Annotated in this window: 216 protein-coding genes, 3 tRNA genes, 2 other RNA genes and 1 pseudogene (2 of these 222 cut by a window edge); 136 read left to right on the plus strand and 86 right to left on the minus strand. The window is 65.9% G+C overall.

What is annotated here, in order from left to right; all coding sequences use genetic code 11:
* From lon to U1739_RS00325, 5 genes are all read left to right on the plus strand, one after another.
* Positions 1 to 763, plus strand: partial view of an endopeptidase La gene (gene lon, locus U1739_RS00305; protein ID WP_332702852.1) — the 3' end only. The gene continues 1,634 nt to the left of window position 1, outside the view; only the last 763 of its 2,397 coding nucleotides appear in the window; its start codon lies off the left edge, out of view; its stop codon occupies positions 761 to 763.
* Between the two features lie 170 nt (positions 764 to 933).
* A complete protein-coding gene (locus U1739_RS00310; RefSeq protein ID WP_332702854.1) occupies positions 934 to 1,206 on the plus strand; it encodes an HU family DNA-binding protein in 273 nt (90 codons plus the stop codon).
* A 123-nt stretch (positions 1,207 to 1,329) separates the two neighbouring features.
* Positions 1,330 to 1,404, plus strand: a tRNA-Val gene (locus tag U1739_RS00315).
* Positions 1,405 to 1,672: 268 nt separating this feature from the next.
* A complete protein-coding gene (locus U1739_RS00320; RefSeq protein ID WP_332702856.1) occupies positions 1,673 to 3,295 on the plus strand; it encodes a beta-helix domain-containing protein in 1,623 nt (540 codons plus the stop codon).
* An 85-nt stretch (positions 3,296 to 3,380) separates the two neighbouring features.
* Positions 3,381 to 6,116 carry a TonB-dependent receptor domain-containing protein gene (locus tag U1739_RS00325; RefSeq protein WP_332702858.1) on the plus strand — a complete coding sequence of 912 codons (2,736 nt, stop codon included), beginning with the start codon at positions 3,381 to 3,383 and terminating at the stop codon, positions 6,114 to 6,116.
* A gap of 115 nt (positions 6,117 to 6,231) precedes the next feature.
* Here the strand turns inward: U1739_RS00325 and U1739_RS00330 are convergent, their stop codons facing one another.
* Complete coding sequence (locus tag U1739_RS00330; RefSeq protein ID WP_332702860.1) at positions 6,232 to 6,888, minus strand: prolyl hydroxylase family protein; 657 nt, start codon at positions 6,886 to 6,888, stop codon at positions 6,232 to 6,234.
* Positions 6,889 to 7,026: 138 nt separating this feature from the next.
* Here U1739_RS00330 and U1739_RS00335 point away from each other — a divergent pair, with 138 nt between their 5' ends.
* From U1739_RS00335 to U1739_RS00405, 15 genes are all read left to right on the plus strand, one after another.
* Complete coding sequence (locus U1739_RS00335) at positions 7,027 to 7,860, plus strand: type II secretion system protein N (protein ID WP_332702862.1); 834 nt, start codon at positions 7,027 to 7,029, stop codon at positions 7,858 to 7,860.
* The gene (gene gspD / locus U1739_RS00340) at positions 7,857 to 10,049 is read left to right on the plus strand and encodes a type II secretion system secretin GspD (RefSeq protein ID WP_332702864.1); all 2,193 of its coding nucleotides are present in this window, start codon (positions 7,857 to 7,859) and stop codon (positions 10,047 to 10,049) included. Before U1739_RS00335 ends, gspD begins: the two co-directional genes overlap by 4 nt.
* A 285-nt stretch (positions 10,050 to 10,334) precedes the next feature.
* Positions 10,335 to 11,840 carry a GspE/PulE family protein gene (locus U1739_RS00345; RefSeq protein ID WP_443025493.1) on the plus strand — a complete coding sequence of 502 codons (1,506 nt, stop codon included), beginning with the start codon at positions 10,335 to 10,337 and terminating at the stop codon, positions 11,838 to 11,840.
* 128 nt (positions 11,841 to 11,968) lie between these two features.
* Positions 11,969 to 13,195, plus strand: coding sequence for a type II secretion system inner membrane protein GspF (gspF, locus tag U1739_RS00350; RefSeq protein WP_332702866.1), 1,227 nt, complete (start codon positions 11,969 to 11,971; stop codon positions 13,193 to 13,195).
* Between the two features lie 8 nt (positions 13,196 to 13,203).
* Positions 13,204 to 13,752, plus strand: coding sequence for a type II secretion system major pseudopilin GspG (gspG, locus tag U1739_RS00355; protein ID WP_332702868.1), 549 nt, complete (start codon positions 13,204 to 13,206; stop codon positions 13,750 to 13,752).
* Positions 13,753 to 13,777: 25 nt separating this feature from the next.
* Positions 13,778 to 14,221: a GspH/FimT family pseudopilin gene (locus U1739_RS00360; RefSeq protein ID WP_332702870.1), complete on the plus strand. Its 444-nt coding sequence runs from the start codon at positions 13,778 to 13,780 to the stop codon at positions 14,219 to 14,221.
* A gap of 58 nt (positions 14,222 to 14,279) precedes the next feature.
* Positions 14,280 to 14,699: a type II secretion system minor pseudopilin GspI gene (gene gspI, locus U1739_RS00365; RefSeq protein ID WP_332702872.1), complete on the plus strand. Its 420-nt coding sequence runs from the start codon at positions 14,280 to 14,282 to the stop codon at positions 14,697 to 14,699.
* A complete protein-coding gene (gene gspJ, locus U1739_RS00370) occupies positions 14,696 to 15,316 on the plus strand; it encodes a type II secretion system minor pseudopilin GspJ (RefSeq protein WP_332702873.1) in 621 nt (206 codons plus the stop codon). Before gspI ends, gspJ begins: the two co-directional genes overlap by 4 nt.
* The gene (gspK, locus tag U1739_RS00375; protein ID WP_332702874.1) at positions 15,306 to 16,295 is read left to right on the plus strand and encodes a type II secretion system minor pseudopilin GspK; all 990 of its coding nucleotides are present in this window, start codon (positions 15,306 to 15,308) and stop codon (positions 16,293 to 16,295) included. The genes gspJ and gspK overlap by 11 nt, the downstream gene beginning before the upstream one ends.
* Positions 16,292 to 17,386: a type II secretion system protein GspL gene (gene gspL / locus U1739_RS00380; RefSeq protein ID WP_332702875.1), complete on the plus strand. Its 1,095-nt coding sequence runs from the start codon at positions 16,292 to 16,294 to the stop codon at positions 17,384 to 17,386. The genes gspK and gspL overlap by 4 nt, the downstream gene beginning before the upstream one ends.
* On the plus strand, positions 17,383 to 17,862 hold the full coding sequence (gspM, locus tag U1739_RS00385) for a type II secretion system protein GspM (protein ID WP_332702877.1): 480 nt from the start codon (positions 17,383 to 17,385) through the stop codon (positions 17,860 to 17,862). The genes gspL and gspM overlap by 4 nt, the downstream gene beginning before the upstream one ends.
* A gap of 11 nt (positions 17,863 to 17,873) precedes the next feature.
* Positions 17,874 to 18,578 (plus strand): type II secretion system protein N, encoded by a 705-nt coding sequence (gene gspN / locus U1739_RS00390; RefSeq protein WP_332702879.1) that lies wholly within the window; start codon positions 17,874 to 17,876, stop codon positions 18,576 to 18,578.
* A 139-nt stretch (positions 18,579 to 18,717) separates the two neighbouring features.
* Positions 18,718 to 19,257: a phosphatase PAP2 family protein gene (locus tag U1739_RS00395; RefSeq protein ID WP_332702881.1), complete on the plus strand. Its 540-nt coding sequence runs from the start codon at positions 18,718 to 18,720 to the stop codon at positions 19,255 to 19,257.
* 61 nt (positions 19,258 to 19,318) lie between these two features.
* Positions 19,319 to 19,395, plus strand: a tRNA-His gene (locus tag U1739_RS00400).
* A gap of 22 nt (positions 19,396 to 19,417) precedes the next feature.
* Positions 19,418 to 20,470: a Leu/Phe/Val dehydrogenase gene (locus U1739_RS00405; protein ID WP_332702883.1), complete on the plus strand. Its 1,053-nt coding sequence runs from the start codon at positions 19,418 to 19,420 to the stop codon at positions 20,468 to 20,470.
* A gap of 283 nt (positions 20,471 to 20,753) precedes the next feature.
* Here U1739_RS00405 and U1739_RS00410 read toward each other — a convergent pair whose 3' ends face one another.
* The gene (locus U1739_RS00410) at positions 20,754 to 21,500 is read right to left on the minus strand and encodes an HAD-IIB family hydrolase (protein WP_332702885.1); all 747 of its coding nucleotides are present in this window, start codon (positions 21,498 to 21,500) and stop codon (positions 20,754 to 20,756) included.
* 86 nt (positions 21,501 to 21,586) lie between these two features.
* Here U1739_RS00410 and ccmC point away from each other — a divergent pair, with 86 nt between their 5' ends.
* From ccmC to U1739_RS00440, 6 genes are all read left to right on the plus strand, one after another.
* On the plus strand, positions 21,587 to 22,309 hold the full coding sequence (ccmC, locus tag U1739_RS00415) for a heme ABC transporter permease CcmC (RefSeq protein ID WP_332702886.1): 723 nt from the start codon (positions 21,587 to 21,589) through the stop codon (positions 22,307 to 22,309).
* A 100-nt stretch (positions 22,310 to 22,409) separates the two neighbouring features.
* Complete coding sequence (gene ccmE, locus U1739_RS00420; RefSeq protein WP_332702887.1) at positions 22,410 to 22,856, plus strand: cytochrome c maturation protein CcmE; 447 nt, start codon at positions 22,410 to 22,412, stop codon at positions 22,854 to 22,856.
* A complete protein-coding gene (locus U1739_RS00425; protein WP_332702889.1) occupies positions 22,853 to 24,799 on the plus strand; it encodes a heme lyase CcmF/NrfE family subunit in 1,947 nt (648 codons plus the stop codon). Before ccmE ends, U1739_RS00425 begins: the two co-directional genes overlap by 4 nt.
* Entirely contained in the window at positions 24,796 to 25,323 is a 528-nt protein-coding gene (locus U1739_RS00430; protein ID WP_332702892.1) for a DsbE family thiol:disulfide interchange protein, read from the plus strand. The genes U1739_RS00425 and U1739_RS00430 overlap by 4 nt, the downstream gene beginning before the upstream one ends.
* 104 nt (positions 25,324 to 25,427) lie before the next feature.
* The gene (locus tag U1739_RS00435) at positions 25,428 to 25,835 is read left to right on the plus strand and encodes a cytochrome c-type biogenesis protein (RefSeq protein ID WP_332702894.1); all 408 of its coding nucleotides are present in this window, start codon (positions 25,428 to 25,430) and stop codon (positions 25,833 to 25,835) included.
* Positions 25,835 to 26,476 (plus strand): tetratricopeptide repeat protein, encoded by a 642-nt coding sequence (locus U1739_RS00440; RefSeq protein WP_332702896.1) that lies wholly within the window; start codon positions 25,835 to 25,837, stop codon positions 26,474 to 26,476. The genes U1739_RS00435 and U1739_RS00440 overlap by 1 nt, the downstream gene beginning before the upstream one ends.
* Before the next feature lie 97 nt (positions 26,477 to 26,573).
* Here U1739_RS00440 and U1739_RS00445 read toward each other — a convergent pair whose 3' ends face one another.
* Positions 26,574 to 26,792, minus strand: a complete 219-nt coding sequence (locus U1739_RS00445; RefSeq protein ID WP_332702897.1) for a DUF3072 domain-containing protein — start codon at positions 26,790 to 26,792, stop codon at positions 26,574 to 26,576.
* Positions 26,793 to 26,961: 169 nt separating this feature from the next.
* A complete protein-coding gene (gene ald, locus U1739_RS00450) occupies positions 26,962 to 28,071 on the minus strand; it encodes an alanine dehydrogenase (protein WP_332702898.1) in 1,110 nt (369 codons plus the stop codon).
* A gap of 187 nt (positions 28,072 to 28,258) precedes the next feature.
* On the opposite strand from ald, the gene U1739_RS00455 reads away from it, so the two are divergent.
* From U1739_RS00455 to U1739_RS00465, 3 genes are all read left to right on the plus strand, one after another.
* On the plus strand, positions 28,259 to 30,160 hold the full coding sequence (locus U1739_RS00455) for a potassium transporter Kup (protein WP_332702899.1): 1,902 nt from the start codon (positions 28,259 to 28,261) through the stop codon (positions 30,158 to 30,160).
* Positions 30,157 to 30,678: a 2'-5' RNA ligase family protein gene (locus U1739_RS00460; RefSeq protein WP_332702900.1), complete on the plus strand. Its 522-nt coding sequence runs from the start codon at positions 30,157 to 30,159 to the stop codon at positions 30,676 to 30,678. Before U1739_RS00455 ends, U1739_RS00460 begins: the two co-directional genes overlap by 4 nt.
* 56 nt (positions 30,679 to 30,734) lie before the next feature.
* Positions 30,735 to 30,811: transfer RNA gene (locus U1739_RS00465), tRNA-Met, on the plus strand.
* A gap of 11 nt (positions 30,812 to 30,822) precedes the next feature.
* Here U1739_RS00465 and U1739_RS00470 read toward each other — a convergent pair.
* Entirely contained in the window at positions 30,823 to 31,428 is a 606-nt protein-coding gene (locus tag U1739_RS00470) for a peptidylprolyl isomerase (RefSeq protein WP_332702902.1), read from the minus strand.
* Between the two features lie 582 nt (positions 31,429 to 32,010).
* Here U1739_RS00470 and trxB point away from each other — a divergent pair.
* Positions 32,011 to 32,979: a thioredoxin-disulfide reductase gene (gene trxB / locus U1739_RS00475; RefSeq protein WP_332702904.1), complete on the plus strand. Its 969-nt coding sequence runs from the start codon at positions 32,011 to 32,013 to the stop codon at positions 32,977 to 32,979.
* Here trxB and U1739_RS00480 read toward each other — a convergent pair whose 3' ends face one another.
* The 3 genes from U1739_RS00480 to U1739_RS00490 form a co-directional block, all read right to left on the minus strand.
* A complete protein-coding gene (locus tag U1739_RS00480; protein ID WP_332702906.1) occupies positions 32,980 to 33,750 on the minus strand; it encodes a hydrolase 1, exosortase A system-associated in 771 nt (256 codons plus the stop codon). It abuts the gene before it with no gap.
* The gene (locus U1739_RS00485; RefSeq protein WP_332702908.1) at positions 33,738 to 34,442 is read right to left on the minus strand and encodes a hypothetical protein; all 705 of its coding nucleotides are present in this window, start codon (positions 34,440 to 34,442) and stop codon (positions 33,738 to 33,740) included. Before U1739_RS00485 ends, U1739_RS00480 begins: the two co-directional genes overlap by 13 nt.
* A gap of 138 nt (positions 34,443 to 34,580) precedes the next feature.
* A complete protein-coding gene (locus U1739_RS00490; protein ID WP_332702910.1) occupies positions 34,581 to 34,853 on the minus strand; it encodes an acyl carrier protein in 273 nt (90 codons plus the stop codon).
* Between the two features lie 152 nt (positions 34,854 to 35,005).
* Here U1739_RS00490 and U1739_RS00495 point away from each other — a divergent pair, with 152 nt between their 5' ends.
* The 12 genes from U1739_RS00495 (at position 35,006) to U1739_RS00550 (ending at position 50,763) form a co-directional block, all read left to right on the plus strand.
* On the plus strand, positions 35,006 to 36,502 hold the full coding sequence (locus U1739_RS00495; RefSeq protein ID WP_332702912.1) for an AMP-binding protein: 1,497 nt from the start codon (positions 35,006 to 35,008) through the stop codon (positions 36,500 to 36,502).
* A 181-nt stretch (positions 36,503 to 36,683) separates the two neighbouring features.
* On the plus strand, positions 36,684 to 37,913 hold the full coding sequence (locus U1739_RS00500; protein ID WP_332702914.1) for a pyridoxal-dependent decarboxylase, exosortase A system-associated: 1,230 nt from the start codon (positions 36,684 to 36,686) through the stop codon (positions 37,911 to 37,913).
* A gap of 96 nt (positions 37,914 to 38,009) precedes the next feature.
* Complete coding sequence (locus U1739_RS00505; RefSeq protein ID WP_332702916.1) at positions 38,010 to 38,654, plus strand: XrtA/PEP-CTERM system exopolysaccharide export protein; 645 nt, start codon at positions 38,010 to 38,012, stop codon at positions 38,652 to 38,654.
* A gap of 1 nt (position 38,655) precedes the next feature.
* On the plus strand, positions 38,656 to 40,179 hold the full coding sequence (locus tag U1739_RS00510) for an XrtA system polysaccharide chain length determinant (protein ID WP_332702918.1): 1,524 nt from the start codon (positions 38,656 to 38,658) through the stop codon (positions 40,177 to 40,179).
* Positions 40,176 to 41,102: an AAA family ATPase gene (locus U1739_RS00515; RefSeq protein ID WP_332702920.1), complete on the plus strand. Its 927-nt coding sequence runs from the start codon at positions 40,176 to 40,178 to the stop codon at positions 41,100 to 41,102. The genes U1739_RS00510 and U1739_RS00515 overlap by 4 nt, the downstream gene beginning before the upstream one ends.
* Positions 41,099 to 42,706 carry a hypothetical protein gene (locus tag U1739_RS00520; RefSeq protein ID WP_332702922.1) on the plus strand — a complete coding sequence of 536 codons (1,608 nt, stop codon included), beginning with the start codon at positions 41,099 to 41,101 and terminating at the stop codon, positions 42,704 to 42,706. Before U1739_RS00515 ends, U1739_RS00520 begins: the two co-directional genes overlap by 4 nt.
* 90 nt (positions 42,707 to 42,796) lie before the next feature.
* The gene (locus tag U1739_RS00525; protein WP_332704802.1) at positions 42,797 to 44,035 is read left to right on the plus strand and encodes an ExeA family protein; all 1,239 of its coding nucleotides are present in this window, start codon (positions 42,797 to 42,799) and stop codon (positions 44,033 to 44,035) included.
* A 2-nt stretch (positions 44,036 to 44,037) separates the two neighbouring features.
* Positions 44,038 to 44,976, plus strand: coding sequence for an XrtA system polysaccharide deacetylase (locus tag U1739_RS00530; RefSeq protein WP_332702924.1), 939 nt, complete (start codon positions 44,038 to 44,040; stop codon positions 44,974 to 44,976).
* A 2-nt stretch (positions 44,977 to 44,978) separates the two neighbouring features.
* Positions 44,979 to 46,055, plus strand: a complete 1,077-nt coding sequence (locus U1739_RS00535; protein WP_332704804.1) for a FemAB family XrtA/PEP-CTERM system-associated protein — start codon at positions 44,979 to 44,981, stop codon at positions 46,053 to 46,055.
* Positions 46,055 to 47,260, plus strand: a complete 1,206-nt coding sequence (locus U1739_RS00540; RefSeq protein WP_332702926.1) for a TIGR03087 family PEP-CTERM/XrtA system glycosyltransferase — start codon at positions 46,055 to 46,057, stop codon at positions 47,258 to 47,260. Before U1739_RS00535 ends, U1739_RS00540 begins: the two co-directional genes overlap by 1 nt.
* On the plus strand, positions 47,257 to 48,792 hold the full coding sequence (xrtA, locus tag U1739_RS00545; protein WP_332702928.1) for an exosortase A: 1,536 nt from the start codon (positions 47,257 to 47,259) through the stop codon (positions 48,790 to 48,792). The genes U1739_RS00540 and xrtA overlap by 4 nt, the downstream gene beginning before the upstream one ends.
* Before the next feature lie 84 nt (positions 48,793 to 48,876).
* Complete coding sequence (locus U1739_RS00550; RefSeq protein WP_332702930.1) at positions 48,877 to 50,763, plus strand: XrtA/PEP-CTERM system amidotransferase; 1,887 nt, start codon at positions 48,877 to 48,879, stop codon at positions 50,761 to 50,763.
* 120 nt (positions 50,764 to 50,883) lie between these two features.
* Here the strand turns inward: U1739_RS00550 and U1739_RS00555 are convergent, their stop codons facing one another.
* Positions 50,884 to 51,306 carry an MAPEG family protein gene (locus tag U1739_RS00555; RefSeq protein WP_332702932.1) on the minus strand — a complete coding sequence of 141 codons (423 nt, stop codon included), beginning with the start codon at positions 51,304 to 51,306 and terminating at the stop codon, positions 50,884 to 50,886.
* A gap of 140 nt (positions 51,307 to 51,446) precedes the next feature.
* On the opposite strand from U1739_RS00555, the gene U1739_RS00560 reads away from it, so the two are divergent.
* Positions 51,447 to 52,757, plus strand: a complete 1,311-nt coding sequence (locus U1739_RS00560) for a methyl-accepting chemotaxis protein (protein WP_332702934.1) — start codon at positions 51,447 to 51,449, stop codon at positions 52,755 to 52,757.
* Here the strand turns inward: U1739_RS00560 and U1739_RS00565 are convergent, their stop codons facing one another.
* On the minus strand, positions 52,758 to 53,807 hold the full coding sequence (locus tag U1739_RS00565; RefSeq protein ID WP_332702936.1) for a 1,9-bis(guanidino)-5-aza-nonane synthase: 1,050 nt from the start codon (positions 53,805 to 53,807) through the stop codon (positions 52,758 to 52,760).
* Positions 53,808 to 53,948: 141 nt separating this feature from the next.
* Positions 53,949 to 55,172 carry a type III PLP-dependent enzyme gene (locus tag U1739_RS00570; protein WP_332702938.1) on the minus strand — a complete coding sequence of 408 codons (1,224 nt, stop codon included), beginning with the start codon at positions 55,170 to 55,172 and terminating at the stop codon, positions 53,949 to 53,951.
* Positions 55,173 to 55,309: 137 nt separating this feature from the next.
* On the opposite strand from U1739_RS00570, the gene U1739_RS00575 reads away from it, so the two are divergent.
* Positions 55,310 to 56,278, plus strand: a complete 969-nt coding sequence (locus tag U1739_RS00575) for a threonine ammonia-lyase (protein ID WP_332702940.1) — start codon at positions 55,310 to 55,312, stop codon at positions 56,276 to 56,278.
* A gap of 311 nt (positions 56,279 to 56,589) precedes the next feature.
* Positions 56,590 to 56,772: a hypothetical protein gene (locus U1739_RS00580; RefSeq protein ID WP_332702942.1), complete on the plus strand. Its 183-nt coding sequence runs from the start codon at positions 56,590 to 56,592 to the stop codon at positions 56,770 to 56,772.
* Between the two features lie 114 nt (positions 56,773 to 56,886).
* Here the strand turns inward: U1739_RS00580 and U1739_RS00585 are convergent, their stop codons facing one another.
* Entirely contained in the window at positions 56,887 to 57,543 is a 657-nt protein-coding gene (locus U1739_RS00585) for an alpha/beta hydrolase (RefSeq protein ID WP_261294859.1), read from the minus strand.
* Positions 57,544 to 57,689: 146 nt separating this feature from the next.
* On the opposite strand from U1739_RS00585, the gene U1739_RS00590 reads away from it, so the two are divergent.
* From U1739_RS00590 to U1739_RS00620, 7 genes are all read left to right on the plus strand, one after another.
* Positions 57,690 to 58,718 (plus strand): cysteine desulfurase family protein, encoded by a 1,029-nt coding sequence (locus U1739_RS00590; RefSeq protein WP_443025494.1) that lies wholly within the window; start codon positions 57,690 to 57,692, stop codon positions 58,716 to 58,718.
* Positions 58,715 to 59,917, plus strand: a complete 1,203-nt coding sequence (locus tag U1739_RS00595; protein WP_332702946.1) for a cysteine desulfurase family protein — start codon at positions 58,715 to 58,717, stop codon at positions 59,915 to 59,917. Before U1739_RS00590 ends, U1739_RS00595 begins: the two co-directional genes overlap by 4 nt.
* Before the next feature lie 151 nt (positions 59,918 to 60,068).
* Positions 60,069 to 60,398, plus strand: a complete 330-nt coding sequence (locus U1739_RS00600; protein ID WP_332702948.1) for a 2Fe-2S iron-sulfur cluster-binding protein — start codon at positions 60,069 to 60,071, stop codon at positions 60,396 to 60,398.
* 47 nt (positions 60,399 to 60,445) lie between these two features.
* Positions 60,446 to 60,763, plus strand: a complete 318-nt coding sequence (locus tag U1739_RS00605; protein ID WP_332702950.1) for a hypothetical protein — start codon at positions 60,446 to 60,448, stop codon at positions 60,761 to 60,763.
* A gap of 43 nt (positions 60,764 to 60,806) precedes the next feature.
* Positions 60,807 to 60,902, plus strand: an RNA gene (gene ffs, locus U1739_RS00610) — signal recognition particle sRNA small type.
* 230 nt (positions 60,903 to 61,132) lie between these two features.
* A complete protein-coding gene (locus U1739_RS00615; RefSeq protein ID WP_332702952.1) occupies positions 61,133 to 62,824 on the plus strand; it encodes a DNA polymerase III subunit gamma/tau in 1,692 nt (563 codons plus the stop codon).
* 13 nt (positions 62,825 to 62,837) lie between these two features.
* A complete protein-coding gene (locus U1739_RS00620; protein WP_332702954.1) occupies positions 62,838 to 63,161 on the plus strand; it encodes a YbaB/EbfC family nucleoid-associated protein in 324 nt (107 codons plus the stop codon).
* Between the two features lie 132 nt (positions 63,162 to 63,293).
* On the opposite strand, the gene mtgA is transcribed toward U1739_RS00620, so the two are convergent.
* The 3 genes from mtgA to U1739_RS00635 form a co-directional block, all read right to left on the minus strand.
* Complete coding sequence (gene mtgA / locus U1739_RS00625) at positions 63,294 to 64,046, minus strand: monofunctional biosynthetic peptidoglycan transglycosylase (protein ID WP_332702956.1); 753 nt, start codon at positions 64,044 to 64,046, stop codon at positions 63,294 to 63,296.
* A 100-nt stretch (positions 64,047 to 64,146) separates the two neighbouring features.
* Entirely contained in the window at positions 64,147 to 65,049 is a 903-nt protein-coding gene (rpoH, locus tag U1739_RS00630; RefSeq protein WP_332702958.1) for an RNA polymerase sigma factor RpoH, read from the minus strand.
* Positions 65,050 to 65,102: 53 nt separating this feature from the next.
* Positions 65,103 to 66,053, minus strand: coding sequence for an RluA family pseudouridine synthase (locus U1739_RS00635; RefSeq protein ID WP_332702960.1), 951 nt, complete (start codon positions 66,051 to 66,053; stop codon positions 65,103 to 65,105).
* A 17-nt stretch (positions 66,054 to 66,070) separates the two neighbouring features.
* Between U1739_RS00635 and U1739_RS00640 the strand changes: the two genes are divergently transcribed.
* From U1739_RS00640 to U1739_RS00710, 15 genes are all read left to right on the plus strand, one after another.
* Positions 66,071 to 66,469, plus strand: coding sequence for a M67 family metallopeptidase (locus U1739_RS00640; RefSeq protein WP_332702962.1), 399 nt, complete (start codon positions 66,071 to 66,073; stop codon positions 66,467 to 66,469).
* Between the two features lie 87 nt (positions 66,470 to 66,556).
* Positions 66,557 to 67,042, plus strand: a complete 486-nt coding sequence (locus U1739_RS00645; RefSeq protein WP_332702964.1) for a hypothetical protein — start codon at positions 66,557 to 66,559, stop codon at positions 67,040 to 67,042.
* A gap of 147 nt (positions 67,043 to 67,189) precedes the next feature.
* A complete protein-coding gene (locus U1739_RS00650) occupies positions 67,190 to 67,834 on the plus strand; it encodes a histidine phosphotransferase family protein (RefSeq protein ID WP_332702966.1) in 645 nt (214 codons plus the stop codon).
* A gap of 52 nt (positions 67,835 to 67,886) precedes the next feature.
* On the plus strand, positions 67,887 to 70,193 hold the full coding sequence (locus U1739_RS00655; RefSeq protein WP_332702968.1) for a chemotaxis protein CheA: 2,307 nt from the start codon (positions 67,887 to 67,889) through the stop codon (positions 70,191 to 70,193).
* Positions 70,193 to 70,624, plus strand: a complete 432-nt coding sequence (locus tag U1739_RS00660) for a chemotaxis protein CheW (protein ID WP_332702970.1) — start codon at positions 70,193 to 70,195, stop codon at positions 70,622 to 70,624. The genes U1739_RS00655 and U1739_RS00660 overlap by 1 nt, the downstream gene beginning before the upstream one ends.
* 70 nt (positions 70,625 to 70,694) lie before the next feature.
* Positions 70,695 to 71,060, plus strand: a complete 366-nt coding sequence (locus tag U1739_RS00665) for a response regulator (RefSeq protein WP_332702972.1) — start codon at positions 70,695 to 70,697, stop codon at positions 71,058 to 71,060.
* Between the two features lie 9 nt (positions 71,061 to 71,069).
* Positions 71,070 to 72,134, plus strand: coding sequence for a chemotaxis protein CheB (locus U1739_RS00670; RefSeq protein ID WP_332702974.1), 1,065 nt, complete (start codon positions 71,070 to 71,072; stop codon positions 72,132 to 72,134).
* On the plus strand, positions 72,131 to 72,985 hold the full coding sequence (locus tag U1739_RS00675; protein ID WP_332702976.1) for a CheR family methyltransferase: 855 nt from the start codon (positions 72,131 to 72,133) through the stop codon (positions 72,983 to 72,985). The genes U1739_RS00670 and U1739_RS00675 overlap by 4 nt, the downstream gene beginning before the upstream one ends.
* 104 nt (positions 72,986 to 73,089) lie before the next feature.
* Entirely contained in the window at positions 73,090 to 73,962 is an 873-nt protein-coding gene (locus U1739_RS00680; protein ID WP_332702978.1) for a DMT family transporter, read from the plus strand.
* Positions 73,959 to 74,648, plus strand: coding sequence for an N-acetylmuramoyl-L-alanine amidase (locus U1739_RS00685; RefSeq protein WP_332702980.1), 690 nt, complete (start codon positions 73,959 to 73,961; stop codon positions 74,646 to 74,648). The genes U1739_RS00680 and U1739_RS00685 overlap by 4 nt, the downstream gene beginning before the upstream one ends.
* Positions 74,649 to 74,842: 194 nt before the next feature.
* Positions 74,843 to 75,211: RNase P RNA component class A (gene rnpB / locus U1739_RS00690), an RNA gene on the plus strand.
* 44 nt (positions 75,212 to 75,255) lie between these two features.
* Positions 75,256 to 77,232 (plus strand): hypothetical protein, encoded by a 1,977-nt coding sequence (locus U1739_RS00695; protein WP_332702982.1) that lies wholly within the window; start codon positions 75,256 to 75,258, stop codon positions 77,230 to 77,232.
* Between the two features lie 49 nt (positions 77,233 to 77,281).
* On the plus strand, positions 77,282 to 77,827 hold the full coding sequence (locus U1739_RS00700) for a J domain-containing protein (protein WP_332704806.1): 546 nt from the start codon (positions 77,282 to 77,284) through the stop codon (positions 77,825 to 77,827).
* Entirely contained in the window at positions 77,824 to 78,126 is a 303-nt protein-coding gene (locus U1739_RS00705; protein ID WP_332702984.1) for a hypothetical protein, read from the plus strand. The genes U1739_RS00700 and U1739_RS00705 overlap by 4 nt, the downstream gene beginning before the upstream one ends.
* A gap of 72 nt (positions 78,127 to 78,198) precedes the next feature.
* Positions 78,199 to 78,594, plus strand: coding sequence for a hypothetical protein (locus tag U1739_RS00710; RefSeq protein WP_332702986.1), 396 nt, complete (start codon positions 78,199 to 78,201; stop codon positions 78,592 to 78,594).
* A gap of 2 nt (positions 78,595 to 78,596) precedes the next feature.
* Here U1739_RS00710 and U1739_RS00715 read toward each other — a convergent pair whose 3' ends face one another.
* From U1739_RS00715 to U1739_RS00755, 9 genes are all read right to left on the minus strand, one after another.
* Positions 78,597 to 79,004, minus strand: coding sequence for a SufE family protein (locus tag U1739_RS00715; protein ID WP_332704808.1), 408 nt, complete (start codon positions 79,002 to 79,004; stop codon positions 78,597 to 78,599).
* A 176-nt stretch (positions 79,005 to 79,180) separates the two neighbouring features.
* The gene (locus tag U1739_RS00720; RefSeq protein ID WP_332702988.1) at positions 79,181 to 79,435 is read right to left on the minus strand and encodes a hypothetical protein; all 255 of its coding nucleotides are present in this window, start codon (positions 79,433 to 79,435) and stop codon (positions 79,181 to 79,183) included.
* A 15-nt stretch (positions 79,436 to 79,450) separates the two neighbouring features.
* Positions 79,451 to 79,723, minus strand: a complete 273-nt coding sequence (locus tag U1739_RS00725) for a hypothetical protein (protein WP_332702990.1) — start codon at positions 79,721 to 79,723, stop codon at positions 79,451 to 79,453.
* 49 nt (positions 79,724 to 79,772) lie between these two features.
* Positions 79,773 to 80,093: a hypothetical protein gene (locus tag U1739_RS00730; protein ID WP_332702992.1), complete on the minus strand. Its 321-nt coding sequence runs from the start codon at positions 80,091 to 80,093 to the stop codon at positions 79,773 to 79,775.
* Between the two features lie 11 nt (positions 80,094 to 80,104).
* Entirely contained in the window at positions 80,105 to 80,407 is a 303-nt protein-coding gene (locus U1739_RS00735; protein WP_332702994.1) for a hypothetical protein, read from the minus strand.
* A gap of 30 nt (positions 80,408 to 80,437) precedes the next feature.
* Positions 80,438 to 80,818, minus strand: coding sequence for an envelope stress response membrane protein PspC (gene pspC, locus U1739_RS00740; protein ID WP_332702996.1), 381 nt, complete (start codon positions 80,816 to 80,818; stop codon positions 80,438 to 80,440).
* A 1-nt stretch (position 80,819) separates the two neighbouring features.
* Positions 80,820 to 81,086: an envelope stress response membrane protein PspB gene (gene pspB, locus U1739_RS00745; protein ID WP_332702998.1), complete on the minus strand. Its 267-nt coding sequence runs from the start codon at positions 81,084 to 81,086 to the stop codon at positions 80,820 to 80,822.
* 1 nt (position 81,087) lies between these two features.
* On the minus strand, positions 81,088 to 81,768 hold the full coding sequence (gene pspA / locus U1739_RS00750; protein WP_332703000.1) for a phage shock protein PspA: 681 nt from the start codon (positions 81,766 to 81,768) through the stop codon (positions 81,088 to 81,090).
* An 84-nt stretch (positions 81,769 to 81,852) separates the two neighbouring features.
* A complete protein-coding gene (locus tag U1739_RS00755) occupies positions 81,853 to 81,984 on the minus strand; it encodes a hypothetical protein (RefSeq protein WP_332703002.1) in 132 nt (43 codons plus the stop codon).
* Between the two features lie 174 nt (positions 81,985 to 82,158).
* Here U1739_RS00755 and pspF point away from each other — a divergent pair, with 174 nt between their 5' ends.
* A complete protein-coding gene (gene pspF / locus U1739_RS00760; RefSeq protein ID WP_332703004.1) occupies positions 82,159 to 83,199 on the plus strand; it encodes a phage shock protein operon transcriptional activator in 1,041 nt (346 codons plus the stop codon).
* A 66-nt stretch (positions 83,200 to 83,265) separates the two neighbouring features.
* The gene (locus U1739_RS00765; protein ID WP_332703006.1) at positions 83,266 to 83,877 is read left to right on the plus strand and encodes a superoxide dismutase; all 612 of its coding nucleotides are present in this window, start codon (positions 83,266 to 83,268) and stop codon (positions 83,875 to 83,877) included.
* Positions 83,878 to 84,024: 147 nt separating this feature from the next.
* Here the strand turns inward: U1739_RS00765 and U1739_RS00770 are convergent, their stop codons facing one another.
* From U1739_RS00770 to mtaB, 4 genes are all read right to left on the minus strand, one after another.
* Positions 84,025 to 84,750, minus strand: a complete 726-nt coding sequence (locus U1739_RS00770) for a glycosyltransferase family 2 protein (protein WP_332703009.1) — start codon at positions 84,748 to 84,750, stop codon at positions 84,025 to 84,027.
* Positions 84,751 to 84,762: 12 nt separating this feature from the next.
* Positions 84,763 to 85,398: an inner membrane-spanning protein YciB gene (locus U1739_RS00775; RefSeq protein ID WP_332703011.1), complete on the minus strand. Its 636-nt coding sequence runs from the start codon at positions 85,396 to 85,398 to the stop codon at positions 84,763 to 84,765.
* Between the two features lie 174 nt (positions 85,399 to 85,572).
* A complete protein-coding gene (ftsY, locus tag U1739_RS00780) occupies positions 85,573 to 86,502 on the minus strand; it encodes a signal recognition particle-docking protein FtsY (protein WP_332703013.1) in 930 nt (309 codons plus the stop codon).
* Entirely contained in the window at positions 86,499 to 87,857 is a 1,359-nt protein-coding gene (mtaB, locus tag U1739_RS00785) for a tRNA (N(6)-L-threonylcarbamoyladenosine(37)-C(2))-methylthiotransferase MtaB (RefSeq protein WP_332703015.1), read from the minus strand. The genes ftsY and mtaB overlap by 4 nt, the downstream gene beginning before the upstream one ends.
* On the opposite strand from mtaB, the gene U1739_RS00790 reads away from it, so the two are divergent.
* A complete protein-coding gene (locus tag U1739_RS00790; RefSeq protein ID WP_332703018.1) occupies positions 87,856 to 88,434 on the plus strand; it encodes a DUF924 family protein in 579 nt (192 codons plus the stop codon). The genes mtaB and U1739_RS00790 overlap by 2 nt on opposite strands.
* Before the next feature lie 33 nt (positions 88,435 to 88,467).
* Here the strand turns inward: U1739_RS00790 and U1739_RS00795 are convergent, their stop codons facing one another.
* Positions 88,468 to 90,075: a putative bifunctional diguanylate cyclase/phosphodiesterase gene (locus tag U1739_RS00795; protein ID WP_332703020.1), complete on the minus strand. Its 1,608-nt coding sequence runs from the start codon at positions 90,073 to 90,075 to the stop codon at positions 88,468 to 88,470.
* 272 nt (positions 90,076 to 90,347) lie between these two features.
* On the opposite strand from U1739_RS00795, the gene ffh reads away from it, so the two are divergent.
* From ffh to rimM, 4 genes are all read left to right on the plus strand, one after another.
* Complete coding sequence (ffh, locus tag U1739_RS00800) at positions 90,348 to 91,862, plus strand: signal recognition particle protein (protein WP_332703022.1); 1,515 nt, start codon at positions 90,348 to 90,350, stop codon at positions 91,860 to 91,862.
* 118 nt (positions 91,863 to 91,980) lie between these two features.
* Entirely contained in the window at positions 91,981 to 92,493 is a 513-nt protein-coding gene (rpsP, locus tag U1739_RS00805) for a 30S ribosomal protein S16 (RefSeq protein WP_332703024.1), read from the plus strand.
* Between the two features lie 57 nt (positions 92,494 to 92,550).
* The gene (locus tag U1739_RS00810) at positions 92,551 to 92,691 is read left to right on the plus strand and encodes a hypothetical protein (RefSeq protein ID WP_332703026.1); all 141 of its coding nucleotides are present in this window, start codon (positions 92,551 to 92,553) and stop codon (positions 92,689 to 92,691) included.
* Positions 92,654 to 93,181, plus strand: coding sequence for a ribosome maturation factor RimM (rimM, locus tag U1739_RS00815; protein WP_332703028.1), 528 nt, complete (start codon positions 92,654 to 92,656; stop codon positions 93,179 to 93,181). The genes U1739_RS00810 and rimM overlap by 38 nt, the downstream gene beginning before the upstream one ends.
* Before the next feature lie 185 nt (positions 93,182 to 93,366).
* Here rimM and U1739_RS00820 read toward each other — a convergent pair whose 3' ends face one another.
* Positions 93,367 to 94,272, minus strand: coding sequence for an NAD(P)/FAD-dependent oxidoreductase (locus tag U1739_RS00820; protein WP_332703030.1), 906 nt, complete (start codon positions 94,270 to 94,272; stop codon positions 93,367 to 93,369).
* 82 nt (positions 94,273 to 94,354) lie between these two features.
* On the opposite strand from U1739_RS00820, the gene U1739_RS00825 reads away from it, so the two are divergent.
* The 8 genes from U1739_RS00825 to U1739_RS00860 all read left to right on the plus strand — a co-directional run bounded on the left by U1739_RS00825 (position 94,355) and on the right by U1739_RS00860 (position 101,361).
* Positions 94,355 to 94,630, plus strand: coding sequence for an AbrB/MazE/SpoVT family DNA-binding domain-containing protein (locus U1739_RS00825; protein ID WP_332703032.1), 276 nt, complete (start codon positions 94,355 to 94,357; stop codon positions 94,628 to 94,630).
* Positions 94,627 to 95,004, plus strand: coding sequence for a type II toxin-antitoxin system VapC family toxin (locus tag U1739_RS00830; protein WP_332703034.1), 378 nt, complete (start codon positions 94,627 to 94,629; stop codon positions 95,002 to 95,004). The genes U1739_RS00825 and U1739_RS00830 overlap by 4 nt, the downstream gene beginning before the upstream one ends.
* Positions 95,001 to 95,729, plus strand: a complete 729-nt coding sequence (trmD, locus tag U1739_RS00835; RefSeq protein WP_332703036.1) for a tRNA (guanosine(37)-N1)-methyltransferase TrmD — start codon at positions 95,001 to 95,003, stop codon at positions 95,727 to 95,729. Before U1739_RS00830 ends, trmD begins: the two co-directional genes overlap by 4 nt.
* Position 95,730: 1 nt before the next feature.
* A complete protein-coding gene (rplS, locus tag U1739_RS00840) occupies positions 95,731 to 96,117 on the plus strand; it encodes a 50S ribosomal protein L19 (protein ID WP_332703038.1) in 387 nt (128 codons plus the stop codon).
* 263 nt (positions 96,118 to 96,380) lie between these two features.
* Positions 96,381 to 97,121 (plus strand): energy transducer TonB, encoded by a 741-nt coding sequence (locus U1739_RS00845; RefSeq protein ID WP_332703040.1) that lies wholly within the window; start codon positions 96,381 to 96,383, stop codon positions 97,119 to 97,121.
* A gap of 45 nt (positions 97,122 to 97,166) precedes the next feature.
* Positions 97,167 to 97,727: a DNA-3-methyladenine glycosylase I gene (locus tag U1739_RS00850; RefSeq protein ID WP_332703042.1), complete on the plus strand. Its 561-nt coding sequence runs from the start codon at positions 97,167 to 97,169 to the stop codon at positions 97,725 to 97,727.
* A gap of 10 nt (positions 97,728 to 97,737) precedes the next feature.
* Positions 97,738 to 99,120 carry a DUF418 domain-containing protein gene (locus U1739_RS00855; protein ID WP_332703044.1) on the plus strand — a complete coding sequence of 461 codons (1,383 nt, stop codon included), beginning with the start codon at positions 97,738 to 97,740 and terminating at the stop codon, positions 99,118 to 99,120.
* A 24-nt stretch (positions 99,121 to 99,144) separates the two neighbouring features.
* Positions 99,145 to 101,361, plus strand: a complete 2,217-nt coding sequence (locus U1739_RS00860; protein ID WP_332703046.1) for a S9 family peptidase — start codon at positions 99,145 to 99,147, stop codon at positions 101,359 to 101,361.
* Between the two features lie 119 nt (positions 101,362 to 101,480).
* On the opposite strand, the gene U1739_RS00865 is transcribed toward U1739_RS00860, so the two are convergent.
* Genes U1739_RS00865 through U1739_RS00875 form a run of 3 tightly spaced genes read right to left on the minus strand, consistent with a single transcriptional unit; the run spans position 101,481 to position 102,937 of the window.
* Positions 101,481 to 102,443, minus strand: coding sequence for an aldo/keto reductase (locus tag U1739_RS00865; protein ID WP_332703048.1), 963 nt, complete (start codon positions 102,441 to 102,443; stop codon positions 101,481 to 101,483).
* Complete coding sequence (locus U1739_RS00870; RefSeq protein ID WP_332703050.1) at positions 102,440 to 102,634, minus strand: hypothetical protein; 195 nt, start codon at positions 102,632 to 102,634, stop codon at positions 102,440 to 102,442. The genes U1739_RS00865 and U1739_RS00870 overlap by 4 nt, the downstream gene beginning before the upstream one ends.
* 24 nt (positions 102,635 to 102,658) lie before the next feature.
* Entirely contained in the window at positions 102,659 to 102,937 is a 279-nt protein-coding gene (locus tag U1739_RS00875; protein ID WP_332703052.1) for a hypothetical protein, read from the minus strand.
* 119 nt (positions 102,938 to 103,056) lie between these two features.
* Here U1739_RS00875 and U1739_RS00880 point away from each other — a divergent pair, with 119 nt between their 5' ends.
* The 4 genes from U1739_RS00880 (at position 103,057) to metH (ending at position 108,962) form a co-directional block, all read left to right on the plus strand.
* Positions 103,057 to 104,037, plus strand: a complete 981-nt coding sequence (locus U1739_RS00880; RefSeq protein WP_332703054.1) for an ArsR/SmtB family transcription factor — start codon at positions 103,057 to 103,059, stop codon at positions 104,035 to 104,037.
* Entirely contained in the window at positions 104,034 to 104,975 is a 942-nt protein-coding gene (metF, locus tag U1739_RS00885; RefSeq protein ID WP_332703056.1) for a methylenetetrahydrofolate reductase, read from the plus strand. Before U1739_RS00880 ends, metF begins: the two co-directional genes overlap by 4 nt.
* A gap of 130 nt (positions 104,976 to 105,105) precedes the next feature.
* On the plus strand, positions 105,106 to 106,152 hold the full coding sequence (locus U1739_RS00890) for a homocysteine S-methyltransferase family protein (RefSeq protein ID WP_332703058.1): 1,047 nt from the start codon (positions 105,106 to 105,108) through the stop codon (positions 106,150 to 106,152).
* A gap of 131 nt (positions 106,153 to 106,283) precedes the next feature.
* Positions 106,284 to 108,962: a methionine synthase gene (gene metH / locus U1739_RS00895; RefSeq protein ID WP_332703060.1), complete on the plus strand. Its 2,679-nt coding sequence runs from the start codon at positions 106,284 to 106,286 to the stop codon at positions 108,960 to 108,962.
* 14 nt (positions 108,963 to 108,976) lie between these two features.
* Here metH and U1739_RS00900 read toward each other — a convergent pair whose 3' ends face one another.
* Positions 108,977 to 109,270, minus strand: coding sequence for a fucose-binding lectin (locus U1739_RS00900; protein ID WP_332703062.1), 294 nt, complete (start codon positions 109,268 to 109,270; stop codon positions 108,977 to 108,979).
* 278 nt (positions 109,271 to 109,548) lie between these two features.
* Here U1739_RS00900 and U1739_RS00905 point away from each other — a divergent pair, with 278 nt between their 5' ends.
* The 3 genes from U1739_RS00905 to U1739_RS00915 all read left to right on the plus strand — a co-directional run bounded on the left by U1739_RS00905 (position 109,549) and on the right by U1739_RS00915 (position 113,071).
* Positions 109,549 to 109,707 carry a hypothetical protein gene (locus U1739_RS00905; protein WP_332703064.1) on the plus strand — a complete coding sequence of 53 codons (159 nt, stop codon included), beginning with the start codon at positions 109,549 to 109,551 and terminating at the stop codon, positions 109,705 to 109,707.
* A 118-nt stretch (positions 109,708 to 109,825) separates the two neighbouring features.
* On the plus strand, positions 109,826 to 111,961 hold the full coding sequence (locus U1739_RS00910; RefSeq protein ID WP_332703066.1) for a LamG-like jellyroll fold domain-containing protein: 2,136 nt from the start codon (positions 109,826 to 109,828) through the stop codon (positions 111,959 to 111,961).
* 174 nt (positions 111,962 to 112,135) lie between these two features.
* On the plus strand, positions 112,136 to 113,071 hold the full coding sequence (locus tag U1739_RS00915) for a right-handed parallel beta-helix repeat-containing protein (protein WP_332703068.1): 936 nt from the start codon (positions 112,136 to 112,138) through the stop codon (positions 113,069 to 113,071).
* A 4-nt stretch (positions 113,072 to 113,075) separates the two neighbouring features.
* Here the strand turns inward: U1739_RS00915 and U1739_RS00920 are convergent, their stop codons facing one another.
* Positions 113,076 to 113,459 carry an excalibur calcium-binding domain-containing protein gene (locus U1739_RS00920; RefSeq protein WP_332703070.1) on the minus strand — a complete coding sequence of 128 codons (384 nt, stop codon included), beginning with the start codon at positions 113,457 to 113,459 and terminating at the stop codon, positions 113,076 to 113,078.
* Positions 113,460 to 113,505: 46 nt separating this feature from the next.
* Positions 113,506 to 115,167 carry an alkaline phosphatase family protein gene (locus tag U1739_RS00925; RefSeq protein WP_332703072.1) on the minus strand — a complete coding sequence of 554 codons (1,662 nt, stop codon included), beginning with the start codon at positions 115,165 to 115,167 and terminating at the stop codon, positions 113,506 to 113,508.
* Between the two features lie 73 nt (positions 115,168 to 115,240).
* Here U1739_RS00925 and U1739_RS00930 point away from each other — a divergent pair, with 73 nt between their 5' ends.
* The 4 genes from U1739_RS00930 to U1739_RS00945 all read left to right on the plus strand — a co-directional run bounded on the left by U1739_RS00930 (position 115,241) and on the right by U1739_RS00945 (position 120,666).
* Positions 115,241 to 117,265, plus strand: a complete 2,025-nt coding sequence (locus tag U1739_RS00930) for a protein-disulfide reductase DsbD family protein (RefSeq protein ID WP_443025495.1) — start codon at positions 115,241 to 115,243, stop codon at positions 117,263 to 117,265.
* Positions 117,266 to 117,393: 128 nt separating this feature from the next.
* Complete coding sequence (locus U1739_RS00935; RefSeq protein ID WP_332703074.1) at positions 117,394 to 118,902, plus strand: circularly permuted type 2 ATP-grasp protein; 1,509 nt, start codon at positions 117,394 to 117,396, stop codon at positions 118,900 to 118,902.
* 16 nt (positions 118,903 to 118,918) lie between these two features.
* Complete coding sequence (locus U1739_RS00940; protein WP_332704812.1) at positions 118,919 to 119,854, plus strand: alpha-E domain-containing protein; 936 nt, start codon at positions 118,919 to 118,921, stop codon at positions 119,852 to 119,854.
* Positions 119,854 to 120,666, plus strand: coding sequence for a transglutaminase family protein (locus U1739_RS00945; protein WP_332703076.1), 813 nt, complete (start codon positions 119,854 to 119,856; stop codon positions 120,664 to 120,666). The genes U1739_RS00940 and U1739_RS00945 overlap by 1 nt, the downstream gene beginning before the upstream one ends.
* A 131-nt stretch (positions 120,667 to 120,797) precedes the next feature.
* On the opposite strand, the gene U1739_RS00950 is transcribed toward U1739_RS00945, so the two are convergent.
* The gene (locus tag U1739_RS00950; RefSeq protein ID WP_332703078.1) at positions 120,798 to 121,586 is read right to left on the minus strand and encodes an arginyltransferase; all 789 of its coding nucleotides are present in this window, start codon (positions 121,584 to 121,586) and stop codon (positions 120,798 to 120,800) included.
* 339 nt (positions 121,587 to 121,925) lie between these two features.
* Positions 121,926 to 123,161: a threonine ammonia-lyase gene (locus U1739_RS00955; RefSeq protein ID WP_332703080.1), complete on the minus strand. Its 1,236-nt coding sequence runs from the start codon at positions 123,159 to 123,161 to the stop codon at positions 121,926 to 121,928.
* Between the two features lie 57 nt (positions 123,162 to 123,218).
* On the opposite strand from U1739_RS00955, the gene U1739_RS00960 reads away from it, so the two are divergent.
* The 3 genes and pseudogenes from U1739_RS00960 to U1739_RS00970 all read left to right on the plus strand — a co-directional run bounded on the left by U1739_RS00960 (position 123,219) and on the right by U1739_RS00970 (position 126,234).
* Positions 123,219 to 124,061, plus strand: a complete 843-nt coding sequence (locus U1739_RS00960; RefSeq protein ID WP_332703082.1) for an NAD(P)-dependent oxidoreductase — start codon at positions 123,219 to 123,221, stop codon at positions 124,059 to 124,061.
* 119 nt (positions 124,062 to 124,180) lie between these two features.
* A complete protein-coding gene (locus tag U1739_RS00965) occupies positions 124,181 to 125,818 on the plus strand; it encodes an amidohydrolase (protein ID WP_332703084.1) in 1,638 nt (545 codons plus the stop codon).
* Positions 125,819 to 125,908: 90 nt separating this feature from the next.
* Positions 125,909 to 126,234 (plus strand): annotated as a pseudogene (locus U1739_RS00970) (GIY-YIG nuclease family protein).
* Between the two features lie 196 nt (positions 126,235 to 126,430).
* Here U1739_RS00970 and ctrA read toward each other — a convergent pair.
* Both ctrA and U1739_RS00980 read right to left on the minus strand, forming a co-directional pair.
* A complete protein-coding gene (ctrA, locus tag U1739_RS00975) occupies positions 126,431 to 127,138 on the minus strand; it encodes a response regulator transcription factor CtrA (RefSeq protein ID WP_332703086.1) in 708 nt (235 codons plus the stop codon).
* A 245-nt stretch (positions 127,139 to 127,383) separates the two neighbouring features.
* A complete protein-coding gene (locus U1739_RS00980; RefSeq protein ID WP_332703088.1) occupies positions 127,384 to 128,295 on the minus strand; it encodes a LysR family transcriptional regulator in 912 nt (303 codons plus the stop codon).
* A 215-nt stretch (positions 128,296 to 128,510) separates the two neighbouring features.
* Here U1739_RS00980 and U1739_RS00985 point away from each other — a divergent pair, with 215 nt between their 5' ends.
* Entirely contained in the window at positions 128,511 to 129,227 is a 717-nt protein-coding gene (locus tag U1739_RS00985; RefSeq protein WP_332703090.1) for a pirin family protein, read from the plus strand.
* 131 nt (positions 129,228 to 129,358) lie between these two features.
* Positions 129,359 to 129,961, plus strand: coding sequence for an NAD(P)H:quinone oxidoreductase (gene wrbA, locus U1739_RS00990; protein ID WP_332703092.1), 603 nt, complete (start codon positions 129,359 to 129,361; stop codon positions 129,959 to 129,961).
* A gap of 232 nt (positions 129,962 to 130,193) precedes the next feature.
* Here wrbA and U1739_RS00995 read toward each other — a convergent pair whose 3' ends face one another.
* Positions 130,194 to 130,976 (minus strand): M15 family metallopeptidase, encoded by a 783-nt coding sequence (locus U1739_RS00995; protein ID WP_332703094.1) that lies wholly within the window; start codon positions 130,974 to 130,976, stop codon positions 130,194 to 130,196.
* Positions 130,977 to 131,023: 47 nt separating this feature from the next.
* Between U1739_RS00995 and U1739_RS01000 the strand changes: the two genes are divergently transcribed.
* A complete protein-coding gene (locus U1739_RS01000) occupies positions 131,024 to 131,722 on the plus strand; it encodes an RluA family pseudouridine synthase (RefSeq protein WP_332703096.1) in 699 nt (232 codons plus the stop codon).
* Positions 131,723 to 131,869: 147 nt separating this feature from the next.
* Here the strand turns inward: U1739_RS01000 and arfB are convergent, their stop codons facing one another.
* The gene (gene arfB, locus U1739_RS01005; protein WP_332703098.1) at positions 131,870 to 132,292 is read right to left on the minus strand and encodes an alternative ribosome rescue aminoacyl-tRNA hydrolase ArfB; all 423 of its coding nucleotides are present in this window, start codon (positions 132,290 to 132,292) and stop codon (positions 131,870 to 131,872) included.
* A 65-nt stretch (positions 132,293 to 132,357) separates the two neighbouring features.
* Between arfB and msrC the strand changes: the two genes are divergently transcribed.
* From msrC to U1739_RS01020, 3 genes are all read left to right on the plus strand, one after another.
* Positions 132,358 to 132,840 (plus strand): free L-methionine (R)-S-oxide reductase MsrC, encoded by a 483-nt coding sequence (gene msrC, locus U1739_RS01010; RefSeq protein WP_332703100.1) that lies wholly within the window; start codon positions 132,358 to 132,360, stop codon positions 132,838 to 132,840.
* A 112-nt stretch (positions 132,841 to 132,952) separates the two neighbouring features.
* Positions 132,953 to 134,095 carry an RcnB family protein gene (locus tag U1739_RS01015; protein WP_332703102.1) on the plus strand — a complete coding sequence of 381 codons (1,143 nt, stop codon included), beginning with the start codon at positions 132,953 to 132,955 and terminating at the stop codon, positions 134,093 to 134,095.
* A gap of 108 nt (positions 134,096 to 134,203) precedes the next feature.
* A complete protein-coding gene (locus U1739_RS01020) occupies positions 134,204 to 135,559 on the plus strand; it encodes a cation:proton antiporter (RefSeq protein WP_332703104.1) in 1,356 nt (451 codons plus the stop codon).
* Between the two features lie 48 nt (positions 135,560 to 135,607).
* Here the strand turns inward: U1739_RS01020 and U1739_RS01025 are convergent, their stop codons facing one another.
* Both U1739_RS01025 and U1739_RS01030 read right to left on the minus strand, forming a co-directional pair.
* Positions 135,608 to 136,894, minus strand: coding sequence for a M20/M25/M40 family metallo-hydrolase (locus U1739_RS01025; RefSeq protein ID WP_332703106.1), 1,287 nt, complete (start codon positions 136,892 to 136,894; stop codon positions 135,608 to 135,610).
* Positions 136,894 to 137,349 (minus strand): universal stress protein, encoded by a 456-nt coding sequence (locus U1739_RS01030; protein WP_332703108.1) that lies wholly within the window; start codon positions 137,347 to 137,349, stop codon positions 136,894 to 136,896. The genes U1739_RS01025 and U1739_RS01030 overlap by 1 nt, the downstream gene beginning before the upstream one ends.
* 144 nt (positions 137,350 to 137,493) lie before the next feature.
* Between U1739_RS01030 and U1739_RS01035 the strand changes: the two genes are divergently transcribed.
* From U1739_RS01035 to U1739_RS01080, 10 genes are all read left to right on the plus strand, one after another.
* Entirely contained in the window at positions 137,494 to 138,783 is a 1,290-nt protein-coding gene (locus U1739_RS01035) for a pyruvate dehydrogenase complex dihydrolipoamide acetyltransferase (protein ID WP_332703109.1), read from the plus strand.
* A 1-nt stretch (position 138,784) separates the two neighbouring features.
* A complete protein-coding gene (locus U1739_RS01040; protein ID WP_332703111.1) occupies positions 138,785 to 139,018 on the plus strand; it encodes a hypothetical protein in 234 nt (77 codons plus the stop codon).
* 40 nt (positions 139,019 to 139,058) lie between these two features.
* Entirely contained in the window at positions 139,059 to 139,391 is a 333-nt protein-coding gene (locus tag U1739_RS01045) for an acyl-CoA thioesterase (RefSeq protein WP_443025496.1), read from the plus strand.
* On the plus strand, positions 139,391 to 139,804 hold the full coding sequence (locus U1739_RS01050; protein ID WP_332703115.1) for a hypothetical protein: 414 nt from the start codon (positions 139,391 to 139,393) through the stop codon (positions 139,802 to 139,804). The genes U1739_RS01045 and U1739_RS01050 overlap by 1 nt, the downstream gene beginning before the upstream one ends.
* A complete protein-coding gene (gene lpdA, locus U1739_RS01055; protein ID WP_332703117.1) occupies positions 139,801 to 141,201 on the plus strand; it encodes a dihydrolipoyl dehydrogenase in 1,401 nt (466 codons plus the stop codon). The genes U1739_RS01050 and lpdA overlap by 4 nt, the downstream gene beginning before the upstream one ends.
* Before the next feature lie 33 nt (positions 141,202 to 141,234).
* Positions 141,235 to 141,459 (plus strand): AbrB/MazE/SpoVT family DNA-binding domain-containing protein, encoded by a 225-nt coding sequence (locus U1739_RS01060; protein WP_332703119.1) that lies wholly within the window; start codon positions 141,235 to 141,237, stop codon positions 141,457 to 141,459.
* Positions 141,449 to 141,787 carry a type II toxin-antitoxin system PemK/MazF family toxin gene (locus tag U1739_RS01065; protein ID WP_332703120.1) on the plus strand — a complete coding sequence of 113 codons (339 nt, stop codon included), beginning with the start codon at positions 141,449 to 141,451 and terminating at the stop codon, positions 141,785 to 141,787. Before U1739_RS01060 ends, U1739_RS01065 begins: the two co-directional genes overlap by 11 nt.
* 28 nt (positions 141,788 to 141,815) lie before the next feature.
* Positions 141,816 to 143,078: a Xaa-Pro dipeptidase gene (locus U1739_RS01070; protein WP_332703122.1), complete on the plus strand. Its 1,263-nt coding sequence runs from the start codon at positions 141,816 to 141,818 to the stop codon at positions 143,076 to 143,078.
* A 135-nt stretch (positions 143,079 to 143,213) separates the two neighbouring features.
* Positions 143,214 to 144,230, plus strand: a complete 1,017-nt coding sequence (locus U1739_RS01075) for an alpha/beta fold hydrolase (protein WP_332703124.1) — start codon at positions 143,214 to 143,216, stop codon at positions 144,228 to 144,230.
* Between the two features lie 90 nt (positions 144,231 to 144,320).
* Positions 144,321 to 144,668: a phasin family protein gene (locus tag U1739_RS01080; protein ID WP_332703126.1), complete on the plus strand. Its 348-nt coding sequence runs from the start codon at positions 144,321 to 144,323 to the stop codon at positions 144,666 to 144,668.
* Positions 144,669 to 144,710: 42 nt separating this feature from the next.
* Here U1739_RS01080 and U1739_RS01085 read toward each other — a convergent pair whose 3' ends face one another.
* The 10 genes from U1739_RS01085 to U1739_RS01130 form a co-directional block, all read right to left on the minus strand.
* The gene (locus tag U1739_RS01085) at positions 144,711 to 145,523 is read right to left on the minus strand and encodes an esterase/lipase family protein (protein ID WP_332703128.1); all 813 of its coding nucleotides are present in this window, start codon (positions 145,521 to 145,523) and stop codon (positions 144,711 to 144,713) included.
* Positions 145,524 to 145,557: 34 nt separating this feature from the next.
* Entirely contained in the window at positions 145,558 to 146,085 is a 528-nt protein-coding gene (locus U1739_RS01090) for a GNAT family N-acetyltransferase (RefSeq protein ID WP_332703130.1), read from the minus strand.
* An 89-nt stretch (positions 146,086 to 146,174) separates the two neighbouring features.
* Positions 146,175 to 147,632, minus strand: coding sequence for an efflux transporter outer membrane subunit (locus U1739_RS01095; RefSeq protein WP_332703132.1), 1,458 nt, complete (start codon positions 147,630 to 147,632; stop codon positions 146,175 to 146,177).
* On the minus strand, positions 147,629 to 150,838 hold the full coding sequence (locus tag U1739_RS01100; protein ID WP_332703134.1) for an efflux RND transporter permease subunit: 3,210 nt from the start codon (positions 150,836 to 150,838) through the stop codon (positions 147,629 to 147,631). Before U1739_RS01100 ends, U1739_RS01095 begins: the two co-directional genes overlap by 4 nt.
* 7 nt (positions 150,839 to 150,845) lie before the next feature.
* A complete protein-coding gene (locus tag U1739_RS01105) occupies positions 150,846 to 152,048 on the minus strand; it encodes an efflux RND transporter periplasmic adaptor subunit (RefSeq protein ID WP_332703136.1) in 1,203 nt (400 codons plus the stop codon).
* 126 nt (positions 152,049 to 152,174) lie between these two features.
* Entirely contained in the window at positions 152,175 to 152,642 is a 468-nt protein-coding gene (locus U1739_RS01110) for a YaiI/YqxD family protein (protein ID WP_332703138.1), read from the minus strand.
* 105 nt (positions 152,643 to 152,747) lie between these two features.
* Positions 152,748 to 154,475, minus strand: coding sequence for a DEAD/DEAH box helicase (locus U1739_RS01115; protein WP_332703140.1), 1,728 nt, complete (start codon positions 154,473 to 154,475; stop codon positions 152,748 to 152,750).
* Positions 154,476 to 154,539: 64 nt separating this feature from the next.
* Positions 154,540 to 155,721, minus strand: a complete 1,182-nt coding sequence (locus tag U1739_RS01120) for a BaiN/RdsA family NAD(P)/FAD-dependent oxidoreductase (RefSeq protein WP_332703142.1) — start codon at positions 155,719 to 155,721, stop codon at positions 154,540 to 154,542.
* A gap of 138 nt (positions 155,722 to 155,859) precedes the next feature.
* Entirely contained in the window at positions 155,860 to 156,039 is a 180-nt protein-coding gene (locus U1739_RS01125; protein ID WP_332703144.1) for a hypothetical protein, read from the minus strand.
* Position 156,040: 1 nt separating this feature from the next.
* Positions 156,041 to 156,508, minus strand: coding sequence for a GreA/GreB family elongation factor (locus U1739_RS01130; RefSeq protein ID WP_332703146.1), 468 nt, complete (start codon positions 156,506 to 156,508; stop codon positions 156,041 to 156,043).
* 76 nt (positions 156,509 to 156,584) lie between these two features.
* Between U1739_RS01130 and U1739_RS01135 the strand changes: the two genes are divergently transcribed.
* Positions 156,585 to 158,447, plus strand: a complete 1,863-nt coding sequence (locus U1739_RS01135; protein WP_332703148.1) for an ABC-F family ATP-binding cassette domain-containing protein — start codon at positions 156,585 to 156,587, stop codon at positions 158,445 to 158,447.
* Positions 158,448 to 158,523: 76 nt separating this feature from the next.
* Here the strand turns inward: U1739_RS01135 and U1739_RS01140 are convergent, their stop codons facing one another.
* From U1739_RS01140 to U1739_RS01160, 5 genes are all read right to left on the minus strand, one after another.
* Positions 158,524 to 160,047 (minus strand): TLP1 C-terminal extension domain-containing protein, encoded by a 1,524-nt coding sequence (locus U1739_RS01140; RefSeq protein WP_332703150.1) that lies wholly within the window; start codon positions 160,045 to 160,047, stop codon positions 158,524 to 158,526.
* Positions 160,048 to 160,217: 170 nt separating this feature from the next.
* Positions 160,218 to 161,225 (minus strand): sugar kinase, encoded by a 1,008-nt coding sequence (locus tag U1739_RS01145; protein WP_332703152.1) that lies wholly within the window; start codon positions 161,223 to 161,225, stop codon positions 160,218 to 160,220.
* A gap of 47 nt (positions 161,226 to 161,272) precedes the next feature.
* Complete coding sequence (gene kynU, locus U1739_RS01150) at positions 161,273 to 162,511, minus strand: kynureninase (RefSeq protein ID WP_332703154.1); 1,239 nt, start codon at positions 162,509 to 162,511, stop codon at positions 161,273 to 161,275.
* Positions 162,511 to 163,332 carry a tryptophan 2,3-dioxygenase gene (locus U1739_RS01155; protein WP_332703156.1) on the minus strand — a complete coding sequence of 274 codons (822 nt, stop codon included), beginning with the start codon at positions 163,330 to 163,332 and terminating at the stop codon, positions 162,511 to 162,513. Before U1739_RS01155 ends, kynU begins: the two co-directional genes overlap by 1 nt.
* A gap of 59 nt (positions 163,333 to 163,391) precedes the next feature.
* Complete coding sequence (locus tag U1739_RS01160; RefSeq protein ID WP_332703158.1) at positions 163,392 to 164,240, minus strand: GGDEF domain-containing protein; 849 nt, start codon at positions 164,238 to 164,240, stop codon at positions 163,392 to 163,394.
* A 167-nt stretch (positions 164,241 to 164,407) separates the two neighbouring features.
* Here U1739_RS01160 and U1739_RS01165 point away from each other — a divergent pair, with 167 nt between their 5' ends.
* From U1739_RS01165 to U1739_RS01175, 3 genes are all read left to right on the plus strand, one after another.
* Entirely contained in the window at positions 164,408 to 166,219 is a 1,812-nt protein-coding gene (locus tag U1739_RS01165; RefSeq protein WP_332703160.1) for a DUF885 domain-containing protein, read from the plus strand.
* 130 nt (positions 166,220 to 166,349) lie between these two features.
* Positions 166,350 to 168,419 (plus strand): TonB-dependent siderophore receptor, encoded by a 2,070-nt coding sequence (locus U1739_RS01170; RefSeq protein WP_332704814.1) that lies wholly within the window; start codon positions 166,350 to 166,352, stop codon positions 168,417 to 168,419.
* A gap of 275 nt (positions 168,420 to 168,694) precedes the next feature.
* Entirely contained in the window at positions 168,695 to 169,168 is a 474-nt protein-coding gene (locus tag U1739_RS01175; RefSeq protein ID WP_332703162.1) for an Hsp20 family protein, read from the plus strand.
* A 147-nt stretch (positions 169,169 to 169,315) separates the two neighbouring features.
* Here U1739_RS01175 and U1739_RS01180 read toward each other — a convergent pair whose 3' ends face one another.
* The 3 genes from U1739_RS01180 to U1739_RS01190 all read right to left on the minus strand — a co-directional run bounded on the left by U1739_RS01180 (position 169,316) and on the right by U1739_RS01190 (position 172,463).
* Entirely contained in the window at positions 169,316 to 171,373 is a 2,058-nt protein-coding gene (locus U1739_RS01180; protein WP_332703164.1) for a S9 family peptidase, read from the minus strand.
* Positions 171,374 to 171,498: 125 nt separating this feature from the next.
* Positions 171,499 to 171,771, minus strand: a complete 273-nt coding sequence (locus U1739_RS01185; protein WP_332703166.1) for a DUF1488 family protein — start codon at positions 171,769 to 171,771, stop codon at positions 171,499 to 171,501.
* Positions 171,772 to 171,842: 71 nt separating this feature from the next.
* Complete coding sequence (locus U1739_RS01190; protein ID WP_332703168.1) at positions 171,843 to 172,463, minus strand: response regulator transcription factor; 621 nt, start codon at positions 172,461 to 172,463, stop codon at positions 171,843 to 171,845.
* Between the two features lie 619 nt (positions 172,464 to 173,082).
* Here U1739_RS01190 and U1739_RS01195 point away from each other — a divergent pair.
* The 3 genes from U1739_RS01195 to U1739_RS01205 all read left to right on the plus strand — a co-directional run bounded on the left by U1739_RS01195 (position 173,083) and on the right by U1739_RS01205 (position 175,596).
* On the plus strand, positions 173,083 to 173,589 hold the full coding sequence (locus tag U1739_RS01195; protein ID WP_332703170.1) for a hypothetical protein: 507 nt from the start codon (positions 173,083 to 173,085) through the stop codon (positions 173,587 to 173,589).
* A gap of 210 nt (positions 173,590 to 173,799) precedes the next feature.
* On the plus strand, positions 173,800 to 175,185 hold the full coding sequence (locus U1739_RS01200; RefSeq protein ID WP_332703172.1) for a cell division protein FtsZ: 1,386 nt from the start codon (positions 173,800 to 173,802) through the stop codon (positions 175,183 to 175,185).
* 159 nt (positions 175,186 to 175,344) lie between these two features.
* On the plus strand, positions 175,345 to 175,596 hold the full coding sequence (locus U1739_RS01205) for a hypothetical protein (RefSeq protein WP_332703174.1): 252 nt from the start codon (positions 175,345 to 175,347) through the stop codon (positions 175,594 to 175,596).
* A 39-nt stretch (positions 175,597 to 175,635) separates the two neighbouring features.
* On the opposite strand, the gene U1739_RS01210 is transcribed toward U1739_RS01205, so the two are convergent.
* Complete coding sequence (locus U1739_RS01210; RefSeq protein ID WP_332703176.1) at positions 175,636 to 176,121, minus strand: EF-hand domain-containing protein; 486 nt, start codon at positions 176,119 to 176,121, stop codon at positions 175,636 to 175,638.
* A gap of 23 nt (positions 176,122 to 176,144) precedes the next feature.
* Positions 176,145 to 176,936, minus strand: coding sequence for a DUF4198 domain-containing protein (locus tag U1739_RS01215; RefSeq protein WP_332703178.1), 792 nt, complete (start codon positions 176,934 to 176,936; stop codon positions 176,145 to 176,147).
* Positions 176,937 to 177,072: 136 nt separating this feature from the next.
* On the opposite strand from U1739_RS01215, the gene U1739_RS01220 reads away from it, so the two are divergent.
* Together U1739_RS01220 and U1739_RS01225 are read left to right on the plus strand one after the other, a co-directional pair.
* Positions 177,073 to 179,154 carry a TonB-dependent receptor domain-containing protein gene (locus tag U1739_RS01220; protein ID WP_332703180.1) on the plus strand — a complete coding sequence of 694 codons (2,082 nt, stop codon included), beginning with the start codon at positions 177,073 to 177,075 and terminating at the stop codon, positions 179,152 to 179,154.
* Between the two features lie 10 nt (positions 179,155 to 179,164).
* Entirely contained in the window at positions 179,165 to 179,908 is a 744-nt protein-coding gene (locus U1739_RS01225; RefSeq protein ID WP_332703182.1) for a TonB family protein, read from the plus strand.
* A gap of 117 nt (positions 179,909 to 180,025) precedes the next feature.
* On the opposite strand, the gene U1739_RS01230 is transcribed toward U1739_RS01225, so the two are convergent.
* Positions 180,026 to 181,507: a DUF4403 family protein gene (locus tag U1739_RS01230; RefSeq protein WP_332703184.1), complete on the minus strand. Its 1,482-nt coding sequence runs from the start codon at positions 181,505 to 181,507 to the stop codon at positions 180,026 to 180,028.
* A gap of 188 nt (positions 181,508 to 181,695) precedes the next feature.
* Between U1739_RS01230 and U1739_RS01235 the strand changes: the two genes are divergently transcribed.
* Positions 181,696 to 183,171 (plus strand): hybrid sensor histidine kinase/response regulator, encoded by a 1,476-nt coding sequence (locus tag U1739_RS01235; protein ID WP_332703186.1) that lies wholly within the window; start codon positions 181,696 to 181,698, stop codon positions 183,169 to 183,171.
* An 11-nt stretch (positions 183,172 to 183,182) separates the two neighbouring features.
* Here U1739_RS01235 and U1739_RS01240 read toward each other — a convergent pair whose 3' ends face one another.
* A complete protein-coding gene (locus U1739_RS01240) occupies positions 183,183 to 184,745 on the minus strand; it encodes a sulfotransferase family protein (protein WP_443025497.1) in 1,563 nt (520 codons plus the stop codon).
* A gap of 380 nt (positions 184,746 to 185,125) precedes the next feature.
* Between U1739_RS01240 and U1739_RS01245 the strand changes: the two genes are divergently transcribed.
* Positions 185,126 to 186,571 (plus strand): ATPase domain-containing protein, encoded by a 1,446-nt coding sequence (locus tag U1739_RS01245; RefSeq protein ID WP_332704816.1) that lies wholly within the window; start codon positions 185,126 to 185,128, stop codon positions 186,569 to 186,571.
* Positions 186,572 to 186,589: 18 nt separating this feature from the next.
* Positions 186,590 to 189,448, plus strand: coding sequence for a PAS domain-containing protein (locus U1739_RS01250; RefSeq protein WP_332703190.1), 2,859 nt, complete (start codon positions 186,590 to 186,592; stop codon positions 189,446 to 189,448).
* Between the two features lie 7 nt (positions 189,449 to 189,455).
* On the opposite strand, the gene U1739_RS01255 is transcribed toward U1739_RS01250, so the two are convergent.
* On the minus strand, positions 189,456 to 190,550 hold the full coding sequence (locus U1739_RS01255) for an FUSC family protein (RefSeq protein WP_332703192.1): 1,095 nt from the start codon (positions 190,548 to 190,550) through the stop codon (positions 189,456 to 189,458).
* 242 nt (positions 190,551 to 190,792) lie between these two features.
* On the opposite strand from U1739_RS01255, the gene U1739_RS01260 reads away from it, so the two are divergent.
* Positions 190,793 to 191,950 carry a CaiB/BaiF CoA transferase family protein gene (locus U1739_RS01260; protein WP_332703194.1) on the plus strand — a complete coding sequence of 386 codons (1,158 nt, stop codon included), beginning with the start codon at positions 190,793 to 190,795 and terminating at the stop codon, positions 191,948 to 191,950.
* A gap of 25 nt (positions 191,951 to 191,975) precedes the next feature.
* Here U1739_RS01260 and pobA read toward each other — a convergent pair whose 3' ends face one another.
* From pobA to U1739_RS01300, 8 genes are all read right to left on the minus strand, one after another.
* Positions 191,976 to 193,157 (minus strand): 4-hydroxybenzoate 3-monooxygenase, encoded by a 1,182-nt coding sequence (pobA, locus tag U1739_RS01265; RefSeq protein ID WP_332703196.1) that lies wholly within the window; start codon positions 193,155 to 193,157, stop codon positions 191,976 to 191,978.
* Positions 193,158 to 193,266: 109 nt separating this feature from the next.
* Positions 193,267 to 194,208: a Gfo/Idh/MocA family oxidoreductase gene (locus tag U1739_RS01270; protein WP_332703198.1), complete on the minus strand. Its 942-nt coding sequence runs from the start codon at positions 194,206 to 194,208 to the stop codon at positions 193,267 to 193,269.
* A gap of 121 nt (positions 194,209 to 194,329) precedes the next feature.
* Positions 194,330 to 195,172 carry a class III extradiol dioxygenase subunit beta gene (locus U1739_RS01275; protein ID WP_332703200.1) on the minus strand — a complete coding sequence of 281 codons (843 nt, stop codon included), beginning with the start codon at positions 195,170 to 195,172 and terminating at the stop codon, positions 194,330 to 194,332.
* Positions 195,172 to 195,648 (minus strand): protocatechuate 4,5-dioxygenase subunit alpha, encoded by a 477-nt coding sequence (gene ligA / locus U1739_RS01280; RefSeq protein WP_332703202.1) that lies wholly within the window; start codon positions 195,646 to 195,648, stop codon positions 195,172 to 195,174. The genes U1739_RS01275 and ligA overlap by 1 nt, the downstream gene beginning before the upstream one ends.
* Positions 195,645 to 196,529, minus strand: coding sequence for an amidohydrolase family protein (locus U1739_RS01285; RefSeq protein ID WP_332704818.1), 885 nt, complete (start codon positions 196,527 to 196,529; stop codon positions 195,645 to 195,647). Before U1739_RS01285 ends, ligA begins: the two co-directional genes overlap by 4 nt.
* Positions 196,530 to 196,540: 11 nt before the next feature.
* Entirely contained in the window at positions 196,541 to 197,560 is a 1,020-nt protein-coding gene (locus U1739_RS01290; protein WP_332703204.1) for an amidohydrolase family protein, read from the minus strand.
* Positions 197,557 to 198,369, minus strand: a complete 813-nt coding sequence (locus U1739_RS01295; protein ID WP_332703206.1) for a DUF1932 domain-containing protein — start codon at positions 198,367 to 198,369, stop codon at positions 197,557 to 197,559. Before U1739_RS01295 ends, U1739_RS01290 begins: the two co-directional genes overlap by 4 nt.
* A 54-nt stretch (positions 198,370 to 198,423) precedes the next feature.
* Positions 198,424 to 199,611 (minus strand): LysR family transcriptional regulator, encoded by a 1,188-nt coding sequence (locus U1739_RS01300; RefSeq protein WP_332703208.1) that lies wholly within the window; start codon positions 199,609 to 199,611, stop codon positions 198,424 to 198,426.
* A gap of 101 nt (positions 199,612 to 199,712) precedes the next feature.
* Here U1739_RS01300 and ligK point away from each other — a divergent pair, with 101 nt between their 5' ends.
* The 7 genes from ligK to U1739_RS01335 all read left to right on the plus strand — a co-directional run bounded on the left by ligK (position 199,713) and on the right by U1739_RS01335 (position 206,719).
* Positions 199,713 to 200,384, plus strand: a complete 672-nt coding sequence (ligK, locus tag U1739_RS01305; RefSeq protein WP_332703210.1) for a 4-carboxy-4-hydroxy-2-oxoadipate aldolase/oxaloacetate decarboxylase — start codon at positions 199,713 to 199,715, stop codon at positions 200,382 to 200,384.
* Positions 200,377 to 201,429: a 4-oxalomesaconate tautomerase gene (locus U1739_RS01310; protein ID WP_332703212.1), complete on the plus strand. Its 1,053-nt coding sequence runs from the start codon at positions 200,377 to 200,379 to the stop codon at positions 201,427 to 201,429. Before ligK ends, U1739_RS01310 begins: the two co-directional genes overlap by 8 nt.
* Before the next feature lie 76 nt (positions 201,430 to 201,505).
* Positions 201,506 to 203,353, plus strand: a complete 1,848-nt coding sequence (locus U1739_RS01315) for a bifunctional sugar phosphate isomerase/epimerase/4-hydroxyphenylpyruvate dioxygenase family protein (RefSeq protein ID WP_332703217.1) — start codon at positions 201,506 to 201,508, stop codon at positions 203,351 to 203,353.
* The gene (locus U1739_RS01320; protein WP_332703219.1) at positions 203,350 to 203,991 is read left to right on the plus strand and encodes a TetR/AcrR family transcriptional regulator; all 642 of its coding nucleotides are present in this window, start codon (positions 203,350 to 203,352) and stop codon (positions 203,989 to 203,991) included. Before U1739_RS01315 ends, U1739_RS01320 begins: the two co-directional genes overlap by 4 nt.
* Before the next feature lie 86 nt (positions 203,992 to 204,077).
* Complete coding sequence (locus U1739_RS01325; protein ID WP_332703221.1) at positions 204,078 to 205,367, plus strand: MFS transporter; 1,290 nt, start codon at positions 204,078 to 204,080, stop codon at positions 205,365 to 205,367.
* Positions 205,364 to 206,209, plus strand: coding sequence for a shikimate dehydrogenase (locus U1739_RS01330; protein ID WP_332703223.1), 846 nt, complete (start codon positions 205,364 to 205,366; stop codon positions 206,207 to 206,209). Before U1739_RS01325 ends, U1739_RS01330 begins: the two co-directional genes overlap by 4 nt.
* Before the next feature lie 66 nt (positions 206,210 to 206,275).
* The gene (locus U1739_RS01335) at positions 206,276 to 206,719 is read left to right on the plus strand and encodes a MarR family winged helix-turn-helix transcriptional regulator (protein WP_332703225.1); all 444 of its coding nucleotides are present in this window, start codon (positions 206,276 to 206,278) and stop codon (positions 206,717 to 206,719) included.
* A gap of 112 nt (positions 206,720 to 206,831) precedes the next feature.
* Here the strand turns inward: U1739_RS01335 and U1739_RS01340 are convergent, their stop codons facing one another.
* From U1739_RS01340 to U1739_RS01375, 8 genes are all read right to left on the minus strand, one after another.
* On the minus strand, positions 206,832 to 208,925 hold the full coding sequence (locus U1739_RS01340; protein ID WP_332703227.1) for an acetate--CoA ligase family protein: 2,094 nt from the start codon (positions 208,923 to 208,925) through the stop codon (positions 206,832 to 206,834).
* A 135-nt stretch (positions 208,926 to 209,060) separates the two neighbouring features.
* The gene (locus tag U1739_RS01345; protein ID WP_332703229.1) at positions 209,061 to 209,897 is read right to left on the minus strand and encodes a p-hydroxycinnamoyl CoA hydratase/lyase; all 837 of its coding nucleotides are present in this window, start codon (positions 209,895 to 209,897) and stop codon (positions 209,061 to 209,063) included.
* Positions 209,898 to 210,025: 128 nt separating this feature from the next.
* Complete coding sequence (locus tag U1739_RS01350) at positions 210,026 to 211,453, minus strand: aldehyde dehydrogenase (RefSeq protein ID WP_332703231.1); 1,428 nt, start codon at positions 211,451 to 211,453, stop codon at positions 210,026 to 210,028.
* A gap of 100 nt (positions 211,454 to 211,553) precedes the next feature.
* A complete protein-coding gene (locus tag U1739_RS01355) occupies positions 211,554 to 211,994 on the minus strand; it encodes a Saro_0803 family transcriptional regulator (RefSeq protein WP_332703233.1) in 441 nt (146 codons plus the stop codon).
* Positions 211,981 to 213,015 carry a Rieske 2Fe-2S domain-containing protein gene (locus U1739_RS01360; RefSeq protein ID WP_332703235.1) on the minus strand — a complete coding sequence of 345 codons (1,035 nt, stop codon included), beginning with the start codon at positions 213,013 to 213,015 and terminating at the stop codon, positions 211,981 to 211,983. The genes U1739_RS01355 and U1739_RS01360 overlap by 14 nt, the downstream gene beginning before the upstream one ends.
* 88 nt (positions 213,016 to 213,103) lie before the next feature.
* On the minus strand, positions 213,104 to 214,423 hold the full coding sequence (locus tag U1739_RS01365) for an amidohydrolase (protein ID WP_332703237.1): 1,320 nt from the start codon (positions 214,421 to 214,423) through the stop codon (positions 213,104 to 213,106).
* Entirely contained in the window at positions 214,420 to 215,133 is a 714-nt protein-coding gene (locus tag U1739_RS01370; RefSeq protein WP_332703239.1) for a DUF2161 family putative PD-(D/E)XK-type phosphodiesterase, read from the minus strand. The genes U1739_RS01365 and U1739_RS01370 overlap by 4 nt, the downstream gene beginning before the upstream one ends.
* Positions 215,134 to 215,240: 107 nt before the next feature.
* A complete protein-coding gene (locus U1739_RS01375) occupies positions 215,241 to 215,948 on the minus strand; it encodes a Crp/Fnr family transcriptional regulator (RefSeq protein ID WP_332703241.1) in 708 nt (235 codons plus the stop codon).
* A gap of 154 nt (positions 215,949 to 216,102) precedes the next feature.
* On the opposite strand from U1739_RS01375, the gene U1739_RS01380 reads away from it, so the two are divergent.
* Positions 216,103 to 216,342, plus strand: coding sequence for a DUF6894 family protein (locus tag U1739_RS01380; RefSeq protein ID WP_332703243.1), 240 nt, complete (start codon positions 216,103 to 216,105; stop codon positions 216,340 to 216,342).
* A 133-nt stretch (positions 216,343 to 216,475) separates the two neighbouring features.
* Positions 216,476 to 218,728, plus strand: coding sequence for a hypothetical protein (locus U1739_RS01385; protein ID WP_332703245.1), 2,253 nt, complete (start codon positions 216,476 to 216,478; stop codon positions 218,726 to 218,728).
* A gap of 57 nt (positions 218,729 to 218,785) precedes the next feature.
* On the opposite strand, the gene U1739_RS01390 is transcribed toward U1739_RS01385, so the two are convergent.
* A complete protein-coding gene (locus U1739_RS01390) occupies positions 218,786 to 220,069 on the minus strand; it encodes a DEAD/DEAH box helicase (RefSeq protein WP_332703247.1) in 1,284 nt (427 codons plus the stop codon).
* A gap of 280 nt (positions 220,070 to 220,349) precedes the next feature.
* Between U1739_RS01390 and purU the strand changes: the two genes are divergently transcribed.
* Both purU and U1739_RS01400 read left to right on the plus strand, forming a co-directional pair.
* Positions 220,350 to 221,210: a formyltetrahydrofolate deformylase gene (gene purU / locus U1739_RS01395; protein WP_332703249.1), complete on the plus strand. Its 861-nt coding sequence runs from the start codon at positions 220,350 to 220,352 to the stop codon at positions 221,208 to 221,210.
* Positions 221,211 to 221,358: 148 nt separating this feature from the next.
* Positions 221,359 to 221,754 (plus strand): response regulator, encoded by a 396-nt coding sequence (locus U1739_RS01400; protein WP_332703251.1) that lies wholly within the window; start codon positions 221,359 to 221,361, stop codon positions 221,752 to 221,754.
* A 36-nt stretch (positions 221,755 to 221,790) separates the two neighbouring features.
* On the opposite strand, the gene U1739_RS01405 is transcribed toward U1739_RS01400, so the two are convergent.
* Positions 221,791 to 222,162: a response regulator transcription factor gene (locus tag U1739_RS01405; RefSeq protein WP_332703253.1), complete on the minus strand. Its 372-nt coding sequence runs from the start codon at positions 222,160 to 222,162 to the stop codon at positions 221,791 to 221,793.
* 73 nt (positions 222,163 to 222,235) lie between these two features.
* Positions 222,236 to 225,839, minus strand: the 3' portion of a protein-coding gene (locus U1739_RS01410; RefSeq protein WP_332703255.1) for a PAS domain S-box protein. It continues 329 nt past the right edge of the window; 3,604 of the gene's 3,933 nt are visible here — the last part of the coding sequence; its start codon lies beyond the right edge, outside the window; its stop codon occupies positions 222,236 to 222,238.

The following is a 225,839-nucleotide window of genomic DNA, read 5'->3' on the forward strand; positions in this document are numbered from 1 at the left end:
GCGCCTGGCACGCAAGGCGTTGCGCCAGATCCTCGAAGGCAAGGTGACCAATGTGGTCATCACGCCCGACAATCTCGGCGAGTTTGCCGGCGTGAAGAAATATCGCCACGAACTGGGCGAGGAAGAGAATCAGATCGGCGCGGTCACCGGGCTCGCCTGGACCGAAGTGGGCGGCGAATTGCTGACCATCGAGAGCGTTACCGTGCCCGGCAAGGGGGCCGCCAAGGTCACCGGCACGCTCGGCGACGTGATGAAGGAGTCGATCGATACCGCGCTCAGCTTCGTCAAGGCTCGTAGCCCGAGCTACGGGATCAAGCCGAGCCTGTTTAACCGCAAGGACATCCATATCCATCTGCCCGAAGGGGCAGTGCCCAAGGATGGCCCGTCGGCCGGCATCGGCATGGTCACGGCGATCGTCTCGACGCTGACCGGCGTGCCGGTGCGGCGCGAGATCGCGATGACCGGCGAGGTCACGCTGCGTGGTCGCGTGCTGCCGATCGGTGGCTTGAAGGAAAAGCTGCTCGCGGCGCTCCGCGGCGGCATCAAGACCGTGCTAATCCCGTTCGACAATGAGAAGGATTTGGCGGAGATCCCGTCCAACATCCTCAGCGGGCTCAACATCGTGCCGGTCAAGCATGTCGACGAAGTGCTCAAGCTGGCGCTGACCGAGCCGTTGGTGGCGATCGACTGGACCGATGCCGACGAGCTGGCGGCGCTGCCGCCACCCGGCGTGACACCGGCGGGCGGCGAACTGCATCATTGATCTGAAGCAGGCGGAACGGGGTGCGACGAACGGCGATCGTCGCATTTCCGCGCCGCGGACGGCGGCGGCGCATCAATTTGTTTTGACAGCCCCGCCGAGTCCCGCCTTACTGTACCACCGGCTCCGCGCCGGGAATCATTTCGTATCTTGGTAACCGGGGGTTTTTGGGCATGAACAAGCAGGAATTGATCGGCACGGTCGCAGACGCGTCCGGGCTGACGAAAGGCGATGCGATCAAAGCGGTCGAAGCCGTGTTCGACGCAATCTCCGCATCGCTGAAGAAGGGCGACGAAGTGCGCCTGGTCGGTTTCGGCACGTTCTCGGTCAGCAAGCGTAAGGCGTCGATCGGTCGCAACCCGCGCACCGGCGAACCGATGCCGATCAAGGCTTCGACACAGCCCAAGTTCAAGGCCGGCAAGGGCCTGAAGGATTCGGTCAACTAAGCCGCTTTCGCGCGCGCGGGGCTGGACAAAGGCGCCGCGCAGCGCTTAAGGCGATCGAACAGGGCGGCGGAAACGCCGCCCTGTTGCGTTGACGGCCCTATCCTTACAGAGGTGGCCGTTAGCGGGCGCGTAGCTCAGTGGTAGAGCACACCCTTCACACGGGTGGGGTCGCAGGTTCAATCCCTGCCGCGCCCACCATTTCCAAAACCCGCCGCGTCGCAAGACCGGCGGGTTTTTGCGTTTTGCCGCCCCGCCGCGGCAGTCCCGATGTTACCGCACATCGCTGCGGCGCAACGACTGTCACATTGACGTCATGTTACAGTCACGTAACCGTCTTCGAATACGCGTCCGCGCGTCATGAACGGCCCCTAGGCGGTCTTCAGCGGGGCGACGGGGGGAATACCGAGTCGGCCGCAAGGGCATCCGCCCGCAGGATCAACCCGGCAGCGCCGGACTCGGAGATTTTATGGCCAGCTTCACGCGCATCAGCCTCGCTTTGTTGACCGGCACCGCCGCGCTCGCGCTCGCCGCTTGTGACGGCGCCGACGGCGTCGCTTCGCCCGGCGGCGTGATCGGCGGCACGCCGGCCCCGACGCCGACCCCAACGCCTACGCCCACCCCCACGCCGGCCCCCGCTGCGATCGCGGCCTTCGCCGAAACCACGCAGAGCGGCTTCACCGTCACGCGCGAAGAGCAGTTGGCCGTCGTCAATGCCGGCACCAACAACGTGCTCACCGGCGTCAACCCGCTCAACGGCTTCCTGCCGATCAACGCTGCCGCCACGGCAACCGCGTTCAACGCCTCGACGATCAACCCGTTCTTCGTCGCGACCAGCTATATCGGTGCGGTAAACCCGGCCGGCGACACCTGGTATCAGGGCTGGACGTGCAACTCCTCGACCGCCAATTTCGGCAGCACCAGCACGTCGTGCTCGTCGGTTCCGACGATCGCTGCGGCGAACACGCCGGCGGCAACTGCCTGCCCGGCCGGCACGACCGCCGCTGGCGTCAACACCAACTACCGCCTGTGCATTCTGCCGTCGCTGGTCAGCGGCAATCTGTCGCTGCCGGCAATCGCTGGCGTCGCATACCAGATCAACGGTCGCGTCGACGTCGGCATCGACACGGGTGGTGACGGCGCTGCCGCCGGTGGCGCTGCTGCCACGCTAACCTTCGCCGCGGGCAGCCTGATCGTGTCGAACTCGAGCGACGCGGCGAACGACTTCCTCGTCGTCAATCGCGGTTCGAAGCTCAACGCGATCGGCACGGCGACCGCGCCGATCATCTTCACCTCGCAGCAGAATCTCAACTCGGCGTCGAACAGCGATGCGACGCAGGGCCAGTGGGGCGGCGTGATCCTCGCCGGCAAGGCGCAGATTTCGAATTGCAGCACGACCGGCGTCGCTGGTGGCGCGGCCAATTGCCAGAACGTTGTCGAAGGCACCGGCAACGCGGTTTATGGCGGCGCCACGGCGGCCGACAACAGCGGCACGCTGCAATATGTCCAGATCCGCTATTCGGGCATCGCCATTTCGGAAGGCAACGAACTGCAGGGCCTGACGCTTGGCGGCACCGGTTCGGGCACCACGCTGGATCACATCCAGGTGCACAACAGCTCGGACGATGGCATCGAGATCTTCGGTGGCCGTACCAACCTGCGCTACCTGGCGATCACTGGCGCGGACGATGACGGCCTGGATACCGATGTCGGCTGGCAGGGCATGGTGCAGTTCGCCATCGTCGCACAGAAGACGATCGGCGCGACGACCGACTCCTTCTCGACCGAGATCGACTCGAACGGCAACGAAGACTTCATCCCACGTCAGAAGGGCAAGCTCGCCAACTTCACCTTCATCCAGACGGCGAATGCGGCAGCAGCGATCCGTCTGCGCGGTGGTGCCGACTATACCTTCATGAACGGCATCGTGAAGTCGGTCGTGCCGTGCCTCAACATGATCGCCAGCACCGATGCGAACGGCGGCAAGTCGACGATCCGCCCGGCTGGCGGCACCGGCGGCGTGCCGACGACGATCGAGGAGGACGGCCCGCCCGTGTTCCGCTCGGTATATTTCGCCTGCAACAACGCCTGAGCCTGATCGCCCAGCCGACCAGTGGATGCCGGGGCGAACACCACGCCCCGGCATTCGCCGTATCTACCCAATCGGGATATTATCGATGGCAAAGCCCCTAGCATTCGGTTCGCTGCTGCTTCTTTCCTCCAGCCTGATCGCGCCTGCCGCGCTGGCTCAGACAACCGGTCCCTCGACCACGGGCGGGCAGAGCGCGTCGCCGCCCGCGACCGTCACGGTCGATCCCGCCGCTGGCCAGACGCCGGATGCGCAGGAAGAGCAGATTGAAGTTTCTACGCCAGGTGCTGGCGATGATACCGGCGCCGACATTGTCGTCGTCGGGCGCAATATTCCCAACGCGATCCGCGCCACGCCGGAAGTGATCTCGGTTCTGTCCTCGGCCGATATCGCACGCACCGGCGAAGGCGATATCGCCGGCGCGCTGCAGCGCGTTACCGGGCTTAGCGTCGTCGGCAGCGGCTTCGTGTTCGTCCGCGGCCTCGGCGATCGCTATTCGTCCTCGCTGCTCAACGGCTCGCCTTTGCCTTCGCCCGAGCCGCTGCGCCGCACCGTGCCGCTCGACATTTTCCCGACCAGCATCGTCGCCAGCGCGCTGGTGCAGAAGAGCTATTCGGTCAATTACCCGGCCGAATTCGGCGGCGGCGTCATCAACCTCACCACCAAAGGCGTGCCAGAGGAGAGCTTCCTCTCGTTCGGCGCCTCGGCCGGCTATGACAGTGCCAGCACCGGCCAGCTTGGTTACGTCTATGACGGTGGCAGCCTCGATTGGCTCGGCTTCGACAGCGGCGAGCGCACCGTGCCTGGCTTCATCAAGGCCGGTGGTGCCAGCGCCCCGCAATATAGTTCGGCGCAGATCGCGACGATGTCGGGCGCGCCGACCACGTTGCTGCAGCAGAGCGACGACTTGCCGGCGAATTTCTCTGGCGAACTCAATCTCGGTCACAGCTTCGATGTCGGCGGTGCGCGGATCGGCGTGATCGCCTCGGGCAGCGTCAGCAACGGTTTCCGCACGCGTGAAGCGACGCAGCAGGACACGATCGATGCCAGCGGCGCATTGCGCAGCGATTTCCGCACCGTGCTGACCGACAATCGCATCGTTGCCAACGGCCTGATCGGCTTCGGCGCCGATTTCGGCGAACACAAGCTGCGCTGGACCAACGTCTATCTCCACGACACGCTCAAACAGGGCCGGCTCGCCACCGCCACGGTCTATCCGAACAGCAGCGGCGATCGGATTATGCAGCAGAACACCAATTGGTTCGCGCGGCAGCTGATCGACACGCAATTGGTCGGCGAATTCAAGTTTGGTGATTTCGGCGTCGACGTGCGTGGCTCTTACGCCAATACGAAGCGCAATTCACCGTACGAACGCTCGTTCAGCTATCGCTTCGATCAGGCATCGCAACTGTACGAAAACAATCTTAACGGTCTTGCCGAAAACGCATTCGTTGCGTTCAGCGCGCTCAACGAAGACCTGTATAGCGGACAGGCCGATGTCAGCTATAAGCTGCCCACGTCACGCCCGATCACGGCCTCGGCAGGCTATTATTACAGCGATACAGATCGCACCTCGACGCGCTACAATTTCCAGTATCGCACGTTCAGCGGCGGCGGCCTGCCGGCGCCGTACAGTTTTCTCCGCCCGGATTATCTGCTCAGCGCGGGGACGATCAACAATGGCTGCGTGGCCAATGACGGCGGCGGTTGCATCCGCCTGTTCAACCTGTCGGGCGCTGATGGCGCGGCGCAATATGACGCCTCGCTGCGCATCCATGCCGGCTACGGCCAGCTCGAAGGCGAGATCGCCGACGGCCTGCGCGCCACGGTCGGCGTGCGCTACGAAACAGCCAAGGAAGTTGTCACCACCAGCAGCACCTCGTTCCAGGGCACCACGCTCGACAACGATTACTTCCTGCCTGCCGCCACCGTGACATGGAATTTCGCGCCCGACATGCAGTTCCGCATACACGGCTCGAAGACCATCGCGCGCCCCCAGTTCCGCGAGCTCGCCCCGCAGCTGTACCGAGATTTCGATTCCGATCGTCAGTTCTTCGGCAACCCGCAGCTGAAGGACTCGCAGCTGACCAATGCCGAGGCGCGCTACGAATGGTTCTTCGCGCGTGATCAGCGCATCACCGCGGCGGCGTTCTACAAGCATATCAAGAACCCGATCGAGCAGATCGGCTTCTTCCCCAACGATACCTCGCCGCTCCAGACCGGCTTCTCCTCGGCCCCGGCTGCGGACCTGTACGGCGCGGAATTCGAAGCGCAGAAATATATCCCGCTGGACGACGCGTTCAGCAGCGATTTCTTCGCCGATCGTCGGCTGCTGTTGATCGCCAACTATACGTACACCAAGTCCAAGCTGAAGGTTGGCGACCAACTGGTGCCGAGCCCGATCCAGAATGGCAGCGGCGTGGCCGTCTTGCTGCCGGCCAACCAGTTGTTCCGCGATGGCGCGCCGCTCACCGGCCAGTCGGATCATCTGATCAACGCGCAGATCGGCATCGATCGCAAGCGCGGTGTCGTGTCGCAGCTGACCTTCCTGTTCACCTATGCCAGCGAGCGCGTGACCAATCGCGGGCCGATCTCGGGCGGGTTCCTGCCCGATATCGTCGAGAAGCCGGGCATCAAGCTCGACATCGTCGCCCGCCAGGGGTTCAAGCTGCGCGGCGCGGAATTCGAACTGAAGCTGGAGGGCCGCAATCTGAGCGGCACCAAGTTCCAGGAATTCCAGAAGTTCGACGATGGCACCCGGGTGGATGTGAACACCTATCGCCTGGGTCGCACGTTTACCGTGGGGCTCAGCACGCGGCTGTAATTGGGCGTGCGGGGGAGGGTAGAAGCTCCCCCCGCCGTCACGTCGGCGTTATCCCCGCGTCGGTGGCGCCATCGTCAGGAGCACGGACGCACAATCGGCTTTCCCGATCGAGGCGTCATCCCCATTCGCGCTCGCGAAACCACTTGGTGATGACATATTTCGCCCCGGCACGCACTTTCATGCCCTGGTGGATCGTCGAGGGGTTTGGCGTGCCGTCGGGCCGCAGGTTATTCCACGCCAGCAGCTTGCCCGTCTCTGGCTGGACGATCTTGTCGATCGTCTTGAAGCGCGTCGCGCCGCCCGCTTCCGGCGTGTTGAGATAGATCATCACCGTCCAGGTGCGCTGCCCGGCAACAGCGCAATAGCGCGCGAAATCCACGCCGGCCGGATCGAAATAGTCGGTATGGCCCTTGAACTCCTGCCCGACGGCGTAGCGCTGGCCCTGCATCGGTTCGCCATGCGCGGCAGCCAGCCCGGTAAGCGCACGGATTTGCTGTTCGAGTGCGATAACGGCAGGATGCGCCGCATCCAGATCGCACGTCTCGCTGGTGCGAAAAGCGGCATCGCCATTGGCGTCGGCGATCGTCGAGGGGCGGCGCGCGGCGTCGATCAGCTCGATAATCGTCGCACACAGGTCCGGCGCGAGGAAGCCCTTGCGCAGGAACAAGGTCAGTTTGGGGCTCGGCACGCGCTGCACGCCGGCTTGCCCGGCGAGATGCGCGACGAGAGCGTCGCTGGGATGGCCGGAGCCGAAATCGGGAAAGGTCGCCATCCCCACCATGTGCCAAAAGCGCGCGGATTTCGCCAGCGCCAAGCATCGCGGAGTGGCGGTACCGCAAAACCTTCACACTTCTGCCGCGCGACTGTAACACTGCGCCCCTAGCAGCGTCACCGGAGGAATTATCTCGCCATGCGGCTCGAACTCGACGCCCGCGCGCGCCGCCTGCTCCGGCGGTTGCCGCGCACCAACCTGTATAGCGCGCTCGAGCTGTTGCTGCTCGGCGCGCTCGCGGTGCAATGCGCGCGGTTGCTGTGGGTGATCGTCACGCCGGTCGGGCCGCTCGGCGATTGGCGCCCGGTGCAGCCTGGCGTCGCCGGCTCGCCGATCGAGATCCTGCGCGGCTTCGATCCGTTCTTCCGCTCGGCGCCCAGCACGGGCCAGCCGGCGGCGGTCACGTCGCTGCAACTGACCTTGTATGGCACGCGCATCGACGAAGCGGTCGGCGGCGGCGCGGCGATCGTCGCCGGGCCCGACGGGGTGCAGATGAGCGTCGAGGTCGGCGATGAGATCATGCCCGGCGTGCGGCTCAAGGCCGTCGCTTTCGATCATGTCACGATCGATCGCGGTGGTGTCTCGGAAGACCTGTTCATCGATCAGTCCGGCGCGGTCGCCACGGTCGTGCCGCCGCCACCGGCGATCGGCGCAGCGCCGGGCGCGCCACCGCCCCCGGCCGGCGGCGGAATCAAGCTCGTGCAGCTGCAGTCCGATATCGGCTTCATCCCGCGCGTCGATAGCGGGCGGGTCAGCGGCCTGGTGGTGCGCTCGCAAGGCTCGGGCGCGGCGTTCCGCGCGGCGGGCTTGCGCGATGGCGACGTGGTCACGGCGATCGGCGGCCGCGCGGTCAGCGGCCCCGGCGACATTGATCGCCTCGCCGCGCAATTCGGCAATGGCGGCACGCTCGCGCTGACGGTAGAACGCGGGACCGACACTCTTCCTCTCTCCCTTACGATAGCGGGCCAATGAAAAAATTGATTTTGGCGCCGGTGCTGGCCGCGTTGCTGGCCGGCCCGGTGCTCGCGCAGACCACGCTCAACGTGCGCGATGCCGATATTCGCGCATTCATCGCCGATGCCGCCAAGGTAACGGGACGCACCTTCATCATCGACAGCCGGGTGCAGGGCAAGGTCACGGTGGTCACCGATCGGCCGCTCAGCCGCTCGGAATATTTCGAGATCTTCCTCTCCACCTTGCGCTCCAACGGGCTGATCGCAGTGCCCACCTCGGGCGGCGCGTTCCGCATTCAGCCGACCGACAATGCCGCCAGCCAGCCGAGCCGGATCGGCTCGCGCGGCGCTGCGCGTAACTCCTATGTGACGGAAATCATCCGGCTACGCTCGATCGACGCGCAATCGGCGCTCGATACGGTGCGGCCGCTGGTCAGCGCGCAAGGTTCGGTCACCGCCAATCGCGGCGGCAACAGCCTGGTGGTGGTCGATTTTGCCGATAACGTGCGGCGCGTGCGCGAAGTCGTGCGCCGCATCGATACCGACAACGCCTCCACGCGGGTAATCGCGCTGAAAAACGCCGGCGCGCGCGAGATCGCCACCGCACTGACCGCGCTGATCGGCACTGGCGGCCAGGCCGGCGGGCAGGGCGGCAGCGGCGCCAGCGTCAGCGTCGTCGCGGTGAGCAGCTCCAACTCGGTCGTCTTGCGCGGTGACGCGCCGTCGGTCGCGCGGCTTGCCGCCGTGGCGCAGGATCTCGATACCCGCGCCAAGAACGGCACCGAAATCAAGGTCCAGTTCCTCGAAAATGCCGATGCCGAGCAATTGCTGCCGGTGCTGCAACAGCTGGTCGGCCAGACGCCGACCCAGCCGGCCAGTTCGAGCACGCTGTCGCGCTCCAATTTCGGCGGTACCGGCAACAGTGCGGCCAATCAGCCGAGCGTGATCCAGCAACAGGCCCAGCCGCAACAGCAGGCCGCGGCGAGCGGCGGCACCGGCCAGGCGGCGATCGTCGCCGATGGCGGGCGCACGGCGTCGGTCGTCACGCGCTTTGCCGGCGCCAACGCGATCGTCATTGCCGCCCCGGCCGAGGTCCAGCGCCAATTGTCCGAGGTCATTCGCCAGCTCGACACGCGGCGCGAACAGGTCCTGGTCGAGGCGATCGTCGCCGAAGTGTCCGATGCGACGGCGAGCAAGCTCGGCGTCCAGTTCCTGCTCGCCAGCCTCGATGGCGGCGCATTCGGCGCGACCAGCTATGCCAATTCGGCGCCCAATTTGCTCACCGTGGCAGGGGCGATCGGCGCGCAGTCGCTCAACACCACCACCACCACGATCAACGGCACCACCACCACCACCAGCACCAACAGTTCGGTCAGCGATTCGCTTACTCAGGCGGCGATCAGCTCGGTGCTCGGCACCACCGGTGGTCTTGGCGGGTTCGGCACGCAAATCGGCAACACCGTGTTCGGCGCGATCATCAACGCGCTGAAAAGCGATACGACATCCAACCTGCTGCAGGCCCCGAGCCTGACCACGCTGGACAATCAGGAAGCGCGCATCCTGGTCGGCCAGGAAATTCCCATCACTACCGGGCAGGCGCTGTCCGACAATTTCGACAATGCCTTCCGCACCGTGCAGCGCGAAAATGTCGGCATTCAGCTCGAGGTCAAGCCGCAGGTCAATTCGTCCGGCGCGATCAAATTATTCCTGCATCAGCAGGTCAGCAGCATCGCCGGCCCGGTAAGCAGCGACAATAGCGATCTGATCCTCAACAAGCGCGAGGTGGAAACCACGCTGACGGTCGACGATGGGCAGATCGCGGTCATCGGCGGGCTGCTCAGCGATGACGAACGGCGGACGATCGAGAAGATTCCGTTGCTCGGCGACATCCCAGGCCTCGGGCAATTGTTCCGCTCCAAGGCCAAGCAGCGCACCAAGACGAACCTGATGATCTTCATCCGCCCGACGATCCTGCGCTCGGCCGAGGATCAGCGCCGCGTGACCGAGCAGCGCTACGGCTATCTGCGCTTGCAGCAGGCGGGGCAGAATCCAGACGTCGAGCCGAGCATCGATCAGTTGGTGCGCGATTATCTCGCCGCGCCCGCGCCGCTGCCGCCCGCGGGCATGGACGGCAGCATTTCGGATCCGCGCATCGCCGTGCCAGTGCAGCGCAACACGACGAAGATCGTCCGGCCAAAGGGGCAGTGACGTGAGCGACCGCGCTTCCTTATGTCTGCGCTTCCCCGGCGAAGGCCGGGGCCCAGTAGCGGCGGCCGAAGTAACGACGCACACCACAAGCCAACCTCTGTTCCACGACTGGACCCCGGCCTTCGCCGGGGAAGCGCTGATGAGAAAGGCCGACGCATGAGTATCGCCGGAGACATCGCCGCGCCGCATGGCGATGCGCTAACCATGGGCGCCGCCGCCGCGCTGATCGACACGCCCGTGGTCGATCCGATCGTCATCCCCGAAGCCCCCATCCTCCCGCTCGAAATGCTCGCCATCCCCTACGCTTTCGCGCGCCGCTTCGGCGTCGTGTTGCAGGCGCATGAAGGCAGCCACGCCGCGATTGCCATGCGCGCCGGTTCGGACCCCAAGGTGCTACTCGAACTGCGCCGCCATCTCGCCCGCCCGTTCGACGTCGAATTCGTTGCCGCGGAAGAATTCGATCGCTTGCTCTCCGATCGGTACGCCATGGACGGGCAGGCCGCCGCGGTAGCCGCCGGCACGCTCGGCCTGGGCGACGAACTCGACATGCTCGCTGGCGACATGCCGACGGCGGACGATCTGCTCGACACTGCCGATGATGCCCCGGCGATCCGCCTGATCAACGGCATCATTGCCGATGCCGCGCGCAACGGCGTGTCCGATATCCATGTCGAACCGTATGAAAGCGGGCTGGTCGTGCGCATGCGCATCGATGGCGTGCTGCGCGAAACGCTGCGCATGCCGCCGCATGTCGCCCCCGTCGTGGTCAGCCGCATCAAGGTCATGGCCCGGCTCGACATTGCCGAGCGCCGCGTGCCGCAGGATGGCCGTATCGGCCTGACGCTGGGCGGTAAATTGCTCGATGTCCGCGTCTCGACGCTGCCCAGCCGCGCCGGCGAGCGCGTTGTGCTGCGTATCCTCGACAAGGACAATGCCGGGATCGACATGGACGTGCTCGGCCTGTCGCCGGCAATCAACCAGATCCTCAAGGAAGCGCTGTCCGAACCGAACGGCATCGTGCTGGTCACCGGCCCGACCGGCTCGGGCAAGACCACGACCTTGTATGCCGCATTGCGCACGCTCAACGACGGCAGCAGCAACATCCTGACAGTCGAGGATCCGGTCGAATATGCCATGGACGGGGTCGGCCAGACGCAGGTCAATCCCAAGGTCGGGCTGACCTTCGCCGCCGGGCTGCGCGCGATCCTGCGCCAGGATCCCGACGTGGTGATGGTCGGCGAAATCCGCGATCGCGAGACCGCAGAGATCGCCGTGCAAGCCTCGCTCACCGGCCATCTCGTGCTTTCCACGGTCCACACCAACGACGCAGTCGGCGCGATCACGCGCATGCGCGACATGAAGATCGAGCCATTCCTGCTCGCCTCCACGCTACGCGCGGTGATCGCGCAGCGGCTGGTGCGCAAACTGTGCGAGCATTGCCGCAAGCCGGTCCAGGCCAGCGGTTCGGTCTCGGCGCTGCTCGGCTTCGATCCGGGTACCGTGGTGTACGAGCCGGTCGGCTGCGAGCAATGTTCGCACTCGGGCTTCAAGGGCCGGATCGGCGTGTTCGAGGCGATCCGCATCGACGAAACGATCCGCCGCCTGATCAATGACGGCGGCGACGAATCGATCATCGCGCGACACGCCTTCCTCCATTCGCCCAATCTCGGCTCGGCCGCGCGGCAATTGGTCCGCGATGGACAGACCACGCCCGAGGAAGCGGTGCGCGTGTCGAGGCGCGACATGGCGGATATCGAAGCGCCGCTGGTGGTGGATGACGCCGGTGCCTGAGCTGCCTTCTTTTGCTCCCCTCCCTGGAAGGGAGGGGCTGGGGGTGGGTTGCTCTCGACGGAGCGCTGCGCCCGCCTCATGCCGACCCACCCCCAACCCCTCCCTTTCAGGGAGGGGAGTAAGCGGTCATGGCTGATTTCGACTATCTCGTGATCGACACCGCCGGCGCCGAGCGACGCGGCCATATCGCCGCGGACTCGATCGACGCCGCGCGCATCGCGCTCGATCGCCGCAAGCTCTACGTCGTCAAGATCGAGCCGGGCTCGGGCGCGCCGCCGCGGGGCAAGCCGCTCGTCACCGGGCTGAGCTTCCGCCGCAACAAGATGAGCGTCAAGGACCTCACTCTGTTCACGCGCCAGCTCGCCACGCTCAACCAGGTCTCGCCGCTGGAGGAATCGCTGCGCACGATCACCCGCCAGACCGAGCAGGAGCGGGTCCGCGCGATCGTCGCCACGGTGCATACCGGCGTGATGGAAGGCCGCCGCCTGGCCGAGGCGATGGGCCGCGAGCCGAAGAGCTTCCCGCCCTTGTACCGCGCGATGGTCTCGGCGGGTGAGCGCTCGGGTTCGCTGCCGATCATCCTGGAACGGCTATCGATCCTGTTGGAACGTCAGGCCGAGATCAACGGTAAGGTCATCACCACGCTGGCCTATCCCGCGGTACTGTCGCTGGTCGCGACCGGCGTGGTTACCGCGCTGATGGTATTCGTCGTGCCGCAGGTGGTCGAGCAGTTCGACACGGTCGGGCAGGAATTGCCGCTGCTCACGCGGATCGTGATCGGCGTGTCCGATTTCCTCGTCGCCTATTGGTGGTTGCTGCTGCTCGCCATGGCGGGGGCGGGGGCGCTCTTGTGGCAGGCGCTCAAGCAGCCCTCGATCCGGCTCGCCTTCGACACGCGGCTGCTGCGCGTGCCCTTGCTCGGCCGGCTGATCCGCGATCTCCACGCCGCGCGCATGGCGCGCACGCTCTCGACCATGGTCGCCAGCCGTTTGCCGCTGCTCGAAGGGCTGACGCTTACCGCCGGCACGATCCACAATCGCCGCCTGCGCGCCGCCTCGGACGAGATCGTCGATGCGATCCGCGGTGGCGGCAGCCTCTCCGCCGCGATGCGCCGCACCAGCGTCTTTCCGCCGCTGCTGACGTATCTTGCCGCTTCGGGCGAAGCGGCCGGGCGGCTCGACGAGATGCTCGAGAAAGCGGCCGACTATCTCGAACGCGAATTCGATCGGTTCACCGCCACTGCCTTGTCGCTGCTCGAACCGGCGATCATCGTGCTGATGGGCGGCATCGTCGCGACGATCGTGCTCGCGATCCTGCTGCCGATCCTGCAGCTCAACACCCTTGCCGGCCAATGAGGTTTGTCATGCTTAGCCCTTCCAATTCCCCCGTCATCCTGAACTCGTTTCAGGATCCAGGCGCGGCCAGCGGCCCAGAAGACCGTGTCCAAGAAGCGGGTGGCCGCGCCTGGATCCCGGATCAAATCCGGGATGACAAAGAGGGCGAGCGGGGCTTCACCCTCGTCGAACTGATGGTCGTGATCGTCATCCTCGGCCTGCTCGCGACGATCGTCGCGATCAACGTGCTGCCCAGCGGCGATCGTGCGCGGGTCGAGAAGGCCAAGACCGATATCGCCACGATCGAGAGCGGCCTCGAAATGTACAAGCTGCAGAACTTCAATTATCCCAGCACCTCAGATGGCCTGCAGGCTTTGATCACGCCGCCGGCCGGCCTGGCCGATCCGTCGCGCTTCCAAAAGGGTGGCTATCTCAAGAAGCTGCCCAACGATCCGTGGGACCGGCCGTATCTCTATGCCTCGCCCGGCACGCACGGGTCGGTCGACATCTGGTCGCTCGGCGCCGACGGCAAGGAAGGCGGCGAGGGCACCGACGCCGATATCACCAGCTGGCAGTAAGGTGGACGAACGCCGCGCCATATCCATGCGACGGGCCGAGCGCGGCTTCACGCTGATCGAGCTGATGGTGGTGGTGACCGTCATCGGCTTGGCCTCGGCGATCGCCGTGTTGGCCATGCCCGATCCGCGCGGCCAGTTGTTCGATGAAGCGACGACGTTCGCCGCGCGGACCCGCGCGGCGCATGATTCGGCGATCGTCGAGGCGCGGCCGGTGAGCGTATGGATATCGCTCGGCGGCTATGGTTTCGATCAGCGCGCCGCCGGTCAGTGGCAACCGATCTCGGAAAAGCCGCTGCGCGTATCGCCCTGGGGCAAAGGCGTGCGCCCGACGCTGACCGCCGAGCGCGACCGCGTCGTGTTCGATGCCACCGGCCTCGCCGACAAACCGCTCGACGTCCGCCTGACCCGCGACGACGAGAGCGAGATCGTCCATATCGGCATCGACGGATCGGTCCGCGTCGGTGGTTGAAGCCATGCGGCATCGTGCTCCTGCGAACGCAGGAGCCCAGGGTAGCGAGGCGCGACGCTTGTGGCCCTGGGCCCCCGCCTGCGCGGGGGCGCCCTCGCTACGCTCGGGCGGCTTTACCCTGATCGAAATGATGGTCGCGCTGGCCGTGTTCAGCCTCGCCGCCATGGCGCTGATCCGCCTCGAAGGGGCGACGATCCGCGGCGCGACGATCCTCGATGCCACGCTCACCGCCCAGATGGTCGCGCGCAACGTCGCGATCGAGGCGCTCACCGATACCGGCCCGCCCGCCATCGGCAAGGCCAGCGGCAGCGAGATCAATGGCGGCCGCAGCTGGGCCTGGACGCGCGTGACGACGCCGACCGGCGACATCCGCATCCTGCGCATCGAGGTCGCCGTCGCCGATCCCGGCGGCACCGTGCAGGGCCGCCTCACCGTCGTCCGCCCCGCGACGCAGCCCGCTGCGGCGACCGCGTCATGAAGCAGGCGGAGCGCGGCTTCACGCTGATCGAGATGCTTATCTCGCTGATGATCTTCGGCCTGCTCTCGGCCGCCGGCGTCGCCATCCTCGCCTTCAGCGTCCGCGCGCAAGGCGCCACCGGCGCCAAGCTCGACGATGTCTCCGCGCTCAATCGCCTGTCCTCGGCGCTGTCCGCCGATCTCGCCCAGGCAGGCTTGCGCCAGACGCGCAACGAAGCGGGCGACCTGCTGCCCGCCTTTACCGGCGAATCCGGCTCCACCGCGGTGCCCATGCTGCGCCTGGTTCGCGGCGGGTGGAGCAATCTCGACAATGCCCGGCGCGCCGGCGCGCAGAAGGTCGAATATCGGCTCAGCGACACGACGTTGCAGCGCATTGCCTATCCCATGCTCGACGGCGCGGAGCCGCTGCCGCCCGCCGCGTTGCTCGATAATGTCCGCCAGGTCGGCCTGCGCTACCGTATCGACGGCGCCTGGACCGACCGCTGGCAAGGCACCGCGCAGGCGCCGCTGCCACAGGCGCTCGAATTGCGCCTGCTACGCACCGACGGCACCGAGTTCCGCCAGCTGTTCCTGGTCGGCGCCGGCTACCGCCCGACGGTCACCCCCAATGCCGGCTGACCATCCCCCCCGCGAACGCGGCGCCGCCTTGCTCATGGTGTTGCTGCTCGTCGCCGTCATCTCCGTGCTCGCCGCCACCGCGCTCGAAAAACTGCGCCTGTCGACTCGCCTGGCCGGCAACGCCGCCGCGGGCGAACAGGCGCGCTCTTATGGCTATGCCGCCGAGACGCTGGCGCTGACCAAGGTCACCGATCTGCTCGGCCAGTCCGGCAAGCGCGTCACCCTCGCCGGCGGCTGGAGCGGCAAGCCGTACCGCCTGCCGGTGCCCGGCGGCCTCGCCACGGCGCGGGTGCGCGACGGAGGCAATTGCTTCAACCTCAACGGCCTGGTGGTCGAGACGACGCCGGCCACTTACGTCACCAACCCAGCGGCGCAGGTGCAGTTCGCGCGGCTGATGCGCCTCGTCGGCGTGCCTCAATCGCTGACCAACGGCATTGCCGACGCCGCCACCGACTGGATCGATAGCGACACCACGCCGCTCGCCGCCGGTGCGGAGGACAGCGCCTATACCGGCGCCGCCGTGCCGTATCGCGCCGCCAACACGCTGATGGCCGATATCAGCGAACTCCGCGCCGTCGCCGGTGTCACGCCGGAGATATATGCGCGGCTGCGCCCTTGGCTCTGCGCGCTGCCGGTGGCAAAGCCGTCCGAGATCAACGTCAACACGCTCATGCCGGAGCAGGCCCCTTTGTTCGCAATGCTGCTCCCCGACACGTTGGGCGTCGAAGCCGCACGCCAGTTGCTGCTCAAGCGCCCGCTTCAAGGGTTCGAAAGCACCGATGCATTCTGGAAGCTGCCTGCGCAAAGCGCGATCACCCCGTCACCCGACGCCATCGCGCAAACCAGCGTGACGACGCGCTGGTTCGCGCTGCAGGTCGATGTCGCGCTCGGCTCGACCGAGCTCGAACAGCGTTCGACGATCGACGCCACCACTTTACCGGCACGCTTGGTGTCGCGCTCCTGGGGGGAGCCGTCATGAGCGACACATTGGTCCTGTTTCTGCCCGCCGGCGAGGTGCCGTGGCGGTGGCTGCGCATCGCCGACGATATGGTCCACGCGCGCGGCGAGGGGTTCCCCGAAGGGCTCGATCCCGATGCGCCGCCGCCCGTCGCCGTGGTGCCGGCCGATGCTGTGACGCTGCATTGGGCTGAACTGCCCGATCGCTCGGCCGCGCAATCGGTCACCGCGGCGCGCATTCTCGCCGCCGATGCCAGCGCCTCGCCGATCACCGACTTGCACGTCGCGGTCGGCCGCGAAGGCGACAATGCCGAGCGCCCGATCGGTGTCGTCGCCACGCTGCAGATGCACCGCTGGCTGGCCACGCTCGCGGCCGAAGGCGTCGATCCGGCGGCGGTGTTGCCCGCGCCGATGCTGTTGCCGCGCCCGGACGAGGGATATCTGCGCGCCGATCTCGGTGGCGAAGGCGTGGTGCGCGGGCCGACCAGCGGGTTCGCCGACGAAGCGCGGCTGACCGAATTGGTCACCGGTGGCATCGCCCCCACCGTGCTGGAGCGCGAGGCGCTGGAGGCGGCGATCGTGGCGGCGGTGGCCAATCCCGCGCTCGATCTGCGCCAGGGCCTCTTCGCGCGCCGTCGCCGCTTCGCCATCGATTGGGCGCTGATCCGCCGGCTCGGCTGGTTGTCGGTCGCGATCCTCAGCGTCACGTTGCTGATCAGCCTCGTCTCGATCCTCAAATATTCGATCGCCGCGGACCTGCTCGAACAGCGTGCCGAACAGCTGGCGCGCCAAGGTCTGCCGCGCGGCGAGACGGTCAACGATGCCGATCGCCAGCTGACCGAGCGCCTGTCGCGGCTGCGTGGCGGCGGCCTGGGCTTCAGTCGCACTGCCGCCGCCTTGCTCTCGGCGGTCCGCGCGGTGCCGGGCAGCGAAGTGACCGCCTTGGCGTTCGATCCCAACGGCGATGTCCGCGCGACGATCTCCGCGCCGGGCGAGGGGCCGGCGACCGATCTGCGCAACCGGGTGGAGGCGCAAGGCTTCGCGGCGCGGCTGAGCACGCTGGAATCGGCCAACGGCAGGGTCTCGGGAACATTGACGGTGAGCACGCCATGATCGCGCAATTCAAGCTGTGGTTCGATGGTCGCTCGCTGCGCGAGAAGCGCCTGCTGCTCGCCATGGCGGGGCTGGCCGCGCTCACCCTGATCTGGGCGGCGATCATCCTGCCGGTCACCGACGGACTGTCCTCGGCCAAGGAGCGTCACGCCGGCGCGGTGGTGCGGCTGGGCGAGACGCAGGCGCGCCTCGCCGTGCTGCAGGATCTGCAACGGGATCGTCCGGCGCCGCTCGGCGGCCCGCTCGATGCGATCATCCGCACCCGCGCCAATGACGCCGGCTTCCCGCTCTCGGTCGCCACGCCGATGGGCAATGATCGCGTGCAGATCGCCATCACCTCGGCCCGGCCGGGGGCGCTGCTGGCCTGGATCGGTGAGCTCGAACGCACCGGCATCCTGGTCGATTCGCTCAACATGACCAACAATGGCGACCAGACCGTCGCCGCCCAGATGACCTTGAAGGCGCGCGGCATATGAGGCGGATTCGCTTGACCACCGGCCCGGGGCTGCTGTTCGCCGCCGCTTTCGTGATTGCGTTGCTGGCCTTCCTGCCGATGCGGCTGGTGCTCGGTTGGATCGGCGTCGGCGAGCAGGGGCTCACCGCGCGGTCGGTCGATGGCAGCGTGTGGTGGGGGTCGTTGACCGAAGCGCGGTTCGGCGATCTCGCGGTCGGCGACCTGCGCGCGCGCGTCTCGCCGCTGCACCTGCTGGTCGGCCAGGCGCGCGTGACGCTCGACGGCCGCGAAAAGGCGCGCGCGCTACACGGCGCGATCGCCATCAGCCGGCACAGCATGGGTATTGACGATATGACCGCCTCGCTTGCCGCCGGCACGGTGTTCGCGCCGGTGCCGGTCACGGGGATCGATCTCGACGATGTCAGCGCCCGCTTCGACGACGGCAATTGCACCCGCGCCGAGGGCCGCGTCCGCGCCACGCTGTCGGGCGATGTCGGTGGCATCGCCCTCAGCCAGGGCATGAGCGGCGCCGCGAAATGCGAATCGGGGGCGCTGTTGCTGCCGCTGACCAGCCAATCCGGGGCGGAGGCCGCGACGATCCGTTTGTGGCAGACCGGCCGCTTCCGTGCCGAAATCTCCGTCCGGCCGAGCGATCCGGCCGCCGGCGCCAAGCTCGTGCTCAGTGGCTTCCGTCCGACCGCATCGGGCTATACGTTGGCGGTCGAGGGCACGTTTTAAATTACAAGCCGTACCGCTAAGAGCAATGTTCCGCTGCGAAAGCAGGGGTCCAGAGCCCAGCGCGCATGTTTCGTGATCCTGGGCTCCCGCGTTCGCAGGACAACAGCTTGGCAATGATCGCTTCGGACGTGAGAAGAATATGCGGCTAGCGATCGGTATAACCTGTGCAGCCAGCGCGCTGCTCGTGCAGCCCGCGGCAGCGCGCGACGGCGACGGCTGGGACACGAGCGGCAGCGTCGCCCGCGATGTACTGGTCGTCACCGCGCTCGCCTTACCCGCCGTGAAAGGCGACTGGAAGGGCGAGCTGCAGGCGATCGCCAGTGTGGGCGGCGCCTTCCTGCTGACCACTGCGCTCAAGGAAACGGTCACGGCCCGCCGCCCCGATGGCAGCGATCAGCGCAGCTTTCCCTCGGGCCACACCTCCGCCTCGTTCGCCGCCGCGGCGACCTTGCACAATCGCTATGGCTGGAAGGTCGGCCTGCCGGCGCATGTCGTCGCCACCTTTGTCGGCGTATCGCGGGTCAAGGCCAGGCGGCATCACTGGTACGACGTCGTCGCCGGCGCCGCGATCGGCGAGGCGTCGGGGCTGCTGCTGACGAAAAAACTGCACCCCAATGTCCGCTTGATGCCATGGGGTGACAGCAAGTCCGGCGGCGTCGCCATGTCGATGCGTTTCTAAAAGACACGCCACGCAATCTTGACGTTGCCACCCTGCACCCGCTAGGGGCGCTCGCTCTGCGGCGATCGTAGTTCAATTGGTTAGAGCGTCGGCTTGTGATGCCGGATGTTGCGGGTTCAAGTCCCGTCGGTCGCCCCATTCTTTTCCCAGAGATCATGTCATGACAGCCAGCTGGGGTTTCCCCGACTTCGATGCGCACGAAGGCGTGCACCTGTTCACCGATGCGGCCAGCGGCCTGCAGGCGGTGATCGCCGTGCATTCCACGCATCTTGGCGCCGCCGCCGGCGGCGTACGCTTCTGGCACTATGCCGATAGCGATCGCGCCATCACCGATGCGCTGCGCCTGTCGCGCGGCATGAGCTTCAAGAACGCCATGGCCGGGCTGCCGATGGGCGGCGGCAAGGGCGTGGTGCTGGCGGCCAATCCCGGCGACACGATTACGCACGCGCAGCTCGAGGCGTTCGGCCGCGCGGTCGAATCGCTCGGCGGTAAATATGTCACCGCCGAAGACGTCGGCATGTCCGAAGCGCGCATGAAGGTCATCGCCACGCAGACGCGCCACGTGTCCGGCTTGCCGGTGGCGGCGGGCAGCGCGGGCGGCGATCCCGGGCCGTACACCGCTTATGGCATCTATCTCGGCGTCAAGGCGGCGGCCAAGCGCGGCTTGGGCGCCGATTCGATGCGGGGCGTGCATGTCGCGATCCAGGGCGTCGGCAGCGTCGGCGGCGGGCTGGCCAAATTGCTCGCCAAGGATGGCGCGCGACTGACGCTCGCCGATGTGAATGCCGATCGCGCCGCGGCGCTGGCCGACGAGCTCGGCGCGCAGACCGTGGCGGCGGATGCCATCCTTCGCGTCGAGGCCGACGTGGTCAGCCCCAACGCCTTGGGCGCGATCCTCACCGAACAATCGATCGTTGCGCTGCGCACCAAGATCATCGCCGGCGGCGCCAACAACCAGCTCGCGACTCGCGAAGATGGCGCGCGGCTCGCCGAGCGCGGTATCCTGTATGCGCCGGATTACGTGATCAACGCGGGCGGGATCATCAATGTCGGCCTGGAATATCTTGGCCAGGGCGACGAGGCCGAAGTCTTGGCGCGGATCGAGCGCATCCCGGCGCGGCTGACCGAAGTCTGGGACGAAGCGGACCGCAGCGGCGCGCCAAGCTCGGACGTAGCCGACCAGATCGCAAGGCGCCTGATCGGCCGCGGCTGACTCTCCCCAATCACTACCGTCATCCCGGACTTGGTCCGGGATCCAACGTGCCGCATCCGCTGCGTATCGAGCCGAAGCGCAGCGAAAGCCGCGAGTTGGATCCCGGACCAAGCCCGGGATGACGGATTGGGGTCTCGGCCTGCCAAATCACCGCTGGAAATGTTGGATTTCCTCTGAGATGGTAATCCCGTTCTTTCCCATCGCCGCCACTCCACCGACTCGATAGCGACCTCGGCCGACGTCGTTTTGGCCTAACCTTAGCCTAACCTTCCGATCCCAACCTTTACCCCAACACCGCCAGCATCGCCGCGATCGCCGTCATCGTCTCGGCGGGATCGCGCACCGTGATCGTATCGATCCCCGCCGCCTTCACCGCATAATCGTTGCCGCCCGGGTAGATCGCGTCACCCAGGAACAGCATGTCCGCAGTGGCAATCCCGGAATGCTCGGCTAGCGAACGCATCGCACTGGCCTTGTCGGTTCCCTCGCGCGTGATGTCGATCGAGGTCGATCCGCCGACATTGATCGCGAAGCCTTTAAGTCGGCCCTGCACGATCGCCTGCATCCGCTTGCGCTTGGCGAAATCCGGATCCCACGCCTTCTTGGCATCGATCGGCGCCTCCTGCCCAAGCGCGGAAAAGGTGATTTGGCTGCCGCGATCCTCGATCTGTTCACCCCAGGTCTTTTCCTTGGACAGGCCGGTCTGCGCGCTGGCGTCGCTGAGGGCGTGCACGATGCTGTCGCGCTCTTCCGGCGTGAAGATATCGGCATAGATCTGCGTCCATGCGCCATCGCGCAGGCGGTACAGCTTGGTGCCCGTCGTCGGCATGATGAACAGCTTGGTGAGATCCGCATCTTTGGGCAGCCGTGCGATGATCTGCTTCTCGAACTGCGGCCAGTCCCCGCCCGAGATCACCGCCACCGCGACATGCTCGGCAAGCGCGGCGAGCAATCCCGCCATATCCGGCTCCAGTGCCTGTTTGCTCTCGGCGAGCGTGCCATCGAGATCGAACGCAACCAGTCGCTTCATGTGGAATCCCTACGCAATGTCCGGTGCATAGCTTATCGCGCCCAGCGCGGTTGAGTAGCATCGAAAGTCGCTCTAACGTGCGCGCAGTGCCCAGTATTCATGCCCTTGCCAATCCTGCGCGCTTCCTCAAGATCGCGCGCCCGCTGACGCCGATCCTGTTGCTGGCCGGCGCGGTGCTGGTCCTTGTCGGCAGCTGGGCCGGCCTGACGCTGACCCCGCCCGATTACCTGCAGGGCGAGACGGTGCGGATCATGTACATCCATGTGCCCACCGCTTGGCTCGGCATGGGCGGTTGGAGCGGCATCGCCATTTCCAGCATCGTGTTCCTCGTCTGGCGCCACCCGCTCGCCGCCATCGCCGCGCGTGCGATTGCGCTGCCCGGCGCGGTGTTCGCGGCGCTGTGTCTCGCCACCGGCTCGATCTGGGGCCGCCCGACCTGGGGCACGTGGTGGCAATGGGACGGCCGGCTGACCAGCATGCTGCTGCTGTTCTTCGTCTATCTCGGCTATATGGCGCTTGCCCGCGCCGATGCCGATCGCGGCGGCGACGGCCGCATCCCGGCGCTGTACGGCGTCGCCGGATCGGTGCTGCTGCCGATCATCCGCTATTCCGTCATATGGTGGAACACGCTGCACCAAGGCCAGAGCATCGGCCTGACCAGTTCGAGCATCGATTCCTCGATCCTGTGGCCGCTGTGGCTGACGCTGATCGGCTTCACCTTGTTGTTCGCCGCGATCGTGCTGATGCGCATGCGCACCATGCTCGCCTTGGCCAAGGCCGAAGCGCGGATGCGGCGGATGGCGGCATGAACCCCTGGCCGTTCGTCATCGCCGCCTATGCCGTGGTGCTCGGCGCCACCGGTCTGCTGACGCTGCTCAGCTATCTCGCCATGCGCCGGGCGGAGCGGCCATGAAGCCCAAGCATCAACGCCTCACGCTGGCGCTGCTCGCCGTCGTCGCCGTGCTCGGCGCAAGCGGCCTCGCGCTGTCGGCGCTGAAGGATCAGGCCGCGTTCTTCTATGCGCCGGGCGATGTCGCCAAGGCCGGGCCACCGGTTGGTCGCGCGGTGCGGCTCGGCGGGATGGTGCAGCAGGGCTCGATCGCCAAGCAGCCCGACGGCGTGTCGATCCGCTTCGTCGTCACCGATGGCACGGCCACCGTGCCAGTCAGCTTTCGCGGCGTGACGCCCGATCTGTTCCGCGAGGGATCGGGCGTGGTCGCCGAAGGCATGTTCAACGCCGATCGCAGCTTCACCGCGAGCAACCTGCTGGCCAAGCATGACGAGCGCTACATGCCGCCCCAGGTCGCCAAGACCGCTGCCGGCACCATGCACGAGACGAAGACGCTCGAGCCATGATCGCCGAAGCAGGCCTCGCCGCCTTGTGGCTCGCGGCGGCGCTGGCGGGATTGCAGCTCATCCTGGCGACGGTCGGCCTGCGCCTCGACTCGGCGGCAGAAGCGGGCATCGGCGCCGACATCAGGGCGGCGGTCCGCCCGGTGGCGATCGTCCAGGGCCTGCTCGCCTTGCTGGCCATGGCATTGCTCATCACGCTGTTCGTGCGCTCGGACATGTCGGTGCAACTGGTCGCCGCGAACAGCCATTCGGACAAGCCGCTCTTGTACAAATTCTCCGGCGCGTGGGGCAATCACGAGGGCTCGATGCTGCTGTGGGTGACGATCCTCGGCCTCGCCGGCACGACCATCGCCATCGTCGAGCGCAGCCTCGCCCGCGCCACCTTGATCGCCACGCTCGGCGCGCAGGCGGCGATCGCGCTCGGCTTCTACGCTTTCCTGCTCTTCTCCTCCAACCCGTTCGCCCGCCTCAACCCCGCCGCCGCGGACGGGCAGGGGCTCAACCCGCTGTTGCAGGACCCCGGCTTGGCCTTCCATCCGCCGACCTTGTACATCGGCTATGTCGGCATTTCCGTCGCTTTCTCCTTCGCGGTCGGCGCACTGGTCACGCGCGACGTCGGCCCGGCCTTCGCCCGCGCGATGCGACCCTGGGTGCTGGGCGCCTGGATCTTCCTCACGCTGGGCATCACCGCCGGCAGCTACTGGGCCTATTACGAGCTCGGCTGGGGCGGCTGGTGGTTCTGGGATCCGGTCGAGAATGCCTCGCTGATGCCCTGGCTGGCGGCGACCGCGCTGCTCCACTCGGTCAGCGTGCTGGCCACGCGCGATGGCTTGCGCGCCTGGACGGTGATGCTCGCCGTGGTCGCCTTCTCAATGTCGATGGTCGGCACGTTCCTGGTGCGCTCGGGCATCCTCACCAGCGTCCACGCCTTTGCCGTCGATCCCACCCGCGGCAGCTTCATCCTGGCGTTGCTTCTGCTCTATATCGGCGGCGCGCTGCTCCTGTTCGGCCTGCGCATCGGCACCGTGCGGCAGGGCTCGACTTTCGAACTGGTCAGCCGCGAAGGCGCCCTGGTCGCCAACAATCTGTTGCTCTCGGTGATTCTCGGCATCGTGCTGATCGGCACGCTCTACCCGATCGTCGCCGCCGCGTTCGGCGTGCAGCTCTCGGTCGGCCCGCCCTTTTTCAACAAAGCGGCAGGGCCGGTGGCGCTGCTGCTCGTCGCGGTGATGGCGGTCGGGCCGCTGCTGCGCTGGCGTCGCGACGACGGCCAGGCCGCGCTCGACCGCCTGATGCTGCCGATCGCCGTCGCTGTCCTGACCATGGCGGCTATCTTCATCGTCACCGGCGGGATCGGTATCCTGCCGTTCCTCGGGTTGGGACTGGCCGCCGGCCTCGCCGCCGCCAGCGTGGCGCCGCTGTGGAAGCGCAATCTGCGCCGCACGCCGCTCTTCACCTGGGGCATGGTCATCGCGCATCTCGGCATCGCCGTGAGCCTCGCCGGCATGGCCTCGGACAGCGCCTTCACCAAGGAGACGTTGGTCGCCGCGCGCGTCGGCGAGCCGCACAAGATCGGCCCCTATACCGTGCGGCTGGACGGTATCGCGCCGGTCATCGGGGCCAATTGGTCGGCCTTGCAGGCGCGGCTCAGCGTGCGGCGCGGCGATGATGGCACCTGGTTCGTGCTCCGCCCGCAATCGCGCTTCTTTTCCTCGCCGCCGACCACCACGAGCGAATCCGCCATCGCCACGCGGCTCGACGGGCAGCTCTATACCGTGCTCGGTGCGCCGGACGGGCAGGGGCGCTGGCAGCTCAGGCTGTGGTGGAAGCCGTTCGTGACCTTTATCTGGCTCGGCGGCGCGCTGATCGCGCTGGGCGGTCTGCTGTCGTTGATCGGCCGGGTGCAGCGTGAACGCCGCATCGTGCTGCGGGAGGCGTATGCATGAGGCGCTCGGCGGTCTGGTTGCCTCTGCTGGGGTTCGCCTTGGTGTTCGCCGTGGTGGCGATGGCGCTGGTCCGCCCGGCCGACCGCACCGTGCGCTCGGCGATGATCGGCAAGACGCTGCCGACCTTCTCATTGGGCGCCATGGTGCCGGGCAAGCCGGGCCTGGGCAGCGCGGTGTTCGCGCAAGGCCAGCCGCGTCTGCTCAACGTATTCGCCAGTTGGTGTATTCCGTGCATCGCCGAAGCGCCGATGCTGATGCGGCTGAAGCGCATGGGCGTGCCGATCGACGCCGTGGCGATCCGCGATACGCCTGCCGCGGTGCAGGCATTCCTCGCGCGCAACGGCGATCCCTATCAACGCATCGGTAGTGATCGCGAAAGCTCGGTGCAATTGGCGCTCGGCTCGTCGGGCGTGCCGGAGACGTTCGTGATCGACGGCAAGGGGCGGATCGTGCTGCAGCATGTCGGCGACATCCGCGAGGACGACGTACCGGCGATCCTCGCCGCGCTGGAGAAGGCGCGGTGACCTCTCGCCTCCATCGTCACCCCGGACCTGTTCCGGGGTCCACCGGGCAGCGCGCTACGCGGGCTTTTGGCGCGCGGCACCGTGAACCCCGGAACAAGTCCGGGGTGACGCTGTGGCTGGTGTGTACCGCGCTGGCTATCGCCACGCCCGCCTTCGCCGACAGCAATCTCCCGCCCGCGCGCTACGCCAACACCCAACTGCGCGACCCCGCCCAGGAAGCGCAGGCCCGCGCGCTGATGGCCACGTTGCGCTGCCTCGTTTGCCAGGGCCAGGCGATCTCGGACAGCGATGCGGAAATGGCCGGCGACATGCGCTCGCTGGTGCGCACGCGCATTGCCGCCGGCGAAAGTCCGCAGCAAATTCGCCAGTCGCTCATGGCCAGCTATGGTGACTATGTGACCTACGATCCACCGTTCAACGCGCTCACCGCGCCGCTCTGGCTGCTGCCGTTGATCCTGCTTGGCATCGGCGCGTGGCTTGCCCGCGGCCTGTTCAAGCGGCGGCGCGGCTAATGGGCTGGGCGGCGCTTGCCCTGATCGGCGCCGCGGCGGCGTTGCTGCTGTGGCGCATCGGGCTCCCCCGCGGCCTGTGGTCGTTCGTCGGCGCGGCGCTGATGCTCGGCGCGGCAGGCTATGCGCTGCAAGGCCAACCGTCGCTCGCCGGCCATCCGGTGGCAGCCAATGCCGAGCCGCTGACGGTGGATCCCGAAATGACTGCGCTGCGCGATGCTATGGTCGGCCGGTTCCGCGCCGATACCGCCTATCTGGTGGCCGGCGATGCGATGCTGCGGATCGGCAATCCCGGCTATGCCGTGAACGCAATTCTCGGCGGCATCCGGCATCATCCCCAATCGATGGCGCTGTGGACCGGCCTCGGCTCCGCCCTGGCGACGCATGACGGCGGTCAGGTGTCGCCGACCGCCCTGTTCGCGTTTCGCCGCGCGGGCAAGCTGGCGCCGCTGCATCCCGCGCCGCCTTTCTTTTTGGGCTTGGCCTATGTCCGGGCCGGGCAATTCGCCGAGGCGCGTCCCTATTGGGCGCGGGCACTGGCGCTGGCGCCGCCGGGGATCTCGTATCGGCCGGAGATCCAGGTGCGGCTAGCGTTACTCGATCAGTTCCTGGCGGAAACGGCCGGCGCGCCTGTAGGGCAATAACGCGTCATCCCCGCGCAGGCGGGGATCCCGCTTCTCTAGCGTCGACAAGAGGCGGGATCCCCGCTGTCGCGGGGATGACGGGGTTAGGGTAGGTTGGTCAGTCCGCCCCGCGCCCGGTCTTGGCCTGCAGCGCATCGATATGCTTCGACGCTTCTGCCTTGTTCAGCGTCTCGTCGAACTCTTCGTGCGCTTCTTCGCTCAGCGTCTTGAGATAGCTGGCCTGGGCGCCGGTCATCGGTTCGCCGCCGGTGGTCCAGTCGTCGGGGTTCTTCTCGGCGTTGCCGGTCGGGTGGTCCTTGGGATTCTGGTCGGTCATCGATGCTCTCCTTCACCGCACAGAACGTCGATGTTCCCATATTGTTCCCTTCAACTGCTACCCCGGCGGACGCCGGGGCCCAGTCGGAATGGCCGCCGTAACTAACCGGTGCAGTCGCCAAATTCTGTGCCTCGACTGGGCCCCGGCGTCCGCCGGGGTAGTGCTTGCATCAAGATGCCACCCACGCCTCGAACGGCAATTCCAGCGCCTCGGCCACCGCGACGTGCCGGATCTTGCCATCCGACACGTTGAGGCCATTGGCGAGATGCGCATCCGCCGCCATCGCCGCTTCGGCGCCCTGGTTGGCCAGCTTGATCACGAACGGCAATGTCGCGTTGTTCAACGCAAACGTGCTCGTGCGCGCCACCGCGCCCGGCATGTTGGCAACGCAATAATGGATCACGCCGTCGATTTCGAACACCGGGTCTTCGTGCGTCGTCGCATGGCTGGTCTCGAAACAGCCGCCCTGGTCGATCGCGATATCCACCAGCACCGAACCACGCTTCATCGTCTTGAGCATGTCGCGCGTGACGAGCTTTGGCGCCGCCGCGCCCGGCACCAGCACCGCGCCGATCACCAGATGCGCATTCTTCACTGCCGCGGCGATCGCCGCCTTGCTGGCATAGGCGGTCTTGATCTGGCTGCCGAAGAACATGTCGAGCTCGGCCAGCCGCGCATTGGAAATGTCGTAGATCGTCACGTCGGCGCGCATGCCGACCGCCATCTGCGCGGCATTGACGCCCGATACGCCGCCGCCGAGAATCGCCACCCGCGCCGGCGCCACGCCCGGCACGCCGCCGAGCAGTACGCCGCGCCCGCCTTGCTCCTTTTCCAGATAATGCGCGCCGACCTGGATCGACATGCGCCCGGCCACTTCGCTCATCGGCTTCAATAGCGGCAGCGAGCGATCGTTCGCCGTCACCGTCTCATAGGCGATGCAGGTTGCGCCGGACGCCATCAGCCCCTCGGCCTGCGGTTTGTCCGCGGCAAGGTGCAGATAGGTGAACAGCAGATGCCGCGACTCGAGCAAGGCGATCTCGCTTGGCTGCGGCTCCTTGACCTTCACGATCATGTCGCTGGCGGCGAACACCGCGGCCGCGTCGGGCAGGATGGTCGCGCCGGCGGCGATATAATCTTGGTCTTCGAAGTCGATGCCAAGCCCCGCGCCAGTCTGCACGGCAACGCTGTGCCCTTGCGCGATCAGCTCGACCACCGAGGGCGGCGTCAGGCCGACGCGATATTCGTGATTCTTGATTTCCTTGGGAACGCCGACGCGCATGAGGTCAAACTCCGGTTTCGAATGATACTACCATAGCAACGCCCGAGGCGCTTGTCCCGTTGCGGGTGCCGGGGCGTGGTGCTAGGCGCGCAACCATGGGGCACGGGACGCGTTGCGGCTTATCGATGGGCCAGCATTTTCGAGTTTGCACAGAACGTCGCGCGTCGTGAGCAGCGAGAGCGCTGCCATGCCCGCCGATCTGGCGCCAGACGAAACCGGCCACGGCCATCATCGCGATGGGCTGATCAAGCTGTCGGTCGGTGCGATCGGCGTGGTGTTCGGCGATATCGGCACCAGCCCGCTCTATGCCTTTCGCGAAACCTTTGCCGGGCATCACAAGCTGGCGCTCGATCCATTGCACATCATGGGCGTGGTCAGCCTGATGTTCTGGTCGATGATGATCGTCGTGACGGTCAAATATGTCAGCATCATCATGCGCGCCGACAATAAGGGCGAGGGCGGCAGCTTGGCGCTGCTCGCTCTGGTCTCGGGCAAGACGACGACCAAGCGCTGGACGCGCGGCATCATCCTGCTCGGCGTGTTCGCCACGGCCTTATTCTATGGCGACAGCATGATCACCCCGGCGGTGACGGTGCTGTCCGCGGTCGAGGGCCTGGCGGTGGCGCAGCCGGCACTGGGCGGGCTCGTTCTGCCGATCGCCGTGGTGATCCTGATCGGCCTGTTCTCGATCCAGCGCAGCGGCACCTCGCGCATCGGCCTGTTCTTCGGCCCGGTCATGCTGCTGTATTTTGCGGTGATCGCCACCTTGGGCGTGATCAGCGTGTGGCAGACGCCGCAGATCCTGTGGGCGCTGTCGCCGCATTATGCGGTGCAATTCTTCTATTTCGATCCGCTGCGTGCCTTCCTTGCCTTGGGCTCGGTGGTGCTGGCGGTGACCGGCGCCGAGGCGCTGTACGCCGATATGGGGCATTTCGGGCGCAACCCGATCCGCGTTTCCTGGCTGTTCTTCGTGCTGCCGGCACTGATCCTGAATTATATGGGGCAGGGGGCGTTATTGTCGCGCGTCGGTGCGCCGGCGCTGGAAAGCCCCTTCTATCTGCTCGCGCCGGAATATCTGCAATTGCCGCTGGTCATCCTGGCGACGGCGGCGGCGGTGATCGCCTCGCAGGCGGTGATCACGGGCGCCTTCTCGGTCACGCAACAGGCGATCCAATTGGGCTTCGTGCCGCGGCTGCGCATCGAACATACCAGCGCGGCGACCGCGGGGCAGATCTACATCCCGCTGGTCAACTGGCTGTTGATGGTCATGGTGCTGCTGCTCGTGCTGGCGTTCAAATCCTCGTCCAACCTCACCTCGGCCTACGGCATCGCGGTGACCGGGGCGATGATGATCGACACCTGCCTGTTGGCGGTGGTGCTGTTCCGGCTGTGGAACTGGCCGACCTATTTCGCCGTGCCGTTGCTCGGCACGTTGTTCCTGGTCGATGGCGCGTATCTCGCCGCGAACCTCACCAAGGTGCCCGATGGCGGCTGGTTCCCGCTGCTCGTGGGCCTGATCATCTTCACCTTCCTCACCACCTGGTCGAAGGGGCGCAAGCTGATGATCGATCGGCTGCGCGAGGGCGCGATGCCGATCAAGGTGTTCATCCAGTCCGCCGCCACCGCCGCCACGCGCGTTCCCGGCACTGCGGTGTTCATGACCTCGACGTCCGAGGGCGTGCCGCACGCGCTGCTGCACAATCTCAAGCATAACAAGGTGCTGCACGAACGCATCATCCTGCTCACCGTCAAGATCATGGACGTGCCGTATCATCCGGATGACGGGCGCTGCTATCTCGAGGATCTCGATCAGGGCTTCCATCGCATGGTGCTCAAATACGGCTTCATGCAGGAGCCGGACGTGCCCGCCGCGCTGGCGCGCATTCACCAGTGCGGCGCCGATTTCCGCATGATGGACACCAGCTTTTTCCTGTCTCGGCAGACCTTGCTCGCCTCGGAGCGGCCGGGGATGATGATCTGGCGCGAAAAATTGTTCGCCTGGATGCTGCGCAATGCGGAAAGCGCGATGGAATTCTTCCGCCTGCCCACCAACCGCGTGGTCGAACTGGGCAGCCAGGTCGAGATTTGAGCGAGTCTGCTCGGATCCCCGCGCCGATTATCGTTACGGCGTTGTTCGGCAAGGCGGACACGGCGTATTTCGATGGCCTGCGCAAGGCGCATTTCCCGCCCGAGCGCAACCAGCTTGCCGCGCACCTGACCATGTTCCATCATCTGCCCCCGTCGCTCGAGGCGGAGCTCAAACAGCGCCTGGTCGCGGAGACGCGCGGCGTGCCTGCCCCGGCGGCGCGGATCGCCGGGCTGATGTCGCTCGGCCGCGGCGTCGCCTTCCGCATCGAATCGCCCGAGCTCGAGGATATCCGCAATCGCCTGCGCAATGCCTTTGCGGCGATGTTGACCCCCCAGGATGCGGCCGGGTGGCGCCCGCATGTTACGATCCAGAACAAGGTCGAGCCCTATCAGGCCAAGGCGCTGCAGGCCCAACTGGCGGCGGACTTCCGCCCGCGCAGTGCGCCGATCGCCGGCCTGGCGACTTGGTGGTATCGCGGCGGCCCATGGGAAGCGCTCTCGCGTCACATGTTCGCTTGACCGCCCCGAACGCGCTTCCTATAGCCCGCGCCTCGCAAGCGGAAACGTCTTGTCGTGGCGAAGTAGCTCAGCTGGTTAGAGCACGGGAATCATAATCCTGGGGTCGGGGGTTCAAGTCCCTCCTTCGCTACCATTTCTTCCTATTCAGGGCACCCGTCGCGCGGTCCGGATCAGGATCGGCGGCACGATCATCTGCCCCCTCATCATGCCCTCGCCCGCGGTGGCCGAGGTTGGCGCGTCGAGAATGCGCTGGATCACCTCCATGCCCTCCACCACATGGCCGAACGCGGCATAGCCGAGATTGTCCCCCGGCGCGGCCGGATTGGCGTCGAGCGCCGGTTGATCGCCGACCATGATGGTGAAATCGCCGCTTGCCGTGCCAGGGGCATAGCGCGCGATCGAGATCGTCCCGCTGAGATGCTTGATGCCCGTCTGCGTGGTCGGCTCATGCTTGATCGGCGGCAGCACGCGCTTCGGCGCATTCTGCACGCCGAATTGGACGAACCCGAATGCCGGGCCACCCTTGGCCGCGCGATAGAAGCCGATCCCGTCGAGCCGCTTCTGATCGACATATTTAAGGAAATTGGCGGTGGTGATCGGCGCGCGACCCTTATCGAGCTCCAGTACGATGCGTCCCTGCGCGGTATCGAGCGCGACGCGGACGGTGGCGGGGGCTGCCGGCACGGGAGGGGGCGCCAATGTCGGAGCCGCCTGCGCGCCGAGCGCCAGTGCGAAAAAGAAGGTCAGCATATCGTCTCCCAATATCCGTCACCCCCGACAGGCTCCGGGTGCGCGGCGCCGCGTCAACGGTGACCACCAGTGTGCGGCCAGGCAGCCCCAGGAACAAGTCGGTGGTTGTACCGCTCGAAATGTACTTGTTGTTCTCCCGCGACAGCGGGAGCCCAGGGTTGCAACGGACGGCGCTCGGGGCTCTGGGGCCCCGCTTTCGCGGGGGAACAAGGACGTACATGCGCCAAGAGATAAGCCCCGAACAAGTCCGGGGTGATGATGAGGGTGGGCCGCCCGCCAGATTTCGCTGTCCTACACGCAGGCCACGACTTACCCTCACCGCATGGTCCCCGCCCGTCTTCGATCCAGCACCTTAGCGAATGTTGAGACGGTCCTCCAAAAACGCGCCAGCGCCTCAACATTCTCAACATTCGCGCGCATCGCCTACGCCGAATCAATCACTTACGGGCAAGCCTCGATCGACTGGCCAGGGCCGAATCACCGACGACACGTCCACGGCTTTAACCCGCGCCACCTCGCTCCCATGTTGCATGTCTGCACGCGCCGACTAGAAGCGCCGCTTCGTCACCACCGGAAATGTTCATGACCACGCACAAGACCAAGATGCTCATCCTCGGCTCCGGCCCGGCCGGCCTGTCCGCCGCCATCTATGGAGCGCGCGCCGGGATGGAGCCGATCGTCGTGCAGGGCATCCAGCCCGGCGGCCAGCTGACCACCACGACGGACGTCGAGAACTACCCCGGCTTCCGCGACGTCATCCAGGGGCCGTGGCTAATGGAGGAAATGCAGGCCCAGGCCGAGCATGTCGGCACGCGGCTGATGTGGGACACGATCGTCGAAGTCGATCTGACCGGCCGGCCGTTCCGCCTGATTGGCGATGGCGGTGACGTCTACGAAGGCGACACCTTGGTCATCGCCACTGGCGCGCAGGCCAAGTGGCTCGGGCTCGACAGCGAGGATGCCCTGAAGGGCAAGGGCGTCAGCGCCTGCGCGACCTGCGACGGCTTTTTCTATCGCGGCAAGAAGGTCGCGGTGATCGGCGGCGGCAATACCGCGGTTGAGGAGGCGCTGTACCTTACCAACCATTCGCCCGACGTGGTGCTGATCCACCGTCGGGATAGCTTCCGCGCCGAGAAGATCCTGCAGGAGCGATTGTTCGCGCACAAGGGCGTGACCGTCATGTGGAACAAGGAAGTGGCCGAGTTCGTCGATGGTGGCGGCACCAGCGGCCTTGTCGCGCTGGAGCTGCGCGACACGGTCACCGGCGAAATGTCCCGCGTCGATGTCGAGGGAGGGTTCGTCGCCATTGGGCATCATCCCGCCACCGAGCTGTTCCGCGGTCATGTCGCGCTCGATGAGGATCATTATATCGCGGTCGAGCCGGGCAGCACGCGCACCAGCGTGCCCGGCGTGTTCGCCTGCGGCGACGTTATGGACAAGGTTTACCGTCAGGCAGTGACGGCCGCTGGCACGGGCTGCATGGCGGCGCTGGACGCCGAGCGCTTCCTGGCGGCGGCGGAGTTCGATCACCTGGCGGAAGCGGCCGAATAACTAGCTAAGGGCGGCGCGGAGGATCGCTTCCAGCGCTGCCTTGTCCTCGCGCCGCGCGAAGCTGTGCGACGCGGTAGGGAGCATGTGCGTTGGCAGTGGGGTAGGGCAGGCATCCGCGAAGGCGATCGCGGTCGCGTCGCGCTCGGCGAGCACGATCTCGATCGGCTTGCTAGCCGCGCCAAGCGCGTGGCTTAGTCGCTTGGCGAGCGTCGAACCATGTTCAGTTTTCGAAACCGAAATCTTGAACAAACCTTTGATCAGTTTCGCCAAATCCACGCCGCCGCGGAGCAGCCGCAAATAGGTGCTGGGCTCCTTCAGCCGTGCGACATAGCGCGCTCGAATCGCCGCGGCTGGGGGGAGGTCGTCGGTCTGCTCGATCGTCCAGGGATTGGCCAGCACCAGCGCGTCGATCCCCGCGGCCTCGTGGAACAGGGCAAGCGCGGTGGCTGCGTCGCAATTGCCGAAGCCGACGATGCGGGTCAGGTGCGGCGCGTGCTGGCGGAAGACCTTAACGGCGGCGGTGAGATCGACTTCGCTGTGCTCGAAACCAAGATTCTCGCCGGTCGAATCGCCGATGCCGCGACGATCGTAGCGGAACACCGGCGTGCCGCCGGCGGCGAGGCTGGCGGCAAGCGCCGCCATGCCGCGATGCGCGCCGATGCGGATCTCATTGCCACCGGAGACGATCAGCAAGCCGGTGGTAGCGTCGCCGCTGTCGAGCGTGCCGACGAGCGTGTCGCCGAAGCAGGGAAAGGCGATCACGCTGCGCATGTGGCGATCCAGGCGGCGATGTCGTCGGCGATCAGCGCCGCGAGCGCCGGATCGTTGTCGGGCTCGGCCCGGCGCCACAGCGGGGCGGCGGCGAACTTGATCTCAGCGGGCTGCGTGTCTGTGGCTAGGCGCGCGGTCCGGATCGGACCGGTACGTGCGGGAATGGCGGCAGAAAGGTCCGCCACGAGTTGGCGGTTCAGGGTGTTGCCGGCGAGCTGGATCGGGGGGCCGGGAGAAAGAATGTCGGGATCGAACCGTTCGCCGTCTTCCTTGGCGGCAGCGAGGCGCGTGCGCAGGAGGTCGCGGATAAGATTGGCACCTGGCGTCGGCGCGAATTGGTAGCGGCTGGCTAGTATGGCTTTACCATCAAACAGGGTGCCGCCTCGAATACCCAGACCGTGGACTGTGGGATGGTCGGCGCTTGGCAAGGCTGCGGCGGAAAAAGCATTTTCCCAGTTACTTAGCGATACATGCTCGGTTGCGACAAGAGAATCGCCAATGCCCGGTAAATCCGGTAGCGCGCTCGCTATGCCGCGCTCGCCGAGCGTACGAAGGATCGTAACGACGAAAGTGCGCGTGCGGTTGGCTTCTTCGAACAGCGGCATGGCGACCACGAGCAGGGGGCCGGTGGAGGGACCGAAGCGGAGTAGCGTCTCGGTGCCGCCGGACCAGGTGTAGGTCGACGGCGTCATGCGCAAAACGCGTTGCCGTTAGGCCGTTCGCTCACCAAAATCCCCCCTCATGCCGTGCCGCACGATCACCGGCGCATTGGTCTGGGGCACGTCGGACTTCGGAACAAGTCCGGGCGGACGGCTCCGGCCTAAAGGATCTTAGCCAATCGCTTTGGCGCTAGCGAAGCGGACCAGGGCGCCGAACGTTTCGAGCATTTCTCCATCGACCTCGTCATCTTCGATGAGGACGCCGAGCCGTTCTTCGAGCTCGGTAAGCAATCCGGCAACGGCCATCGAATCGAGTTCGGGCAGCGCACCGAATAACGGGGTTTCGCTGCGGAAGGCATCGACGCGGTCCTGCGACAGGCCGAGCACATCGCGGAGCACGGCGCGCACGGTGGCGTCGATCTGGTCGATATCGTCTGGCAGCAAGTGTGCAACCCCTGGTTACGCGGCAGTTTTCGCTGTTGCCGTTAGAACGTGACGCCAGCGATGCCAAGCTTTGTGGTTGCGGTGCAGCAACTGGGGAGGGCCGATAACTGTCAGTGGCTTGGATTGTCGGCGATCGGGCTTATCAAGGGCAGATGATCCCACTCGATCCCATTCCGCGGCCGATCGACCATCTGGCCACGCGTGGCAATCCCGCCGACCCAGCGTTGATCGATAAGGCGGGCGGACTGGATTTCGCCGGCCTGGAAGCACTGACGGCGCACACGGCTGCGTGGTTGGCTAAGCTCGACCTGTCGCCCGGCGATCGCGTTGCTTCGTGGCTGCCCAAGACACGGACGGCCTGCGTACTGCCGATGGCGGCGCCGCGCGCGAGGCTGGTGCACGTGCCGGTCAATCCGATGCTGAAACGCGGGCAGGTCGCGCATATCCTTGCCGATAGTGGTGCATCGGTGCTGGTGACCCAGGAGGGGCGGGCAGCGACACTGGAGCGGGGGGACGTGCCGGCTGGGTGCCAGGTCGTCGCCGAGGAGGCAGTGGCGTCCGATGATGTGGTGCCGCCGTCGTCGGCCAATCCGGCTGACCTAGCGGCAATCTTGTATACGTCGGGATCGACCGGGCGGCCCAAGGGGGTAATGCTCAGCCATGCCAATCTGTGGCTTGGCGCAATCTCCGTCGCACATTATCTCGCGCTGACGCCTGCGGACCGCGTGCTTGGCGTGCTACCGCTCAGCTTCGATTATGGGCAGAACCAGCTCTTTTCGACGTGGGCGGCGGGCGCTTGCTATGCACCGCTGGATTATCTGACGGCGCGTGACGTCGTTAAGGCAGTCGATCGTTTCGATGCGACGACGTTGGCGGGCGTGCCGCCGCTATGGGTGCAGTTGCTCGATGCGGAATGGCCGGCCGATACCGCCGCGCGGCTGCGGCGGCTGACCAACTCAGGCGGTGCGCTGACGCCCCGCCTGATCCGCGGTTTGCGAGAACGATTCCCCGCAGCGGACTTGTATCCGATGTACGGCCTGACCGAAGCGTTCCGCTCGACCTATCTGAAGCCGCAGTTGGTCGATGCCCATCCCGACGCGATGGGGCAGGCAATCCCCTTTGCCGAAGTCATGGTGGCGCGCCCGGACGGATCGCGCGCCGCGGCCGGCGAGCCGGGCGAGTTGGTGCATGCCGGGCCACTCGTGGCCCAGGGCTATTGGCAAGATGCCGCGCGCACCGCGGCCCGCTTCCGCGCGGCGCCAGAGTGGGCAGCGTCGGGTGGTAAGGCGGTGTGGTCGGGCGACACGGTGATCGAGGGTGCGGACGGGCTGTTCCGCTTCGTCGGGCGCGACGACGAGATGATCAAGTCGGCTGGCAACCGGATCAGCCCGACCGAGATCGAGGAGGCGGTGCTTGCCGGAGGTGAGGTCGCCGAGGCGGTGGCGCTGGGCATTCCGGACGCGCGGCTAGGGCAGGGCATCGTCGTGGTGGCGCGGGGGGACGGATCGGCCGAGGAAGCGTTGCGGACGCGGTTGCGGCGCGATCTGCCCAGCTTCATGCAGCCCGGCCGCTACGTATGGCGCGAAGACCTGCCGCATAATGCCAATGGCAAGCTTGATCGTGCTGCTTTGAAGGGGGAAATCTCGTGAATGGCGATAGGGTTTTCGCGCGCGGAGGCGCGGAGGTGTTGCGCACCAGGTGGGTGGACTGTGTCATTAGTGGCATGTCATTCTACGGTACCTCGGCGGCAAGCGCGCTTCTTCGGCGCAGCCTCGTCTCGGCACGCACCGATTGGCTGCCCGCAGTCGCGGGGAATGCCAACTTGTCGTTATGAAGCCGATGGGGGCAATACCGGCCGCGTTCTCCCGCGAAGGCCCGCTCGTCATCGGCGGTCGATCGGCGGAAGCTTGGGCGGCGGAGGGCGATACGCCGTTGTTCGTCTATGATCTTGGCGTTGTCGCGGCGCGGGCGGCGTCGCTGCGTTCGGCGCTGCCCAGCATCGACATTCACTACGCGATCAAGGCCAATCCGTTGCCGGCAATGGTCGCGGCGGTAGCGCCCTTGTTCGATGGTCTCGATGTGGCGTCAGGCGGCGAACTGGCCATCGCTTTGGATAGCAAGCCGGCGGCATCGATCAGTTTCGCCGGGCCGGGCAAAAAGGATGGCGAACTCGAGGCGGCGATCCGTGCTGGCGCGACGATCAACCTCGAATCAGCCGGCGAATGCGATCGGGCGCTGGCCGCAGGGGAGCGGCTTGGCATCACGCCGCGGCTGGCGGTGCGGGTCAATCCGGACTTCGAGCTGCGTGGGTCTGGTATGAAAATGGGCGGGCGCCCCTCGCCGTTCGGGATCGACGTCAGTGAGGCGGCGGTCGTGGTAACGCGGCTGCGGGCAGCGGGTGCGGAATGGCGTGGCTGGCATATATTTGCCGGGTCGCAATCGCTGGACAGCGCGGCGATCATCGAGACGCAGGCGGCGACCATCGCGCTGGCCGCACGGCTGGCTGAGGACGTTGGCGCCATGCCGCCATTGGTTAATCTCGGCGGCGGGTTCGGCATCCCCTATTTTCACGGCGACACGCCCATCGATTTGCCAGCTATCGGTGACGGCTTGGCGTCCGCGTTGGCAAATCGGCCTGATATCTTAGCCGAATCGAACTTCGCCATCGAGCTCGGCCGATACATCGTTGGCGAATGCGGCGTATATCTGACGCGGATAATCGAACGTAAGGAGAGCCGCGGCGAGACTTTTCTGGTCGTCGATGGCGGGCTGCACCATCAATTGGCCGCATCAGGCAATTTCGGCACCGTCGTGAAACGCAACTACCCGGTCGCTGTGGCCACCGCTGCAGCGGGCGTGCCGACCGAGACGGTCAGCGTGGTCGGCTGCCTATGTACGCCGCTCGATCGGCTGGCCGATCGGGTAACGCTGCCGGTGGCGGGGCCAGGCGACCTGATCGCGGTATTCATGGCCGGCGCGTACGGCCTGTCGGCGAGCCCCAGCGGGTTCCTCGGTCATCCGCGACCAGCAGAGCTGCTCGCCCATCCGACTCGTTCCTAACGGTATTTTTACCTGACCTGGCGCATAGCCGGACCATAGTCCGCAAACCGCGCCGGAGCCAGGTCTCCGCCGGATTCTCTGCGGTAGGAGGTCTGAATGATGCGTGTTGGCGGTTTGAAGGCGGTTTCGGTGGTGGCGATGGCCGGCACGATGCTCTCGGGGTGCGCAAGCGGCGGCGGCCGATCCGAGCTGCCCGCGGCGGCATTCGTTACGTCGCGGGAGCAACCGGGCGAGGAATATGTCATCGGCCCGCTCGATCAGCTGCAGATCTTCGTGTGGCGCAATCCCGAACTGTCATCCGAGGTGCAGGTGCGCCCGGACGGGCGTATTACCACGCCGCTAATCAGCGACATGCCGGCGGTCGGCAAGACGCCGGCGATGTTGGCCGACGACATGAAGATCGCGCTGAGCGAGTATATCAAAGATCCGATCGTTTCGGTGATCGTGAAGAATTTTAGCGGCACGTACAGCCAGCAGGTCCGCATCGTCGGGGCTACGGAGAAGCCGTCGTCAATTCCGTATCGCGCCAACATGACCTTGCTCGACGCGATGATCGCGGTCGGCGGGCTGAGCCAATATGCCGCGGGCAACAAAGCGCGGCTGGTGCGTTACAACCGCGATACCGGCAAGCAGGTCGAATATAACGTCAAGCTTTCCAGCCTGCTCAAGAACGGCGATGCACGCGCCAACGTGCGGCTTGAGCCCGGTGACGTGATCATTATTCCGGAAAGCATGTTCTAAGATGAACGGACTATACGACGAGGTGAAGCTCGCGCTGCACGCGATCTGGACGCGGCGCTGGCTGGCGATGGCGGTGGCGTGGGTCATCGCCATCCTCGGCTGGCTCGGCGTGTCGCAAATTCCCAACTCCTATGAGTCGCGGGCGCGGGTGTTCGTGCAGATGCAGACGCTGCTGCCGTCGCGCGTGGGAATCACCGCGCTCGACCAACAGAAGGACGTCGATCGCGTGCGGCAGACGCTGACCTCGGCGGCCAATCTGGAGAAGGTCGTGCGCGGCACGGATCTGGCCAATACGGTGCAGACCGATCGCGACGTCGCGGACCGCGTGGCTGGGTTGCAGAAGGCGATCACCATCACCGCGCAGCAGGATAATCTGTTCGAGATCGTCGCCAAGGGGTCGAGCCCCAAGGTGACCAAGGCGGTCGTGCAGAAATTGATCGACATCTTCGTCGAAGAAAATCTCGCTGGTGACCGCGACGAGACAACCCAGACACTGGGCTTCCTCGATAGCCAGCTGGAACAGCGGCAGAAGCAATTGCAGGATGCCGAACAGAAGCGCACCGATTTCCAGAACCGCTATATGGGCTCGCTGCCCGGTACCGGATCGCTGACTGACCGGATGGGCACGGCACGTACGGCGATGGCGCAGGTCGAGAGTGATCTCGCCGCCGCGCAATCGAGTCTGGCGGCAGTCAACGGCCAGATGGCGGGCACGCCGCAGAGCGTACCCGGCGTCGGCGGCGCTGCCGCGGCGGCCGGTCCGGCGCGCGCGCGGCTCAACCTGATCCAGGGCCAGATCGCCGAAGCGCGTGGTCGGGGCTATACAGACAATCATCCGGACATGATCGCGCTGAAGAACCAACTGGGTGCGGCGCAGGCGGCGGCGCGGGGCGAGCCGATGGCCGGGGGCGCCAGCGGTGGCGCGACCCCTAATCCGTTGTATCTGTCGCTGCGATCGATGCAGGCGGACAAGCAGTCGCAGGTCGCGGCGCTGACGATGCGCAAGATGCAGCTGCAGAACGATCTCGATACGATCAATGCCAAGCTGGCGGGCGACCCCGGGGTTGCGGCAGAGCAGAGCGAGATCGAGCGGAACTACGCTGTGCTCAAGGGCCAGTATGACAAGATGCTGGCTGACCGCGAGGACATCAAATTGCGCGGCCAGGCACAGGCGCAGACCGATGCGATCAAGTTCAGCGTGATTGATCCGCCAACGGCACCGCGCGTGCCGACCGCGCCCAATCGCGCGTTGTTGCTGACGGGCGTGCTGCTGGCGGCGATTGCCGGCGGGATCGGCGCGGCGTTCGCCATGGGGCAATTGCGCTCCACCTTCGCTACCGCCGCGCGGCTTGAAAAAGCCACGGGCATGCCAGTGATCGGCTCGATCGGTGAGATGGTGACGCGCGCGCAGACTGCCGCACGGCGCCGCCAATTGATGTATTTCGGGGGCGGCGCTGTGGCGCTGGCCGTCGCCTATGTGGCGCTGCTGGGCGTCGAGATGGTTTCGCGAGGAATGGCGGCATGAGCGAGTTGCGTAAGGTGCGGCCGTCGCTGCTCGAACGGGCGGCTGAAGTGTATGATTTCGACGCGCATCTGCGTGCTCGCAATGCGCCGATCGAGCCGATTGAAGCGCCCTCGGTCGCCGTTGCAATGCCCGACGATTCGGTCGATCGCGCGGCATCGCCGTACCTCGCGCAGCCGGCCGTGCCCGCTACCATGCTGCAGATCGATCGGAAATTGCTCGCCGAGCAGGGGCTGCTCGTCCCCGGCGCGCCGGCCGATGCGCTGGTCGAGGAATTCCGCCAGGTTAAGCGACAGTTGATGATCACCGCGCGGACCATCCGCCTGCAGGATGCCGACAAAGCACGGACCATCCTGGTCTGCTCGGCCAACGCCGATGAGGGCAAGACCTATTGCGCGGTCAACCTTGCCATTTCGCTGGCAGCGGAACGCGATACCCAGGTGCTGCTGGTCGATGCCGATGTCGCCAAGCCCGATGTGATGCGGTGGCTTGGCGGTAGCGACGGGCCCGGACTGCTTGATGCGCTGGCGGATCCCGCGATCGACGTGGAGAATTGCGTGGTAGGGACCGATATCCCGCAACTCAGCCTGCTGCCCGCCGGCACCAAGAGCAATACCGATACCGAATTGCTCGCCAGCGACCGCACCCATCGCCTGATTGGCAAGCTGCTTGCGGCGGACCCGACACGTATCGTGATCTTCGATTCGCCGCCCGCGCTGGCGGCCTCGCCGGCCTCCGTGGTGGCCGGGGAGATCGGGCAGGTCATCCTCGTCGTGCGTGCCGACAAGACCGGCGAGAGCGACCTGCGTGACGCGGTGACGCAGCTCGACGGTTGCGAACATATCCAGCTGGTCCTCAACGCCGTGTCCTACGCGCCCGGCGGACGGCGGTTCGGCAGCTATTACGGACAGGACGACGCGACATGAGGCGTTCCACTCTTTTTGCGGCCGGCACGCTTGCCGCGCTCACCGCGACGCCGGCTGCGGCGCGCGATGGCGTGCGGAAGCAGATCACGCCCTATATCGAACTTGGTCAGGTGCTGACCGCCGACCTGCAGTCGGGCGACGTACTGACCTATTCCACCGTCGGCGCAGGGATCGATGCGACGATCCAGACGCGGAACGTGGAGGTGCAACTTAGCTACAATTACCAGCGCAACATTAGTTGGCAAAAGGATGTCGGCGACGACGACTTCCATAGCGGGCTCGCCCGCGCCGCGGTGCGAGTCGCGCCGGGGCTGAGCATCGAGGGCGGGGCGCTGGCGACGCGGGCGCGATCGGACATTCGTGGCGCAGCGCCGGTCAATCTGACCGCCAACGACCAGAATATCAGCCAAGTCTATTCGGCCTATGTCGGGCCGCGCTACGCCACCACGGTCGGACCGGCCAGCGTCGCGGCAAGCTATCAGTTCGGCTATACCAAGGTCGAGGCGCCGGGATCGACCGGTGTCGCGGCGGGCAGCGTACCGCTCGATACGTTCGACGATTCCAAGAGCCATGTCGCGCAGGCCTCGGTTGGCGTGGCGCCGGGCACGGTGCTGCCGATCGGCCTGACCGTCAGCGCCGCCTATGAGCGCGACGACGCCGGGCAGCTCGATCAGCGTTACGAAGGCACTTATGGCCGCGCCGACGCGATCCTGCCGGTCACGCCGACGCTCGCGCTGGCCGCCGGCGTAGGATATGAAAAGATCACCACCAGCCAGCGTGACGCGGTGGTCGATGCAGACGGCGATCCGGTGATCGATTCCGATGGCCGCTACGTTACGGACAAGAGCGGCCCGCGGCGGATCGCCTATGAGACGGACGGACTGATCTACGATGCCGGCGTGTTGTGGCGGCCGAGCCCGCGCACCTTCCTGGAAGCGCGCGTCGGTAAGCGCTATGGCGGCATGACGTATACCGGCTCGTTCAGCTATGCCGCGAGCCAATCGGTCGGCATGAAGATCGGCGTGTATGACAGCGTCGAGACCTTCGGCCGCCAGTTGCGCGACGGGATCTCAAATCTGCCGTCTAGCTTCATCGACCAGCGCGACACGTTCGGCCAGCAATTCGCCGGCTGCACCTTCGGCCAGTCGAGCGAACAGGCCGGCGGCTGCCTGAACAGCGTGTTCCAGTCGATCTCGAGCTCCAGCTATCGCGCCCGCGGCGTGGACGCCGTGATCGGCGTCAATCGCGGTCCGATCGGCTTCGGCGCGGGCGTCGGCTATGCCAATCGCCGCTTCTATTCGCCGCGCGGGACGAGCTATTCGATCTTCGGCCTGAACGACGAGAGCTATTACGCCCAGGCCTATTTCAGCGCCGCGCTGGACGCCAATTCGGGGATCAACGCCGATCTCTACGGCAATTATTTCGAGAGCGGCGTCAGCCGGGATACGCCGGGCGTATATTCGATCGGCGCCAGCGGCTCCTATTATCGGAATTTCGGTCGCGTCGGAACGACGGCGACGGTCGGGATTTACAATTTCAGCCAGGAGGGCATCGACGACCAGACCTCCGCCCAGGCGCAGGTTGGCGTGCGCTACAGCTTCTGATGGGGGCCGGTTCACGGTGAAGGATCGGTTAACCCGTTTTGGTTACATTAGGAGCGTGGCTTGCACCCTACGCCCGGCAAGGTGGTAAAGATGTACGACGATCATTACGGATTTAGCGGTCGCCCGTTCCAGCTGACGCCTGATCCGCGTTTCTGGTTCGAGACGGCAACGCACCGCAAGGCAATGGCCTATCTTGGCTATGGGCTGAGCCAGGGCGAAGGCTTTATCGTCATCACCGGCGATGTCGGCGCGGGCAAAACCACGCTGGTCGGCCATCTGATGGCGACGGTCGATCGCGACCGTCTGCACGTCATCAAGATCGTCTCGACGCAGATCGAAGCGGACGACCTGTTGCGGCTCGTGGCCGGCGGATTGTCGGTCGAACCCGATGGGCTGACCAAATCGCAACTTCTCACCGCGATCGAACGCGGGCTGCATGCCATGGCGCGCGGCGGCAAGCGCACCTTGCTGATCGTCGACGAGGCGCAGGCGTTGCCGGTATCGAGCCTGGAGGAGTTGCGTATGCTCTCCAACTTCCAGGCCGGCGGCCATGCGCTGTTGCAGATCTTCCTGCTCGGCCAGCCCGAATTTCGCGAGCGGCTGCATGGCTCCGAGCGGCTCGAGCAATTGCGCCAACGCGTGATCGCGATGCACCATCTCGATCCGATGGGCCCCGAGGAAGTCGAGCCTTATATGGCCCACCGCCTGTCGCTGGTCGGCTGGCACGGCGATCCATATTTCACGCCCGAGGCGTATCGCGCGCTGTTCAACGGATCGGACGGCGTACCACGGCGGCTCAATCAACTTGCCGGGCGCGTGCTGCTGTTCGGCGCGATCGAGCAACGCGATACGATCGACCAGGACGTGGTGGATGCAGTGATCGCCGACATTTCCGGTGACGCGCCCGAATCGGTGCGCCAGGTCAACCCGGCCGAGCCGATCAGCATGCCCACGCCCGGCCCGCGGCCGATCGTCAACATGCCCTCGCCCAGCGCACCGCTGCCAATGCGCGCGGCACGCGAACCCGATCTCCAGGCACTCGAGCCGGAGCCGGAAGCTGAACCACTGCCGCTGCCCAAGGCGGTGCCCATGGCCACGGCACAACCCAGGCTGGAGCCCGTACCGCAGGCTGAGCCGGCGCCCGCGCCGCAGCCCGAGCCGCAGCCAGCAGTTGCAGATCAGGCGTTGATCGAGCGCATTGCCTCGCTCGAGACACGCGTCGAGGAACAGGAGGCGGCGCTGCGCCGCGTGCTGACCTTGCTGGTCGATTGGGTAGAGATCGATGCGCGCCCCGATGCCGCGACGGTGCGCGCCGCAACGGGTCGCTGATCGTGCGCCACGCGCTGTCCGTCGATGTCGAAGAGTGGTTCCAGGTCGGCGCGTTCGAAAAGGTCATCGACAAGACCGGCTGGGACGGTTTGGAGACGCGGGTCGAGCGCAATACCGACGCCGTGCTCGCGCTGTTCGCGGAGAGCGGCGTGACGGCGACATTCTTCACCCTGGGCTGGGTGGCGCATCGCTATCCGCACCTGATCCGCCGTATCGCCGAGGCTGGCCATGAAGTGGCCAGCCATGGCTGGGACCATCAGCGCGTCTTCACGATGGATGCGGCGACGTTTCGCACCGATCTGGCGCGTACGCGCGCGACGCTGGAGGATGCGTCGGGACAGAAGGTGACGGGATACCGGGCGCCGAGCTTCTCGATCGACCAGCGCACGCCCTGGGCACATGAAGAGCTAGCGGCTGCCGGTTATACCTATTCGTCGAGCGTCGCGCCGCTGACGCATGATCATTACGGCTGGCCGGAGGCGCCGCGCTACGCATTCCAACCAATCGCCGGGGCGGGGTTGATCGAGGTACCGGTGACGGTTGCCGATCTGCCGGGCAAGCGAATGGCCACGGGGGGCGGCTTTTTCCGCTTGCTGCCGTCGCAGCTGATGAACTTTGCGGTGCGCCAGGTCACGCGCGAAGGACAGCCGGCGGTGTTCTATTTCCATCCCTGGGAGATCGATCCGGGCCAGCCCCGAGTGGCAGAGGCGCCGTTGCGATCGAAGCTGCGGCATTACAGCCGCCTTGGCGCGATGGCGGGGAAGCTACGTGGGTTGATCAAGGCGCACGATTGGGGGCGGATGGATGCCGTGGTCGCGGCGTTGGGCGACGTGGCGCCGATCGGTTCCGTGGCGAAGGCCGGGGCCCAATCGGGAGACAGCGCCACTGGCCCCCGGCCTTTGCCGGGGAAGGATCGTTCTCCTGGTGAGCTTGCCGCGTGAACATGCCCTCGTTGCCGGTGCGTTCGGCACCGTTGGCGTTGCGGTCGGTTGACCTAACCGATCCCGACGAGCGCGCGCGGATCGATGCTTGGGTGCGGGCGCAGCCCGGCGCGACGCCGTTCCACCTGCCTGCCTGGAGCGTGGCCGTGGCACGGGCGTGCGGGCATAAGAGCCATATTCTGGTGGCCGAGTGCGCGGATGGATCACTTGCCGGGATGGTGCCGCTGACGGAGATTTCGTCGCGGCTGTTCGGGCGGGCACTGGTGTCGAACGGCTTTGCCGTCGATGGCGGGATCCTGGCGGCGGATCCGGCGGCGGTACGCGCGTTGGGCGAGGCAGCCTGGGCATTGGCGCAGGACTTGAAATGCCCGACGCTCGAGCTGCGCGGCGGCCCCGCCGACGGGCCGGAGTGGCACCGCGACGAGCACACCTATCTGGGCTTCGTGCGGCCGCTGGCGGCAAGCGACGAAGCGGAACTGCTGGCCATCCCCCGCAAACAGCGCGCCGAGGTGCGCAAAAGCCTGGATAGCGATCTTGCCGTATCGGTCGGCAGCAGTGCCGCGGATCGCCAAGCGCATTATGCGGTCTATGCCGAATCCGTGCACAATCTCGGCACGCCCGTCTTCCCGGCACGATTGTTTCGCGAGGTCCTCGCCGAATTTGGCGATGCGGCCGATATCTTGACAGTCCGCGCGGGCGGCACGGCGGTGGCCAGTGTGCTCAGCCTGTACTTCAATGGCACGGTCTATCCGTATTGGGGCGGTGGCACCGCCGCGGCGCGGGGGCTTCGCGCCAACGACCGGATGTATTTCGCGCTGATGGCGCATGCGCGGGGCAGGGGCTGCACCACGTTCGATTTCGGCCGTTCCAAGACCGGCACCGGGCCGGCGGCGTTCAAGAAGAATTGGGGGTTTACGGGGATCCCCTTGCCCTATGCCAAGCGCGCCGCATCGCCGGAGGCGCTGCGCGATATCAATCCGCTCAGCCCGCGCTACCAAGCGAAGATCGCGCTGTGGAAAAAGCTGCCTTTATGGCTGGCCAATCGGATCGGGCCGCACATCGCCAAAGGCCTGGGATGATGGGCGATATCCTGTTCCTGGCGCACCGCGTGCCCTATCCGCCCGATCGCGGCGACAAGATCCGCGGTTTCCATATCCTGAAATTCCTTGCCCAGCGGCGCCACGTCCATCTCATCGCCTTTGCCGACGATGCGCGCGACATGGCGGGCGACAGCGGGCTGGCCGATTATACCGAGCATCGCTCGATCATCTGGCGCGCCAAATCCCAGGCGATCGCCGCACTGCAGGCGCTGGTGTGGCGCCGGCCGGTGTCGCTGACCGCGTTCGAGAACCAGCCATTGCAGGCAGCGGTGGACGCCGCGCTGGCCAAGCATGCGATCGACACGATCTACGTCTTTTCCAGCCAGATGGCGCAATATCTGCCGGCGCAGCCGCAGCAGCGCGTGATCATGGATTTCGTCGACATGGATTCGGCCAAGTTCGCCTCCTACGGCACAGCGCGCGGGCCGCTGGCGTGGATGATGCGGCGCGAGGCGCGGCTGCTCGCGGCCTATGAACGGCAGGTTGCCGAGCGCGCCAGCGCGAGCCTGTTCGTCAGCGCGGAGGAAGCGGCGCTGTTTCGCACGAAGACCGGCGCCGAGCGCGTGTTCGCGGTAGAGAATGGCATCGATACCGACTTCTACGATCCGCTGGCCGATTTTGCCCATGTGGAACAGGCCGGGCCGCTGATCGTGTTTACCGGCCAGATGGACTATCGCCCCAATATCGAGGGCGTCAGTTGGTTCGTCGAGACGATCCTGCCGCTGGTGCGGGCCGATCATCCGCAGGCGACGTTTGCCATCGTCGGCCGGGCGCCGACCGAGGCGGTGAAGGCGCTGGCCAAGCGGCCGGGGGTGATCGTTACCGGCGAGGTGGCGGATGTGCGGGGCTGGCTGGCGGCAGCGGCGGTCGTCGTCGCGCCGCTGAAGCTGGCGCGCGGCGTGCAGAACAAGGTGCTCGAAGCGATGGCGATGGCCCGGCCGGTGGTGGCCTCGACTGCCGCCGCGCAGGGCATCGATCACCGCGACACGATCCGCGTCGGGGCGACGGCGGCCGAGATCGCCGCGCAGATCGGCCTGGTGCTGGCCGACCCGACGGCGGCGGTAACCTTGGGCGCGGCGGCGCGGGCGCAGGTGCAACAGCGCTACAGCTGGGCGGCACGGCTGGCGCCGCTCGACGCGATCCTGGGCATCGGCGCAGGGCCCGCGCGGCAGTCGGCGGCATGACGATCGCGCTGCCCAACACAGGTTTCCGCGCCGCCGGGACGGATGCGGTGTGGCGCCGGCATCTGCTGGTGCTGGCGGGCGTGGCGCTGGTGCTGCTGTGGCTGTTCCGCGGCGACGTCGGCGATCTCACGCATATCTGGTGGACCAATACGACGTTCGGGCATTGCCTGTTCATCGCGCCGGTGCTCGTCTGGCTGGTGTGGCAGCGGCGCACGCAGTTGGCCGCGCTGACCCCGGTGGCGTGGTGGCCCGGGCTGATTCTGGTGTTTGCCGGCGGGTTCGGCTGGCTGCTCGGCGATGCCGCCAGCGTGGCACTGGCGCGGCACCTGGGGCTGGTGATGATGCTGCAGGGCGCGGTGGTCACGATGCTCGGGCCGAACGTGGCGCGTGGGCTGCTGTTTCCGCTCTGTTATGCCGTGTTCATGGTGCCGTTCGGCGAGGGCATGGAAGCGCCGTTGCAGACGCTGACGGTCGAGATGATCATGCCGCTGCTGCACCTGTTCGGCGTGCCGGCGAAGGTCGACGGCGTGCTGATCACCATCCCCAACGGCTATTTCGAAGTGGCCGAAGCATGCTCGGGGGCGAAGTTCGTCATTGCCATGATCGCCTATGGCGCACTGGTGGCCAACGTCTGCTTCGTCTCCTGGCGGCGGCGCGCGGTGTTCATGGCGGTCGCGGTGATCGTGCCGGTGATCGCCAATGGCTTGCGCGCGTTCGGGACGATCTATGCCGCGCATCTGACCTCGGTCGAGCGCGCCACGGGGATGGACCATATCGTCTATGGCTGGGTGTTTTTCGGGCTGGTGATGGCGGCGGTGATCGCGCTGGGCTGGCACTGGTTCGATCGCGCGCCGGACGATGCGGTGTTCGATCCGGCGCGGTTGCAGGCCGTGCCGCGGCGGCGCATCGACCTGCTGGTGGCGGGCGCGCTGGTGCTGACCGTGGCGGCGCTGTTCCCGGCCTGGGGCGGCGCGGTGGCCGGGCGGGCGCAGGTGCTGCCGCCGTCGGTCACGCTGCCGACCGTGCCCGGCTGGCAGCGTGGCGCGCTGAGCGGGCGGGGCGCCTGGTCGCCCAATTATCCCGGCGCGGATCATTATCTGATCGGGCGTTATAGCGACGGGCGCGGCAACGCCGTAGAGCTCGCGCTGGCCGTTTATGGCAGCCAGCGCGAGGGCAAGGAATTGGTCTCGTTCGGCAATGGCGTGCTACGGCAGGACGATATCTGGGTGCGGATCGACGATGTGCCCGACCTGAACGGCGGCGCGGCGATGCGCATCACTGCGCCGGGGCCGGTCGAGCGGCTGGTGGTGAGCTGGTACCGGATCGGCAATGTGCTGACGCATGACGCGACGGTGGTGAAGATCGAGACCATGAAGGCCAAGCTGTTGGGCGGGCCGCAGCGCGCGGTGGCGGTGCATGTCTCGGCCGAGGTGCAGCCCGGCGTGGAGACGCGCGCGGTGCTGGCGCGCTTCCTGGCCGCATTGGGGCCGGTCGAGCGGGTGGCGGACCGGGCGGCGGGGATGAACGACTAGCCGTTGGTCGGCCCGGCCTGTACTGGCCGGACTATACTGGCCCAACTGTACTGGGGGCGACGACAAGGATCGGAAGAGCAATCGATGTGCGGCATTGCCGGTCTCTATTACCCTGCCACGCCCAAGCCGGTCGATCCGGCGCGGATCCGCGCGATGGCCGATGCGCAGGCGCATCGCGGGCCGGACGGGTCGGGCGTGTGGACCGCGCCGGGCGTGGGGCTGGGCCATCGCCGGTTGTCGATCATCGACGTCGCGGGATCGCCGCAGCCGATGGCGAGCGGCGACGGCGCGCTGACCGTCACGTTCAATGGCGAGATCTACAATTTCGCCGCGCTGCGTTCCGAATTGCAGGCCAAGGGCGCGGTGTTCGTCACTGCGGGCGATACCGAGGTGTTGCTGCACGGCTGGGAGGCGTGGGGGCCGGCGATGCTGGCGCGGCTCAACGGCATGTTCGCCTTCGCGCTGCACGACAGCCGGCGACAATGCCTGTTCATCGCGCGCGACCGGCTGGGGGTGAAGCCGCTCCATTATGCCGAATTGTCCGATGGGGCAGTGGCGTTCGCGTCGGAACTGAAGGGCTTGCTGGCGCATCCGTCGCTCCGGCGCGAACCCGAGATCCGCGCGATCGACGATTATATGGCGTATGGCTATGTGCCGGACGATACGTGCATCGTCGCCGGCGTAAAGAAGCTGGCCGCCGGGCATTATCTGCTGATCGAGCGCGGCAAGCCGGTGCCGGCCCCGTCGCGTTGGTGGCAGGTCGATTTCTCCAACCGCGCGACCGGATCGGCCAAGGCGCTGGAGGAGGAGATTGTCGCGCTGATGCGCGATGCGGTGCGGCTGCGCATGGTCGCGGATGTGCCGCTGGGCGCGTTCCTCTCCGGCGGCGTCGATAGTTCGGCAGTCGTGGCGTTGATGGCCGAGGCGTCGTCCAAGGCGGTCAAGACCTGCACGATCGGGTTCGACGCGGCGGCGCTGGACGAGCGCGGCTATGCCAACCAGATCGCCGCGCGCTTCGCCACCGATCACCGTGAGCGCGTGGTGGGGGCGGACGATTTTGCGCTGATCGACACCTTGGTCGCCTCGTTCGACGAACCGTTTGCCGACGCCTCCGCGCTGGCCACGTACCGGGTGTGCGAGCTGGCCCGCGAGGATGTCACCGTGGCGCTGTCGGGCGATGGCGCGGACGAGGCGCTGGCGGGCTATCGCCGCTATCGCTTCCAGCATGCCGAGGAGCGGGTGCGCGCGCTGCTGCCGGCATCGCTGCGCTCGCGCGTGTTCGGCACGCTCGGGCACTATTATCCCAAGGCGGATTGGGCGCCGCGCCCCTTGCGCGCCAAGACGACGTTGCTGGCGCTCGCCGAGGATGGCGCGGAGGGCTATGCCCGATCGGTCGGGGTGACCACGCCCGCGTTGCGCGCGATGCTGTTCTCGGACGCCGCCAAGCGGGCGCTGACCAGTTACCGCGCCGAGGACCGCTATGTCGCGGCGATGCGCGATGCGCCGGCGCGCGACGCGATCGATCGCGCGCAATATGCCGATTTCCAGCATTGGCTGCCCGGGGACATCCTGACCAAGACCGATCGTACCAGCATGGCGGTGAGCCTGGAAGCGCGCGAGCCATTGCTCGATTATCGCTTCGTCGAGTTCGCCGCCCGCCTGCCGGTGTCGATGCGATTGCGGGGCGGGCAGGGCAAATGGCTGATGAAGAAGGCGATGGAACGCTATCTGCCGAACGACATCCTGTATCGGCCGAAAATGGGTTTCGTGACGCCGATCAGCGCGTGGTTTCGCGGGCCGCTGGCGGGCGAGGCAGCGGCACTGGCCAAATCGCGCGTGCTGGCCAATTGGTTCGATCCCGCCGCCATCACCACGATCGCCGCCGACCACCGCGCTGGGCAGGCGGAGCATGGGCGGACGTTGTGGCAGTTGGTGATGCTCGAGCGATCGATGCAGCGGTTGTTTGGGTAGCTTTCGCTCTTTGTAGCTACCGTGCTCCTGCGGAAGCAGGAGCCCAGAGTACCGGGCGCGCCGCTTGTAACCCTGGGCCCCTGCTTTCGCAGGGGAACATCAGCGTGACGATATATGCGCTCAAAACACCGCCATTGCGGCGTGCAGCGTTAGCGCGACGAGCGCCAGCGACGAGCCCAGGAACAACACGAAGCGCAGGGACACTTTGTTGACGGTGGCCTGCCAGATACTGTGCGCGATGCGCAGTGCGACATAGGCCCAGGCGATCCAGGCGTTCACGCCGTTGCCGGTACCGGTCAGCGCGATCACACCGCACACCGCGTAGAACAAGGTCGGCTGTTCCAGCAGATGCATGTAATTATGCGCCTTCCACTGCACCTCGCGCGGCAGGCGTTCGGCATCGGCGGGCTTGGATCCGACCAACTTGCCGAGATCGATCCCCGCTGCCTTCATCGCCGGCAGGCCCGTGGCCATCATCCAGACCAGCATCGCCAGCGTCCAGGCGATCAGGACGACGACGGGCTTCAATATCTCGCTATGCATGCAACTGCCTCCCGGTTGACGCGGTCAGAGTGCGATAACCGGTGCTATGGTGCAACTGATGGGCCGTTTATTGTCCGGTGTCATCGTCCCGTCACCAAACCCTAACCGCTCGTTTACCTTGCAACGAATAGACGCAGCGCATGATATTCGATCCTGCCGCGCTGAATACCGATCCTCCCAAGCCGCTCGGCACCGGCAGCGGCCGCTACACGACGGTGCCGCATGGTGCGCCGCTGTCGACCGTGATCGACGTTTTCCGCCGACATCCCGATATGCGTTCGCTGCCGGTGGTGGCAGCAGACGGGCGGCCCGTCGGGATCATTCGCGAGCTCGACGTGCGCGGCATCCTGTTCAATCCTTACGGCCATGCGCTCATGCAAAATCCCAGCATCGGCGGATCGCTGCAAACGCTGGTGCGATCGTGCCCCGGCGCGGACAAGGCGCTGCCGATCGCGCAGCTGCTGGAACTCTATGCCGCATCGGGCGGCGATGACGGGCTGATCCTGACGCGCGACGGCGTGTTCCACGAGATCATCGACCACCGCGATTATGTGCGGCTAGCCGCGGAGCGCGATATCGGACTGGCGCGCGAGCGGGTAGCGCGAGCCGAGCGGCTGGATGTCGCCAGCCGCACCTTCACCGCCGACATTGCCGCTTTGTCCGACGAACTGAGCGGTGTTGCGGCCAAGGTGCAGCAGGTCGCGCGGCAATTGTCCGGCCGAGCCGAAGATACCAGCGAGGAAGCGGCATCCGTCGCGGTGGCGCAGGGGCAGACTGCCGATGCGCTGGAGGATATCGCGCGCGGCGGGCAGGGGCTGGCGACGTCGCTCGACCGGATCGTTGCCGAATCCAGCGAGGCGCAACGCATCCGTGCCGAGGCGCAGGGCGCAGTAGGGGTGGCCGGCGCGCGCGTCGCGGCGCTGACCAATACGGCACGGGCGATCGACACGATGTTGGCGTTGATCCAGAGCATCGCCGCGCAGACAAATTTGCTGGCGCTCAATGCCGGGATCGAGGCAGCACGCGCCGGCGAAGCGGGGCGGGGTTTCGCCGTGGTTGCCAATGAAGTGAAGGTGCTGGCGACGCAGACCAGCGTCGCGGCGCGCGATATCGCCGGGCATGTCGCCCAGGTGCACGATGTGCTCAACCAGGTGGTGGACGGACATCGCGGGATCGAACAGGCGATCGAGGCGATCGCGGATATCTCGCTGTCGATCGATACCGCGCTCGACCAGCAGCATGAGGCGACGCGGATCATCGCGACGAGCGTCAGTCAGTCCGTCGAAGCGGGCGCCGAGATGGGCACGCGCATTCGCCAGATCAGCGACGGAGCGGCGGCGATCGGCGGCGACGCCGATGTGCTGCAGGCCATGTCGCATACGCTGGCCGGCTCGGCCGCGCGGCTGCATCAGCGGGCGGCGACCTTCGTCGAGGTCGCCGCCACGGCATGATCAGTCGAAGCTGGCGCCCCAGCGACGCTTGACGCGATCCTTCCACAGGCCGCGATGATAGGCGTCCGAGGCCAGCAAGGGCATGACGCTGCCGGCTTCGGCGAACACCATCTGCTCAATCGCGGTGTTGACCTTGCCCCAGCTTGCCGCCTCTTGCAGCGTCGAGGACGAGCAGGCGCCGTCGCGCACGTCGGCAACGGTGATCTGCACGGCATATTTGTGCACCTGCACATCGTCATGCCCGAGGATTTCGGCGCAGACGACGGTGTCCTGGATGAAGTTCTTCGGCACGCCGCCGCCGATCATCAACAGGCCGGTGACGCCGGCCTTGATCTTGATTTCGGTGAGCTCGCGGAAATCGGCGATCGCATCGAGCACCATATAGGGCTTGCCGGCCTTGGCCGAATCGACTTGATGCTTGACCAGCCCGAAGCCGGCCGAGCTGTCGACGAACGCCGGGCAGAAGATCGGCACGTCATGCTCATAAGCGAGCTTGACCAGGCTGTTTTCCTTCTTGCCGTGCTCGACAAGATACTTGCCCATCTCGCGGATGAACTCGCGGCTCGAATAGGGCCGCGGCTCGAGCGATTCGGCGATTTCGAAAATCGTGTGATCGACGTGCTGGAGCTCTTCCTCGTCGATATAGGTGTCGTAGATCCGGTCGATCAGCAGCGAGCGCAGCACATCGTCGTGCGGCACTTCGAGCGCCTGATAATGTTTGTGGCCGAGGCCTTCGAAGAAATCCATGTCGACGATGGTCGCGCCGGTGGCGACGATGCCATCGATCATGTTGTTGCGCAGCAGCTCGGCATACAGATCCATGCAGCCGCCGGCCGACGTGGAGCCGGCGATGACCAGGAAGATGGAGCAATCGGGATCGGCGAGCATCTGATTGTAGATGTCGGTCGCGCGGCCGAGATCACGGCTGGTGAAGCTCATCTTCTTCATCGCATCGACGATCGGGCGCGCGTCGAAGCTGGTGATGTCGATATGCTCGACCTTGGTCGAGAGGAGTTCGGCCTTGCGATTGGTGTTGAGGGCTTCGGTCATCTTAATCTCCAAATTCCCCTCCCGCTTGCGGGAGGGGTTAGGGGAGGGCGTGTCCGCCGGCGTCCCCAATCAGTTACAGGCCCTCCCCCAGCCCCTCCCGCAGGCGGGAGGGGAGAAAGAAGGCGCGATAGTGTAGGCGTATTACAGCGTGACGACGTTCGAGGCGACCTCGTCATCGGCGTCGAGGTACAGCGAGACCATCGGCTCGTCCTGCATCACCACCGTCTCGTCCGAGCCGAAACCGTTGAACGCGGTGCGCATGGCGGCGCCATAGGCGCCGAGCATGCCGATCTCGATATAATCGCCGGCCTGCGTATCGGCGGGCAGCATGAACGGCCCGACCATGTGATCCATGTCGTCGCAGGTCGGCCCGTAGAAGCTGAACGCCATATCGCGCGCGCGGCTGTCGGGTTCGCGGAGCAGCTGCACCGGGAAGCGCCAGCCGATATGGGCGGCATCGAACAACGCGCCGTAAGCACCGTCGTTGATGTACAGTTCGTCACCGCGGCGCCGTTCGACGCGGACGATGATCGAGCTGTATTCAGCGCACAAGGCGCGGCCGGGTTCGGCCCACAATTCGGACGAATAGCTGACCGGCAGCGATTCGAACGCACGGTGGATCGTCTCGAAATAGCGCTCGAGTGGTGGCGGCTCCATGCCCGGATAGGACGAGGGAAAGCCGCCGCCGACGTCGATCACGTCGACGGTCACCGCCGCCTCGACGATCGCCGCACGGACGCGTTCCAGCGCACTGGCATAGGCTTCCGGAGTCATCGCCTGCGATCCGACATGGAAGCAGATGCCGAGCGCATCCGCGGCCTGACGCGCCGCAAACAACAATTCCTTCGTCTCATGCGGCGCCGCACCGAACTTCGAGGCGAGGCTGAGCATGGAATGTTCGGACGACACGCGCAGGCGGACGCACAGCGTCAGATCCTCGGCATAGCGCGTGGCGATCTGGATCTTCTCCAGTTCCTCCAGCGAATCGAGGCTGAACGTGCGGCAGCCATGCGTGAAATACGCCTCTTCGATCGCCTCCGCGGCTTTCACCGGGTGCATGAAGCAGAGCGTCGCTTGCGGCAGCAGCCGCGCGACGAGGCGCACCTCGGCAATCGAGGCGACGTCGTAATGCGTGATGCCGCTGTCCCAGAGCGTCTGGATCAGATCGGGCGAGGGATTGGCCTTTACCGCATAGAGCGACCGACCCGGAAACTTCTCGACGAAGAAACGGGCGGCGCGCGCCGCGGCGTGCGGGCGGATCAGGGTCACCGGCTGGACCGGCTTGGCGTTGGCGATCTCGACGACCGAGCGAAATTCGGTCGAATGGGCAGTCGCTAACCCCAGCGTGTTATGATGCTTGTGCAAATCAAGGGACCTCCAATGTCCGTAGACAAGTTCACGAAACACTGCCTTGCGGTTGGAAGTCCCATGGGGCAGCGGAAGGGCGAAATAGGGTCGTGCTCTGGCGAAGTAAAGCGGTAATGACCCCCCGGAGGTGAATAGTGACATTTGTGCGACAACCGACCCGCGCCGGGGTGCGTGATGCCGCTGCCAAGATTGCCGCAGTGGTGCCGCCCTCGCCATTATTATCTGCAGAAATCCATGGCTTAGCCGCCTCTTTCAAGTGCGAGTGCCTACAGTCGATGGGCGCGTTCAAGCTGCGCGGGGCGTGGCATCGGCTGACCGCGATCGATCCGCAGTTGCGCGCCCGCGGCGTGGTGGCGTTTTCCTCGGGGAATCATGCTCAGGGCGTGGCCTGGGCGGCCAAGCGGCTCGGCATGCCGGCGGTGATCGTCATGCCGGCTGAAGCGCCGGCATCGAAGCGCGAGGGCACGTTGGCGCTGGGGGCGGAGATCGTCAGCTATGACCGCGCCAGCGAGAGTCGCGAAGCGATCGCCGCGCGGCTGGCCGAAGCGCGCGGCGCGGTGCTGCTGCCGAGCTTCGACGATCCGTGGGTGATCGAAGGGCAGGGCAGCGCCGGGATCGAGGCGGCGGCGCAGATGGAGGCTTTGGGGCTGGGGCCGGTGGTCCAGGCGGTGGTGCCCTGCGGCGGCGGGGGACTCGCGGCGGGCCTTGCGCTGGCGCTGCCGGAGGCAGTGATCACCGTGGTCGAGCCGGAGGGCTGGGACGACATGCGCCGCTCGCTCGAGGCGGGCTGGATCGAGGAAGTGGGGCCGAACCCACCGGCGACCGCCTGCGACGCGTTGCAGACGATGCGGGTGTCGCCGCTGACCTTCGACGTGCTCTCGCGGCGCGGGGCGACCGGCGTGGCGGTCAGCGAAGTCGAGGTCCGCATGGCCCAGCGCTGGGCGGCGGAGAAACTGCGGCTGGTGGTCGAGCCGGGCGGCGCGGTGGCGCTGGCGGCACTCTTGGCGGGCCGGGTCGAGATGCATGCCGGAATGCTGGTGCTACTGTCGGGCGGTAACGTCGATCGCGCGGCGTACGGCCGGGTGCTGGCGGGGGAGGGGTAAGTGCGCAAATCTTCTAATATGGCAGTAGGCCCAATGAGCCTTTTTCGAGGGATCCTATTGGTCGGGCTAGCAATAACGACAGGCTGTGCCGAGCAGCCGAGGCGGGAAACGTCTGCGGTAGTGGTTGCGCTAGCCCCGCATGCAAATCCCAAGTTCGGCTCTGGGGAAGTCGTTATCACGGCGAGAAGTAAGGAGGGAGTTACCGGCCAGAAGCCCATCGCGGCAGGCGTTTTGCGGTGTCGCGTCGGTGATACCGTGCGGGCGACGGTGCAGGGTACGGCGCTGACACTCGACGCCAGGGCGTGCGAGCGATGAATAGCGAGACGCTTACCGGAATCGGCGCTGCCGCGCCTGCCATTGCCATGCTGGGGGTGTTCGCCTGCGTGGCGGGCGGGAGCTATCTGCTGATCAAGGGGCGCGAACGGAAGCGGGCGCTGCTGATGTTGGTGATGGCGGCGGTGCTGCTCGCCAATGTGCTGATCTGGACGCTCTAGTCCTTTTCCCTTTGGGAGAAGGTGGCGCGGAGCGCCGGATGAGGGTGACGGGCACCCACCCTCACCCTTCCGCGCTGCGCGCTCCCTCCCTCTCCCAAAGGGAGAGGGAAATACTCAGCGGATCGGCGAGTTGGGGTCGAGCCGCATGTCGAGATATTTGTCCACGCTGCCCATCAGCTCGGGCATTTCATGCTCGAAGAAGTGGTTGGCCTTCGGGATCGTGTCGTGGTGGATGGTGATGTGCTTCTGCGTGCGCAATTTGTCGACCAGCTTCTGCGTGGCCAGCGGCGGGGAGACTTCGTCATTCTCGCCCTGGATGATGATGCCGCTGGCCGGGCAGGGCGCGAGGAAGGTGAAGTCGTACATGTTGGCCGGCGGGGCGACCGAGATGAAGCCGCGGATTTCCGGGCGGCGCATCAACAGTTGCATGCCGATCCACGCGCCGAAGCTGAACCCGGCGATCCAGGTGGTCGAGGCTTCGGGGTGGAAGCTTTGCACCCAATCGAGCGCCGAGGCGGCGTCGCTGAGTTCGCCGATGCCGTTGTCGAACGTGCCCTGGCTCTTGCCGACGCCGCGGAAATTGAAGCGCAAGGTGGCGAAGCCGCGGCGCTGGAAGGTCTTGTAGAGTTCCTGCACGATCTTGTTGTTCATCGTGCCGCCCGCGGTCGGGTGCGGGTGGAGGATCATCGCGACCGGCGCGCGCGGGCGGGGTCCCGGGGAAAAACGACCTTCGAGACGGCCTTCGGGGCCGGGGAAAATGACTTCTGGCATGGGACCTGCTGACTAATCTGGGTGCTCGGGTGGAGCACTGGAATGTGCGCGCTATATAAGAAACCGACTTACTTTCGCAATTGGAACGACTCCTGACCGCTTCTGCCACCACCAGAGTGTATCTCGATCATGCCGCGACCACGCCGATGCTGGCCTCGGCTGAGGCGGCGGTGCGCGCGGGCATGGCGCATTGGGCCAATCCGTCGTCGCCGCATGCCGAGGGGCGCGCGGCCAAGGCGGCGCTGGAGCAAGCGCGGCGGGCCGTGGCGGCGGCTTATGGCTGGCCGGGCGAGACATTGTTCACCAGCGGGGCGAGCGAATCGCTCGCTATCGCCATGCAGCGCGCCACCGCGCCGCGGCGCATCATCACCGCGGTGGAGCATGATGCGGTGATGCGCTGGGCCGGGCCAGAGACGGTGGTGCTGCCGGTCGGGCGGGACGGGATCGTGTCGATCAATGCGCTGGCCGAGGCGCTGGCCGGCGACCGTGCGCTGCTGACGGTGCAATGGGCCAATAGCGAAACCGGGGTGCGCCAGCCGATCGCGGCGATCGCCGAGGCGGTGCATGCGGCGGGGTCGCTGCTGCTGGTCGACGCGGCGCAGATGCCGGTCGGCGCGGATGCAGAGGTGGCGGCGCATGCCGATTTCGTCGCGCTATCGGCGCACAAGCGTGGCGGGCCGCCCGGCGTGGGGGCACTGCTGGTGCGCGATCTCGCCGCGCTGTCGCCGACCGGGGGGCAGGAACGCGGCTATCGGCCGGGGACGGAGAATTTGCCCGGCGTGCTGGGCTATGCCGCGGCGCTGGCCGAGCCGGAGCCGGATCACGCCGTGCTGCGCGCGCTGCTCGACGATGCGATCACGCGCTCGGGCGGGGAGATCATCGCGGCCGGTGCGCCGCGGCATGCCGCAATCGGCGCGTATCGCATGCCGGGCGTGGCGAGCTTCGTGCAGCTGATCGACTTCGACGCCGCCGGGTTCGCGGTGTCGGCGGGCAGCGCGTGCGCCTCGGGCAGCATGAAGCCGAGCCACGTGCTGGGCGCAATCGGCTTGTCCGATACGGCCAAGCGCGAAGTGGTGCGAGCGAGCTTCGGGCGCTCGACGAGCGAGGATGATGTGCGCGCGTTCATTGCCGCTTGGCGATCGGTGGCGCGATCGAAGCAGCGCTTCGTGGCATGATCTATCTCGATTACCAGGCGACCACGCCGCTGGCGCCGGAGGCGTTCGAGGCGATGCTGCCCTGGCTGCGCGACAATTTCGCCAACCCGCATTCGCCGCATGCTGCCGGGCGCAAGGCCAAGGCGGCGGTGGAATTCGCGCGCGAGCAGGTAGCGGCGTTGCTGCCGCCGGGTGGGCGGATCGCCTTTACCGGCGGTGCGACCGAGGCACTCAATTGGGCGATCAAGGGGGCCGGGCCGGGGCGGATCGTGACGTTGGCGAGCGAACATGCGGCGGTGCTGGATACGGTCGAGGCGCTGGCGCGTGGCGGGCGGGACGTCGTCGTGCTGCCGGTGGGCGCCGACGGGTTGGTCGATCTGGCGGTGGCGCGGGCGGCGATCGTGCCGGGGACGGCGCTGGTGGCGGTGATGCTGGTCAATAACGAGATCGGCGTGGTCCAGCCGGTCGCTGCCTTGGCTGAGATGGCGCATGCCGTTGGAGCAGTGCTGCTGTGCGATGCCGTGCAGGGGGTAGGGCGGGTTGCGATCCCTCAGGCTTGCGACTTGGTGGCGGCGTCTGGGCACAAGATTTACGGGCCGAAAGGCATCGGGGCATTGTGGATTCGCGACGGGATCGAACTCGAACCGCTGTTGCACGGCGGGGGGCAGGAAGTCGGGGGGCGTTCGGGGACACTGTCGCCTGCGTTGTGCGTGGGGTTCGGCGTGGCGGCGCGGTTGATGGTCGAGCGGGGGGAGGCGGATGCGGCGCAGGTCGCGGCGTTGTGGCAGGTGGCAGCCGCGCGGCTTGGCGCAACCACTCCCCTCCCTGAAAGGGAGGGGCTGGGGGTGGGTTGCTCTCGGGGGGGCGCTGCGCCTGCCCCATACCGACCCACCCCCGACCCCTCCCTTTCAGGGAGGGGAGAATGGCAGCTCAACGGCTCCGCGTCGCAGCGCTACCTCGGCAACATCAACATCCGGCGCGATGGGCTGGACGTCGCGCGGCTGATGTCCGAGCTGCGCGATATCGCCTTCTCCGCCGGCTCGGCCTGCGCCAGCGGGTCGGGGCGCTCCAGTCACGTGTTGCGCGCGATTGGACTGAGCGAGGGGGAGGCGCGTTCCAGTATCCGGCTGGGGTTTGGGCGCTACACGACCGAAGCGGATCTGGTTGGGGCGATCGGGCGTATCGTGGCTGCGGCGGATGCGCAGCGGGTGGCGCGGTGAGGCTCGCGCCTATTTCCTGCAGCCGCTTCCCCGGCGAAGGCCGGGGCCCAGTCGGAAAGGTCGATGTAACGACGCGCAACGCCGGTTTCCGACGGTGTCGCGACTGGGCCCCGGCCTGCGCCGGGGAACAGCCTTTGGTTTTGGTTTGCCGATGACCCTGATCCGTTTCATCGCCACCGACGGCGCGGTCCGCGAGGTGCAGGGCGCGCCCGGCGATCGCTTGCTCGATCTCGCCCAGGCTGACGGCCAGCCGCTGGAGGGCACGTGCGAGGGGCAGATGGCGTGCTCCACCTGCCACGTGATCGTCGCGCCCGAGGACTTTGCGCGCCTGGCGCCGGCCAGCGCCGACGAAGAGGATATGCTCGACTTCGCCACCGGCGCGACCCGCACCAGCCGGCTCGCCTGCCAGATTCGGCTCGACGATCGGCTCGACGTCCTGACGGTAAAAATGCCGGACGACGTGCGGAACAGTAAACGATAGCGGCCGTTTCGCTTCCGTGCCGAATACGGCGCGCAAAGGAGATGAACATGAAATTCCTGGGATTGATCGCCGCCGGCCTGCTCGGCGCCCTGAGCCTCGCCCCGGCAACGGCGAGCGCGGCTGCGGCCCCGTCCGCCGCCACGCTGGCCGTTGCCGGCGCCGCTGTCGCGACGCAGGCCGTAGTGGTGCGCGAGCGCACCGTGGTGCGTCGTGACGACCGTCGCGGCTATCGCAACCGCGGTTATCGTAACAACCGTGGCTATAACAATGGCCGCAACCGCTGGGGCACGCGCCGCGTGTGCAACAACCGCTGGCGCAACGGGCGCAAGATCCGCACCTGCCGTTCGGTGCGCTATCGCCGCTAACAGCGGGGATTGATCCCCCCGCCCGATTTCCGTAGAGGCGCTCTCGGAAGTCGGGCGGACGTGGTCGTCGCCAACCTGGTCAGATCCGGAAGGAAGCAGCCACAACGATTTCGCCACGGGTCGTTCCGGCTTCCACCGCGAACCGCAGCAAAGCTGCGGTGAGCGCGGCCGGCGGGGCTGGCAGCCTCGTCCGATGACGTGGCTCGGCCACGGCGCGCTTGTTCCTCCGTTGGTTCGGTTGTTTCAGCCCCAAGCGGCATCGCGCGTGGCACGTTGGATCTCGGACTAAGTCCGGGATGACGGTCGGGCGGTTGGGCTAGCGAAACCTTTTCCTACCATCCGGCGCATTCGCCCCCTAGATAGTCGGCAATGTCCGACTCCCACGATCTCCCCAGCTTCGATCTCCCCAGCTTCGATCTGGGCGAGCCCGCACAGCCGGCCAAGCCGGAGGCGTACCGCGTGCTGGCGCGGAAATATCGGCCGCAGACTTTTGCCGAGCTGATCGGCCAGGATGCGATGGTCACCACGCTGGGCAATGCGATCAAGCGCGGCCGGCTGGCGCATGCTTTCCTGCTGACCGGCGTGCGCGGGGTGGGCAAAACGTCCACCGCCCGCCTGATCGCCAAGGCGTTGAACTGTATCGGCCCGGACGGCGAGGGTGGCCCGACGATCGACCCTTGCGGCGTGTGCGAGCCTTGCCGCGCGATTGCCGAGGGGCGGCATATCGATGTGATCGAGATGGATGCCGCCAGCCATACCGGCGTTGACGACGTACGCGAGATCATCGATGCGTCGCGCTATGCGGCGGTGTCGGCGCGGTTCAAGATCTACATCATCGACGAAGTCCACATGCTGTCGAAGAACGCGTTCAACGCGCTGCTGAAGACACTGGAGGAGCCGCCGGCACATGTGAAATTCCTGTTCGCGACGACCGAAGTCAACAAGGTGCCGGTGACGGTGCTGTCGCGCTGCCAGCGCTTCGATCTGCGGCGGATTTCTGCCGAGATGCTGGCGGCGCATTTCACGCGCGTGGCGGAAGCCGAAGGCGTCGAGGCGGAGCCGGAAGCGCTCGGGCTGATCGCTCGGGCGGCGGAAGGCTCTGCGCGCGACGGGCTGTCGATCCTCGACCAGGCGATCGCGCATGCCGGGATCGAGGGCGGCGGCGTCAAGGCGAGCGCGGTGCGCGACATGCTCGGCCTGTCCGATCGCGGCGCGGTACGCGATCTCCTTGGGCTGCTGCTGGTGGGTGACGGGCTCGGCGCGCTGGGCGCGCTACGGCGGCAATATGATCTTGGCGTCGATCCGCAGGCGGTGCTGCGCGCCTTGCTCGAGACGGTGCACGGGGTGACCTTGGTCAAGCTCGGCACGCCGCCCGAGGCGGGGCAGGCCAATGAGGAGCGCGAGGCGCAGGAGAATTGGGCCTCGGCGCTGTCGTTCGCCGCGTTGCACCGCTTGTGGCAATTGTTGCTCAAGGGGCATGACGAGGTGGCGCGTGCGGCGCTGCCGATCGAGGCATGCGAGATGGCGCTGCTGCGTGTCGTCCACGCTTCGCAACTGCCCGATCCCGGCGAGCTCGCGCGGCAACTGGCAGCGGGCGGACCAGTGCAGATCGCGGCACCGGCCGCCGCGCCGTCGGTCCCCGCATCGTCGGCGCCCACGGCATCGGCCGAACCCGCTTTGCCCGGCACGATCGAGGAGATCATCGCGGCGATCGAGCAGACCGGCGAATTCGGCCTGGCGGTGAAATTGGAGCGCAGCGCCAGCGTGATCCGCATCGCGCCGCCCGAATTGGTGCTGAGCGCGGCGCGGCCCTTGCCGGCCGATCTGGTGCGCGACCTGACGGCCGAGTTGAAGAATTGCACCGGCCGGGCGTGGAAAGTGACCACCGAGGATGCACCCGGCGCGCCGACGATCAAGGAGCGCCGCGGCGAGGCGCGCGAGGGGCTGCGCGCGGATATTCTTGCCAGCCCGGTGGTCAAAGCGGCGTTCGAGGCGTTTCCCGAGGCAGTGCTGCCGGAGGAAGAGCTCGACCGGCTAATCGCCGCGCAGCCCAGGATTTGAAGAGGAAGATCGCATGAAGAGCATCGAAGACATCATGGCCATGGCGCAGAACGTGCAGGCCGAGCTGGAAAAGGCCCAGGCCAATCTCGACGTGATCGAGGTCGAGGGCGTGGCCGGCGGCGGACTGGTCAAGGTCAGGGCCTCGGCCAAGGGGCGCATCATCGGCATCGCGATCGACGATTCGTTGATCGTGCCGGCCGATAAGCAGATGCTGGAGGACCTGATCGTCGCAGCGTTCAACGATGCGCGGGCGCGGGCGGATACCGCGTCGAATGCGGAGATGGGCAAGATGACCAGCGGCATGCCGTTGCCACCGGGCTTCAAGCTGCCGTTTTGAGATAGGGAAGAGCTGCGTTCCCCGGCGAAGGCCGGGGCCCAGTCGCGGAGGTGGATGTAACGAAGCGCGACGCGCCTGAACTTCCGTGCCGCTACTGGGCCCCGGCCTTCGCCGGGGAACGCTATCGCCGGTCTAGCGCAAGCACCCGTCCAACCGGTCGTTGCGCACCACGCCGACGCGGCGGGCGAGCGCATTGCCGTGGCGCCGGGTAAAGCCGCGCGGGGCCTTGGCGGCGCGCTTCTTGGGCAGCGGCAGGATCGCGGCGATGCGGCCGGCTTCGGATGGCGACAGGCGCGCGGCGCCGTGGCGGAAATAGCGGATCGCGCCGGCCTCCACGCCGTAGGTGCCGATGCCGGTTTCGGCGACGTTGAGATACACTTCCATGATGCGGCGCTTGCCCCACAAGATCTCGATCAGCACGGTGAAATAGGCTTCCAGCGCCTTGCGCACATAGCCGCCGCCCTGGAACAGGAAGACGTTCTTCGCAGTCTGCTGGCTGATCGTCGAGCCGCCGCGGATGCGCCCGCCCTGCGCATTGCGATAGGCGGCACTGGCCATGGCAGTGAAATCGAAGCCGTGATGGGTGCAGAAGCGGCCGTCCTCACCGGCGATGGCGGCGCGCGGCATGTTGGGGTCGATGGCCGAGAGCGGCACCCATTTCTTGGTTACGCTATGCCCGCCAAGCAGATCGCCGGCCATGGTCAGCGTGAAGGGCGGGGGCACGAAGCGATAAGCCAGCACCCACAAGACCGAGGCGATGACGAACCATAGCAGCGCCTTGAAGATCCAGCCGAGCAAGCGGCGCGACAACGGGCGGCGCGGTCTGGCTGGTGCGAAGTCATGGTCCGCACGCGCCGGTGCGTAAGGGGTGGGGCGATCGCTCATGACGGCAGGAGTGCCGCATTAGACGCGGTGGGGGAAGAGCTTATGCTGCGCTGCAAGCAAGAGCGCCGCCGCCGTCCCGAACGACGGCGGCGGTGCGGGATCACACCGCGACGAGCAGCCGGCGATCACCGGCGAGACGCATCATCGCCTTTTGCAATTTCTCGAACGCGCGCACTTCGATCTGGCGAACGCGTTCGCGGCTGACGCCGTACACCTGGCTGAGCTCTTCGAGCGTCTTGGGATCGTCGGTCAGGCGCCGCTCGGTCAGGATATGCTGCTCGCGCTCGTTGAGATCTTCCATCGCCGAAGTCAGCATCTCGTGGCGCACATCGGCTTCCTGCGCTTCCGCCACGACGGTGTCCTGCAGTGGCGCATCGTCCTGCAGCCAATCCTGCCACTGGCCGTCGCCATCCTCGCGCATCGGCACGTTGAGCGAGGTATCCCCGCCCATCGCCATGCGCCGGTTCATGCTGGTCACTTCGGCCTCGGTGACGCCGAGATCGGTGGCGATCTTGGTCAGATGCTCCGGCGTCAGATCACCGTCCTCGAACGCATCGAGCTTGGATTTCATGCGGCGCAGGTTGAAGAACAATTTCTTCTGCGCGGCGGTGGTGCCCATCTTCACCAGGCTCCACGAGCGCAGGATATATTCCTGGATCGAGGCGCGGATCCACCACATCGCATAGGTGGCCAAGCGGAAGCCGCGATCGGCCTCGAACTTCTTCACGCCCTGCATCAGGCCGATATTGCCTTCGGAAATGAGCTCCGAGGTGGGCAGGCCATAGCCGCGATAGCCCATCGCGATCTTCGCCACGAGGCGCAGATGCGAGGTTACCAGCTGCGCTGCGGCATCGGTGTCGCCATGTTCCTCGAAGCGCTTGGCGAGCATATATTCCTGCTCCGGCGCGAGGATGGGGAATTTTTTGATTTCCGACAGATAGCGGTTGAGGCTGGCCTCACCGCCAAGAGCGGGGACCGTGGCCGGCAGGTTGCTTTTGGCCATGTGGTGATCTCCCTTTCAAATAGGTTTCGCCGCATCGCAGCGAAGCCTGATAGCTATACGTTAAGAAAGTTGAACAGTTCCTGCATATCGGCAGGCATTTCGCTGTCGAACGCCAGAACGGTATTTTTCACCGGATGAATGAACCCCAAACGCGCGGCGTGCAACGCCTGGCGGTGGAAATTCAGCGTTTCCAAAAGCTCCCGGTGAGCTTGTTTTGTTCTACCGTAAACGGGATCGCCCAGCAAGGCATGGCCGATCGAGGCCATGTGCACGCGGACCTGATGCGTGCGCCCGGTTTCCAGCCGGCATTCGACTAAGGCGGCGTTTTTCAGCGTCTTGAGCGTGGTGAAATGGGTCACCGCGCGCTTGCCGCCTTCGACGATCGCGACCTTCTTGCGGTTTTGCGGCGAGCGGGCGAGCGGGGCATCGACCTTGCCCGCGGGTGGCGCCGGCTTGCCCGAGACGATCGCCTTGTAGCGCCGCTCGATACTGTGATCGTGGAACTGGCGGGCGAGGCCTTCATGCGCGCGATCGGTCTTGGCGGCGAGCATCAGCCCCGACGTATCCTTGTCAATGCGGTGCACGATGCCCGGCCGCGCGACCCCGCCAATGCCCGACAGGCTGCCGCCGCAATGGTGCAGCAGCGCATTGACCAGCGTGCCGTCGAGATTGCCCGCGGCAGGATGGACGACGAGCCCGGCCTGCTTGTCGATGACGATCAGATGGTCGTCCTCGAACACCACGTTGAGCGCGATATCCTGCGGCACGTTATGGGCGGGCGTGGGAGCCGGCACGGCGACGTTGAAGAGCGCGCCGCCGGCTGCCTTACGCGATGGGTCCCGCGCCAGTGCGCCGCTGGGCTCGCTCACCGCGCCGCTATTGATCAGCACCTTGAGCCGTTCGCGCGATAGGGTCGGCACGGCGTCGGCAAGCGCACGATCCAGCCGCCAGCCATCGGCTGCGTCCGCGATCCTTGCTTCGATGATGGAAACCCCCCGGCACATGTTCTAGCGATGTGGGCATGGGGTTGGAGATTTCAAGCGCAGTGCTGGCGCGATTGCTGGCCGAGGCGCGGGCGGCGCCTGGCGTGGAGGTATGTGGGCTGCTGTTCGGTGCGGGCGGGCGGATCGATGCGGCCGAGGCCTGCGCCAACGTGGCGGCCGCGCCGGCGCGGACGTTCGAGATCGATCCGGCGGCGCTGTTCGCGGCGCACCGGCGGGCGCGGGGTGGTGGGCCGGCGGTAATCGGGCATTATCATTCGCACCCGTCGGGTCGCGCGGAACCCTCGGCGACCGACGCGGCGAACGCGATGGGAGACGGCGCGGTGTGGTTGATCCTGGCAAGGGAACAGGCGCGGGCGTGGCGGACGGTGCGGGCTGGCGCGTTCGAGGCGGTGGCGCTCGCCGTCAGGGAAGCGTGACCGCTATCGACCGGCAGTGGATCATGCCATGACTGGGGCTCCCGGGGAGAGGCGAAGGGGCATATGAAGATCTGGGGGGCGACCGGCATGGTCTGGGGCGGGCCACTGCTCGCGCTGCTGGCGATCGCCGGATGCGAACGGCCGCCGCCGCCGCCCGGGCTGGCGGTGGGCGACCTGCCGATCAGCGGATCGCTGGCGGCAGCGACACGCCGGGGCTTCACCGACTGCTTCAAATCGGACGCCATCAGGATGCGCTGCCGCCGACACGACGTCATGGTCATGGGCTATGGGCCGTTTGAAGCGGCCGTGGATCTGATCGGGGGTGATGGCAGCGGCGGCTTCGACCAGGTGACCTTCTGGCACGATCGCGATCAATATGCGGTCTACGCAATTGCCGAGGCGTTCGAACGCCGGGGCTGGACGTCGTGCTATAACAGCCTGACCGATCGCGGCGATCAGATCATTTATACGCGCAAGGGCACCCCCTTCCAGGTGATGATGGATCTCAGCTATTACGGCAAACGCCGCCTCAGATTCGTTCCTGAGTGGAACCGACGCGACCGGCGCTGCTGAGTCGTTTGTCCCATACGGGCTGGTTTTGGCCGTAGCTGCGTCGTTCATCGGGCCGATACGGCCGGTGGGGCGGCACGCCTTTGCTTGCGTCCACGTCCGCACGTCGCCAGAAGAGCGCTAACTTATATCACCTATCGGAAATTCCCCATGACCATCTCCCCGGTCGATTTTGCCAGCCTGCTCTGTTCGCGTCTGTGCCATGATCTGCTCTCGCCCGTCGGCGCACTCAACAACGGTCTCGAACTGCTCGCCGACGAGCATGATCCCGAAATGCGCGCACGGTGCCTCGAACTGCTCAACGAAAGCGCGCGCGCCTCGGCCAACAAATTGAAGTTCTTCCGTCTTGCCTTCGGTGCGGCGGGTGGTTTTGGCGAGATGGTCGATGCGCGCGAGGCGCGCGCGGCGATCGAGGGGTTGTTCGGCGACAACCACCGCGTGAAGCTGGGCTGGATGGTCGAAGATGCGACATTGCCCAAGCCGGCGATCAAGGTCTTGCTCAATCTCGCCTTGATCGCCGGCGACGCGTTGATCCGCGGCGGGCAGCTGGATGTCGGCGCGGAGAGCGTGGATGGGGCGGTGGAGATCGTCGTGCGTGCTGACGGGCCACGCATCGTGCTCGATTCCGAATTGCGCAGCGCACTGGCCGGCACGCAGGGCGATGCGGTGATCACGCCGCGCGCGGCGGCAGCCTATCTGGTGCAAGCCTTGGTCGCCGAGGGGCGCGGCACGGTGCAAGTCTCTGCGCCGGACGCGCCGGTACTGTTGTTCGGCGCCGCCTTCACGGCCGGGTAAACCTTGCCTTAACCACTGATCGGCCATGACGGCGCCCTATTCGCGGGGCCCCATGGACGATCTGCTGCAAGAATTTATCGCCGAGACCCGGGAGACGCTCGAAGCGCTTTCCGGCGAGATCGTCGCGTGGGAAAGCGATCCGTCCGACAGCCAGCGGCTCGACGCGATCTTTCGCTTCGTCCACACCGTCAAGGGCAGCTGCGGCTTTCTCGACCTGCCGCGGCTGGCGCGGCTCAGCCACGCCGCCGAAGACGTGCTCGCCGCGGTGCGCGATGGCCACCGTGCGCCGGATACGCATCTGGTCAGTGCCGTGCTGGCGATCGTCGATCGGATCGGCGAGCTGGTCGAGGCGATCGACGCCGGCATGTCACTCGACGATAGTGGTGAGGACCTGCTGATCGCCGCGCTGGCGGAAGGCGCCGATCTGGCTGGCCCGGTTACCGTGCCGCCAGCGCAGCGCCAGCCGGCGCGCAGCGTGCGGCTCAACGTCGATCTGCTCGATCGCATGATGTCCGGCATGTCGGATATGGTGCTGGCGCGCAACGAACTGGCCCGCCGGCTGCGCGAGGACAATGCCGATCCGACCGTCGAGGCGGCGCTGGAGCGCCTGTCGCTGACCGTCGCGGAGATGCGCGATACCGTGACGCGGACGCGGATGCAGAAGGTCGAGGCACTATTTTCGGCGCTGCCCCGCATGGTCCGCGATACCGCCGCCGAACTGGGCAAGGCCGTGGCGCTGACGATCGAAGGATCGGATGTCGAGCTCGATCGCGAGATGATCGAGATGATGCGCGATCCGCTGGCGCATATGGTGCGCAACGCGATCGATCACGGCATCGAGACGCCGGCCGAGCGGCTGAAAGCCGGTAAGCGCGAAAATGGCCGACTGACCGTGTCGGCCCGGCAGTCGGGCAACCAGATCATCATCGTCATTGCCGATGACGGCCGTGGCATCGACGTCGAACGACTGGTCGACAAGTTGGCCGCGTCCGGACGATCGGAGCGCGACCTGCGCGCGTTGAGCGACAAGGCCAAGCTGGAGCTGATCTTCCAGCCCGGTGTCACCACGCGCCATGAAGTCACCGCAATCTCCGGGCGCGGCGTGGGGATGGATATCGTGCGCGCCAATATCGAGCAGATCGGCGGCCGGATCGAGATCGACAACACGCTGGGCAAGGGCGTGCGGCTGGCGATCCATGTGCCGCTGACGCTGTCGATCATCTCGACGATCGGGGTCGGCGTGGGGGCGCAGCGCTTCGCCATCTCGCGCCAGGCGATCGAAGAGATCGTGATGGTGCGCGGGCAGCAGATCCGCATCGACATGCTCGGCGATACGCCCGCGGCGACGGTACGCGAGCGGCGCATGCCCTTGATCGATCTGGGCGGCATTCTCGGCCTGCCGTCCGGCGGCGAGGGCGCGGCGATGCTGGTGATCGTCAGCATGGTCGGCGGCAGCTATGCGCTGGCGGTCGATTCGGTGCTCGATCACGAGGAGTTGGTGATCAAGCCCGCCGCGCCCGCCGTGATGGCGGCCGGCGTCTATGCCGGGCAGACGCTGCCCGATAGCGGCCTGCCGATGCTGCTGCTCGACTGCGCGGGAATTGCGGCGGTCGCCGGGCTCGAGTTCAGCCGCGCCGAACTTGCCGACGAAGAGGAGGTCGAGGCGCCGGCGGAAATCGTGTCGGCCTTGCTGTTCGACGATCTGGACGGGGTGCGGCGCCTGGTGCCGCTGGCAGTGATCGACCGCATCGAACCGGTGCCGGCCGACCATATCCGCTTCGCCGCCGGGCGGCTGCGCCTGTCGATCGATGGCCGCATCCTGCCGCTTGCCGCGATGGCGGAGGTCGGCGATCGACGCGCCGTTTCCGTGCTGCGGTTGCGCGACGGTACGACAGAGATCGCTTATGCCATCGCCGAGGCGCTGGATATCGTCACGCTGCCCGACGGGCTGGTCGCGGCGCGCGATCCCGGGCCGGTCGCCGGGGTCGTCGCGCTCGATGGCGAGCAGATCGAATTGCTCGACGTGCATTGGCTGTTCGCCACCCATGCAGACCCGGCGCGCGATGAAATACCGCCGGTTTGCCTGATCGAGGGATCCGAATCGGCGTGGATGACGACGTTCCTGAAACCCGCCTTGGAAAGCGCGGGATACCGCGTGGCGACCGCGCTGAAGGCCGGTGAGAGCGCCGCCGTGGTCCTGACCATGGATCCCGAGCCACCGATCACCGCGGGGGGCGCCGCGGTGGTGCGACTGCGGCACGATCGGCCGACGCTCGGCGCCGACGATCACAGCATCTATCGCTACGACCGCCCGGGGCTGCTTGCCGCTTTGGCCGAACGCGCCGGGGGGGCACGCTGATGCCGAGCCTGTTCCTGATCGCCTATATCGCCGACCGCGCCGTCGCGATCGCGTCGACGCAGGTCGAATCGGTGGTCGATATCGGCGCCGTCGTGCCGGTGCCGCGCGCCGCACGCCAGGTGCTTGGGCTGGCGGCGCTGCGCAGCCGGGTGGTGACGGTGATCGATACGCGGGCGGCGCTGGGCCTACCGGCATCGGGCGGGTCCGCCGGGCGCGCGGTGATCACGCTGGTCGATGGCCAGCATTATGCCGTGCTGGTCGATTCGCTGGAGGACGTCGCACCGTTCGAACTCGCCCCCTTGTCGTCCGGCATCGTGCTCGACGGCGGGTGGCGCGCGACCGGCTGCGGGATCGTCGAGCGCGACGGCGAGCCGATCCTGGCCATCGATCTGCGCGCGCTGCTGCCGGGACTGACCGCGGAAGCGGCGTAATTGTAAGGATTTAACGAGACGCTTACTCCTTTCGTCCAATGTGTCCGTACTGCACCTAACGGGAAATATCATGAAAACGTGCCTGGTAGTCGACGATTCCAAAGTGATTCGAAAGGTGGCGCGGCACATCCTGGAGACCCTTAATTACAAGGTATCCGAAGCCGGCGACGGCAAGGAAGCACTCGACCAATGTCTTGATTCTGCGCCTGACGTGATCCTGCTCGACTGGAACATGCCGGTGATGTCGGGGATGGACTTTCTGCGGGCGCTGCGCACCAGCGCGGTGACCAGCCGGCCCAAAGTGGTGTTTTGTACGACCGAGAACGGCATGGCGCATATCCGCGCGGCGATCGAGGCGGGGGCCGACGAATATGTCATGAAGCCGTTCGACCGCGAGACGCTGGAGAGCAAGCTTCAGATCGTCGGCATGGCCTGACCGCCAGCGATGACTGCTCAGCCCGCCCAGGGCCGCGCGCCCGTCGGGCGCGGCGCCACGATCCTGATCGTCGACGATTCCGCTGTTGCCCGCGCGGTGATCAGCCGCATGGTCGCGGCCAAGCCGGGCATGGCGATTGCCGGCGCGGTCGCGGACGTCAAAGCCGCGCTGGCGTTCCTGAAAGCGAACCGGGTCGATGTCATCCTGCTCGATATTGAGATGCCTGGAATCAGTGGTCTGACCGGCTTGCCCGATCTGATCGCAGCGGGGCGCGGGGCCAAGATTCTGGTCGTCTCGTCGTCGTGCGACAAGGGCGGCGTGGCGGCGATCCAGGCGCTGGCGCTGGGTGCGGTCGATACGTTGGTCAAGCCGGGTAACGGGGCCTTTGCCGGCCGCTTTGCCGATGTGCTGATCGAGAAACTGGCGCGTCTGCTCGAAGCCGATAGCGCCGCCGCGCCAGCGCCGCCGCCGATTTCGGCCCGCACCACTGCAACGGGTTTCGACATCGTCGCGATCGGCGCCTCGACCGGTGGAATCCATGCGCTGAGCCAGGTGCTGCGCGAAATCCCGCCGAGTTTTTCGCTGCCGATCCTGATCACGCAGCATCTGCCCGATTCGTTCATGCCGTATTTCGCCGCGCAAGTGGCGGTGCTGGCCCGGCGCCCGTGCGACGTGGCGACCGATCGCCTGCGCATCCGCCCCGGCCGCGTGATCATCGCGCCCGGCGATGGCCATCTGCGCGTCGTCAGCCTGGGCGACGGCACCGCTGCGGTGCGGCTGACGCACCAGGCGTCGCAAAGCGGCTGCATGCCCTCGGTCGATCCGATGTTCGACAGCGTGGCCGAGGTGTTCGGCGCACGCGCGCTGGCCATCGTGCTCAGCGGCATGGGACGCGACGGCAGCATCGGCGCCAAGCGCATCGCCGAGGCCGGTGGCTGCGTGGTGGTGCAGGACCGCGCCAGTTCGGTGGTGTGGGGCATGCCGGGCGCGATCGCGCGCAGCGGCGGCGCCAACGCGATCCTGCCGCCCGACGAGATCGGCCGGCTGATCGCGCTGCGGCGGCGGCCGGCATGACCGCCGCCCGACCGCATCGTCCGGTGGCCATGCCGGTGCGGCACTCGGCCGGCGCCGTGCAGGTCTTTGCCGCCTTGCTCGAGCAGCGCACCGGGCAATTGATCGCCGCCAATCGAGAATGGCGGATCGAGACCGCGCTGAAGCCGGTGTTGCGCGAACGAGGACTGGACACGATGGACCAATTGGCCGGTGAAATCCTGACCGGCGTCGATCCGCGCGTCGCCGATCAGGTGGTCGATGCGCTGCTCAACCAAGAAAGTTCGTTCTTCCGCGACGCGGCGGTGCTGGACATGGTCGGCGCGGAAATCCAGGCCAGGCGGGAGGCCAATCCGAGCCGCAATATCCGCTTGTGGTCGGCCGGCTGCTCGGTCGGGCAGGAGCCCCTGTCGCTGGCGATGATGGTCACCGAACAGGCGGAACGCGACGGCGGGCGGGTGCCCGAGATCATCGCCACCGACGTTTCCGACGCGGCGATCGCGCGCGCCAAAAGCGGCGTGTTTACGCAATTCGAGATCCAGCGCGGCCTGCCGGTGCGGCGCATGATCCGCTGGTTCGACACGATCGGGCCGGATTGGGTGGCCAAGCCCGAATTGATCCGGCGCATCTCGTTCCGGCGCATGAACCTGGTCGACGATGCGCTGCCGATCGGGCGGTTCGATATCATCCTGTGTCGTAACGTATTGATGTATCTGTCGCCCACGCTCAGGCGGCAGGTGCTCGACCGGCTCGCCACCGTGCTGCGTCCGGGCGGGCTGCTCGTGCTTGGCGCCGGCGAAACGGTGATCGGACAGACCGAGGCCTTCCGCCCGTCGCAGGAGCATCGCGGGCTGTACGAGCCGATCGGGGAATAATCGCCGCGGGCGGGCGATCCGGCACGTGTCGGTTTACATCCACGCCCTGCCGCCCGTATCGACAGGTGGTGAGCACCGCATCCTCCCCGCGCCAAGGCTTTTCGATGCGTGACTTCGCCATCGCCGCGGTGATGAACCTGATGTGGGGGCTGAACATCATCGCGGTGAAGATGGCGGTGACGCAGATGTCGCCGCTCACCGCCGGTTTCCTGCGCCAGGCGATCGTGTTGCTGGTCTGCGCGACCTGGCTCAGGATCGTGCCGGGGCGGATGGTCGCGCTGACCGCGCTGGGCATCCTGTCCGGCGGGGCTTTCTATATCGCGATCAACCTGGCGCTGTCGGTGTCGGACAATGTCGGCGCGCTGGCCATTGCCGGGCAATTGGGCGTGCCCTTCTCGATGATCCTGGCGATCATCGTCTATCGCGAGCGAATCCACCTGCCGCGCATGGCGGGGATCGCGTTGTCGTTCGCCGGCGTCGTGCTGCTGGTGTTCGATCCGGCGGCGGCGCGTGAGGGGGCGGGGCTGGCCTTGACCGCGCTTTCCAGCCTGATCTGGGCGATCTGCTCGCTGGTCCAGCGCAAGCTGATCGGCGTGCCGGTGCTGACCATCTACGCCTGGGTCGGCCTCTGGGGCACGATCGTGATGGGCCTGCTGGCCTGGGCGGTCGAGCCGGTGGCGCTGGCTGGGCTGCCGCAGCTGCCGCTCAGTGCGTTCGGCTGGGTGGCGTTCTCGGCGATCGGATCGACCGTGATCGGGCAGGGGGCGATGTCGTATCTGCTGCAACGCCACCCGATCAGCATGGTCACCCCGCTGACGCTGGCCGCGCCGATCATCTCGGTCTTCGCCGCGGCCTATTATTTCGCCGCGCCGCTGACCGCGCTTATGCTAACCGGAGGGGCTGTGGCGATGCTCGGGGTGGCGATCGTCACGATCCGCACCGCGCGCGCCGGATCTGCTGTTGGGGATACGCAATGACCATGATCGATACGCCATCCCCCAATTTCGACGAGCGCGCGCTGCCCGTGTCGATCATTGTGTTGCATTATACCGGCATGCAGGATGCGGAATCGGCGATCAAACGGCTGACCGATCCTGCGGCCAAGGTATCGGCGCATTACCTCATCGCCGAGGACGGCACGGTGCTGCACATGGTCGACGAGGCCAAGCGCGCCTGGCATGCCGGGCGCTCGCGCTGGCGCGGGATCACCGACGTCAACAGCGCCAGCGTGGGGATCGAGATCGTCAATCCGGGCCATGAATTCGGGTATCGCCCGTTCCCCGACCAGCAGATCGATGCGTTGCTGCCGTTGGTGGCGGCAATCAAGGAGCGGCACGGCATCGGCCGCGGCGACGTGGTCGGCCATTCGGATATCGCGCCCCAGCGCAAGCAGGATCCGGGCGAATTGTTTCCCTGGGCGAAGCTTGCCAAGCTGCGCCTGGCGCTGCCGCGACCGACCAAGAATTTGATGGACCCGCGCTGGACCGATGGCGGCTTCCTGCTCGCGCTGGAGCGCTTCGGCTATGACGTGTCGGACAAGCTCGCCGCCGTGGTGGCGTTCCAGCGCCGGTTCCGGCCCGAGCTGGTCGATGGCGAGATCGACATGGAATGCCGCTGCATCCTGCTCGCACTGCTGCTGCCCAAGCCGCAGGGGGATGATTGAGCTTATCGCCACGTCCTATGGCGCGTTCCCCGGCGAAGGCCGGGGTCCAGTCGCGATGGTCGATGTAGCGAAGCGCAACGTCTGACCGCGGGTGTTTGGTGACTGGCTCCCGCCCTTCGCCGGGGAAAGCGCTCGGTCGAGAGATCGACAATTCGATGGCAGTCGCAGCGAAGCCTCGCTACAGCGCAGTTTCGCCAGAGGGTCGGGCGACCGCGGGTGTCTTTCGGGATGCGCGAGGAAAGTCCGGGCTCCATGTAACGACGGTGCCGGGTAACGCCCGGCGGGGGTGACCCCAGGGAAAGTGCCACAGAGAGCAGACGGCGACCGCTTCGGCGACGCCACGGTGAAAGGGTGCGGCAAGAGCGCACCGCGCGCTTGGTAACAAGGGCGGCACGGCAAACCCCACCGGGAGCAAAACCGAATAGGGGCGGCATATGAGCATCGTTGCTGCTCGTCGCCCGGGTTGGTTGCTTGAGCCCGCATGCAAATGCGGGCCTAGAGGAATGGTCGCCCATCCCGGTCAAACGGGGGGACAGAACCCGGCTTACAGACCCTCTGGCGCTTCTTCCTTGCCGTGATAAGCTCCCGGAAACGGGAGGGATTCGCCATGGCGACGCATGCGATAATGATGGCGGTGATGCTCGCTGGCGCCGCGCCGGCGGCGGCGCAGCAGGCGGCCCAGCAGGCGGGCAGCACCGTGCAGCAGGACTTCGAAGCGGCGACCGCGCTGCACGACAAGGGTGACTTTGCCGCCGCGCTGGCGCGCTGGCAGGCGCTGGAGGCGCGCACGACGAAGAACCCGCGCAGCCGGGCGCTGGTCCAAGTGCGCAAGGGCCAGACCCTGCTCGCTTTGGACCGTAAGGATGAAGCGGTGGCGGCGGCGCGGCTTGGTCTGGCCGGTTTGCCGGCAAGCGACGCCAGCCTGCGCGGCGATCGCTTCACCGCGTTCGTGACGCTCGGCCGCGTGGCCGAGGGGTCGCTGGATTATGCCAGCGCGGCGGAAGCCTATGGCAGCGCCGAACAGCTCACCGACGTGCCGATCGAGCAATTGATTGCCCTGCGCGGCCTGATCCAGGCGACCACCTTTATCGATCCGGCGCGCGCCGACGGCGCGCTGACCCGCGCCGAGGCGCTGGTCGCGAGCAATAAAGCGGATGAGGCCGTACGCGCGATGGTCAAGCGCCTGCGCGGCCAATTGCTGCTCAACCAGAATGCGTTCGAGGCGTCGCGCGCGGCGAGCGGCGAGGCGGTCAAGCTGCTCGGCGGTCTCACCACCCGCACGCAGATCGACGACGTGCCGGTGCGCTCCAATTACGCCATCGCCGCGCTGCTGGCCGGGAAGAAGGAGGATGCGCGGCGCTATATGGCGATGACCGGGGCGGGGCGGCTGTCCAAGGGCAGTTTCGATCCGGGGCCGCAGATGAAGGTGCCCGAATGCGGCGGCGAGGCCGGCCTCAAGCCGGGCGATGTGGCGGTGGTGGAATTTTCGATCGACGATGACGGCGTGGTGCGCACCAGCGCGCCGGTCTATGCCGCGGGTGGCGGCGGGGTGGCGCTGGAATTCGCCCGGGCGGCGCGCGGCTGGTCATGGACGCCCGAACAGGTCACGCGCATGCCGGTATTCTTCCGCAACCGGGTGCGGGTCGAGCTGCGCTGTTCGACGGCGTTCGAGCGGCCCTCCGTCGGCACCTATCTGGACGGCGAACTGGGCAATTGGCTGGCCGACAAGAAGGTCGCCATGCCGCCAATGGCCAGCGGATCGGATGCGGCCGTCCTGCCGCAGCTGCGCGCGCATCTCGTGGCGGTGGAGGCGGCGCAGGGCAGGGAGGCGCTGGCGCTCGTGCCGATCCTGCACCAGCTGATCCACAATGCAGTGGTCGGGCGCGAGGAAACCAACGCGCTTGCCCGGCGCGAACTGGCCATTGCCGTGGCGCACGGCGCGCCACCGGCGGCGCGGCTGGCGATCGACATCATGATCTGGCCGACTGCGCTGGCGGAAGGCTGGAAACAGGACAGCCAGGTGCGCGTGCTGACCGCCGGGCTGGCGTCTGCGCCGTACGCCCAAGACCCGAGCGCACGCTCGGCATTGCGGCTGATGATCGCCGATGCCGGGCGGCAGAACGAACAGCGCGCGCGACAATTGTTGACCGCCGTAGGGGCCGACACTGCACTGCCGGCCAACCACCCGTTGCGCGTCGGTGCGTTGGTGCGGCTGGCTTCGCTCGAACAGGATGCCGGCAACGCGCCGGCGGCGGCCGCCGCCTTTGCGCAGTCCGGCCTGTCGGCGCGGCAATGTGCGCTGGTCGATTCCGCGCCACGCTTTCTGGGCGTGAATGCGGGCGCCAACCAGTTTCCGATGGAGGCCGCACAATGGGGCTTCGAGGGGTTCACGACGGCGCAATTCGACGTCTCGGCGGACGGCAAGGTGATCAACCAGCGCGTGGTCGTCGCCTATCCGCCGTTTGTGTTCAGCGACGCCGGGATGGGCGTGGTCAAGACCGCGCGCTACGAGAAAAGCTATCGGCCGGATGGCGGCCTGGGCTGCGGCGGCAACGTGCAGCGGGTGAAGTTCAGCATGCCCTGAACGGGTCGGCGTGCTTGCGCTCTCAGCAGCGAAGCCTATGTCCGACCGCATGGCGCGTACATCATCACGTTCGGCAGATTGGGGCTTCCCGCGGTGGCGCGGCTATGGCGAGGCGGGTTCGGCTGCGGCGACGGTACGGTTGTGCGACCGACATGGCTGCCAGGAAAAGGGCGATTGCCCGGCGCCCAAATCGCCCAACAGCCCGGAACGTTGGTATTTCTGCCAGGAGCATGCCGGCGAATATAATCGCGGGTGGAATTATTTCGAAGGCCTGACGGCGGAAGAAGCGGCCGAGCGCGAGCGGGCCGAGACGCAGACCGCCGAAGGCTATACCGAATCCAAGCATAACAGCTGGGCCGGGCCGGGCGATGGCAGCCGATCGCGCGACGAAATGCGCGCGCTTGAGGTGCTGGGGCTGGATCCGGATGTGGATATGGCCGCGGTGAAACTGGCTTGGCGCAAGCTCGCCAAGGACAGCCATCCCGATCTGCGCCCCGGCGATGCCGAGGCGGCCAAGCGCTTCCAGGCGGTGCAGACAGCCTATGAGGTGCTGCGCATGGCCGAGGAACAGCGCGAGTGGAAGCCGACCGTTTGAGGACCGTTCGCGCGGGATGGACGGGCACGCTGCTGGTCTGTCGCAAATGTTCGAAGAAATTGGATGGCGGGTTCGGGCCCGACGGCCGGACGCCGCTGGCCAAGGCGCTGCGCAAGTTCCTGGCTCTGGGCAAAGGGCGCAAGAGCCAGTTGGGGGTGGTCGAGGTCAAGTGTCTCGGCATTTGCCCCAAGAATGCCGTGACCGTGGTGGACGGGGCACAGCCGGGCATTTGGAAGCTGGTCGATCGCGGGACGCCGATCGACGAGGTGGCGGCCGCGCTCGTCACGCCGCTCGATTAAGCATCGGACCTTGGCCGGTCAGCGCCGGTTCACGATGACTGGGCTATGGTGTGCGCTCCAAGGAGAATTCCCATGCGGTCTATCCATCTCATTGCCGGTGCCGCGCTATTGATGAGTGCCGGAGTCGCCGAGGCGCGGACGCGACTCACGCCGGAAGCCAAGCTCGCCAAGATGCTTGACGGGCGCATCGCCGGACAGCCCATCAATTGCCTCAATCTGCGCGATATCCAGTCGAGCGAGATCATCGACGATACGGCGATCGTCTATCGCTCGGGCAACACGTTGTACGTCAACCGCCCGCGCGGCGGCGCCGACTCGCTCAACAGCAATGATGTCCTGCTGACCAGGACGTTCAGCGGTCGCCTGTGCTCGATCGACACGGTCAATTTGATCGATCGCTACTCGCACTTCCAGCGCGGCTTCGTATCGCTGGATCAGTTCGTGCCGTATCGGAAGCCCAAGAAATAGGCTCAGCCGGCGTAGCGGCCGGCGGTGTCGCGGATCAGCGCGATCATGTTGGGGATGCCCTGGGTGCGGTTCGAGCTGAGCTGGTTCTTGAGATCGAACGGCGCGAGCGCGCCGGCAATGTCGGTGCCGAGGATCGCCGACGCCGGCTGATCCTGCACCGTCAGCAGGACCAGGGCGATAATGCCCTTGGTAATGGCGGCGTTGCTATCGGCGAGGAAGTGCAGCGTGCCGTCGTCGCGGGCCATGGGATAGACCCAGACCGAGGCTGAGCATCCACGCACCAGGGTGGCGTCGGTCTTGAGTGCTTCGGGCATCGGCTCCAGCTCGCGACCGAGTTCGATCAGCAGACGGTAGCGATCGTCGGCGTCGAGGAAGCTGTATTCGTCTTGCAGGTCGGGGAGGCTGGGCATGGCGGCAGCGTTAGAGCGTTGCACGCGATCCTCAAAGCCCCGTTGTTTCGGTAACGGGTTCCCCGGCGAAGGCCAGGGCCCAGCAGCGGCACGAAAGCAACTGGCGCCGCGCCTCGATACAATGGTCGGCGCGACTGGACCCCGGCCTTCGCCGGGGAACAGTAGCGATCGGCTGCTTACAAATCCACGCCAGCGGCGATCGCTTCGAGTTTGCGGATGCGCTCCTTGAGGTCGGCGATCTCGATCCTAGCGCTGGCATTGGGCATGCCCTGCGCCACGGTGCGGTCGGCGTGCAGGTCGCCGGCGACGTGCAGTTCCTGCGCCTTGAGCTGAAGCCAGCCGCGCCAGCCGGTGAGTGCAGCGAAGGTCAGCATGGCCAGGCCGGCGAGCACGGTGCTGGCCATGGTGAGATACAGATTGGGGTCGGTCATGATCCCTGCTCCTGCTTAGCTGCGGTCGCGTAGGCGTTCGATCTCGCGATCGAGGCGGGCGCCGCTGTCGTTATTGTCGGTGGCGAGGCGTTCGAGCACGGCAAGGCGCTCCTTCATCGATTTCAGCTCGTCGCGCAGCCGCTCGTTCTCGGCATCCGAGGCGGCGGTTGCGGGGCTGAAGGTCTCGCCCGCGTCACCGCCCTTTTCGTGGCGATAGCGTGCGGTGAAAACGCGGCCGATGGTGACGATCAGGATGATCGCGACGACCATGGCGAATGGATTGTCCATGTAACTTCCTTCCCTGGATGGCGCGCGGTGCCGCGCTGCCGATTGAATGTCAGTTCGCCGGGCGGCGCAGTTGCTCGATCTCGCGGTCCAGCAGATGCGATCCATCGGTGACGATCCGTTCGACCACCGCGAGGCGGTCCTTGATCGAGCCCATCTCGGCGCGAAGCTGGGCGTTTTCCTGCGTCAGCAGCTTGATCCGCTCGATGCTCTCGTCGCTGCTCTTGGGATACATTGCCTGCCCCCAGGCACCATCCAGCGGGTAGCCGTTGCGCACCCGCATCCAGGTGGTGATGACCCATCCCGCCATCGCGGCAACGCCGACAATGGCCAAAACGGGGGCGAAGGTGGCAAAGAATTGAACTTTTTCCATCATCTCTCTCCTTAGCGGTCGCGCAGCGCGTCAATCTCGCGGGCGGTGCGCTCGGCAGGGTCGGTGGCGATCCGTTCGAGCACCGCGATGCGCGCTTCGAGCCGGGAGATCTGCCCGGTCAGCCGCTCATTCTCGCTGGAGAGCAGGCCGATCTTGCGGTTGGCATCGGCATCCACATCGCTGCGGTGGCTCTTTCCGGACCATTCGTCTTCCAGTGGGTAACCGTGCTTGGCACGGATCCAGCTGTTGATGATCCACCCGCCATAGGACAGCGCGATGATCGCGATCACGAAACCTGGTCCACCCCAACTCATTGTAATTCTCCCGGTTGACGAGCCTGCGCCTCAGCGCAGGCTGTCGATCTCGTTGGCCAGCCGGCTGTTGCGGCTGGTATAGTGCATCTCGATGTCGGCGAGCCGGCGATCGATGTCGCGGAAGCTGGAGCGGATTTCCGCGGTCGAGCGCTTCGGGTTGGAGCGCACGCCCTGCCAGAATTTCTGCTCTTCGCGGCTCTCGTACAGGCCGGCAGGCTTGTTGTCGGCCATCCAGGCGACCAGCCAATAGGCGATCAGCGTCCAGGGGAAGCCCCCGGCCAGCGTCAGCACCACGGTGCCGACCCGGACCCAGGTGACGTCGACGCCGGTATAATCGGCGATCCCCGAGCAGACGCCGAGATATTTGCGGTTCTGCTTGTCGAGATAGAATTTGGTGCGGCTGGCGGACATTTCAGTTCCTCCGTGGGAGATAGTCGTCTGACTGCTCGGATTTGATCCGCGGCTGCCAGTCGGGGTTGTCGGCGGCGACGATGCGCTCCACCGTGTTCAGGCGATCTTCGAGCCGGCGGGCGAGCGAGTAGAGCTCGTCGAGCAGCCCTTCGTCTTCCTGCGTGATCTTCGGCGCCTGCTTCCACTTGGTGATGTAGTGGAGGATGATCCAGGGCATGCCGATGAACAGCGAGGTGATCGCGATCAGCGGGACAAACACGTCTTCCATGTCAACCGTCCTGGTTCGTGTTCGAGCCGATGCGCGCCTTCATCGCGGCGAGCTCGGCATCGACCTTTTCGGCCGATTTGAGCTCGGCGATTTCCTCGTCGAGCGTCTTGGGCAGACCGCCGAGCCCGGCGGCGTCGGCGCGGCCCTCGGCCAGATCGACGCGGCGATCGAGAATGTCGAAGCGCGAAAAGGCGTCTTCGGTCTTCTGGCCGGCATACATTTCGCGCAGCTTGAAACGGTTCTGCGCGGTTTCCAGCCGGGTGACGATCTGGTTCTGCCGGGTGCGGGCTTCGCTCAGCTTCTTTTGCAGCTTGGCGATATCTTCCTCGGCGGCACGCAGCGACTCGTCGAGCACGGTGATCTCGGAGATCAGCTGGCTGCCCATGTCGGCGGCCCTCTGCTTCTCGACCAGGGCTGCCTTGGCCAGGTCTTCGCGGTCCTTCGACAGCGCCAGCTCGGCCTTTTCGGTCCAGCTTTCCTGCAGCTTGTCGAGCTTGGCGATGTGCCGGCGCATTTCCTTCTGATCGGCGATGGTGCGGGCGGCGGACGCGCGCACTTCGACCAGGGTTTCCTCCATTTCGAGGATGATCATGCGGATCATCTTCGACGGGTCCTCCGCCTTGTCGAGCAGATCGGTGAAGTTGGCGGCGACGATGTCGCGGGTGCGGGAGAAAATACCCATTGAAAAACTCCTTCAGGGAAACGCGGGAAAATCTGCCGGGGCGGGCTCTAGGGGTGTCGCCCGCCCCGGGCGCACGCCGTGCCGTTAAGCGACGGCGGCGATGCTGGTCGCCGAAACGTTGGCCGGGCCGACCGCTGCCGTCACGGTGATGGCGCTGAACAAGACGGCGAAGAACATGGCGGCGACGTTGCGGCGGAGATCGGTGTTGGCGAACATGATGGAAACTCCCTGTTTGATGTATTGCGGCTCGTCATCGTGACGATTGCCAACAGCTTTGCAGGGAGCGTGCCAGTTTTAAAAATGGCGGAAATGCGTGCGTTTGCGCGGGCTCCAGCGGCGCGGTGAAATTTGCGCTTGCGAACGCTTGGGATTTTACGCCAAGCTTTGGTAATGGAACGCACCACGCAGGTCATCGGCCAGTCCAACGCCTTTCTCGACGTGCTCGAGCGCGCCAGTCGCGCGGCGGCGTTGGACCGCCCGGTGCTGGTGATCGGCGAGCGGGGCACGGGCAAGGAACTGGTCGCCGAGCGCCTGCATCGCCTGAGCCCGCGCTGGGATCAGCCGCTGGTGGTGATGAATTGCGCAGCGCTGCCGGAGACGCTGATCGAGGCCGAATTGTTCGGCCATGAAGCGGGCGCGTTCACCGGCGCGACCAAGGCGCGGGTCGGGCGGTTCGAGGAAGCGCATGGCGGGACGCTGTTTCTCGACGAGCTCGGCACGCTCTCGATGGGCGCGCAGGAGCGGCTGTTGCGCGCGGTGGAATATGGCGAGATCACGCGCATCGGATCGTCGCGGCCGTTGCGGGTGGACGTGCGCATAGTCGCGGCGACCAACGAACATCTGCCGGCCAAGGTCGAGCGGCATCAGTTTCGCGCCGATCTCCTCGATCGGCTGTCGTTCGAAGTGGTGACGCTGCCCCCCTTACGCGCGCGGCCGGGCGACGTGATGGTGCTGGCGGATCATTTCGGCCGGCGCATGGCGGCCGAGCTGGGGCGCGACGCCTGGGACGGGTTCGGGCCGCAGGCGATCGATGCGCTGGTCGATTATCAATGGCCCGGCAATGTGCGCGAGCTGCGCAACGTGGTCGAACGCGCCGTGTATCGCTGGGAGCATGTCGGGCCGATCGAGCATATCGAGTTCGATCCGTTCCATTCGCCGTATCAGCCGGCAAGCGTGGCGGCGCCCGCGCCGACTGCCTCAGCAGCGGCGGCTGCCGACATAATGGCGGCGCCGGTCGCCGCGACGGACACCGGTGATTTCAAGACGCGCATCGCCCGGTTCGAATGCGAATTGCTGGAGAAAGCGCTGGCCGAGAACCGCTTCAACCAGCGCTCCACGGCGGAAGCGCTGGGGCTGAGCTACGATCAGTTACGTCATGCGCTGAAGCGTCACGGGCTAATTTCGGCAGGCGCTTCGGAATCGGTTGCGTAACGAGTTCACCGGACCCATTTCGACGGGCAGGCGTTGCCCAAACGATCCTAAAACGGAGAAAACCCAATGGCTTTCGAACTTCCCCCGCTGCCTTACGCCTATGACGCGCTGGAGCCGACGATCTCCAAGGAGACGATGACCTTCCATCACGACAAGCATCACGCGGCGTACACCGCCAAGCTCAACGAAGGCGTCGCCGCCGATCCCAAGCTTGAAGGCAAGACGATCGAGGAAATCCTCGGCATGATCTCGACGCTGCCGCCTTTGGTGCGCAATAATGGCGGCGGTTTCTGGAACCATGATTTCTTCTGGAAGATCATGGGCCCCGAGGGTTCGACCACGCCATCGGGCAAGCTGGCTGAGGCGATCGAAACCTATGGCGGGTTCGACAAGCTGAAGGAAGATTTCAACACCAAGGGCGCGGGCCAGTTCGGTTCGGGCTGGGCATGGGTGATCGCCGACGAAAGCGGCGCGCTGAAGGTCGTCTCGACGCCCAACCAGGACAATCCACTGATGGACGATGCCAAGGACAAGGGCACGCCGATCCTGGGTAACGACGTGTGGGAACACGCTTATTACCTGACCTATATGAACGACCGGCCGGGCTATCTGAAGGCCTGGTGGAACGTCGTGAACTGGGACGCGGCGGGCAAGCTGTATGAGGCGGCTATAGCGTAACTCGATCCTCCCCGGGACGGGGAGGTGGCGCGCATAGCGCGACGGAGGGGGTGGGCCGCCGACGCAACCGTGGCGTTGCCGGCCCACCCCCTCCACCATTCGCGTGAAGAACGCGAACGGTCCCCCTCCCCGTGCCGGGGAGGACGGCTACCGGACGTCCTGATAATTGCTATGCGCCGGCTTACCGCGCAGCGCGATCGACAGGTAATTGACCAGATACAGGCCCGCCATCTTGAGCAGGCCCTGTTTCTCAAGCCGTCGGCCCGACGTGGGCATCACGAAGCTCGGCGAAAATAGCACTTTTCCCTCCTTGCTCGCACGCCGCGCAATATCCGCGTCCTCGCCGTAAAATTCGATCGAGGCGTCGAAGCCGCCCATCTGCTCGAGCACATGGCGATAGATCGCGAAATTCCCGCCGACCAACATATAGCCGGTAATACGGTATAGCGGGCGGGCGACGACGAACCAGCCGGCCGAGATCTTGTCCCTGATACCCCCCAGATCGTAGAAACTGTACGGCCCGGACAGGCACACTAGGCGGTCGTCGGCAGCGAACTCGCGCCAGATCTGCTCGATCCAGCCCGCCGGTGGCCGCGTGTCGGCATCGATATAGGCAACGATATCGCCGCTGGCATTGGCGAAACCGCACTGGCGCGCGCGCGTGATGCCCTTGTGCGGCTCGAACACGTATTTCACGCCCGCATAGCGTTCGATCACCTGCCGTGTGCCGTCGGTGCTGTTATTGTCGACGACGATGATTTCCATCGCCTTGCCGGCAACGTGCTGCAGTACCGCGTCGAGGCACGCGGGCAGATATGCTTCCTCGTTATAAGCGGGAATGATCAGGCTGATCGTCGGGCGTGGCTTGGTCACGACAACATCTTCTCAGCCTTCCGGCGGGACCGGTGGTTCATCGCCGACCTTCAGCCCATGTTTCAGCAGCATCGGCACGTTGGCGAAGGCGAAGATCAGCGTCAGCGGCACCGCGCCCCACAATTTGAACCCGGCCCAGATCTTGGTGTCGGAATCGGGCAGCGGGGCATAGGTGCGCCAAACATATTCGTTGAGCAGCGCCATCAGCACGAAAAAGATCGCCCAATTGCGCGTCAACTTGCGCCAGCCGGCAGCGTTGACGCCGGGATAGGCGGTGTCGAGCAGCATCTGCAGCAGCGGCTTGTTGGTGGCCAGCCCGAAGGCGAGAATCGCGGCGAACATCGTGTAGACGAAAGTCGGCTTCATCTTGATGAAGGTGCCGTCGTGAAAATAGAGCGTGAGGCCGCCGAACACGAGCACCAGCGTGCCGGAAATCCACAGCATCGGCGAGATGTGTCCGGCCTTCACTTTGGACACGATCATCGCCGCAGCGCTGGCGATCATGAAGGCGACCGTGGCAGCGAGCAATTTGGTCAGCGCGATGCCGGGCGCGAACATGTTGACGAGGAAGAACACGGCGAGTGGGCCGATATCGATCGCCAGGCGCAGGCCGGTGGAGATTGGCGGGCGGGTGGTGGTGTCAGTCATGATGAATGCCGGTCGATTCCACAATTGCCGCTTTCACCATAGCCGCTTCCCCGGCGCAGGCCGGGGCCCAGTCGGCAAGCAGTCGGTAAAGAGCGCCGTGCTCAGTTACAGCGACCGCCGCGACTGGGCCCCGACCTGCGGCGGGGAAGCGCTGAAGAAAAAGTGAAAAAGGAGTCATTTGATCGCCCCTTCCACGCCGGCGATGATACGCGCAACCTCGTTGGGATCGAACGGGCGCAGATCGCCCATCTGCTCGCCGACGCCGATGGCATGGATTGGCAGGCCGTATTTCTCGGCTGCCGCGACCAGCACGCCGCCGCGGGCGGTGCCATCGAGCTTGGTCATGACCAGCCCGGTGACGCCGGCATCCTTGCTGAACACTTCGATCTGGCTGAGCGCATTCTGTCCGGTAGTGGCGTCGAGCACCAGCACCACGTCGTGCGGCGCGGCGGGGTTGAGCCGGCCGAGCACGCGGCGGATCTTGGTCAGCTCGTCCATTAGCTCGCGCTTGTTCTGCAGGCGGCCGGCAGTGTCGACGATCAGCACGTCGGTGCCGATCGCGGTGGCCTGCTTGACCGCCTCGTAGACGATGCCTGCCGCATCGCCGCCTTCCTTGCCCGAGATTATCGGCACGCCGACCCGCGCCGCCCAGGTGGCGAGCTGGCCGATCGCGGCGGCGCGGAACGTGTCGCCGGCGGCCAGCATCACGGCATAATCCTGCTCCATCAGCAAATGCGCGAGCTTGGCGATGGTGGTTGTCTTGCCGGAGCCGTTGACGCCGATCACCAGGATCACCTGCGGGCGCGGGAACGCTTCGATTTCGAGCGGCTTGGCGACCTTGGCCAGCACCTTTTCGATCTCCTCCGCGACGATCAGGCGGATGCCGAGCTCTTCCATGTTGCGTTCGAAACTGCCCTCGGCGAGCCGCGCACGGATCCGCGCGGCGGTCTGCGGGCCGAGATCGGACGCGATCAGCGCCTCTTCGATATCGTCGAGCGTGGCGTCATCGAGCCGCGCCGCGCCCAGCCCGGCGAGATTGCCGATCAGGCGATCGGAGGTGCGTTTGAAGCCGCCGAGCAGCTTGTCGTGCCAGGCGGTGCTCATGCGAACGCGGCCTTTTCGTCACCCCAGCGAACGCTGGGGTCTCGTGGGTTGGGCGCGGCGCCAGCCCTCGTGAGATCCCAGCTTTCGCTGGGATGACGGGTGGGGGAGGGGGTGGCGATAAGATGCGTGTCGGTCATGCCGGTGATAGTCACTTCCTGGATGCTGCCGACGTGTAACGTCTCGCAGCGGATTTCGGCGAAGTTTGGGGTGTGGCCGCGGTCGCCGGGGCGTTCGACGAGCACGGATTGCGTGGTGCCGATCATGCCGTTGAGCCACGCCATGCGGCGTTTCACGCCGGCGTCGCGCAGCCGCGCGGCACGCGCCTTGCGCAGGGGCGGCGCGACCTGCGGCATCCGTGCCGCCGGCGTGCCGTCGCGTGGCGAATATGGAAAGATATGCGCGTGGACCACGTCGCAATCGTCGATCAGCGCCAGCGTGTTGGCGAACATCGCCTCGTCCTCGGTGGGGAAACCGGCAATCAGATCGGCGCCGATGGCGATGTCCGGTCGGGCGGTCTTGAGGCGCTCGACCAACGCGACCGATTGCGCGCGCGAATGGCGGCGTTTCATGCGCTTGAGGATCATGTCGTCGCCGGCCTGTAGCGAGAGGTGGACGTGCGGCATGATCCGCGTCTCTTGCGTCAGCAGCGCGAACAGCCGGTCGTTGATTTCGATGCCGTCGAGCGACGACAGCCGCAGGCGGTCGAGCGCGGGCACGAATTGCAGGATGCGCTCGACCAGCATGCCCAATGTCGGCGCGCCGGGCAGATCGGGGCCATAGCTGGTTAGGTCGACACCGGTCAGCACGACCTCGCGGTGCCCCGCCGCGACCAAGCCGGCGATCCGTTCGACCACTGCGCCCGCAGGCACCGAGCGGCTGTTGCCGCGGCCATAGGGGATGACGCAGAAGGTGCAGCGATGATCGCAGCCATTCTGTACCTCGACGAATGCGCGGGCATGGGCGGAGAAAGCGGCGGCGAGATGCGGCGCAGTGTCGCGCACCGCCATGATGTCGCCGACGATGACCTCAGCGTAAGCGTCCCACGCTTGCGACGACAGTTTCTCGGCATTGCCGATCACTCGGTCGACCTCCGGCATGGCCGCAAAGCCCGCAGGATCGATCTGCGCCGCGCAGCCCGTCACCACGATTTCCGCGCCTGGCCGATCGCGCCGCGCCCTGCGGATCCGGTCGCGCGTTTCGCGCACCGCATTGTTGGTCACGGCGCAGCTGTTGACCACGACCATATCGCGCCCTGCGACGAGCGCGCGGATCGTTTCGCTTTCCGCTATGTTCAGGCGGCAGCCGAGACTGATGATGTCGGGATCGGCGCGGATGACAGCCGGAGAGGTGGACATGAGCGGTGATCTAGTTGCGAACCCCCACGAAGTCCACGACGACGCCCAGGAAGTGCTCGCCTTCTGGTTCGAAGAAGTACCGCCGGAGAAATGGTTCGTCCGCGATCACGCGCTGGATGCCGCGATCACGGACCGGTTCGCGCGGATTCGCGACGATGTCGTGCTGGGGCAGGCCGCAGGCTGGCGGACCGATGCGGAGACGTTGCTGGCCGCGGTGGTCGCCGTGGACCAATTCTCGCGCAACCTGTTTCGCGGCAGCGCGGAGGCGTTTGCCGGCGATAAGCTCGCGTTGGAACTGACGCGGGAGGCCATTGGGCAGGGCTGGGATATGCAGCTGCCAGTCGCGCAGCGCGCCTTTCTGTATATGCCGTTGATGCATGCCGAGGACAGCCAGGCGCAGGCGGAGAGCGTTGCGGCATTCGAGGCATTGGGTGAGCCGGATAATCTCAAGTTCGCGCGCGATCATGCCGCGGTGATCGCACGGTTCGGGCGCTTTCCGGGGCGGAATGCGGCGCTGGGGCGGGTGTCGACGGCGGAAGAGGCGGCGTTTCTCGCGGAAGGCGGCGGGGATTGGTAATTCGCTCCCTCCCTTGCGGGAGGGAAGAATGGCTCACCCCGCGCGGCGCTTACCCAGATCCGGCGCTTCCACCACGTGCAACAACCGCTTTTCCGCCAATAGGCGCCGCACGTTGCTCGCGCTGAGCGGTTGCCCGTACAGATAGCCCTGGCCCCGCGCGCAGCCCAGTTCCTTGAGCCGTGTTTCGATGGCGACGCTTTCGACCCCCTCGGCGGTGATCGGCAGATTGAGACTGTCGCCGAGCCCGGTGATCGCGCCGACGATCGCCGCACTCTCGACATTGTCGTTGATCGACATGATGAAGCTCTTGTCGATCTTGATGCGGTCGAACGGGAGCGCGCGCAGATGCGCGAGGCTGGAATAGCCGGTGCCGAAATCGTCGAGCGCGATCGCAATGCCCTGATTCTTCAGGCTGCCGACGATCGATTGTGCCAATGCAAGATTGTCGAACAGCGCGCTTTCGGTGATCTCGATCTCCAGCCGGCTGGCGGGAAAACCGGTCTCGGTCAGCACCTTGATAATCTTCTGCGCCAGCCACGCATCCTTGAGCTGCCAGGGTGAGATATTCACCGACAGCGACAGGCCGGCATTCCAGTCGCGCGCGGCGAGGAAGGCCTGGCGCATGATGGCCAGCGAAAGATCGCCGATCAGGCCGATTTCCTCGGCTATATGGATGAACTTGTCGGGTGCGATCAGGCCCTGCTTGGGATGCTCCCAGCGCGCCAGCACCTCGAAGCCGATCAGCCGCCCGGTGCCGAGATCGATCTGTTGCTCAAAATAGGGCACGATTTCCTGGTTGGGGATCGCCGCGCGCAAGCCGCTTTCCAGCGCATTGCGCGCCTGCAGATCGCGCTCCATCGACCGGTCGAACCAGGCGTAGCGATTGCGGCCGGAATTCTTGGCGGCGTACATCGCGATATCCGCCGCCCGCATCAGCGCGTCGATGCTGGCACAGTCGAAATCGGAGCGGGCCACGCCGATCGAGGCCGACACGTGCAGCTGTAGCCCGCCGACATGCAGCGGCTGGGCAAAGCGGCTGATCAGCCGTTCGGCGATTCGCTCGACCGTGTCGGGATGATCCGGCTCGAACAGGAACCCACAGGCAAATTCGTCGCCGCCGAACCGGGCGGTCAGCGCGATTGCCGGCATCGCCGCGGCGATCTCCTCGGCGACCAATTGCAGCAGCGCGTCGCCCGTGGCGTGGCCATGCATGTCGTTGATGGTCTTGAAATGATCCAGATCGAGCATGATCATGGCCATTGCCTTGCCGCGCTTCTGGGCGCGCACGAACATTGCCGCGCCTTCCTCGGCGAGGCAGCGGCGGTTGAGGAAGCCGGTCAGCGGATCCTTCGAGGCGAGCAATTGGGCGCGCTCTTCCGCGGCGGTGCGGACATCGACTTCCGCCGCCAGATCGCGGTGGCGACGCCAGCCGAACAGGATCAGCGCGACATTGAGCAGCAGCGCGATGACCAGCGAGTGTTCCGGGCCGGCACCCCCGCTGACATAGCTGCGCAATGCCGCGGATAGCGCAGCGCTCCCGGTGCCGACGAACAGCAGGATCGCCGCTACGGTGATCGCGCCGGTGAACAAGTCGCGGCGCGCGGCGATGGGGGGCGGGAGGTCGTCGCTGTCGAGCGCCATGCGTTTTGGAGCCTTGGTCGGGTTGAACCAGCGGGATGGCAGGCGGCGGTGTAGATCGGGTTAAGGGAAGTCGCCGCGACACCTTTCCTGGTCAGGGGGAATGAGGCAGGCCAGTTGCACTGCGCGCCGACATCCGCTAACAGCCCAGCCGACCGCTCGTCCCGTACGAAGCGCAAAGGCAGCCCAAGGGCTACGCCGGCCGACGAGGTTTCGTCCGCCGGCGTGTTTTGCGTTTAGCCCGAGATGCGGTGGTCGCAAGGAAAGGTATTGGATTGTTCGATAGCCTGAGTGATCGCCTTGGCGGTGTGTTCGATCGGTTGCGTGGCCGCGGTGCGCTGACCGAGGCGGACGTGCGCGCGGCGATGCGCGAGGTGCGCGTGGCGCTGCTCGAGGCCGACGTCGCGCTGCCGGTGGCGCGCGATTTCGTCGACAAGGTGACCGAACAGGCAATCGGGCAGAACGTGTTGCGCTCGGTCACGCCGGGGCAACAGGTCGTCAAGATCGTCAACGACGCGCTGGTCGAGATGCTCGGCGGCGAGAATGCCGATGCGGCCGAACTGGAACTGGGCGTCACCCCGCCGGCGGTGATCATGATGGTCGGCCTGCAGGGCTCGGGCAAGACCACGACGACGGCGAAGATCGCGCTGCGCCTGAGTGGCGGGCGTGGTGGGCGCGAGCGCAAGAAGGTGCTGATGGCGTCGCTCGACGTCAATCGCCCGAACGCGCAGGAACAGCTCGCCGTGCTCGGCACGCAGGCCGAGGTGCAGACGCTGCCGATCGTCGCCGGCCAACAGCCGGTGGATATCGCGCGCCGCGCGCTGCAGGCTGCCAAGCTGCAGGGCTATGACGTCCTGATGCTCGATACGGCGGGCCGTCTGCACGTCGATCAGGCGCTGATGGACGAGATGCGCGCCGTCGCCGATGTCGCGCAGCCCGCCGAAATCCTGCTCGTCGTCGATGCGCTGACCGGCCAGGACGCGGTCAATGTCGCGCAGAATTTCTCCGAACAGGTGCCGCTGACTGGCGTTGTATTGACCCGCATGGACGGCGATGCGCGCGGTGGCGCGGCGCTGTCGATGCGCGCCGTGACGGGCAAGCCGATCAAGTTCGCCGGTGTGGGTGAAAAGCTTGAAGCGCTCGAGGCGTTTCATCCGGGGCGTGTCGCCGGGCGCATCCTCGGCATGGGCGACGTGGTCGGCCTGGTCGAGCGTGCGGCGGAAGCCGTGCAGCAGGGCGAAGCCGAGGCGATGGCCGCCAAGATGGCCAAGGGTCAGTTCGACATGGACGACCTGCGCGCGCAGCTGGGCCAGATGCGCCGCATGGGTGGCCTGGGCGCGCTGGCGGGCATGATTCCGGGCATGAAAAAGGCCCAGCAGGCGATGGCCGCGGGCAATGTCGACGAGAAGATCCTGCTGCGCATGGACGCGATGATCACCTCGATGACCAAGAAGGAACGGGTCAAGCCCGAGCTGATCAACGCCAAGCGCAAGATCCGCATCGCCAAGGGCTCGGGCACGACCGTGCAGGACGTCAACAAATTGCTCAAGATGCACATGGAAATGGCATCGGCGATGAAGAAGATCCGCAAGATGGGCGGGTTGAAGGGCCTGGGCGCGATGTTCGGCAAGGGTGGCCTGGGCGGGGGCGGCATGGGCGGCGCCGGTGGCCTGGGCGGCTTGGGCGGGCTGGGCGACATGCTCGGCGGCGCCGGCGGGGGCGGGCTTCCCGGTCTCGGCGGCGGGCAGGCCAAGCTGCCCCCGGGCTTCGACAAGCTTCTGAAGAAATAACCTGCCCAAACCGTCATCCTAGCGAAGGCTGGGATATCAAGCGGCAAGGGCGCTCCACTAACAACCAAAAGACCCCAGCCTGCGCTGGGGTGACGAATAGAAAACGAAGGAAAATACAATGGCAGTCAGCATTCGCCTTACCCGTGGCGGTTCGAAGAAGCGTCCCTATTACAAGATCGTCGTGGCCGATGCCCGCGCGCCGCGCGACGGCAAGTTCATCGAGAAGATCGGCACCTACAACCCGCTGCTCGCCAAGGATGACGAGAAGCGCATCGTGCTTGACGCCGATCGCGCCAAGCATTGGTTGAGCGTCGGCGCACAGCCGACCGATCGTGTCGCGCGCTTCCTCGACGTGGCCGGCGTGCGCGAGCGCGAAGCCCGCAACAACCCCAACAAGGGCAAGCCCGGCGAGAAGGCCGTCGAGCGCGCCGACGAGCGGGCGACCAAGGCCGAGGCGGCTGCTGCCGCCGCTGCCGAAGCCGCTGCCCAGCCGGCCCCTGAGCCGGAAGCTCAGGCCGAGACCGAAGCCGTGATGGCAGCGGAAGTCGAAGCAGCGACCGAAACGCCGTCTGCTGAAGGCGAAGCCGTTGCCGAGGCTGCTGAAGCCGAGCCGACGACGACCCAGGCCTAACCGGCACTATCATGGGCATCACGCGTTCCAGCACCATCAACAGTGCAGGAGTGCGTGATGCCCATCGTCGATCCCCACCCCAATGATGGCGACCCCAAAGATGATGGCGACGCCCCCAATCAAGGCGTTTCCGCCACCGATCCCGCCGAAGGATCCGACGATGTCTCCGCCGAGCAAGATGGATCGCCCGCTGGCTGACCGGGCAGAAGCGCCGGTCACGCTAGCAGTCGTGATCGGCGCGCATGGCGTGGCGGGCGAAGTCCGGCTGAAGGTGTTTAGCGAGGATCTCGGCGCGTATAAGATTTTCAACAACGGCACGTTGACGCTCAAATCGACGCGGCATGGGAGCAACGGCACGATCGCCCGTATCGCCGAGGTGACCGATCGCAACGCTGCCGAAGCGATGCGCGGCACCGAACTGACCGTCCCCCGCTCGGCGCTACCCCCGCTTGAAGACGGGGAATATTATCATACCGATCTGTTGGGTTTGCCGGTGGTGTCGACCGAAGGCGAAGCGTTAGGCGTGGTCGTGGCGATCGACGATTTCGGCGCGGGCGACGTGATCGAGGTGGAGCGGGCCGCCGTCGGCGGGAAAGTCGGCAAGCGGTTCATGGTGCCAATGACGCCCGACGCCGTGCCCGACTGGAATGGCGAGCGGATGCTGGTCGATCCGGCGTGGATCGTTTGAGCGTCGTCGCGGTGCACACCCCTTAACCGTCACCCCGGACTTGGTCCGGGGTCCACTGTGCCGCAGGTCCAGTGCTCGACCGCCATTCTCTTCCCAAGCCTCTTGGTGGACCCCGGAACAAGTCCGGGGTGGCGATTGGGGAGCGGGGTGTACCGAAAGTCGGACCGGCGATCATGTTCGAGACTTCACCGCCTGATTGGCCGCTGCCCGGCCAGTAGATTACGGATCGTCGTCGCAGCGACTCCGGCCTCGCCCATCGCGTGGCTGATCTGGTCCAGCCCCTTCACCACGTCGCCCGCGGCGAACAGGCCGGGGATGGTGGTGCGCTGGTGTTCGTCGACCTCGAGACAGCCATCCTCCGATGCGCTGGCGCCCGCGGCGACGGCGAGCTTGGAGCGGATTACCGAGCCCAAAGCAGGATAGATGCTGTCGAACTCGAGCGCGCCGCCGGGCGTTTCCACGGCGATCTTGTCGCCCGCGATGTGGATCGGGGTGCACGGGCCATCGACGTGGACGATGCCGGCATCGTCGAGCTTGGCGCGGCAGGCGTCGTCGAGATCATGCGCCGCACCGGGCGCGATCAAGGTTACGTCGGCGGTGAAGCCGCGCAGGAAGATCGCTTCGCGCATGCCGTGATCGCCGGTGCCGATCACCCCGACGCGCTTGTCGGTGACCTCGTAACCGTCGCAGATCGGGCAATAGCGCAGCAGGCCCCGCTGTAGCGCCGCATCATGCTCGGCGGCGTCCATCTTGGGCCGATTGTTGACCACGCCGGTGGCGAGCAGCACGGTGCGTGCCTTGGCGGTGCGATCGCCGATCTGCACGTCGAACCCGCCCTCGACCGGCACGATCGCGGTGACCTCGGCCTGTTCGCGGGTGGCGCCATATTTCTCGGCCTGTTCGAGCATCAGACGAAGCAATTCGGTGCCTTCGACGCCGTCCGGATAGCCGGCGTGATTGTGCGTGCAGGGGATCAGCGCTGCACGGCTGCTGCCGCAATCGAACAGCCGGATCGAAAGGTGAAAGCGCGCGAGATAGATCGCCGCGGTGAGACCGGCCGGGCCGGCGCCGATGATGATGCAATCGTCCATGGTCGCGCTACGCGCGGGGCGGGCGGTTGTTCCTTGACGAGGGGGAGGAATGTATATACAGGCAGTGTATACGGAGGGCGATATGGACGACGACGCTTATCACGGAACCACCTTCAAGTCGGGCAATTCGGTTGCCTTGCGGCTGCCCAAGGGCATGGGCATTCCGGAGGGCACCGAAGTGCGCATGGTGAAGGAGGCACCCATGTCGTTTCGGGTCGAAGCGGTCGACGCGCCGCGGCGTACGATCGACATTAGCGGGTTCGCCGGGAAAGCCCCTGGGGCCAAGCTGATCCCGCATGGCGATTTCGACGAGCGGCCGAGCACGATCGCTAAACGATTGGCGGCACGCGACGCGTGACGAAATTCCTCATCGACGCCGATATGGCGATTTACGCGATGGCAGGATTGCGCTCAAGGCTGAATGACCGGCTGGCAGCGTGCTATCCCGGCGACGTGGCGATCTCTGCAATCAGCTTTGCCGAGATCGCTGTCGGCACGTTTGTCGGCAAACCCCCTAGTCCGGAAGTGCTGGATGCCTTTGTGCGGGTGATCCCAATCGTGGCTTTCGACGACAGCGCCGCGCGCGCCTATGCGGGGCTGCCGTTCAAGCGTGCGCGGTTCGATCGGCTGCTGGCGGCGCATGCGCTCAGCCTAGGCGCAGCGATCGTCACCAACAACGAAGCCGATTTCGGCGATGTGCCCGGCCTCCGCGTCGAGAACTGGGCGTCATGACCTTCTCCGCGACCGTCCTGACACTCTACCCCGACATGTTCCCCGGCCCGCTCGGCACCTCGCTCGCTGGCCGCGCGCTGGGCGAGGGCAAGTGGACGCTCGACGCGGTCAACATTCGCGACTTCGCGACTGACAAGCACAGCACGGTTGATGGGACACCGGCCGGGGGCGGGGCGGGGATGGTGCTCCGCGCCGACGTGCTGGCGGCGGCGATCGACAGCGTGCCGGCGGGGCGCCCGGTTCTGGCGATGACGCCCCGGGGCGCGCCGCTGACCCAGGCGCGCGTGCGGGCGCTCGCGGAAGGGCCGGGGGTGACGATCCTGTGCGGCCGGTTCGAAGGTTTCGACGAGCGTATTTTCGCAGGCCGCGACGTGGAGGAAGTGTCGATCGGCGATTACATCCTGTCGGGCGGCGAAATGGGCGCGTTGGTGCTGCTCGACGCTTGCATTCGGCTGCTGCCCGGCGTAATGGGCGCGGCTTCTAGCGGCGTTGACGAGAGCTTCGAAGGAGGCCTGCTCGAATACCCGCAGTACACCCGACCAGTAGAATGGGAAGGGCGCACGATCCCCGAAGTGTTGCGATCGGGGGATCATGCGAGGATCGCGGCCTGGCGCAAGCAGATGGCCGAGACCGACACACGGCTAAGGCGGCCGGATCTTTGGGAGCGCCATATCGGCGCTCGGGTCCAGTCGCCCTCTGGTGCGCGACAGAAGAAGGACGAATGAGATGAATCTCATCCAGACGATCGAAGCCGAGAACATCGCCAAGTTTCTCGAGACGAAGAAAATTCCTGAATTCCGCCCCGGCGACACGCTGAAGGTCGGCGTGAAGGTGGTCGAAGGCGAGCGCACCCGCGTGCAGAATTACGAGGGCGTGTGCATCGCGCGCTCGAACAAGGGTATGGGCAGCAACTTCACCGTGCGCAAGATTTCGTTCGGTGAAGGCGTGGAGCGTGTGTTCCCACTGTATTCGCCGAACATCGACAGCATCGAAGTCGTCCGCAAGGGCGCCGTGCGCCGCGCCAAGCTGTATTACCTGCGTGGCCGCACCGGCAAGTCGGCACGTATCGCCGAGCGCCGCGACACGCGTCCGGCCAAGGGCACTGCCGAGTAATCGGACGGGCTTTGCGCTAAAGAAGGGGCGTGGAGGCGATGGTCTCCGCGCCCTTTTTCGTGGTTGCCGTTTCAGCCCTTGCCGCTTCCCCGGCGAAGGCCGGGGCCCAGTCGCGAAGGTGGTGGTTACGACGCGCAGCGCCCGATTATTTCTGTTTCCCGACCGGGCTCCGGCCTCCGTCAGGGAAGCGGGTTTGGGTAGGGTAGGGTTCATCCACTGAAGCCTAAGCCCCGCCTCCCGCGTTGGGCGGCAGGAAGGTAAGCATGGCGTTCGTTCAATCCTCGCGTGCCGATCGCCTCCGCGGCGCGGTTATCGCGATCGTGTTGCAGGGCCTGATCGGCTATGCGCTGATCGCCGGCCTGGCGGTCGGCTTTCCGCAGGCAGTGACCGAGACGCTCGACACGTTCAACGTGCTGCCGCCGCCGCCACCACCGCCGCCCGAAAAGATCGTCCCAAATCGGGTGGTGAGCAAGAAAGCGGAGGGTGCCGCCTCGCCGCCCAATGTGCGCTCCAAGGCAACCGAGATCGTCGCGCCGCCGCCGATCGTGCCACCGCCGCTGCCGCCGACAATCGTGGCGGCGGAGAAGCCAGGGGTCGGCAACCAAGCGACGTCCGGCAATGCCGACGTGCCCGGTCCCGGAACCGGCAGCGGCGGGGTGGGTAACGGCACTGGCAGTGGGCGCGCGGGCGATGGCGACGGCAATGGCGGTCGAGAGATTGCGCCGCGCCAGATCAAGGGCCGGCTGAAGGATTCGGATTGGCCGCACGAGCTGGCCGATGAGGGGATCGGGGGGCGCGTGTCGGTGCGCTATGTCGTAACCGTCGACGGGCGCGCGACCGACTGTGAGATCGCGCGCTCCAGCGGCAGCCGGCAGCTCGATCTGCTGACCTGCCGGCTGATTGAGGAGCGCTTCCATTTCAGGCCATCACTCGATGGGAATGGCCGGCCGGTGGAATCCATGATCATCCAGAACCATGATTGGGTGAACGGCATCAACCAGTAGGCATCTTGGCGTGACGGCACCGGACAGGCGCCCTAGAGTGTGCTCATGACCGACCATACACGCTGCCCATGGGCCGAAGGCTCGGACATGATGCGTGCCTATCACGACACCGAATGGGGCGTGCCGGAATATGATTCCCGCGCTCTGTGGGAGAAATTGCAGCTCGACGGCTTTCAGGCCGGGCTGTCATGGAGCATCATCCTCAAGAAGCGCGATGCCTTTCGCGAGGTGTTTGCCGGGTTCGATCCGGTGAAGGTCGCCGCGTTCGACGAAGCGGATATCGAGCGGCTGGTGGGGGACGAACGCATCATCCGCTCGCGCGCGAAGATCGTCGCGACGATCGGCAATGCGCGGGCCTATCTGGCGATGCGGGATGCGGGCGAGGATTTTTCTGCGTTCGTGTGGGGGATGGCGGGCGGCGCGCCGATCATGGGGGACGGTGTGCACGTGCCGGTCAAGTCGCCGCTGTCGGAGGATATGTCGAAGGCGCTGAAGAAGCGTGGGTTCAAGTTCGTCGGGCCGGTGATCGTCCATGCCTGGCTGGAAGCATGCGGCGTGGTCGACGACCATGTGGCGACGTGCTGGCGGCGCGCTGCCGCGTCGTGAGCCGATGAGCATGGCAATCACCCCCGCCGAACCCGATGGCGCGCCGCGCATCGCCATCCTCGACATCCTGCGCGGGATCGCCATTCTCGGCATCCTGTTCATGAACATCAACGACATGGGCGGCTCCTATTGGGCGTCGTCCGGCGATATCCGGCATTTCGGCTGGACCATGGCGGACCAGATCGCCTGGTGGGTGCGCGAGATCTTCGTCAGCGGCACGGCGCGATGCCTGCTGGAAATGCTGTTCGGCGTCGGCATGGTGATCCTCACCGATCGCGCCGCGGCGGCGCTCGGCGATCGGGCGGTGTGGCGCGGCTATTATCGGCGCAACATCGTGCTGTTCCTGTTCGGGCTGGTGCATATCTTCATCCTGCTGTGGCCCGGTGACATCCTGCATACGTACGGTCTGGCGGCGCTGATCGCGTTCCTGTTCCGCCGGCTGGCGGCGCCGGCATTGCTCGGCATCGGTGTGTTGATGGCGCTGTCGCAGCTGTTCGGACTCGGTATGGCGTTGGACGGCGCGCAGCGGGCGCGGATCGAGGTGCCGCGGCTGGAAGCGCAGCGGGCGGCGGGGCAGGCGCTGACGCCGGTCGAGACCCGGACCATCGCGCGATACACTGCGGCGATCGCCGAGCAGGCCAAGCTGAAGCGCAACGAGCAGCGTCGTATCGCGCGCGAGGACCGCAACCGCGCAGCCGCCACGGGGAATTTCACGAGCTGGGCGGGCAACGCCTGGACCACCATGATGGTTATCTGGGGCAGGTCCGACGGCATTGCTGCGGGTGACTTTCTCGAGCCGCTGTTCGTGTGGGAAGCGGCCGCGACGATGCTGATCGGCGCGGCCTTGTTCAAATGGGGCGTGATCCAGGGGCAGCGCTCGCGGCGCTTTTATCTCTGGCTGACGGTGCTGGGCTATGCCGTCGGGCTGCCCGCCCGGGCGATCGGCGCCTATTGGACGACACGGTTCGACAGCTATCCGCACCTGATCTACGCCACCACCGAACTCACCCGGCTGGCGACGACCTTGGGCCATTTGGGGCTGATCAACCTGATCGTGGCGAGCGTTGGCGGCGCGGCGTTGCTGCGCCCATTCGCCGCCGCCGGGCGTACCGCGCTGACATTATATGTGTTGCAGACGATCATCTGCCTGTGGATCCTCTATCCGCCGTTCGCGCTGGGCCTATACGGCAAGAGTGGCTGGGCGGTGCTGATGCTGACCGCGCTGGCGATCGATATCGGCCTGCTGTGGCTGGCCAATCTGTGGCTGCGGCATTTCGACATCGCGCCGGTCGAATGGGCGTGGCGCTCGATCGTCGAGCGGCGCCGGCTGCCGTGGCGCAAGCGCCCGAAAGGCGGCGACAATCCCCTGCCTACCGGTATAGCGACGGCGTGATGTCGCAGGAATTGGAGATGCGTGATGGCGAAACCGTGGTTGCTGGCGGGCGTGATGCTGGCCGGGTTGGGGAGCCCCGCTTTGGCCGCTGAGCCATCGGCGCAGCCGCTGACCCTGAAGCGCGTGTTCGGCTCGCCCGATCTGGCCGGGCCGCAGCCGCAATCGCTCAAGCTGTCGCCGGACGGTACCTTGCTCACGTCGCTGCGCCCGCGCGCCGACGAGAAGCAGCGCTTCGATCTGTGGGCGCTCGATACGCGCACCGGGCAGGAGCGGATGCTGGTCGATTCCAAGAAGGTCGGCAGCGGTGCGGAATTGTCAGAAGCCGAAAAGATGCAGCGCGAGCGCGATCGCAGCATCAGCGGCAAGACCGGGATCGTCAGCTATGAATGGTCGCCGGACGGCAAGACCATCCTGGTGCCGATCGATGGCGATCTGTATCTCGCGAGCCTCGACGGCAAGGTGACACGGCTGACCGAGAATGTCGGCGGCGCGCTCAATCCCAAGATCAGCCCCGGCGGCGGGTTCGTCTCCTATGTGCGCGATCAGAACCTTGTCGTGCAGCCGATGGGTGGAGCGGCGCGGTCGCTGACCAGTGACGGCAAGGATAGCGTGCATTGGGGCGAGGCCGAGTTCGTTGCGCAAGAGGAAATGAACCGGCGCACCGGCTATTGGTGGTCCCCGAACGACGCGCTGGTCGCCGTCGAGCGGTTCGACGAGGCGCCGGTCGGCGTGATCACGCGCGCGGCGATCGGCGCCAACGGGACCAAGACGTTCGATCAACGCTATCCCGCAGCGGGCAAGGCCAACGTGGCTGTCGAACTGTATGTGATGAAGCCCGACGGCACGGGCCGGGTGAAGGTAGATCTCGGTCGCGAGACCGACATCTATCTCGCACGGGTCGATTGGACGCCGGACGGCAGCGCCCTGCTGGTGCAGCGCCAAAACCGCGCACAGACATTGCTCGATATGCTCAAGGTCGATCCGGCGACGGGCCGATCGAGCGTGCTGTTCAGCGAGAAGGCCAAGCCGAACAGCTGGGTCAATCTCAGCGATGCTTATCGCCTGCTCGACGATGGCAGCCTGCTCTGGAATTCGGAGCGCGACGGCTTTTCACATCTGTATCGCCTCAAGAGCGCCAAGTGGACGCAGCTGACCAAGGGCGCCTGGGTGGTCAACGACCTGGTCGGCGTCGATCAGGCCAAGGGTCGGATCTTCTTCACCGGCAACAAGGATGGGGTGCTCGAGAAGCATCTCTACAGCGTGGACATCGCGCAGCCTAACGTGGTCACGCGACTGACCGAGCCGGGCTGGTGGAACGGGGCGACGATGGACGGGGCCGCGTCGCGGATCATCGTCTCGCGCTCCAATCCCGATCAGCCGACGCAAGTGTATCTGGCGGATGCGAGCGGCAAGCGGCTGTCATGGGTCAACGAAAATGCGCTCAAGCCGGGCCATCCCTATTACCCCTATGTCACGCAGCATCAGGCGACCAAGTTCGGCACGCTGGAGGCGGCCGATGGCAGCACGCTGTATTGGGAAATGATTACGCCGGTGCTCGAGCCGGGCAAGAAATACCCTGTGTTCTTCGAACATTATGGCGGGCCCCACTCACAGACGGTGAGCCGCAATTGGGGCGGGGCGCTGCACCAATATCTCGTGGCGCAGGGCTATATCGTGTTCATGATCGACAATCGTGGCTCGGCCAATCGCGGCATGGCGTTCGAGAGCCAATTGTACCGCGCGGCGGGCACGGTAGAGGTGGCGGACCAGTTGCTCGGCGCGACATGGCTCAAGCAGCAGCCGTTCGTCGATCCGGCCAAGATCGTCACCTATGGCTGGTCCTATGGCGGCTATATGACGCTCAAGATGCTAGAGGCAGCGCCAGGTATGTTCGCCGCCGGCGTGGCGGGCGCGCCGGTGACCAAGTGGGAATTGTACGACACGCATTATACCGAGCGCTACATGGGCGATCCGGTGAAGGACGCTTCTGCCTATGCCGCGTCGAGCGCGCTGACCGACGCGCCGAAGATCAGCGATCCGCTACTGCTGATCCACGGCATGTCGGACGACAATGTGTTCTTCGAGAATTCGACGGCGCTCGCGGCGCGGCTGCAGGCGGCGTCCGTACCGTTCGAGATGATGTTCTATCCGGGCTTCACGCACCGCGTGTCCGGGCCGCAGGTGGGCGAGCATCTGTGGACGACAATTTTGGATTTTTATGCACGGCGGTTGGGGAAGTAATACCAACCTATCGTCACCCCGGGCTTGACCCGGGGTCCAGCTTCTTATGCGCGGTAGAAGAAGAAGCTGGGTCCCGGCTCAAGGCCGGGATGACGTCGGGTGTATCATCACGGGGAGAGTTAGGCGCCTGCCATACTCAGCCGCTCAACCTGATCGGCCGTCAATTCCAGCGTGATCGCGCCCAGCAAATCCTCGACCTGCGCAACGCTCGTCGCGCTGGCGATCGGGGCGGTTACGCCGGGCTGCGCAGCGAGCCAGGCCAATGCGATCTGCGCCAGGCTGGCGCCGGTCTCCGCCGCGACGGCGTCCATCGCCGCCAGGACGTCCTTGCCCTTGCCCTCCAGCAACTCGTTCATCCGCCCACCGCGCACGCTCTTGCCGAGATCGTCAGCCGAGCGGTATTTGCCGGTGAGGAAGCCCGAGGCGAGGCCGTAATAGGGCACCACGCCGATATTGTTGGTGACGCAGTAATTCTGCAGCTCGCCTTCGAACTTGTGGCGGCTGACGAGATTATATTCCGGCTGGAGCACGTGATAATGCGGCAGACCGTGCGCCTTGGCTGCATCGTTGGCGGATTTTAGCCGCGTGGCGTGGAAATTGGACGCGCCGAGCGCGCGGATCTTGCCCGCGTCGATCAGCTTGCCGAACGCGGCCAGCGCGTCTTCCTGGGCGACGGCATCATCGTCCTGGTGCGCGAAATAGAGATCGATCGTGTCGACCCCGAGCCGCCTGAGCGAGGCGTCGCATGCCGCGGCGATGCGCGTGGGGGCGAGCTTTTCGCCGCCGTCACCAGGCAGCATGCCGACCTTGGTGGCGATCAGCACGTCGGCGCGTTTGCCGCTGGCCTTGAGCCACTCGCCGATCATGCTTTCGGATTCGCCACCTTGGTGGCCGGGCACCCAGGCGGAATAGACATCCGCCGTGTCGATCATCGTGCCCCCAAGACCGTTGGCACCGGCGACGAACGCGTCGAGCACGGCGAAGCTGGCCTCGCGATCGGCGGTCCAGCCGAACACGTTGCCGCCCAGCACGAGCGGCGCGACGTGGAGATCGGTGGCGCCCAGGCGGCGGAGATTGGTCATTGCGGTTGGCTCTCGTTTTCGCCGTCGATCGAGACGGCATTGGCATCGACACTGTTGGCGTCGAGCATCGCGGCGGCGTCGTCCAATTGCTGCTGTTCGCTCTGGCTGACCGCGCCGGGGGCGTTATCGTCCGCGCCGCAGGCGGCAAGGAGGAGAATGGCGGCGAGCGCGGCCATGGGCTTGATCGTCATACGCATTCCCCTCCGGCGTGCCGCTTAGTCTTCGATCGCGTTGCCGGCATCCTTCAGCGCGGCGCCGGTCTGGTCGGCGGCATCGTCGGCCGCATTGCCGAGCGTGGCGGCGCTGTTGTCGATCGTCGCTTCGGCCGAACCGAAGGCGCGATCGGCCGCGGCGTCGGTATCGTTGATCGCTTCGCCGAACGTGGCATTGGCATCGGCCGAGACCTGATCGGCCGCTTCGGCGGTTTCGTTCTGCGCGGCGGGCGTGCAGGCGGCGAGCAGCGCGACGCTGGCGATAGAGAGGAGCTTCTTCATGGGTCTTTTCTCCTGAAACAGACTGGATCGTTGGCCGCCAACGCTAGCGCGGCGAAAACGGGTCCGCAATCGCTTGCGCGTTGACCTCATATAAAGATATCTTTATATGTCTCCGCACGATGACAATTGCCCTCGATATTTTTCGCGCGCTGGCGGACGCGACACGGTTGCGCATCCTAGCGTTGCTGCGCTCGATGGAACTGTCCGTTGGCGAGCTCGCGCAGGTGTTGGGACAAAGCCAGCCGCGCGTGTCGCGCCACGTCAAGATCCTGTGCGACGCGGGGCTGGCCGAGCGGCGCAAGGAGGGCAGCTGGGTGTTCGTCGGTGTCGGTGGGGCCGCCAAGGTTGCGCCGGTCGTCGCCGCGCTGGATGCCTGGCATGCGATCGAGCCGGATCACTGGGCGGTGGCGGATGCGGCGCGGCTGGCGGCGGTGCGGGCGGACCGGGCGTCTTCGGCGGCGGGCTGGTTCGAGGCCAATGCCGGGCAGTGGGATGCCATTCGCTCGCTGCATGTGGCGGAAGAGCAGGTCGAGGCAGCGATCGCCAACGTGTTGGGAGACGCGCCGATCGGGCAGTTGATCGATATCGGCACGGGCACCGGGCGGATGCTGGAATTGTTTGGCGGACGCGCAAAACAGGCTCTGGGGATCGACCGCTCGTCGGAAATGCTGCGGCTGGCGCGGGCGAAATTGTCCGAGCGTGGGGTGGAGGCGGAACTGCGCCAGGCCGATCTGTACGCGCTGCCGCTGGGCGATGGCGAGGCGGATGCCGCGATCATCCACCACGTGCTGCATTTCGCGCAGCAGCCCGGCGCGGCGATCGTTGAGGCGGCGCGGGTGTTGAGCCCGGGTGGGCGGTTGCTGATCGCCGATTTTGCACCGCATGACCGCGAAGAGCTGCGCTCGCGCGACGCGCATACGCGGCTGGGCTTTTCCGACGAACAGATCGCCGCCTGGTTCGCTGCCGCCGGGCTGATGCCGGCGCGGACGGAGACGCTCGAGGGTGGCGAACTGACGGTGAAATTATGGCTCGCACGCAAACCTGCCCCTACCGGGGTCAAGGGGGGCGCCGAGCAATTGCATGAGGTTAAGGCGGCATGAGCATTTCAGTTAATCAGCTCGAAGAGGCGCGCCGCGCGCTGGACGCACCGTTGTTCGCCGATCTCGCGGGCGATGCGGAAATGTCGTTCGAATTCTTTCCGCCCAAGACGGAGAAGATGGAAGAGACGTTATGGGCCTCGATCAAGACGCTTGAGCCATTGGGGCCGCGCTTCGTGTCGGTGACCTATGGCGCGGGCGGATCGACGCGCGAGCGGACTCACGCCACGGTGGCGCGTATTCAGCGCGAGACGTCGTTGTCGGCGGCGGCGCATCTGACCTGCGTCGAAGCGACCAAGGAGGAGATCGATCAGGTCGCGCGCGATTATTGGGCCGCGGGAGTGCGGCACATCGTCGCGCTGCGCGGCGACAGCCCGACCAGCGGGCAACCTTATGCGCAGCATCCCGGCGGCTATGAGAATGCCGCGGCGTTGGTGGCTGGGCTGAGCAAGCTGCACCCGTTCGAGATTTCGGTCGCGGCCTATCCCGAATGCCATCCGGATTCGGGCGATGCGCAGGTCGATCTGGATAATCTCAAGCGCAAGTTCGATAACGGCGCGACGCGGGCGATCACGCAATTCTTCTTCCAGCCGGAGACGTTCTTCCGCTTTCGCGATGCCATGGCCAAGGCCGGGATCGATGCCGAAGTGGTGCCGGGGATCATGCCGGTGACCAACTTCGCCAGCGTCCAGCGCATGGCCGCGATGTGCAATACCGAGGTGCCGGCATGGATGGGACGGCTGTTCGAGGGGCTGGAGGATCATGCCGGCGCACGGCAGCTGATCGCGGCGACGCTGGCCGCCGAGCTGTGCCGGAAGCTGTATGCTGGCGGGGTGAAGCAGTTTCACTTCTATACGCTCAATCGCGCCGAGCTGACCTATGCGATCTGCCATTTGCTGGGAGTTCGTGGTGTGGCCGGGGCGAAGGCTGAGGCGGCCTGATCTTCTTGTCCCCCTCCCGCTTGCGGGAGGGGCTAGGGGAGGGCCTGTCCTCCCACGCGGTAGCCGATTGTAAGACAGGCCCTCCCCCAACCCCTCCCGCAAGCGGGAGGGGAGTTAGAAGGAAGAAGACATGGGTATTCGCGAAACATTCCTGGCCGAGGCCGCCAAGCGGGTGCTGATCACCGATGGCGCGTTCGGCACCGAGATCCAGAACTGGAAGCTCTCCGAAGCCGATTATGCCGGCGATCTGGGGCTGGCCAAGGACCAGAAGGGCAATAACGACATCCTCGCGCTGACCAAGCCCGAGGTGCCGGAGACGATCACGCGCGAATATCTCGATGCGGGCTCCGATATCGTCTCGACCAACACGTTCAGCGCGAACCTGATTTCGCAGGCGGATTATGCCGCCGAGCATTTGGTGCGCGAGATCAACCTGGCCTCGGCGCAGATCGCGCGGCGGCTGGCCGATGACTATGCCGCCAAGGATGGCCGTCCGCGTTTCGTCGCGGGGGCAATCGGGCCGACCAACAAGACGCTGTCGCTCAGCCCGGACGTCAACGATCCGGGGTTTCGCGAGATCACCTTCGATTATCTGAAGGACGTGTACCGCGAGCAGATCGATGCGCTGATCGAAGGCGGGGTGGATTTCATCCTGATCGAGACGGTGTTCGATACGCTGAATGCCAAGGCTGGGATCATGGCCGCGCTGGAAGCCGCCGACGCGCTGGGGCGCGAGGTGCCGATCATGCTGTCGATGACGCTGACGGATCTCAGCGGGCGCAATCTCTCCGGGCATACCGTGGAGGCGTTCTGGCATGCGGTGCGGCACGCGCGGCCGGTGACGATCGGGCTCAATTGCTCGTTTGGCGCGGAGCAGTTGCGGCCGCATGTGCGCACCCTGTCCGACATCTGCGACACGCTGATCATGGTCTATCCCAATGCCGGGCTGCCCAACGAACTCGGCGAATATGACGAGCAGCCCTCCACCACCGCGGGGCTGGTGCGCGAATGGGCGGCGAACGCGCAGGTCAATGTGCTGGGCGGTTGCTGCGGATCGACCCCGGCGCATATCGCGGCGATGGCCAAGGCAGTGCAGGGGCTGCCCGCGCGGGCGCTTCCCGTGCCGCCGGTGAAGACGCGGCTGGCCGGACTGGAGCCGATGACGATGGCGGCGTAACCTTCTTCCCCCTCCCGCCTGCGGGAGGGGTACGGGTGGGCTAGCGCTTTCCCCAGATGTTACCGCCCGCTTTGGTCGGGCGCCCACCCCCGACCCCTCCCGCAAGCGGGAGGGGGGAAGAAAAGATTACGATGACCTCCTCTACCACCATTTCCGCGACCAATTTCGTCAATATCGGCGAGCGCACCAACGTCACCGGTTCCGCGCGCTTCAAGAAGCTGATCATGGCGGGGGATTATCCCGCCGCGGTGGAAGTCGCGCGGCAGCAGGTCGAGAGCGGGGCGCAGGTGCTCGACGTCAATATGGACGAGGGGCTGCTCGACGCCGAATTCGCCATGACCACGTTCCTCAAGCTGATCGCGGCGGAACCGGATATCGCGCGCATCCCGTTCATGGTCGACAGCTCGAAATGGTCGGTGATCGAGGCGGGGCTGAAGTGCGTCTCCGGCAAGCCGATCGTCAATTCGATCAGCATGAAGGAGGGCGAGGAGAAGTTCCTTACCGAAGCACGCAAGTGCATGCAGTACGGCGCCGCAGTCGTCGTCATGGCGTTCGACGAGGCCGGTCAGGCGGACACGCAGGCGCGAAAAATCGAGATTTGCGAGCGCGCCTATCACGTGCTTATGGGCATCGGTTTCCCGCCCGAGGACATCATCTTCGACGCCAACGTGTTCGCCGTGGCGACGGGCATCGAGGAGCACAACAATTACGGCGTCGATTTCATCGAGGCGGTGAAGGTGATCCGCGAACGCTGCCCGCACGTGCATTTCTCGGGCGGCCTCTCCAATCTCAGCTTCTCGTTCCGCGGCAACGAGCCGGTGCGCCGCGCGATGCATTCGGTGTTCCTGTATCATGCGATCCCGGCCGGGCTGGACATGGCGATCGTCAATGCCGGTCAGCTCGATATCTATGACGATATCGACCCCGAACTGCGCGAGGCGTGCGAGGACGTGATCCTCAACCGCCCGGCGCGAAAGGCAGATGAGACGCCGACCGAACGGCTGATCGCGATCGCCGAGAAGTTTCGCGGCACCGATGCGGTGGCGGAGAAGGCGGCGGCCGAGTGGCGCTCGCTGCCCGTCACCAAGCGGCTCGAATATGCCCTGGTCAAGGGCATCGACGCGCATGTCGTCGAGGATACCGAGGAATGCCGCCAGCAATTTGCCCGCCCGATCGAGGTGATCGAGGGGCCGTTGATGGACGGCATGAACGTGGTCGGCGACCTGTTCGGATCGGGCAAGATGTTCCTGCCGCAGGTGGTGAAGTCGGCACGCGTGATGAAGAAGGCAGTGGCGCATCTATTGCCGTTCATCGAGGCGGCCAAGGAGCCCGGCGCGCGCGGCAAGGGCAAGATCATCATGGCGACCGTGAAGGGCGACGTGCACGATATCGGCAAGAACATCGTCGGCGTCGTCCTGCAGTGCAACGGCTTCGACGTGGTCGATATGGGCGTGATGGTGCCTTGGAGCGACATCCTGAAGGCAGCGAACGAGAACGATGCCGACATGATCGGGCTGTCCGGGCTGATTACGCCGTCACTGGACGAGATGGTCACGGTGGCCGAGGAGATGAAGCGCGCAGGGATGACCATGCCGCTGCTGATCGGCGGCGCGACGACCTCCAAGGTGCACACCGCGCTGCGCATTGCGCCGGCCTATGATGGCCCGGTGGTCCACGTGCTGGACGCGAGCCGCGCCGTGGGCGTGGCGTCGACGCTGGTCAGCGATACGATCCGCGACGACTTCGTGCAGAAGACCTCGGACGAATATGAAGCGGTGCGCGTGGCGCGGGCCAATAAGGGGCAGAACGATCTGCTGCCCTTGGCCAAGGCGCGCGCCAATCCGTTTGCCGCCGACATGGCGCTGAAACCGGGCGCGCCGGCCAAGCCCGGCGTGCACGTGTTCCGCGACTGGGACCTGAAGGATCTGCGCGAGCTGATCGACTGGACGCCGTTCTTCCGCGCCTGGGAACTGGCGGGCAATTATCCCGCGATCCTGACCGACACGGTGGTGGGCGAGAGCGCGACCTCGCTGTTCGCCGATGCGCAGGCGATGCTCGACAAGATCATCGACGAAAAGTGGCTGACGGCGCGCGGTGTTGCCGGCCTGTGGTCGTGCGCGCGCTGGGAGGACGATGTCGTCATCGACCTCAAGGGCGATTTCAACGCCGACGAACTGCGCGGCTTCGACATGCTCGACTTGGTCGACGGCGCCGATATCGTGCGGCTGCCGTTCCTGCGCCAGCAGATCGCCAAGCGCGAGGGGCGGGCGAACATGTGCCTGGCCGATTTCATCGATCCCAAGGGCGACTGGATCGGTGGCTTTGCCGTCTCGATCCACGGCATCGAGCCGCATCTGGCAAAGTTCAAGGCGGCGATCGACGATTACAGCGACATCCTCCTTAAGGCGCTGGCCGATCGGCTGGCCGAGGCCTTCGCCGAGCGGCTGCACCAGCATGTGCGGATGGATCTGTGGGGCTATGCGCCGGACGAGCAATTGACCAACGAGGCGCTGATTCGCGAGCAATATCGCGGCATCCGCCCGGCGCCAGGCTATCCCGCCTGCCCCGAGCATAGCCTGAAGATCCAGCTGTTCGAGATGCTCGACGCGCATAAGGCGACCGGCGCGACGCTGACCGAGAGTTTCGCCATGCTGCCGACCGCGGCGGTTAGCGGCTTTTATTTCGGGCATCCGCAGGCGGAATATTTCGGCGTGGCGCGGATCGGGCCCGACCAGGTCGAGGAATATGCCACGCGTCGCGGCGTCGATCTCGATACGGCCAAGCGCTGGCTCAGGCCGAACCTGGACTGAGCCGGCGCCGCCTGTCACTGTGCGGTGAAGGTGCCCGTGACCCAGCCGCTGGCGGGGGCGTCGAAGCACCATTCGGTGACCGTGCCTTCCAAGCTGGCATAGACGCGAAGGTGGATGTCGCCCGAGGTGAGCCAGGACGTGACCGACACGTTGGCGCCGGGGAAGCTGGTGCCCGCGACCCAGCCTTGGCCGTCATTGCAGCGCTCGGTAATCGTGTTGCCGTCGCTGAGATACACCCGCATGTGCAGTGCGCCGTGGTTGTCGAACCAGCTGACCGCTGCGCTGTCGTCGAAAAAGCTCGTTGCCATTGCTTCCTCCCCTGGTGGCCGGATGCATATCCCCCGCCGGGCTGAAATATCCGTCGCCGCGATCGGTGACGCAACAGGCTATTGCCGTCACTGGCGAGTACGAACTCCGTTATGTCGCCAAAACGTTGCAGAAATAGGGCAAGTTGCGGCGGCGGTAATAGTATGACGGAGCTACTCTTTACGGTAGCCGCCTTCCTGCGGGTCTTGGCAGCAATCACGATATCGCCCGGGGCGAAGCAGCGCTGCAATGCGACGTGCTTTTATAATTGGCACCCTGCTTGTTGGCGCGCTTTCGCCAACAGGCCTTGTTCGTCGTTGCCGAGACGAGGGCGGGCTATGATACGGTCGACGTCGCAGCGAACGCGGTGCGGATCCGCACTGCGACGATCCTCATCGCACCGACTACGCAACGCCGGTTGCAACGCAACATGGATTGACCGGACCGGCGACGTAACAAAACAATAATATCCTGAACAGTCAAAGTGTCACGCCGCTTTCCTGTGCACGTCACGGGCGACAGATAGGGCGCGGCTTCACTAAGGCGGGGTCGCGACCATGATTGATAAAATCGAACATTTCGGATCGGAAATAGATGCGTTGGCGTCGCCGATCGATCAATTCACCGCCGCACAGCACAGCCGTCGCAATATCGTAAAATGGGGCGGGATGATCTCGGCCTTGACGATGACGGGTGCGCTGGCGGCGTGCGGCAGCAACGATGCCGATGGCCGCGATCCTCTACCGACCCCGACGCCGACACCATCCGCTACCACGAAGGTATCGAGCTTCGGCCTGGCTGTGCTGCCCGACACTCAATTCTATTCGCGCTATGCGACGAAGGCGACCGGCAACCAGTTCGACGCCCTCTACGGCAGCGAGCCATACAAGGCGCAGACAAAGTGGCTGGTCGACAATGCCAAGACGCTCAACATCCCGTTCGTCATTCATGTCGGCGACGTCGTGGATCAGTCGGGCGTCGAGGCCGAGTGGCAGGTCGCGGATGCGGCGATGAAGCTGCTCGAAGACGCCGCGCTGCCCTATTCGGTGATCGCTGGCAACCATGACGTGCTCAACGGCATGGGCTATGATCCGGCCAGCCCCTTCACCGGCACCGATGCCGATCGCGACCTGAGCAAGGAGCCGTTCGTCAAGTGGTTCGGCAAGGACCGTGCGGCCAAGCAGAAGACCTTCGGCGGGCGCGACCAGAGCGGATTCCACGAATATCACATGTTCGAGGCCGAGGGGCAGAAATTCCTCGTCATCGGCCTGTCATGGCGCGTATCGCCGGCCGGCATCTACTGGGCGCAGAACGTCATCAACGCCCATCCGACGCTGCCCGTCATTCTGGTCTGCCATGAGCTGCTGTCGATCGCCAACGACGCCGTCGCCCCGCTGGAAAGCGATTACGGGCTGATGCTATGGGATCATTTGATCAAGAATAACGATCAGATCTTCATGACCGTCAACGGCCATATTCACGGCTCGTCGCGGCTGATCAAGAAGAACGTGTTCGGCAACGACGTGGTCGAAATGGTGGTCGATTATCAGATGGCCTATCAGGGCGGCAACGGCCTGATGCGGTTCTACGAGTTCGATTTTACCAACAACAAGATCGTTGCCAGCACGTTCTCGCCCTGGGTGCCGCAGAAGCCCAAGGACACGCTCAATTCCTTCGATCAGGCAGTGCTAACCGAGAGCAACCACGCCTTCACGATCGACATGAATTTCGCCGAGCGCTTCAAGCGCTTCGCCCCGAACTTCGCGGCGGGCACGGTAGCGGCGTCGCACACCTCTCTCACCACCGCGGCGCTGGCCAAGGTGCTCGCCGGCTATACCGAGCCCAAGCCAATCGAAGCGATCCCGGCCAAGAACGCGGAGGACTATCCGGTGATCGCCGGCACGACGGCGCACTGGCGTTTCTATGGCGGCACCGCGGGTACGGCCGTCCCGGCACTGCACCAGATCGCCGATGCCTCGAAGAGCGGCAATCCGCTGACCCGCGCGCCGATCGACTTCCCAGCTGGCAATACCGCACAGTTGAGCGACCTGGTATGGACCGACGATCACCACCGGCTGTCCTCGGCACCGGGGGCAATCGAGTTCCGCAACGCCCAGAGCGGGCGCGCCAGCTATTTCTGGACGGCGCTCGACGCAGCCGTCAACGACGATGAATATCGCGACGGCTATACCGTCGAGGCGTTCATCAAGATCGGCAAGGACTGGACCGCCGCCAAGAACGCCTGGATGAACATCATGACGCGCGAGGGACGGCGCGGCAACATCGCTGGCTGGTACGGCGGCCTGCCCGAATCGCCGCCGCTGCAGATGGCGATCTCCAACCTGCGCGAGGTCCAGTGGGAAGCAGCCTCATACTGGTCGCCCAATCCCGATTATATCATCGCGCGGACCAACTGGTCGGGTGAGATCATCGTCGATCGCTGGCTGCATGTCGCGATCGTGCACGACAAGGCCAAGTCGATTACCACGATGTATGTCGAAGGTGCGCCGGTGCTGCGCAATATCAACGAAACTAGCGGGATAGCCAACCTCGCCAAACGCTGGGTGGTCGGTGCTGGCTTCTGGGACGGTGGCCCTCCGGGCAGCGGCTTCCTCGGTGCGATCGGCGAGATCCGTATCGTGCCACAGACGCTGACGCCGGCGCAGTGGCTGACGGCACGCGCGGCCAAGTGAGGTAGACGGGGGAGCTAGCACCTATATAGCTCCCCGCGGCACACAAAGCGTATCTATTTGGAACGAACGATCGGGCCGGTAACGTCCCGATCGTTCGATTGCTGTCGTTAACCGGCTTTTACCCTTTCTTTGGGCCTCTCCCTTGCACAGTCTTGGCGAGAAGGAGTTCCCGCCATGTCTATCCGATCCCTGACCCTGGTCGCCCTCGCCTTGTCCGCCCCCGCAAGTGCACAGCAGGCACGCGCCCCGTTCGTCATCGCCGAGACGGGCCAAGGCTATGACACGGTCGACGCCGCGGTGAATGCGGTGCGCATGGGCACCGCGACGATCCTGATCGCGCCGGGCGTGTATCGCCAATGCACCGTCCAGGAAGGCGGGCGGATCACGTTCAAGGCGGTTCAGCCGGGCACCGTGATCTTCGACAGCGTGACATGCGAGGACAAGGCCGCGTTCGTGCTGCGCGGATTGGAGGCGACCGTCGACGGGCTGGTGTTTCGCGGCATGCGCGTGCCCGACGGCAACGGCGCCGGGATCCGCACCGAACTGGGCAATCTGACGGTGCGCAATTCGACCTTTCTCGATAGCGAGGAGGGCATCCTGGGAGGCGAACCGGCGGCGCAGAAAATCGTCATCGATCATTCGACCTTTTCCGGGCTCGGCCGCTGCCGCGAGACGAGCGAATGCTCGCACTCGCTGTATCTCGCCAACAAGGGCTCGGTGACGGTGACCAATTCCCGCTTCGAGCGCGGGCGCGGCGGGCATTACGTCAAGCTGCGCGCGCCGCACGTGTCGATCACCGACAACAGTTTTGACGATACCGCGGGCACGCGGACCAATTACATGATCGACCTGTCGGAAGGGGCCACGGGGCTGATCGCGCGCAACACCATGGTGCAGGGGCGGGCCAAGGAAAATTGGACCGGGCTGATCGTGGTGGCGGCGGAAGCGCGCACCTATGCGTCCACCGGGCTGCGGATCGAGAATAATAGTGCCACGATGATGCCGGGCGACACGCACAGCCCGGCCTTCGTGGCGGATTATAGCGGCGACCAGCTGGCGCTCGGCGCGAATCGACTCGGGGCCGGGATCAGAGCGTTCGAGACGCGCTGACTGGTTACATCATCGCCGGTAGCGATTGTTGCGGCCCTTCGGGCTGGGGCTGGGGTTGGGGTTGCTCGGGCGGCGGTGTGTATGGCTCGGGCGCAGGCTCGGTCGGGGCCGAGGGAGTGTTGTTCACCGGGGCCGCGCTCGTCGGGCCAGCGATCGGTTCGCAGGCAACGCCATTCATATTGCCGTCCAGCGCCGGGCGATAGCCGGGCTGGTCGGCGCGCAGCGGCGCGGCATTGGCGGCGCGCACCGCATCGCAATCGGCATAGAGGATCGCCGGGGCGTCCGCCGCCGTCGCCACGGGCGCACTTTTCGGCGTGGTCAGCGCCCAGATCGTGGCGAAGACGATGAGACAGGACGCGAAGGTCAACAGGAGGAAGCGTGGGGTCACGCTTCCCCTGTAGCGGGCAGTCCGTTGCCGTCAGGTTACCGCGCGCTCATTTGCATGGCGCGCCGCCGCGCGCAAGATCGAGGCATTTGCCGTCGACGCCCGGCAACGGCAGCCCGATCGTATGGGCGAGCGTCGGCGCGATATCGACCGTCTCGATGCCGCCGGCGTGATCGAAGCCAGCCATGCCGGCGCGCCAGAACAGGATCGGCACGCGGCGATCGTAATTCCATGGGCTACCGTGCGTGGCGACATAGCCACCGCCGGCGCTGGGTATCGGCGTGACGCGGGGCTTGAGAAACACCAGCAGATCGCCCGAGCGCGTAGCGTCGAACGACGCGCGGGCCTTTTGCGGCACCGTCCAATTTTCCGGTGCGCCCTTCGGCATCGGTGTGGCCAGGATCTGCGCTGCGGTGAGCACGGTATAGACTTGCGGCAGCGCCTTGTAGCGCGCGATCGCCTCGGCCAGCACGGCCTTGCGCTGCGTGGGTGCCAGCGCGGTCGAGACCCAGATGTCGCCATTGGGAATATCGCCGAACAACGTCGGGCCGGTTATGCCGAGTTTCTCGCCGATCGCCTTGCCCATCACTGCGGGGGCGAGCGCGATATCGACACGTTGCGCCTCCGGCATGCCCTGCAGCACTTCGCGCTCGGGCAGGTCGTTGCCGCCATGATCGGCGGTCAGCACGACTTCGTAATCGACGCCGGTGGCATCGAGCACATCGAGGAAACCGCCGAGATTGCGATCGAGCTCGGCCTGCTGGAGGCACATTTCCGCGCCCTCGGTGCCATAGGTATGGCCGATATAATCGGTGGCCGAGGCGCCGACGGTGATGATGTCGGTCTGCGGGCCCTGGCCGAGCTTCATCTCCTGCACCAGCCCGGCGGCGAGCGCAAAGATCGAGGCGTCGAACGCGGGCGAGGCGCGGAACGCCTTGCCGTCGCCGGCGGCGCGCTCGAAATGGCCGGTGCCGACGGTCTTGCCGGCGCCGATGGCGATCGCCTTGTCCTTGGACAAGCAGTTTTCGGGAACGGGCAGCGCAGCCTGGGGGCGGCCGATCAGCGCGGTGATCGCGGCATTGGCGCGGGTGACGACGGCGGGCTCGGCGCGCCCGGCATAGCTGACGAAGTTCTTGCCGCCCCACCACCACAGCTGATCGACGTTGTGGCCGCCCATCATCACTGCGGCGCGATCCTTGCCCGCGACCGAGACGACGCGGGTGCGGGGATCGGCGATCTTCATGCGCTCGCCCAGCGTGGGCACCTTCAGATGCTTGTCGGAGACGGTGTAGTTGCCGGAATTGCTGCCTGGGACGGTCTCGTCTTCGGCGCAATAGACGCTCTTGTCGGCGCGCGGCGCGGCCTGGTCGACCCAATTGTTGGCGATGATCCCGGTATGCGCCGGGCGATAGCCGCTGGTGATGGTCGAATGGCCCGGGCAGGTCTCGGTCGCGGCATGGCTCTGGAAACCCGAGGGGAACACAGCGCCCTTGGCCAATCGGGCAAGCCCGTCATTGTACGAGTTGCGATATTCGCCGAACAGATCGGCCGAATATTGATCGACCGAGACGACCACGAGCAGCTTGGGCTTGCCCTTGGGCGCGGTCGGCACGGGCAGGCGAGCAGGGGCCTGCTGCGCGGAAAGCGGCGCGGGCAGGATTGGGGCGGTGCCGGCGAGCGCGAGCGCGATGACGGCTGCAATGGCTTTCACGACTATTTCCTTCGGGTGCAATTCGATCGTCCCCCCGCTATGCGCGAGGGCGATGATAGGGACAAGAATGCCGATGCGCGGTTTATGGGTCATGTTTGTGACACTCTTGGCGACGCTGGCGACGCCGGCGCTGGCGGACACGCTGCCCGCTGTGGGTGGCGTGCCGCATCTGGCGATCGAGATGGTGGCGGAAAGCGCGCGCCCGGCGGCGGGATCGACCGTCACGCTAGCGCTCGACACGCGCCCGGAGCGCGACTGGCATGGCTATTGGTCGAACCCCGGCGATGCCGGATTTCCGGCGACGTTGACTTGGACCCTGCCCGCGGGCGTGACGGCGAGCACGCCGGCCTATCCGGTGCCAGGAACGTTGCTGATCGCCGGGCTGATGAACTATGTGTTCGAAAAGCCCTATGCGCCGCTGGTCACGCTCGGCGTGCCGGCCGGGCTGGCGCCGGGGACCAAGCTCCCGGTGCGGCTCAAGATGAGCTATCTGGTGTGCACCAAGACCTTGTGCGTGCCGGAGGAGGCCGATCTGGCGATTGATCTGGTGGTTGGCGACGGGGCGGTGACGGCCGAAGATCGCGCGCGCTTCGATGCGTGGCGGCGGGCGATTCCCAAGCAGCTCGATACGAAGGCGACGTGGCAGGTGACGAACGGCGTGGCGACCATCGCAGTGCCCTATCCGGCGCGCGCGCCACTGGCCGATGGTTATTTCTTTCCCGCGACCAATGCTATCGACAATGCCGCGCCGCAGATCATCGCGCGGGACGGCGATCGCGTGCTGATCACGACCAAGGCGAAGGCCGGCGGGCAGACGCTGGACGGTGTGTTGCGGATCGGGCCGGACCTGGCGCTGGCGGTGACTGCCGTACCGGGGGTGGTGGCGCGTGGATCGGGCAGTGCGGCGGCCAACAGCGTGTGGCTGGCCGCATTGCTGGCGTTTGGCGGCGCGGTGCTTGGCGGGTTGATCCTCAACGTCATGCCGTGCGTGTTTCCGATCCTCAGCATCAAGGCGCTGAGCCTGGCGCGCGGCCATCTCGACGAACGCGCGGCGCGGCGCGAGGCGCTGGGCTATGCGGCGGGCGTGATCGCAGTGTGCGTGGGGCTGGGGGCGCTGATCCTGGGGCTGCGGGCGGGGGGCAATGCGGTCGGCTGGGCGTTTCAGCTGCAGGATCCGCGCGTGGTCGTGTTGCTGCTGTTGTTGACGGTGGCGCTGGCGCTCAATTTCGCCGGATTGTTTGAAATACCCACGCCGCGGTTCGTGGGCAATAGCGGCGGGGTGAGCGGCGCGTTCGCCACCGGCGCGCTGGCCGCGTTCGTGGCGACGCCGTGCACCGGGCCGTTCATGGGCGCGGCGCTCGGCGCAGCGCTGGTACTGCCCTGGGCGGCGGCGCTGGCGATCTTTGCTGGCCTCGGCTTGGGGCTGGCCTTGCCCTTTCTGGCCTTGGGGTTCGTACCGGCGCTGCGGCGTCGACTGCCCAAGCCGGGGGCGTGGATGGAGACGTTTCGCCATGTGCTGAGCGTACCGATGTGGCTGACCGCGCTGGCGCTCGCTTGGGTACTGGGGCGGCAGGCGGGGGTAGACGGGCTGACGCTCGGTCTGGCCGGGGCGTTGTTGGTCGGCTTGACCTTGTGGGTATCGGGGCGGCGGCAGCGCCGTGGGCTGGGTTTCGGCTTGGCTATCGCGGTGGTGCTGGTGGCGATCGCGGTGGGCGCGACGATGCTGGTGCGCCGGGCACCGGCGGCGGCTGCGGTGCAGGCGGCAGGGCATGAGGCGTTTAGCGCGGCGCGACTGGCCGCCCTGCGGGCCGAGAAACGGCCGGTATTCGTCTATTTCACGGCCGATTGGTGCGTGACGTGCAAGGTCAACGAAGCGGCGGCGATCGATATCGCGGCGACGCGGGACGCCTTTGCCAAGAACAAGGTAGCGGTGCTGGTGGGGGATTGGACCGATGGCGATCCGGTACTCGGGCGGTTTATCGAGGCACATAACCGGGCCGGGGTACCGCTATATCTCTATTATGCGCCGGGGACGGTTGCGCCGCAGGTCTTGCCACAGGTGCTGACGCCCGGTTTGCTGGCGGGCTTGGGGACCTGAACGCTTCGTTACGCCGGACCAGGGCCGGAGTGACGGGTGGGGGTAGAAAGCCCGCAGCCCGCCCCTTGTGCAGCGCAGCAATCTAACGCAGCATGGAACTCAATCGATACGGGGGCATTACGATCTAGATGGGGAATCGCCAAGCGTTCGACGAGATAATGGGGGATGGCGGAAGCACCATACCGCGCACGGAGCTGGCCGCGTTGGGCCAGTGGATCGAGGATACGCCGCCGCAGGAATTGCGCCGTCGCCAGGAAAGCGCCGAGGCGACGTTCCGGCAGCTCGGCATCACCTTTGCCGTTTACGGTGAGAGTGACGCGAGCGAGCGGATCATTCCGTTCGATATCGTGCCGCGCATCTTCCTGGCCGACGAATGGTCGCGCCTGTCCGAAGGACTTGTCCAACGCGTCGAAGCCATCAATGCGTTTCTCGATGACATCTATGGCGCGCGAAAGATCATCGACGCCGGCATCCTGCCGCCCGACCTGATCTTCGGCAACGCACAATTCCGCCCGGAGATCGCTGGCATGCGTCCGCCGCATGGCATCTGGGCACATATCTGCGGCATCGATCTGGTGCGCACCGGGCCGGACGATTTCTTCGTGCTCGAGGATAATGCGCGCACGCCGTCGGGTGTGTCCTACATGCTGGAGAATCGCGAAGCGATGCTGCGGCTGTGCCCCGAGCTTTTCCGGGAATTCCGCGTCGCGGCGGTGGATTCCTATCCCGATCGGCTGCTCGAGACGATGAAGTCGGTCGCCCCGCATGGGGCGATGAACCCGGTCTGCGTGGTGCTGACGCCGGGCCATTATAATTCGGCCTATTACGAACATAGCTTCCTGGCGGATTCGATGGGCATCGAATTGGTCGAGGCGGCCGATCTGGTGGTCGATGACGATATCGTGTGGATGCGCACGATCGGCGGGATGGTGCGGGTCGATGTGATCTATCGCCGGATCGACGACGATTATCTCGATCCCTTGGTATTCCGGCCGGATTCGATGCTCGGTGTGCCTGGGCTGATCGCGGCCTATGCGGCCGGCAATGTCGCCTTGCTCAATGCGCCGGGCAACGGGATTGCCGACGACAAGGCGATCTACAGCTACATGCCCGAGATCGTGAAATTCTATTCCGGCGGCGAGGCCAAGCTGCCCAACGTGGAGACGTGGCGCTGCCGCGAGCCACAGGCGCTGAAATACGTGCTCGATAATCTCGAAGACGTGGTGGTGAAGCTGGTCGACGGGTCGGGCGGGTATGGCATGCTGGTCGGGCCGACCGCGTCGAAGAAGGAGATCGAGGATTTCCGTGCCGCGCTGATCGCCGAGCCGGAGCGCTATATCGCGCAGCCGACCTTGGCCTTGTCGACCGTGCCGACCTTGGCCGATAGCGGGCTGGCGCCACGGCATGTCGATTTTCGGCCGTTCGTGCTGACCGGGTCCAAGGGCGTACAGGTGGTGCCGGGCGGGTTGACGCGGGTCGCGCTCAAAGAAGGGTCGCTGGTGGTGAATTCCTCGCAGGGCGGGGGAACGAAGGACAGTTTCGTGTTGATGCAGGGGCAGGCGCAGCGCCAGACGATGGGCAAGCCGATGGCGCAGAGCCAGACCATGGGTGGCATGACCCAAGGGCAGCAGCAGTGAGGACGCGCGCATGCTGATGCTGTCACGCACTGCGTCGTCGCTATACTGGCTGGGGCGCTATATCGAGCGGGCGGATTTCGTCGCACGGTTGGTCGAGGCCACCGTGCGGCTCGACGTGCTGTCGCCGCGGCCGGCGGGCGAGGCGGCGTGGCTGAGCGCGTTGCGCGTGACCGAGACGGATACGGCGTTCGAAAAGACGCCGGGTGAAGTGTCGCAACAACACGTGGCGCATTTCCTGACCACTGACAGCAGCCATCCGGGATCGATCGTGCGATGCCTGGATATGGCGCGGAATAATGCGCGTGCGGTGCGCACCGCGCTGACGCGCGAGGCGTGGACGGCGATCAACCGGGCCTGGCTGGTGTTCGACAAACGGCATAGCGCGGGTGGCGCGGTGGCAACGCTCAACCTGGTGGAATCAGTGCAAACCGAGGCGCGGGGGTTCGAAGGCGCGATCCACAAGATGCTGCGCAACCAGACCACGCAGTTCATCCGCCTGGGCCAAGCCGTGGAGCGCGCGGACAATACGGCGCGGCTGCTCGACGTGAAATACCATTTGCTGTTGCCCGAGGGCGAGCGCGTCGGCGGCGTGGTCGATCGCGACCAGTGGACGACGATCCTGCAGACCGTGTCGGCGGTGACCGCCTATCGCTGGCTTTACTCGGAGGGACTGAAGCCGGCCAACGTGATCGACTTGCTCATCGCGCGGCAGGAATTGCCGCGCAGCCTGGCCGCTTCCGTCGAGGAAACGGTGGATATTCTCAGCTTGCTGGCCAAGCGTACCGGGTTGCACGGCGAAGCAGACCGGATGGCGCGGATGCGGCATACGCGGTTGGCCAAGACGCGCACCGGCGAGGTGATCGTCAACGGCTTGCACCAATATCTGCAGGCGTTCCTGACAGAAAACGATCTGCTCCACGCGGCGATCGGCCGCCAGTTCAAGTTCAGCTGATGCGGCTGAGCATCGATCATCGTACGACCTATCGTTTCTCGGTGCCGCAGGGGCGGCTGACGCAGATGCTGCGGCTGACACCGGAGGATACCGACGACCAGACCGTGGCGTCGTGGCACCTGCACGTCGATTGCGATGCGCGGCTGCGGCCGGGGCGGGACGGGTTCGGCAACAAGGTGACCATGCTGTACGCCGCCGGGCCGGTCGATAGCATCGAGATCGCGGTGTCGGGCGAAATCCTGACCAACAGCACCGACGGCGTGGTGCATGGCGCGCACGAGGTGTTGCCGCCGGCTTTGTACCTGCGCGCGACGCCGCTGACCGCGGCGGATGTGGCGATCACTGATTTCGCCGCGGATGCAGTGTCCGGCGGGACGGACCTGATCGGGCGGCTGCACCGGCTCAATCTGGCGCTCAACGCACGGTTCGTTGCGGATCGCGACCGCCCGGTGATGGGGCGGACGGCGGCACAGGCCTTTACGCTGGACAAGGCGACGCCGCGCGACATGGCGCATGTGTTCATCGCCGCGGCGCATGCGCTTGGCGTGCCGGCGCGCTACGTGTCGGGCTATAGCCGCTTTGCCTTTGGCGGCGAGCATCGCCCGGCGCCGCATGGCTGGGCCGAGGCGTTCGTCGAGCGGCTGGGCTGGGTGGCGTTCGATCCGTCGGCGGGCCGCTCTGCCGACGAGGCCTATGTGCGCGTCGCGGTGGCGCTGGACGCGGCCGGCGCGGCGCCGGTGGCGGGGTCGCGGCTCGGCGAGGGAGACGAAGAGATGGATGTGGACGTCACGGTGGCGCCAAGCGCCGAATAAGCTCGTTCCCCGGCGAAGGCCGGGGCCCAGTCGTGAAGGTCCTGGCGAAGTCGGGCATCGTTCGCCAACTTCTGTTGCTCGACTGGGCCCCGGCCTCCGCCGGGGAAACGGCAGCAGGGGAAGGAATGAGATTAAGCCAGTTCTACTTCTAACGCGGCCTGCAGCCGCGCCGATACGGGCGCCGCCAAGATCTGTTCCTCCGGCAGCAAATTCCAGCCCGATGGCCCGAGCACTTCCAAAGGCCGGTAGCGCGTCTTGTATTCCATGCGCGGCGAGCCCTTCACCCAATAGCCGAGATAGACATAGGCAAGGCCGACCGCGCGGGCGCGGAGGATATGGTCCATGATGATGTAATTGCCGAGGCCGGCAATGTCGGCATCGAAGAAGCTGTAGATCATCGACAGGCCGTCGGCCTGTTGGTCGGTCAGGCAACAGCCGATCAACTTGCCCTGGCGGCCATCGACCGCGGGCAAGCGATATTCGACGATGAAGCTGTTGACCGGGGAATGTTCGACCATGTCGGCATAATCCCCCTCGTCCATCCCGGCCATGCCGCCGCCCGGATGGCGCGCGGTAAGATAGCGGCGCAGCAGCTGGAACTGTTCGTCGGTCGCCCAGGGGCGGCAGGCGGCGACGTCGAGCGTCGATAGCCGCTTGATCAGCTTGCGCTGCGTGGCGTTGGCGACGAATTCACCCGCCACCACGCGAACCGAGACGCAGGCGGTGCAGCCTGCGCAACTCGGGCGATAGGCGACCGACTGGCTGCGCCGAAAGCCGATCCGGCCGAGCGCGTCGTTGAGATCGCCGGCGTGTGGGCCGTTCAGTTCGGTGAACACCTTCCGTTCCTGCCGACCGGGCAGATAAGGGCAGGGCGCCGGGCTGGTCACGAAAAAACGTGGAAAACGGAATGGCGCAGTCACCGCCGGTGGCCCCCTTTTTGCGCCACACGAAAATGCGGCTTGGGGGCGTTATGAATCGCTTCTCGCATGATGAAAAGCGGCTTTACCACGAATGAGGGTTAACGCGATATTTTGGATGTTCGGGAAGAGCTCGCCAAGGATCGGTCCGCGCGACTGCGGCGGTGTGATAGCCCAACAGGTGAAACGCGAACCCCTAACGCGCTGAATCTAGCGGATTCGCGCTGAATCGTGAAGGCTGGGGTGATTCGGTTCGTCGCACGCCCGATTCCGCTTGGCGCTAATATCGCGACCGCCTGCTATTTGGTGCTCCGCGGTGAAAGCCGGGAGGTGGTCGAGCCGTTACGTCAGTTCGACCGGGCTGGCCTCATATCCGGCGTCGTTGAGCGCGGCCATCAGACGGTCGAGATGCGCGCGGTCGCGGGTTTCGCATTCGATATCGGTGATCAGGCCCTTGGCCGGCAGCGTGGTGAACACGCGCTGGTGGTAGATTTCGATGATGTTGACGCGCTGCTGATCGAAGATCCGCGCGACGTTGAACAGCGCGCCAGGCTGGTCCTGCAGGCGGATACGCAAACGCGCGAGACGGCCGGAGCGGGCAAGATCGCGCAACAACACGTTGGCGAGCAAGCGCGTGTCGATATTGCCGCCGCATAGGACCACGCCGACCGTCTTGCCCTTGAACCGCTCGGGATGCTGGAGAAGCGCGGCGAGCCCGGCAGCGCCGGCACCCTCGACCACGGTCTTCTCGATCTGCAGCAACAGGCTGACCGCACGTTCCAGATTGCGTTCGCTGACCAACACGATGTCGTCGACCAGGTCTGCGACCATGATGCTGGTGATCGCGCCCGGTTCCTTGACCGCGATGCCCTCGGCCAAGGTATCACCGGCGCAGGGCAGGTTGGTGCCGTTGATGCGGTTGTACATCGACGGGAACAGTTCCGCTTCGACGCCGATCACTTCGATCGGACGGCCGGCGGCGCGCGCGACGGTGGCCATGCCGGAGATCAGCCCGCCGCCGCCGATCGGCGTGATCAGCGTGTCGATCGAGGGCACGTCGGCGAGCATTTCGATCGCCACGGTGCCCTGGCCGGCGATGACGCGGATATCGTCGAACGGATGGACGAAGGTCAGGCCGTTGACCGCTTCGAGTTCGCGGGCATGGGCGTAAGCGGCGTCGAACGTCTCGCCGTGCAGCACGACGGTGGCGTGATGGCCTTCGGTCTGCGTGACCTTCACCGTCGGCGTGTTGGTCGGCATGACGATGGTGGCGGGGATGCCGAGGCGGTGCGCGTGATAGGCCAGCCCCTGCGCATGGTTGCCGGCCGAGGCGGCGATCACGCCGGGCGTGCCGGCGGGGAGTTGCAGCAGCGTGTTGAGCGCGCCGCGCTCTTTATAGGCCGCGGTGAATTGCAGGTTCTCGAACTTGAGATAGACGGTCGCGCCGGTCAGTTCGCTCAGCGTACGGCTGATAAAGGTCGGCGTGTGGACGATCTGATCGCGGATGCGCGCGTGCGCGGTACGGATATCGTCGATCGTGACGGGCATCGGGGCGAGGGGGAGCGGGAGACTTGCCATAGGATAGCGCGCCTAGACCATCTGGCGCCGCGGGGAAACTCTGACTATCGCGAGGGCATGGCAACAATCGCATTCATCGGAACCGGCGTCATGGGCGCGCCCATGGCGCGGCATCTCGCCACGGCGGGACATGACCTCACCGTCTACAATCGCACCCGCGCCAAAGCCGAGGCGACCGGGCTTACCGTCGCCGCTACGCCAGCCGCAGCGGCAGCGGGCAAGGATGCGGTGATCACCTGTGTCGGCAATGACGACGATTTGGCGGCGGTGACGCTCGGCCCGGACGGCGCGTTCGGCACGATGCGGGAGGACGCGGTATTTATCGACCATACCACCGTGTCGGCGGATCTCGCGCGGCGACTGGCCGACGTGCGCGGGCTGGTGATCGATGCACCGGTATCCGGCGGGCAGGCGGGCGCCGAGAATGGCAAGCTGTCGATCATGTGCGGCGGATCGGCCGAGGCCATGGCCAAGGCCGAGCCGATCATCGCCGCCTATGCGGCGCGCATCGTCCATGTCGGCGCAGCGGGGGCGGGGCAGACGACCAAGATGGTCAACCAGATTGCCATCGCCGGCGTGCTGCAGGGGGTGAGCGAGGCCCTGCGGTTTGCGCAGGCCAGCGAGCTCGACCTGGCCAAGGTGTTCGAGGCAATTTCGGGCGGGGCGGCGCAAAGCTGGCAGATGGTCAATCGCTGGGAGTCGATGGGCGAGGACCGGTTCGATTTCGGCTTTGCGGTGGATTGGATGCGCAAGGATCTGGGGCTCGCGCTGGACGAGGCGAAGCGCAACGGCGCGGTGCTGCCGGTCGCTGCCTTGGTCGATCAATTCTATGCCGAAGTGCAGAAAATGGGCGGAGCGCGCCAGGATACCAGCGCGCTGGTCAGGAGATTGCCGAAGTGAGTTTTGTTCTCCACCGTCATGCCGGGCTTGGTCCGGCATCCAACGCGCTGCGTGCGCCACGCGCGTTGCGTTTGCGGGACGTTGGATCCCGGACCAAGCCCGGGACGACGGGTTTGGTGATGGGGCTGGCCCTGCTGCTCCCAACCCCCGCCCTTGCCGACGCCCTGGTCGATAACGTCAATGGCGTGACGATGGACAAGGACGGCCGGCCGATCCAGTTTACCGGGCTGCTGATGTCGCCGGACGGCAAGGTCACGCGGCTGCTCAAGCGCGGCGACAAACGGCCCGAAAAGCTCGATTGGCGGTCCGACATGAAGGGCAAGACCTTGCTGCCGGGCTTCGTCGACGGGCATGGCCACCTCATGGACCTGGGCTTCCGTGCGCTGGCGCTGGACCTGTCGGATACCAAGACGCTGGCCGAAGCGACGGCCAAGATCGCGGCCTATGCCAAGGCCAATCCGGAGCGCAAATGGATCCTGGGCGGCGGCTGGAACCAGGAAGTGTGGGGGCTGGGCCGGTTCCCGACCGCGGCCGATCTGGATGCGGTGCTCGGTGATCGGCCGGTATGGCTCGCCCGCGCCGACGGGCATGCCGGCTGGGCCAATACGGCGGCGATGAAGGCCGCCGGCGTGACCGCGAGAAGCGTGTCGCCGGCGGGCGGGCGGATCGAGAAGAGCGGCCCAGGCGCCAACGCGGCACCAAGCGGGGTGTTCGTCGATGCCGCGCAGGGGCTGATCGAAAAGGCGCTGCCGCAGCCGCTGCCGATGGACCGCAACAACGCGTTCCTGAAAGCGCAGAGCATCCTGCTGTCATACGGCATCACCGCGACGGCGGACATGGGCACGAGCCTGGACGACTGGCTCGCATACCGCCGGATGGGCGATCTCGGCGCGATGCGCGTGCGCGTGATGAGCTATGCCAGCAGCGTCGATACCGCGGTGCAGATCGCCGGGCGCGGGCCGACGCCGTGGCTGTATGGCGACAAATTGCGGCTCGGCGGGGTGAAATTATACGCCGATGGCGCGCTCGGCTCGCGCGGGGCATGGTTGAAGGCGCCGTATAGCGATGCGCCGAAGGAACGCGGCTTGGGCTTCATGGCCGAGGATGTGATCCGCAATCTGATGAGCCGCGCGTCGCTCGAGGGCTTCCAGGTCGCCGTGCATGCGATCGGCGACAAGGCCAATCTGCAGGCGCTCGACGCGATCGAGGCGATGTCCGACACCTATAAGGGCGATCGGCGCTGGCGCATCGAACATGCCCAGATCGTCGATCCCGCGGATCTGCCCCGCTTCGGCAAATATGGCACGATCGCGTCGATGCAGCCGGTGCACCAGACCAGCGACCGCACGATGGCCGAGGCGAGGTTGGGGCCGGCGCGGTTGGCGGGGGCCTATGCGTGGCGCTCGATGCTGACCAACGGCGCAAAGCTGGCGTTCGGGTCGGATTATCCGGTCGAGAGCCCGGATCCGTTCGCCGGCTGGGCGGCGGCGTTTACGCGCATGGATGCGGCCGGCCAGCCGTTCGGTGGCTGGCGCCCGGAAGAGGCGATCACGCGCGAGCAGGCGTGGTGGGCATTCACGCAGGGCGCGGCCTATGCCGGCTTCGCCGAAGACAAGTTCGGGCGGCTGGCGACGGGGCAGCGCGCGGATTTCATCATCGTCGACCGCGATCCGCTCCTGGCCAGCCCGAGCGATCTGCGCGCGACGAAGGTCCAGGAGACATGGGTCGGGGGAGAGAAGGTGTGGGAGCGAAAGTGACCGCGCTATAAGTTCGAGCCGCAACCCTTGCCGTCATCCTGAACTTGTTTCAGGATCCAGGCGCGGTCACCGGCGGCACGGATTCGGCAGATGGAACGCACTCCAGCGGTCTATATCTTGGCAAGCCAGAAGCGCGGATCGCTGTACATTGGTGTCACGTCGATGCCGATCGGCCGGATGATCCAGCATCGTGACGAACTCATCCTAGGCTTTACCGCGCGATATGGCATCAAGCGGCTCGTGTTGATCGAGTTTTCGGTACGATGGAGGCGGCAATCCTGCGCGAGAAGCAGTTGAAGAACTGGCATCGCGACTGGAAGATCAATCTGATCGAGGCAAGCAATCCGACGTGGCGGGATGTGGCGCTCGATTATGGGTTGGCGCCATTGGCGGTGCCGCAACGGCTTAAAAAATAACGTCATCCTGAACTTGGTTCAGGATCCAGGCGCGGTCACCTGCCTCATTGACACCGTCTTGGGTCTTCTAGCCGCGCCTGGATCCTGAAACGAGTTCAGGATGACAGTTGTTTTTGGGGTTAGAAGGCGACCCGGAAAAACGAAAGGCCGCGGCGCCCCCCGGTGCCGCGGCCTCGCTTCCCCCGGAGCGGAACTATCAGGCGACCGCCGCGATCGGGGTGCCGATTTCATCGGGCTCGCGCAGCACATAGCCGCGGCCCCAGACGGTCTCGATGTAATTCTCGCCATCGCAGGCCAGCGACAGCTTCTTGCGCAGCTTGCAGATGAACACGTCGATGATCTTGAGCTCGGGCTCGTCCATGCCGCCATACAGGTGGTTGAGGAACATTTCCTTGGTCAGCGTGGTGCTCTTGCGCAACGAGAGCAGCTCGAGCATCGCATATTCCTTGCCGGTCAGATGAACGCGGCTGCCATCGACTTCGACCGTCTTGGCGTCGAGATTGACCGCCAGCTTGCCGGTGCGGATGACCGACTGGCTATGGCCCTTCGAGCGGCGCACCACGGCGTGGATGCGCGCGGTGAGTTCTTCGCGGTGGAACGGCTTGGTGACGTAATCATCGGCGCCAAAGCCGAAGCTGCGCACCTTGCTATCCATTTCGTTGACGCCGCTCAGGATAAGTACCGGGGTCTGCACGCGGGCGACGCGGAGCTTCTTGAGCACGTCGTAGCCATGCATGTCGGGCAGGTTGAGATCGAGCAGGATGATATCGTAATCATACAGCTTGCCCAGATCGAGGCCCTCTTCGCCGAGATCGGTTGTGTAGACGTTGAACCCTTCAGTGGTCAGCATCAGGTCGATCGCCTTGGCGGTCGAGGGCTCGTCTTCGATCAACAACACGCGCATCAGGCCGTCCCCTGTCCACTCGCAACGTATCGAAGCTCCCTGTGGCTCGACCGGGTTGCGCATAAACCATTAACCTCATCAGTGATGAAGGTAAAAGGTTAATTTCGGCTTAAGTGGCCTGAATCCACGAGTCGTTCGGGCTGCTAACGAGGTGATCGGTGATTCGCAGGGTGCAGAGGTAAAGGTGGAATGGGGCAAAAGGGTAAACGATGGGGGTTCGTTGCGCTTAAGCAACAATTGTTATCTTAGCCAAAGCCTTCTGCGGTGCACACGCTGCGCATGCGATCGGCGAGGAACGCGATCAGCGTCTCCACGCGCGCTGGCCTGAGGTTGCTGGGGGGCGTTAACAAATGCAGGGCGATCGGAGGGAGCGTCCAATCGGTAAGGATCGCTTCCAGCGTGCCGTTGAGCAGATCCGGGCCGACGATGAAATCGGGCAGGATGCCGATGCCAAGGCCAGCGCGCAGCGCGGGCAGCAGCGCGTCGCCGCTATTGGCACTGAGCGGTCCGGTCGGGCGCACAGCGGCCTCGCCGCCGTCGGGGCCCTGGAAGCGCCACGGGCCGGTGACGTTGGTATAAGCGAAGCAGGGGCGTTCGCCGAGCTGCGCGGGATGGGTCGGACGGCCATGCAGTTGGAGATAGGACGGGGCCGCCACGATATGCGCGGTGACCGGGCCGAGGCGGCGCGAGCGCAGCGACGAATCCGGCAGATCGGCGATGCGCAGCGCGACATCGAAGCCGTCGGCGACGATATCGACCTTGCCGTCGGTCAGGTTGAGATCGATCTCGATGCCCGGATGCAGCGTGAGGAATTCGGCGACCAGCGGGGCGACGTGGAGCAGACCGAGCGTCATCGGCGCGGTCAGGCGGACCAGGCCGGTGGGCGCGGTGGCGGCGTCGCGCGCGGCTTCTTCGGCGGCATTGGCTTCGGCCAGGATGCGCGCGGCGTGCTCGGCCAGCGCCTTGCCGCTTTCAGTCAGCGTCAGGCGGCGGGAGGTGCGGTGGAACAGCGACTGGTTGAGATGCGCTTCGAGCCGCGAGATCGCCTTGGACACGGTCGCCTTGGACACGCCGATCGCGTCGGCCGCGCCACTGAACGAGCGATATTCGACGACTTGCGCGAAGATCGCCCAGGCTTCGAGGTCCGGCAGGCGCATATTCTCTCTTCTCCGTCATCCCGAACGCGTTTCGGGATCCAGGCGCGGTCAGCCGCCCCAATGACAGTGTCGGTGTGATAACCGACCGCGCCTGGATCCTGAAACAAGTTCAGGATGACGGTAGAGCGTGAAACGATCGGTTTCCAGCGTTTCCATTTACGGTGTGATCAAAACTCTTATCTTGGCGGCAACAACTCCTTCTCAAGGACTGCACCATGATCGATACCAAGAGCAAAATCGACAAACGGTCGTTCGACAGCCTGGGCCACGCCAATCACGGCTGGCTCAACGCGCGGCACCATTTTTCCTTCGCTGATTATTACGATCCGGCCCGCATGGGCTGGGGCGCGATCCGCGTGTGGAACGATGACGAGATCGGCCCCAACAGCGGCTTCCCGGCGCATCCGCACAAGGACATGGAGATCATCACCTATGTCCGCAGCGGCGCCATCACGCACCAGGATTCCCTTGGCAACAAAGGCCGCACCGGGGCTGGCGATGTGCAGGTGATGAGCGCCGGCACCGGCGTGCGCCATGCCGAGTATAATCTGGAGAATGAAACCACCACGATCTTCCAGATCTGGATCGAGCCGACCCGCAAGGGCGGTGCGCCGAGCTGGGGCGCCAAACCGTTCCCCAAGGAAGCGCGCGACGGCGAGTTCCAGGTGTTGGCCAGCGGCTTCCCCGAGGATGTGGGTGCCTTGCCGATCCGCACCGATGCGCGGGTGCTTGGCGCTACCGTGGCCGCGGGCGAGCGCCTGACGCATACGGTCGGTACGGGGCGGCATGCCTATTTCGTGCTGGCCAAGGGCGCCGTGGAGATTGACGGCCAGCGCTTCGATGCCCGCGATGGCGCGGCGCTGGAAGGCGGCCAGACCGTGGTGATCATAGCGCTCGACGCCAGCGAAATCGTGCTGGTGGATAGCGAATAGCCGCCACCCGTCACCCCAGCGAAAGCTGGGGTCTTTGTGGGGCGCGCAGTGCCGCTCCCCATTGAGACCCCAGCCTGCGCTGGGGTGACGGCCTTTCCTACCTCTTCCTCAATTCACGAAAGGTACTTCCCATGACCAAAGTCCTCGTTCTCTATTATTCCTCCTACGGCCATCTCGAGCAGATGGCCGACGCCGTGGCCGAGGGCGCGCGCGCCGGTGGCGCCGAAGTGGATATCCGCCGCGTACCGGAAACTGCCCCCGCCGCCGTGGTCGCCGCCGCCGGGTTCAAGACGGATACGTCGCACCCCGAGATCGAAAGCGTCCAGGCATTGGCCGACTACGACGCGATCATCATCGGCGCGCCAACGCGCTTCGGCCGGATGCCAAGCCAGATGGCGTCGTTCCTCGATCAGGCCGGTGGGCTGTGGGCGACCGGCGCACTGAACGGCAAGGTCGGCGGTGCGTTCACCTCCACGGCAAGCCAGCATGGCGGGCAGGAAACCACCTTGTTCTCGATCATCACCAACCTGCTGCATTTCGGCATGACCATCGTCGGGCTGGATTACGGCTTCCAGGGCCAGATGGGTGTCGACGAAGTGCGCGGCGGATCGCCATACGGCGCGACGACGATCGCCGCGGGCGACGGCAGCCGTCAGCCGCATGCCGAGGAGCTGGATGGCGCACGCTATCAGGGCAAGCGCATCGCCGAAGTCGCGGCCAAGCAGGCGGCTTGAACTAAGGGTGGTCGAAATCCTCCCCCGCAAGGGGGAGGTGGCGCCGAAGGCGACGGAGGGGGAGGTCAGCGAAGTCCTCCCCAACTAAGCGCGCCTCTTACCGCCCCCTCCGTCACGCTGCGCGTGCCACCTCCCCCTGGCGGGGGCGGATGAAGCATTGGCCGCGCGGACATAGATACGTTCCAAAACAACGGACGGCCGGTCGGGATCTCCCGATCGGCCGTTTCCGCGTCTACATGCCGGGCAGGCGCGGGAAATAGAGCGGGAAGGCGGGGTTGGGCAGCGTCGGCACGGCGCGCGGCGGCTTGAGGTACAGGCCGGGAATGGCGGGATAATTGGCCGCGGCGCGCGCGAAGATCGCGCGGGCGGCCGCGGCGCCGGGCGCCTTGGCGGAGGTGCCGACCCAGCGCCAGTGCCACGGCTCCCATGAGACGCCCTGCGCATTGCCCGCCGGGAAGGACAGTTCGAAGCCGAACTCGCCGGCATGCGCCATCAGCCAGCGCCCGGCCGGGTGCCAGATGATGCAGGCGTCGACGTCCGGGCAATCGAGCGACGGGCGGATGGCGAAATCGAGCGTATAGCCGGTGGCGTGTTCGCTATAGGCCGGCGGGGCGACGACGCGGGCGCGTTCGGCGGCGCTGGCGAAGCGTTGGCCCGGGCCGATCTGGCCGCAGAACACCTGGCGCTGATACTCGATCGAACGGAAGCAGGAGACGCCGCGCAGCGTGCCGGCGACACCGGGCACGCCGGCGGCGGCCTGCAGCAAGCGGGTGAGATCGACCGCGGCGGCGCGCTGCAAGCGGCATGGCCCGCCGATGCCGAAGCCGGGCGGCGCGACGAGCAGATCGGCCTCAGCGCCCTGGCCGTAGGGCAGGTGGCCGAGCACGCGGCCGTCCGTCCCTGCTTCCGCCGTCTGGGTCGGGCAAAGCTGAACGGGGAGCGCGAGCGCCAGCGCCGGCGCCATGCCAAGCAACCAGCCGCACGCGCCGATGACGAATTTGAGGAAGGGGGTCACGGGGTGTTTCTCTGGCATGCGCGGCCAAGCGGTGGCAAGGGGGCGGCATGCTTGCAAATCATGTTCTCTTTCTCGACGGCGAAGCGCTGGTCATCGACAAACCCGCCGGCCTGCCGGTCGATCGCCCGCGCGATGGATCGATCAGCCTTGAAAACCATCTCGCTGGCCTCACCTTCGGGTTTCGGCGCTGGCCGCATGCCGTGCACCGGCTGGACCGCGATACGTCGGGTTGCCTGCTCTTGTCGCGCAATCCCAAGGCGCATGCGCGCTTGCAGCAGGCGTTCGAACAGGGGCTGGTGACCAAGCGCTATCTCGCCGTGCTCGAGGGGGTGGTCGAAGGCGAGGGCGTGATCGATCTGGCGCTGTCCAAGATCAGCAGCGCGGAAGCGGGCTGGCGGATGAAGGGCGATCCCGCCGGCAAGGCAGCGCGCACCGGCTGGCGCGTGCTCGAAGTCAAGGACGGGCGCTCGTTCGTCGAATTCACCCCGGAAACCGGGCGCACGCACCAGATCCGCGTGCACGCCGCAGAAGCGTTGGGCGCGCCGGTGGTGGGGGATCCGATCTACGGCTCGGGTGGCAAACATAGCTTGCTGCACGCCGCGGCGCTGACCGTGCCGCGCGTGGGCAAGGCGCCGATCGTGGCGGTGGCGCCGCTGCCGGCGCGGTTCGCCGAGGCCGGGTTTGAGTTGCCCGAGGGGGCGGACGTTGCGACGGTGGGCGATACCGCCGTGCGCGAAGCCGAATAGCTGCTTTATCTCTTCTGCGCTTCCCCGGCGAAGGCCGGGGCACAGGAGCGAAGGTTGATGTTACGACGCGCAGCGCCCGCTTACTGCTGTTCCTCGACTGGGCCCCGGCCTGCGCCGGGGAAGCGGTAAGGGTGAGGGGAAGGGTGGCTAGTCCCGCACCTTCCCACGCAAATTCTTCACCGTGCTGCGCTTCACCTTCCCATCCACCCGCCGCGTTTGCGACGCCCGTGTCGGCTTGGTCGGGCGGCGCTTCTTGGGTACGATCGTCGCTTCTTGGATCAGCGCGACAAGGCGTTCGCGCACTTCCTGCCGGTTGAGCAATTGCGATCGCGTGCCTTCGCTGCGCAGCACCAGGACGCCGTCACGCGTCAGCCGCGATCCGGCAAGGATCGCCAGGCGGTTCTTCACTGCCAGCGGCAGATTGGGCGAATTGCCGACATCGAAGCGCAGGATCACCGCGCTGTCGGTGGTGTTGACATGCTGACCGCCGGCGCCGCCCGAGCGGGTGGCGCTTTCCTGCAGCTCGTCGCTGTCGATCGAGATCGAGCGGGTGACGGGGATGGCGACCATGCGTTAGCGATTGCGCAGATTGGCGACTGCCGCAACAGGGACGCCACGGAAAGACGGAGAAACCGATGTACCAGTTCGATATTGCAGCCGGCAGCAAGGCCGACCTGTACCGCGATCTCAGCGCTGCGCTCGACGCGCTGACCGCGGACGAGCCCGATGCCATCGCCAACATGGCCAATGCCGCGGCCTTGCTGTGGGAATATCTGCCCGATCTCAACTGGGCCGGTTTCTACCGCGCGATCGACGGTGAACTCGTGCTCGGCCCGTTTCAGGGCAAGGTGGCGTGCATCCGCATCGCGTTGGGCGCGGGCGTGTGCGGTACGGCGGCCGCCACGGGAACGACGCAGCTGGTCGAGGACGTCCACGCTTTTCCGGGCCATATTGCCTGCGACGCAGCGAGCCGATCCGAACTGGTCGTGCCGATCGTCAGCCAGGGCCGGCTGATCGGCGTGCTCGATCTCGACAGCCCGGAACCGGCGCGGTTCGATGCCGGCGACGCGGCGGGGTGCGAAGCGCTGATGGCATTGCTCGCGCCCAGGCTCGGCTGATCCGATTCGGGACACGCATGATCTGGCGAGAAACGCCCGTAAATGGTAACGATCGCGTTAAGAATTCTAGGCAGCGACCGTGTGGTATGTTGCCAAGGTAGGAGCTTTTACCATGCGGACCCTGACTTTTGCGGCACTTTTGGGGGCGTTGGCCCTGTCGGCCAGCCCACTTGCGGCGCAGCGACTCGGCAACAGTGCGTCGCAATCGAGCTCGGCGCGCAGTTCGTCGTCGATCCAGTCGCGCGGCAACTGGAATGCGCCGCGGCCGGCGCCCGCGGGCAACTGGAACCATCCCCGCCCCACGACCCCGGCCGGCGGGTGGAATAACGGGCCGCGCCCGACGCCGCCCGCAGGCGGCTGGAATAACCAGCCCCGCCCGCCCAAGCCGGGCCATTGGAACAACAATCCGCGCCCCAATCCGGGCGGCTGGAACCATGGGCGCCCGTCGCGCTGGGGCAACAAGATCGGTGGGCATTGGTATGCCGGGCATAACGCACCGGGCGGCTGGGGCGGTTATCATCGCCCGTACCGCGGCTGGACCCTGCCGAGCTATTGGATCGCGCCAAGCTTCTACATCAGCGATTACTCGTCCTATGGCCTCTCCGCGCCGCCCTATGGCTATAACTGGACGCGCTATTACGACGATGCCGTGCTGATGGACCAGCGTGGCCAAGTATGGGATTCGGTCAGCGGACTCGATTGGGATCGCTACGACCAGGGCTATGCCTATGACGACGGTTATTATGGCGACGACCAATATGATGGCGGTGGTCAGGGCTATTCCGAGCAGCGCGACAATGGCGTCGGCGGGGCGATCATCGGCGGCGTGGCTGGTGGCGTTGCGGGGAATCTGATCGCCGGGCGCGGCAACCGCACCGCGGGTACATTGATCGGTGCCGGGGTTGGCGCGGTCGCCGGTTACGCGATCGACAAAGGCGAGGATCGCCGGCGGTACGATGGGCCGGGCTATGGTGCGGGCTATCCCGCGCCACCGGTAGTCTACGGCCAGCCGGGCGAAATCGTGCAGGGCGGCGGCTATGTTCACCAGCAGCAGGGCGGCTATGTCAGCGGCGGCTATTGGTATCCGCCGGTCGTCACCACGACGGTGACGGTGAGCCAGGCGCCGGCGGTGATAACCACGACCACCGATTATATCGAGACGGTGACCTACGCACCGCGCAAGAGCTACACCAAGAAGAAGGTGTGGCGGCCGAAGAGCAAGGTACGGCAGTGCGCCTGTGCGTGCCGCTGCTGAGCCGATCCCGCGCGGCGACGCGCGGGACTTCGCGGCAGCGGATGGTCGGCCTCTGTAATTAAACGTTGCGGCGGTTGAACGACCGGCGTGCCCAGGGGTTCGTTGGGCATGTTCGAAACCTTCACCTGGCCGCCCGAGCCCTATATTCTTGCCTTGACCGGCGCCGGCCTGCTGATCGCCTTGGTCGCGTGGCTGCCACTGGCACTGCGCAAGCTGCCTTTGTCGCTGCCGATCGTGTGCATCGCGATCGGCGCGGCCTTATTCTATTTCCTGCCGCTGCCGATCGTGCCGCTGCCGACGCGCCATCCGGTGTTCGTCGAGCATTTCACTGAATTCGTCGTGCTCGTCGCGCTGATGGGCGCGGGGTTGAAGATCGACCGCGTGTTCGGCTGGCGGCGTTGGGGCGTGACCTGGCGGCTGCTCGGGCCGACCATGCTGCTGACGATCGCGGCCATTACCGTGCTCGGCGTCTATGCGCTGGGCCTGCCGCTGCCGGTGGCGTTGCTGCTCGGCGCCGCGCTGGCGCCGACCGATCCGGTGCTCGCCGCCGACGTGCAGGTCGGGCCGCCCAAGACCGGCGAGGAGGACGAGGTACGCTTCGGCCTGACCTCTGAGGCGGGGCTCAACGACGGCTTGGCCTTTCCCTTCGTACATCTCGCACTGGCGCTGGCGGCCACGGCGGTGACCGGCGAGGCCTGGGCCGGCAAATGGCTGTGGCATAGCGTGGTGTGGGAGATCGCCGTGGCGGTGGCGATCGGCTGGGGCGTGGGCCGGCTGTTCGGCTGGATCACTTTCCATATCCCGGCCGAGAGCAAGCTGGCGCAGACCGGCGACGGGGTGATCGCGATCGCCGCGACGTTCATCGCCTACGGCGTGTGCGAGATCGCGCAATGCTATGGGTTTCTCGGTGTGTTCGTCGCCGCGCTGGCGCTGCGCCACTCGCATCGCAGCCACGATTTCCAGCGCGACATGCACGATTTTACCGAGCAGATCGAACGCCTGGCGATGATGGCCGGCTTATTGTTGTTTGGCGGCGCGCTGGTCAGCGGGCTGCTCGCGCCGCTCGGCTGGATCGACGTGGTGGTGGCCGTGCTGGTGCTGTTCGCGGTGCGGCCGGTGGCGGGGGCTTTGGGCTTTTTGGGCTCGCGCGCCGAACGCAGCGAGAAGCTGACGCTGGCCTTCTTCGGCATTCGCGGCATGGGGTCGTTTTATTATCTCGCCTACGGGCTCAACCATATCGAGGTGGCGAATGCCGACCGCTTATGGGCGTTGTTGGGGCTGGTGGTGCTGCTGTCGATCCTGATGCACGGGCTGACGGTGACGCCGGTGATGCGCCGGCTCGATCGGCTGCATGGGCGTGACCCCGATGCAGATGTGGTTGAGAATGATGGCTCTGTAGAGCCATCGGTGGCGCGTTCCGAAGACGACAGTGTTCCTGCGCATGCAGGAACCCAGGGTCGCTAAGGACGACGCTCGTGGCCCTGGGCTCCTGCTTACGCAGGAGCACAGCGGTTAACGCCGCGCACGTTCGCCAAACGTGACCAAGCTCTCGGCGCCATCCGCCGCCACGGCCGAGACGCCGATCAGATGATCGTCGACCGGCACGTTGCTCAGCACGGCCTGCACGTCCTTGACGTCGCGGCTGCCTGTCCAGTTCTGCGCATCGCTGCGGCGCCAGCGGATGCGATAGCTGGTGGCGCCGGGGATGGCTGCCCATTTCACCGTCGTGTCGCGCGACAGATCGCCGGCGATCGTGACTTTCTCCGGGGCAGCGGGCGCAGCCGCAAGGCGCGCGATCGTGGCGACGTTGATCGCGGTGACCTTGGCCAGATAGGCGAAGTCCATGCGCTCGACCGTGTCGCCATAGGTGACGCCCTGATCGGTGCGCAGATCCTGATGCTGCGCGTCCCAATTCTCCACCGAGGAGGAGAAACGCACCGCGGGGAAACCGAGCTTGAGGAATGGTTCGTGATCGCCGCCGCGGCCGAAGCGGTCGGGCCGGCGATCGACGAACACGTCGATCCCTTGCGGGACGGTGGCGGCGATGCCGTCGATCGCCTTGGCCAGCGCACGGGAGGGGCCGTCATCCTCGCCGCCATTGCCGCGGCGGGCGATCTGCTGCGGCAGGTCTTCGGCGGCGCGGATACCTTCGGAGAACACGCGGACGGTGGCCGCGTCGCGCACGCCGCCCTGGCCCAGGCTGTTGCCGACGATATCGTTGTTGAGCATCGCGCTGACCGTCCAGCCTTTGTCGCGCGCCGTTTCCGCCAGCAATTGTGCGCCAAGCAGGCCCTGTTCCTCACCCGAGAACAAGACGTAGACGATCGTCGCGCGATATTTGTGCTTGGACAGCAAGCGCGCCGCCTCCAGCACCAGTGCCGAGCCGGAGGCATTGTCGTTGGCGCCCGGCGCGTCGCTCTTGGCGTCCATCACGTCGGTGACCCGGCTGTCGATATGCCCGCCGACGATCACCACGCGCTTGGCATCGGTCCCTTGCTGGAAGCCGAGCACATCGACGATATTGGCGCCGTCCGGCGTGCGCGGCGAGACCATCGTACGGGCGATGTTGGAGACGACGATGCAGCCGTTGCAGGTGTCTGAAATGCGCGTCAGTTCGGCGCCCGCCCAGGTTCGCGCCGCGCCGATGCCACGCACCGGATCGGTGGCCGAAGACAATGTGTGGCGCGTGCCGAACGAGACGAGCTTTTCGACATCGGCCTTGAGCCGGGCGGGGGACGGCTTGTCCTGGGCCGCCGCCGGGGCGGCGAGAATAAGCGCGATAAGCGGGACATATTTCATCAGCTGAGCCTGTCGATGGCGTCGCGGTCGAGCGAGCCGGGAATGATCATGAGCGGGACGGGGAGGGCGCCGGCATCGGTGCCGACGAAATGCGCGACAAGCGGGCCGGGCGGGCCCACCGCGGCCGCACCGAGCACCAAAGCGGCGATGTGCGGATTGTCGGCGATCATCTCGCGGATGATTTTGGGCCCGTCGCCTTGCTTGAGCGTGATCGACGGGCGCAGGCCGGATTCCTCAAGCAAGGCGCCGGCCGCGCCGGTAACCAGTGCCTCGGCATGGACCCGCGCTTCCTCCTCGATCGTGGCCTGGACGCCGCCCCAGGGGCCGAATTCCGATGGCGGCAGCAGTGACAGGATCTCGACCCCGCCACCGGTCTTGACCGCGCGCCGCGCGGCAAAGCGGAGCGCGATGCCCGCCTCGGGCGTTTCGTCGACCACGACAAGATAGATACGCATGCACGCTTCCCCTATGGACTGCGCAAGGTGCCCGATAAGCGGGCCGGCGCGCAAGGGGCGGTCTTGACCCGGGCGATGGCGGAGGCGAAGGATCGCGCGCATTCACGGAATCACGTCCTCCCCAGGAACGAGTTAAGGAATCCCATGCCGATCGAGATCAAGATGCCCGCTCTGTCGCCGACGATGGAAGAAGGCACGCTGGCCAAATGGCTGGTCAAGGAAGGCGACACCGTCAAATCCGGCGACCTGATGGCCGAAATCGAAACCGACAAAGCGACGATGGAATTCGAAGCGGTCGACGAAGGCGTGATCGGCAAGATCCTGGTCGCCGAGGGCACCGACAATGTAAAGGTCGGCACGGTCATCGCGACCGTGTTGGCGGATGGCGAGAGCGCGAATGCGGCGCCGGCGGAGAAACCGCAGGCGGCCGCGCCCCAACAAGCACCGAAGGCCGAGGCGCCGAAAGAAGAAGCAAAGACTGAGGCGCCGGCCCAGCCTGCGGCCGACAAGCCCGCTGCTTCTGCGGCGGCAGGCGAGCGTGTGAAGGCCAGCCCGCTGGCGCGCCGGCTTGCGGCCGAAAAGGGTATCGAGCTGTCGGCGCTGACCGGCTCGGGTCCGAACGGCCGTATCGTCAAGGCCGATCTCAACGGCGCCAAGGCCGGCACGCCCGCGGCGCCGACCGCCCCGGCCCCCGCGCCGCAGACCATCGCAGCCGCACCCGCGAAACCGGCCGTCATCCCGGATATCCCGCACGAGGCGACCAAGCTCAGCAACGTGCGCAAGACGATCGCCCGCCGCCTGACCGAGTCCAAGCAGAATGTGCCGCACATCTATCTGACGGTGGATATCCGGCTTGATGCGCTGCTCAAGCTGCGCGCCGAGCTCAACAAGAGCCTCGAGCCGCGCGGCGTGAAGCTGTCGGTCAACGATCTGCTGATCAAGGCGCTGGCGGTCAGCCTGATCCAGGTGCCGACGTGCAACGTGATGTTCACGCCGGACCAGCTGATCAGCTTCACCCGCGCCGATATCTCGGTCGCGGTGAGCGCGCCTTCGGGCCTGATCACGCCGGTGATCACCTCGGCCGATACCAAGTCGCTGTCCACCATCTCGACCGAGATGAAGGATCTCGCCGGCCGCGCGCGCGAACAGAAATTGAAGCCGGAGGAATATACCGGCGGCACCGCCAGCATCAGCAACATGGGCATGTTCGGGATCAAGAATTTCGACGCGGTGATCAATCCGCCCCAGGCGATGATCATGGCCATCGGCGCGGGCGAGAAGCGGCCGTACATCATCGACGATGCGCTCGGCATCGCCACCGTGATGTCGGCGACCGGCAGCTTCGATCACCGCGCGATCGACGGGGCGGACGGCGCCCAGCTGATGCAGGCGTTCAAGGCTTTGGTCGAAAATCCGCTGGGCATGTTGGCCTGACATGCCGTGGCGGACGCTCGTCGAGCTTCTGCACCTGGCAGTCGGCATCCTGGCGACGCTGTTGCTGTCGTCGCTGGCGGCATGGTCGGTGCCCAATGCGCGCGATTCGATTACGATCGTCGCCTGGGCCGCTGCGGGCGTGATCGTGGTGATGACGATCCGACCGCTGCGGCGCGCCTGGGCGCGGGATCGCGGGCGGGCGCCGATCAGCGGCGAGAGCTTGCCCGGTGAGTGACGCAGCACCTGACACCGCGCCCGCCATCCGCGCCACCGCGATGGCGGCGGACGCGAACCCGTACGGCAAGATCTTCGTCGGCTGGTTGATGGGGCAGATGGCGCTGGCAGCGGGGTCGGTCGCGTCGCGGCGGTCGGGCGCGCGCTGCCCGGTGGTGGCGGCGGACGGGTTCAGCTTCACCACGCCGGTGTCGATCGGCGACGAAGTGTCGTTCCATGCCGAGATTATGGCCACGGGGCGCAGCTCGATGACCGTCGCGGTGCAGGTGTGGCGGCGCGATCGGCACGGCGAGAATGGGTCGCAGGCTGCCGCCGGAACGTTCACGCTGGTGGCGATGGGCGAGGACGATCGCCCGCGCGCGGTGACCGGCTGATGTTCCGCATTGCCATGGTCATCGCCATCCCGCTGTTGCTCGGGCTGGTTGGCGGACCGCTGCTGCTGCTGTGGCAATCGACGGATGCCGATGCTGGCCGCTACGCCATCGCCGCGTCGATGGGCGCGGCGCTCGGCCTTATCGTGCTGGTCGCCAATCTGCTCGGCGCGCTGATCGTCAACAAGATTGGCTTGCGATCATGGGTGGTGAACAGCGCGCTATTTGCCGGCATCGCGCTCGCCTGTTTCGGCTTTTTAATCGACTGGCTCAACACCATGTTACGGGTCGTGGGCGGCATGACCGTACTCGGTGAGCGCCTGCTGCCGTGGCTATTCTTCCTTCTCAATCTCTTCCTCTGCTGCGTGGTGCATCGCGGCAGCTTCCTCCCCAAGAAAGTCAGGACTGTCTCGTGAGCGATTCCTATGATCTCATCGTGCTCGGCTCAGGCCCCGGCGGTTATGTCGCGGCGATCCGCGCCAGCCAGCTCGGGCTGAACGTGGCGATCGTCGAGCGCGAACTGCTCGGCGGCATCTGCCTCAATTGGGGCTGCATCCCGACCAAGGCGCTGCTGCGCTCGGCCGAGATCCTGCATTACATGCAGCATGCCAAGGATTACGGGCTGGCGGCGGACAATATCACTGCCGACCTGGATGCGGTGGTGAAGCGCTCGCGCGGCGTGGCCAAACAGCTCAACCAGGGCGTCACGCACCTGATGAAGAAGAACAAGGTCGCCGTGCATATGGGCAGCGGCAAGCTGACCGCGCCGGGCCAGCTGACCGTCACCGCCGCGGACGGCAAGACGACCGAGCTGACCGCCAAGAACATCATCGTCGCCACCGGCGCACGGGCGCGCGATCTGCCGAGTCTGCCGGCCGACGGCAAGCGCGTGTGGACCTATCGCCATGCGATGACGCCGGCGGAGTTGCCGAGCAAGCTGCTGGTCATCGGATCGGGCGCGATCGGCATCGAGTTTGCGAGCTTCTACAACGATATGGGCGTCGAGGTGACGGTGGTCGAGATGCTCGATCGGATCGTGCCGGTGGAAGATGCCGACGTGTCGGCCTTCCTCCAAAAGGCGCTGACGAAGCAGGGCATGAACATCATGACCTCCGCCAAGATCGACAAGATCGCAGCCAGTGACGCGGGCGTGACGGCGACGATCACCGGCAAGGACGGCAAGGCGACGACGACCGAGTTCAGCCATGTCATCGTCGCGATCGGCATCGTGCCGAACACGGCGGATATCGGGCTCAAGGAGCTTGGCGTCGAGGTCAACGAGCGCGGCTTCCTTAAGACCGGGCCGGACTGCAAGACCAATGTCGCGGGGCTCTACGCGATCGGCGACATCACCGCGCCGCCCTGGTTGGCGCACAAAGCCAGCCACGAAGGGGTGATTGCCGCCGAGAGCATTGCGGGCAAGCATCCGCACGCGATGGACCCGCGCAACATTCCGGGCTGCACCTATTGCCACCCGCAGGTCGCCAGCGTCGGGCTGACCGAGGCGAAGGCCAGGGAAGCGGGCTATGAGCTAAAGGTCGGCACGTTCCCGTTCATCGGCAACGGCAAGGCGATCGCGCTGGGCGAAGCGGAAGGCTTCGTGAAGACGGTGTTCGACGCCAAGACCGGCGAACTGCTCGGCGCGCATATGGTTGGCGCCGAAGTGACCGAATTGATCCAGGGCTATACCGTGGGCAAGACGCTCGAGACGACCGAGGCCGAACTGATGGAGACGGTGTTCCCGCATCCGACACTGTCGGAAATGATGCACGAGAGCGTGCTCGCGGCATACGGGCGCGCGCTGCATATTTGATCGATACGGACCTGCATGGTATTACGTAATACCATGCAGACTAGTCGGATCACCTCGAAACATCAGGCGACCGTGCCGGCCGACGTGCGCGCGGCCCTGGGCGTAGGGGCAGGCGACACGCTGGCGTGGGAGGTGCGGTCGGGCGCGGTCAGCGTGCGCAAGGCACGGACGCTGGACGTTGCGTTTGCCGCTGCCACGGCGGCGACGTTGGACGAGTGGGATAGCGCCGAAGACGACGAGGCCTGGCGTGACCTTTGACGCCGGCGACGTCGTGGTCGTGCCGTTCCCATTCACCGACAGCAAGGCAACCAAGCGGCGTCCCGCTCTGGTGCTATCCAATGCCGAGCTGTTTGGCGGATCGACGGGGCATAGCGTCTTGGCGATGATCACCAGCGCCAAACGCAGCACTTGGCCGCTTGATATCGAGGTCCTCGACCGCACCGCGGCGGGATTGCCGGTGCCGTGCGTCGTACGAATGAAGCTGTTCACGCTGGATAATCGCTTTATCGAACGTCGTGCAGGGCAGCTCGATCGGCATGACCGAGCGCGGGTCGCCGAGTCACTGGCCAAGCTGCTGACACTCTGACTACTTTCGTGGACTATTGGGGGATACCATGCTGAAATATCTGGGCGTCGCATTGTTGGCGCTGGTCGCCACGCCGGCATCCGCCGAAACCGTCATCGTCACCGCCGATCGCATGGTCGACGTGCTCGCCGGCAAGGTGATCGAGCATCCCGCCGTGACGATCGTCGATGGGCGTATCACCGGCATCGCCGATGCGCGGACGATCAAGTTCGGCGGGGACGTCAGGCATATCGATCTCGGCGGCAAGACCATCCTGCCGGGGCTGATCGACATGCATGTCCATCTCACCTCGCTGGCCGAGATCGGCGGCTATCGCGGGCTGCAATATACCGACAGTTTCTGGAGCGCGGTCGGCGTGGCCAATGCGAAGAAGACGTTGGAGGCGGGGTTCACGTCGGTGCGCAATGTCGGCGCGGCGGATTTCCAGGATGTCGGTCTGCGCGAGGCGATCGATGGCGGCTGGGCGGTCGGCCCGCGTATCACCACCGCGGGCTGGGCGATCGGCGCGACTGGCGGGCATTGCGACGATAACAGCCTGCCGCCGAGCCTCGATCGCAAGAGCCCGGGCGTGGTCAATTCGCCCGACGAGGCGCGCGCGAAAGTGCGGTGGCTGCATAAATATGGCGCGCAGGTGATCAAGATCTGCGCCACCGGCGGGGTGTTCTCGCTCGGCGACAGCGTTGGTGGGCAGCAGCTCAGCCTCGAGGAAATGAAGGCGATCGTCGATGAGGCGCACATGCTGCACATCAAGGTCGCGGCGCATGCGCATGGCGACGAGGGCATCCGTACCGCGATCCTCGCCGGGATCGACACGATCGAACATTGCAGCCTGGCCTCGGACGAGACGCTGAAGCTCGCCGCGCAGAAGCGCACCTGGTTCGACATGGACATCTATAACGACGATTATATCCTGGCGACGGGCACGGCCAACGGCACCGAGCAGGAGAGCCTCGACAAGGAAAAGATCATCGGCCTGAAGCAGCGCCAGACCTTCCAGCGCGCCGTCAAGGCGGGCGTGCGAATGATTTTCGGCACCGATGCCGGCGTCTATCCGCACGGCGACAATGGCCGGCAGTTCGCCAAGATGGTCGAATGGGGCATGACGCCGATGGGCGCGATCCGCGCGGCGACCTCGGATGCGGCCGAAGCATTGGGGCGGACCGATGATGTCGGGGCGATCGCGGTCGGGCGCTATGGCGATATCGTTGCGGTGGACGGCGATCCTCTGGCCGACGTGCGGCTGTTGGAAAAAGTCAGCGCGGTGATCAAAGGCGGGGTGCGGGTAAAATAGGCTGGCTGCCTATCGCGCTGATCGGCGGCGCGGCCCGCGTTGCAGTTCTGCGACCGTTCTATGTAAGAATAATGCCGTGCAGCCTGCGTTAACCATGGCTAAGACGTTCCCCTGTTCGAGTTCGGGGGTATAATCATGCGGCATGTGGGTTTCTGTCTGGCGGCGATGTCGGCGCTGGTGCTGACCGGCGCCGCCGAGCCACAGCCGCAGCCGCGTGATTTCGGGCCCAACCTCGAGCGGTTCGATTATCCGTGGCCGGTGCAGACGATGACCGTCGATATCGTTGGCGCGCCGGCGCGCATGGCGTTCATGGATATCGCCGCGGATCGGCCCAACGGGCGCACCGTGGTGCTGCTGCACGGCAAGAATTTCTGTGGCGCGACCTGGGAGGGGAGCGCGCGCGCGCTGGCCGCGTCCGGGTTCCGCGTGATCATCCCCGACCAGATCGGTTTCTGCAAATCGTCCAAGCCCAGGGCCATGCAATATAGCCTGGAGATGATGGCGGCGCTGACCAACAAGCTGCTCGTCACGCGGGGCGTGCAACGCGCCTCGATCGTGGGCCATTCGATGGGCGGCATGCTGGCGATGCGCTATGCCATCATGTTCCCCGCCGCGGTGGACCGGCTGGTGCTGGTCAATCCCATCGGCCTGAAAGATCGTAGCGAGGAAGGCGTCGGCTATACCGATGTCGATACGCTGTGGGCCATCGAGAAGCGCACCAGCTTCGCGTCGATCAAGGCGTATCAGCAGGCCAATTATTACCACGATACCTGGAAGCCTAACTATGATCGCTGGGTGTGGATGCTCGCCGGCATGTATGGCGGCAGCGGTCGGGATGCGGTTGCGCTGGCGCAGGCCAAGACCAGCGAGATGATCCGCACCCAGCCGGTGGCGCATGAACTCGAACGCATTACCCCGCCGACGACGATGATCATCGGTACGCTCGACCGCACCGCCTTTGGTCGCATGCAAGCGCCGCCGTCGCTGCAGCGATTCCTCACCGCAATCCCGGCCAATGCCCCTGGCGCGGTGCGGCGGATGAAAAATGCCGTGTTGGTCAAGCTCGACGGTCTCGGCCATGCGCCGCAGATCGAGGCGCCGGCGCGTTTTCAATCGGCCTTGATGACCGCGCTCAGCACGACGCGGCGCTAGCGATGGTCGGCGCGGTTGCGCCGATCCGCTGGTTGTGTGAGGTTTGGGCGGTAGTCGGGCAATAACCGGCGGTCAGATAGGAGCAGGATGATGGGCGACGCACGCAACACGGCCGACAAGGTCAAGGACTCGATCAACGAGACGATCGTCGAGCCTGCAAAGAAAGCCGGCGAAGCGATGCGCCAGTCGGGCGCCAAGGTCGCCGAGGGCGGATCCACGGTCAGCATGAAGCTGCTCGACCAGGCCGAACAGAATGCGCGCGAGGCGTTCGCCGCATTGCGCGCGGCGGCCGGTGCGAAGGATCTGAGCGAAGTATTGTCGGTGCAGGGCGCGTATCTGCGCGAGCAGAGCAACCGCAGCATGGCGCAGGCCAAGGAGATTGGCGAGTTGATCGTCAAGATCGGGCAGGAATCGGTCGCGCCGCTGACGGGGAAGTGATCTAATTCCTCCCCGGAACGGGGAGGAATTAGGGGTCAAGGGTCAAGCATGGCCCGCGGACGGATAGACCATCGCCTTTAGCCCGGTGCGTTCGAACGGGTGCCAGTCACCGTCCGCCTGCGCCAGACGATCGGCGATCGCGTAAAGCACCGCCGGGTTCACGCCGAGCCCGCAATGGCTGCCATGGACCTCGATATTGTCAGTCTCGGGCGCGGCCGGCTCGAGGCAGTTCTGCCAGGCGACGACACCGTCGGCGCGGCTGAAGATCGAGGTCGAGGGCACCGGCGGCGGCGCCGCGCTTTCGCGCAATTGCGACTGGACGCCTTCGCTGTCGATCCGCTCGCCGGTCAGCGCCTGATAGGCGCGCCACACGTTGGTCGCGCGCGGCGAGCCGGCAAAGGGCGAGCCGAGCGTGATCACCTGCCGCACCAGGTTGGGCGCGCGGCGCGAGAGCTGGCGCGCCATCATGCCGCCCAGGCTCCAGCCGACGATGCTCACGCGCTTGCCGGTCTGTTCGTGCACGGCGTGCAGCCGCGCGACAAGCTTCTCGCCTTCGTCGCCGATCGCCTTGGGGCCGAGATTGCGCCCGAGTTCCCAGGCATGCGCCTCATAGCCGAGCTTGGTCAGATAGTGCCGCAGCGTGATCATCGCCGTGTCGGTGGTGCCGAAGCCGGGCAGTACGAGCACCGGATGGCCATCCCCGCGCGGTGCCTTGGCAAGCATCGGCGCGACCAGGCCAAAGGCGGACAGTTCGGCCAGGGCGCGGGGCAATTCGGTCAGCGCGAGGAAGACCGAGGGGGCTTTGGCGGGCGCGGGGGCATCCACTTGTGACGGCGGTGTTTTTTGCTGTTTCATCGTGCCGTCTGAATGCGCGGCGGCGGGCGATGGTTCATTCCACGGGGCGCGGTTGCGCGGTGACCTGCGCGACGTTGTGCGCCAGGATCGCGACGTCGTGGGTCTTGCCGGTGCGATCGCGCACCTGATCCTTGAGCAGCCCTTCGGCGCGGAAGCCGAGGCTTTCGAACAGCATCACCGAGCCGATCTGATCGGGCGTCATCTGCGCGGTGAGCCTTTCCACCCCGCGGTCGCGCGCCACGGAAAAGATCGCCTCGAGTAGATCGCGCCCGAGACCAGCGCCGCGTTTGTCGGGCGAGACGAGCAGGCGGATCTCGCCGACATGCGCGCTCCAGCCGAGCGGATCGCGCACCAGGGCGGCCGAGCCGAGCACGGTATCGCCATCCTCGGCGATCAGGCTGTCGATCCAGCCTTCCTCGATCGCCGCCTGCCAGGCGTCGACCACGCGGGGATGCCGGAGATCACGGCCGAGGAACAGCAGATCGTGTTCGGGCAGGGTGCCGGCGAAGGCGAGCATCTTGTCGCGATCGGCGAGCGCGAAGCGGCGAATGCGGTAACTCATATCGATCGGTCCTCGAGCTGGATCGCGTTGCCGCTGCGGGGAAGCTGGCATGCTCGTGGGGTGTTGTCACCTGTTGCTTGGTGCGCCGGTCAGGGCGTCGGCGTAGAAACCGGCACCGGCCCCGCCGGCGTGGGTTCGAGCAACGCATCGCCGCCAAGCACGCGGTACAGCGTCGCGAGGTTGGTCGTCGCCGTCAGCTGTGTCGCGACGAGCGAGCGGCGCGCGGAATAAAGCGAGCGTTGCGCGTCGAGGCTTTGCAGGAACGTATCGATCCCGCCGCGATAGCGCGCGTCGGACAGGCGGTAATTGTCGGTCGCGGCCGCGGCCAGCGCCTGGGCGGCGCGGTTCTGGTCGGCGATCGTGCCACGCCTGGCGAGCGCGTCGGACACTTCCTGGAAGGCGGTCTGGATCGCCTTTTCGTAGGTGGCGAGCGCGGCGTCGCGTTGCGCCTCGGTGTACCGGACATTGGCGCGGCCGGCGCCAGCGTTGAAGATCGGATAGCTGATCGACGGGCCGGCCGAATAATTGAACGCGCCGCCGGAGAACAGGCCGCCCAGCGCGTTGCTCGCCAGGCCGAGCACGGCAGTGAGCGAGATGCGCGGAAACAGCGCAGCGCGCGCCGCGCCGATCTCGGCATTGGTGGCGCGCAATTCATATTCGGCCTGGAGCACGTCGGGGCGGCGCAGCAGGATGCCGGAGTCCAGCCCGGCGGGAAGCTCGGCGAGCGTCTTGCCGGCTTCCTCGATCGTCTGCGGCAGCAACGTGGCGTCGACCGGCGCGCCAACGAGCAATTGCAGCGCATTGACGTCCTGCGCGAGCGCGGTGCGCTGCTCGGCGAGGTCCGATTGCGCCTGGGCGAGCACCAGCCGTGCCTGCGCCACATCGGTGCGCGGGGCGACGCCACCGGCGCGCCGCAAATCCGTCAGTTTGACGCTGCGGTCGGCACTGACCGCCGTGTCCTGCGCGATCTTGAGCAGGCTCTGATCGGCGGCGTAGTTGAGCCAGGCGGTGGCGATGTCGCCGACCAAGGTCAGGCGCGTGGCGCGGGCTGCCGCTTCGGTCGCAAAATACCGATTCTGTGCGGCCGTGCTGAGCGAGCGGACGCGGCCGAACAGGTCGATCTCGAATGCGGTAAAGCCGAGATCGGTGCTGAAGCTGTTGCGCGCGCCGCCGGCATTGGACTGGCCGCTGCTATTGGTGCTGCCAGTGCCCGAATCCGACCGCGTGGCGCTGCCGGAGGCGTCGATCTGCGGGAACAGGTCGGCGCGCTGGATGCGATATTGCGCGCGCGCCGCTGCGATATTGGCGGCGGCGACGCGCAGGTCGCGATTGTTGATCAGCGCCTGTTCGATGATCCGCTGCAGCCGCGCATCGCGGAAAATGTCGGTGTAGGACACGCTGGGCAGCGCCGCCTCGCTCTGGCGGAGATAGGCGTCGCCGACCGGCCAGGAGGCGGGGACAGGAAGCGCCGGCTCGACATATTTGGGCGCGAGACTGCACGCGCTCAGCGCCACGCTGGCGAGCAGGGGGAGGGCGATCTTGGTCATGCTGCACCCACCGGTTTCGGTTCGTCGGTCTTTGGCGCCCCGGGCGTGCCGTCGTCCGGATGCTCGTGATGCAGCTTCTTGAGCACGTCGCGCGTGCCGCGCCGCACCAGCACGAAGAACAACGGGATGTAGAACACCGCCAGCACCGTGGCGGTGAGCATCCCGCCGATCACCGCCGTGCCGATCGCCACGCGGCTATTGGCGCCGGCGCCGGTCGAGAGCGCCAAGGGCAGCACGCCGAAGATAAAGGCCAGGCTGGTCATCAGGATCGGGCGCAGGCGCAGGCGCGCTGCCTCCAATGCCGCATCGATGATCCGCGCGCCCTTTTTCTCCGCCTGTTCGGCGAATTCGACGATCAGAATCGCATTCTTCGCCGCCAGCCCCATCGTCGTGAGCAGGCCGATCTGCAGATAGACGTCGTTCTCCAGGCCACGCAGCGTCACCGCGAACACCGCGCCGACCAGACCCAAGGGAATGACCAGCAGCACGGCGACCGGAATCGACCAGCTTTCGTAAAGCGCCGCCAGGCACAGGAACACGACGAGGATCGAGATTGCGTAGAGGAACGGCGCCTGTCCCGACGACAGCCGCTCTTGGAACGACAGGCCGGCCCAGGCGATCGTCGTGCCGGGGATCTCGGCGGCCAGCGCGCTCATCTTTTCCATCGCATCGCCGGAGCTTTGCCCTTCAGCCGGTTGGCCCGAAATTTCGTACGATTGCACGCCCTGGAAGCGCGCCAGGCTGGGCGGTGCGGTCGACCAGGAGATGGTCGAGAAGGACGAGAATGGCGCCATCTGGCCGTCGGCGGCACGGACATACCATTGCGCGAGATCGTCGGGCGAGGCGCGGAACGGCGCATCGCCCTGTACATATACGCGCTTCACCCGCCCACGATCGTTGAAATCGTTGACGTAACGGCCACCCCAGGCGGTCGACAGCGTGGCGTTGACGTCAGCCTGATTGAGCCCGAGCGCGGAAAGCTTGGCCTGATCGATATCGATCTTGAGCGTCGGCTGATCCTCCAGATCGGTCAGGCGGATCGCCTGCAAGGTGGGATCGGCGCGCGCCTCCGCCACCAACTTGTCACGCGCGGCCTTGAACTGCTCGCGCGAAAGGCCCCCGGAATTGAGCAACTCCATGGTGAACCCAGCCGATTGGCCCAGTCCGCGCACTGCGGGCGGCACGGTCGCGTAGATTTCGGCATCGCGCAGCCCGCTCAGCGCCTTGGAGGCACGGCGGGTGATCGCATCGGCGACATTTTCCTTGCCCTTACGCTCCGACCAATCGGTCAGCGCGAGGAAGCCGCGGCCGGTATTCTGCCCCGATGCGCCGCCACCGCCGCCGCCGGCATTGGTGAACAGCACACTGACATTGGCTTTCTCATTCTGCAGGAAATAGCGCTCGATTTCCTTCTGCACGGCCACGGTGCGCGCCTGCGTGGCGCCGGGCGGCAGGTTGAACTGGATCTGCGCGCCGCCTTGATCCTCGGACGGCAGGAAGCCGGTCGGAAGGCGCACGAACAGCACCACCAGCAAGGCCACGACGCCGGCATAGATCAGCAGGAACAGCCATTTGCGGTTCACCACCGTGCCGACCGTGCCGACATAGCGTTCGGTGGTGCGCTCGAAGCCGTTGTTGAACCAGTCCTTGGCGCCTTGCGACTTGCGCGAGAACCAGGTGTCACGATGCTTTTCGTCGCTGCGGCGCTTGAGCATGGTCGCGGTCAGTGCCGGGGTCAGCACCAGCGCCACCACGACCGACAGGATCATCGCCGAGACGATGGTAACGGAGAACTGGCGGTAGATCACACCGGTCGAGCCGCCGAAGAACGCCATCGGCAGGAACACGGCGGACAGGACGAGCGCGATGGCGATCAGCGCCACGGTGATCTCGTTCATTGATTGGATCGTCGCGTCGCGCGGGCTCATGTCCGGATTTTCATCCATCAAGCGCTCGACATTCTCGACCACCACGATGGCGTCGTCGACCAGCAGGCCGATCGCCAAGACGAGGCCGAACAAGGTCAGCGTATTGATCGAGAAACCGGCCAGCTGGAACACGGCAACCGTGCCGAGCAGCACGACCGGCACGGCGATCGTCGGGATCAACGTCGCGCGCCAGCTCTGCAGGAAGACGAACATCACGATCACGACGAGTATCACGGCTTCGATCAGCGTCTTGATGACTTCCTCGACCGACAATTTGATGAATTCGGTCGAATCGCGCGGGAAAGCGTATTTGAAGCCGGTGGGGAAGGATTTGGAAGCCGTTTCGATCTCCGCCTTGACCAGTTCCGAGGTCTTGAGCGCGTCGGCGCCCGGCGCCAGCGAGATGGCGATACCGGCGCCGGGATGACCGTTGATCCGCGTTACAGCGCCATAGCTTTCCGCGCCCAGCTCGACGCGGGCGACATCGGACAATCGCACGACCGAGCCATCACGCGCCGTCTTGACGACGATATTGGCGAATTGCTCAGGCGTCTGCAGCCGCGATTGCGCCGTCACGGTGGCGTTCAGCATTTGCGAATCGGGCATTGGCTGGCCACCGATCTCGCCTGCCGCGATCTCGGTATTCTGCGCGGTGACGGCCGTGATCACGTCCGACGGCATCAGCGAGAAGCTGGCCAATTGGTCGGCGCGCAGCCAGATGCGCATGGCATATTGCGATCCGAACACGTTGGTGTCGCCCACGCCCTCGATACGCCCCAGGCGATCCTGATAATTGGCGATCAGATAATCGGACACGTCCTGGTTGGTGAGCTTGTCGGACTCGTCATAGATCGCCACCAGCAGCAGGAAATCGGGATTCGATTTGGTCACCGTCAGGCCCTGTTGCTGGACCTGCGCGGGCAAGCGGCTCAGCGCCTGCTGCACTTTGTTCTGCACCTGGACCTGGGCGATATCCGGATCGACGCCTTTCTCGAACGTCGCGGTGATCGTCACGGAACCGCGCGAGGAGCTGCTCGAGCTGAAATAGAGCAGTCCGTCGATCCCGGTCAGCTGTTGCTCCAGGACCTGCGTGACGCTGTTCTCCAGCGTTTCGGCCGAGGCGCCGGGATAGCTGGCGCGGATGTTCACGTTGGGCGGCGCGACATCGGGAAACTGCTCGGTCGGCAGCGTGTAGACCGCGCCAAGGCCGGCCAGCATGATGATGATGGCAACGACCCAGGCGAAGATCGGCCGGTCGATAAAGATGCGTGAGATCATGGCTGGATCAGCCCTTGGTCGGCGCGGATTTTTCGCCCTTGGCCGGCGCGGTGTTGAATTTCTGGGCCGAGCCGGCAACCACTGGCTTGACCGCCTCCCCGGCCTTGGCGCGCGCGGTGCCCTCGGTAATCACCTTGTCGCCCGCCTTCAGGCCGCCGGTGATGACCCAACTGGCACCGACCACGCGCGTCGCCGTCACCGGCCGCTCGATCGCCTTATTGCCGGGGCCCACGATCAGTACGGTGGTCGCGCCCTTGGGATCGCGCTTAACCGCCGCCTGCGGCACCAGGAACGCGCTGGTATCGACCGATTGCGCGAAGGTCGCGCGAACGAACATGCCAGGCAGCAACAGGCCCTGCGGATTGGGGAAGCGCGCGCGCAACGTGACCGTGCCGGTGCTTTCGTTGACCATCACTTCGGCGAACTGCACGGTACCGGTCTGGCCGTAATCGCTGCCATCCTCCAGCTTCAGGCGCACCGCCGCGCTCGACGGCGCGACGCCACCCGCGGCCAGCGCCCGGCGTAGCTTGAGCAGATCGGCGCTCGATTGCTGGATATCGACGAACATCGGGTCGAGCCGCGAGATGGTGGTCAGCGGATCGGTCTGGCTGGCCGTGACCAAGGCGCCTTCGGTGAATAGCGACCGACCGATGCGACCGGTGATCGGCGCCGGCACCTTGGTGAAGCGCAGGTTGATGCGCGCGGTTTCGAGTTGCGCGCGGCTCTGCGCGACCGATGCCGCGGCCTGACGCGCCTGCGCGGCGGCGTCGGTATAATCCTGTTTGGCGACCGCCTCCATTTCAGCCAGCGGGCGATAGCGATCGGCCTTGACCCGCGTCGCTTCGGCATTGGCGGCAGCGCTGTTGAGCGCTGCCCGCGCCTCATTGGCCGAGGCTTGGTAGAGCGAGGGATCGATCTCGTAGAGCGTCTGGCCCTTCTGCACGATCGAGCCTTCGGTGAACAAACGGCGGCGGATCAGGCCGGATACTTGCGGGCGGACTTCGGAACTCTGGAAAGCGGCAGTGCGCCCGCCCAGTTCAGTGACGAGCGGCACGGCGGTCGGCTGGACCACGACATAGCCGACTTCCGGCGTGCCGGTTTGGCCACGACCGCCTTTTTCAGCCGCCTTGTCGCTCCCCCCGCACGCGGCAAGGGCCAGACACAGCGCGGGGAGCGCAAACCGTACAGGCGCAGCTTGGCGCAAAAGCATTCTAATTCCACCGCTTTGTAATTGGCTGGCATCGCGATGACAGGCCGGTTCCCCGACGTCAAACCCCCGTCCGCCCTTAGCGTTCCGACAGGGCCATCAATCATACGCCTTCGCGAAACACACCGTTTACGAACGGCGCAGCTTTACGATTGCGGCGTCGAGCGCGGACAGGAAACGCGAGCGATCGGTCTTGCCGAACGGCGCCGGGCCGCCGATCGCATCCCCGCCAGCGCGCAGATCGGCCATGATCGCGCGCGTGGCGATGGCGCCGCCGATCGAGGCGTTGGTAAAGGGGCGGCCGGTCGGGCCCAGCACGGTCGCGCCGGCCTTGAGGCAACGATCGGCGAGCAGGATATCCGCGGTGACGACGATCGATTTAGCCGTGGATTGCTCGGCGATCCAGTCATCGGCCGCATCGAAGCCGTCGCTGACGACCACCCGGTCGATCAACGGATGCGCGGGGATGCGGAAATGGCTGTTGGCGACGATCGTCACCGGGATCTCGGTGCGATAGGCGACGCGGTAGATCTCGTCTTTCACGGGGCAGGCGTCGCCATCGACGAGGATGCGCAGGGGATTGGTCACGGCGTCCATTCAGTACCCGTTCCCCCGCGAAAGCGGGCGCCCAGGGCCACGAGCGACATCGTCCGTGGCCCTGGGCTCCTGCTTTCGCAGGAGAACAGAGAGGAAGGCAAGATGTTACCGCTGCCGGTCGTTGGTCCGGCGATACGGCGCCTTCGGGGCATGCCGCGTCGGCGCCGGGCCGCTCGGGCGGGCGCTAGGCGTCAGACGCGGGCGGTGCGCCGCCGCATGCGGCTCGCCATCGACCTGCTCGATACGGATCGCATTTTCGTCCTGGCCTTCGAAATTGGCCGTGCGGGCAACCGAAGCGACGAACTTGCCGACGATCGCACGCGGCACCTGGAACATCGTTTCGCTCGCCGCGATGCGGATCGCGCCGATCTCATTCTTGGTGATGTGCCCGCGGCGGCAAATCAGCGGCAGCAGCCAGCGCGGATCGGCGTTCTGGCGGCGGCCGATATCCATGCGGAACCACACGACATCCTCGAAGCCTTCGCGGTGCCCGTCGTTGCGCGGCGCCGAACCAGGGGCTTCCTTGCCCGAGCCGATTAGCTCTTCGGCGACCGGCATGCGGGCGCGATGCGCGCGCACCAGCAAGGCCGCGATATCCTCGGGGCTCTTGGTCTCGAGCAGCTTGGCGCCGAGCACGCGATCGCCCTCGTCGATCTCGACCTCTTCCATCAGCACGGTCAGCAGGCGCTCGCGATCCTTCTCGCGAATATCCTCTAGCGTCGGCGGGTTGATCCAGTCGGCGTTGATGCGCGCGCCTTTCAGCATCGATTCGACGCGGCGGCGGCGCGGATACGGCACGATCAGGATCGCCGTGCCCTTGCGGCCGGCGCGGCCGGTGCGGCCCGAGCGATGCTGCAGCGTCTCGGCATCGCGCGGCAGTTCGACGTGTACGACGAGGCTAAGCGTGGGCAGATCGATGCCGCGTGCAGCCACGTCGGTGGCCACGCAGATGCGCGCGCGCTGGTCGCGCAGTGCCTGCAGCGCGGCGTTGCGCTCGTTCTGGCTATGCTCACCCGAGAGCGCGACGGCGCTGAAGCCGCGCTCGATCAGCCCGGCATGGAGATGGCGGACATTGTCGCGCGTGGCGCAGAACAGCATCGCCGTTTCGGCTTCGTGGAAGCGCAGCAGATTGACCACGACATTCTCGATATCGGCCGGCGCGCAGGTCACTGCCTGATACGAAATGTCGCCGTGGCCGCGATCTTCGCCGACAGTAGAGATGCGCACGGCATCGCGCTGGTAGCGCTTGGCGAGCGCGGCGATCGTCTTGGGGATCGTCGCCGAGAACATCATCGTGCGGCGCTCGGACGGGGTGCCATCAAGGATTTGCTCGAGATCTTCGCGGAAGCCCATGTCGAGCATCTCGTCGGCCTCATCGAGCACGGCGACGCGCAAGGCGGACAGGTCGAGCGCGCCGCGCTCGAGGTGATCGCGCAGGCGGCCCGGCGTACCGACGACGATATGCGCACCATGGGCGAGCGCGCGGCGCTCCTTCGAGGCATCCATGCCGCCGACACAGGTGACGATGCGCCCGCCGGTCTTGGCGTACAGCCACATCAGTTCGCGGCTGACCTGCAGCGCCAGTTCACGCGTCGGTGCGATGACTAGGGCCAGCGGGCCCTTTTGCGGCAGGCGACCATCTTCGTCGAGCAGCTGCGCCGCCATGGCGAGGCCGAAGGCGACGGTCTTGCCCGAGCCGGTCTGGGCGGAAACGAGCAGATCGCGGCCGATCGCTTCGGGTTCCAGGACGCCCGCCTGGACCGGGGTGGGGGCGGCATAGCCGCGTTCGGTGAGCGCTTCGGTGAGAAGCGGGGGAAGTGCTGAAAAAGGCATGTATCTCTCAAATATATCGGGTGCGCTGCCACCACGGCAGGTGCGCACCGGCGTTGTCGGGCTGTCAGATGGACTGGCCTGCGGCCCAACCGCTCGCCCATGCCCATTGAAAGTTGTAGCCGCCCAGCCACCCTGTGACATCGACCGCTTCGCCGATCGCATACATGTTTTGTACGCGTTTGGCTTGCATTGTTTGCGACGACAGCTCGGCCGTGCTGATTCCGCCCACCGTCACCTCGGCTTTGGCATAGCCTTCGGTGCCGTTGGGGGAGAAGCGCCAATCGGCCAGGCGGCGCTCTGCGTCGCTCAAGATGCCGTCTTTGATGTTGTGCAATTCGCCTGATAATTCAAGGCGTTCGGCAAGGGTTTCGGCCAGTCTGCCGGGGAGCGCGGCGGCCAGTGCGGCGCCGAACTGGCCGCGTGGCTTGGCGCGCTTGGCGGCGGTTAGCCAACCCGGTTGGTGGTCCGGCAAAAAATCGACGTTAACGCTCTCACTGGAGCGCCAATAGCTCGAAATCTGCAAAATGGCGGGGCCGGAAAGGCCGCGATGCGTGAACAACGCCGCTTCGCGGAATCCGGTCTTGCCGCATTTGGCGATCACTTCAGTGGCGACGCCGGAAAGCTCGCGGAACAGGATCTCGTCCCCGCCAAGCGTCAGCGGCACCAACGCAGGGCGGGGTTCGACCACCTTGAGGCCGAACTGGCGCGCGACATCATAGGCAAAGCCGGTCGCACCCATTTTGGGTATCGAGGGGCCACCGGTGGCGAGCACGAGCGAGGTAGCGGTCACTTGGCGGCCGCCGAGTGTCACGCGGAACAGCCCGTCGGCATGGTCGATCGTGGTGACGCTCTCGCCGAGCACATGCTCGACATTGCCCGCATCGCATTCGTCGAGCAGCATGGCGACGATCTGCTTGGCCGAGCCGTCGCAAAACAGCTGGCCGAGCGTCTTTTCGTGCCAGGCGATGCCATGTTTCTCGACCAGCGCCAGGAAATCCTGCGCGGTGTAGCGGCCGAGCGCCGACTTGGCGAAATGTGGGTTGGCGGAAATGTAGCGCTCGGGCGCGGTGTGCAGGTTGGTGAAGTTGCACCGCCCGCCACCGGAGATCAGGATCTTCTTGCCCGGCGTATCGGCGTGATCGACCAGCAGCACGCGGCGACCGCGCTGGCCCGCGGTGGCCGCGCACATCAGCCCCGCGGCGCCGGCGCCGAGGATGATCGCGTCATAGGGGAGGGGGTGGGGCAATTCTTATCCTATTATAGCCGCTTCCCCGGCGAAGGCCGGGGCCCAGTCGCGAAGGTTGAGGTAATGAAGCGCAGCATCAGCCAACCCTTGTATCGCGACAGTGCCCCGGCCTTCGCCGGGGAAGCGCTTAACTGGGTATCACCGCAACTTCGCGATGCTGAGGCTATCCGCCTTGGCCTTGTCCTTGACCGATTCCTCGGTCCGCGTCAGCGCCTTGGCGATCGCTTTCAGCCCCATGCCCTTCTTGGCCAGCGTATGCAGCTTCTGGATCTCGTCCTGCGTCCAGGGCTGGCGATGTCGTTCGAATTTCTCGGCCATATCAGTCTCCGCTTTGCTCGATGGCTAGGATCTCGATCGCATCCGCCACGCCGTTGAACTCGACCCGCTCGCCCACTTCCGCGCCGATCAGCGCCTGCGGCAACGGCGCCTGGTACCCAATCAGCCCCGCCGCCGGCTCGGCCTCGTCGCCACCGACAATGTGGATCACCCGTTCAGCCTTGTTCATCCGTACAGTGACGCGCGAACCGATGCCGACCACGCCGTCCTCCGGCACGGGCGCCAGTTCGGCGGTGGTCTGCCGCGTATGCCAATAGCGTAACGTGCGCTTCAGCTCGACCCGCGCGACATCGTCGGTCGCAGCGGCCACCGCCGCCTCGATCTCGATCACCTTGTCGCCGAGCAACCGCAAACCCCGCGCGGTCACCAGATTGGGCCCCGGCGCGATCGGCATCTCGAACTTGGGCTCGAGCACTTCTTCGTCACTGTCCCGGCGAAACGCGACGCTCATGATGTTTTCTTCATCGTGCCCATGTGATGCGCTCGGCCCCTTGGGGCAAGCGCTACCCTGTGCTAGGGGCCCGCCCATGCTGAATATCAATGGTATCACGGTGCGCCTGGGCGGGCGCATGATCCTCGACCGCGCCAGTGCGACGCTGCCGCCGAAAAGCCGCGTCGGGCTGATCGGCCGCAACGGCGCGGGCAAATCCACGCTGATGAAGGTCATGATCGGCCAGCTCGAGCCCGATGACGGCGAGATCGAGATGCCGCGCAAGACGCGCATCGGCTATCTCCAGCAGGAAGCGCCGCACGGCCAGACCACGCCGATCGAGACGGTGCTGGAGGCCGACAAGGAGCGCGCGGTGCTGCTGGTCGAGAGCGAGACCTGTGAGGATCCCGATCGCCTCGGCGAAGTCTATGAGCGGTTGATGGCGATCGACGCCTATACTGCCCCGGCGCGCGCCGCGAGCATCCTGGTCGGCCTGGGTTTCGACGAGGAAATGCAGAACCGCCCGCTCGACAGCTATTCGGGCGGCTGGAAGATGCGCGTCGCGCTGGCGGCGTTGCTGTTCTCCGAGCCCGATCTGCTGCTGCTCGACGAGCCGTCGAACCATTTGGATCTCGAAGCGACCTTGTGGCTGGAGAATTTCCTCAAGGCCTATCCCAACATGATCGTGATCATCAGTCACGAACGCGATCTCCTCAACAACGTGGTCGACAACATCCTGCATCTCGAAGGGGGCAAGGTGTTCCTCTATTCGGGCGGCTATGATTCGTTCGAGCGCCAGCGCGCCGAACGCGCCGCGCAGCTCGCGGCGGCCAAGGCGAGCCAGGATGCGCAGCGCAGCAAGCTGCAGGAATATATCGCCAAGAATTCGGCACGCGCTTCGACCGCCAAACAGGCCCAGTCGCGCCAGAAGATGCTCGCCAAGATGCAGCCGATCGCCTCGATGGCCGACGATCCCACTTTGTCGTTCGATTTCCCCAACCCGGAGGAACTACGCCCGCCGCTCGTCACGCTCGACATGGCCAGCGTCGGCTACACCGTGGGCAAGCCGATCCTGCAGCGCCTCAACCTGCGGCTCGATCCCGACGACCGTGTCGCGTTGCTGGGCCGCAACGGCAACGGCAAGACCACGCTCGCGCGTCTGCTGGCTGCGCAGCTGACGCCGATGGACGGCGAGATCGCCGTCTCGGGCAAGATGCGTGTCGGCTATTTCACCCAGTATCAGGTCGAGGAACTGGATACCGAGGATACGCCGGTTGAGCATATGGCGCATCTGATGAAGGGCAAGACGCCCGCCGCGGTGCGCGGGCAGCTCGGGCGATTCGGTTTCTCCGGCGAGAAGGCGACGACCAAGGTCGGCAAGCTCTCCGGTGGCGAACGGGCGCGTCTCGCCCTGGCGCTGATCACGCGCGACGCACCGCACATGCTGATCCTCGATGAGCCGACCAACCATCTGGACGTCGATGCACGCGAGGCTTTGGTGCAGGCGCTCAACGCCTATACCGGGGCGGTGGTGATCGTCAGCCATGATCGGCACATGATCGAGCTGACCGCCGACCGGCTGGTGCTGGTCGATGCTGGCCAGGCCAACGAATATGCCGGCAGCCTAGAGGATTATACCGACTTCATCCTGGGCAAGAACCAGCCCAAGGCCGATGGCCAGAAATACGGCAAGAAGGACAAGAAGGCGGCCGCCCAGGCGCGCGAGAAAGCGGGCGATCTGAAAAAGCTGGCGCAGGAAGCGGAAGCGAAGACGGTCAAGCTGACCGCCGAGCTGCGCGCGCTCGATCTGGCGATGTTCGATCCGCCCAAGGCGGAAAGCTATCTCAAGAAGCTGTCGATGGGCGAACTGTCCAAGCGCCGGGGCGAGGTCGCTGCCAAGCTGGAAGAGGCCGAGGCGGCCTGGCTCGAAGCGAGCGAAGCGGTCGAGCAGGCAGCGTAAAGCGTCGATCGGCGCGTCTTCGCGCGCGGTTGCTACGCGGGCAAAAGGGCGGCGGTCCACCGAGCGGGTGACGCCGTCAGCCAGGCGCGGCAACGCTCCATAAGGGCGTACCGGCGGCGTCCAGCGATGCCTGACCGGGCAGGCCGACGGCGGTCCTGCTCCAATCAGTCAGCCGGGCGAGCGTAGCGCCATCGTCGGGCGGCACGCGCGCCATCAATCGCGCGCCGCCGGGGGTGCGGGCGATGACGATGCCGTGCGACGGCGCGCCGTCGCGCGCATAGGGCACGGTATAGGTTTCGATCGTCGCCGCGCCGGCATAAGCGTCGACCAACGGCGGAACCGGGTCGCGCGCGGCATCGGCACCATCCTGCACCGAATAGTCCAGCGCCAGCGGGGTGGGGGCGGGGGCGGTGCTGACGACCAGCCCGTGATGCTTGTTGACGTAGCCGCCCTGGCCATAAAGCAGCCCGAGCGTGCCGGGCGCGGCGCGCAGCGTCCGCACCATCGCGGCGCTGGCATGGCTCATATAATTGTTGAGCGGACCGCCGAAAAACGTCAGCCCGCCGGCGACCGTCGGAACAGCGGTCCGCGCATCCAGGCCCAGCGTCCGCAGCGCCATCTTCGGCACGATCGGGAAGCAGCTATACAGTTCGAGATGATCGAAGCGCGCCGCCTCGCCGCCGGCGATGTGCACCGCGCGCTCCAGCACCGCGGCCTGCGCGGTGGAATGGTCGTAGCGGTCGCGCTGCAGATAGTCTTCCGGCTCGCGCGCCGCCGCACCGCCCCAGATATGGATCAGCCGCTCCTTCGCCACACCCATTGCGCGCGCCGTCGCCAGGCTGGTGACGATGAGCGCGGCCGACTGGTTGACCATCGGGTTGGCCACCATCAGTTTGGGATAGGGCCAACTGATCATGCGATTGTCGGCAGTGATGGCGGCGATCGTCGCGGCGTCGGGCGCGCGACGGATCCAGGCGTGCGTATTGTCGGCGGCGACCGCCGCGTAGCGCGCCCAGAGCGCGGCCGAGGCGGCATGGGCCTGCGCCGGCGTCTCGCCCCAGGCCGCGGCGGAGGCCACCTCGTAGAACGGATAGATGTTCGCCGGGTCGGCGACCCGCAGCGCGCGCGCCACCGGGCTCAGCGCGAAGCGGCTCGACGGAAAACGGACGGTGCGCTCGGGCGCCGCCGCCGGGGTCCAGGGCAGATCGGCCTGCGCCTTGAGCGCCTGCGCCACGGCATGGCCTGCCTCGCCACCGACGATCGCGGCGACCAGCGGCTCGCCGCGGGCGATGCGCACCGCTGCCTCATGCACCAGCCGCACCGGCGTTTCGCCGCCCATGCTGGCATTGACCCGCTCCGCCGGCGCGATGCCAAGGCGATCGCACAGCGCAGCGACCGGGTCCTCGTAGCGCCAGCTGACCAAGCCGATCAAGCTGATCGTGGTGATGGCGGGCACCAGCGAGACGGCGGCATCGGCGGCGCAGGCGCGCAGCGCATCCGCCATCAGCGCGATCGGTTCGCGCGCGTGCGTGGGGTCGACCGGCCGATCGGTCACTTCGCCGACCGCGACGATGACGGGCACGCTGCTGGGATCCGACAATCGCCTCTCCTGTCGCTATTTTGCCGAACAAAGCAGGACGCGGTCGGTGATGCAATATCGCGGCGTCGCGTATTGCCGGCGGGCGATGGGCACGCCGTCGGCGGGGTCCCACGGCATCATCGCCGATCGGTGGCAACGCCATAGCGCCGATCACGCGGCAGCACCTGGGCTTAGCGGCGAACATCCAGTCCGCCGGCACGATAGGCGTCGATATCCGCCTGGCGGAACAGGCTGGCATCGCCGGGCAAGGAATGTTTTAGTGCGGCCAGCGCCAGCCCGGTGTGCGCTGCCTCGGCGCTGTCGGCGCCGTTGCGCAATGCATGCAGCACGCCGGCGGCAAAGGCGTCGCCACCGCCGATACGATCGACGATCCCGGCCAGCACGACCTCGTCGGTCTGGGCATGGCCGCTGCGCGTGTCGATCCGCGCCGACAGGCGGTGTAGATCGACATGTTCGATCTGGCGCGCCGTCGAGGCGATCGTCTGGAGTTTGGGGAAAGCGGCGAACGCCGCCTCGGCGGCCTCGCGCCGGCGATCCTCGGCATGGGCCGAAAACGTGCGGCCCAGCAGCAACGCGATGTCGCGGTGGTTGCCGAACATCAGATCGGCTTGAGCGACGAGCTCGGTAAGGATCGCCCGCGGATCCGCCTCCCAGCGCTCCCACAATTTGCCGCGCCAATTGCCGTCGAACGACACCGCAATGCCCCGCTCGGAGGCGGCGCGGACGGCCGCCAGTGCGCTTGCCGCCGGTACTGGCCCCAGCGCCGGAGTGATGCCCGACAGATGCAGCCGGTCGACGCCGTCCAGCAGCGTATCCCAGTCCCACGCCGAGACCGGCGCCTGGGCGAAGGACGACCAGGCGCGGTCGTAGATCACGTCGGTGGCGCGCAGCCCTGCGCCCGAGGTGACGAAATACAGCCCCATCCGCTCGCCGCCGATCTGGATCGCCGCGGTGTCTACGCCGTGGCCGCGCAGCGTGGCGATCGCCGAGCGACCGAGATCATTGTCCGGCACCATGCTGGCGAAACCGACATCATGGCCGAGCTTTGCCAGCTGCGTGACGACATTGGCTTCGGCGCCGGCCACCCACACGTCGAAGCGCGGCGATTGCAGCAGCAGTTCGCGCCCCGGCGGCGACAGGCGCAGCATGATTTCGCCGAACGCGAGCAACTTCTTCATCGTATTTTCCTTACGTCCCCTCACCGAGCCGGGCTTTCGCGACGCACCTAGGTGACTCTTGCGCGGGCGCGGAAGCGCTCGTCGTCCCATCCGCGCGTGGCCATGATCTCGGCCAGGATGCGCACCGCGTGCCAGATGTCGGCAAAGCTGGTGTAAAGCGGGGTGAAGCCGAAGCGCACGATATCGGGCGCGCGAAAGTCGCCGATCACGCCGCGGGCGATCAGCGCCTGGCAGATCTCATACGCATGGTCGTGCGCCAGCGAGACATGGCTGCCGCGCTCGGCCGGGTCGGTCGGGCTGGCCAGGGTCAGGCCAAGATCGCCGCATTGCGCCGCGACGCTGGCGATGAACAGCGAGGACAAGGCCGCCGATTTGCGCTGCAACGCCGCCATATCGGTGCGCAGATGAAGATCGACGCCGACCTCCAGACTGGTCAGCGCGAGGATCGACGGGGTGCCGCACTGGAAACGGTCGATGCCGTCGCCGGGTTGGTATTGGTCGACGAACGCGAAGGGCGACCGATGACCGATCCAGCCCGACAGCGGCGAGTGGAGCACGGCCTGCAATGCGGGGGCGACGTACAGAAAGGCTGGCGCGCCAGGACCACCGTTGAGATACTTATACCCGCATCCCACGGCCAGATCGACGCCGGCGCCGGCCAGATCGAGCGGCACCGCGCCGACGCTGTGGCTCAGATCCCATAAGATCAGGGCGCCCTTGTCATGCGCCGCGGCGGTGATCTTCGCCATGTCGAGCTTGCGCCCGCTCTTGTAATGGACGTGGGTCAGCAGCACGACCGCCGTGTCCGCGTCGATCGCATCGACGATATCGTCGGCCGCCACGGTGACGAGGTGGCGACCGTCGAGCAGCCCCGTCACGCCTTGCGCGATATACAGATCGGTCGGAAAATTGCCCGGTTCGGACAGGATTTTCTTGCGCTCGGGCTGATAGTGCAGCGCCGCGACGAGCAGCTTGAAGAGGTTCACCGAGGTGGAATCGGCCACCACGACGTCGTCCTCGCCCGCGCCGATCAGCCGCGCGATCTTCGCCCCCACGCGGCGCGCCGCGCCGATCCAGTCATGCGTGTTCCAGCTGGCGATCAGGTCGCGGCCCCATTCAAGCGCGATCGCCTGCTGCAGCCGCGCCGGCGTGGCGGCGGGCAGTGCGCCGAGCGAATTGCCGTCGAGATAGATCACCCCCTCGGGCAAGCTGAAGTCGTGCCGGAAATGCGCCAGCGGGTCGGCGCGATCGGCATCGAGCACGTGTTGGGGCGTCGCGGCGGCCATCACAGCACTTTCCGCACATCGAGCAGTTCGGGGAAGAACACCTGATTGACCACTGCCGCAAGGTACGGAACGCCGGCCGTGCCGCCGGTGCCGCGCTTGAAGCCGATGATCCGCTCGATCGCCTTGAGATGACCGAAGCGCCACAGCTGGAAGCGATATTCGAGATCGACCAGTTTCTCGGCCAGCTCGTACAGATCCCAGAAGCGCTCGGGATCGCGGTACACCATAGCCCACACCGCTTCGACCGCGGGGTCGGCCTCATAGGGCTGGGTCACGTCGCGCTCCAGCACCGCCTTGGGAATCGGCAGCCCGCGTGCGGCGAGCAGCCGCAGCGAAATGTCGTAGATGCTCGGGCGGTGCAGCGCGGCGCGCAACGCATCGACGATCTCCGGCGCGCCTTCATGCACGTCGATCATGCGGCCATTCTTATTGCCCATGACGAATTCCATCAGCCGATATTGGTGCGACTGGAAACCGGAACTGGAACCGAGCTTTTCGCGCATCCGCGAATATTCCGCCGGGGTCATCGTGGCCAGGATGTCCCAGGACTGGATCAGCTGCGATTGCACGCGGGCAACGCGGGTCATCATCTTCATCGCCAGCGGCACGTCGTCCGCCGCGATCGCGTCGCAGGCCGCGGTCAGCTCGTGCAGGCACAGCTTGATCCACAATTCCGACGCCTGGTGGATGATGATGAACAGCAGTTCGTCATGCGTGTCCGATAGCGGCGTCTGCAACGCAAGCAGTTCGGGCAGGCGCAGATAGCTGCCATAGGTCAGCGAAGGCGCGGCGTCGGCGGCGGGGGGGATGCGAGCTTCCATCGTGCGACCCTACGCGTTCGTGCCGCCGAATCACAATTGCTTGCGGCTTGCGCGTCGCCTCAGGCCAGGCTGCGCACCCGGTCGCGACCGCTATGCTTGGCCTCGTACAACGCCGTGTCCGCCTTGCGCATCGCGGCGCTGAGCGAACGATAGTCGCGCACCGCCGCAAGCCCGCAGGAAAAGGTCAGCGGCTCGCTCCCGGCCCGGGTGATATTATCGGCGTGCAACGACAGGCGCAGCCGATCGACGATCTCGGTAGCTTCGTCGAGATCGGTATCGGGCAGCAAGATGGCGAATTCCTCGCCGCCCCAGCGCGCCGCCAGGTCCGACATGCGCAGCCCGGCCTCCAGCCGCAGCGCGAAGGCGCTCAGCACGCGATCCCCCTCGTCATGTCCGAAGCGATCGTTGATCGACTTGAAATGATCGAGATCGAGCATCGCGATCACCGAGGTACGATCGTCGCGCAGCAGCGGGGTAATAGCATCCATGAAGCCGCGGCGATTGCGCAGGCCGGTCAATAGATCCTTCTCGGCGGCATCGGCCAGCAGCTCGATCCGCGCGGCGGTCTCCGCCGAGGCACGGGCGACGCCGGCGAGCAAGGCGCCGACCAGATCCTTGCCGCCGGTCGTCACCGGGACGACGCGTTCGCCCCGTTGCAGCCGGGTAAGCAGGGTGGTGGCGTGCGCGATCGGGGCAAGCAGTGCGGACAGCGCCCAGATCGCTGCCGCGGTGCCGATCAGGGTCGCCATGAGCAGCGCCCCGAAAAGCGGCCAATCCCATCGCTGGAACATCAATTGCGCCGCGCAGAACGCGATCAGCGGCAGATGCGTCGCGCCGAAGCAGACCGCGAAGATGCGCAGCTGATAGCTGCGCGGAAATAGAAATCTGGTCGCTTCGTAAAAGCGCATATCCTCGTCCTCAACTACGGGCTCGGCTCGGGAGGCGATGGTTCACCTCGCTCGAGTTAGCGCCACGGTCGCAACGAAACGTCCGGAGCCGGCGCCAAGCCCCTGCGCGGCGCCGATTGCATGGCGGCGGCGTCCGCGGCAAGAACAATACGGATCAGGAGAATATCATGCGCCTTACTGTTGCTTTAATGCTGCTGCCGCTCGCACCGTTGGTTCAGGCCAGCGCGCCGGCGCCGATCCAAGCGCCCCAGGCGGGTGCCCAGGATGCCGCGCTGCTGCAGTTTCTCGACCAGGCCTATGACGCGCAGCTGAAGCTGAGCCCGGAATCGCAGACTCAGCTCGGCTTCAAGACCGATCAGGATCGGCTCGACGATTATACCGATGCCGCCGCGGTGCGGGCGCTGGCGCTGAGCGAACGGCAGGTCAAGGAGATGCGCGCCCGGTTTAAGCCCGCGCGCCTGGGCGAGAGCGCGCGGGTCAGCTTCCGCCTGTTCGAATATGAAGCGGAACGCAGCCGTCGCTCCTTCCCGTTCCGCACGTTGCGCTTCCCGGTATCCACCAATGGCAGCCCGGCGGGGGATATTCCCGTGCTGCTGATCAACAATCACAAGATCGACAGCGTTGCCGATGCCCAGGCCTATATCGCCCGGCTGCGCGAGACCGAGCGGGTGATGCGCGAAGTCACCACGACGATGCGTACGCAGGCCGCCGCCGGCATCATCCCGAACAAGGTGAATTTCGCGCCGGCGCGGGCCGATGCGCGCGCGGTGATCACCGGCGCACCCTTCGATGGCGACGCGGATTCGACCGTGCTGGCCGATTTCCGCAAAAAGGTGACTGCGCTGAATGCGCCGGCGGCGACCAAGCAGAAGCTGCTGGAGGACGCGCAGGCGGCGCTGAGCGGGCCGTTCCGGCGCGGCTACGACATGTTGTTCGCCGCGCTCGATGAGATCGAGCCCAAATCGACTGGCAATTACGGCGCGTGGCATCTGCCCAATGGCGCGGCTTATTATGCCAACCAGCTGCGCAATTCGACCACCACCGAGCTGACCGCGGACCAGATCCATGCGCTGGGGCTGCGCCAGGTCGCCGCGATCCGGCAGGAGATGGAGGCGATCAAGAACGAGGTCGGCTTCAAGGGGACGCTGGAGCAGTTCTTCGATCATATCCGCACCGATCCGAAGTTCAAATATGCCAATACGGCGGCCGGCCGCGAGGAATATCTGGCTGACGCGCGCGCGGTGATCGCCTCGGTGATGGCGGCTGCACCACGCTATTTCCGCGAACTGCCCAAGGCGCCGCTCGAGGTGCGCGCGGTGGAGAAATGGCGCGAGGGGACGGCATCGACCGCGTTCTATAATTCGCCCTCGGCGGATGGATCGCGGCCGGGCATCTATTACGTCAATCTGGTCGATATGAATCAGACGCAGAAGGTGCAGGTCGCGGCGATTGCCGCGCATGAAGGCGCGCCGGGGCATCATTTCCAGATCGCCCGGCAGCAGGAACTGACCGGCCTGCCCAAGTTCCGCAAATTCGGTGGTTATGGCGCGTTCATGGAGGGGTGGGGGCTCTATTCCGAGCGGCTGGCCGGCGAGATGGGTGTCTACAAGGATCCATATGCGCGGTTCGGCATGCTGTCGCTGCAGGTGTGGCGCGCGATCCGGCTGGTGCTGGATACCGGGATCCACGACAAACGCTGGACGCGTGATCAGGCGATTGCCTATTTCAAGGCCAATAGCTCGATCTCGGATACCGATATCGCGCGCGAGGTGGATCGCTACTTCAATTGGCCCGGCCAGGCGACCAGCTACATGGTCGGGCAGATGAAGATCGCCGAGTTGCGCGCCCGCGCCGAGCGCGCGCTCGGCCCGCGGTTCGACATTCGCGATTTCCATGAGGCCGTGCTGAGCCAGGGCGCGCTGCCGCTCGACGTGCTGGAGGAGCAGGTCAACCGCTATATCGCCGCGCATCGGGGGTAGACGCAGGATTTCTCGTCGCCTCCCTCATGGCTTGTTGAAAATCGCTCGCATTAGCGATATGCGCTCCTGATCGAACGAAAGGGGCATCGTGAGCAAGCATATCATATTAGCCGGGGCGGCGCTGAGCGCCATGCTGGGGGCAACGCAGGGGCACGCGCAGGCGGTTCGCGCCGATCCTTCAGGCGACACGGATCGCAGCGCGGAACGCCGTGCCGACGAGCGCGACGCCACCGACGAGGAGATCCTGGTCGAGGGACGGCGCGGCGAGGCGTTCACCGCGACCAAGACCGACACGCCGTTGATCGAGACGCCGCAGGCGGTGACCGTGATCACGCAGGATACGTTCCGCGCGCAGGGCGCGATCAGCATTTCCGATACGGTGCGCTATGCCGCCGGCGTCAATGCCGACGCCTATGGCCGCGACACGCGGGTCGACGGCTTCGTCATCCGCGGCGTCGACGCGCTGCAGTTCCGCGACGGCATGCGCGACATCTTCAGTTATTATGCCAGCATCACCTCCGACCCGTATAATTTCTCGCGCGTCGAGATCGTGCGCGGGCCGGCGTCGGTGCTGTTCGGCCAGGGCTCGATCGGCGGCATCGTCAATCTCGTGTCGAAAATGCCGCAGTTCGAGACGGCCGGCGAGGCGCAGCTGACCTATGGGAGCTACGGCCGCAAGGAAGTGCTCGCCGACCTCAACGTGGCAGCGAGCGACACGCTGGCCGCGCGTGTCGTGACAAGAGTGCGCGATGCGAACACCTATGTCGATCATGTGCCCGACGACCGCGTGATGATCGCGCCGTCGATCCGCTGGCGCCCGACCGCGGATACCGACGTGACCTTGCTCGGCCTGTATCAGGAGGACGATACCGGCTCGACCTCCAATTTCCTGCCGATCGTCGGCACGCTGCAGGACAATCCGGGCAATCCCCGCCTGCCGCGCTATCTGTTCGTCGGCAGCCCCGGTTACGATCGCTATGATGGCCGCTCGCTGCAGGGCACCGGGCTGGTCACGCACCGCTTCAGCGAGGACGTCAAGCTGAGCATGAAGGCGCGCTATATCGACAGCGACCTGACCTATTTTACGCATTATGTCGACAGCTATACCGACCCCACCAATCCCTATCTGGCCGGCACCAATGGTCGTGGCGTCGTGCTGTATGCCGATTCGTCGGTCGCACGGCTCAACGTCTTCTCGACCGACAATAATGTGCAGGCGCGCTTCAACACCGGCGCGGCGATCGAGCATACCTTGCTCGGTGGCGTGGATTACAGCTGGAACAAGGTCCGTAAGGCCAGTGCGTTCAATTTACAGGTGATCGATCTCTACGACATCGATTATGATGCGATCCTCACGCCGGAGGTCACCGGGGCGTTCTCGCGCGACACGCAAAAGCAGCTCGGCCTGTACGTGCAAGACCAGATCCGGCTGTGGGATCGCGTCTCGATCGTGCTCGGCGCGCGGCGCGATCATGTGCGTAGCACCAGCCTGGATACGGATACGGGCAAGACCACCAAAACGACGGATAATGCGACCACCTTGCGTGCCGGGATCATCGGCGAACTGGGCGCCGGGTTTTCACCCTATTTCAGCTACACCGAAAGCTTCCTGCCGATTGCTGGCAGCGTGAGCGGCGGATCGCCGTTCAAGCCGCAGACCGGCACCCAGTATGAAGCCGGGGTGAAATGGCAGCCCGAGCCGGCGACCCTGGTCACCTTTACCGGCTTCCGCATCAAGGAGCGTAACCGCCCGATCTACGATGCGGGATCGTCGATCACGCAGTCGGGCGAACTCACCACCAAGGGCATCGAGATCGAGGCGACGCATACGCTGCCGGGCAATTTCGATCTGTCGCTCGCTTACGGCTATAACGACGTCAGTGGCGACAGCGCGGCGACCGGCTATCTCGCCAAGCACGTCGCCTCGGCCTGGAGCACCAAAACGTTCGTCGGCCAATGGGCGACGCTGCGGCTCGGCGCCGGCGTCCGCTATACCGGCGAGCAGGTGTCGGGGTCGATCGTGACACCCGACCGCACGATGGTCGACGCGCTGGTCGAGCTGACGCGTGATCGCTGGCGCATGACGCTCAACGCGACCAACCTGCTCGACAACCGCGCGTTTGCCGCATGCCTGGCGCGCGGCGATTGTTTCAGCGCGGCGCCGCGCAACGTGATGGCCTCGGTCGGATATCGCTTCTGATCCAAGGCCGAGATCGACCCCGTCCGTCATCCCCGCGAAAGCGGGGATGACGCTGCCGTGCCTCGCAGTTTAAGCAAGGAAACATCATCCGCATGACGGCATGATAATCAGCGATAGCGTGGCCGCAGAAAAAATATGTGGCGCCATCTTGAAGCGGCCACGCACCCGATTATCTCGCCTCACGCCGGTCGCGTTGACCCGGGCCGGCGACGATTGAGGGCACCGGCTCTCCCGGTGTTCCTTGTGCTCAGATTGCTCATAAGGAGGATTTGGATATGAGGACGAACTTCGATTTCACGCCCTATCGGCGGTCCACCGTCGGCTTTGACCGGCTGTTCGATTTGCTCGAAGCCAATACGCGCGCGGAAACCGTCGACGGCTATCCACCGTTCGATATCGAACGCGAGAGCGAAGACAGCTACCGCATCACCCTGGCCGTTGCCGGGTTCAGCCCGGACGACATCGAGATCGTGGCGCAGAGCAACCAGCTAACCATCAGCGGGCGCAAGCCGGAACCACAAGACGATGGCCGTTTCGTCCATCGCGGCATCGCCACGCGCGCGTTCGAGCGCCGCTTCCAGCTCGCCGACTTCGTCCAGGTGCAGCAGGCGAGCTTCGACAACGGGCTGTTGCGCATCGCCCTCAAGCGCGAGGTGCCAGAGGCGATGAAGCCGCGCCGGATCGACATCAACGGTCACGCGGCCAACGACCGGATCGAAGCGCCGGCGGCCGGCCGCGACGCGGCGTAACTAGTTGGCCGAAGATGGGCCGCTGCCGGCAGTGCCGGCAGCGGCCTTGTCGGTCAGACATTGGCGTCGCTTGCGCCGTGTCGTGCTAGGTCAGCAATAGCGCCGCGGGCGCCTTTGCGATCCAGCCGTGACGTCTTATTGCGCGGCTTATTGCGCGGCGGCAGATCCCGGCTTTCGATAGCGATCGAACCAGGCGATGATCGCCGATGCCTTGGCAGCGGATTGCGATGGGCGCGCAGCGAGGCCGCCATGGCTGGCGCCCGGCACTTTGACCAGCGCGGTGGGTACGCCGGCAATCTGCAGCGCGGCATAATATTGCTCTGATTCGCTCACCGGCGTGCGGTAATCGTCACTGCCGACGACCACCAGCGTCGGCGTCTTGACGTTGCCGACCAGGCTGAGCGGCGATCGGTTCCAATAACTCATCGGATCTTCCCACGGCAGTTTGGCGAACCAGTAGCGCGAGGTGAACAGGGTATTGTCCATCGTCAGCGCCTCGCTGATCCAATTGATCACCGGCTTCTGCGTCGCCGCGGCCCTGAAGCGATTGGTCTTGCCGACGATCCAGGCGGTGAGCACGCCGCCGCCCGAGCCGCCGGTGACGAACAGATTATCGGGATCCACCGTGCCGTCGGCGATCGTTGCGTCCACGGCGGCAAGCAGATCGTCATAATCGGCCGAGGGATAGTTCTTGTCGATCAGATTGGCGAATTCTGCGCCATACGAGGTCGAGCCGCGCGGGTTGGTCCACAATACGGCATAGCCGGCGGCGGCATAGAGTTGCACGTCGGTCGAGAAGCTCGGACCATAAGCGCTGTTCGGGCCGCCATGGATTTCCAGCACCAGCGGCAGGCGCTGGCCCGGGCGCGTGCCGGCGGGGGTGGCGAGCCACGCGTCGATCGACCGGCCATCGGGCGCAGTGACGGCGATTTTGCGCACTGGCGCCAGCGCCTTGGCACCGGTCAGCACGGCATTGAGATGGGTCAACCGACGCTGCTTGCCGCCTATGGCAATCCACACATCGGCCGGCGCGCCTGCATCGCCGCCGGTATAAGCGATCAAGCCCGAGCGGGAGACGGAGAAGTCGCCGCCGGTATAGGGCCGATCCAGCCCGCCGCCCTGGACGTTATCGACCAGCGGCGTCAGCCGGCCATCCAGGCCGATCCGCGCGACCTTGCGGCGCCCGCGATCGTCATAGCTGGCATACAGGCTGCGCCCGTCCGCCGCCCACACGGCGTCCTCGATGCCGCGATCGAGTGCTGCAGTGAGCGAGCGTGGGTTCGCCGCGTCGCGGTCGCCGAGATAGAGTTGCACGTTCTCGTAACTGCGCCGCTTGTCGTCGAAGCCGAGCCAGGCGACCTTGGTCCCGTCTGGCGAGACGCGCGGCTGCGCATCGGGGCCGTCGCGCGTGGTCAGCGGGCGCAATGCGCCGCTTGCCGCGTCGACCGCGATGACGTCCGAATTCATCACCTGGCGATCCGCCCCGGGGCCGCGGATCGCGGCGAACACGATGCTGCGGCCGTCCGGCGTCCAGGACAGCGGCCCGCCATCGTCAAACGCACCGAACGTCAATTGGCGCGCGGCGCCGCCATCTGCGCCGACGACGAACAGGTGATCATAGCCCGGCTTGACATAGCCGGGCCCGTCATTGCGATAATTGACCCGGTCGATGACGGTCAGCGGCTCGGCCCATTTCGCGCCTTCGGGCTTGGCCGGGCTGGTGCCGAGCTTGGTTCCTTCGCCCGCGACGGTGGCGATATAGGCAAGCCGGGTGCCGTCCGGCGACCAGGCCAGCGCCTGGGGATCGCCGGGGAAGCTGGTAATGCGCGCGCTCTGGCCGCCGGCGATCCAGCGCACGAACAGTTGCGCATGGTCGCCATCCGCGGCGGCATAAGCGATCCGCGTCCCATCCGGTGACCAGCGTGGGCTGTTTCCTTGGGTCGCGAATGGCGTCTGGCGGCCGCTGGCCACGTCGATCAGCCACAGCGACGATTGCAGCCGATCGGTCAAGATATCGCCGGTGCGACGGACATAGACGATGGTGCGCCCATCCGGGCTGATCTGCGGATCGGCAGCGATCGTCAGGCCGAACAGGTCGGCGCCGGTAAAGGTGCGGCTCGGCGCGTCGGCCAGCGGCGCGGCGGGCTGCTGCTGGGCAAAAGCCGGAGTGGCCGCGAGCAGCAGCAAAGTGAGGGTCAGGCGCAAGGGGTCGGCTCCGTCGATGGTTCGGACGCGAAGATGCCCGAGCGGAGGCGATTGGCAAGCGGGTTTGTCAACCGGGCGGCAGCGGATGCCGGGCGCCGGGGCGACAAGCGCCCCGGCGCGCTTACTTATTCCAGGTCGTTCTCGCTGATCACGATCAGCGCCTGATCGCTGTTGCGGGCAAGCGCGACCAAGCCGGCATCGGCAATCGCGTCGCTGAAGCGGTTGAACATATCGACCGCATCATCTTCCGGCGCATCGCCACTCAACGCTTCGAGCACGGCATATTGCACGGCGAATTCATATTCGTCGCCATCCACTTCGGCGCTGAATTCGACCAATTCTTCATGTACATTGTCGAGAATAGTCGACTGATCGATTTCCATCTTGTCGGCGGCCACGGGCGATTCCTTGTCTTGAGTGTTGCCACAGCGCATCCGACACGCCTCGGCCCGCGTCAAGCCGATCCGGATCAAGCGGCGGGGATCATTCCCGCGGCAAAGGCGACCCGCAATGCCTCGGGCAGGCTGCGCACGCCCAGCCGGGTCATCAAATTGGCACGATAGATTTCCACCGTGCGCGGGCTGATGTCGAGCTGGTGGGCGATCACCTTGTTGCCGCGCCCCTCGATCAGCCCGGCGAGCACATCGCGTTCGCGCGGCGATAGCGCGGCGATGCGATCTTGCGCCGCGCGCGCCCGCGCGGCGGCGGCATCCTCCTCGAGCAGCCGGGCAAAGGCGTCGTCGACCGTCGTCAGCAACAGTGCCGCACCATAGGGCTTTTCGATAAAGTCGATCGCGCCCGCCTTCATGGCCTGCACGGCCAAAGTGATACTGCCATCGCCGGTAATGATGATCGCCGCGAAGCGCCCGGGATCGACGGCGCGAATGCGGCACAGCACGTCGATGCCGTTGGCTCCGGGCATGTGGAGATCGAGCAGCACCACGCCGGGATCGAGCGCTGGGGCCGCCGCCAGGAACGCGTCGCCGCTGCCGAAGCTGCGCACGGCAAAACCCGGCTGCAACGACAGCAACGCAGCCAACGATGCCCGGACGGCAGCGTCGTCGTCGACAAGATAGATCGGGCGGCTCATTGCTCGTGCTGCCGTCGCGGATCGGTGACCCCGATGATCTGGCCGCGATCGATAAATCGGAACTGCCCGCGATACGCCGATCGATGAGCGAGCCTGTCACGCACCATGGGCAAAGCCGTGGGGGCGGTTCTCGTGCCGCCGCAGGATTTTACGGCCGATACAGGGCCGAACGCGATCCTTACTCCAGCCGCGGCGTTCGCCCGACGCGCGGCAGACTGCTGTTGCAATCCGCTGTCTCCCTTGCCCCCGTCAATGTGGGCCTTGATCGAGGTCAGTGCAAGCTCCCGTCGCTCAGCCGACGCCGAGCCGATACACGATGGGTTTCGGCCGCCGGGGTCGAAAGGCATCCAGCAGGCACCATAATAAAGTAGTGCCGGCGATCCGCGGCATGTCACTGATCGCCGAGCGGCGCCGTGCACGCCTAGGCTGCGCTGCCCGGGCGTGGTTAGGCCGCGTCACGTGAAATCCCACGGGCACCCTTTGCCACCGACTGGGCGATCGCGCCGGGTCGGACCGGATCATGTCGCGGCCGCATCGCAGACACCGGCTGAAGGCAAAGCCCTGATTGTGCTGTCGCATCGGCGCGACAACATGGGGTCGAAGATGACAGAGCAGGGACATGCAGAACCTCATTGGCGATGTGAACCATGCGATGGTGGGTGGCGAGCAGGATGAGATCGGACGGGCCGCCCTGCAGCACGCGTTCCAGATCCCAGATCTCGAAACGCTGCCCGGTGGCGACGAGCAACGCGGTATCCCCGATATGGCCACGGTCGCGCATCAGCGCGGGCAGCACGATCATCCCGTCTGGCGCGATCGCCGCGCGTTCGACAAAGCCATAGGTGCGGCGCAGGCGTTGCGGATCATCGACCAGTTGCTGCGCGTCGCGGTCATAATAGAGTTGTTGCGCATAGGGGCGGTCGAACGCGACCAGGCAGGCCGACGTTTCGTGCAGCCCGATATACAGCGCCTGGTCTGCCGAGCGTTGCAGGATGGTCTGATGAAAATAACAGGGCAGCAATATCTCGCCGCAGGCGGTAACTTCGCACAAGGCGCTGCCGATAAAGAGCTCGTCCATCCGGTTGATCCATATGTCGTTGCGAGCATATGGTTAACGAAATATTGACGATACACATCAGGGGAATATTACCTAGACTATAGTCGATCTACTTTAGAAAATGGAATGATCCGCAAATCGGTTATATAATCACAACTGTTTTGATCGGAACTTTATTGTCGGATCGCGACGTATTTATACGGTATCGTTAACCAAGTTTTCTGGTCCTAACCCTGTGGCGTCGGCGGAATGCGCCAGCAGCGGGTTAGGACAGCGATCATGGGGATTGATCAGGCAGCGGGCGCAAGCGCGCCGGTGATAACGGTATTCGGGGTGGGCGGCGCGGGCGGCAATGCGGTGCGCGATCTGATCGCGGGCGGGGCGCGCGGATTGAACATCGTCTGCGCCAATACGGACACGCAGGCGCTGCGCACGGTGCCGCCGGCGCATCGCCTGCAACTCGGTCGCGTGCTGACCGCCGGGCTCGGCGCGGGCGCGCGACCGGAAATCGGGCGGGCGGCGGCCGAGGAAGCCGTGCCTGAAATCCGCCAGGCGCTGGAGGGCAGTTCACTATGCTTCATCGCCGCCGGGATGGGCGGGGGCACGGGCAGCGGGGCGGCGCCGGTGATCGCCCGTATCGCCCGCGAGATGGACATTCTGACGGTTGGCGTGGCGACCAAGCCGTTCGCCTTCGAGGGCAAGAGGCGGCTGGCGATCGCGGACGCGGCGCTGGCCGAGTTGCGCCCGGCGGTCGATGCGCTGGTCACGGTGTGCAACCAGAACCTGTTCCGCGTGATCGGTGCGGAGACGACCCTGGCCACCGCGCTGGCCCGGTCGGATGCGATCATCCGTGATAGTGCGCGCGATTTTGCGCTGTTGCTCGGCGGTTCTGCGATGAAGCGCGTGGCGCTGGCCGATCTGCGCGCCATGCTGCGCGGGAGCGGCGATGCGATGATCGGATTCGGCGCGTGCGGGGCGGGACCCGAACGGGCGCTGCACGCGGCCCGCGCGGCGCTCGACTATCCGTTGCTCGACGGCATGGGGCCGAGCGCCACCCGCTTGCTGGTAACGGTCGCCGGGGGCGAGGATCTCGGGCTGTTCGAGATCGAGCAGGCGATGGCCTGGCTGCGCGCCAGCCTGCCGGCGGCAAGCGAGCTTGTGTGGGGCGCGGTGATCGATCCGGCCTTGGCGGGGCGCGTGCGCGTCGGGGTGATGGCGGCGGCGCTGTCGGGGATCGCCATGCCGGTGGTCGAAACGGTTGCCGAAGACGCCGTCGATCTGCTCGACGCCTTATGCGCCGACGTCGCGGCGCGGCCAGAACCGCTGCCGGTTGCGCCCTATCCCTTATATTGCGAACCGCTCGTGATGCCGAATGTACCGATGCCCGCCGCGTGTGGGGCGATGGCGGCAGAGGCGGGGGCGGAGGCGGCGCTTCCACTTGCGGTGGTCGGTGGCGCGCCGCCGCTCCAGCGGCCGCAAGCAGCGGTCGAACGGATCCGCAGCCGTACCGCCCGGCCGAGCCTGGCCGACCGCATCTATGATGCGGCGCGCGATCTGACGCGGCGGCCGGCGCTGCACGGCGTGCTCCAGCCGGCGCCCCGGGCGACGCCGGTGTTTCACGTCACCAAGCCGTTTGCGCCAACGCCGGCGCGGCATGCTGCTTGAGGGTAAGCTAGCGGTTGATCATTCGCGTGCAGTTCCCCCGCGAAAGCGGGGGCCCAGAGTCGCACGCGATAGCGTTTGTAACCCTGGGCTCCCGCTCTCGCGGGAGAACACCATTTTGGCGGGGTTGAATCCAACCTCGCCGCCATGCGACCACAAGGCATGGCCAAAAAACGCTATCTCACCGCGACCCTGCCCGACGGTTACGTGAAGACGATCGGCCCGACGGCGACCGCGTACACGCATTACTGGCGGATCGTCGCGCAGCTCGAGAATGGCAAGAGCGAAGTGTTTTGGGGCCATACCAAATCGCTCGCCGAGGCGAAGAAGAAGCGCAATGCGTTGGGTGAGGCGGCGAGCCAGCGTGGCTGGCGCAGCCACACGTTCGAGATTGCCGAACTGGTCGAGAGTTAAGCAGCAGGGCTCGCGACGAACAACCCTGCTGTTTTGCGCTTATTCCGCCTTGGCAGCGCGGGCGGCGCGGCGGGCGGTGCTGGCGGCGATGTCGCTGGCGGTGATCACGCCATTCTGGTCCTCGTCATGCTCGGCAAAGGCGCGCGCGCCCGAGGCGTCATATTCGGCCTTGCTCATCTGCCGGTTCTTGTCGGTATCGAGCACGCCGAAGCGGACATGCGTCTGGCGGACCTGGCGGACACGCTCTTCCTGTTTCTTCTCGTCGCTCAGGGTCGATTGCGCGAGTTCCCGGTCGAGCCGCGCCTGATATTCGGCGAGATATTCGGCGTCGGATACCCAGCCATCCGTGTTGGCGTCGGTGGTGGCGAAGCGCGTCGCGCGCAACTGATCGAATTCGGCGCGCGTCGCCTGGCCATCATGGTTCAGATCATGTTCTTCGAGAAAGGTCTTCGGATCGTGCGAGGCGGCCAGGGCCGGGGCGGCGAGCGCGGTCAGGGTAAAGGCGGCGGCAAGACGGATGGTCATCATTTTCTCCATGGTCGAAGGGGTTACGCCGCGTCGAAGGCCAGCGTGTAGGTGTAGCTGCGATACGGGGTGGCGGCGCCGGCGGGCGCGGTGGTGCGGTGTCGGACGAGGATCAGATATTGCCCGGCGTCATCGGGCGTCAGCGCGAACCTGCCGGCGGCGTCGGACTTGGTCTGCGCGGCGACCTTGCGGCCATCATGCGCACCGGCGGCGCGGAACAGCGTGACGTCGCTGCCCGCGAGCGGCTTGCCATCGAACAGCAAGACGAAATTGGCCGCACTGCCGGACGTAATGTCGCTGGGATGCGTGACCGCGTGGATTTCGAGCGCCTGACCCCGCGGTGCGAGTGCCGCATTGGTCGGCTTGCCACGGGTGACATAGGCTTCCGCGAGCGTGGTGCTCTGCACCGCCACGGGCGTGGCGTCGGCCGGCGGATTGCCGTCCTCGCCGCGCAGCACCCAGGCGGTGCCGACCTTGAACATCTGGCCCATGCGACCGAGCCGCTGGCCGGTGGTGATGCGGTAGGTGCCGGGCGCCTTGAGCTCGGCCTCGAAGATCGAGAGATCGCGCAGATAGGTGATCGGGCCGATCTGGCCGGCGCTGCCATCAGGCAACTGCAGCGCGAACGGCGCGTCGCGCATCGCCACGTCAGGTTCGAACGCATCTTCGCCAAACGCCGATTGCACCGTCACATGATCACGCGTGCCGACATCGAAGGCGGTCGGCAGGACGTATGGCATGTGCGCGCTGGCCGCCGTGGTGGCGCCGATCAGGGCGGCACAGCCCAAGGCGAAGCGGCTTTTCATCATCGTCATTAATCATCCCCTGCAAACTGGAGGCCGCTTTATCGCTATTGAGAATCGCTTGCAATATAAAATCGGAGGCGTAATGAGCCGGTCGTTAGGAGGCGGCGGCAAAGGTGCTGGCCGCCACGACCCGGGGGTTACCGTGATGAACCGTTTCAAGATCCTGCTGCTGGCCAGCGCCACGCTGGTCGCGCTACCGATCGGCGCTGCCGCGCAGACGACACAGCGCGAGGATATGCCGCTCGAGACAACCGAGCTGTCGCTCGATCGTCTCGTCGTGTCGGCGGGGGCGGAGAAGGTGGCGATCGATACGCCGCAGGCAGTAACCGTGCTCGATCAGGACGATATCGACGCGACGCAGGCGACGACGATCGGTGATATCCTGGAGGGCATTCCCGGCGTCAGCGTGCAGGGCGGGGTGAGCGCACTGGGGCAGGGGTTCAACATTCGCGGGCTCGGCACCGGCCTGGCCGATTCGGACAGCCGCATCCGGATGACGGTCGATGGCGTGACCAAATTCTTCGAGCAATATCGCATGGGCGCGTTCTTCAGCGAGCCCGAACTGTACAAGCGCGTCGAGGTGCTGCGCGGGCCGGCATCATCGACATTGTACGGCGCGGGGGCGCTTGCCGGTGTGGTCAATTTCACCACAAAGGACGCCTCCGATTTCCTGCGCGATGGCGACAAGGTCGCGGTGCGGTTGAAGGCGGGGACCGAGACCAATGCCGAGGCAAATGTGCTGTCCGGCATCGTCGCGGTGGCGCCCGTGGCGGGCGTGGAACTGCTCGGCAGCTACAATCATCGCCGCGCCGATCATTACGAGGATGGCCATGGCGATCGGGTGATCCCGTCCAATGCCTTGTCGGATTCGTGGCTGGTCAAAGCGCGCGTCGCGATCGCAGGCAACCGCAAACACGCGATTTGGGCATCCTATCAGGATTGGGTCAGCGACAGCACGCAAATCTACGATCAGGCAGAAGCGCTCGCCACCACGCCGGTGCGGCGCAAGGTCCATGATAAGACCGCAGTGCTCGGCTATGAGAACGACTTCAATGGCAGCGATCTGTTCAATGTCGAAGCGCAGGTGTCCTACGCCGACTCGAACATCCACCAGAGCGAAACGACGTTTCTTGGCGCGCTGGACTATTCCGAATTCTCCTATGCGACCAAGCAGGCGAAACTGCAGAACCGTTCCAAGTTCGATCTTGGCGGCGATGTCAGCGCTTTTCTGTTTCTCGGCGGACAGTGGAGCGACCAGAGCCGCCGCAATCCACGGAAAAGCTCGGCCACCGGCGTCATCACGCCGGGCAGCGCGACGCATCCCGAAGGCGATATGACCAAATATGGCGTGTTCGCGCAGGCCGAACTGATGTGGTCGGATAAATTGACGATCATTCCGGGCGCCCGCATGGATTGGACCGATCTGAAACCCGGTCAAACCCTGGTCAACGGCGTGATCGTGCAGATTCCCGGCACTGCGCGCGTCAAGGATAGTGGGTTTTCCCCCAAATTGGCGGCGATCTATTCGCTGACCGACTGGCTCTCGCTGTTCGGCTCGGTCGCCCATACGGTGCGGATGCCGGTGCTCGACGAGCTCTACAGCCGCACCAGCGCTACCGCGAGCAACACCAGCCTCAACTTGCGGCCGGAAGAATCGAACAATTATGAGGCCGGTTTCACGCTGTCGCTCGACGGCCTCGCGTCTTCGCACGATAAATTACGGCTCAAGACGACCGCATTCCGGAACGACATCAAGAATCTGATCACGCGCGGCACGGCCACTTCAGCCTATTTCGTCAATGTCGGCGAATCGCGGTTCAAGGGCATTGAGGTCGAGGCGGAATATGGCGCTGGCGGATTCTTCGCACGCGGCAACCTGGCGATCATCGACGGCAAGGATCGCCTCAATGATCTGTATCTTAATACCGTGCCGGCCAACGAATATCGCCTGACCCTGGGTTATGCCGATCCGGTCACCGGCCTGTCGGGCGGCTGGACCGGTGAATTTGCGGAACGCCAGGACAAGGTGTCAAGCATCGCCCTGCGCACGCCGGGCTATGCGGTGCAGAACCTGTTCCTGGCGTTCAAGCCGCGCACGGGTTCGGCCGAAGGGTTCGAATTCCGCATCGGCGTCGACAATGTGTTCGACACATATTTCCAGCGCCACCTGTCGTCGCTGCCGGCGGAGGGGCGGACGTTCAAATTCTCCGTCGCCAACACCTTGTAGGAGGCGGGCGGTGCGGCTTCCCTTCCGCGTCGGCGTGCCGGCGATCGCGTCGTTGTTGGTCAATGCGGCGATGCTGGCGGCGTTGTTTACGCTCGGCGTGAAGCAGGAGGCGCGCCCGACGCGACGAGCGCCCGCGGTGATGGCGCTCGCCATGGTCAAAGGGGCGGAGGACGGTGCCGAGGACGCGCCGTCCGCCGCGCCAACGGTGCCGAGCGAGACGCCGCCGGCGCCAGCCGCGCCGACGGCGCCAGTGGCACCGCCAACCATGCCGGCGCCCGCCCTGCCGAAGGTGGCGAGTGCGCCGGTCGCAGCGACGGTAGCGGCCGAGGTCATGCCAGCCGCTAGCATGCCAGCCGCTGCTGCTGCCGTCGCGGCGTCGTCCTTAGCCGCCGCGCCCTCGACCGCGGCTATGGCCACGCGGCGCGGGGCGCGCGACGGGCTCGATGCCAATGCCCCACCGGGCACCAGCCGGTCCTACGCCGCCAAGGTGCGGTCGTGGCTGCTGGCACATAAAACCTATCCGCGGCATGCGCGGATGCGGCGTGAAGAGGGTATGGTGCGCGTCCGCTTCGTGATCGATCGTGCGGGGCGGCTGCTCGAGGGGGCGATCATCGCGCGCTGCGGATTGGCCGCGCTGGACGAGGAAGCAGCGGCGATGTTGCGCCGCGCGGCGCCATATCCGGCGGCGCCCAGCGACATGCCGGGCGAACGGTTCGAGATTACCGCGCCGATCGAGTTCGTCTTGCCGGTTTGAGGGCGCTTATGCCCGCGGCATAGTCAATCGTGTTCTCCCGTGAAGCGGGAGCCCAGGGTTCCGACAGACACCGCTTTTGGCCCTCGGCCCCCGCTTTCGCGGGGGAACGTGTGAATACTAACGCTGGCGTCGTGGCGCAAAGCGGATGTTGGCCGTGCCCGTCGCTTGCACCGGCAGGAACAGTCCCTGGCCGGTCACCTTCACGGCGCCGTTGCGCACGCTGGTGACATCCGCGGACAGGATGAAGTCGCCTTCGCGGTGCCCGGCCACCGCTTTCCGCGCAGCGACCAGGACTTTCTGGTAATCGCGTGCGAAATCATGGCGCAGCGCACCGCGGATGCGGGCCTGGACGGTATCGTCGTCGAACAGCGAGATCAGCAGGTTTACGGCACTGCTGTCGCTGCGCCCGGCGATCCTGACGTCGCGCGCCTGCACGATCTGCGAATTCTCCTCATTATAGGGCAGCGCCGACAGCCAGATCTCGCCGCGCGTCGCCGGCAGGACGCCATTCCGCGCCTTGACCTTGGTCTCCACGCCCACCGCGAGATAGCCGCCGGTCGTGGCGTAGATCGTCACCTTGCCGAAGTCGGCATCGACCGGCCCGATCCCGGTCAGCGTGATGCCCTTGGCGGCGAGCTTGCGCAGCGCGCGCTGCACCACCGGTTCGAGTTGCGCGTAATCGGCCAGCACCGGAATGAAGAAGCGCAGGCCTCGTGGTCCGATCTTGGGCGAGGGCGGCGGCAGCGGGGTGGGCGCAGGATCGGGCGGGCGCTTGCCGACGAACGTCTCGGTGCGCGCCTCGGCGGCGAGTTGCAGCACGATCCGCCCGCCGCCGATGGCGTAACCGCCGAAACCGAGCTGGATCGGGGTGACGCGCATCCATGCCGGCGGGCGCTCGCGGTTGAGCTGGATCGAGGTGAAGCCCTGCCGCCAGACCTCGGACAGGTGATCGCGCGCGCGCAACTTGGCCAGTTCCTGCGGCAGATCGCGTTCGAGGCCGGCAATCACGCCTTTCAGCTTGGCATCGGCCTTTTCGGCAAAGCGGATGCGCTGGCCGAGAAAGTCGATCCCCGGCGGGTCGGTCCAGTCATAGGCGATGTCGACCTTGGCCACCGGCGCCCAATTGCGGTCGATCGACAATTTGGCCGTGGCGCGGACGATCGCGCGGCCGGTCGCGGTCTCGCGCTTGATGATGCCGCCGACATCCTGCGCGCTGATCGCGGCGCTGATCGGCATCTCGATCGTCAGCGTGTCGCCGCGGCCGCCCAGCCGCATGCGCCCGCGCGTGACCTGGCCGACGATGCGGCAGCCAAGCGTCGGCGTGACTTTCACCGCGCGGCCGAACAATTTGACCTGCTTGCCCGGCACGCAGCGTGGCTCGGCCTGGTCGATCCGCCATAGCTGCACGGGCGTGCGCGCGTTGATCTGCTGTTCGAGCGACGCGAGCGAGGCCGACACCGGCACGACGATGGTCGACGACTGGATCGGCAGGTCGGCCGGATCCTCCACGCGGGGCGGCGCAGGATTGCCGCTGTCGCGCGTACAAGCCTGCACCGTCGACAACATGGTCACGGCCAGGAGAACGCGACGGAGGATCATATCGTGGCCTAACGCGCGCTGCTGCCGATGGCTTCCCGTATCGCCTGGCTGAGGCAGGGGCAATCGTTGGTCGTCGCAAGTGCCGGCGCTCACCGCTTGTGGGCGTGACGGATGCATCATAGCATCGGCCATCCACCACAAAGGACACCCCGCTGCCCGCCATCCTGATCGTCGATAGCGATCCGATCATGCTCGATCTGCTGCAGCGTCAATTCCAGGCGCGCGCCAGCACGATCTGGGTCGCGCCCGATGCGGCGCAGGCGATCGCGGTAATCAAGCGGGAAAGCCACGCCTGCGCGGGCCTGATCACCGCGATCGAGCTCGCCGGAGCGCGCAATGGCTGGGAGCTGGGGCGGCTGGCGCGGGAACTGCACCCCGGCATCGCGATCGGCTATATGTCGGCCGGGGGGCATCGGGACTGGGTCGCCTATGGCGTGCCCGATAGCGTGCTGGTCAACAGGACGATCGATGTCGCCGAGATCGCTGCGGCGTTCCTGACCTTCTGCGAAGCGTCGCGCCACGCCTCGGATCATGATGGCCGTGTCCATTACGAGCGCAACAATCTCCACGCGCTGCTGATGCAGGCGCCGGGTTTCATCGCCTTTCTGGAAGGTGCGGACCATCGCTACACCTTCGCCAACGCCGCCTATCGCCAGCTCGTCGAGCGCGACGTGGTCGGTGAGCGGGTCGTGGACGCGTTTCCCGAAGTGGTGGGGCAGGGGTTCGTCGATATCCTCGATCGTATCTTTGCCTCGGGCGAACCGTTCGTCGGCAAGGGTATCACGATCGATTTCCACCTTCACGACGGCACGGTGAAGGAAGCGCTGATCGATCTGAATTACTATGCGATGCGCGATTCCGCGGGCGATATTACCGGCATCTTCGTGTCGGGCGAGGATGCCACCGAGCATCACCGGGCGCAGGCCCGCATCGCCGTGCTGCAGAACGAACTGATCCATGTGTCGCGCGTCAACGCGATGGGCATGATGGCCTCGACGATCGCGCACGAACTGAACCAGCCGCTGACGATGATCGCCAATTACATGGCCGTGGCCAAAACCATCGTGGAACGGCAATCGCCCGATCCGCTGGCCATCCAAGCGTTGCAGGGCGCCGCCGATGCCGCATTGCGCGCCGGCGACATCATCCGCAACCTAAAGGCGATGACCGCGCGGCGCGACGCGTTGCGCGAGCCAGTGGCGCTGGAGGCGACCTTGCGCGAGGCCGCCGCTTTGGCCAGCCTGGGGCAGTTCGACGTGCGCATCGGGTTCGACCTGTTCGGTGATGCGACGGTGCTCGGCGACAAGGTGCAGATCCAGCAGGTGTTGATGAACCTGTTGCAGAACGCGCTGGAGGCGGCCGACCGGCGGCCGCTGGTCGTGACGATCGCGACGGTCGATCGCGGGCCGTTCGTGGAGATCGCCGTCAGCGACGACGGGCCGGGGATCGATCCGGCAGTGCTGGCGAGCTTGTTCGACTCGTTCGTCACCACCAAGGCCGAGGGGACCGGTATTGGCCTGTCGATCTGCAAGGCGATCGTCGAGGCGCATGGCGGACGGATCGCGGTCGCCAATGGCCCCATGGGCGGCGCGCGGTTCAGCTTCACCCTGCCGCAGGTCCGCTCGGCGCCGCCTCCGCCCCCACCTTTGGCCGTGGTGCGGTAAAGGACGACCAGCTAGTCGGTGCGGATGCCGTGCGCGTCGAACCAGGCGCGGACCGGCTCCAGCGCTTGGGCGTGCGTCTTCCACCGCGCCACCGCATCGGCATTCATCGGGCGGCGCACCTGCGCTGCGCTCGGCGTCGCCACAGCGGCGGTGTTTTCGTGGAACGACAGACAGGCGTCCGACCAATCGAGCCGGCAATGCGCAAGCAGTCGCCGCGTCTGCGCCTCCTGGTCGGCGACCAAAGCTTCGTAATCGAGTTCCAGAATGCGGCCAGGAAACTGCCGACGCCATAACGCCATCAGGGCATCGAACCGCGCATAATAGCGCGCCGTATCCATCAGCTCGTTGGCGTAGAAATAATAGGCCGAGGTGGAAGCGAACAGATTCTTGAAGTTGCTCCACACCGTGTCCATCGGATGGCGGCGGAGGCAGACGATCGTGGCCTGCGGCAAGGCCCGCGCGATATGGCCGGCATAGAGAAAATTGGCCGGCAATTTGTCGACGAAGCGCGTCGTACCAGGCGGCACATGGTGCGCCGCTCGCGCCATATAGGCCGCGCCGATCGCGTGCGGATCGAGCAGCTGGCCGGCAGCGACCGTTTCGGGATCGATGATCAGCCGCGAACGGGTATCGGCGAGTTGCTTGACCGCCAGCGGCATGGCCTGAAGTTCGCCGGCCGAGACCATGGCGGGATGCGACGACAGGATGCGATCGACCAGCGTCGTGCCGGTGCGCGGCATGCCGATGACGAAAATCGGTGCCGGGCCGTCTAGGCCGGGGCCCGGGGCGGCAGCGGGATCGGCGAAGGCGGCTTCGATCGCGTCGAAGATCGCCGCATCGGTGGAGAAATTATAGCCGAGCTCGGCTTTTCGGGCGCCGTTGGCCGTCGCGAGATGATCGAACGCCGCAGCGGCATTGCCGATATCCTCCTGTTCCTTGGCCAGCGCATAATGCAGCCGCAGCCGGTCGCCCGGCTCGGCCGCCGCGGCCAGCGCGGTTTCGAGCCGGCTTACGTGATTGTCGGCCGGCGTCTGCTTCGACAGGATCGACAGCGCGTAATGCGTGCGGGCGTTGCCGGGGTCCCGCGCCAGGATCGCCTCGTAATGCGCGCGCGCGTCGGCGATCCGCCCGGTAAAGCCACTCGCGGCGGCCAGATTGTAGCGGAAGTCGAGATTGTTCGGTTCCAGCGCGACCGCGGCGGTGAACGGCGCCAGCGAGGCGGCGTGGTTGCCCAGCCGTGCTTCGACGCAGCCGATCGTGTCGAGGCTGAGCGCGTCGCTGGGTTCGAGCGCCATGGCGCGGCGCGCCGCGTCCGCCGCATCGCCATCGCGCCGCAACAGGATCAGCAGCCGGGCATATTGCGCGAGATGCTCGGCCTGGGGGCCACGCGCCACCGCCGCCTCGACCAGCGGCAAGGCGCGCGCCACCCGCCCAGCTGCCGCCTCGATCATGCCGAGCAGGAACCATCCGGTCGGGGATTCCGGCGCCTGTCGCGTCAGTACCTGCGCAGCTTCGGCCGCGGCCTGATAATCGTGCCGACCAAGTGCGGTCCGCGCGCGCGCTTCGAACGACATCAGGCGACTGCGACCATAGGGCCGAACGGCGGCATGCTCGCCCAGCAACAGTGGACGGACCCTGCGCCATATCGCGCGGCGCTTGTCGCGGCGCGGTGCACGGCAGCTGGCAATTGGCGCATCAACCTTCACTCCCGCCCAATCATGCCGCATTGCGGTACCCGGGGGGCTACGTCAAATGGCGCATGTTCGATCAGTGCGGCAGGAGGCGCGCGCGCCGGTACGCGGCGTTTTTACGGAAAAGGTCGCACCGCTTTTGCTCCGCTTGTGGAGCAAAATGCAGGCTCGTGCGTCGCATGATCTCGATCATTCCGCCGCCGGACGCCACCTGTTACGCGCCACCGAGTAGGAGCAACGATTTGAATAATTGCGCGACCGGCGTGGCCGGGCTTGATGAGATTTTGGCCGGCGGACTGTCCCATGGCCGCCTGTTCCTGCTGGAGGGCAGCCCCGGTGCCGGCAAAACGACGATCGCCACCCAGTTCTTGATGAACGGCGCCGACGCCGGCGAGCGCGTGCTGTATATCACGCTGTCCGAAACGGAGGAGGAATTGCGCGATGGCGCCGCCTCTCACGGTTGGACCTTCGCGCCGTCTTTCGAGGTGTTCGAACTGGTGCCGCCGGAAAGCCTGCTCGACGAGGAGCAGCAGCAGAGCCTGCTCTATTCCTCGGACCTCGAGCTTGGCGAGACCACCAAGCGCATCTTCGAGGCGTTCGAGCGGGTCAAGCCGACCCGCGTGGTGCTCGACAGCCTGTCCGAGATCCGCCTGCTCGCGCAAAGCTCGCTGCGCTATCGCCGGCAGATCCTGGCGTTGAAGCACTATTTCTCGCGCCAGAACGCGACCGTGCTGATGCTCGACGATCTCACTGCCGACGTTCTCGACAAGACCGTGCATAGCGTGGCGCATGCGGTGATCCGGCTTGAAGAATTGTCGCCCAATTACGGCGCCGAGCGGCGGCGGTTACGCGTGCTCAAATATCGCGGGCGAAAATATCGTGGCGGCTATCACGACTTCGTGATCGATACCGGCGGTATCCGGGTCTTTCCGCGGCTCGTATCCGCCGACTATCGCACCGATTTTTCACGCGAGACCGTGGCGATCGAGAATGTGGCGCTTAACGGGCTGATCGGCGGCGGGTTCGAGCGCGGGTCGAGCACGCTGGTGCTGGGGCCGGCCGGCACCGGCAAGTCGCTGTTGATGCTGAGCTTCGTCAAGGCGGCCGTCGCGCGCGGTGAGCGCGCGGCGATGTTCGTGTTCGACGAGGAGATTGGGCTGCTCTTCGCGCGCGCCAAGAAGCTAGATATCGACCTGCAGCCGATGGTCGATGCCGGCCAGCTGGTGATCGAGCAGATCGATGCGGCGGAGCTCGCGCCGGGCGAATTCTCCGAACGCGTGCGCAATTGCGTCGAGAAATATGAAGCGCGCACGGTGGTGATCGACAGTCTCAACGGGTATCAGGCGGCGATGCCGGAGGAGCAGGCGCTGATCCTGCACATGCACGAATTGCTGCAATATCTGAACCGGCAGGGCGTGATGACCTTCCTGACCGTGGCGCAGCACGGCTTGGTCGGTGACATGAAATCGCCGGTCGATGTGACATATCTGGCTGACACCGTTATCCTGCTACGGTATTTCGAGGCGATGGGACGGGTCCGAAGGGCGATTTCGGTCGTTAAGAAGCGCACCGGTTACCATGAGGATACGATCCGCGAGTTCATGATCGGCAGCAATGGCATCACCGTGGGTGAGCCGTTGACGGCCTTTCAGGGGGTGTTGCGGGGCGTGCCGCAATTGGTCGGAAACGAGACGATTTTGTTGGAATGATGCAGGTTTGATGAGCCGTTGAATCGTACATTTGCCGAGGGGGCGATCGTGCTGGCGCCGCGCGGGCGCGATGCCGCGATTGCGCAGAGCATGCTGAGGGAAGGCGGACTGGAGGCAAGCACGGCTGACAGTTTGACGGAACTCGTTGCGGCATTGCGCGGTGGTGCCGGCTTTGCAGTGATCACCGAAGAAGCGCTGCGCGGCGGCGACGTGCGCGATCTCGCCCGGTTCGTGGCGGAACAGGCCGAATGGTCCGATCTGCCGTTCATCGTGTTGACCGAACGCGGCGGTGGCCTGGAGCGCAATCCCGGCGCGGTGCGGTTGCTCGACACCTTGGGTAACCTCACCTTTCTCGAACGACCCTTTCACCCCACGACCTTGCTGTCGCTGGCGCGATCGGCGCGACGCGCGCGGCTCCGCCAGTATGAGGCGCGCCGGCGGCTGGAGGATATCCATGAGGGGCAAGAGCGGCTGAAGCTGGCGCTGGCGGCCGGAGGGCTCGGCGCGTGGCGGATCGACTTGGCGCCGATGACGCTTATTGCCGAGGATAACACCAAGGCGCATTTCGGGCGGCGCGCCGGCGAGAATTTCGACTATGCCGACCTGCTGGCAAGCATCCACCCCGACGATCGCGAGATGGTATTGGCGGCAGCCCAACGCTCGGTCGAGGCCGGCGAGGATTATGCAACCGATTATCGCGTGATCTGGCCTGACGGCACGCTGCACTGGATTCAGACCAGCGGGCGACCCGAGACCGATCTGGAAGGCCGTGCCCTCCGGCTCGTCGGCGTGTCGCACGAGATCACCGAACGGCGGCTGGCGGAGGCGCGGCAAAAAGCGCTGCTCACGCTTAGCGATTGGTTGCGCGAGGCTGGGGACCCGGCCGAAATGTCGTATCGTGCGGCCGAAATTCTCGGCACGACGCTCGGTGTCAGCCGCGCCGGTTATGGCACGATCGATCCGGTGCGCGAGACCATCACGGTCGAGCGCGACTGGAATATGCCAGGGGTCACCAGCCTGGCCGGAACGCTGCAGTTCCGCGACTACGGATCGTATATCGAAGATCTGAAACGGGGCGACACCGCGGCGATCGCCGATGTCCGGCTCGACCCCCGCACGGCGGACAATGCGGCGGCGTTGGAGGCGATCACGGCGCGCTCCTTCATCAACATGCCGGTGGTCGAAAACGGCGCGTTCGTCGCTCTGCTGTATCTTAACCATGAGGGGCCGCGGCAATGGCCGGCGGAGGATCTCGCCTTCATCCGCGATGTCGCGGATCGCACGCGCACCGCGGTCGAGCGGCGCAAGGCCGAGCAGGCGCTTGCTGACCTCGCCGAGACGCTCGAGCGGCAGGTCGAGCAGCGCACCCGCGAGCGCGATCGTACCTGGCAGAACACCCAGGACCTGCTTGCCATCGTCGCGCCGGACGGCACTTTCGTGGCGGTCAACCCGGCCTGGACCCGCGTGCTGGGCTGGGCGCCGCAGGATATTATCGGCCAGCCGCACGCCGTGTTCAGCCACCCCGATGACGCGCAAGGCAGCGCCGCGGCGCACGCGGCGGCACTTGCCGGACCGCTGAAACATTACGAGCATCGCCTGCGGCACAAGGACGGGTCGTATCGCTGGGTGTCATGGGTGGCGACCACCGACGGCGAACGCATCTATGCCAGCGGCCGCCACATCACCGCGGAGCGCGAGGCGCGCGAGGCGCTGGAACAGACGCAGGACCAATTGCGCCAGGCGCAGAAGATGGAGGCAGTCGGCCAGTTGACGGGCGGGCTGGCGCACGATTTCAACAATCTGCTGACCGCGATCTCCGGTAGTCTCGAGCTGATCCAGACGCGCATCCGCCAGGGCCAGACCGACAGCGTCGATCGCTACGTCAATATGGCGCAGCAGGCAGCCAAGCGCGCTGCGGCGCTGACCCACCGGCTGCTGGCTTTCTCGCGCCGCCAGACGCTCGATCCCCGGCCCACCGCGATCAACCGGCTGATCGCCAGCCTGGACGATCTGCTGCGCCGCTCGGTCGGTCCGGGAGTCGAGATCGAGATCGTCGGCGCGGGCGGGCTGTGGACGACCTTGATCGATCCCAACCAGCTCGAGAATGCGCTGCTCAATCTGTGCATCAATGCCCGCGACGCGATGCCGGAGGGCGGGCGCATCACGATCGAGACGGCCAACAAATGGCTCGACGCGACCGCGGCGAAGGATCGCGATCTGCCGCCCGGCCAATATGTCTCGCTGTGCGTCACCGATACCGGCACGGGGATGAGCGCCGAGACGATCGAGCGCGCGTTCGATCCGTTCTACACCACCAAGCCGCTCGGCGAGGGCACCGGGCTCGGCCTGTCGATGATCTACGGCTTCGTGCGGCAATCGGGCGGGCAGGTGCGGATCTATTCCGAACTCGGCCAGGGCACGACGATGTGCCTCTATCTGCCGCGCTCGCACGACGAAGCCGATGCCGAGCCGGCGGCGGAGACGCCCGTCGAGCCGGACGGTGCCCCGTCCGACAAGACCGTGCTGGTGGTGGATGACGAACCGGCCGTGCGCATGCTGGTGACCGATATCCTGGCCGATCTGGGCTATACCGCGCTGGAGGCGGGGGACGGGCCCGCCGGCCTCGCCATCCTGGCAACGGATCAGCGCGTCGACCTGCTGATCAGCGATGTCGGGCTGCCCAAGGGCATGAACGGGCGACAGTTCGCCGATGCCGCGCGAGTCGGCCGGCCCGACCTGACCGTGCTGTTCATCACCGGCTATGCCGAGAATGCGGTGGTCGGCAACGGGCATCTCGATCCCGGCATGCATGTCCTGACCAAGCCGTTCGGCATGGATGTGCTGGCGGCGCGCATTCGCGAGCTGATCGCCGGCTAAGCGGGCCTCAGAGCGGCTCAGCGACCGCTTTGCCCGGCGCGATCTCGTCGACCCGCGCGGCCAGGTCGATCATGTCGCGGTGCAGCCGGCCGGCGGCGAAGGCCAGCCCGAACACCCGGCCCGACGCTTCGAAATCGAGCGTCGCCGCCGCCGCGCTGCGGCGGAACGTATCGAGCGCCACGCCGAACGTGCGGTAGCACGTCTCGCTATCGCCGCGATCGACCCGCGTGCCGGCGATCAGCGCGGTCGCACAGCGCTCGACCAAGGCGGCTTGGGCGGTCAGCATCGTCGCTGCCGGTTCGGCCAGTGCGGTCATCGCCGGGGCGGGCAAAGGCTCGTCGAGCGCCCGCCCGATCAGCACGAGATCGTTGCGCACGCGCCATAATGTCCGCGGCACCGATTCCGGAATGCGGTGATCGGCCAGCCGCGAGGCGCGTTCACGCTCGGCATCGAGCATCGCCGCTTCGACCGCACCCAAGGCCTGGCGCAGCGCGGCATGGTCGGGCGAGGACGGCAAGGCGACCTTGTCCCGCAAGGCCGTCGCCTGCGCCCCGAGCATGCGCTGGATATGGCCGAGCACGGCGACGGTGCGCGCGATGACCATGCCATGCGATCGCGCCGGCAGGATCAGCATCGCCGCGAGCACGCCGATCACGCCGCCAATGCCGATCTCGAAGATGCGATCGCGGACGAACTCCTGCACCGATGCGCCGGGCGGCGCGCTGAGCAGCATGATCGCTGCGGTCACCGGCGCGACGCGCAGCCGCGGCCACAGCGCCGCCACGAGCGTGGCGAGGCCAGTGACGGTGACCAACACCAGCCCGAGACCGATCGTATCGGTGCGCTCGAACGCCGCGCCGATGCCCCCCAAAGCGGCACCGAGCAGCGTGCCGAGCAGTCGATCGGTCGCCGCGCTGAGCGTGCCGCCGATCGATGCCTGCATCACGATCAACACGGTAAACACCGCCCAATAGCCCTCGTGCAGCGCGAGCGCCTTATACGCCGCGAATGCCGCGGTCGTGGCGACGATCACGCGCAGCGTCTGGCGCAATGCGCCGACATTGGGGGCGATCAGGGCGCCGATGCGGGGAAGGAGCGGCACGAAATATCTTCCTTCCGGCGTAAGGCGTTGCAGGCGACAGAGGCTGGCAGTTTCCAGGCAGGTAGGCCAGTTCGGCCCCTGCCGCCAGATAGCGATCAAGGGCATTTTTGATTACTCGCGCAATGCACGCCGCCCGGCTATTCTGCGCACCAAGCAAGCCGGCGAGGGGACTTGCATCAGCGGGAGGGGGCGATGTCGACATCACATCACGGCGCCACGCGGCGATCCGACCGAGGCACGGCATGACCGCGCGGATGCTGGAGGGGATCCGCATCGTCGATCTGACGACCATCGTGTTCGGTCCCTATGCCACGCAGATGCTCGCCGACATGGGCGCGGAGATCATCAAGGTCGAACCGCCGGCGGGCGACCAGACGCGGCAATTCGGTCGGGCCAAGGCGACGCGGCTGATGGGCCCGGTGCATGTGACGCTCAACCGCGGCAAGCAATCGATCGCGCTCGATCTGAAGGATGCGGAGGATGCCGCGACGATGCGCGCATTGCTCGCCACCGCGGATGTGTTCATTCACAACGTCCGTCTCGATGCGATCGAGCGGCTTGGATTCAGCGAGGCGGCGGTGCGGGCGCTCCGGCCTGATATCATCTACGTGCACTGCGTCGGCTTCGGCGCCGGTGGTCCCTATGCCGGCTTGCAGGCCTATGACGACGTGATCCAGGCAGCGACCGGCGCCGCGACCTTGCTGTCGCGGGCCGATGGCGATCCGCGCCCGCGCTACCTGCCGTCGCTGATCGCCGACAAGGTCGCCGGATTGTACGGCGCGCAAGCCGTGCTGGCCGCGATCGTCCACCGGTTGCGCAGCGGCGAGGGTCAGTTCGTCGAAGTGCCGATGTTCGAATGCTTCGCGCAGTTCATCCTGCAGGAGCATTTGTTCGGGGAAGTGTTCGATGATCCACGCGAACCCGCCGGGTATCCGCGCCAGGTCGATCCCCACCGCCAGCCGTTCCCGACCGCCGACGGGTATATCGCGATCGTGCCCTATACGCCGGACACGATCGTCAGGACCTTCGCCGTGCTCGACGCGCCCGAGATATTGGCGCAAACCCGCTTCGCCACGGTGACCGATCGGTTGCGCGGCATGAGCGCTTTATATGCCGAGATTGCCCAGCTGACCCCGCGCCGCACGACGGAAGACTGGGTGGGCCGGTTCGCTGCGGCGGGCGTGCCCTGCATGCCGGTACGTGATCTGCAGGACATGCGCCGTGATCCGCATCTGGCCGCGACCGGCTTCTTCCACCCGCGCGACCATCCGAGCGAGGGCGGCTATGTCGAGATGCGCTTGCCGATCCGCTTCGGCGCGGCGCCACCGCCGGATCTCGCCCCGGCGCCGGTGCTCGACCAACATGGCGACATGCTGCGGGGCGCAGTGCGCGGGGTCTAAGTCGGGACCGTGCGTGCCGCTTTCGCTACAGCGGCAGGCCGACATAGTTTTCGGCGATCGCGGTCTGCATCGCCGTCGAGCCGGCGAGATAATCCAGCTCGGCGATCTGCATGCGCCGCTCGAACGGCCCGTCTTCCGGAAAGCGGTGCATCAATTTGGTCAGCGACCAGCTGAACCGTTCGGCTTTCCAGATCCGCGACAACGCGCGGGCCTCATAGTCGAGCAACGCCTGCTCCTCGCCCGAGGCGAAATGCGCGATCAGCGCTTGCGACAGATACAGGACGTCCGATGCGGCGAGGTTGAGCCCCTTGGCGCCGGTCGGCGGCACGATATGCGCGGCATCGCCGGCCAGGAACAGCCGGCCGTGGCGCATCGTTTCGAACACGTAGGAGCGCAGCGGCGCGATCGACATTTCCAGCGCCGGCCCGCGTACCACCTGGTGCTGCGAGATCGGATCGAAGCGCAGCGCCAGCTCGTCCCACAATCGGTCCTCCGGCCAGTCCTCGATCTTCTCGGTGAGCGGCACCTGGATATAATAGCGGCTGCGCGTGCTCGACCGCATCGAGGCGAGCGCAAAGCCGCGGTCGCTGTTCGAATAGATCAGTTCGTCGTGGCAGGGCGGCACATCGGCGAGGATGCCGAGCCAGCCGAACGGATATTCGCGCTCGAACTCGCGTACCTTGGCCGCCGGGATGCTCTTGCGCGAGGGGCCATGGAAGCCGTCGCAGCCGGCGATGAAATCCGCCTGCAGGCGATGCTCGATGCCGTCCTTGCTATATGTGACCGACGGCGCGTCGCTTTCCAGATCGTGCAGCGCCAGGTCTTTCGCCTCATAGACGATGTCCAGTCCACGCTCCGGCGCCGCCGACATCAGATCGCGCGTCACTTCGGTCTGACCATAGACCGTAACGTGCTTGCCGGTGAGCTTGCGGATGTCGATGCGGATCAGGCGTTCGCCATCGGCGAGGTTGAAGCCTTGTTCGATCAGCCCCTCGGCATTCATGCGCTGGTCGATGCCGAGCTGGCGCATCAGATCGGTGGTGACGGTTTCCAGCACGCCGGCACGGATCCGGCCCAGGACGTACGCCGGCGTCTGGCGTTCGACGATGACGCAGTCGATGCCGCTGGCGCGCAGCAGGTGACCGAGAAGGAGGCCGGACGGGCCCGCGCCGATGATAGCAACCTGCGTCTTGTTTGGGCTTTTCATGCCAGCCGCTCCGCCGTCACCCCAGCGAAAGCTGGGGTCTCATGGGGGAGGGCGGGGCCGGAGCCGAATGAGATCCCAACTTTCGCTGGGATGACAAGTAGCGATAGGCTCATGCCTGCAGCTGCTTCTCGAGCGCGTCGAGCACGCGGTAGCAGGGGAGGACCTGCCCGACCGCGCTGTTCGGCTCGCGACCCTCGCGGATGGCGGCAATGAACTCGCGGTCCTGCAGCTCGATGCCGTTCATCGATACCGCGACCTTGGAGACGTCGATCTGCTCGTCCTTGCCGGTGAACAGATCGTCATAGCGCGCAAGATAGGTCGCGGTGTCGCCGATATAGCGGAAGAAGGTGCCGAGCGGCCCGTCATTGTTGAAGCTGAGCGATAGCGTGCAGATCGCGCCGCTTTCCGCCTTCAGCTGGATCGACATGTCCATGGCGATGCCAAGTTCGGGATGGATCGGCCCCTCGATGGCATTGGCTTTGACGATCGGCCCGGCCTGATAGGCGAACAGATCGACCGTATGCGCGGCGTGGTGCCACAGCAGGTGATCGGTCCAGGAACGCGCCTCGCCCTTGGCATTCATGTTCTGGCGGCGGAAGAAATAGGTCTGCACATCCATTTGCTGGATATCGAATTCGCCGCGCGCGATGCGATCGTGGATGAACTGATGGCTGGGATTGAAGCGCCGCGTGTGGCCGACCATGCAGGTCAGGCCGGTGTCCTGCTGCTTGGCCAGCACCGCCTCGGCATCGGCCAGGCTGTCGGCCAGCGGAATCTCGACCTGGACGTGCTTGCCGGCGTCAAGACACTGGATCGCCTGCGCGGCGTGCATCTGCGTCGGGGTGCACAGGATCACCGCGTCGACATCGTCGCGCGCAAGCGTCTCGGCGAGATCGGTTGTGGCATGGCCGATGCCGTATTTGGCGGCGATCGCCTGGGTCGGTTCGAGCCGGCGGCCGATCAGGCTGGTGACCTCGACGCCGTCGATCAGCTTGAGGCCGTCGAGATGCTTTTCGCCGAACGCGCCGGCGCCGGCTAGGGCGATTTTCATGGGCTACTCCATTCTCAAATTGCGTCACCCCAGCGCAAGCTGGGGTCTAGTGGTTCGGGGCGCCCGACCTGCCGCTGGAGGCCCCAGCTTTCGCTGGGGTGACGGCATGAGGCGGGGTTAATCAGTCGACCGGCTCGAGCACGATATGCCCCACCGCAGTATTGCTCGCCGGGACATGATAATGCCGGTGCAGCTCCCGCGTCGTCCTGCCCAGGCTGCCGCGCATGATCAGCCACATGACCATCTCGATTCCCTCCGAGCCGGTCTCGCGCAGATATTCGATATGCGGGATGCGGCGCAGCGCGTCGCTGTCGCCGACCAGCCCGTCGAGGAACATCGTGTCCCATGCACGATTGATCAGCCCGGCGCGGGGGCCCTGCAACTGGTGGCTCATCCCGCCGGTTCCCCACACCTGCACGTTCACGTCCTCATCGAAACTCGCTACCGCGCGGGCGATCGCCTCGCCCAGCGCCCAGCAACGGTTGCCCGAGGGCGGCGGATAGGTGACGACGTTCACGGCGATCGGAATGACCTTGCACGGCCAGGCCGCGGGCTGACCGAACATCATCGATAAGGGCACGGTAAGGCCGTGATCGACGTCCATTTCATTGATGATGGTCATGTCGAATTCGTCCAGGATCAGGCTCTGCGCGATATGCCAGGCGAGATCGGGATGCCCCATCACGGTCGGTACTTTACGCGGGCCCCAGCCTTCGCCGGCCGGCTGGAACTCCTCGGCGCAACCAATCGCAAAGGTCGGGATGATCTTCATGTCGAACGCCGAGGCATGGTCGTTATAGACCAATATGACGACATCGGGCTTTTCGCGCTGTTCCCACTCGCGGGTCCAGTTGAACCCCGCAAAAGCCGGTTGCCAATAGGCCTCGGCGGTCTTGTCGAGATCGACCGCGACGCCGAGCGCAGGAATGTGGCTGCAGGCCACGCCGGCGGTGATGCGCGCCATTATTTGTCCTCCATCTGGGAAACGTCGGTCGCCGCGATCACGTCTTCCGCCGCGCCGCTCGCTTTGGCCTGGTTGGCCTTGATCGAGCGTACCCCCTCCGGTGAGCGGCCGCCGGCGATCATCATCGCGGAATAGTCCTCGACGCTCATCCCACTCATCGTGCTGACGGCCTGCAGGAAAGAGAGGCCATCGGTGCTGAACACCTTGGCAAGGAAATAGATGTTGCCGCCCAGATCGAGCAGCCGATTGTAATCGCGGTCGAGCACCGCCTGGCGTTGCTCGTCGGTCAGCTTCCACTCGGCCAGATAGGCGCGCTCGTCCGCTTTCCAGCGCTCGCGATTGTCGGGCTTCATCAGGCTCATGGCGAACTGGTTGAGCTGATAGCCCTGCCGTGCCCGCTTGGCCGTGTAGACGCGGGTGCCGGGAATATCGTCGAACTCGGCGAGATAGGCGTGGATGTCGCGCGGGCTGGTCATGCGGTATCTCCCCAATAGAGGCGCATCGGATTGTCGATCAGCAGCTTGCGCTGCAGCTCTGCGGTCGGCGCGATGCGCGGGATGATGTTCACCAGCGCGCCATCGTCGGGCATATGGCCGACCATGTTGAGATTGGGGTGTGGCCAATCGGTGCCCCACAGCACGCGATCCGGATAGGTTTCCACGACCTTGCGGGCAAACGGCACGAAGTCGTCATAGCTCGGCGGGCCGGACTTGGAGAGCCGCTCGGGGCAGGTCACCTTGGACCAGACATTGTCGCGGTCCATGAACTCGAGGAAGCGGGCGAATTCGGGACCGTTAGCCGACTTGGTCACGTCCGGGCGGCCCATATGATCGACCACCACGGTCGTCGGGAGCGAGGTGAAGAACTCCCATTTTTCTTCGAGATCGGCGGCTTCGAAATAGACCACGATATGCCAGCCGAAGGCGGCGATCTTGTCGATGATGCCACGATAATAAGCGTCGGGCTTGGGATCGACGAGGCGCTTGACGTAATTGAAGCGGACGCCGCGCACGCCAGCCGCGTGCATTGCAGCGAGTTCGTCGTCGGAAATGTCTGCCTTCACCGTGGCGACGCCGCGCGCCTTGCCGCCCGAATTGACCAAGGCATCGACCATCGCGCGATTATCGGTGCCGTGGCACGTCGCCTGCACGACGACGTTGCGCGAAAAGCCGAGATGATCGCGCAACGCGTAGAGCTTGGCCTTGCCCGCGTCGCACGGCGTGTATTTGCGCTCCGGCGCGTAGGGGAATTCGTTGCCCGGGCCGAACACGTGACAGTGCGCATCGACCGCGCCGGGCGGCGGGGTAAAAACCGGCTTCGAGGGCGCGGGATCGAAGCACAGCCAGTCGGCGTCCATCTGGAAGGCCGTCACAGCCCGCGCGCCTTCAGCGTGGCGTCGAGGCGCGGGAAGACTTTGCGCGTATTGCCCGAAAAGATCGCTTCACGCTCGGCGTCCGAGATCTCCAGCGCGTCGACATAGCGCTTGGTATCGTCGAAATAATGCCCCGTCCGCGGATCGATCCCACGCACCGCGCCGACCATCTCCGATCCGAACAGGATATTCTTGTTCTCGATCACTTCGGCGAGCAAATTGATCCCCGGCTGGTGGTACACGCAGGTATCGAAGAAGATGTTCTGCATCAGATACTCGTCGACCGACGGCTTCTTGAGCATGTCGGCGAGACCGCGATAGCGGCCCCAATGATAGGGTACTGCGCCCCCGCCATGCGGGATGATGAAGCGCAAGGCCGGGAAATCGGCGAACAGGTCGCCCTCCAGCAACTGCATGAAGGCGATCGTGTCGGCCGCGATGTAATAGGCGCCGGTGGCGTGCATGGCGGGGTTGCAGGAGCCCGAGACGTGGATCATCGCCGGCACGTCCAGCGCGACCATCTTCTCGTAGAACGGGTACCAATAACGGTCGGTCAGCGGCGGGCTGTTGAAATGGCCTCCGCTCGGATCCGGGTTGAGATTGCAGCCGATAAAGCCGTGCTCGACCACGCAGCGCTCGAGCTCGGCGATCGACGCGGTCATGTCGGTACCGGGCGATTGCGGCAGCATGCACACGCCGGCAAAGGTCTCGGGATACAGCGCCACGACGCGCGCGATCAGATCGTTGCAGCGCCGCGCCCATTCCACCGCCATGGCGGCGTCGCCGACATGCGGCGCCATCGCCGAGGCGCGCGGGCTGAAGATCGTCATGTCCGCGCCGCGCTCCTTGACCAGGCGCAGCTGATTGGCCTCGATCGTCTCCCGAATCTCGGCGTCGGAGATCTGCGGGTAGGGTGGGCAGGGGGTGCCGGCCTTGAACGCCGCTTTCTGCGCCTCGCGCCACGCATCATGCGCCGTGGGCAGGACGGTGTAATGGCCGTGACAGTCGATGATCATGCGGCTTCTGCCTTCAATAATGTCAGTTTTTCGGCCAACGTCTCGGGCGCGGCGATGTTCAGCGCGCCGATCGCGCGTTGTCGGATCACCGTGCCCTGCGTCATCGCGCTACCGGTGCCCAGCGCGTCGAGCGTCTTGACCACTTCTTCCATCTCGGCCGCGCGGCGCAGGCCGTGCGCGATCATCCGCCCGAGATTATAATCGACGCGCCGCGCCCAGGTGGCGGGCGCCGCGCTGGCATCGAGCGACGCCAGCACCTCGTCGACCACGCCGGCCGCATCGGCGGCAAGCACGCACTCCGCGCTCAGCGCCTCGATTCCCTTGACCATGACCGAGCGGATCATCTTGATCGACGAGGCACGCCCGACATCACCGGGCACGACGCGCACGGTGCCGAAGCCGAGCGTGGTGAGGAATTCGGCGCCGGCCGCGGCATGCGGCCCCGAGACCAGCAACGGCACGGCGGTCCGCGCCGGATGCACCGGCGCCATCACCGCGACGTCGACATAGCGCCCGCCGCCCGCTTCGATCGCCTGCGCCGCCGCGCGCTTGGTGTCGGGCGCGACACTGTTGAGGTCGAAATAGAATGCATCGCAAGGGATATGCCGTGCCGCCGAGCGCGCCGCGGCGAGCGCCTGATCCGCCGTCACCAGCGATAGCGCCGCAGCGACTCCGGCCAGCGCCTCGGCGTCCGATGCGGTGCCGGAGCGTTCGGGCAGCCGATCGAAATGCGCGATCGTCGCGGTCAGGCCGGGCGCAAACGCCGTCGCCGCCTCGCCATACCCGATCAATGCGAGTCTTCTCTCCATGGCATCGCGGTAAGCGGGGCGCGGCGCCGGCGGCTAATCGGATTATGCCGGGGCCTATTCGAAATCCTGAGTCGTGATGGCGTCGGCGCACTCGCGCAGCACGTCCAGAAAGCGCGCCTGCACGCGCGTCGGGCGCCAGCCGGCGCGCGTCGTCACGCCGATCACCCGGCCGCTCGAGGCGAGTTCCGGTCCCACCGTCGCCAGCATCCCGCTGGCAATCTCCAGGGCGACCTGGTCGGGCGACAGCATGGTGAGGAAATCGCCATCGCGCAGCACGCCGCGGATCACCATTACCGAGCCGCATTCGATCGGCGCATGCGGCGGCGCGCCGGCGAAGAGATTTTCCCACAAGGCGCGGAGCGGCGCACCGCTGCGCGCGACGATCCAGGGATAGGCCGCCAACGCCGCGCGGCTCGGCATGTCCGGCCCGGCCAGCGGATGGCCGACCCGCCCGACGATCACCAGTCGATCGTCGAGCAACGGGGCTTGCTGCAGATCAGGCGCGGGCTCACGCAGCGCGCCGATCATCAGGTCGATCGCGCCATCGCGCAGCGGCTCGACCAGTTCACGCCACGATCCCTCGGAAATATCGAACCGCGTATTGGGCATTTCCTGCGCAATCCTGGCTACCGCGCGCGGCAGCAGCAGCGCGCGCGATAGCGGCATCGCGCCGATCGCGATGCGCCCGCCGCGCAGGTCGGGCGCCGCTTCGACGATCCCGGCGGCAATCTCCGCCGCCGCCAGCCGCACGCCGCGCGTCAGCCGCCGCCCCGCCTCGCTCAGCGCGATGCCGCGCCCGCGCCGCTCGACCAGCACCACGCCGCACACCTGCTCGAGATCGCGCACCGCGCGGTGGATCGCTGGTTGCGATTGGTCGGCAGCCGCGCCGGCGCCGACGAAGCTGCCGGCATCGGCCAGCGCCAGGAAGGCGCGCAATTGCGTCGCGGTCATCAACTGTTCGGGGCGGGAGAAGCCACGGCCACCGTTGGGCACTGCGCTGCCCAAGCGCCGGAACGCGGCCTCGGCCCGCGTGGCCAGTGCTAGCCCGGCGTCGGTCGGCGTCATGCCATCGGCGCGGCGGTCGAACAGCGCAGCGCCCAATTGCCGTTCCAGTTTGGCCAGGCCCTGGGTCAATGCGGGCTGCGACAGGCTGACGCTCTCGGCCGCCGCGCTCATGCTGCCGCGCGCGACGATCGCGGCCAGCGCGCGGAGATGACGCAGGTTGAGGTCGAACGGTTCCATTGCTCACACATAGCGAAAACTTATCGGGCGTGCACAGTTCCGAATTGCCCATGCTGGGCCGGCGCGCGCAGGCAGTCCTGAACTTCCCGTAGGAGAGCTTTATGGCCAAGGTCGTCACTACTATCCAGCGTGCCGAAGCGCAGGTGATCGATGGGCTTGCCGCCGCCGGGGTCGCCACCGTGCACGAGGCGCAGGGCCGGATCGGGCTGCTCGCCAGCCGGCTGCGCCCGATCTATCCGGGCGCGCGCATTGCCGGTTCGGCGGTGACCATCTCGGCCCCGCCGGGCGACAACTGGATGATCCATGTCGCGGTCGAGCAGGTGCAGGAAGGCGATATCCTCGTGCTTGCGCCGACCAGCCCCAGCGAAGACGGCTATTTCGGCGACTTGCTTGCGACCTCGGCGCAGGCGCGCGGCTGTCGCGGGCTGATCATCGATGCCGGCGTGCGCGACGTGCGCGACCTAACCCAGATGAACTTTCCGGTCTGGTCGAAGGCGGTGTTCGCGCAGGGCACGATCAAGGCGACGTTGGGCTCGGTCAATGTGCCGATCGTGTGCGCCGATGCGCCTATCGAGCCGGGCGACGTGATCATCGCCGACGATGACGGCGTGTGCGTGGTCAAGCGCGCGGATGCCGCGGCGGTGCTGGAGAAAGCGCAGGCGCGCGAGGCGCTGGAGGAATCGAAGCGCGTACGGCTGGCGGCGGGCGAACTGGGCCTCGATATTTACGACATGCGCGGCAAGCTGGCCGAGATGGGGCTGGTCTATGAATAACGCCCCGGTGATGTGGATGCGTGGCGGCACGTCCAAGGGCGCGGTGTTCCTCGCGTCCGATCTGCCGGCCGACACGGCCGAGCGCGACGCCTTCCTGCTGCGCGTGATGGGGTCGCCCGATCCGCGGCAGATCGACGGCATGGGCGGCGCCGACCCACTGACCTCCAAGGTGGCGGTCGTCAGCAAATCGAGCCGCGACGGTGTCGACATCGACTATCTGTTCCTGCAGGTGTTCGTCGATCAGGCGCTCGTCTCGGACAGTCAAAATTGCGGCAATATGCTCGCCGCTGTCGGTCCGTTCGCGATCGAGCGCGGCCTTGTCGCCGCGACCGGCGACGAGACGCGCGTGGCGATCTTCATGGTCAATACGAGCCAGATTGCGGTGGCCACCTGCCAGACCCCCGGCGGCGTGCCGACCTATGCCGGGGATGCGGCGATCGACGGCGTGCCGGGCACGGCCGCGCCGATCCCGCTCGAGTTTCGCGATACCGCCGGGTCGTCGTGCGGCGCATTGCTGCCCACCGGCAACGCGGTCGACATGATCGATGGCGTGGCCTGTACGCTGATCGATAACGGCATGCCCTGCGTGGTGTTCAAGGCCTCCGATGTCGGGGCGACCGGCTATGAGGACCGCGAAACGCTCGACGCCGACACGGCACTCAAGGCCAAGATCGAAGCGATCCGCCTGCAGGCCGGCCCGCTGATGAACCTTGGCGACGTGACGGAAAAATCCGTGCCCAAGATGATGCTGGTCGCGCCGCCGCAGCATGGCGGCGCGGTGACGGTGCGCAGTTTCATCCCGCACCGCGCGCACGCCACGATCGGCGTGCTCGGCGCGGTCAGCGTGGCGACCGCGTGCCTGGTCGAGGGCTCGCCCGCTGCCGAGGTCGCGACGATCCCGCCGGGCACGCGCAAACTGCTCTCGGTCGAGCATCCGACCGGCGAAATGAGTTGCGTGCTCGAGCTTGGCGCGGATGGGCAGGTCGCTACCGCAGCTTTGCTGCGGACGGCGCGGAAATTGCTCGACGGGGTCGTGTTTGGCTGACGAGACCGCAGTGGTTGACCGGGGGATCACTGCGCGGTAGCTCTTTGTACCAGATGGTTACAAGTGAGCGTGGCGCATGAAGACCTCGATCGCGACCGTGTCGATCAGCGGCACGTTGGAGACGAAGCTCGCGGCGGTGGCCGCCGCGGGGTTTGACGGCGTCGAGATTTTCGAAAACGATTTGCTCGCCTATCCGGGGTCGCCACGCGAGGTCGGCGCGATGATCCGCGATCTCGGCATGGCTTGCACATTGTTCCAGCCGTTCCGCGATTTCGAGGGCATGCCGGAGGCGGTGCGGGGCCGCGTGTTCGATCGCGCCGAACGCAAGTTCGATGTGATGCAGGAACTGGGCACGGATCTGGTGCTGGTCTGCTCGAACGTCTCGCCGCAAGCGCTTGGTGACCGTGCGCGGATCGTCGCCGATTTCCACGAACTGGGTGAGCGTGCCGAGCGGCGCGGGCTGCGGATCGGCTATGAGGCGCTGGCCTGGGGCCGGCATGTCCATGATCACCGTGACGCCTGGGCGATCGTCGAGCAGGCCGATCATCGCGCGGTCGGGCTGATCCTCGACAGTTTCCACTCGCTGGTGCGACAAATCCCCAGCGACAGCATCGCCGCGATCGATCCGGCCAAGCTCTTTCTGGTCCAGATCGCTGACGCGCCGTGGCTCGACATGGAATATCTCTATTGGAGCCGGCATTTCCGCAACATGCCGGGGCAGGGGGATCTCGCGCTGGCCGATTATGCCGCGGCGCTCGCCGGGATCGGCTATGACGGCTATTATTCGCTGGAAATCTTCAACGATCGCTTCCGCGCCGCGTCGGCGACCACGGTCGCGCTGGATGGCTATCGCTCGCTGCAATTGATGGCCGAGCGGCAGATCGTGGCGATGCCGCCGCGCGTCGCCGTGCGCGGCGTCGAATTCCTCGAATTTGCCGCCGGGGAAGAGGAAGCGGAACAGCTCGGCGCGATGCTCACCGCGCTCGGCTTTCGCCCGGTCGGGCGGCATCGCCGCAAGGCGGTGACGCGGTGGCGGCAGGGCGGGATCAACCTGGTGGTCAATTCGGAAAGCGAGGGCTTCGCCCATAGCTTCGATCTGCTGCACGGCGCGTCGGTCTGCGCGATCGGGTTGCGGGTCGGCGACGTGGCCGGGGCAATGGCGCGCGCCAAGGCGCTGAAGATCGATCGCTTCGAGCAAGCGGTGGCGCCGGACGAGATGCAAATCCCCTCGGTCCGCGCGGTCGGCGGGAGCCTGCTGTATTTCGTCGCGGACGGTGCGCAGGAGGCGATGTGGGCGGTGGAGTTCGAGCCGCTCGACGGCGCGTCCGAGCATGTCGGCGCCGGGCTGTTGGCGATCGATCACATCGCCCAGTCGATGCAATATGAGGAATTCCTTTCCTGGCTGCTTTACTATGTCGCCTTGTTCGACGTGACCAAGACGCCGCAGCTCGAAATTGCCGATCCGCTCGGGCTGGTGCAGAGCCAGGCAGTGCAGACGCCGGATCGTTCGCTGCGCATCACGCTCAACGGATCGATGTCGCAGCAGACGCTGTCGGCGCGCTTCCTGCACGGCTATACCGGCGCGGGCACGCAGCATATCGCCTTCGCCACGGCTGACATCTTCGCCACGGCGCGGGCGATGCAGGCGGCCGGGCTGGAGCGGCTGCCGATCCCGGCCAATTATTATGACGATCTAGAAGCGCGCTTCGATCTTGCGCCCGAACTGCTGGCCAAGCTGGCGGCATTCAACATCCTGTACGACCGCGACGATGACGGCGAATATTTCCAGCTCTATTCGCGCGCTTTCGCCAAACGTGTCTTTTTCGAAGTCGTAGAACGGCGTGGTTATGACGCGTTCGGCGCGACCAACGCCACGATCCGGCTTGCCGCCCAGTCGCGCTACAAGGAAGAGACGGCGTCATGACCGCTGCCACGCTCGACACGCGCGCCACGCGCATGCCCGATGAAACCCGCGCCAATATCCTCGCCGTCGCCACGCGCGAATTCGCCGACAAGGGGCTGGCCGGCGCGCGCATCGACGAGATCGCCGAACAAACCCGCACTAGCAAGCGGATGATCTATTATTATTTCGACAGCAAGGAAGGGCTGTACCGCGCCGTGCTGGAGGCGGCCTATGCCCATATCCGGCTGAGCGAACCCGCGCCCGATCTGGCGGCGCGCAGCGCGATCGAGGCGCTGCGCGACAATGTGGGCGCAACGTTCGATTATCATTGGCAGCATCCGGAATTCGTCCGGCTGGTGATGAACGAGAATATCCATCACGGCGCGCATATCGGCCATGTCGAGGGCATCAAGGAGCGCAACCGCAGCGTGATCACCGCCTTGCGCGCGATCCTCGATCAGGGAGCGGGGGAGGGCAGCTTGCGGGCCGATATCGATCCGGTCGATCTGCACATGTCGATCAGCGCGCTGTGCTTCTACAACGTCTCCAACCGCTACACTTTCTCGCAGGTGTTCGAACACGACATGAGTTCGCCTCAGGCCGTGGCCGCGCGGCGCGAACAAGTCATCGCCATGATCATCGCTTCCGTCGTGTTGTAACTAGATAGTACATTTGTCTTGCGCGGCTTTTCGCAGCGGCTAAGGTTGGGGGCAACCGAGCGATAAGCGGGCGGAGGAGAGGCGAAATGGCAGACCTGGCGGCGGGATCGCGCTCCACCCACGTGCGCTTCGGTATTCTCGCCTTGATCAGCGTGGCGACGATGCTCAACTATCTCGATCGCGCGGTGATGGGCGTCGCGGCGCCGGAAATGACCCGCGAGCTGGCGATATCGCCGGCGGTGATGGGGCTGATCTTCTCGGCTTTCTCCTGGACCTATGCCGCGTCGCAGATCCCGGGCGGGATCCTGCTCGACAAGCTTGGCACGCGCATCACCTATGGCCTGTCGCTTGCGCTATGGTCGCTGTTCACGCTGCTGCACGGGGCGGTCAGTTCGGTGACGGCCCTGGTCGCGCTGCGGCTCGGGCTGGGGGTGGCGGAGGCGCCGTGCTACCCGTGCAACAGCCGCGTGCTTAGCATGTGGTTCCCGCAACAGGAGCGCGCGCGCGCCAATGGCGTCTATGCGGTCGGGCAATATGCCGGGCTGGCATTCTTCTCGCCCTTGCTGTTCTGGATCGTCGCCAGCTTCGGCTGGCGCGCCTTGTTCGTGGTCGCGGGGGTGCTCGGCATCGTCTTTGCCGCGATCTGGTACGCCGCCTATCGCGATCCGCAGCATAGTCGCCGCGTCAACCAAGTCGAGCTCGACCATATCGCGGCCGGCGGTGGCCTGGCGCATACCGGTCCGCCGGTCGCGTTTAGTTGGGGCCTGCTCGGTAAGTTGATGGCCAAGCGGCAGATCCTTGGCGCCTCGATCGGCCAGTTTTGCGGCAATTCGACCTTGGTGTTCTTCCTCACCTGGTTCCCGACCTATCTCGCCACCGAACGCGGGATGGACTGGATCAAATCCGGCACCTTCGCGATCCTGCCCTATATCGCCGCCTCGGTCGGCGTGCTGCTCGGCGGCACGATTTCGGACCTGTTGATCAAATGGACGGGGTCGCCGAGCAAGGGCCGCAAGATCCCGATCGTGTTCGGGTTGCTGCTCGCCTCGACCATCATTCTGGCCAATTATGTCGAAAGCGACACGGCGGTGATCGCGATCATGTCGATCGCCTTCTTCGGGCAGGGCATGGTCAATCTCGGCTGGACCTTGATCTCGGATGTCGCGCCCAAGGTGCTGATCGGGGTCACCGGCGGGCTGTTCAACCTGTGCGCCAACCTTGCGGGGATCATTACCCCCATCGTAATCGGCCTAATCCTCGCACAAACCGGCTCCTTCTATGGCGCGCTGGCGTTTATCGGTGTTCTCGCACTGATCGGTGCGGCCGCTTATGTGTTCATTGTCGGCGACGTGAAGCGCGTGGAAATTGATTTGTGATCAGCTTCCTGACCGGCCTGATCGGCAACGGCATCGGCGCATCTGGCTCGCCGGCGCTGCATCAAGCCGAGGCTGACGCGCAGGGCATCCGATTGGTCTACACGATCCTCGATCTTGCCGCGCGCGGCGAAGGCGCGGAAAGCCTCGCCGCCACGCTGGATGCGGCCGAGCGGGTCGGTTTCGCCGGCGTCAACGTCACGCACCCGTACAAGCAGGCGGTGATCGCGCATCTCGATGCGCTGTCCGATGATGCCGAGCGGATCGGCGCGGTCAACACCGTGTCGTTCGCCGGTGGCAAGCGCACCGGCTATAATACCGACGTCACCGGCTTTGCCGAGAATATCCTCCGTGGCTTGGACGGCGCGCCGTTACGGTCGGTGGTGCAGATGGGCGCGGGCGGGGCCGGCGCGGCGACCGCGCATGCGCTGATGCGGCTCGGCGTCGCGCAGCTGACGCTGCACGATGCCGACCGGGCCAGGGCGCAGGACCTGATCGACCGGCTTAACGCCGTCTATGGCGAAGACCGCGTGACGCTCGGCACGAAGCTCGCCCAGTCACTGGACACCGCCGATGGCGTCGTCAACGCCACGCCGATGGGCATGGTGCCCTATCCCGGCACGTCGGTGCCGGCCAACCTGCTGCGCGCTAACCTGTGGGTCGCCGATATCGTCTACGTCCCCGCTGAAACAGACTTGCTCCGGCTGGCGCGGGCGCGTGGTTGCCGGACGGTCGATGGGCGCGGCATGGTGGTGTTCCAGGCAGCCGACGCCTTCGAGATCTTCACCGGCCTTGCCGCCAACAAGGAGCGCATGCTGGCCCGGTTCCTCGCCGAATATCGCTGAACCACCGCCGCAGATCCCCGCCTTTGGTTGACGCCGTGCGTGAAACATGGCTTGCAGAACCAAGATATGGCACGACAATCCCTCGCTATCGGCACCTTGTCGCACCTGCTCGGCTATCATCTGCGCCGCGCATCGGGGGCGTTCGCGCTCGATTTCCACGAAGCGATGAACGGCACGGGCATGCGCCAGGTGCTGGTCGGCATTTTGGCGATCGTGGAGGCCAATCCGGGGGTCAACCAGGGCTCGGTCGGCACGGCGCTGGGCATCAAGCGCGCCAATATGGTGTCGCTGATCAACGAACTGGTCGATGCCGGCCTGCTGGCCCGCATCGTCGCGCCGGAAGACCGACGCGCCTTCTCGCTGACCCTGACCGAGAGCGGCCAAGCGATGCTGAAGGACTGTACCGTGCGGATCGAGGCGCACGAGGCGCGCATGCTTGCCGATCTCAGCGGGGCGGAACGGCAGACGTTGCTGGAGCTGCTGGGACGAATCGAAGCGCGCAAGCCTTAGCCCCAAGCTGGCCACGTGACGCGGGCAGGCGGAGCGGGCGCGACTATTCCCGTCATCCTGAATCGAGTTCGGGATGATGCGAGGTTGTATGTCATAATCGGCGTCGAACGGTTCAGCCGTGCGCGAGGATCAGCGCATCGAGCGCCACGGTGCCTTGGCCCTGGGCGTAGACGAGCACCGGGTTGAGATCGATTTCGCGGATCGCCGGGGTGCCCGCGAGCATGCTGCCCAACGCGACGACGATATCGGCGACTGCCTCGACATCCAGCGCGGGCGCGCCGCGGAAGCCGTCGAGCATAGCCCCGCTTTTGAGGCCGCGTAACGCGACGATGATCGCCTCGCGCGTCAGGTCATGCGCCAGCAGCCGCACGTCCTTGAGCAGTTCCGCCTGCACCCCGCCAAAGCCGATCAGGATCACCGGCCCCCAGTCGGGATCGTTCTTTGCACCGATGATCAGTTCGGTGCCGCGCGCGCCCATCGCCTCGACCAGCGCGCCATCGAGCACGAGGTCCGGCGCGTAGGCCGCGACATTAGCGTAGAGCTTGGTCCAGGCCGCAGTCAGCGCGGCATCGTCGGCGATGTTTAGTAAAACGCCGCCGGCGTCACTTTTGTGGCTGAGCGCGGAGCTTTGTGCTTTCAGCACGACGGGATAGCCGACCTCTGCCGCCACTGCCTGGGCATCGGCGACGGTTGCGGCGAACCCGCCAGCGGGGAAGGGGATGCCGGCCGGGCCGAGCAGTTGTTTTGCGCGATATTCGGGCACTACGCCGATGGGCAGGTCAGCGAGCGCGCATGGTGCTGCGTCGCTCGCCGCAACATCGCGCCCGGCGAGCGCCGAAAGATGGCGCAGTGCGCGGAAGGCGCGGTCGGCGGAGGGGAAATAGGGTACGCCGATCGCCCGCAGCTCGGCGATATAAGCGGGATCGAACACGGCGCCGTCGTCGAGCCCGGCGAAGATCACGGGCTTGTCGGGTGCGATTTTGGCCACGGCATCGATGATGTAGGGGAATTTGCGCGCGGCGGTCGCCTGATCGGTCTGGATGATACCCAGCACCACGGCAGCAAAGCCTGGATCGGCGAGGATCGGTTCCAGCGTGCGGCGGTAGAGATCGGGATCGACCAAGGCCTGCGCGGTGAGGTCCATTGGGTTAGAGACCGGGATGAAATCGGGCATCGCTGCGCGCAGCTTTGCCTCGGTGTCCGCCGCGACCGGCGGCAGATTGAGGCCGATCGCTTCGGCCAGATCGAGCGTCAGCGCCTTGAACGCACCGGACTCCGTCAGCACCGCCGTGCCGCCCACACCGACCGGCTTAGCCCGCAGCGCGATGTCGATCACGTCGCCTAATTCTTCGAGACTATCCACCAGCACCACGCCGGCGCGCTCGACCTTGGTCTTCATGAGCTGCCAGTCCCCGGCCATGGCGCCGGTATGCGTGGCGGCAGAATCGCGCGCGGCGGCGGACTTGCCGGGGTGGAGCAGCACGATCGTCTTGCCTGCCGCGCGCATCCGCCTGGCCACCGCCAGGAAGCGTGCGGGCTGGCGGAACTGTTCGACGATCATGCCGATCACCTGCGTGTGCGGGGCATCGACCAGATATTCGACATAATCCTCGACCCCACTGGCCGCTTCGTTGCCGGTCGATACGGAGATCGAGATGCCCAGATCCTTGGCCATCAAGGTCGTGCCCAGCACCACCGCCATCGCGCCGGATTGCGAGACGATGCCCACGCCGGGCCGGTCGCCCAGGCGTAGTGCCGGGGTCTCAACAAAGGTCAGCGCCACGCCGTCGATATAGTTGACCAAGCCGAGGCAGTTCGGGCCTTCGATCACCATATCGTGCTCGGCCGCGATGCGCGCCACGTCGGCCTGCGCCGCCAGTCCCTCGTCGCCGCCCTCGGCGAACCCGGCGGAGAAGATTACTGCTGCGCCGACGCCACGCGCCGCAAGTGCCCGCACCGCGCCGAGCACGGCAGGGCCGGGGATGGCTAGCACCGCGGCATCAACTCCCTCTGGGAGATCATCGATCGATTTGAGGCACGGACGGCCATCGATCGTGTCGCGCTTAGGGTTTATGAGATGGATATCACCCGTAAAGCCGTGTCGTTCGAGATTGCGCAGCACCGAATTCCCCAACGCCCCCGCGGTGGGCGACGCGCCGACGATGGCGACCGAGCGGGGGCTGAGCAGGCGGGTGAGATCGGGCATGGGCGGGGCTTCTTCTCTCAAGCCCCTCCCCTTCAGGGGAGGGGTTGGGGTGGGGCAGTGCGGCAAAATAGAGCTTCGGTGGAACTGCACGGCCCCACCCCAACCCCTCCCCTGGAGGGGAGAGGCTAAGTTTGCTCAGTTCTTCGCCTTATCCTTGTCGTACGCGCCGAGCCCGGGCTTGTAGCTCTTTTCGTCGATGAACTGGCGGATACCTTCCTTGCGGCCTTCATTGTCGTACGAATTGGCCGCTTCCTGCGCGCGGATCAGATAATCCTCAGCATCGTCATAGCTCAGCACGCCGACGCGGCGCACCGCATCCTTGGTCGCCTTCAGCGCGACCGGGTTCTTGGCCAGCAGCACCTTGGCCACGTCGGTAACGCGGTCCTTGAGCGACGCCAGCGGCAGCGCCTCGTTGACCAGACCCCACTCCGCCGCCGTCTTGCCGTCGATATTCTCGCCCATCATGGCGTGGTACATGGCCTTGCGGAACGGCAGCAGTTCGGTTGCCACCTTGGTCGCGCCGCCGCCGGGGAGGATGCCCCAATTGATCTCGGACAGGCCGAACTTGGCTTCTTCCGCCGCGAACGCGAGGTCGCAGGCGAATAGCGGGCCATAGCCGCCGCCGAAGCACCAGCCATTGACCATGGCAATGGTCGGCTTCTGATACCAACGCAGCCGGCGCCACCAGCCATAGCTTTCGCGCTGTGCCTTGCGCGTGCCGCGCAGGCCATCGACTTCGGTTTCGCGGAAATATTCCTTGAGATCCATGCCCGCGGTCCAGGCAGGGCCTTCGCCGCCGAGGACGAGTACGCCGACAGCCTCGTCATGTTCGAGCAGGTCGAGCACTTCCATCATGTCGCGGTTGAGCGTCGGGCTCATTGCGTTGCGCTTGTCGGGGCGATTGAAACGCACCCAGGCGATGCCGTTCTCGACATCATAGGCGACGGTGCCGTTGCTGCTGGTGTTGGTCATGAAGGTCCTCTTTGCCCCCTCCCGCTTGCGGGAGGGGCTGGGGGTGGGCGCCCGCGATCCGCGAGCGGTGCAGTTTGGGGAGAGCGCGCGCCCACCCCCGACCCCTCCCGCAAGCGGGAGGGGGAAGATCAGATTGGATAATGGCCCGGCTGTGTCTCGATCGTGATCCAGCGCAGTTCGGTGAAGCTGTCGATGCCGGCCTTGCCGCCGAAGCGGCCGTAGCCAGAGGCCTTGGTGCCGCCGAACGGCATCTGTGCCTCGTCATGCACGGTCGGCCCGTTGATGTGGCAGATGCCCGACTGGATCTGCTTGGCGACGCGCAGGCCGCGTGCGGTATCCCTGGTGAAGACGGCGGCGGACAGGCCGTACGCCGTGTCGTTGGCGAGCTCGATGGCATGCGCTTCGTCGCGCGCGCGGATGATGCCGACGACCGGGCCGAAGCTCTCGTCGCGGAACAGCCGCATGTCGGTGGTGACCTTGTCGATCACCGTGGCGGCCATCAGCACGCTTTGGCTGCCGCCGCCGGCGATGCGCACGGCGCCCTTGGCCAGCGCATCGTCGACCAGGCCGGTCACGGTATCGACGGTTTTCTGGTCGACCACCGCGCCAAGCTGGGTCTTGCCCTCGGCGGGATTGCCGACCGCGAGCGTGTTGACCTTGGCGGCGAACTTCTCGGCAAAGGCATCGGCGACGCTGTCGACGACGATGATGCGCTCGGTCGACATGCAGATCTGCCCGGAATTCATGAACGCGCCAAATGCCGCGGCCTTCACCGCTTCGTCGAGATCGGCGTCGTCGAGCACCAGGAGCGGCGCCTTGCCACCCAATTCCAGCAGTACTGGTTTGAGATGCTCGGCGGCGCGCTTGGCGATGATCTTGCCGACATGCGTCGAGCCGGTGAAGTTGATTCGGCGAACATGCCGATTGTCGATCAGCGCGCCGACGATCTCGCCAGCATCTTCCGGCGCGTTGCTGACCAGATTGACCGTGCCCTCCGGCAAACCGGCCTCCTGAAACGCCTCGACGATCAGCGCATGGGTGCGCGGGCATTGCTCGCTGGCCTTGAAAATCAGGGTGTTGCCGCACGCCAAGGGCATGGCGATGGCGCGCACGCCCAGGATGATCGGTGCGTTCCACGGCGCGATGCCGACCATCACGCCGACCGGCTCGCGCAGCGCCATGGCGATGCAGCCGGGCTTGTCGGAGGGAATGACCTCGCCGCCGATCTGCGTGGTCATGGCCGCAGCTTCGCGGACGATTCCGGCGGCCAGCATCAGATTGAACCCGGCCCAGGGCGGGGTCGCGCCGATTTCCTCGACCATCGCGGTGACGAAGGCGTCCTTGCGCGCTTCGAGCGCATCGGCCGCCTTGTTGAGCAGCGCCCGCCGCGCGGTCGGCCCGACCGCCGACCAGGCGGGGAAGGCGGCAGCCGCGGCGTCGCAGGCGGCATCGACATCGGCCACCGTCGCGGCGGAGGTGGTTGTGGCCACCGCGCCGGTGACCGGATTGCGGCGATCGAACGTGCGAGCAGGGCTTTCGCCAACCAAGGTAGCCATCGAACCTCTCCAATTATTGTTATGGAGAATAACGTACTGGAAAGTGCGGCGCAAGGGCAAATGGACCGCTCATGCGCGCCCTTTGCGTCGAACGGTTGCCTCAGCGATGGATACGCCGCAGCATCCCAAGCAACGCGGCGAGTTCGACCGGCGTGAAGCGCGCGGTGAGCCAGTGCTCGTGCTCGGCGATCGCCGTGCGCGCGGCGCCGAGCAGCGCGAGCCCCGTATCGGTCAGTGCCAGCGCCACGCGTCGCGCATCGCTGCCGGCCTTGCGCCGTGCCAGCAACCCGCGTTTCTCGAGCGCGTGGACGATGGCCATGGTCGTCGCCCGATCCATATCGAGCGCCCGCGCCAGATCGGCCTGGGCGATGCCGGGATGATCTGCCGCCAGCCACAGCACCGAGACCTGCTTCTGCGTCAACGCCAGATCAGCGAACCGCTCGCCGAAATGACGCTGCACCGCGCCATGGGCGAGCCGAATGTTGAGCCCGAGAATATCCTCGAGTGTGCCGAGACCGACCGGCGCGTCAGGCGTCGGCACGTTCGGCCTCGGCGGCGATCAACCGGTTGATGATGGCACGGGAGCGCACCGTGCCGAGATCGATCGAATAGCTGCGCAGCTTGAGATCGCCATTGGCTTCGATCGAGCGCTGCTGCGCCTCGAGCACCTCGACATCCTCGGCAAACACCCCGCCTTGTTGCGCCTTGAAGCGCGCGGTGAAGCCGGCATCGTCAATGTCGAAGTTGCGCGCCATGCCCCAGAAATAATGCGTGCTGGTCTCGCTCTCGGGCGTCATCGCGTCGATCACGAAGCCGCGCACGCCCTGATCGTGATGTTCGGGAGTCGCCCCGGCGGCGATCGGCGCGACGCCGACATCGATCAGCACGTTCGACGGCGCTAGAAAGTGGCAAATCTGCCAGCGGTCGACCAGGCCATCGGCCCTGAGCGCATCGCGCCAGAAAGGCGGCGGCTCGATCCCCGGCATCCAACGCCGCACCAGCACCGTTTCGCCATCGACTTCGGTGTCGATCGGAGTCTCGTTGATCTCGTGCTGGCCGATCGATCCCTGATGGACATAGGTTTCGTGGCTGAGGTCCATGAGATTGTCGATCATCAGCCGATAGTCGCAGCGGACATGGTTATAGCCGCCGTCGAACGTCCAGCCCGGCGTGCTGCACGGCCAGAAATCGGGGATCAGCGCGGGGTCGGCCTTGGCCGCCTCGCCGATCCAGATCCAGATGAAGCGATGGCGTTCGACCACCGGATAGAGCTGCGCGCACACGCCCTTGGGCACCCGCTCGCTCTTGACCGGCATCTCGCTGGCGCAGCCGTCCGGGCCAACCAACAGCCCATGATAGCGGCAGCGCACCGAATCGCCTTCCTTGAACCCCATCGACAGCGGCAACAGCCGGTGTGGGCAGGCATCGCGCATCGCCACCACGCTGCGGTCGAGCTTGCGATAGAGCATCACCGGCTCGCCACATAAGGTGCGCGCGATCGGCGCACGATCGACCTCGCTATCCCAGGCGGCAACGTACCAGCGGTTCGGTATCCAGGTCATCTCACTCTCCCGTCGCCGCTTGATCCGGCTGTCGGGTAGTACGTAACACATACAATCTTGGTGTAAACGCCGCGCTGGGGTCAGCGCATCAGGGCTTGGGCAGGACGGCCAACGCTGCCGCGGTCATCGCTTCCACCGCGGTGGCGATGGTCGGTTCGGCATCGGGCGCCCATTTGGCGCTATGCAGCGCGGGCAGGCGCGTGACATCGCCGCCCGCCGCAGCCCAGGCCGGCTTGGCCACACCGCCGACGAAGAACAGCACGGATTGAATGCCGGCTTCATCGGCCAGCCGGTAGCGGCTAAAATCCTCGCCGCCCATTTGCGGCCGCATCAGCGCCATGCGGTCCTGGCCGAAGCGGGCGGCGAATACGTCGGCCAAAGTTGCCGTCAGCGGCGCGCTGTTGATCGCGGCCGGGGTGGCGGTCTTGCTGTTGCTGACGATCGGCATGCGGTCTTCCGGCATGCCGGCGGCGATCGCTTCGCCGCGGGCGATGCGCGCGATGCCATCGAGCAGCCGGCGGCGCACGTCCGGCGTGAGGCTGCGCACGGTCAGGCGCAGATGCGCCTCGTCCGGGATGATGCTTTCCTTGGTGCCGGCCTGGAACAGGCCGACCGTGACCACCCCGCTATCGAGCGGATCGATTTCGCGCGCCACGAGCGTCTGCAACGCCGTGACGATGCGCGACGCGAGTACGATCGGATCCTTGGTCGAGGCCGGATAGGCGCCATGGCCGCCAATCCCGCGCACGACCATGTCGACGGTGTCGACATTGGCCATTACCGGGCCCGGCGCATAACCGATCGTGCCGGCGGGCAAGGCAGCGGAATCGTGGAACGCGATTGCCACCGATGGCTTGGGGAAGCGCGTGTAGAGACCGTCCGCCAGCATCGCGGCGGCGCCGCCGCCGACCTCCTCGGCCGGCTGGCCGATCATCACCAACGTGCCCGACCAGAGATCCTTCATCGCCGCGAGCCGCCGTGCCGTGCCGATCCAGGCGGTCATGTGCGTGTCGTGCCCGCAGGCGTGCATCACGCCGATCGCGCTGCCATCCGGCCGCTTCTGCCGCACCGTGCTGGCGAAGGGCAGGCCGGTATCCTCGACCACCGGCAGCGCGTCCATATCGGCGCGCAGCAGCAGCACTGGCCCAGGGCCGTTGCGCAACACGGCGACGATGCCGGTCTTGCCCACGCCGGTGGTGACGGTGAAGCCGAGCTTGCGCGCTTCGGTCGCCAGGATCGCGGCGCTGCGCAGCTCTTCGAAGGCGAGTTCGGGGTGCGCATGCAGATCGCGGTACACGGTGAGCAGCGACGGCAGGTCCTTCTTGACCGCATCGCCTAATGCATCGGCATTGGCCGACATCGGGAGGAGCATGATGCTCGACAGGAGTGCGGCGACGATCTTGTTCATGCGGGCGCTTCCTCGACGATGCTATCCGGGGTGGCGGCGGCTATACCATCCGGCGACAGTTGATATAGGCCCGGGCGGACCCGATCGAACCAGCCATAGACGTTGCGCAGCAGGATTGCGCCGGCATCGTCGGCGAGATGCTTGAGGTCGCGCGGGCGCAGCGGCCCGTCGCGCAGCGCTGCGGCGCACGCCATCGCCCGTTGGCGATACGCGGTCATGATCGGCTGGCGGGTCGAGCCGCCGTGAGTCGGATCACCCTTGCGACTGGCATGTTCCTTGAGCAGGCGCTTGCGCAACGGCAGGTTGGCGCGAGGCTTGTACGGCGCCGGTTCGGTCGCGACGATGACCTGGCCAAGCTTGAGATCGACCAGCAGCAGCCCCAGACCCATTAGCCGGCACAGGCGGTGCACGCGTTTGTCCTGGTCCCGCCCGCGGCGGCTAGCGGTGACGGCGAGATAGACCTGATCGGCGGCGCGCAACCGATCGACCGCCTGGAGCACGAGCTCCAGCGTGAAGGTCAGCTTGAGTTCGGCGATGACGACCAGCGGGGGTTCGGCGCCGCGCCGCGCGACGATGTCGCAGCCGCAAATCTCGCCCTTCACCGCAAAGCCCTGCGCTTCGAGAAACGCTTTGACGGGGGGATAGAGGCTCGTTTCGCTGATGCCGGACGCGGCCGGGCTGGCGTGTGTGTCTTGGCGATCCGTGGTCATGGCCGCCGCTTAACAGATCCAGCGCCCCGCGCCGCTATTTCCGCCCGATATCCGTCCGGTCTTCCGAGCCATGCCCGTCGAGCGTGGGAGGCCCTAAGCCCATGCCGTCAGTTGGGGAGGTGCAGATAGCTTGGATCGAACCCGGCGGCGGTTTGCAGCTTGCGGACGTCGAGGATCGAGATCTGCTGGCGCTTGAAGGTCATCATGCCTTCTTCGCGCAGCCGTTTGAGCACGCGATTGACATGGACCGGGGTCAGTCCCAGCGCATCGCTGAGGTCTTCCTGCGTCAGAGGGAGATCGAACACATCCTCTGTCGCCAGGCCGACGTTGCGCAGCCGGGCGTATAATTCGCAAATCAGATGCGCCACGCGCTGGAAAGAGTCGCGCCGCCCGAAATTGACGATCCATGCCCGCAGCACGGCCTCGTCGACCAAACTGGCCCACCACAGAGCGCGCGCAATGCCGGGGCGTTCGGTCATTTCCAGCATCAGCTCGCGCGCGATGAACGCGACCTTGGCGGCGCCGAGCGTGCCGATGCTATGGTCCATCTCCCGGAACATGGTGATGTGCACGTCGCAGAAATCGCCCGGCAGCAGGAAGGCGGTGATCTGCTTGCCGCCATCCGGCACGAGTTGATAGCGGCAGGACCAGCCTTCGAGCATCAGATGGACATGATCCGGCTTCTCGCCCTCGCGGATGATATCGCGCCGGGCGCCGAAGTCGCGCACGTCCGCGGTGAGATCGCCCAACAAGTCGAGATCGTCCTCGGCAAGGTTTCCGACGCTTTGCAATTTCTTGATCAGGGGATGGGTCATCTACGCAGCTTAACACGCATCAGGTGACAAATCGCACAAACACTTGCACCCGCTTCCCAAGTCATGGGCGAAATCAGGGGTTGCGGGTTCGCCAAATCAGGCTGATCCTCGTTAGTGCGCCGCAACGAAACGCCACGGGCGGCATTGTCCGATCATGCAGCGTTTTTATTTCCACGTGTTCAACGATGAAGAGACCCGCGACGAGATCGGGCAGGTGTTCAGCAATCTGGCGGCGGCACAAACCAGCGCGGAGCTGGATTGCGTCGCGTTGGCGGCCGCGTCGGTCACCGAACACCGTCATCTGATCATGCATCATCGCATCGAAATCGAGGACAAAACGGGGGCCGTGTTGTCGACGGTGCGGTTCGGGGATGTGATCGACGTGCGCCGCTAACCGCGCTCAAGTCGCCGTTACCGTACGCGATCCTAGCCTTGCGAGGGCTGGCGCCGAGCTGGCCGCGGCCATGCATCCAAACGGCGTGCGAGTGGTTAAGCGCGCGACGATAGGCAAGTGGGAGGGTGGACGATTGGCCGATGCAGACGCAGGCATGAAGGCGGCCGCCGAATTGGTGCCGGCCGGCGCACTGCATCTCCAGCGCGAAGTGGCGCAAGGCGGCATGGCGAGGCTAGGGCGGATCGAGCTGGCATCGATGTCCCTGGAAGCGATGCTCGGGCGGGACTCATTGTGGTTGTTCGTGCGGCGTGACGGTGTCGGCGGCTATGCGCTGCGCACCGCTTTCTCGGCCAGCGGGCTGACCATCGTCGAACGCGTGCTCGGCGAGAACGGCTTCGTCTTCCGCTGTGACAGCGCGATCGGGCAGCAGGAAGTGCGGATCGAGGTGATCGACCGCGTCGCACCGTTGCTGCGCGCGTCCGTCACCCTGACGCCGCCGGTTCCGCTGGTGGTACGATTCTGGCCGCGCGACCTGTACCCGATCGGGGCGGACGACGACCCGCTTGCCGCGCAGGGGCATGTCGAGGCGGCGCAGCGTGGGCTCAACGCGCCGATCGTGCTTGTGGCGCGCGACGAGCCGGGCATGGGCGGGTTACTCTATTTCCAGAATCTGACGGCGCTTAATGGCTTTTACCGCGCCACCGGCACGCGGCCCGACAGCGTGGTCGGCGGGCGCTGGCCGCAGCTCGGCTATCAGCCGCCCTCGGGCCCGCAATTTCAGCAAGCCGACGACAATCCGCTGCCGGCCGATACGCCGGTGACGATCTCCGATGCGCTGCTGGCGTTCGACACGCTCGAAGCGGGCGACCCGCGTCAATCGGCGATCGCATTCCTCAACATGCTGGGCACGATCTATCCCCATATCGTCCGGCCGGCGACCAAATATCACGACTGGCCGGCGCTGGCGAAGACCACCGCACGCGATCTGCGGCGTTCGGCCAAGGCGACGGTGGAGCATTACGGGCATCGCTACGTGCGGCCCTATACGGCAGCGGAAGTGCCGGATTCGATGGTCCAGCTGGCGGTGGCGCGGCCGATCGCACGATTGGCCGAACTGGATGCACAGTATCGCCCGCTCGCCGCCGACCTGCTCGCCGGGGTCAGCCGGTTTTTCGATCCCGAGCTTGGTGCGGTGCGGCGTTTCCTGCCCAACGTGATCGCGCGATCGCGCGCGCTGGACAATGAAAAGGACGAGAACGAGGTCGACAGCTGGTATCTCTACCATCCGCTGGTCAATCTCGCGAAGCTGGCGCGCGCCGGCGACGCCATGGCGAGGACCATGCTGCTCGACAGCGTGGACTTCGCCATCAAGGTCGCGCGGCACTTCCGTTATCGTTGGCCGATCACTTTCGATGTGCGCACGCTCAAGGTGCACGTGCTGACGCGCAAGGAAGGTGATCCCGGCCAGTCGGATGTCGGCGGCATCTATGCCCAGCTGATGCTCGACATGTGGGAGCTGACCGGCAAGAAGCGCTTCCTGAACGAGGCGATCAAGGGGATCGAGGCGACGCGCGATCGGCGCTTCGATCTCAATTACCAGACCAATCTTACCGCGTTCGGTGTCAGCGCCTGCCTGCGGCTGTGGCATGCGACCGGCAATCGCTGGTTCCTCGAGCAGAGCTTCGTGTTTCTGGCGAGCTTCCTGCACAACACCTTGTTCTGGGAGTCGCAGCTCGGCGCGGCGGCGCATTATACCACCTTCATGGGCGCCACGTGCCTGCATGACGGCCCCTATATGGCGATCTACGAATGCTATGAAAGCTGGGAGGCGTTTCGCCACTATCTGGTCGAGGGGCGCGACGACCTGCCACATTCGGTGAAGCTGCTGACGGCGGAATTCTGCCGTTACGGGCTGCAGCGCGCCTGGAGCTTCTACCCGGCGCATTTGCCCGACGACATCTTTCCCGACGAGATCCGCAATGGTGAGATCGACCGCAAGCTCGCCTTTCCACTGGAGGATTTGTACGGTGCGGGCGACCCGCCGGGGCAGGTGGGCCAGGAAATCTATGGCTGCGGCGCGGCGTTCGCTTTTGCCGCGGGAGCCTGGCGCACGCTGCAGACCGCACCATTCTCCCTGTTTTGCGATTATCCTATCGCCAAGATCGACGAGCGTGACGATGTCGTGCGGTTCGAGACGGTCGGCGTGGCGGGAATGGAGTGCCGCTTGCGCCTGATCGCCGCCCCGCGCCGACGCGCAGCGGTGCCGCGACTGTCGCTGCTTGGATCGGCCGATATATCCTTGCGGCGCACGGACCGGGGCGATTTCGAAGCGATCGTCCCCGCGGCGACGCCCTTGTCGCTTGCCTGGGACGTCCCGGCGGCGTGACCATGGACCGCCCCTACCGCATCATGCTCGTGCTCGGCGGCTAAGCTCGGCGGCCGATCAGGCCGCCCGTGCCGCCGTCCGTGCGGCGAGCTTCTCTTCCTCGGTCCAGACTTTGCGTTCCTTCGGCGCCTTTGCCGGCTTGACCTGCTTGACCGGGCCACCGCCCAGTACCGGTGCCCGCTTGGTCGAGTGTCGCGCAACTTCGCAATGCCAGGGGTGATCATCCTGCACAGTCAAGGCCTGGCCGATCTCGCGCTCGACGTCGTGCAGCCAGGCGCGCTGCTCGGCATCGCACAAGGTGACCGCGAAGCCGCTACGCCCGGCGCGCCCGGTGCGGCCGATGCGGTGGACATAGCTCTCGGGCAGGCTCGGCAGATCGTGGTTGAACACGTGCGTCACCGTGTCGACATCGATGCCGCGGGCGGCGATGTCGGTCGCCACCAGGACCTGCACCGTGCCGGCGCGGAACGCATCCAGCGCGCGTTCGCGCTGGCCTTGCGACTTGTTGCCGTGCAGCGCCTCGGCGGTGATGCCGCCTTCGCTGATGAAGGCGCAAACGTCGTTGGCGATGTTCTTCTGCAGCGTGAAGACGACCGCTTGGCCCATCTCCGGTGTCCGCAGCAACTCTAGCAACGCTGCCTTCTTGTCGGCGGCGTCGAGGAACATCACCGACTGCTCGATCCTGTCGACGGTGGTGGATGGCGGGGCGATCTCGACCTTGGCCGGATCGCGCAGCAGGCTTTCGGCCAGCGTGGCGATCGATTTCGGCATGGTTGCCGAAAACAGCAGCGTATGCCGGTCCGTCGGCAGGGTCGCGACGATGCGCTCGATGGGCTTGGCAAAGCCCATGTCGAGCATCTGGTCGGCCTCATCCAGCACCAGCGCCTCCAGTTGCGACAGATCGCACAGGCCCTGCTCGACCAGATCAAGCAACCGGCCCGGCGCCGCGACGAGGATGTCGACGCCGTCCGCAAGCGCGTTGACCTGGTGGAACTGGCTGACGCCGCCAAAGATCGTCGTCACGCGGAGGGGCAGTTGGCGGCCGAAGCTTTCGAAGCCGGCGGCGATCTGAGAGACCAGCTCGCGGGTCGGCGCCAGCACCAGGACCCGGGCGCCGCCCTTGGGCGCCGGACGCGGATCGGAGGCCAGGCGATGCAGCAGCGGCAGGGCGAAGGCGGCGGTCTTGCCCGTGCCGGTCTGCGCCATGCCGAGCATGTCACGGCCCTGCAGCAGCAGCGGGATCGATTGGGCCTGGATCGGCGTGGGGTTAGCATAGCCTTGTTCGGCCAGCGCGCGCAGCAGGGAGGGCGCCAAAGCGAGATCGGCGAACGTCATGGTCATCGTGAAGCGGCGCCTCCAGCGCTGGGCAAGGCCGCGCCGCACCGGGCTTAGCGTTATTCAGAGCGCGGGCTGGTAGATTTTATGCTGCACTGCGTCAATGCGGAAGGCAGGGATCCGCGTGGTAATGCTGGCTACCGCCGGCGATCGGCATGGTGGCTCGCGCGCGCCGGATTCGGCAAGGCCGTCATGGTACGGGCGGTCCTTGCTTACGCGGCCGATAAGAGGCTTAGGCAGGAAGCTCGCCGACGCCGCAAAGGGCGCGCGCGCAGGGAATTAGCCGATGACCGATCCAGACCACCAGTTCGTCCTGTTGTTCACCTCCGAGGACCGTAAGGGCATTGTCGCCGCGGTGGCCAACTCGCTGGCCTCGCAGGACTGCAACATCATCGACGCGGCACAATATGGCGATGCCGGGACCGGTCGCTTCTTCATGCGGGTGAAATTCTTGGCGCCCGCACGATTCAGCATCGCCAGCTTCACCGAGGCGTTTGCGCCCGTGGCGACGGCATGGCGGCTGGACTGGAAACTGCACGACATGGCGGTGCCGCTGCGCGCGATGATCATGGTCTCGAAAGGCGGGCATTGTCTCAACGATCTACTGTATCGCACGCAGACCCGGCGGCTGCCGATGGCGATCACCAGCGTCGTCTCGAACCACACGACCTGGCAGCGGCGCGTGGAGCATGAGGGGATCGCGTTCCACCATTTGCCGATCACGCCCGACACCAAGGCGGAGCAGGAAGCGACGTTACTGGCGCTGATCGACGCCCAGCAGGTCGATCTGGTGATCCTGGCGCGCTACATGCAGGTGCTGTCGGACGATGTCTGCCGGCGGCTCGACGGGCGGGTGATCAACATCCACCACAGCTTCCTGCCCGGCTTCAAGGGGGCCAATCCGTATCACCGCGCCTATGCGCGCGGGGTGAAGATGGTCGGCGCCACTGCGCATTACGTTACGCCGGATCTGGATGAAGGCCCGATCATCACGCAGGACGTGTCGATCGTCGACCACGCCGACAGCGTCGAGGATCTGATCGCGCAGGGGCAGGATACCGAGAGCCGCGTGCTGGGGCGGGCGGTACAGGCGCATCTCGAGCATCGCGTTTTGCGCAATGGCGAGCGTGCGGTGGTGTTTCGATAAGCAAGCGCGATCGATCGGTACCGCCATTCGCCAGCGGTAGCAGCTTTACCGATCCCACAGCCGCGTCGTTCCTGGTGCGCAACCGAATTCGAGACGTGGGTTGCGTCGGCATGCTGTCATCTTGCCCCAGCTAGTGTATGGAGTCCGCATGGCTCGAATTATCTATGTGGAAGACGACGAACTAGCGGGCGACCTGGTGCGCGAGGTGCTGACCGAGGCAGGACATTTGGTCGGGGTGATCGGCCATGGCACGCTTGCCTTCGACACGATCGCGTTCAAAAAGCCCGAATTGGTCATCCTCGATCGATCGGTGCCGGGCATGCAGGGGCTCGAAATCCTCAAACGGCTGCGCCAGATGCCGTCCATGTACCTGACGCCGATCCTGATGCTGACCGGCGATCGCAATCCCAAACGGGCCAACGAAGCGATGCTGGCCGGCGCGGACGATTATCTGGTCAAGCCGTTCCAGCCCGAAGATCTGGTGCAGCGCGTGGCGGCGGCGATCGCCGCCAAGAGCTTCGCCGCCAACCGCCGGATACGCTGACCGGCCGAGGCCGGCTTCAGGCCGCCGCCCGCGCGTCTAGCGCTTTTTGGCCAGCAATTGCTCGACGCGGAACACGAATTCGTCCGGGTCAAAGGGCTTTTTCATGTAATCATTGGCGCCGGCGAACATCGCGAGTTCTTCGTCCTGGGCGCCACGCCGGCCCGTCAGCATCATCACCGGCAGGTCGCAAAAGGCCGGCATGTTGCGCAGTTCGCGCAGCACCAGCACGCCCGACAGGCCGGGCATGTTGCAATCGAGCACCAGCAGATCGGGCTTCCTGGCCTTGACCACGCGAAGCGCTGCCGTGCCGTCCCCCACCAGGCCGGCGCCGTGGCCCGCCGCCACCAGCGCATCGCGCGCGATCTCGCCTACAAGTTCGTCGTCGTCCGCTATGATTATCAGTGCCACTGGCTGCCTCGCTGTTCGGATTATCAAGCCTATAAGGTCGATACCTTACGAGAGTACGAACTGCTGCGCTGCCTTACGCCGCGTCGCGCAACGACGCTGCGGCGGCGACGATGCGGGTTGGCCGTTGCTCCTCCGGCCAGGTAAGCAATCCATCCTCCATTTCGCTGGCGCGATCGCCGAGCGCGATTTCCCCGAACATGCCGGCGGTCCCAGCGAGTTTATGGAGCAATTCGGCCGCCGCCTGAACTTCGTCATCGCTAAAGGTGCCGCGTTGCAGCAGGGCATCGACATGATCCAGCGTGCGCGCACGATGCTCGGCATATTTGCCTTGCGCGGCGGCGCTTGGCTGGAATTTAGTCGGTTTTTTAGCGGGAGCGATTTCCTTTGCCCCTGGTGCCGACCACCGGTTCACGGTGGCCAGAAGCACCTCCATCGGCACCGGTTTGGAGACATGATCGTCCATGCCGGCCGCGCGACAATTATCGAGGTCCGAGGCGAAAGCGTTCGCGGTGAGCGCCACGATCGGCAGCCGGCGCGCGCCGGGCGCTTCCATGGCGCGGATCGCCTTGGTGGCGGCAAGCCCGTCCATGACCGGCATTTGCATGTCCATCAGCACCAAATCGAACGGCGCGCCGTCCCGAATGCTAGTCTGCACCGCCTCCAGCGCGGCTTGTCCGTTCTCGGCCAGCACCACCTCGTGCCCGCCCCGGGCGAGCATGGCGGTGACCAGCAGCTGGTTCACTTCGTGATCCTCCGCCAACAGGACGCGACGTGGTTTCGCGCCCGGCAGCATGGGCATATCGATACCGGCGGGATGCGGCATTGCCGGCGCGTCGGCGATGGTTAGCGGCAGGATCAGCGTCACCGTCGTGCCCTGATTGGCGATGCTCTCCAAAGTGATCCGGCCGCCCATCAGCGCCGCTAGACGGTTGCTGATCGCAAGCCCCAGGCCGCTTCCGCCATAACGGCGCGTGATCGAATGATCGGCCTGGACGAATTCCTCAAAGATCGACTCGCGACGTTCCGGAGCGATGCCGATGCCGGTGTCGCGAACGGTGATCGCCAGCCACGGGGCTTCGTCGCGCTCGACCCGCTCGACCGATAGCGTGACTGCGCCATGTTCGGTGAACTTGATCGCATTGCCCACCAGATTGAGCACGATTTGCCGAACGCGCAGGCCATCCCCGACGATAAAGCGCGGTACATCGTCGGCGACCTGGACCTCGAAGCGCAAGCTCTTCTGCGCGGCGCCGGGCGCGAGCAATTTGCCACAGGCCCGCACGGCGTGGGGGAAATCGAATGGCTCGGCGACGGTATCGAGTTGCCCCGCCTCGATCTTCGACAGATCAAGAATGTCGTTGAGCAGCTTCATCATCGCCTTGCCGCTATCGGCGATGAGCATCGCGTCGCGGTGCTGGCTCGGCGACAGGTCGCTCGCCAGCAACAGCTCGGCAAATCCGATCACGCCGTTCATCGGGGTACGAATCTCGTGGCTCATATTGGCGAGGAACCCCGCTTTGGCGACCGTCGCCGCTTCGGCTTCGAGCTTGGCGGCCTTGAGCTCTGCCTCGATGGCGACCTGTGGCGATACGTCGCGCCAGATGCTGACAAGACAGGGCGTGCCGCCGATCTCGGTCGAGCGCGAACTTGCCTCGATCCAGGCGTAATCGCCATCCGCGCGCCGCATGCGGAAGCGCGTCGAGGTGGCATGCATATTGCTGCCGGCGCGCAGCGCCGCCCAATGTTCAGCGGTGGTAGCGAGATCGTCGGGATGAAGTCGGTCTGCCGGTTTCGTACCGATCATGTCGTCGGCGTCGATGCCGAGGATCGCGGTCGAGGCCGGTGACATGAACAGGCAGGTGCCCTTGATGTCGATCAGGGCAATGATGTCGCTGGCCTGCTCGGTGATCAGGCGAAAGCGGGCCTCGCTATCGCGTAGCGTCGCTTCGGCCAGTGCGCGCTCGGTAACGTCCTGGAACACCCCGAACATGCTGATCATCGCGCCCGCCCGATCGAGCTCCGCCTGCCCCTGGGATACGATATGGCGCACGGCGCCGTCGGTCCGGATGATGCGCGCGGCGAACTCGAAGCCCTGCCCGCTGGCAACGGCCTCGGCGATCAGCGCCTCTACGCGTGCGCGATCGTCGGGATGGTAGAAATCCATCGCCCGCTCCATTGGCGGCGGATCCCCAACGCTCAGCCCGTGGATGCGGAATACCTCGTTTGACCAGACCATGCCCCCGCCGACGTCCATCCGCCAATGACCGATCGCGGCGAGCGCGCCAGCCATGCTGAACAGGCGATTGCTGTCGCGGGCACGCTGGAGCGCGGCAGCGGCCTCCGCCTCGAGCAGCTTGCGCGCGGAAACGTCGCGCGTCGAGGCGATGAATTCGCACGGTTCGCCGTCATCGTCGCGAAGCAGCCGGAACACGCTTTCTACCCATAACGGGTCGCCGCCACGCCGATAATGCTGGTAACTGCAGGTCTGATCGTCGGCTCCGGCGAGCAGCGCGCCGCAAGAGGCAGCGATCTGCGGCACATATTCGGGGAGGACAACGTCGGTGGACAAAGTGCCGACGAGCTCCGCGGGGGGCACGCCGAGCAGTTGTTGTGACGCCGGCGTCACCGACAGGAAGGTGCCGTCGATGCCAACCCGGGCGATCATGTCGCTCGTATTGTCGGCCAGCACGCGATAGCGCCGTTCGCTCTCGACCGTCTCCGCTTCGGCCCGTTTGCGTTCGGTAATGTCGCTGATCGTGCCGTAGCTGCCCACCATCTCCCCGCTTGCGTCGCGCAGCAGGCCGACATTGACGATCGCCCATCGCAGGCCGTCGCGTCCATCGAACCGCACCTCGGCTTGGCCCGTTCCCGCTGGGAAGGCCGTGGCGTTCCCCGCCGCGGCGGCCTGCAATTTGGGCCAATCTTCCGCCACGATCCCGATGTCCGCGCGCTGTCCTAGACTTGCGGCGGGGTCGCACCCCGTCATCCGGACCCAGGCTTCGCTCAGGAAGGTCCAACGGCCGTCCGCGTCGGTTTCGAAGATGACGTCTTGCGAGCGCTCGACGATGCGGCGATGGCGCGCCTCGCTGGTTTCCAGCGCAAGCCGCAACGCGTCGCGCTGTTCGAGCGCCGCTCCTGCCGGGAGCGACATCAGGAAGGTGGCCGCGAGATAGAATTCGAAGAATTGGAAGCGGCCGGCAGGCGACAGGCTGGTCATCATCACCGGGCCATAGCCATTCGCCGTAGCGACCCAGCCGATCACCGCCACGATCGCGATCGACAGCGCCGCGCCAGACCGCCCGAGCTTGAATGTGGCCAACAGGATCGGCAGGGCGGGGACGAACAGCAACGGCAGTTTCTGCTGCAGAAACACCGCCAAGGTGGTTGCGGCGACCGCCAGGATCAGCGCGCCGCCTGCGCCCCACAAGCGCGAGAAGAATCGCGCGGTCAGAACGGTGCGTCCCCGGTCCCGCAACAGCGGAACGATCGGGCTGGCGATCAGCGTGCCAAGTCCATGCCCGATAACCCAATCGACATAGGTCAGTTCCCACGGGCGGCCAAACGCCAGCCAGACCATGGTCGCGCCAACCACGCCGCTGACCATCGGCGCAAGCAGGCCGGCGGCCCCGATGAATATGGCCACAGTGCCGGAAGACTCGAAATAGTCGCGATCCGGC

The sequence above is a fragment of the Parasphingomonas puruogangriensis genome, from assembly GCF_036663635.1.
Lineage (GTDB): Bacteria > Pseudomonadota > Alphaproteobacteria > Sphingomonadales > Sphingomonadaceae > Sphingomonas.

What these genes read in the sequence shown, in the direction of transcription:
- U1739_RS00310 (WP_332702854.1), top strand. Translation starts at nt 934, where the DNA reads ATGAACAAGCAGGAATTGATCGGCACGGTCGCAGACGCGTCCGGGCTG.
- U1739_RS00320 (WP_332702856.1), top strand. Translation starts at nt 1,673, where the DNA reads ATGGCCAGCTTCACGCGCATCAGCCTCGCTTTGTTGACCGGCACCGCC.
- U1739_RS00325 (WP_332702858.1), top strand. Translation starts at nt 3,381, where the DNA reads ATGGCAAAGCCCCTAGCATTCGGTTCGCTGCTGCTTCTTTCCTCCAGC.
- U1739_RS00330 (WP_332702860.1), bottom strand. Translation starts at nt 6,888, where the DNA reads ATGGCGACCTTTCCCGATTTCGGCTCCGGCCATCCCAGCGACGCTCTC.
- U1739_RS00335 (WP_332702862.1), top strand. Translation starts at nt 7,027, where the DNA reads ATGCGGCTCGAACTCGACGCCCGCGCGCGCCGCCTGCTCCGGCGGTTG.
- gspD (WP_332702864.1), top strand. Translation starts at nt 7,857, where the DNA reads ATGAAAAAATTGATTTTGGCGCCGGTGCTGGCCGCGTTGCTGGCCGGC.
- U1739_RS00345 (WP_443025493.1), top strand. Translation starts at nt 10,335, where the DNA reads ATGCTCGCCATCCCCTACGCTTTCGCGCGCCGCTTCGGCGTCGTGTTG.
- gspF (WP_332702866.1), top strand. Translation starts at nt 11,969, where the DNA reads ATGGCTGATTTCGACTATCTCGTGATCGACACCGCCGGCGCCGAGCGA.
- gspG (WP_332702868.1), top strand. Translation starts at nt 13,204, where the DNA reads ATGCTTAGCCCTTCCAATTCCCCCGTCATCCTGAACTCGTTTCAGGAT.
- U1739_RS00360 (WP_332702870.1), top strand. Translation starts at nt 13,778, where the DNA reads ATGCGACGGGCCGAGCGCGGCTTCACGCTGATCGAGCTGATGGTGGTG.
- gspJ (WP_332702873.1), top strand. Translation starts at nt 14,696, where the DNA reads ATGAAGCAGGCGGAGCGCGGCTTCACGCTGATCGAGATGCTTATCTCG.
- gspK (WP_332702874.1), top strand. Translation starts at nt 15,306, where the DNA reads ATGCCGGCTGACCATCCCCCCCGCGAACGCGGCGCCGCCTTGCTCATG.
- gspL (WP_332702875.1), top strand. Translation starts at nt 16,292, where the DNA reads ATGAGCGACACATTGGTCCTGTTTCTGCCCGCCGGCGAGGTGCCGTGG.
- gspM (WP_332702877.1), top strand. Translation starts at nt 17,383, where the DNA reads ATGATCGCGCAATTCAAGCTGTGGTTCGATGGTCGCTCGCTGCGCGAG.
- U1739_RS00395 (WP_332702881.1), top strand. Translation starts at nt 18,718, where the DNA reads ATGCGGCTAGCGATCGGTATAACCTGTGCAGCCAGCGCGCTGCTCGTG.
- U1739_RS00405 (WP_332702883.1), top strand. Translation starts at nt 19,418, where the DNA reads ATGACAGCCAGCTGGGGTTTCCCCGACTTCGATGCGCACGAAGGCGTG.
- U1739_RS00410 (WP_332702885.1), bottom strand. Translation starts at nt 21,500, where the DNA reads ATGAAGCGACTGGTTGCGTTCGATCTCGATGGCACGCTCGCCGAGAGC.
- ccmE (WP_332702887.1), top strand. Translation starts at nt 22,410, where the DNA reads ATGAAGCCCAAGCATCAACGCCTCACGCTGGCGCTGCTCGCCGTCGTC.
- U1739_RS00425 (WP_332702889.1), top strand. Translation starts at nt 22,853, where the DNA reads ATGATCGCCGAAGCAGGCCTCGCCGCCTTGTGGCTCGCGGCGGCGCTG.
- U1739_RS00430 (WP_332702892.1), top strand. Translation starts at nt 24,796, where the DNA reads ATGAGGCGCTCGGCGGTCTGGTTGCCTCTGCTGGGGTTCGCCTTGGTG.
- U1739_RS00440 (WP_332702896.1), top strand. Translation starts at nt 25,835, where the DNA reads ATGGGCTGGGCGGCGCTTGCCCTGATCGGCGCCGCGGCGGCGTTGCTG.
- U1739_RS00445 (WP_332702897.1), bottom strand. Translation starts at nt 26,792, where the DNA reads ATGACCGACCAGAATCCCAAGGACCACCCGACCGGCAACGCCGAGAAG.
- ald (WP_332702898.1), bottom strand. Translation starts at nt 28,071, where the DNA reads ATGCGCGTCGGCGTTCCCAAGGAAATCAAGAATCACGAATATCGCGTC.
- U1739_RS00455 (WP_332702899.1), top strand. Translation starts at nt 28,259, where the DNA reads ATGCCCGCCGATCTGGCGCCAGACGAAACCGGCCACGGCCATCATCGC.
- U1739_RS00470 (WP_332702902.1), bottom strand. Translation starts at nt 31,428, where the DNA reads ATGCTGACCTTCTTTTTCGCACTGGCGCTCGGCGCGCAGGCGGCTCCG.
- trxB (WP_332702904.1), top strand. Translation starts at nt 32,011, where the DNA reads ATGACCACGCACAAGACCAAGATGCTCATCCTCGGCTCCGGCCCGGCC.
- U1739_RS00480 (WP_332702906.1), bottom strand. Translation starts at nt 33,750, where the DNA reads ATGCGCAGCGTGATCGCCTTTCCCTGCTTCGGCGACACGCTCGTCGGC.
- U1739_RS00485 (WP_332702908.1), bottom strand. Translation starts at nt 34,442, where the DNA reads ATGACGCCGTCGACCTACACCTGGTCCGGCGGCACCGAGACGCTACTC.
- U1739_RS00495 (WP_332702912.1), top strand. Translation starts at nt 35,006, where the DNA reads ATGATCCCACTCGATCCCATTCCGCGGCCGATCGACCATCTGGCCACG.
- U1739_RS00500 (WP_332702914.1), top strand. Translation starts at nt 36,684, where the DNA reads ATGAAGCCGATGGGGGCAATACCGGCCGCGTTCTCCCGCGAAGGCCCG.
- U1739_RS00505 (WP_332702916.1), top strand. Translation starts at nt 38,010, where the DNA reads ATGATGCGTGTTGGCGGTTTGAAGGCGGTTTCGGTGGTGGCGATGGCC.
- U1739_RS00510 (WP_332702918.1), top strand. Translation starts at nt 38,656, where the DNA reads ATGAACGGACTATACGACGAGGTGAAGCTCGCGCTGCACGCGATCTGG.
- U1739_RS00515 (WP_332702920.1), top strand. Translation starts at nt 40,176, where the DNA reads ATGAGCGAGTTGCGTAAGGTGCGGCCGTCGCTGCTCGAACGGGCGGCT.
- U1739_RS00520 (WP_332702922.1), top strand. Translation starts at nt 41,099, where the DNA reads ATGAGGCGTTCCACTCTTTTTGCGGCCGGCACGCTTGCCGCGCTCACC.
- U1739_RS00525 (WP_332704802.1), top strand. Translation starts at nt 42,797, where the DNA reads ATGTACGACGATCATTACGGATTTAGCGGTCGCCCGTTCCAGCTGACG.
- U1739_RS00535 (WP_332704804.1), top strand. Translation starts at nt 44,979, where the DNA reads ATGCCCTCGTTGCCGGTGCGTTCGGCACCGTTGGCGTTGCGGTCGGTT.
- U1739_RS00540 (WP_332702926.1), top strand. Translation starts at nt 46,055, where the DNA reads ATGGGCGATATCCTGTTCCTGGCGCACCGCGTGCCCTATCCGCCCGAT.
- xrtA (WP_332702928.1), top strand. Translation starts at nt 47,257, where the DNA reads ATGACGATCGCGCTGCCCAACACAGGTTTCCGCGCCGCCGGGACGGAT.
- U1739_RS00550 (WP_332702930.1), top strand. Translation starts at nt 48,877, where the DNA reads ATGTGCGGCATTGCCGGTCTCTATTACCCTGCCACGCCCAAGCCGGTC.
- U1739_RS00555 (WP_332702932.1), bottom strand. Translation starts at nt 51,306, where the DNA reads ATGCATAGCGAGATATTGAAGCCCGTCGTCGTCCTGATCGCCTGGACG.
- U1739_RS00560 (WP_332702934.1), top strand. Translation starts at nt 51,447, where the DNA reads ATGATATTCGATCCTGCCGCGCTGAATACCGATCCTCCCAAGCCGCTC.
- U1739_RS00565 (WP_332702936.1), bottom strand. Translation starts at nt 53,807, where the DNA reads ATGACCGAAGCCCTCAACACCAATCGCAAGGCCGAACTCCTCTCGACC.
- U1739_RS00580 (WP_332702942.1), top strand. Translation starts at nt 56,590, where the DNA reads ATGAATAGCGAGACGCTTACCGGAATCGGCGCTGCCGCGCCTGCCATT.
- U1739_RS00585 (WP_261294859.1), bottom strand. Translation starts at nt 57,543, where the DNA reads ATGCCAGAAGTCATTTTCCCCGGCCCCGAAGGCCGTCTCGAAGGTCGT.
- U1739_RS00590 (WP_443025494.1), top strand. Translation starts at nt 57,690, where the DNA reads ATGCTGGCCTCGGCTGAGGCGGCGGTGCGCGCGGGCATGGCGCATTGG.
- U1739_RS00595 (WP_332702946.1), top strand. Translation starts at nt 58,715, where the DNA reads ATGATCTATCTCGATTACCAGGCGACCACGCCGCTGGCGCCGGAGGCG.
- U1739_RS00600 (WP_332702948.1), top strand. Translation starts at nt 60,069, where the DNA reads ATGACCCTGATCCGTTTCATCGCCACCGACGGCGCGGTCCGCGAGGTG.
- U1739_RS00605 (WP_332702950.1), top strand. Translation starts at nt 60,446, where the DNA reads ATGAAATTCCTGGGATTGATCGCCGCCGGCCTGCTCGGCGCCCTGAGC.
- U1739_RS00615 (WP_332702952.1), top strand. Translation starts at nt 61,133, where the DNA reads ATGTCCGACTCCCACGATCTCCCCAGCTTCGATCTCCCCAGCTTCGAT.
- U1739_RS00620 (WP_332702954.1), top strand. Translation starts at nt 62,838, where the DNA reads ATGAAGAGCATCGAAGACATCATGGCCATGGCGCAGAACGTGCAGGCC.
- mtgA (WP_332702956.1), bottom strand. Translation starts at nt 64,046, where the DNA reads ATGAGCGATCGCCCCACCCCTTACGCACCGGCGCGTGCGGACCATGAC.
- rpoH (WP_332702958.1), bottom strand. Translation starts at nt 65,049, where the DNA reads ATGGCCAAAAGCAACCTGCCGGCCACGGTCCCCGCTCTTGGCGGTGAG.
- U1739_RS00635 (WP_332702960.1), bottom strand. Translation starts at nt 66,053, where the DNA reads ATGTGCCGGGGGGTTTCCATCATCGAAGCAAGGATCGCGGACGCAGCC.
- U1739_RS00640 (WP_332702962.1), top strand. Translation starts at nt 66,071, where the DNA reads ATGGGGTTGGAGATTTCAAGCGCAGTGCTGGCGCGATTGCTGGCCGAG.
- U1739_RS00645 (WP_332702964.1), top strand. Translation starts at nt 66,557, where the DNA reads ATGGTCTGGGGCGGGCCACTGCTCGCGCTGCTGGCGATCGCCGGATGC.
- U1739_RS00650 (WP_332702966.1), top strand. Translation starts at nt 67,190, where the DNA reads ATGACCATCTCCCCGGTCGATTTTGCCAGCCTGCTCTGTTCGCGTCTG.
- U1739_RS00655 (WP_332702968.1), top strand. Translation starts at nt 67,887, where the DNA reads ATGGACGATCTGCTGCAAGAATTTATCGCCGAGACCCGGGAGACGCTC.
- U1739_RS00660 (WP_332702970.1), top strand. Translation starts at nt 70,193, where the DNA reads ATGCCGAGCCTGTTCCTGATCGCCTATATCGCCGACCGCGCCGTCGCG.
- U1739_RS00665 (WP_332702972.1), top strand. Translation starts at nt 70,695, where the DNA reads ATGAAAACGTGCCTGGTAGTCGACGATTCCAAAGTGATTCGAAAGGTG.
- U1739_RS00670 (WP_332702974.1), top strand. Translation starts at nt 71,070, where the DNA reads ATGACTGCTCAGCCCGCCCAGGGCCGCGCGCCCGTCGGGCGCGGCGCC.
- U1739_RS00675 (WP_332702976.1), top strand. Translation starts at nt 72,131, where the DNA reads ATGACCGCCGCCCGACCGCATCGTCCGGTGGCCATGCCGGTGCGGCAC.
- U1739_RS00680 (WP_332702978.1), top strand. Translation starts at nt 73,090, where the DNA reads ATGCGTGACTTCGCCATCGCCGCGGTGATGAACCTGATGTGGGGGCTG.
- U1739_RS00685 (WP_332702980.1), top strand. Translation starts at nt 73,959, where the DNA reads ATGACCATGATCGATACGCCATCCCCCAATTTCGACGAGCGCGCGCTG.
- U1739_RS00695 (WP_332702982.1), top strand. Translation starts at nt 75,256, where the DNA reads ATGGCGACGCATGCGATAATGATGGCGGTGATGCTCGCTGGCGCCGCG.
- U1739_RS00700 (WP_332704806.1), top strand. Translation starts at nt 77,282, where the DNA reads ATGGCGCGTACATCATCACGTTCGGCAGATTGGGGCTTCCCGCGGTGG.
- U1739_RS00710 (WP_332702986.1), top strand. Translation starts at nt 78,199, where the DNA reads ATGCGGTCTATCCATCTCATTGCCGGTGCCGCGCTATTGATGAGTGCC.
- U1739_RS00715 (WP_332704808.1), bottom strand. Translation starts at nt 79,004, where the DNA reads ATGCCCAGCCTCCCCGACCTGCAAGACGAATACAGCTTCCTCGACGCC.
- U1739_RS00720 (WP_332702988.1), bottom strand. Translation starts at nt 79,435, where the DNA reads ATGACCGACCCCAATCTGTATCTCACCATGGCCAGCACCGTGCTCGCC.
- U1739_RS00725 (WP_332702990.1), bottom strand. Translation starts at nt 79,723, where the DNA reads ATGGACAATCCATTCGCCATGGTCGTCGCGATCATCCTGATCGTCACC.
- U1739_RS00730 (WP_332702992.1), bottom strand. Translation starts at nt 80,093, where the DNA reads ATGGAAAAAGTTCAATTCTTTGCCACCTTCGCCCCCGTTTTGGCCATT.
- U1739_RS00735 (WP_332702994.1), bottom strand. Translation starts at nt 80,407, where the DNA reads ATGAGTTGGGGTGGACCAGGTTTCGTGATCGCGATCATCGCGCTGTCC.
- pspC (WP_332702996.1), bottom strand. Translation starts at nt 80,818, where the DNA reads ATGTCCGCCAGCCGCACCAAATTCTATCTCGACAAGCAGAACCGCAAA.
- pspB (WP_332702998.1), bottom strand. Translation starts at nt 81,086, where the DNA reads ATGGAAGACGTGTTTGTCCCGCTGATCGCGATCACCTCGCTGTTCATC.
- pspA (WP_332703000.1), bottom strand. Translation starts at nt 81,768, where the DNA reads ATGGGTATTTTCTCCCGCACCCGCGACATCGTCGCCGCCAACTTCACC.
- U1739_RS00755 (WP_332703002.1), bottom strand. Translation starts at nt 81,984, where the DNA reads ATGTTCGCCAACACCGATCTCCGCCGCAACGTCGCCGCCATGTTCTTC.
- pspF (WP_332703004.1), top strand. Translation starts at nt 82,159, where the DNA reads ATGGAACGCACCACGCAGGTCATCGGCCAGTCCAACGCCTTTCTCGAC.
- U1739_RS00765 (WP_332703006.1), top strand. Translation starts at nt 83,266, where the DNA reads ATGGCTTTCGAACTTCCCCCGCTGCCTTACGCCTATGACGCGCTGGAG.
- U1739_RS00775 (WP_332703011.1), bottom strand. Translation starts at nt 85,398, where the DNA reads ATGACTGACACCACCACCCGCCCGCCAATCTCCACCGGCCTGCGCCTG.
- ftsY (WP_332703013.1), bottom strand. Translation starts at nt 86,502, where the DNA reads ATGAGCACCGCCTGGCACGACAAGCTGCTCGGCGGCTTCAAACGCACC.
- U1739_RS00790 (WP_332703018.1), top strand. Translation starts at nt 87,856, where the DNA reads ATGAGCGGTGATCTAGTTGCGAACCCCCACGAAGTCCACGACGACGCC.
- mtaB (WP_332703015.1), bottom strand. Translation starts at nt 87,857, where the DNA reads ATGTCCACCTCTCCGGCTGTCATCCGCGCCGATCCCGACATCATCAGT.
- U1739_RS00795 (WP_332703020.1), bottom strand. Translation starts at nt 90,075, where the DNA reads ATGGCGCTCGACAGCGACGACCTCCCGCCCCCCATCGCCGCGCGCCGC.
- rpsP (WP_332703024.1), top strand. Translation starts at nt 91,981, where the DNA reads ATGGCAGTCAGCATTCGCCTTACCCGTGGCGGTTCGAAGAAGCGTCCC.
- U1739_RS00810 (WP_332703026.1), top strand. Translation starts at nt 92,551, where the DNA reads ATGCCCATCGTCGATCCCCACCCCAATGATGGCGACCCCAAAGATGAT.
- rimM (WP_332703028.1), top strand. Translation starts at nt 92,654, where the DNA reads ATGTCTCCGCCGAGCAAGATGGATCGCCCGCTGGCTGACCGGGCAGAA.
- U1739_RS00820 (WP_332703030.1), bottom strand. Translation starts at nt 94,272, where the DNA reads ATGGACGATTGCATCATCATCGGCGCCGGCCCGGCCGGTCTCACCGCG.
- U1739_RS00825 (WP_332703032.1), top strand. Translation starts at nt 94,355, where the DNA reads ATGGACGACGACGCTTATCACGGAACCACCTTCAAGTCGGGCAATTCG.
- trmD (WP_332703036.1), top strand. Translation starts at nt 95,001, where the DNA reads ATGACCTTCTCCGCGACCGTCCTGACACTCTACCCCGACATGTTCCCC.
- rplS (WP_332703038.1), top strand. Translation starts at nt 95,731, where the DNA reads ATGAATCTCATCCAGACGATCGAAGCCGAGAACATCGCCAAGTTTCTC.
- U1739_RS00845 (WP_332703040.1), top strand. Translation starts at nt 96,381, where the DNA reads ATGGCGTTCGTTCAATCCTCGCGTGCCGATCGCCTCCGCGGCGCGGTT.
- U1739_RS00850 (WP_332703042.1), top strand. Translation starts at nt 97,167, where the DNA reads ATGACCGACCATACACGCTGCCCATGGGCCGAAGGCTCGGACATGATG.
- U1739_RS00855 (WP_332703044.1), top strand. Translation starts at nt 97,738, where the DNA reads ATGGCAATCACCCCCGCCGAACCCGATGGCGCGCCGCGCATCGCCATC.
- U1739_RS00860 (WP_332703046.1), top strand. Translation starts at nt 99,145, where the DNA reads ATGGCGAAACCGTGGTTGCTGGCGGGCGTGATGCTGGCCGGGTTGGGG.
- U1739_RS00865 (WP_332703048.1), bottom strand. Translation starts at nt 102,443, where the DNA reads ATGACCAATCTCCGCCGCCTGGGCGCCACCGATCTCCACGTCGCGCCG.
- U1739_RS00870 (WP_332703050.1), bottom strand. Translation starts at nt 102,634, where the DNA reads ATGACGATCAAGCCCATGGCCGCGCTCGCCGCCATTCTCCTCCTTGCC.
- U1739_RS00875 (WP_332703052.1), bottom strand. Translation starts at nt 102,937, where the DNA reads ATGAAGAAGCTCCTCTCTATCGCCAGCGTCGCGCTGCTCGCCGCCTGC.
- U1739_RS00880 (WP_332703054.1), top strand. Translation starts at nt 103,057, where the DNA reads ATGACAATTGCCCTCGATATTTTTCGCGCGCTGGCGGACGCGACACGG.
- metF (WP_332703056.1), top strand. Translation starts at nt 104,034, where the DNA reads ATGAGCATTTCAGTTAATCAGCTCGAAGAGGCGCGCCGCGCGCTGGAC.
- U1739_RS00890 (WP_332703058.1), top strand. Translation starts at nt 105,106, where the DNA reads ATGGGTATTCGCGAAACATTCCTGGCCGAGGCCGCCAAGCGGGTGCTG.
- metH (WP_332703060.1), top strand. Translation starts at nt 106,284, where the DNA reads ATGACCTCCTCTACCACCATTTCCGCGACCAATTTCGTCAATATCGGC.
- U1739_RS00900 (WP_332703062.1), bottom strand. Translation starts at nt 109,270, where the DNA reads ATGGCAACGAGCTTTTTCGACGACAGCGCAGCGGTCAGCTGGTTCGAC.
- U1739_RS00910 (WP_332703066.1), top strand. Translation starts at nt 109,826, where the DNA reads ATGATTGATAAAATCGAACATTTCGGATCGGAAATAGATGCGTTGGCG.
- U1739_RS00915 (WP_332703068.1), top strand. Translation starts at nt 112,136, where the DNA reads ATGTCTATCCGATCCCTGACCCTGGTCGCCCTCGCCTTGTCCGCCCCC.
- U1739_RS00930 (WP_443025495.1), top strand. Translation starts at nt 115,241, where the DNA reads ATGCGCGGTTTATGGGTCATGTTTGTGACACTCTTGGCGACGCTGGCG.
- U1739_RS00935 (WP_332703074.1), top strand. Translation starts at nt 117,394, where the DNA reads ATGGGGAATCGCCAAGCGTTCGACGAGATAATGGGGGATGGCGGAAGC.
- U1739_RS00940 (WP_332704812.1), top strand. Translation starts at nt 118,919, where the DNA reads ATGCTGTCACGCACTGCGTCGTCGCTATACTGGCTGGGGCGCTATATC.
- U1739_RS00945 (WP_332703076.1), top strand. Translation starts at nt 119,854, where the DNA reads ATGCGGCTGAGCATCGATCATCGTACGACCTATCGTTTCTCGGTGCCG.
- U1739_RS00955 (WP_332703080.1), bottom strand. Translation starts at nt 123,161, where the DNA reads ATGGCAAGTCTCCCGCTCCCCCTCGCCCCGATGCCCGTCACGATCGAC.
- U1739_RS00960 (WP_332703082.1), top strand. Translation starts at nt 123,219, where the DNA reads ATGGCAACAATCGCATTCATCGGAACCGGCGTCATGGGCGCGCCCATG.
- U1739_RS00965 (WP_332703084.1), top strand. Translation starts at nt 124,181, where the DNA reads ATGGGGCTGGCCCTGCTGCTCCCAACCCCCGCCCTTGCCGACGCCCTG.
- ctrA (WP_332703086.1), bottom strand. Translation starts at nt 127,138, where the DNA reads ATGCGCGTGTTGTTGATCGAAGACGAGCCCTCGACCGCCAAGGCGATC.
- U1739_RS00980 (WP_332703088.1), bottom strand. Translation starts at nt 128,295, where the DNA reads ATGCGCCTGCCGGACCTCGAAGCCTGGGCGATCTTCGCGCAAGTCGTC.
- U1739_RS00985 (WP_332703090.1), top strand. Translation starts at nt 128,511, where the DNA reads ATGATCGATACCAAGAGCAAAATCGACAAACGGTCGTTCGACAGCCTG.
- wrbA (WP_332703092.1), top strand. Translation starts at nt 129,359, where the DNA reads ATGACCAAAGTCCTCGTTCTCTATTATTCCTCCTACGGCCATCTCGAG.
- U1739_RS01000 (WP_332703096.1), top strand. Translation starts at nt 131,024, where the DNA reads ATGCTTGCAAATCATGTTCTCTTTCTCGACGGCGAAGCGCTGGTCATC.
- arfB (WP_332703098.1), bottom strand. Translation starts at nt 132,292, where the DNA reads ATGGTCGCCATCCCCGTCACCCGCTCGATCTCGATCGACAGCGACGAG.
- msrC (WP_332703100.1), top strand. Translation starts at nt 132,358, where the DNA reads ATGTACCAGTTCGATATTGCAGCCGGCAGCAAGGCCGACCTGTACCGC.
- U1739_RS01015 (WP_332703102.1), top strand. Translation starts at nt 132,953, where the DNA reads ATGCGGACCCTGACTTTTGCGGCACTTTTGGGGGCGTTGGCCCTGTCG.
- U1739_RS01020 (WP_332703104.1), top strand. Translation starts at nt 134,204, where the DNA reads ATGTTCGAAACCTTCACCTGGCCGCCCGAGCCCTATATTCTTGCCTTG.
- U1739_RS01025 (WP_332703106.1), bottom strand. Translation starts at nt 136,894, where the DNA reads ATGAAATATGTCCCGCTTATCGCGCTTATTCTCGCCGCCCCGGCGGCG.
- U1739_RS01030 (WP_332703108.1), bottom strand. Translation starts at nt 137,349, where the DNA reads ATGCGTATCTATCTTGTCGTGGTCGACGAAACGCCCGAGGCGGGCATC.
- U1739_RS01035 (WP_332703109.1), top strand. Translation starts at nt 137,494, where the DNA reads ATGCCGATCGAGATCAAGATGCCCGCTCTGTCGCCGACGATGGAAGAA.
- U1739_RS01040 (WP_332703111.1), top strand. Translation starts at nt 138,785, where the DNA reads ATGCCGTGGCGGACGCTCGTCGAGCTTCTGCACCTGGCAGTCGGCATC.
- U1739_RS01045 (WP_443025496.1), top strand. Translation starts at nt 139,059, where the DNA reads ATGGCGGCGGACGCGAACCCGTACGGCAAGATCTTCGTCGGCTGGTTG.
- U1739_RS01050 (WP_332703115.1), top strand. Translation starts at nt 139,391, where the DNA reads ATGTTCCGCATTGCCATGGTCATCGCCATCCCGCTGTTGCTCGGGCTG.
- U1739_RS01060 (WP_332703119.1), top strand. Translation starts at nt 141,235, where the DNA reads ATGCAGACTAGTCGGATCACCTCGAAACATCAGGCGACCGTGCCGGCC.
- U1739_RS01070 (WP_332703122.1), top strand. Translation starts at nt 141,816, where the DNA reads ATGCTGAAATATCTGGGCGTCGCATTGTTGGCGCTGGTCGCCACGCCG.
- U1739_RS01075 (WP_332703124.1), top strand. Translation starts at nt 143,214, where the DNA reads ATGCGGCATGTGGGTTTCTGTCTGGCGGCGATGTCGGCGCTGGTGCTG.
- U1739_RS01080 (WP_332703126.1), top strand. Translation starts at nt 144,321, where the DNA reads ATGGGCGACGCACGCAACACGGCCGACAAGGTCAAGGACTCGATCAAC.
- U1739_RS01085 (WP_332703128.1), bottom strand. Translation starts at nt 145,523, where the DNA reads ATGAAACAGCAAAAAACACCGCCGTCACAAGTGGATGCCCCCGCGCCC.
- U1739_RS01090 (WP_332703130.1), bottom strand. Translation starts at nt 146,085, where the DNA reads ATGAGTTACCGCATTCGCCGCTTCGCGCTCGCCGATCGCGACAAGATG.
- U1739_RS01095 (WP_332703132.1), bottom strand. Translation starts at nt 147,632, where the DNA reads ATGACCAAGATCGCCCTCCCCCTGCTCGCCAGCGTGGCGCTGAGCGCG.
- U1739_RS01100 (WP_332703134.1), bottom strand. Translation starts at nt 150,838, where the DNA reads ATGATCTCACGCATCTTTATCGACCGGCCGATCTTCGCCTGGGTCGTT.
- U1739_RS01105 (WP_332703136.1), bottom strand. Translation starts at nt 152,048, where the DNA reads ATGCTTTTGCGCCAAGCTGCGCCTGTACGGTTTGCGCTCCCCGCGCTG.
- U1739_RS01110 (WP_332703138.1), bottom strand. Translation starts at nt 152,642, where the DNA reads ATGGACGCCGTGACCAATCCCCTGCGCATCCTCGTCGATGGCGACGCC.
- U1739_RS01115 (WP_332703140.1), bottom strand. Translation starts at nt 154,475, where the DNA reads ATGCCTTTTTCAGCACTTCCCCCGCTTCTCACCGAAGCGCTCACCGAA.
- U1739_RS01125 (WP_332703144.1), bottom strand. Translation starts at nt 156,039, where the DNA reads ATGGCCGAGAAATTCGAACGACATCGCCAGCCCTGGACGCAGGACGAG.
- U1739_RS01130 (WP_332703146.1), bottom strand. Translation starts at nt 156,508, where the DNA reads ATGAGCGTCGCGTTTCGCCGGGACAGTGACGAAGAAGTGCTCGAGCCC.
- U1739_RS01135 (WP_332703148.1), top strand. Translation starts at nt 156,585, where the DNA reads ATGCTGAATATCAATGGTATCACGGTGCGCCTGGGCGGGCGCATGATC.
- U1739_RS01145 (WP_332703152.1), bottom strand. Translation starts at nt 161,225, where the DNA reads ATGAAGAAGTTGCTCGCGTTCGGCGAAATCATGCTGCGCCTGTCGCCG.
- kynU (WP_332703154.1), bottom strand. Translation starts at nt 162,511, where the DNA reads ATGGCCGCCGCGACGCCCCAACACGTGCTCGATGCCGATCGCGCCGAC.
- U1739_RS01155 (WP_332703156.1), bottom strand. Translation starts at nt 163,332, where the DNA reads ATGGAAGCTCGCATCCCCCCCGCCGCCGACGCCGCGCCTTCGCTGACC.
- U1739_RS01160 (WP_332703158.1), bottom strand. Translation starts at nt 164,240, where the DNA reads ATGCGCTTTTACGAAGCGACCAGATTTCTATTTCCGCGCAGCTATCAG.
- U1739_RS01165 (WP_332703160.1), top strand. Translation starts at nt 164,408, where the DNA reads ATGCGCCTTACTGTTGCTTTAATGCTGCTGCCGCTCGCACCGTTGGTT.
- U1739_RS01170 (WP_332704814.1), top strand. Translation starts at nt 166,350, where the DNA reads ATGCTGGGGGCAACGCAGGGGCACGCGCAGGCGGTTCGCGCCGATCCT.
- U1739_RS01175 (WP_332703162.1), top strand. Translation starts at nt 168,695, where the DNA reads ATGAGGACGAACTTCGATTTCACGCCCTATCGGCGGTCCACCGTCGGC.
- U1739_RS01190 (WP_332703168.1), bottom strand. Translation starts at nt 172,463, where the DNA reads ATGAGCCGCCCGATCTATCTTGTCGACGACGACGCTGCCGTCCGGGCA.
- U1739_RS01195 (WP_332703170.1), top strand. Translation starts at nt 173,083, where the DNA reads ATGCAGAACCTCATTGGCGATGTGAACCATGCGATGGTGGGTGGCGAG.
- U1739_RS01200 (WP_332703172.1), top strand. Translation starts at nt 173,800, where the DNA reads ATGGGGATTGATCAGGCAGCGGGCGCAAGCGCGCCGGTGATAACGGTA.
- U1739_RS01205 (WP_332703174.1), top strand. Translation starts at nt 175,345, where the DNA reads ATGGCCAAAAAACGCTATCTCACCGCGACCCTGCCCGACGGTTACGTG.
- U1739_RS01210 (WP_332703176.1), bottom strand. Translation starts at nt 176,121, where the DNA reads ATGACCATCCGTCTTGCCGCCGCCTTTACCCTGACCGCGCTCGCCGCC.
- U1739_RS01215 (WP_332703178.1), bottom strand. Translation starts at nt 176,936, where the DNA reads ATGACGATGATGAAAAGCCGCTTCGCCTTGGGCTGTGCCGCCCTGATC.
- U1739_RS01220 (WP_332703180.1), top strand. Translation starts at nt 177,073, where the DNA reads ATGAACCGTTTCAAGATCCTGCTGCTGGCCAGCGCCACGCTGGTCGCG.
- U1739_RS01230 (WP_332703184.1), bottom strand. Translation starts at nt 181,507, where the DNA reads ATGATCCTCCGTCGCGTTCTCCTGGCCGTGACCATGTTGTCGACGGTG.
- U1739_RS01235 (WP_332703186.1), top strand. Translation starts at nt 181,696, where the DNA reads ATGCTCGATCTGCTGCAGCGTCAATTCCAGGCGCGCGCCAGCACGATC.
- U1739_RS01240 (WP_443025497.1), bottom strand. Translation starts at nt 184,745, where the DNA reads ATGTCGTTCGAAGCGCGCGCGCGGACCGCACTTGGTCGGCACGATTAT.
- U1739_RS01260 (WP_332703194.1), top strand. Translation starts at nt 190,793, where the DNA reads ATGACCGCGCGGATGCTGGAGGGGATCCGCATCGTCGATCTGACGACC.
- pobA (WP_332703196.1), bottom strand. Translation starts at nt 193,157, where the DNA reads ATGAAAAGCCCAAACAAGACGCAGGTTGCTATCATCGGCGCGGGCCCG.
- U1739_RS01270 (WP_332703198.1), bottom strand. Translation starts at nt 194,208, where the DNA reads ATGAAAATCGCCCTAGCCGGCGCCGGCGCGTTCGGCGAAAAGCATCTC.
- U1739_RS01275 (WP_332703200.1), bottom strand. Translation starts at nt 195,172, where the DNA reads ATGGCGCGCATCACCGCCGGCGTGGCCTGCAGCCACATTCCTGCGCTC.
- ligA (WP_332703202.1), bottom strand. Translation starts at nt 195,648, where the DNA reads ATGACCAGCCCGCGCGACATCCACGCCTATCTCGCCGAGTTCGACGAT.
- U1739_RS01285 (WP_332704818.1), bottom strand. Translation starts at nt 196,529, where the DNA reads ATGGACGCCGACTGGCTGTGCTTCGATCCCGCGCCCTCGAAGCCGGTT.
- U1739_RS01290 (WP_332703204.1), bottom strand. Translation starts at nt 197,560, where the DNA reads ATGATCATCGACTGTCACGGCCATTACACCGTCCTGCCCACGGCGCAT.
- U1739_RS01295 (WP_332703206.1), bottom strand. Translation starts at nt 198,369, where the DNA reads ATGGAGAGAAGACTCGCATTGATCGGGTATGGCGAGGCGGCGACGGCG.
- U1739_RS01300 (WP_332703208.1), bottom strand. Translation starts at nt 199,611, where the DNA reads ATGGAACCGTTCGACCTCAACCTGCGTCATCTCCGCGCGCTGGCCGCG.
- ligK (WP_332703210.1), top strand. Translation starts at nt 199,713, where the DNA reads ATGGCCAAGGTCGTCACTACTATCCAGCGTGCCGAAGCGCAGGTGATC.
- U1739_RS01310 (WP_332703212.1), top strand. Translation starts at nt 200,377, where the DNA reads ATGAATAACGCCCCGGTGATGTGGATGCGTGGCGGCACGTCCAAGGGC.
- U1739_RS01315 (WP_332703217.1), top strand. Translation starts at nt 201,506, where the DNA reads ATGAAGACCTCGATCGCGACCGTGTCGATCAGCGGCACGTTGGAGACG.
- U1739_RS01320 (WP_332703219.1), top strand. Translation starts at nt 203,350, where the DNA reads ATGACCGCTGCCACGCTCGACACGCGCGCCACGCGCATGCCCGATGAA.
- U1739_RS01325 (WP_332703221.1), top strand. Translation starts at nt 204,078, where the DNA reads ATGGCAGACCTGGCGGCGGGATCGCGCTCCACCCACGTGCGCTTCGGT.
- U1739_RS01335 (WP_332703225.1), top strand. Translation starts at nt 206,276, where the DNA reads ATGGCACGACAATCCCTCGCTATCGGCACCTTGTCGCACCTGCTCGGC.
- U1739_RS01340 (WP_332703227.1), bottom strand. Translation starts at nt 208,925, where the DNA reads ATGCCCGATCTCACCCGCCTGCTCAGCCCCCGCTCGGTCGCCATCGTC.
- U1739_RS01345 (WP_332703229.1), bottom strand. Translation starts at nt 209,897, where the DNA reads ATGACCAACACCAGCAGCAACGGCACCGTCGCCTATGATGTCGAGAAC.
- U1739_RS01350 (WP_332703231.1), bottom strand. Translation starts at nt 211,453, where the DNA reads ATGGCTACCTTGGTTGGCGAAAGCCCTGCTCGCACGTTCGATCGCCGC.
- U1739_RS01360 (WP_332703235.1), bottom strand. Translation starts at nt 213,015, where the DNA reads ATGACCTGGATACCGAACCGCTGGTACGTTGCCGCCTGGGATAGCGAG.
- U1739_RS01365 (WP_332703237.1), bottom strand. Translation starts at nt 214,423, where the DNA reads ATGAACAAGATCGTCGCCGCACTCCTGTCGAGCATCATGCTCCTCCCG.
- U1739_RS01370 (WP_332703239.1), bottom strand. Translation starts at nt 215,133, where the DNA reads ATGACCACGGATCGCCAAGACACACACGCCAGCCCGGCCGCGTCCGGC.
- U1739_RS01375 (WP_332703241.1), bottom strand. Translation starts at nt 215,948, where the DNA reads ATGACCCATCCCCTGATCAAGAAATTGCAAAGCGTCGGAAACCTTGCC.
- U1739_RS01380 (WP_332703243.1), top strand. Translation starts at nt 216,103, where the DNA reads ATGCAGCGTTTTTATTTCCACGTGTTCAACGATGAAGAGACCCGCGAC.
- U1739_RS01390 (WP_332703247.1), bottom strand. Translation starts at nt 220,069, where the DNA reads ATGACCATGACGTTCGCCGATCTCGCTTTGGCGCCCTCCCTGCTGCGC.
- purU (WP_332703249.1), top strand. Translation starts at nt 220,350, where the DNA reads ATGACCGATCCAGACCACCAGTTCGTCCTGTTGTTCACCTCCGAGGAC.
- U1739_RS01400 (WP_332703251.1), top strand. Translation starts at nt 221,359, where the DNA reads ATGGCTCGAATTATCTATGTGGAAGACGACGAACTAGCGGGCGACCTG.